Below are 230686 nucleotides of genomic sequence, written 5' to 3' on the forward strand. Positions count from 1 at the left end.
TTGCCCATTTGCACGGAGTAGCGGCAAACCCGCCGGATGTCTTCTAACACCCGTTGCGCCACATCCGGGGCACCCCGGTTCTCGGTATGGCGAACAATGCGAATTACATCTTGAGGGCGAACATCGGCGATTGGTTTGTCGCCAATGGTTGGGAAGGCGTTTTGCTCTAGGCGAAGAATAACCCGGTTGGCGTGGTCTGGCTTCCAGGTACCCTTTTGGTGTTCCCACCACTCACGAGCCAGCACGGAAAAGGTTGTGGATTGGTTCTGCCGCTTTTGACGCCTGCTGCTTTGCTTCTGTTCGGCGGGGTCTATGCCTTCTTGTAGCTGGAAGCGGGCCTTTTGGTGAATCTCCCGCGCCGCCTTGAGGGTTACTTCCGGGTAGGTGCCAATGGCTAGGGTTTTCTGCTTGCCGTTGAAGCGATAACCATAGCGCCATGCCTTGGTGCCATTGGCTTTCACCAACAGGCGCAGGCCTTGGCCATCGTTTAGCCAGTGGTCTTTGTCTTTGATTTCTGCCTGTTTGACGGCAATATCAGTTAGCTTGTTACCAGCCATTTGCTGCTATCCACCAGAATTGAACCGCGATAGCAGCAACGATAGCAGCAAAACTTATTGGATGACAATGGACTGCCCTAGACCTATATGGAACATACAGACATAAAAAAGCCCCGATTTACGGGGCTTTCGGAGTGAATCTGGACTTAATTGGATCTCGTCAGACTCTTATATGGTGCCCAAGGCCGGACTTGAACCGGCACGGCTTACGCCACTACCCCCTCAAGATAGCGTGTCTACCAATTCCACCACTTGGGCAATTCTGGGGTTATTACTAACCTTGTTCTTTCTGCAACTGCGCAGTAGTGAATCCGACACGCTACGCGTGGTCGCTAACGGCTCCTGCCTCACGCGACACTTGCACATCCTGTGCGTCGTCTACCAATTCCACCACTTGGGCAATTCTGGGGTTATTACTAACCTTGTTCTTTCTGCAACTGCGCAGTAGTGAATCCGACACGCTACGCGTGGTCGCTAACGGCTCCTGCCTCACGCGACACTTGCACATCCTGTGCGTCGTCTACCAATTTCACCACTTGGGCAATTCTGGGGTTATTTACTAACCTTGTTCTTTCTGCAACTGCGCAGTAGTGAATCCGACACGCTACGCGTGGTCGCTAACGGCTCCTGCCTCACGCGACACTTGCACATCCTGTGCGTCGTCTACCAATTCCACCACTTGGGCAATTCTGGGGTTATTAGTAACCTTGTTCTTTCTGCAACTCCGTACCGCTTACAGCACGAGCCACTTCAATTCTCAATACTTATTCCGGAGTAACCGGGCTATCTTCCGCTGTTGGTACGTCATCGGACGTGGGAGGAACATCTTCGGCCATGGGCGCTTCCACCACGGGTACGTCGCTGTCGACAGCGGGAGTTTCCTCACTGGTGGGAATATCAGATTCAACCACCGGCGCTTCAACTGCGGACTGCTCCAACAGGGCGGGCAATTCTTCCACACCCGACTTCTGTTTGGCAATATAAGTTAAGCCAAAAGCCAACAGAAAAAAGATAGTCGCCAGGATAGCAGTCAAACGCGAGAAAAAATTACCGCCACCCGAACTGCCAAATACGGTGCCGGATGCACCGGAACCAAATGAAGCGCCCATTTCGGCGCCTTTACCCTGCTGCAGAAGTATCAAGCCAATAATGGCAAATGAGACCAGCAGAAATACTACGATGACAATGGTTTCCATTGTTTCCCCGTGGGCGCTGCTTGCGCGCGCTCAACTAATTTAATCTGTTAAAAAATACCTTGCCGCCCAATCGTTACTGGGCCGCCGCTGTACCGATAGCCAGGAAATCTTCTGCGATTAGCGAGGCCCCGCCCACCAACGCACCGTCGATATCCGCCATGGCAAACAGCTCTTTGGCGTTACCGGCTTTAACACTGCCGCCATAAAGGATGCGAGTGCTCGCACCCAAGGCCTGCAACTGCTGGCGAATCGCTGCGTGAACCTCTTGCGCCTGCTCGGGGCTGGCCGTCAGGCCGGTACCTATTGCCCAGATTGGCTCGTAGGCAATAACCACTCCGGCCAGTTGCTCACTGCCAACGTGGTCCAACACGGCCTGTACCTGACGCTGAATTACCGCCAGTGTTGCGCCACCTTCGCGCTCTGCCAGGCTCTCACCCACACAGACGATAGGAGTCAAACCGCTGGCTTTAATTGCCAGACACTTCTCGGCCACCAGTTGGTCGCTTTCGGCGTGATACTGGCGTCGCTCTGAATGGCCAATAATCACAAACTGGCAACCAAACTCCTGCAACATTGCCACAGAGCACTCACCGGTGTAGGCACCGCTGCTGTGCTGACTGGCATCTTGCGCACCCAATTGAATTGAGGTGCCGGCAAGTAGAGCCTGAGCCTGGGCCAAGTACACCGCTGGCGGGCAGACCGCCATTTCGACCGCTGCGGCTTGCCACTGGCTGGTTAATTTCTGCAGCAGGGAGAGGTTGTCACTCAGACTGCCGTTCATCTTCCAATTACCCACAACCAGGGGTGTTCGCATGGCTCTATCCTTAAATGCTGCCGTTTTTCAGGGACGCGGCCAAAGCGGGCGCCAATGGTATATGAGTTGTATGCAAGATACAACGCCCGGGCCCGCATTTATTTGCCCGCTCTGAAAAATACTATTTTCTTTAATTTACAACTGGTTACAGAAGTTTATGCACAGGGGTGAACACTACTGCAAAGAGCGCTCCACGACCAGCGCCAACTGTTGCGCCACCTCTCGTACCAGAGGTTGGCTCTCGCCTTCCACCATGACCCGCACCAGTGGTTCTGTTCCGGATGGGCGCAACAAAACCCGCCCCCGGCCATTGAGGCGCTGTTCGGCCTCTGAGACAGCTTGGTTTACATCGGGGTGATTGGCCAATTTGTCTTTGGCCGGGGTACGGACATTGATCATGGTTTGCGGGAATTTCTGCATACCCTGCTTCAATTTGTGCAGCGATTTACCGGCCTGAAGCATGGCGCGCAGCACCTGCAGGGCAGCGATAATGCCGTCACCAGTGGTAGAGACATCGTTGCAGATGATATGGCCGGACGATTCACCACCGAGCAGCCACTGGTTTTCGCGCATGGCCTCAATCACGTAGCGGTCGCCCACCTTGGCCCGCACCAAGTCGATATCCAATGACTTGAGCGCCAACTCCAGCCCCAGGTTACTCATCTGAGTGCCCACCACACCGGCACAGGCGGTCTGTTGCTGGTGGCGGTGGGCGGCAATGATGTAGAGCAGTTCGTCGCCATCCACCAGCTCACCCTTGTGATCGACCATCAGCACCCGGTCGCCATCGCCATCCAAGGCGATGCCCAGGTCAGCCTTCTGGGCGATAACCGCCGCTTGCAGCCGCTCGGGATGGGTTGAGCCACAGTCGCTATTGATGTTGAGGCCGTCCGGCTCCACTGCCATGGGAATCACCCGCGCACCCAACTCGGCAAACACCTTCGGGGCGACGTGGTAGGTGGCACCGTTGGCGCAGTCCAGCACAATCTGCATGCCGGTCAGGTTAAAGCCCCAGGGGGCCGTGCTCTTGCAGTATTCGATGTAGCGACCGGCGGCATCGGTAATGCGCCGCGCCTTGCCGAGGCCCGCCGCCGTCACCAGCGGCTCTTCCAGTTTTGCCTCGATGGCGCTCTCCAACTCATCATCCAGTTTGGTGCCAGCGCTGGAGAAGAACTTGATGCCGTTGTCGTAGAAGGGGTTGTGGGAGGCGCTGATCACAATACCCGCCTGAGCCTGAAAGGTACGGGTGAGGTAGGCAATGGCCGGTGTCGGCATGGGCCCCAGGAGGCCAACATCGATACCGGCACTAATCAACCCCGCCTGCAGTGCCGACTCAAACATGTAGCCGGAGATGCGCGTATCCTTACCGATCAAAATCAACCGGCTGCCACCCGTTTTCGCACTGTGCTCAACCAGTACCTGGCCGGCAGCCCAGCCCAGACGCAGCACAAATTCCGGGGTGATGGCACCTTCGCCGACACGTCCGCGTATACCGTCGGTGCCAAAGTATTTTCTGGTCATAGTTAGACTCTTATAAAGCACTCAGGTCGAACCTGATCATTAACATGGTTTACTGGTGCGGCCACTGTCAGCGCCGCTTAGGACTCATACCACTCTTCGCCAATGCGGTTGTCTTCCAGCGCGTTGTGTATTTTCACGATATCAACGGTAGCGGCGACATCGTGTACCCGCAATATTTTGGCGCCCTGACGCAGCGCTTCGTAGGCCAGTGCCAAACTGCCATACACCCGTTCATTGACCGGTTTATTGAGTATCTCACCCACCGTGGATTTGCGGGAGAAGCCCACCAGCAGCGGGCACTCCAGGGTGGTAAAACGGTGCAACTCGTTCACCAAGGTCAGATTGTGGGCGCGGCTTTTTCCAAAGCCAAAGCCCGGATCGAGAAGAATCTGCTGCCGATCAATACCGGCCGCCGTACAGGCCGCCAGCCGCTGACTGAGAAAGTCGTACACCTCGGCCACAATGTCGCTGTAGCTGGGGCTCGACTGCATGGATTGTGGCTGACCCTGCATGTGCATTAAGCAGACCGGCAAACGGCTATCGACCGCCGCATTCAAGGCGCCATCGACCATCAGGGCGCGCACGTCGTTGATCAGCCCGGCGCCGTGGTCCGCCGCCTGGCGAATAACCGCTGGCGAGCTGGTATCGACCGAAACCACCACATCAAACTGTTTGCGAATAGCCGCCACCACGGGCACCACCCGCTTCAGCTCCTCTTCAATGCCCACCTGCGCCGCGCCGGGCCGGGTGGATTCGCCGCCCACGTCGATAATCTCGGCGCCTTCATCCAACATGATTTGCACCCGTTGGAGGACCAATTTCAGGTCCAGTTCACCGGAGGATTTATGGTAGGAACCGCCATCAGAGAAGGAGTCGGGAGTGACATTGAGCACCCCCATCACTTTGGGTGTTAGCAGGCTGAGGCTGAGATCGCCGCATGTGAGAATTTGTTCGTCCATCGCCTAACAGTGATGCGCCTTTAGGTTCGGTTGGGGCAGGACACCAGCGGAATTCTCGAGCAACAAGGGGCCGGCAGTGAAACACTGCCGGAGTGTGAGAGGATCAATGATCCTTAGCAGGTTTGCCGATAGAGTCAGTGCCGGAAGCGGAATCATCTTTAGCGCCATCGCCTTTGATGTGGCTGTTGAAACCGCCGTCGTGCCAGTCTCGAGGAGGACGCATTTTACGCCGCGCCATCAAATCGTCAACCTGCTCGGCGTCGATGGTTTCGAACTCCATCAGCGCATCTTTCATAGCTTCCAAAATGTCGCGATTCTCTTCCAGCAGCTCTTCGGCGCGTTTGTAGCAGCGATCGATGATCTCGCGTACCTCGGCGTCGATCACAGTACTGGTGGTACCGGAGTAGTGCGGGTTACCGGCACCGGGGAAGCCGGTTTCGTCTTCACCATAGTGCAGAGGCCCCAACTTCTCAGACAAGCCCCACTTGGTCACCATGTTGCGGGCCAGATCGGTAGCGCGCTCGATATCGTTGGAGGCACCGGTAGTGACGCCGTCAAAACCGAGGGTCATATCCTCCGCAATACGGCCACCAAACAGGGAGCAGATCATGCTCTCGAGGCCACGCTTGCTGTAGCTGTACTTGTCAGACTCCGGCAGGAACTGGGTAACACCCAAGGCCCGGCCACGAGGAATAATAGTGACCTTGTGCACTGGGTCGTGCTCCGGCACCAGGCGGCCAACAATAGCGTGACCAGCTTCGTGATAGGCGGTGTTCTCCTTCTCTTTTTCGCTCATGACCATAGTCTTGCGTTCGGCGCCCATCAAAATCTTGTCGCGCGCTTTTTCGAACTCTTCCATGGTTACCACACGCTTGTTGGCGCGGGCGGCAAAGAGGGCGGCCTCATTGACCAGGTTGGCCAAGTCGGCACCGGAGAAACCGGGAGTACCACGAGCGACCACACTGGCCTGCACGCTTTCGTCGATGGGCACTTTGCGCATGTGTACTTTCAACACCTGCTCACGGCCGCGAATATCGGGTAGGCCAACAAACACCTGACGGTCGAAACGGCCAGGACGCAACAGCGCTTTATCGAGTACATCCGGGCGGTTGGTGGCGGCGATCACAATCACGCCTTCGTTGCCTTCAAAACCGTCCATCTCGACCAGCAGCTGGTTCAAGGTCTGTTCGCGCTCATCGTGACCACCGCCATGGCCGCCGCCACGGTGACGACCAACGGCATCGATCTCATCGATAAAGATGATGCACGGTGCCTGCTTTTTGGCCTGATCGAACATATCGCGCACGCGCGAGGCACCGACACCAACAAACATCTCGACGAAATCGGAACCGGAAATCGAGAAGAAAGGCACCTTGGCTTCGCCGGCAATCGCCTTGGCCAGCAGAGTTTTACCGGTACCGGGCGGGCCCGCCATCAACACGCCGCGCGGGATCATGCCGCCCAGGCGCTGGAATTTGGAAGGGTCGCGCAGAAACTCAACCAGCTCCTGCACATCTTCTTTGGCTTCATCCACCCCGGCGACATCGGCAAAGGTGGTTTTGATCTGGTCTTCACCCAGCAGGCGCGCCTTACTCTTACCAAAGCTCATGGGGCTGCCACGACCACCGGCACCACCCTGCATTTGGCGCATGAAGAACATGAATACGGCAATGATGATCAGAATGGGGAAGCTGGCGACCAACAGCTGCTGCAGCAGGCTGGGTGACTCGGGCTCACGGCCGCGAATCTCTACTTTGTGGGCGACGAGGTCGTCGAGCAGTTTTTGGTCCTGCATCGGCCGGACCACCTTGAAGGCGTGGTTGTCGTACCCCTCACCGGTAATGATTAGGCCGTCGACAACGACGGATTTCACCTGGTCGGCCTGAACTTCGTCCAGAAATTGAGAGTAGGTGATCTCCTGTGGGCCGGAAGAAGAGTTGAAACTGTTGAAGGTAAACAGCAAAACTCCGGCGATGACTAACCACAAAACCAGATTTTTCACCATATCGTTCAAGGTACTGTCCTCGTTGTCGACTGCCCGGCCCAAAAGGTTGACCGAGCTTAAAAAAAGCACGCGGAAAGGTAAGGATGGCACAGAAGCCGTGCCCTCTGCCACAAGATTAACCGCGCCTCTTACTATCTCTTTGCTATAACAAAAGCGCCGATAAGCGCCATCTTGCAGATTAATAAGCACAAGTTGATGGCACAGGTGCTCACCCATTCACCCGACTTGGACACACAATCCCGGGCGAAAGGTTCCCTGCCACCAGTGCGACCTCACCCGGCCAAAATTAGGAAGCCAGCTTAATGCGGCAGTAGGCACTTACAATTGAGCCTAGCACGACAGCCGCTCATTACCGCGCGACAAGTTGGCTGGTGGTTAATTTTGGCGATCAGTGTCAGCCCTTGAAACCCTTAGCCACCAGATAACACTCCCGCGAGCGGGCGCGGGAGGCGCCAGGTTTACGGGTTGCCACGGATTGGAAGTGACTGCGCAGGGCCTTCAGGTAGTCGTCAAAGCCTTCGCCTTGAAAGACCTTGGCCACCAGTGCGCCGCCCGGTTTCAGCACCGAGATGGCCATATCCAGGGCCAATTCGACCAGATACATCGCCCGCGGCTGATCGACATCGGCCATCCCACTCATATTGGGGGCCATATCGGAAATTACAACATCTACGCCACTGTGGCCGTACTCGCCCATCAGCGCCAGCAGTTCATCGAACACCGACTGCTCGGTAAAGTCGCCCTGAATAAACTGCACCCCGGCGATGGAATCCATGGGCAGGATATCGGAGGCAAACACCACGCCGCGGTCACCCACCAGTTCGCTGGCCACCTGTGACCAGCCCCCGGGCGCCGCCCCCAGGTCGAGCACGCACATGGCCGGCTTGATCAGGCGATCTTTTTGTTGAATCTCGAGCAGCTTGTAACTTGCCCGGGAGCGGTAGCCATCGGCCTTGCTCTGTTTAACGTATTGGTCGCTGTGGTGTTCCTGCAGCCACTGATTACTGCTTTTCGAGCGTGCCATGAAGAATTCCAGTCATAATCTGCCCTTCACCACCCTGTGGCTACCGGCAAGTGTGTAAATAATAAGGACTTTATCACCGCCGGCGTCAATTAAAGAAATTAAACGCTAAGATAGACAGGATTGATCCCCCTTTGGTTGACACATGGCCACCTTCAAACTTCGCTTTAATCTTGCCCTTAAGTTGTGGCTGGTGCTCTCCATCTCCACCACCCTGGTGATTATCGGCCTGGTCGCCTGGCTGCAAACCAGCCTCGACCGCGGCTTTCGCGACTATATTCAGCACCAGCACGGCGCCCAAATCGAGGCCTTAAAGCCAGTCCTGGAGGCGCTCTATTCGAGCCAGGGAAGCTGGCAACCCCTGCTGCAACGGCCAAGCGTCTGGTGGCGCCTACAGCGGGAGGCCTGGCTGGAGGTGGCCGACAGCGGCCGCCATGAGCGCCGGGAAGAGCCGCCGCCGCGCGACCACCCGCCCATCACGAACGAGCCAGAAGCTCGCGACGACCCGCCGCCGCGCGCCATGTCGCACCTGTTGTTGGCCGACAGCCACCGTCAGCAGCTGCTGGGCCCAATCCCCAAAGCGGACGAACAAACCTACTGGCTGGCGCTGGAAAACCACGATCAGATTGTCGGGTTTGTCGGCTACAGCCTGCCCAAACAGCTCAGATCGCCACGCGAAGTCAGCTTTCTACGCCAGCAGAACTACAACTTTGTCACCATCGGCCTGTTTGCCCTGGTGATCAACGCCGCCCTGGCCGTCCCCCTGGCGGCACTGCTGGTGCGCCCCATTCGGCGCCTGGAGGCCTCTACCCAGGCCCTGAGCCGCGGCGAATTCCATACCCGCATCGACCGGCTCAGCAATGACGAGTTGGGCAGCCTGGCCCACCACTTCAACGAGCTGGCCGCCACCCTAGAGGCCAACGAACAGTCCCGGCGCAACTGGGTAGCCGACATCTCCCACGAATTGCGCACCCCGGTAACCTTTATTAAGGGGCAGGTGGAGGCGTTGATCGACGGTATCCGCCCCACCAGCCGCGAAAACCTGCAGGCCCTGGAGAGCCAGATCAACCATCTCAGCAAGTTGATCGACGATCTCTATCAGCTATCGCTTTCGGAACTGGGTGGGCTCAACTACCGCAAGCAGTGGTTGCCGATAACACCGCTGTTGCAGCAAGCGGTGGCACAAATCGCCGACAGTATGGCGAGCAAAGGGCTCAGCTTCGGCTTTGATAACCAACTTCCGGAGCAGTGCAGCCTGTTTATCGATGCCGACCGCATCAGCCAACTGCTGCATAATCTGCTGATGAACAGCCTGCGCTACACCGATGCCCCCGGACAGGTACTGCTCACCGCCAGCGCCAATCAGCAGTCGCTGCAGATCACTCTGGAGGACTCCAGCCCGGGGGTGGATGAAGCGGAGTTGCCCAAGTTGTTCGAGCGCCTCTACCGGGCCGACTCGTCGCGCAACAGCCAGTCCGGTGGCGCCGGTATCGGCCTCACTCTGTGCCGTAACATTGTCACGGCCCACGGCGGTACCATTGCCCTCAGCCTCTCCCCTTTAGGTGGCTTGCGGGCCATCATAGAGTTTCCTATTGAGCGCAGCTAGGCAGGTAACAAGGTAATGACAGCACCATCGGCAACCATTCTGATTGTGGAGGATGAACCCCACCTGGCCAGCCTGCTGGCAGAGTACCTGGCCGCCTCCCACTTCACCGTAGCGGTAGTGCACCGCGGCGATGAAGTACTACCCTGGCTTGAGCAGCACAGCGCCGACGCCATCCTGCTCGATCTGATGCTGCCCGGTATCGACGGCATTGAGGTGTGCAAGCGGGTGCGGCAGCGCTCTTCGGTACCCATCCTAATGACCACCGCCCGCATCGAGGAGATCGACCGGCTACTGGGGTTGGAGCTCGGCGCCGACGATTACATCTGCAAGCCCTACAGCCCGCGCGAAGTCGTCGCCCGCGTGAAAGCGGTGTTGCGCCGCAGCCAGCTGGCGAGCGAAGAGCCTTCCAGTCAGGGCATAGAGCTGCTGGTCGATCGCTGCCAGGTGGTGATCAATGGCCAGACCCTCACCCTCACTGGTACCGAGACCCAACTGCTGGCGCTGCTGATGAAAGAGCCGGGACGTATCTTCTCCCGCAACCACATTATGGACAGCATCTACCGCGACTATCGGATTGTCAGCGAGCGCACCATCGACAGCCATGTGAAAAAGCTGCGCAAGAAAATCGCCATGCTGGAACAGGACCACGATTACGTGCAGTCGGTGTACGGCGTCGGTTACAAGTTCGAGCCAAAATAGGCGCGCACTTCCCCATTCTGTGCATATTTGCTCCTTATTTGGGAATTACTCTGCAACTGTCCTAATACAGAACCACGAGGAATCCCCAATGAAAACCTTAACCAAAGCCGCTATCTTCACCCTAGGCCTCGGCCTGGCTGCCGCCGCCCTGGCCAAACCGCCGCACATGCCGCCCGACTCAGAGATGATGGAGCAGATGGCCGAACAGCGCCTGGAGGCGGTCGACAGCCTGGAGCTCGCCCCCACCACCGCCGAGGAGGTCAAAGCCCTGATGCAGAGCCACGACAACCAGATGCAGGCCCTGATGGAGGCTCATCAAAAGGCCATGCGTGAACTGCACGAAGAGTATCAAAATTCACTCAAGGGCCTGCTCTCCGACGAAGAGATGGAAGAGCTGGAAGACGCCATGCGTGAGCTGCACCACCGCCAGTTTCCCCGCAGCCAGGGTTTTCGTACCGAGCCCCGCCAATCGTAAACCCGGCGACACCTAAGCCGGCCCAATGGCGGCCGGTTAAGCCGCTGCCGTTGGCTACTTTGCAAGCAACCGCTAAGCTGTTAGACTCCCGCGCCCCGCCAATCCCGGGGCCGCCCTCCCAGTTACCAGGTAACCACAATGTCTGTCAGCGCCGACAACCGCAAACTTTATCGAGCCATTGGCCATAAACTGAAACCCTGCGTCACCATCGCCGGCAACGGCTTGAGTGAAGGGGTGGTCGATGAGCTGTTTCGAGCCCTGCGCGACCACGAGCTGATTAAGGTAAAACTGGCCATTGCCGAGCGCGACGAACGCAAAGCGTTGATTGAAAACATCACAGCCGAAACCGGGGCCGAGGTGATTCAAGAGATCGGCAAGGTGGTACTGCTGTTTAAAAAGGCGGGCAAACCCAACCCCAAGCTGACCAACCTGCGTTTCGCCCTGTAAGCCGAGTGCTCCCAATAGGCACAAAAAAAGCCCGCTGATGCGGGCTTTTTTATACGCCAGCGGCTGCGATGAAATCAGATGTAACGCACCGCGTCTATCTCATACTCCACGGTACCACCGGGGGTTTGAATCATGGCCACATCACCCACCTCTTTGCCAATCAGACCACGGGCAATGGGCGAGCTGATGGAGATCTTGTTGGCTTTGACATCGGCCTCGTCGTCACCGACGATTCTGTAGGTGACGATCTCATCGGTGTCGAGGTTGAGAATATCCACGGTCACACCAAAGATGACCTTGTCGCTGGCCGGCAATTTGGTGACGTCGATAATCTGCGCGTTACTCAGCTTGCCTTCAATCTCCTGAATACGCCCCTCGCAAAAGCTCTGCTGCTCACGGGCGGCGTGGTACTCCGCATTCTCTTTTAAATCACCGTGTTCCCGCGCTTCGGCGATGGCGGCCACGATGCGTGGGCGATCGACCTTTTTCAGCTGCTCCAACTCGGTTTCGAGGGCTTTGGCGCCCTCAACGGTCATGGGTACTTTACTCATAACAGACCTTAAACAGTGTTACGCCAACGCCCCGAATGAGGCGACGGCGATAGGGTTTATGGGGTTTACCGGGTACCGGTTGGTACCCGGGGGGGCTGTTACAGGCTGGCGTGCAGATCCTGTAAACGACGCACCCGCGTCTCCTGCTTGCTACCTAATGCAGTGCAAACTGCCAAGCCACCCGCCAGTGTTGTTGTGTAGTAGACGGCGTGAGCTTCGGCGCTGCGGCGAATGTCGGCCGAATCTTTAATGGCCTTCTTGCCCTCAGTGGTGTTGATAATTAAATCAACACCATCGTTTTTAATCAAATCAACAATGTTAGGACGCGCCTGATTAACCTTGTTGACCGATTCAACCGCCAGGCCGGTTTCGGCGATAACCGCCGCCGTGCCCGGTGTCGCCACCAGTTTAAAACCGAGGTCGGTTAATTTTTTCGCCACTTCGGCAATTCCCGGTTTGTCGAAATCGCGCACACTCAAAAAGGCGGTGCCGCTTCTGGGGATGGCATCACCGGCACCCAATTGCGCCTTGGCGTAGGCTTCGGCGAAGGTGTCACCCACCCCCATCACCTCACCGGTCGATTTCATCTCGGGGCCGAGAATCGGGTCGACGGCGGGGAATTTATTGAATGGGAAGACCGCCTCTTTCACGCTGTAGTAGTTGGGAATAATCTCCTGCGTAAAGCCCTGCGCCGCCAGCGTCATGCCGGCCTGACAACGGGCGGCAATCTTGGCCAGGGAGAGGCCGATACACTTGGAGACAAACGGCACAGTTCGCGAGGCCCGCGGGTTCACCTCAATCACGTAGATTTCACCGCCCTGGTAGGCCAACTGCACGTTCATCAGGCCAACCACACCCAGCTCCAGCGCCATGCGTTTAACCTGCTCGCGCATCTGGTTTTGTACATCTTCCGGCAGCGAGTAGGGCGGCAGCGAACAGGCGGAATCACCGGAGTGCACACCACACTGCTCAATGTGCTGCATGATGGCGCCAATCACCACCTGTTCACCGTCGGAGACGGCGTCGATATCCACCTCGATGGCGGAGTTAAGGAAGTGATCGAGCAGCACCGGCGCATCTTCCGACACCTGCACCGCTTCGCGCATGTAGGTGCGCAGCTCGCTCTCTTTGTAGACGATCTCCATGGCGCGGCCACCCAACACGTAGGAGGGGCGCACCACCAGCGGGTAACCGACCACTTCAGCTTTGCGCAGGGCCTCATCCATGGTACGGACGATCGCATTGGAGGGCTGCTTCAGGCCCAGGCGTTCAATCATCTGTTGGAAGCGCTCGCGGTCTTCGGCGCGGTCGATCGCCTCGGGCGAGGTACCAATAATCGGCACCCCTTCCGCTTCCAGGGCACGCGCCAGTTTCAGTGGCGTCTGGCCACCAAACTGCACAATCACCCCTTTGGGCTTCTCTTTGTTGACGATCTCCAACACATCTTCCAGGGTGACCGGCTCGAAGTAGAGGCGGTCGGAGGTGTCGTAGTCGGTGGAGACGGTCTCTGGGTTGCAGTTGACCATAATGGTCTCATAGCCATCCTCGCGCATGGCGAGGGCGGCGTGTACGCAACAGTAGTCGAACTCGATACCCTGGCCGATACGGTTGGGGCCACCGCCGATGACCATAATCTTGTCGCGCTCGCTGGGGTTGGCCTCGCACTCCTCTTCATAGGTGGAGTACATGTAGGCAGTGGCGGTGGCGAACTCCGCGGCACAGGTGTCGACCCGTTTGAAGCTTGGGAAGATACCCAGTTTGTGGCGCTGCTGACGCAGCGACTTCTCGGAGACTCCCAACAGGCTGGCCAAGCGCTTGTCGGAGAAACCTTTGCGCTTCAGGGCAAACAGGGTATCGGCCTTGATGTCGGTAAAGGGCATGCTGGCCAGCTGCTGCTCTATCTTCACCAGCTCTTCAATCTGAATCAGGAACCAGGGGTCAATTTTGGAGGCGGCGAACACTTCGTCGACACTCATGCCGGCACGGAAGGCGTCGGCCAGGTACCAAATTCGCTTGGCGCCGGGGGTAGTCACCTCACGCAGCAGAATCTCGCAAGCGTCGTCGATGCTCAGGTCCATCACCGGCTCCAGGCCGGAAGAGCCCACTTCCAGGCCGCGCAGGGCTTTCTGCAGGGACTCCTGGAATGTGCGGCCAATGGCCATCACCTCACCCACCGATTTCATCTGAGTGGTGAGGCGGGCGTCGGCCTCGCCAAATTTCTCAAAGGTGAATCGCGGCACCTTGGTCACCACGTAGTCGATGCTCGGTTCAAACGAGGCCGGGGTGGCACCGCCGGTGATTTCGTTTTGCAGCTCATCCAGGGTGTAACCCACCGCCAGCTTGGCGGCCACCTTGGCAATGGGGAAACCGGTCGCCTTGGAGGCCAGCGCCGAGGAGCGCGACACCCGCGGGTTCATCTCGATCACCACCATGCGGCCGTTGTCCGGGTTGACCGCAAACTGCACGTTGGAGCCACCGGTCTCAACACCGATTTCACGCAGTACCGCCAGAGAGGCGTTACGCATGATCTGCATCTCTTTGTCGGTCAGGGTTTGCGCCGGTGCGACAGTGATGGAGTCGCCGGTGTGCACCCCCATTGGATCAAAGTTCTCAATAGAACAGACGATAATGCAGTTGTCGTTTTTATCGCGCACCACCTCCATCTCGTACTCTTTCCAACCGAGCAGAGACTCATCGATAAGCAGTTCGTTGGTGGGCGACAGATCCAGGCCGCGGACACAGATCTTCTCAAACTCTTCCCAGTTGTAGGCGATACCACCGCCGGAACCACCCATGGTGAACGACGGCCGGATAATCACCGGGAAACCCAGACGCTTGGGCACCTCCATGGCTTCGACCATGCTGTGCACGATCTCGGCGCGGGCGCACTCCAGGCCGATGCGCTTCATGGCCTGGTCAAATTTACTGCGGTCTTCCGCCATGTGGATGGCTTCGTAGTTGGCGCCGATCAACTCCACGCCGTATTTCGCCAGAATGCCGTGTTCGTGCAGATCGAGGGCGCAGTTGAGCGCGGTTTGGCCACCCATGGTGGGCAGGATGGCGTCGGGGCGTTCGGTCTCAACGATTCTGGCCACCGTCTCCCACTCGATGGGTTCGATATAGGTAGCGTCGGCCATAGCCGGGTCGGTCATGATGGTGGCGGGGTTGGAGTTCACCAAAATCACGCGGTAACCCTCTTCGCGCAGCGCCTTACAGGCCTGCGCGCCAGAGTAGTCAAACTCACAGGCCTGGCCGATAACAATCGGGCCGGCGCCAATGATCATAATACTTTTGATGTCGGTTCTTTTTGGCATAGGTTGGGTCTTTATCGGGAACTATAAGCCCGGCCACACGGGGCCGAGCCGGTTAAGTGCGCTCCGGCACTAACGATTCTGTTGCATCAGCTCGATAAACTGGTCAAACAGCGGCGCCACATCGTGCGGGCCGGGGCTCGCTTCGGGGTGCCCCTGGAAGCTGAACGCCGGCGCGTCAGTCAGGCTGATCCCCTGCAGCGTGCCGTCAAACAGCGACTTGTGGGTCGCCTGTACATTGGCTGGCAGACTGCTTTCATCGATGGCAAAGCCGTGGTTCTGGGCGGTGATCATGACCCGTTGGCTGGCGAGATCCTGCACCGGGTGGTTGCCACCGTGGTGACCAAATTTCATCTTCACGGTTTGCGCGCCGCTGGCCAGGCCGAGCAGCTGATGGCCCAGGCAGATACCAAACAGGGGTACCTTGGCCGCCAGCAGCTCGCCAATGGCGGCGATGGCGTAGTCACAGGGCTCCGGGTCACCGGGGCCGTTGGAGAGGAACACGCCGTCCGGCTGCATGGCCAGCACCTCTGCCGCCGGGGTTTGCGCCGGCACCACGGTCAACTCACAACCGCGCTCGGCCAGCATGCGTAAGATGTTGCGCTTCACACCAAAATCGTAGGCCACCACCTTCAACGGGGTATTGGTAACCTCGCGGTGGCCCTCGCCCAACTGCCAAACGCCTTCGCGCCAGCTGTAGCGCTCGCCGGTGCTGACCACCTGCGCCAGATCCATCCCCTTGAGGCCGGCAAACGCCTGAGCCTGGGCCAGGGCGGCGGCTTCATCGAGGTTGTCGCCGGCCACTATGCAGCCATTTTGCGCGCCTTTATCGCGCAAAATCCGGGTTAAACGGCGGGTATCGATATCGGCAATGGCGACGATGTTTTTCGCCTGCAGATACTCGGGCAGGCTCTGCTCACAACGGAAGTTACTGGCCAGTAACGGCAGGTCGCGGATCACCAGACCGGAAGCCCAGATCTGCGGACACTCTTCATCTTCGGTGTTAACACCGGTGTTGCCGATATGGGGGTAGGTGAGCGTAACGATTTGACGGCAGTAAGATGGGTCGGTAAGGATCTCTTGGTAGCCTGTGATGGAGGTATTAAAAACAACTTCTCCCACGGCCGAGCCCTCTGCGCCAATGGCTCGACCTTTAAAAACACTACCATCCTCAAGAACTAGAAGAGCGGGTTTGAATTCCCCAAACAACAAGGCGGCCTCCTACTGACTGCGGATGTCTAAACTTTCAACGGCGCCCTCCCCCAGCCCCGGCGATCATTTGAACGCAAGCGGAGCCATTGCCGGGCGTATGGTTTTGGGCACCTACACAAATCTCGGCCTGAGCAAAGCCGCCACGCAGTTTCTGCGCGGGTAGCGGGGAAGGCTTGGGAGTGTTGTGGTTACGAGCTGATTGAACTCAAGCGGCCAGGCCAGGGGACAGCTGTCGAAAAAAAGCGAGATAAAGCTGTTCGCCTCACCTCGCTCCGTGTTCGCACTGCGTGATGCCACCTTGGCCCTCTGACGCTTGTGTCGGCTGGATTGGTACTGGCCAACGCCCCGGCCAGGTGTACTAAAAGTACGTTTAGCTGGTGCGTTTTGGCGCGGTTACCAACCGGCCCAAAATTGACCGGGAATTGTAGCGGATCAGACATAGGCCTGTCCACGACCAACTGTCAGAGTTTGAACTGTCCAACGATTGCCGTCATCTTCTCCGCCAGCAGAGCCAACTCAGCCGAGCTGGAGGCAATCTGGCTGGAACCGGTAGCGGTGTTTTGCGCCACGGCAGAGATGTTCTCCATATTGGACTCCATCTCACGGGTAGCCGCACTCTGCTCTTCCGAGGCACTGGCGATCTGCACGGTTTTAGCCTTGATTGAACTGACCCCGGAGGTGATCGCCTCCAGCGAGCGGCTGGCGGCCTCGGCCTGAGTCACCGACTCCTGCGCCTGACTGGTGCCCTTCTCCATCATGGTGACCGCTTCACGGGCGCCGGACTGCAGGCGCTCGATCATCACTTGAATCTCCTGGGTGGAGGATTGGGTACGCGAGGCGAGGGTACGTACCTCGTCAGCCACCACGGCAAAGCCACGGCCCTGCTCACCAGCCCGGGCAGCCTCAATGGCGGCGTTCAACGCCAGCAGGTTAGTCTGCTCGGCAATGCCGCGAATCACATCCAGCACCGAGCCGATGTTGTCGGTCTCCTGGCGCAGTTTGTCGATCACCACGGAAGCGGCGTTGATATCCGTTGCCAGGCTTTCGATCTGAGACATGGTGGAGACCACCACCTGGCGACCACTGCCGGCCTCGACATCGGCCTGCTCGGCGTTCTCGGCGGTTTCCGAAACATTGCGGGCGACATCGGCCACCACCGACGCCATTTCGCGCACAGCGGTCACCACCTGTTGAATTTCTGACTGCTGCTTAACCACCCCGCGCTCGGTCTCTTTGGTGGTCGACATCAGCTGTTGGGAGCTGACCTCCAACTGACCGACGATGTCAGAGAAATCGGCAACGATATCGTGGATGCGGGCGATAAAGACGTTAAACCAGCGGCACAGTTCACCCACCTCATCCTTAGATTTCACCTCCAGGCGGCGGGAGAGATCACCCTCACCCTCGGCGATATCTTTCAATGCTTCTACGGCTCGGGCTACCGGGCTGACGATACTGCTCTGCACCACCAGCGCGATGATGGCGGCAACGATACTAACCACCACCACCACCAGTGTGGCGCGGAAGATAGTGGCGCTGACAGTCTCATTAATCTCATCTAACTCCACCACCATATAGACACTGCCGATCTTGCCGCCGTCTACCAGAATCGGTTCGGCAATGGAGAAGGATTCATCCGCGTAGACAATCCCCGGAGCAACCGAATGGTCAGGCAGTTCTCCGGGCAGATTAGCGGCACTGCGCCCGCGCACATACCAAGCAAAGGGCTCGCCGTTGGCTTTGTAGACCACTGCCGCGCGAGTGCGATTACTGGCTTTCAAGGCCGCCAAGGCATCCGTTGCCGATACCGAATCACCAAAAGAGATGGCACCCGCCACAGAACCACCCAGCACCTGCACCAGGGTGGCACTGTCTTTTTCAATAGCCTGTGTCAGCGAGGAGATAGTTGATTGCACTTGAATGACAGCCGTAACCACTACCGCCAGGATACTGGTGATTGTGACCGCCAAAATAACTTTGAACTTGAGCGAGAGGTTTCCCATTATCGAGCCTGTTTTTGTTCTAGGGTTGTTCTAGGTAAGTCGAGCGTCAGGGCCGTGGCACGGCATTCATTTCGAAGGAGTGCCACCAGCCATCTAATTAGTTATCGCGTAGCTGGGCTAAATCTTTAGTAGAGCCGTCTATTGAGCTTAGTCGCAGATTGGGTGATGACAAATTCAGGCGCCATCAGTGTTGCGCGGTGCCAGGGGGATAAACGTAGAAAATTAGGCAGGTACCCCGCCCGAATGGGCGGAGCTGCCGCAGATGAAATGTCGAAAACAGGGGCTGATCGGGGGGATTATTTCAGGCCTAAAACGTCCTGCATGTCGTACAGACCAGGGCCTTGTGCCGTCAACCAGATGGCTGCCCGCACGGCACCGCGGGCAAAACTCATGCGGCTGGAGGCTTTGTGGGTGATCTCCAGGCGTTCGCCATCGGCCATAAACATAACCGTGTGATCGCCTACCACATCGCCACCGCGCACCGTGGCAAAACCGATGGTCTCACGCTCGCGGGCACCGACGATACCCTCTCGGCCATAGACCGCCACCTGTTTCAGGTCGCGATTGACGGCCTTGGCCACCACCTCACCCATGGCCAGCGCCGTGCCGGAGGGGGAGTCAACCTTGTGCCGATGGTGAGCTTCGACGATTTCAATATCGACATCGCCGCCCATGGTTTTGGCGGCCAGCTCCAACAACTTCAGGCTGACGTTAACACCGGTGCTGTAGTTGGCGGAAACACAGAGCGCACCGGCTTCGGCGTAGCTCAGCAGCTCACTTTTTTCGCTCTCGGTAAAACCGGTGGTACCCACCACCAGGGCTTTGCCCGCTTGCGAACAGACGGCGGCATTGGCCAGGGTCGCGGCCGGGACCGAGAAGTCGATCAGAACATCGAAATCGGCTACCACCGAGGCGAGGTCGCCCACCAACAGCACACCATTTTTACCGACACCGGCGAGCTCGCCGGCATCCGCACCCAACAGGCTCGAGCCCGGGCGTTCGATGGCAGCGGCCAAGGTGGCGCCCTCGGCGGCGTGAATGGCCTCGACCAGCATTCTGCCCATGCGACCGGCGGCGCCGTTTACTGCAACTTTAACCATAAGCGATGTTTAATCCTGCACTGGGCTCGCTAGAGCTTCATATCACCAAAAAAGTTTTTCATACCTTCAAACCAGCTGCTCTGCTTTGGGCTGTTTTTGCCCTCTTTCATCAACCCCTGGAATTCACGCAGCAACTCTTTCTGTTTGGCAGTCAGGTTGATGGGGGTCTCCACCAGCACCCGGCAGAGCAGGTCACCCGTGCTGCCACCGCGCACCGGCGCCACACCCTTGCCACGCAGTCGGAAGAGTTTACCGGTTTGGGTGCCTTCGGGCACTTTTAACTTCACCCGGCCATCCAGAGTAGGCACCTCCAGCTCACCACCAACAGCGGCATCGACGAAGCTGATCGGTACTTCGCAGTAGAGGTTGTTGCCATCGCGCTCAAAAATAGCGTGTGGGCGAATTGACATCTGCACGTAGAGATCACCGGCGGGGCCGCCATCCATACCCGCTTCACCCTCACCGGAGAGGCGGATGCGATCGCCGGTATCGACACCGGGTGGCACCTTCACCGACAGGGTTTTGGTCTCTTCGATACGGCCGCGGCCGTGACAGGAGGTACAGGGGTCGGAGACGATCTTGCCCTTGCCGTGGCAGTTGGGGCAGGTCTGTTGTACTGAGAAGAAACCCTGCTGCATGCGCACCTGGCCATGGCCGCCACAGGTGGTACAGGTTTTCGGTTGCGACCCCTTCTTGGCACCGGTGCCATCACAGGGTTCGCAGGCAACCAGCGTCGGGACTTTGATTTTTACGGTGGTGCCGCGCACGGCATCTTCGAGATCCAGCTCCAGCGTGTAGCGCAGGTCAGAACCCCGCGCCGGGCCGCCGCGACCGCGGCCGGCACCGCCAAAGATATCGCCGAAAACATCGCCAAAAATATCACTGAAGTTGCCAAAGCCGCCGCCACCGCCACCGCCACCAGCGCCATCCACGCCGGCATGACCAAACTGGTCGTAAGCCGCCCGTTTTTGGGGGTCGGAGAGTATCTCGTAGGCCTCACTGGCCTCTTTGAATTTCTCCTCCGCGGTATGATCATCCGGGTTGCGGTCCGGGTGGTACTTCATGGCAACACGGCGGTAGGCCTTTTTCAGATCTTTTTCGGTAACAGTGCGCTCGACTGCCAGGATTTCGTAATAATCGCGTTTCGACATTGATTTAAATTTCGGTGGTTGACTATTTCATTATGGCCGGAAGAGGCAAAATTGCCCGGCAGTGACGCCGGTACTGAAAGTGTTGCGCCTTAACACAGCAAACGCGGGCAAGCCCGCGTAGCGCTGAATTAGAGGCCGAGGTGCCCACCTGGGGGCACCGGCCGACGATTATTTTTTATCGTCTTTCACTTCCTCGAATTCCGCGTCGACCACGCCGTCGTCCGCTTTCGGCTGTTCCGCACCGCCAGCAGCCTGAGCGGCCTCTGCCTGTTCAGCATACATTTTCTGCGCCAGTGAACTGGTGGCTTCAGTCAGCTTGGTGGTCGCCGCTTCCATCGCAGCCTTGTCGTCGCCCTTAACCGCCACTTCGGCTTCAGTTAACGCGGCATCAATCGCGGCTTTCTCTTCATCGGTGGCTTTGTCGCCAGCTTCCGACAAGGTCTTCTTGGTGGCACTGATCAGGCCATCAAGGGTGTTGCGCGCGGTGACCAGCTCTTCGAACTGTTTGTCGGCTTCGGCGTTGGCCTCGGCGTCGCGCACCATTTTTTCGATCTCGTCGTCGCTCAAGCCAGAAGAGGCTTTAATAACGATAGACTGCTGCTTGCCAGTGGCCTTGTCTTTCGCACCCACGTTCAGAATACCGTTGGCGTCGATGTCGAAGGTCACCTCAATTTGCGGCATACCGCGCGGCGCTGGCGGAATGTCGGCCAAGTCAAAGCGGCCCAAAGACTTGTTCTGTGACGCCTGCTTGCGCTCACCCTGAACCACGTGAATGGTTACCGCGGTTTGGTTGTCGTCAGCGGTAGAGAACACCTGCGACTTTTTGGTCGGGATGGTGGTGTTCTTCTCGATCAAGGGCGTGGCCACACCACCCATGGTTTCGATACCCAGAGTCAGCGGGGTGACGTCAAGCAGCAGTACGTCTTTTACGTCACCGGCCAGCACCGCACCCTGAATGGCAGCACCCATGGCCACGGCTTCGTCGGGGTTCACATCGCGACGGGCCTCTTTACCGAAGAACTCGGCAACCTGTTTTTGTACCATTGGCATACGGGTCTGACCGCCCACCAGGATCACATCGTCGATATCAGAGGCTTTCAGGCCGGCATCTTCCAACGCTTGCTTAACCGGGGCCATGGAGTTGGTCACCAGGTCTTCGACCAGGGACTCCAACTTGGCGCGGGTCAGTTTCACCACCAAGTGTTTAGGGCCAGTGGCATCGGCGGTGATGTAGGGCAGATTCACCTCGGTTTGCTGGCTGGAAGAGAGCTCGATTTTGGCTTTCTCAGAGGCCTCTTTCAGGCGCTGCAACGCCAGTGGATCGTTGTGCAGATCGATACCGGTGTCTTTCTTGAATTCGGCGGCCAGGTATTCAATCAGGCGCAGGTCGAAGTCTTCACCACCGAGGAAGGTATCACCGTTGGTGGCCAGTACTTCAAACTGGTGCTCGCCGTCGACGTCGGCAATTTCAATGATAGAGATATCAAAGGTACCACCACCCAGGTCGTAGACCGCGATAGTGTGGTCGCCCTTGGCTTTGTCCATACCGTAGGCCAGCGCCGCAGCGGTAGGTTCGTTGATGATACGTTTTACTTCCAGGCCGGCGATTTTACCGGCGTCTTTGGTGGCCTGACGCTGAGAGTCGTTGAAGTAGGCCGGCACGGTGATGACCGCTTCGGTCACCTTCTCGCCCAGGTAATCCTCGGCGGTTTTCTTCATCTTTTTCAGCACTTCAGCAGAGATCTGAGGCGGCGCTTTCTTGTCGCCTTTCACTTCCACCCAGGCATCCCCGTTGTCGGCGCCAACAATCTTGTATGGCACCATGGAGATATCTTTCTGTACCACGCCGTCGGTGAACTTGCGGCCGATCAGACGCTTAACGGCGAACAGCGTGTTGGAGGGGTTGGTTACCGCCTGACGCTTGGCACTCTGACCCACCAGAATTTCATTGTCGTCGGTAAAGGCCACAATGGATGGGGTGGTGCGATCGCCTTCGGCGTTTTCAATAACTTTAGGTTTGTCACCTTCGAGTACAGACACACAGGAGTTGGTTGTACCCAGGTCGATACCAATGATCTTGGCCATCAGTGCTCTCCAGAAAATCTTTGCTTGGTTGATTCGGTCCCCGGGGAACTCGCCCCCGGGCTTCGTAGTCTTTGCTTGCTGTCCTATATTGGCGCCGGCTCGGTTATTTCAAGGCCAATACCAACAATTTATTCAGGGGTAGTCGCGCTTCAGGGCGAGGCCGGTGCTGGCGATTACGCCGGCGACTTGCTCACCACCACCATTGCCGGGCGTACCAATCGGCCGTTCAGGGTGTAGCCTTTCTGGAACACATCAATCACGGTATTGGGCTCGACATCGGGGTTGGGCACCATGCTCATGGCCTGGTGCAGCTGTGGGTCAAAGGGCTCGCCGCGCGGGTCGACCGCTTCCAGGTTGTGGCGACTGAGCGCATCCACCAAGGTTTTCAGGGTCAGCTCCACGCCCTCCAACAGGGGTTTGGTGGACTCATCGGCCCCTTCGAAGGTGGCTACCGCGCGCTCCAGGTTATCGGCCACCGGCAACAGGTCACCGGCGAACTTCTCCACGGCAAACTTGTGCGCTTTTTCCACATCCTGCTCGGCGCGGCGGCGCACGTTTTGCGCCTCGGCGGCAGCGCGCAGGGCATTCTCTTTGGCCTCTTGCAATTGCGCTTCAAGCTCGGCCACCTTGGCCAGCAACGCCTCGGCGCCTTCGCCAGCGGCGGCCTCAGCCTGCAGATTCTCTTCACTCACTTGCTCGTCTGACGTCTGGGCATCAGTAGGAATATTGTGTTCTTCGTTGGACACCTTGCACTCCAAATCTTTACGGTTGGGTTGAGACGTTTTCCCCTATATGGGGCCGCGACCTAGTGCTTCAAGGCCGCACGCGGGTGTGAAGGAGATTTTTCTGCCCACCCTTCTCCGTCCCAGCCATTTAAGGTATAAACCCGGGTAATTTGCCGACCGCCGCAAACAAGGAAGCCACCCCGTGTTGATGCACCTGAGTATTCAAAATTACACCCTGGTAGAGCAGCTCGACCTGGAGATTCAACCGGGCATGACCGCCGTTACCGGGGAGACCGGCGCCGGCAAGTCGATCATGCTCGATGCTCTGGGCCTGGCTCTGGGCGACCGCGGTGAGGGCGACCGGGTGCGCAGCGGTGCCGAGCGCGCCGATATCAGCGCCCAGTTCGACCTGAGCGCCCTGCCCCAGGCTCAAACCTGGCTAAAAGAGTACGACTTCAACGCCGAGGACGACTGCATTTTGCGGCGGGTCATCACCAGTGAAGGGCGCTCGCGGGGCTACATCAATGGCCAGGCCGCCACCATGAGTCAGCTGCGCGACCTGGGCAATCTGTTGATCGATATCCACAGCCAACACGAACACCAATCCCTGCTGCGCCGGGAGACCCACCGCTGGCTGCTCGACAATTTTGGCGGCCACGGCGCGCTGGCGGCCAAGGTCAACCAGGCCCACCAAACCTGGGCCGCCACCGCCGCACACCTGCAAGCCCTGCAAAACCAGAGCGCCGAGTTTGAACAGCGCATACAGCTGCTCACCTTTCAGGTAGAGGAGCTGGACGCCCTGGCGCTACAGGCCGGAGAACTGCGAGCGCTGGAGCAGGAACAGAAGCTGCTGGCCAGCGCCGAGGAGAGCCTGCAAACCAGTCATCAGCTGGCGGAGCTGTGCAGCGGTGACGAGGGCAGCCTGGAAGAGCTGCTCGCCGCCGCCCTCCACCGCCTGGCGCAAATGCACCATAAAAGCCAAGAGCTGACCGAGGCCGAAGAGCTGTTGGCCAGTGCCGATATTCAAGTGCGCGAGGCAGTACTGGCCATCACCCGCCACATCAACCACACCGAGATCAACCCCGAGCGGCTGCAGGAGGTGGACGAGCGTCTCAGCTCCATCTTCCAAACTGCACGTAAACACCGGGTACAACCAACGGAGCTGGTGGAGCTGCACGAACGCCTGCAGACCGAACTGCAATCGCTCACCGGCGACGACAACCAGGTGGAAGCCCTGGCCGCCAAAGAGCAACAACAGAAGCAGGCCCTGCTGGCATTGGCCGAAGAGTTGAGTGACAAGCGGCAGAGAGCCGCCAAGAAGCTGGCCAAGGCGGTGAATGAACAGCTGCACCTGCTGGCCATGGCCAGCAGTCGTTTTGAGATTGCTCTGCAGCCAGTCGCGGTGGCCAGCACCGGCCTGGAGGTGGTGGAGTTTCTGATCAGCACCAACCCCGGCGCTCCGGCCAAGCCACTGACCAAGGTCGCTTCCGGCGGCGAACTTTCCCGCATCAGCCTGGCCATTGTGGTGGTCACCGCACAGACCTCCAGCATCCCGACCATGGTCTTCGATGAGGTGGATGTCGGCATTGGCGGCGCCACGGCGGATGTGGTCGGCAACCTGCTGCGCGGCCTGGGTGAAAGCGGGCAGGTGATTGTGGTTACCCACTTGGGCCAGGTGGCCGCCCGCGCCCACCACCACCTGCAGGTGAGCAAGCTGCAGTCGAAACGGGCCACGGTAAGCACCCTGCGCAAGCTCGAGGGGGAGGAGAAAATCTCAGAAATTGCCCGTATGATTGGCGGCACAGAAACCGCCCAGTCTTTGGCTCATGCCAAGGAGATGCTGGAGAAGGCGTAACCGGCACGCCGAAAAGGCACACCGGCAGAAACCAACCAGCCGCCAATGCTGGCGACTGTTAAAACGGCAGAGTAGTAAGGATGACTGATCGACTGCGCGTTCGATCACACAGCAGACACAGGGATCAACCAACTGACGCACAGAGCAATCAGCTGGTGCAGTGGGCAAATGGGGAGTTAACGACCGGAACGTTTAACGTAGAGCACCAGGCTGTGGCCGGTGAGCTCAAAGCCATGGCGGCGGGCAATCTCTTCCTGCAGTTTTTCAATCTCATCGCTGTGAAACTCCACCACCTCACCGGAGTGCACACACACCATGTGATCGTGGTGATCGCCGCGGTCGAGTTCAAACACAGAGTGGCCGCCATCAAAGTTGTGGCGCTCGACCAGACCGGCTCCTTCAAATTGGGTCAACACCCGATAGACCGTGGCCAAGCCGACATCTTCGCCAGATTCCATCAGGGTTTTAAAAACATCTTCAGCACTCATGTGGCGCTGTTCGGAAGATTCCAGAATCTGCAGAATTTTCACCCTGGGCAGAGTAACCTTTAATCCGACTTTCCTAAGTTCGTGGTTTTCCACAGTAAAATCTTCTCCGCACTGTTCAGATCTTCATCGTTTGAGTATTATCCCCGTTCACTTTCGAATGTGGAACCCCTGTTATGCTAAAAACGCTCTACCTAGCCGCCATCGTCTCTCTGATCAGTATCACGGCCGGGTGTTCGTATCTTAAATTTCCGGGGGTTTACCGCATCTCAATCCAACAGGGCAATGTGGTAACACAGGAGATGCTTGACCAGCTGCAACCGGGCATGACCAAACGCCAGGTGCGCTTTGTGATGGGCACGCCGTTAATCGATGATCCGTTTGTCAGCGACCGCTGGGACTACTTCTACAGCTACACCAACCCCCGTGCAAAAACGGTAAACCACAGTGTGGTGGTGGTGTTCATGAACGACTCGCTCAGCGACCTGGTACTCACCGAGCCCTTCAAACTGCCGGAATCTTTTAAGCGCTCTCCCGACCAAAGTTAATTGTACTTTGGTCTAGATTCACACACCCGCCCCCAGGCCAGCCAGCCGGGGTTAAGAAACCTAAGCTTCACCCTCACCCTGCTGCTGAGCAGACTTCTCCGCCCGCCGTCGGCGCGCCTCTTTTGGGTCGGACTTCAGCGGCCGGTAGATCTCCACACGATCACCCGCCTGCAGCTCGTGCTCATGAGCCTTTTTCAACCCCTTGGTACCCAACGCCTGGCCAAAGATACCCATTTTGGCGTTGTCGATATCGATTTCCGGAAACTCCCGCTCGATACCCGAGGCCTTTACCGCCGCCAGTGCCGTCGTGCCGGGCGCCACCTGCAGGGCGATAATTTTCTGTTTGTCCGGGCGGGCGTAGGCCACCTCCACGGTGATCTTGGCATCGCTGTCTGTCATAACAACCCCTAACTGTAGATCTGCCTAGCGCGCCGGCAGATGGCATCCACCTGTTGATTGGCCGCAGCCTCAAAGAGTTTGCCGGCCGCCGCAGCCACCAGCTTGTTGGCAAATTCAAACTCCAGCTTCAACTCCACCTTGCAGGCCCGCTCCGCCAGGGCGGTGAAAGTCCAAAGGCCATGAAACTTTTTAAAAGGCCCCTCCAACAGGGTTAACTCAATGGAGCGCGGCGCCACCACATTATTGTGGGTACTGAAGGTCTGGTGAATCTTGCCCTTGCCGAGCTGCAGGGTCGCCTCCATCCAGTCGTCGCCCCTAGCTAACAATTTTGCCTTCTGGCAACCGGGCATAAACTCCGGGTAGCGTTCAACGTCGCTCACCAGGTTAAACATCTCCCAATCGGAGTAGGTCACAAGAGCCGATCTATCTATGCGCGTCACTGATTCGCCTGTTTTCTGGGTCGCCGCCCAACCAACGCGCCGGCGGCGCACTTTGTGCAAAGCGGAGTTGATCACCGCTGTGTGAGCATCCAGGGTCAGCGGTGAGAAGTTCGGGTAGTGGCCTCGGTTTACGTCTAGTGCCCAAGAGCACTATTTGTCGCCCGGCAACTACCCACTTGAATTGGAGCGAGATTGTAGAGAAGCCGGGCGCCGCAGGCAAACCGGGCAGAGCACAAACGACAAGCCCCGGCAAACTTGGTAGTATCCAGAGCCTGTCACCGGCCAACCGGGCCAGCCATCACAAAAAGCAAGCCGCCAGCCTCGCACCATTTACAACAACAGAGAGGCCGGCCTCGAACACAACAAGTTAACGGACTAATTTTTTATGGTGAGCACTTCGCGCGAACATTTTGGCTCCCGCTTGGGGTTTATTCTGGCCGCAGCCGCTTCGGCTGTGGGCATCGGCAATCTGGTTGGCTTCCCGGTGAATGCCGCCAAAAACGGCGGCGCCGCCTTTCTGTTTATCTACGCTCTGTTTGTCTTCCTGGTGTGTGTACCGGTAATGATGGCCGAGCTCTCCGCCGGCCGCGCCAGTCAGCGCGGCCCCTTTGGCTGCTACCAACTGTTCGCCCCCAAACACCCGCTCTGGCATTTCGGCGGTTTTTTATCGGTGCTAACGCCCTTTATGATTGCCGTCTTCTACCTGGTGTTAACGGTTTGGATTCTGGGTTTTCTGCTGGAGATCATTGGCGGTAATCTGCGGGCCATGGCTGAGCCGGAATTTTTTGGCTCGTTTATTACCGGTAAATCGCTGTTTGTCTATCTGGTCATCGTCGCCGCCTTTGTTGCCATCACCCTCCACTTTGGTGTGCAGAAGGGGATTGAGCGCGGTGCCAAAATAATGATGCCCGCGCTCTTTTTTATGCTGGTCGCCATGGTGCTGTTTATTCTCACCCGCGACAACGCCTTCGCCGGCGTGAAGTACTATCTCATCCCCGACTTCAGCAAGCTCACCACACAGGTGATCAACGGCGCGATGAGCCAGGCCTTCTTCTCCCTCTCTCTCGGCATGGGCATTATGATCACCTACGGCTCCTATATGGATCGCCAGGCCAGCATCGCCGAATCTGCCCGCCTGGTGGCCATTGCCGACACCGCCGTCGCCTTTACCGCCGGCCTGCTGGTACTACCGGCGATATTCTCCTTCAATCCCAACACCAATCCCGACGAACTCTCCAGCTCCTCCGTCTCGCTGGTGTTCACCTTTCTGCCCAAGGTATTTTTAGCGCTGGAGGCAAGTCTCGGCTACATTGGCGCCACCACCGTCGCCGCCATCTTCTTTATATTGGTACTGTTCGCAGCACTGACCTCACTCATCTCCATTATTGAAGTGCCGGTGTGTGCGGTGATGGATCAGTTCAAAAGCGGCCGCAACCGCTCGCTGCTGATGATTGGAGCAGCCATTATTGTGGTCAGCCTGGGCTGTGTGGTTTCGTTCGGTATGGCCGATTTTTTCACCCACTTCATCAACTACGGTAATTGTGAGGCGGGCACTAAGTGCAAATCTTTTTTTGATCTGATTATCGACGTCTTCTACGACACCATCCTGCCGCTCAACGGTGCCCTCATCTGTGTGTTTGTGGTTTACCAGTGGAAAAAACGCAACTTCGATAAAGAGCTGGAAAACGGCGATGCCGACTACAAGGGTTCCATTATGGAGAAGTACATCAATTTCTCCCTGGGTACCTTTATTCCCCTGCTGCTACTGCTGATATTCATTAATACCGTGCTCAGCAAATTCTTCGGCACCTCACTGATTTAATGCGCAGCCAGATTGCAAACGCTCAATTTTCAAAACCATAAATTTCGCGAAGGACAGACTATGGCATCCCGGGAACTCTTCTCCTCCAAAATGGGGTTTGTGATGGCGGCGGCCGGCTCCGCCGTTGGCCTCGGCAATATTTGGGGGTTCCCCACCAACACCGCCAGCAATGGCGGTGCGGCGTTTGTGCTGGTCTACCTGGTGTTGGCCTTCTGCCTGGCCTATCCGGCGTTGATGGCGGAACTGGTCATCGGCCGCGCCTCGCGCGCCAATATTGTCACCTCCCTGCGCGATATCGCCGGTGAACGCGGCATCCCCTGGGCGGGTATTTTAATCGGCGGTTACGGCGTGATCATCGCCAGTTTGATCTACAGCTTTTACTCCATCGTCGCAGGCTGGATGGTAGCCCACTGGGCTGAGTCGCTCACCACCATGGCTGGCCAAAGCCAGTGGAGCGAATGGCTGGTCGCCTTTGGCCTGAAACGCAATATTATTTTTACGGCCATTTTTATGGGCCTGACCATGGCCATTATCTCGCGCGGTGTAAGCGCCGGCATTGAGCGCTGGTCCACCCGTTTAATGCCGGTGATGATGTTGTTACTGGTGGTACTGATTATCTATGTGCTTACCCAAAATGGCGCCAGTGAAGGGCTGAAACTCTACCTGATTCCCCACTTCAGCGATCTCAAACCGCAGGTATTTTTAAGCGCGATGGGCCAGGCTTTCTTCTCGCTCTCGCTCGGCGTGGGCACCATGCTGATTTACGGCTCCTACCTAAGCGACAAGGAGAACCTGCCGCAGATTGGCGCCATCGTCACCCTCACCGATACCGGCATCGCCTTTATTGCCGGCCTGCTGATTCTGCCCGCCATCTACGTCGCCAAAGAGTATGGCACCAACGTCTTTACCGATGGTGGCGAACTGATCGCCGGCCCCGATCTCATCTTCCAGGTGCTGCCGGCGCTGTTTGGCTCTATGGGCACCGCCGGCACCCTGGTCGCCTTCGCCTTCTTCACCTTAATGACCATCGCTGCCCTTACCTCCTCCATCTCCATGCTGGAGGTGCCCGTCTCCCTGGCCACCGAAAACACCAAAATCGGTCGCGGCATGGCTACGCTGATTATCGGCAGCCTGATTTTTCTCATCTCTGTGGGCATCTGCCTCAACTTCGGCGCCCTGTTTGGCTGGGTGATCAACTTCACCACCGTCTACAGCGAGCCGGTACTGGGTATTTTGCTGTGTGTATTTGTCGGCTGGCTGTGGCACCGCAACAAGGTGCTCAACGCCCTCAAACCCGGCATGGACAACGCCGAGCAGAGCCTCTTCTTTAAAATTTGGCCCATGTACGTACGCTTCGTCTGTCCGCTGCTGATCCTGGCCACCTTTATACAAAGCCTGCGCTAAACCATCTCCAATAGCACAGGCATGACGCCTGTCACGAGCAGAGCGAGTGCGAGTGAGGGTCAAGCCAGCAGGGCCACGCCCCTTCGCCAGCTTGAACCAAGCGACGTTACCCAGAAGCCAAGGATGGCTTTTGGGTAACAGCAGGTAAAAAAACGCGCAGGATGCCCGTCACGAGCAACGCGAGTGCGAGCGAGGTTCCGGCCAGCAGGGCCACGCCCCTGCGCCAGTTTGAACCAAGCGACGTTACCCAGAAGCCAAGGATGGCTTTTGGGTAACAGCAGGTAAAAAAACGGGCAGGATGCCCGCCACGAGCACAGCGAGTGCGAGCGAGGTTCAGGCCAGCAGGGCCACGCCCCTGCGCCAGTTTGAACCAAGCGACGTTACCCAGAAGCCATGGACGGCTTTTGGGTAACAGCAGGTAAAAAAACGGGCAGGATGCCCGCCACGAGCACAGCGAGTGCGAGTGATGTTCAGGCCAGCAGAGCCACGCCCCTGCGCCAGTTTGAACCAAGCGACGTTACCCAGAAGCCATGGACGGCTTTTGGGTAACAGCAGGTAAAAAAACGGGCAGGATGCCCGTCACGAGCAACGCGAGTGCGAGCGAGGTTCAGGCCAGCAAGGCCACGCCCCTGCGCCAGCTTGAACCAAGCGACGTTACCCAGAAGCCAAGGATGGCTTTTGGGTAACAGCAGGTAAAAAACGGGCAGGATGCCCGTCACGAGCAACGCGAGTGCGAGCGAGGTTCAGGCCAGCAGGGCCACGCCCCTGCGCCAGTTTGAAGCGAGCGACGTTATTCAAAAGCCATGGACGGCTTTTGAATAACAGTAGGTAAAAAGTAGGTAAACAGCACCTAGCACAAGGCAAACGCCACCTATATAATCCGCCGCCATGTCAAAAACCAAGAAAAAGCCGGGCAGCAACGTTATTGCCCAAAACCGACGAGCGCGCTTTGATTTCCATATAGAAGAGAAATTCGAGGCGGGCTTAGTTCTGCTTGGCTGGGAAGTAAAAGCCCTGCGCGCCGGCAAGGGCCAGCTCACCGACTGCTACGTGGTGTTCGAAAAGGACGAAGCCTGGCTGTTAAATTGCCAGATCACCCCGCTGCAGAGCGCCTCCACCCACTATGTTGTGGAACCCACCCGCAAGCGCAAACTGCTGCTGCACCGCAAACAGATCGACAAACTGATGGAAGCCACCGAACAGAAAGGCCACACCATTGTTGCCCTGTCGCTTTACTGGAAAAACCATATGGTGAAGTGTGAAATCGCTATCGCCAAAGGTAAAAAGCAGCACGATAAACGCGAAACCGAAAAGCAGCGGGACTGGGATCGTCAAAAAGGGCGCGTGATGCGCCAAGCCAACAGTTAACACCCCAATTGAGCAGCGTTACCCTCTCCCCAATTCACTACCGCGCCATCAAGGTGGCATTGGTTGTGGGCACCATACTGGCCACTATCAACCACGGCGATAAATTGGTGACTGGCAGTATGATCCCGCTCGATTGGCTAAAACTCGGCCTCACCTACCTGGTGCCCTACTGCGTTTCCGTCTACTCCGCGCTAGCGGCGCAAAAACGGGCCTAACAGGGGCAAGCTCGCTGCGCTCCAGCCGTTTCGTTACAAGTAGCTGCCTGACTGCAATTAGCCGGGCCGGCCTCACGGGCAATCTCGCTACGGCTATCACGCCCCAGGATAAACTGGCGAAAGGCCCGCAACAGCTCCGGATCATAGTGCCGCTCGCTGCCCGCCATTACCTCCAACGCCTCCTCAATCGGCACCCCCTTGTGATAGGGGCGGTTCATGGTCAAGGCATCAAACGTGTCCCACAGGCGCACTATACGCGCCAGGAAAGGGATCGACTTACCCTCCAGACCACCGGGGTAGCCGGTGCCATCGAAGTTCTCGTGGTGATAACGAACCACATCGGTAATCCGCGGGTCCAGCCCTAAAGGGCTCAGTAGTTGATAGCCGATCTCCGGGTGCTGGCGCACCAACGCCATCTCTGAGGCCGTCAGGCGTGTCGGCTTATTGAGGATATGTTCATTAATCGAAAGCTTGCCCACATCGTGAATACTGGCGCCGATACCCAGCAGATGCCGCTCCTCGGCGGAGCAACCAACATGATCGGCGAAGTGGACAATTTTGTCGGCCAACCGCTGGTGATGGCCATTAAGATCGGGGTCACGCCCCTCAACGATACCGCTAATAAACTTCGAGATATTTTCGAGCATTACCTCTGCTCCTATCGAAACAGCCCAATCCATCGAAAGCCTGACCCAGCCATCGCTAATATAAGAATAGTAACTTCTTATTTCGATGAATTATATACAAGGGTGGCTAATCAATTTGATTTGGATCACATGCAGGCTTAAACAGATCTAATACTTTTGTACAATAGCGGATCTTTAATCCTGTGCTAGCACCCCCTCCGAAAGCCCCGCCAGCCATGCACAACAAGCTTTTCTTGGCATAGCTATCCGAGTACTGTAGGATCGCCAAACTTCATTAAATTGGCGCTTGAACTTTCGTTCAAAGCCCCCATCTAATGAAACCATAAGTGATGACATCGCTTATCTGCCTAACCACCCGGCAAACCTCCCAGTTTACGGGGGCGATTAGGATTCGACGACGGTGACAAAACTTTAAGTGCATGTGGTGATGACAGCCAATCACCTTAATCCAAAGCTGTAAACTAATAGTTGCAAACGATGACAACTACGGTGCTCAACTAGCTGCTTAATGCAGCCTAGATGATCCACCATCTAGCCGCTACGGCCGCTAGCGGTCTTTAACAAGGTGCCTGTACCGCGTTATTGACTGTCATACAGAACAGGATCGCAGCAAAGCACGCTTGGGATGGCGCTGTTAAATTATTACCAAGCTCACATCATGCACCCTGCCCGTTGGGTCGCCTGGTGTTAAATTAATAAACGGAACTAAACATGTAGAGCTTAAAGCGGCGCACTGGCGGACGGGGGTTCAAATCCCCCCGCCTCCACCAAATAAAAAACCCCAGTCCCAGGACTGGGGTTTTTTATTTGGCGAGTCGGTGGCGTGGATGCCCCCGCCATTGCGAAGTATCACTACAAATCTTGGACTCGTTTTTTTATTTGGCCGATGCAGTCGGACTTCGGACTTGCAAATGTCCGAGGTTCACAACATTGCCTGGAGCAAATTTGGACACCCAAGGGATGGTCTACACGGATGTAAACCACAAATCCCACTACTGTTTTTAATTTGGCCGGCCTAACAATACATCAGACAGATTGCATCCAGACCTGCAACAGCTCACCAATTCGAAAATTCATAATTAAATAAACTACCCAAGAACGAGAGCTATTCAAAATAGCTGGTTTATAAAAATGCAAGATCCAAAGGACGATAAACCGATTAAAAAACTCCTTCAAATAAACCCACCAACAACCAGCTCAACTTGCGGGTATATTGCCATTATGAAAATGCGGACGGATGGACTATTACCCACAGACTCGGAACAACCAAACGACCAAACCCATCAACGTGAAAATCGTTATTATCTTTGACCACCGCGGTGAACAGATAAATAAAATAAATAATTACTCTTATCCAACCCAGATCAACATTACGAAACGGCCGCACCGATTTTATACATTTATGGAAAAATAATTTCCGGTTTAGCTTCTACTGCACTCACCTATCAGTGAAGAGCCATTAACCGATTAAACCTACTGTGCCACCCACCACACACAAACAGTGACACCCGTAGCACTACACCCACCCCCACCGTCAAAAACTTGATCTCAATTAAGCTTTTACCACTTCCGGCGCCAACGCCTATTGACGGCCACCCCTGCAATCGATACCTTTTCTCGATTGCGAACCACTATCATTTGAGGTTGTTATGGCCACCGATTTAGCGAAGTACGATGTCACCTCCCGCTGGCTGCACTGGCTGCACGCCTCGGTCATTCTGTGGGCGACGGTGAGTGGTTTAACGGTCTCTTTGGGCCATGTGAGCAAGTCGCTGGAGCAGGCTATTGGCGGCTTTAATGTCTCGATTACCTCGCTCTTGATCCCCTTCTTTGCCTGGCGCCTACTCAACCGTTCCGTCAGCCAGAAGCCCGGTTATGGCCAGGCCCTCTCCACCGCCGAGGTTTGGCTGGCGCGGGCCATGCACTGGGCCTTGTACGGGTTAACCTGTGTGGTGTTGGTCTCCGGCGTGATGCGCATGGATGCCCCCTTTTCGATTTTCCATCTGCTGTTGGTGCCCAATCTGGTCGCCTCACCGACTGTAATTGAGGTATTTGATCAGCTGCATATCATCAGCACTCGCCTGTTGGCGCTGTGTGTGTTGGTGCATCTGTTGGCGGTGTTTAAGCACCAGTTGCGCGGCACCAATATTTTGCGGCGGATGATCTAGTCTGGGCCAGTTGTCCGTTCAGGTAGGCTATTCAGAGGTGGGGCCGCCGATGCACAGCGGCCCGTTCGATGCGTCCAGTGTTGGATATTACGAATTAAAGCGCGCTACTCGCCAATATCACACGGGCCATCCGGGTGCACCGGGGCGGTCTCGGCCAACAGCTTAAATTGGCTGCCATCCCACAAATAGAAGCCGGTTTTGAAGTAGTAGGCATCCTCAGGCTCCATATACTCCTCCAGCGGGTTCACCATCAGCAGCCGGCTATCGGCGCGATAACAGTAGCCGTTACTGGCAATCAGCTCCTCGCTAAAAACCGTCACCTTGCCGGTGGGCAGATTGACCATGGCCAGCATCTGGCAACCGGTACCACAGCCCCAGAAGGTGAGCACATTGTCACCGGCAAAGTTGGCGGGCTCGCCAATCAGGTAACCCAAGCGGGTTTTAAACATGCCCGCGTCCGGGTCGGAGTTCATATCGATGGTTTGCAGGGTGCCGGCCACAGGGGTCGCCGGGTAGTCGGCCATCTTCGGTGAATCGGCGCTGGCGGCGCTGGCGGCGCCGGCTGCGGCCAAGGTTAGCAGCAGTGCAGACCATAGGCCGGGCTTGCGTGCGGGTGATCGAACTTTTTTCTCTACGGCCATAAGTCACTCATCCATTGCATAGCGGTTATCAGTAGGCGCCACCATGGCCCCTAACCTATAACAAGATAGTCACCCAACGGCCTGCCTTCAAAAAAATGGGTTAACCGCGCCCCGCCCGACGGCAGCGTTTGCGGCGGGTGGAGTGGCGAAAATTCTGGCGAAACTCCTGGGAGAGGCGCTTGCTGCGCCGGGTATGCGCACGCAAATGCATAGGGGTATAGCTGGCGTGTTTGTGCACAAACCGTTTTAACTTTTTACGCTGAAACAGTTTTTTATAGGAGTCGCTTAACCAGCGGCGCAGTTTTTTCGGTTCCATGATTTTTCTTCCCCACTGAATCCATTGAAGTGTAGCCAGGCGCACTTGGCCACGCTAACCGGTAACTGTTGCAACTTAAAAAACAGACAAAAAAGGGGCCAAAAGGCCCCTAAGGTCACACACAACTTTTACTGGTTTCACTTGGCTTAAAAACAGAGCCTGATAACGGCCAAGCTTCCACGTCGGCCTCCAGCCAGAGGTTATCGGCGCTGGGCCGTCGCGAGCGAGAAGCGATAATCAGCCCATTACGGGCCGCTGTTGGCGGCGCGCTCGCTGCTGTCGTCACAGGCGACAAAGCGCGGGGCGGTTTTGGCGAGCAGTTTGAATTGGTGGCCGTCCCACAGGTAGAAGGCGGTTTTAAAGAAGTAGTCGCCGCCCTCCTCGTCCGGGCTCCACAGCGGGTTGACCACCAGCAGGCGGCTGTCAGCCTGGTAGCAGAAGCCGTTGGCGGCAATCAGCTCGCGGGCGATGGTCACCCGGCCGGATTTGGCGTTGACCATACCCACCATCTGACAGCTGGCGCCACAGCCCCAGTAGCTGAGCACCTGGTCACCGGCAAAGTTGGGGGCCTCACCCAGGTGGTCGCGCAGACGGCTTTGGAAGTAGTTGGCGTCGGGGTCGGATTGCCAGTCGATGGCTTTCAGGTGGTTGTTGATGGGGTGGGAGGGGTAGTCGCTGAACTTGGGTTCGCCAGCGAGTGCCGCAGCGGTGAACAGCAGTGCCACCAGGGCAGCGCCAGTGTGCCTGAATAACTTGTCGAGCCGAGCCGTAACCACCGACATGATCTCTTCCTTTTCGCACTCAATTAATAATTTGCGAACAACCCGTTTATAAAAAAATAGACGCCACTTTTACCTCGCTCAAAAAAGGGTTTGGCAAAATGAGAGGCAGTCCCTATTTGCCGGCCCGAAGCGTTAAACAGCGCAAATTTATTTGGCCAGAAGCGGCCATTAGCGGCCGAGGCATAGCCTTGGTGCGCGGGTTGTGGGGGCCGGCTTTCCGGCGGGGAGGTATGGGCGGGCGATAAGGGCAAACGATTTCGACCAATCGCTTCCGTGGTCGGCCGGGTGCCTGCCAAAAAGCTCCGGCAAGCCACCCAATCGGCACTACCGGCGACGCTTTAAGGGTCGGCGAGCGATCTCTAAGCGAGCTCGCGCTCAGTTAGAGGTACCCCCCGGATACCTCAGCAGGTACCCTCCCCCTACCTCAGCAACCTCCGTAGGGGCGACCGGCGGTCGCCCACATCACAGGCAATTTTAATTCGCAGATACCCAATCCTCGCGGGCGATCGCCGATCGCCCCTACAGGAGAAATTTTTAAACCCCAAAATAATCCGAACCTCCGTAGGGGCGACCGGCGGTCGCCCACATCGCAGGTAATCTTGATTCGCAGATACCCAAACCTCGCGGGCGATCGCCGATCGCCGACCGCCATGGATGGTGGGGAATGCAAAAAACGAAGGAACGGTTTTCTGCCCTACATGAGAAATTTTTAAACCCCAAAATAATCCGAACCTCCGTAGGTGCGACCGGCGGTCGCCCACATCGCAGGTAATCTTAATTCGCAGATACCCAAACCTCGCGGGCGATCGCCGATCGCCGACCGCCATGGATGGTGGGGAATGCAAAAAACGAAGGAACGGTTTTCTGCCCTACAGGAGAAATATTTAAACCCCAAGACAATCCGAACCTCCGTAGGGGCGACCGGTGGTCGCCCACATCGCAGGTAATTTTAATTCGCAGATACCCAAACCTCGCGGGCGATCGCCGATCGCCGACCGCCATGGATGGCGGGGAATGCAAAAAACGAAGGAACGGTTTTCTGCCTACAACAGAAATATTGAACGCCCGAGGCAACCCGAATCCCGTAGGGGCGACCGGCGGTCGCCCGTGTGAGACGTAAATTTATTGTGGTGGTAATGATGATCCCGGCGGGGATGATGGCAGGCGTGGGCGGGTTACGACCCGCCTATTGCTTGCGGGCCAGCCCGTCGGCCTCGCGGGGGATATTGAAGCGGGCCATATAGTCGGCGAACAGCTCCTCCAGGGCCGGCTCATCCAGGCCAAACTCGGCCAGGGTGTAGTGGTTGGCGCCGCGGGCGTTTTTGGGGTTATCCCGGTGCCAGTTGGCCACCGCCTGTTGCAGTTCGGGCGGGGTATCCAGCTCCAGTTGCCGATGCACCTTAATCATCTCGGTCACCGGGTCCGCCACCAGGGCGTAGTAGTCGACATGGCTGATGCGCGCGCCATAGGGGCCATCCACCGCCGCCAGCAGCCGCTCGACGTGGCGCTTGATAAAGTGGGTCATCTCCCGCCCCAGCACAATCTTGTCCACCGCCTGCAGACCGCGGGCGAGGCGCAGGTGGTAAGAGAGCTTGGCGATGGAGGCGACCGTCTGCAGCGGGTCGCGGTGGGTCATGACAAAGCGGGCATCCGGGTAGACCAGCATAATCTCCGGCACCGCCAGCAGGTGGTTGGGGTATTTCAGCGCCCAGGGTTTGCGCTCCCGCTGCCACTGCAGCAGCTGCAGCTGGCGCTTGTGAATGCGATAACTGGCGGCCAGGTCGGCTTCATCCAAAAGGTAGTCGAAGTAGCCGGGTGTGCGAAACAAGTTATTGAAGCCGGCGGCGCCGGCGCTCTGTTGCAGAAAGATATGGCACTCCTCGGAGCCATCCTCGTCGTGCAGATGCATGGCGGCAAAGTTTTTTACCTCCGGCGCCAGCTGACGGCGGCGCACGGCCCAGGCGGCGCGACGCTGCTCGGCGGCGGCCGGGTCTGCCCCCGGCGGTGGCGAGGGGGTTAAAGCCTCCCAGGTGCGCAGCAGGCGAAAGCGCGGGTCGCAGTCGAACAGGTATTGAAAATAGGTGGTGCCGGAGCGGGGCAGGCCGGTGAGAAAGAGCGGTTGCTCGATGGGCTCGTCGCCAATTTCCGGGTGCTGGCGCAACCACTTCACCCCCTCCAGGCGGTTGCAGGCATCGTTTACCAGCATCAGGTGCGTGCGCCGCCAACCCTCCTCGGTGAGCTCGGCTTGCGTGTTGATATCGGCGCACAGGCGCTCAAGGTTGGCACGGACGGCGGGTTCGTTGTCACTCACACCAACCGCCTGTTCGGCCTCGGCCAGAATCTGCTCAGCGTTCAGCATAGCTAGGTACCGTTATTGTTATCGGTGGTTCCTATTAGTTATAGGCGCTGCCGGCAGGTTACTCAATTTCAGGGGTAATACAATCCGGCCACCTAAGACGGGCGGCGAAACCGGGCAGTGGCGCACAGGTTTCGGCCAGCCCAGGGCCGGCCGCTCTCGATTCGCGGGCCAGGAATGGTTACCCTCTATGCGTGCTTGTTCGTCACAGGGGTTGGATACCAACCCGCCCCCTTTTGCCACATTAGCCAAAGGAACTGACTTATGGCCCTACGCCTTCGCGCCTGCACTCTGCTGCTCACCCTGGCGGTGATCGCCACCGGCACCCAAACCGCCTGCTCCGCCAACTCCGCCATGCCCACACAACAGGCGCTGGCCACCCTGGCCCGCAACGAGGCTGGCCTGGAGCCCTCGGCGCAGCTGCTGCAGCTGTTTGATCTGATCTGGCAGTGGCAGCTCGATAACTACCCGGAGCTGGCCACCTACAACGGCATTGCCGGCCACAGCGACACTTGGACCGACCTCTCGCCGGCGGCCATGAGCTACCGGCGCGATATGCCGGTGCGCTTTCTAACCATTCTGGAGACCATCGACCCAGCCGGCCTGCCGCCCGAGCGCCGGCTCGACTACCGGCTGGTGCAAAAATCCCTGCAGGCGGAGATCGAGCGCAACCACTACACCCGCATGCTCAGCGGCCAGAGCCCCTCGGTGGCGCCGCCCTGGCCAATCAACGCCATGAGTGGCATTCAGCTGACCATTCCCCAGGTGATTGCCATAATGCCCGCCAACACGGTGGCCGACTACGACCATATCGTCGCCCGTCTGCAGGCAGCGGCACCGCTGCTGGAGCAGACCACCAAGCTGCTGAAGCGCAGCCTGGCGAAAGGGATGACCGCCCCTCAGGTAACCCTGAAGGGTATGCCGGCGCAGATCGACAGCCTGATGCCGGTGCCGGTCACCGACAGCCCCCTCTACGCCCGCTTCACCGCCATGCCGGAGACTATTCCCGCCGCCGAGCAGACGCGCCTGCGCCAAGCCGCAAAGCTTGCCCTAACCGAGCAGACCTACCCCGCCTTTCGCCAGCTGCGCGACTACCTGGTAAGCATCTACATACCCCGCGCGCGCACCAGCATTGGCCTCTCGGCCCTGCGCAATGGCGACGATTGGTACGCCGCCCTGGCGCGGGAATACACCACCACCGACTTAACGCCGAGCGAGATTCACGAGCTGGGCCTAAGCGAGGTAGCGCGCATCCGCCAGGCGATGGCGGCGATTAAAAACCAGACCGGCTTCAGCGGCAGCCTGGCCGACTTTTTTATCTTCCTGCGCAGCGACCCGCAGTTCTTCTTCGACGACCCGCAGCAGCTGCTGATGACCTACCGTGATATCGCCAAGCGCATCGACCCCCAGCTGACCACGCTGTTCGCCACCCTGCCGCGCCTGCCCTATGGCGTAAAAGAGGTGCCGGCCTATGCCGCCCCCGCCACCACCACCGCCTACTACGAGCCCGGCTCGGTTGTGGCGGGACGGCCCGGTTACTTCTTTGCCAACACCTACGATCTGAACAGCCGCCCCAAGTGGGAGATGGAGGCGCTCACCCTGCACGAAGCGGTGCCCGGCCACCATCTGCAGATCGCCCTGATGCAGGAGCAGGCCGGCATCCACCCGCTGATCAAGGATCTCTACTACACCGCCTTTGTCGAGGGCTGGGGGCTCTACGCCGAGAGTCTGGGCGGCGAGATAGGTCTCTACCGCGACCCCTACGCCAAATTTGGCCAGCTCACCTATGAGATGTGGCGCTCGATACGGCTGGTGGTCGATACCGGCATGCACTCCCTCGGTTGGAGCCGGCAACAGGCGATCGACTACTTCAAACAGAACTCCGGCAAGGCGGAGCACGATATCGAGGTGGAGATCGACCGCTATATCACCATGCCTGGCCAGGCTCTGGCCTACAAGGTGGGCGAGCTGAAGATCAAAGCGCTGCGCGCCAAGGCGGAAACGGCACTGGGCGACAAGTTTGATATCCGCGCATTTCACGACCTTGTCTTGGCGCGGGGCGCCCTGCCGCTGGATCTGCTGGAGGCGAGGGTAGACGCCTGGATTGCCGCACAGACGGAGCAGCCCTAACACGGAAATCTGCATCACTCTATTCACAACCGATAAGCGCTGCTGCACCAGAGCAGCGGGCTGACCGTTAACTGTAGGAAACCATGAGAGCGATACCGGACTTTTACCAAAAACGGCTGTGCGGCCCCGGCACAGCCACGTTAAGTGTGTTGGCCAAGGATGGCTCTATCCAATCCACCCTGGTGTGGCCCGATTTTGACGGCACTTATCTGAAGCTCAATATGTTGGCGGGCTCGCCGAAAGAGACCAATATTCGCCGGGAGGGGCGCGCCACCCTGTTAATGGCCGACCCGGCCGATGACAATTTGTACATCTCCCTGCGCTGCAGGCTGCATAAAATTGAGCGCGACCACGCCATTGACCACTTGAACCAAATCACCCAGAGAAACATGGGTGTGGCCAGCTGGTACGGCGAGGTAGAATCGGCCGACTGCCCAAGCCAACAGCGGCGGGTGGTTGTCTATCTGAAACCGGTGCACGTCTATCACACCTAAACCGTTTAGTCGGGTACCGCTCCGTATCGAATGCGTTTTAATAATTGACAAGAAGGGACTCTAATGAAAACCATCGAACTGCTGGCCATCGGCATCCGCCTGCTTGGCCTCTATCTGGGCTTTCAACTGCTGCAATTTTCCAGCTCGTTTTTTTACACCTACCAACAGTTTCAGCTGGTGATGCCCGAGCAAGGCCCAATGCCACTGCTTGCCGTCTACACGGTGTGCACAGTGCTGTGCCTGGTGGCCATAGCGCTATTTATTCAATTCCCAGCCACCGTTGCTCGCTGGCTGCTACCCAAAACCAACCGTGAAAGCCCGACCCTCTCCGGCGATGCCCAGCAACTGCAATTGGCCGGCTTTACCCTGCTCGGCATCACTATTTTGGCGAGAGCCATTCCCGATCTCATCCATAACCTGGCGCTGTTGTCGATGATGGATTACCACTATGACAACAGCCGTCAGCTCTACGACCAGGTCAACCTTGCGGTAACGGTGGTGGAACTGCTTATGGGTGGTTATCTCACACTCCAGGCGCAAGGGCTGTTGAAGCTGATTAATAAATTTCGCTACGCCAGCCGCTGATTGCTACCCACTCGTCCGTTTGCATGAGAGATGTTTTTTACGCAAGCGATTCAGGGTGGAGTTTAAGCGTATTGGCAATGGCTCAGCCAATACCAGGGTCGTATTTAGACGTTTGAAACAAGCCGTTATCGCGTACAGCACAGGCCTCCAAACCAAAGACCAAAGACCAAAGACCAAAGCTGTTTGACGACTGTACTTGCGCTTGTCATGAGTTTTTAATTTTCTGGGCATGCTTTATAAAAGCTTTGATCAATACCGTTGCTGAGAATACGAAAAATAAGACCCAAGCGATAAAGTTATACCAAAATCCCTCAGGATCATTGCTAACTTCGTGATGACCACTTCTGTGCCGACCAAACTCAAGCATGTCACCAATTAAGTAGCCATGAATTACCAAGCCGAGCATGACACCAAAAAGTATAAGCAATGCAATAGAAACAAAAACTAGGCGCAATATTTTCATCTCTTTCATAGCTTAAGACTCATAACAAAAAAGGCCGCTCTCGAAAAAAGCCGCCATCAAAAAAATAGCTAGGGCCTGTTAACACTAATTTAGCACCTCTGTTGAGCTTGAAATGAGCTCGATCTAGGCGCGAGCTGCGTAGTTTGGTGGGCCCAAATCAGCGGTGAGCAACAACGAGCGAGCTCATTTCAGGCTCACCCCTTCGGGCTGGGGCCAGTTTTTTGCCCAGTTTTTTGCCCAGCGTTGTTGCCAGCCGCTTATGTAGGCCCACTACATGGCACGTCTGGCGCCTAGCTGGACAAAAAACTGACCTCCAGCAGTGGTGCTAAATTAGTGTTAACAGGCCTAGGCCAACCGGTGACGAAACAGCCACGCCGACAGCGGCAGAGTGATAGCCGATAACACCAGCATCGGCACAAACAGTACCGCCACCTGGCTAAAACCCGCCCCCTCCAGATAGACCCTCCGCACCAGCTCAATACCAAAGCGCAACGGATTCAGATAGGTGGCAATCTGCAACGCCTCGGGCATATTGCGGATGGGTGTGAGCAGGCCGGAGAGCAGCATCAGCGGCATGATTAACAAAAAGGTGTAGAGCATCGCCTGCTGCATATTGAGCGACACCGCCGACAGCGAGAGCCCCACCCCCACCGCCGCCGTGGTAAAGGCGACCAGCCCCAGGTAGAGCAGCCAGACCGAGCCGGCGATGGGCACCTGAAACCAAAACTGAATAATCAAAAAGACGATGGTCGACTGCACCAGGCCAACGAAGATCGCCGGCAGCGCCTTGCCAATTAATATCTGCAGCGGCGTTAACGGGGTGACCAGCAGTTGATCGAAGGTGCCCTGCTCCCGCTCACGGGCCACCGACAGTGCCGCGATCAACAGGGTTTGCAACATACTGAGCGCGGCGATCATGGCCGGCATCAACTGCCAGCGGGACTCTAAATTGGGGTTAAACCAGGCGCGCCGCTCAACCGTTACCGGCGCGCCGGCGGCACTGCTCAGGGCGCGGTTAAAAGTGCCGACAATGGCGCCGATGTGGGCCGCGGCCGCAGCCGCGGTGGAGGAGTTGCGGCCATCCAGAATCAGCTGCAGCGGCGCCGCCTGGCCCTGGGCCAGACGCTCGTCAAAATCGGCCGGAATGGTCAACACCAGCAACACCTCACCGGCATCAATTAAACCGGCAATTTGATTGCTGTTACCAAGCTCGGCCCGGCGCACAAACACCCCGGTGCCGTCGATGTGGGCCATCAGTTCACGGGCCGCTTCACCACGGCTCTGGTCGAGCAGCGCGTAGGGGGCGTAGTTGAGATCGTAGGTGGCACCGTAACCAAACAGCATCGACTGAATCAACGCCGGGCCCACCAGCACCAGGCGGTTTTTTGGGTCTTTGACCAGCGCCAACAACTCTTTGCGAAACAGAAACAGCACCCGCCAAAAATATTCCACCAGGAAACTCATGATCTAATCCAACTTCTTCAGCAGAGTGCGGCGGGTGGCGATGATCATCAGCAGCAGTTGCAGTAGCAGAATCGCGCACTTTTGCAGGGCCATCAGCCAGTCGTTGCCGGCCAGAAATTGCGTCTTAATCAGCGCCATGTAGTGGGTGGCCGGCAGTATCTGGCTGACCACCTGGATCACCAACGGCACATTGCGCAGGTCGAAGATAAAGCCCGACAGCATTAGCGCCGGTAGAAAACTCAACAGCATGGCCACCTGGCTGGCCTGGAACTGATTGCGGGTAACGCCGGAAATTAACAGGCCGAGTTGCAGCGACACCAGCAGGTAGAGCAGCGAGGCGATCACAATCACCAGCAGGGAGCCGCGAACCGGCACCTGAAACAGAAACTTGGCGGCCAGCAAGCACAACACCAGGTCGATAATGCCGATCACCATAAAGGGGGTTATTTTGGCCAGCACCATCTCCAAAGGGCGCACGGGGGTGACAAAGAGTGCCTCGAAGGTGCCCCGCTCCCACTCCCGGGCAATCAGCAGCGAGGTGAGAAAGGCGCCGATCAAGGTCATCACCAGGGCAATTAAGCCCGGCACCAGATACCAGGTGCTGTCGCCGGTTTCGTTAAACCAGATGCGCTGCACCAGGGTTACGCCGCCGGCGCTGGACTTGCCGCCGACGCGATCGGCCTGCTGCTGGAAGACGCTGGCAATGGCACCGTTAACATAGCCCTCGAGGGTGGCCGCCAAGGTGGCATCAATACCGTTCACCAACAGCTGTACCTGGGCCTGGCCGGCGGCCAGCTGGCGGGTAAAGTCGACCGGCAGGCGGACAATGGCGTCGGCCTCGCCCCGACCCAGCAGGGTTTCGGCCTCGGCCATACTCGACACCCACTTGGGCGCCAGGTAGGTCGAGCCCTCCAGGGCCGAGTAAAACTGCCGGGCGGTGGGGCTCTGGTCGGCCATCACCACAGCAATGGGGGCATTTTTCACATCGAAGGAGAGGCCGTAGCCAAACAGCAGAATCAGCGTGACCGGCAGCAGCAGGCCCACCCCCAGGTTGGAGCGGTCGCGCACCATCTGCCGTGTCTCTTTGCGCACCAGAGCCATATAACGGCGGGTAAAACCAACCATGCTCAGCCGCTCCCCGCCCGCTGCAGGCTGACCCGGCTCTGCTCCACCACACCAATAAAGGCGCTGTTCATATCGCTGTGCTGGTCACCGCCGGCCTGCTCGCGCACTTGCTGCGGCGTACCCAGGGCCAGCAGCTGGCCGGCATCTTGGATAGCGATACGGTCGCAGTACTCGGCCTCCTCCATAAAGTGGGTGGTGATCACCACAGTGACACCGCTCTCGGCCAAGCTGGTGATGGTGCGCCAGAAGAGGCGGCGGGCGATGGGGTCGATGCCACTGGTGGGCTCATCCAGAAAGAGGATCTCCGGCTCGTGCAGCAGCCCCGCCGCCATCGCCAGGCGCTGCTTAAAGCCACCGGGCAGGTCGCCGCTGGTGGCGGCCGGATCCAGGTCAAACTGCGCCAGCACAGAGGCGATGCGGCTGCGCAGATGGCGGCCGCGCAGGCCGTAGGCGCCACCAAAAAAGTCGAGGTTTTCGCGCACACTGAGCAGGCCGTAGAGTGAGAACTTCTGCGCCACGTAGCCGATGCGGCCGCGCGCCTGGGCACGGGCATGACGCAGGTTGAGGCCGGCCACCTCCAGCTGGCCGCCACTGGCCGGCAGCAGCCCGCAGAGCATGCGAAAGGTGGTGGTTTTGCCGGCGCCGTTGGGGCCGAGCAGGCCAAAAATCTCGCCGCGCGCCACCTCAAACGAGGTGCTGGCGACGGCGGTGAAGTCGCCAAACTTGCGCACCAGGTTGCGTACCCGAATCACCGCCTCTCCCTCGGCCGGGGCGGTGACCGCAGTTTGGCTGGCGACCGGTTGTGCCTGTGGGCCGGGTTGGTCATCGCTTTGGTGGCGGCGCAGCAGCAGCATAAAGGCATCTTCCAGCTCCGCCGGCCGCGCCTGCAGTTCGGCGCCGTCCAGTAGCTGGCTGATCTCGGCTTCGCGGCAGTGGGGTTCGCGAATCAGGCGCACGGCGCCACCCTTGGGCACGGCATCGACGATCAGCTCGCGGTTATCGATCAGCCGTGCCTGCCAGTTGCGCGCCGGCACCCCCGTCGGTGGCGTCACTCTGTAGGTTAGCCCCGCTGCCCGCGTACGCAGGCTGGCAGGCGACCCTTCGGCCAGCAGCTCGCCCTGGTTCAAGACATACACCTGGGCGCAGCGTTCGGCCTCATCCATATAAGCGGTGCTGACCACCACGCTCAACTGCTCCTCGTCAATCAGCTGCTCGAGAATCTGCCAGAGGTCGCGCCGGGAGAGGGGGTCGACGCCAACACTGGGCTCATCCAACAGCAGCAGGTCCGGCGAGCGCACCAGGGTGCAGGCCAGCCCCAGCTTTTGCTTCATGCCACCAGAGAGCTTGCCCGCCGGGCGGGCGGTGAATTTGGCCAGGTCGGTCATCGCCAGCAGCCGGGCGAAGCGCTGGCGGCGCTCGGCCATGGCCACCCCGTGCAGGTCGGCGTAGAGGTCGAGATTCTCCTGCACGCTCAGATCTTCATACAGACCAAAGCGCTGGGGCATATAGCTGATGCGGTCCTGTATCGCCTGGGGCTCCCGGCTGGCGTCGTGGCCGAGCACGGTGAGGCTGCCGCCATCGACCTTCAGCAGACCACAGGCCATGCGCATAAAGGTCGACTTACCGGCGCCGTCGGGGCCGACCAGGGCGGTCAGCTCGCCCGGATGGATGGAGAGTGAGATATTGCGCAGGGCTTGAAAGGGCTGGCCGTCTGGGCCGAGGTAGGTTTTGGTTACGGCCCGCGCAACAATCGAGGCGCCGGTTGCAGTCACTGGCGGTTACCCAGCACAACCGTCACCGGCTGGCCCAGGCGCAGTTGGTTATTAGCGTCGTCCGCCACCACGCGCACCTCATACACCAGGCTGGTTCGCAGCTTTTCAGTCTGCACCGCTTTCGGCGTGAACTCCGCCACCGAGGCGATATAACCCACCTGGCCGGTGATGGCCTGGTCGGGTTGGCTGTCGGTAAAGAGTTGCGCGGCCATACCCGGCTGAATATGGCCGAGGTCTGGCTCGTGTACATAGATGCGCACCCATTTTGGCTGGGTGAGTGCCAGCGCCAGTACCGGTTTTTGCGGCGAGGCCATATCGCCGGGTTCCAGCAGGCGGGAGCGGACCACGGCATCGGCCGGGGCGCTCAGCTCGCCCAGGCTGATGCGATATTGCAACAGCGCCAGTTGCGCCTGTGAGGCCTGCAGCTGCGCCGCGGCCACGGCGATATCCTCTGCCCGCGGGCCTTGTTCCGCCAGACGCAGGCCATCGGTGAGCTCGGCGACCTGGGCTTCGGCCACCTCTTTGGCGGCCAGCGCACGGTCGAGCTCCTGCACACTGACGCTGCGACCATCACTTTTGATGTCGATATCTTTGAGCCGGGCCAGCTCCAGCTCGGCGCGCTTGGCCTCGGCCTTGGCCGCCGCCAAGCGCGAGCGGGCCTGCTCGATCTCTTCCGGCCGGCTACCGTTTTTCAGTTTCGCCAGAGTCTGGCGCAGGGCTTCAATTTGAGCTTCGGCCTGTTGCGCCTGCAGGGCTAAATCACGGGTATCGAGCACCGCCAGCAGTTGGCCTTTGCTGACGCTATCACCCTCCTCAACATTAAGTGTCAGCAGGCGGCCGCTGCCATCAAAGGCGAGAGAGATCTGCCGCACATCGACATTGCCGTAAAAGGTAAGATCGCCAGTATCGCCATGACTGTGGCCGTATAACCAGATCGACAATGCCACCACCAAGCCGCCGACCAGCAGTGCAATTACAGGTTTTTTCATTCAACTCCCCAACAACTTGCCAAAGGTGCGTAACGCTCGCCGGAGTGTACGCGAACTCTTATTCGAATTTAATCTTGCCGGGACAAATAGACCATTTTGGTCAAACAGAGATTCCGCTCGGCTTCGATGTGGTACATTAACCGCCTTTAGCATCCAGCCACCTTAGCCACCGCCCAGTAGCGACGACTCGCCCGCACAAGATGACCAAAGCTGCCGCCCCCAAACCCCGCACCAAGAAAACCACCAGCAAAACCAGCCCCAAAGGCGAGGTGTCGCTGAACCTGATTTTGGATACCGCCGAGCAGTTGATGCTGGCCGAGGGCTACGCCGCGGTCAGCAGCCGTCGGGTCGCCAAGGAGGCCGGCCTGAAGCCGCCCCTGGTGCACTACTACTTCCCCACCACCGACGACCTCTACCTGGCGGTATTTCGCCGCGCCGCCGCCCGCGAGGTCGCCAAGGTCGATGACGCTTTTAGTTCGGCCAATGCCATTGAGGCACTCTGGGCCACCTACTGCAATCAACCACACACCGCGCTGGCCATTGAATTTATGGCCATGGCCAACCATCGCAAAGCGATTCGCGATGAGATTGCCACTCTCACCGAAAAGGAGCGGCGCCGCCGGGCGGAGGCGCTGGCACAACTGGTGGATGAGCAGAAGCTGGGGGAGATGGGTAGAGATGGCCTAGGCTTGAATGTGCTGCTGATTGGTGTAGCGCGCACTCTGGTGTTGGAGTCGGGCCTGGGCATCACCCTCGGTCACGCCGAAGCGCAACAGCTGATCAAACAGCTGCTCACCCAACTGGCATGCAGCGACAGCTAAGCTCCACCCACTTACCGCCTCTCCTCCCGGCCCTTATCCGCCCTTTTATCAGTCTCTCATCCGCTTCGCAGCTAGCTCTTGCCCGCCGCTCAGCCACCACTTATTCAACGCGCGTCTACCGCCGTATTGCTCGCCTGATTGACTTTTAGGCAGTGCTGATGATATAAAACTGAACACCCGTTCAGTTCTGTTCGTTATAATCGCGAGCGGCTGATAAAACCAATAACTCAAGTTGATCACTCAACCCTATAAAAACACCCCTCGCCCGGAGGCTCCCATGACAGCGCAGAGCGCCATTGCCAGCAGCGGTTTAATTCGCACCGACCTCACCCCCAAGATTGCCAGTGAGCTGAAAGCCGATATCGACGAACTGGTAAGCGGTAAATATTCCGAAGAGATTCGCAACCTGCTGGAAGAGCGCGGCGTGGTTGCCTTTCGCGCGCTTAATCTCAGCGACGAGCAGCAGATCGCCTTTACCAAAACCCTAGGCAATAGCGAACTCGACTACAAAATTTCCAAGATCACCATGGACCCATTAGAGAACCCAAAAGCGGAATACATAAAAGGGGCTTTCTATTGGCATATCGACGGCACCATGTTGGATATTCCCATTTTTGCCTCGGTGATGAGTTCCAGGCGCCTGTCGGAAACCGGTGGCCGCACCGAATTCTGCAACACCTACGCCGCCTACGATGCCCTCTCCGACGAGGAGAAAGCCGCAATCGAAGGTTTAAAGGTGGTCCACCTGTTTGAAGCCTCCCAGCGCTATGTAAAACCGGAACCCACCTATGAAGAGCTGCAGCAGTGGCAGACCTACCAGCCCAATACCCTGCCTCTGGTATGGACCCACCGCTCCGGCCGTAAATCCCTGGTACTGGGCTCCACCGCCTCCCACGTGGAGGGCATGGAGCTGCAGGAGGGCTGGGCACTGCTCACCAAACTGCGCGACTGGGCCACCCGTCCGGAGTTCAGCTACAGCCACGAGTGGCAGTTGGGCGATTTGGTGATTTGGGATAACACCGGCACCATGCACCGCGCCACCCCCTACCCACTCGATAGCGGCCGCTTAATGTACCGCACCCAAATCGCCGGCGATGAGCCGTTCGCCTAAGCGAATAGCCAGTTACTCAGGTAACCAAATAATTACGCGAATTTTTGCAGGAGAACTCCATGTCGAATAGACCCACCGTTGCCGTCGTCACCGGGGCCAGTCGCGGTGCCGGCCGCGGTATCGCCATTGCTTTGGGCAGCCACGGTTGTACCGTTTATGTCACTGGCCGTTCGGAAAAGCCGGCTGACTCGCCCCTGCCCGGTACCATTTATGAGACCGCCGAGGCGGTCACCGCGGCCGGTGGTAAAGGTATCGCCGTGCGCGTAGACCACGCCGTTGATGAAGAGGTAAAAGCCCTGTTTGAACAGGTAGAGCGCGAACAGGGCGGGCTCGACATTCTGGTCAATAATGCCTGTGCATTGGACGACGACCTCACCAAGCCAGGTAACTTTTGGGAGAAGTCCCTGGGTATTGCCAATATGTTGGAGGTGGGGCTGCGCAGCAGTTATGTGGCCAGCTACTACGCCGCGCCAATAATGGTTGCAGCCCAACATGGCATGATCGTTTTCACCTCCGCCTCCGGCTCGGTGCACTATGTTTACGGCCCGGTCTATGGCGCCCACAAGGCGGGTATGGACAAATTCGCCGCCGATATGGCGGTCGATTTAAAACCCTATAACGTCGCCGCCATTTCCGTTTGGATGGGTGCCCTAAAAGCCGAGCGCTTGAAACTGGTGATTGAGTCCGACCCGGAAAAATATGGCTACCTGGCCGACATTACCGAAACGCCGGAATTTACCGGCCATGTCACCTGGGCGCTCTACAACGACCCGAAATTAATGGAGCTGAGTGGACAGACGGTAATTGGAGCCGAGATGGGAAAGAAGTATGGCATTAAGGATGAGGGTGGACGCGAACCTGTCTCCTATCGCGACACTCACGACGTAGCACCGCGCGAACAGTATCCGTTTATTATCCGCTAACTAGTTGTTGTCCTGAAAGGCATTATCGCCATGGATGGCACGTATGCAGCAGCAATCACCAGTCCCGGGCCGCGTTAGTGCCCTATCAAAAAACTGCGTTTCGGACAGGCACTACTATTGGTCATAAATAGCTCTGGAAAAATAACAATGACAAACGATCCAACACCCCGACTGCCACCCCTGCCTGTTGTCGGTCGATCCGAGCGCGCGCAACAGGTGGTGGAGGTGTTTTCCTCCCGCAGCCAGTACAATGTGGATGCCAATCCGGTGCTCAACACCCTGGCCCACCACCCGGACCTCGCTGAACCCTTTTTAATATTTAATCGCTATCTATTAAAGGATGGCGAACTGCCGGTGCGGCTACGCCAGATCGCCATTATGCGTGTCGCCTGGCTGAAAAAATCGCCCTATGTCTGGTCCAGCCATCTGCGCACCTCGCTGCGCAATGGCTTAAGCGGCGACGATTTCGAACCGATAAAAATTGGATCAACTTCCGACTACTGGAATAACGAAGAGCAGACCGTTTTACAAGCGACAGAGTATCTGCTGGAGCAGACCAATTTAAGTGATGAACTCTGGACAGAGCTGAGCCAGTTTTTAAACGAACAGCAGCTGGTCGAGTTTCTGTTTGTGGTGGGCACCTATATTTTGGTGAGCATAGTCAACAACAGTTTAGCCATTGGTCGCGAGGATGAGCTGTTGGAGCTCGCCGAAAAATATGGTTCGCCTTAACGACCATCTACTAAGCAGTGCCTTAACTTCAGCGCCTACAGCCTGTATCGGCACTCTTTCAGCATCGGCACAAGTACATCCCTGTAGCCTGCGTAGGAGAATTCCTGTCTCCTACGCTGCTGAAAAAATACCGCCACAGACTGCCTAAACCTCGGCGGACAATTTTCACCACACTCTGAAAAAACCATTATAAAAACCCTTGGATCACACCATGACTCCCGAAGAATTAGCCCAACTTAAGCAAGACGTAGACTATCTAAAAGATCGCACCGCTATTTTGGACTGCATTTCGCAGCACGCCCGCGGCCACGATCGCCACGATGTGGCACTACTCTCCGCCGCCTACCACAGCGACGGTATCGACGAACACGGCTTTGCCATTAATCCTGGGCCGGAGTACGCCGAGTGGGCCAATAAAATTCACGCCGCGGGCTCGCTGTTGCACACCCACAACATCACCACTCACACCTGCGAAATCAACGGCAACGAAGCCCATGCCGAGAGTTATGTACTGGTGTTTCTGTTAAATAACGATGGCGCATCGGCGCGCGTGATCAGTGGCCGCTATATCGACCGATTGGAAAAGCGCGATGGCCAGTGGAAGATTGCCCTGCGCCGCACCACCGTCGACGTTCTGCTGGCCGGCGATGCCTCAATTTTAAAAGCGCCTATTTTTCACGACCAGGGTTACAGCAAAGGCATGCGCGATAAGCGCGATATTTCCTACCAACGTCCACTCACTTTGGATAAAACCCCGGAACGCTGGTAACAGCATCTTCTGACAAATCGATTAACCAAGCAGTAATAAAATTATGACCAAGCCACTCAGCTACACCCCTGACGCCGTCGCCGCCCGCAATGCAGCAATTATGGAACAACCACCCCGCCTGCCCGCCAATCGCACCGAAGCAGTGCTGGCCCCCGCCCGGGCCATGATGGCACAAATTGCCGGCGCCGCCTCCGGTCAGGCGACACCCGTTCCCGACGAGCATATTCCCGAGATGCTACTCACTGCCATGTGTCACCAAGAGCTGTTTGAGCGGGTGGTGAATGTCTCCTTGCAACTGTTAAAGAACCCCAGCCTGCCACTGCGTGACCGGCAGTTAGTCATCCTGCGCACCGGCTGGTTGCGGCAGATTCCCTACATTTTTGGTGAGCATGTTTCGGTTTCCAAAAAATTGGGCTTAACCGACGAGGATATTGAACAGGTAATTGTCGGTTCCGCATCGCCGCATTGGAGCGAACACGAAAAGGCGTTGCTCGAGGCCACCGAGCAGATTGTCAACAGCGCCATGGTCACCGACGAGGTTTGGCAAATACTCGCTAAAAGTTACAATCACCCACAGCTGTTTGAACTGCCGGTGTTAATTGGCCAGTTCTCCACGGTCGGCTATTTTCAAAATGTGTTGCGTATTCCGCTAAGTCCCAGCAACCCGGGTTTAACGGCCCGCTAAGGCCACCTTCACAGTAATTTCCTCTCACAACAATTCGATGCTGTGGTTGTTAAACCACGCCCCTCCAACTTAAAGCGCAGACCAAAAAAAGCCCCCATGGGATTTCCCAGGGGGCCAAACTACAGCTGCCACATTTCAACTGCTGTACTCTGCTCTCAGTAATTAGCCACTTATTTAAAACTCGTAACGCAGCGATGCGCCAAAGGTACGGGGAGCGCCATAGGTAAAGGCGGCCCAGCCCAGGGAATCGATCACGTTAACCCCGCCGACGATGTACTCCTCATCCGAAGCGTTATTAACGTAGAGCGCCATATCGAATTTAGAGCCCATCATCGAGCGCCAATCGAAACGTAGATTGTAGACATTATACGCATCCACCTTCGCTACACTTTGGGCACGCGCCAAACTCTCTGCACTCCACCCTTCATAGGCCGCCTGCTGTGGGTAGAGTATGGAGGTCTCATCGGTATACATCTCATCCTGCCAATAGAGGCTGGCATAAAGAGACAACTCACCCCAATGGGAATCAATGGGCAGGTCATATTTTATTGAGGCGGTTAAGGTCTGTTCCGGCATATAGACAAACTTGCTATCTTTTAAATCAACCGCCACATCTTTACGAATATTGTTATCCGACGCATCCGCCCAAATCTCTGTGGAGTTCCATTCGTCGTAGCCGGCATCCACGTAGGAGTATGCCAAAGAGAGCTGCAGATTGTCGGTCACCGCCGCCGTCATGTCGTATTCAAAACCAGCGATGGCCGCTTTACCGGCGTTAACAGTGACCACGCCAAAGCCACCACCATTGGTACTGATGGCCTTGGTTTTTTGAATATCTTCATAACTTTGCCAGTAGAGCGCCAGGTTGGTACGGATAGGCACCGGGCCGATTCCCCAGTTGGCTTTGTGACCCACCTCATAGGTAACAACGCTCTCTTCGTCAAAGGGGATGAGTGTCTCGTTATCAAAGCCACGCAGGTTAAAGCCACCGGCGCGATAACCAGTGGAGATGCCGGCGTAGATCAGATGACCATCCGCAGGGGTGTAATTAATGGAGAAGCGTGCGGTTGGGCTGCTGTAGTCTTTCTCTTCCTCTCTGGCGCAACTGGGCACTGGATTGCCGTCAACATCCGTAACCGAACAAAAATAATAGGGTGAACCAGTGCCACCAAATCCGCCGTAATTGCGCACGGTAATGGCTCGGGTATCCCAACTTTGCCGTAAGCCCAAGGTGGTCGACCATTGATCAGTGAAGGTGTAGGTACCCTCGGCAAAAATGGCGTAAGCGCTGTTATCAACATCGCCGGCCGGTGCCGACTGCAACATACCGAAAAAGCCAGTGCCCAAAAATGCGGTAACATCTGGCCCTAAAATGCCGCTGCTCACCAAGGCCGCTGCGGTCTCCACCGGCAAGCCACCAAACAGCGGGCTATCCGGGTTGGGCCCAAGCACCTGGTTATCACCTCTTTGTGAGGCTTCCATCTGGTACCAATAGGCACCCACCAACCAATCCAACTTACTGTCGAAGGCACTACCCAGCAACTGCAGCTCTTCGGTGAACTGTTCGGACTCAACGTCTACCGTCGGCTGATTGCGGGTAATTATCCCGACACCCTGAGTTGCCCCCCCTTGGGTAAAGAGCGGCAGAGCACTACCATCGGCATCGTTGCTTCTGCTCCACTCCATTTTTCGGTAGCCAAAAATATTTTTCAGGCTGACATTATCCGAGAGATCAAGCTCAGTGGTGTTAGCCAGAATGGTGTTTTCAATTTTCTCTTCGCCTTCGGTGTCGTACTGCACCTCATTGGCGGAGTGGGCCTCCTGCCAGGCGATGGCGTCGTCAATTTCGCCGTTGCTGTTAAACAGCAGCTGCGCCAATTGCCCGGCACCGGTGGAAGGATTAAACGCAGCCGGAATCACTAACCGAGGCACCATCTCATTTTCATCGTAGCCCACCATAAAATCGTTACTGACGATTCCACGCTGGTAGGCGACACTGAGCCGCAAGCCTTGCGAATCTTCATCCCAACCATCCTTCAGGTTGTTGTCAGCCTTGTTTTCCTGATAACCATCATGAGTAGTCGTTTGCCCGGCCAGGCGCACAGCAAGGTTTTCGGTCAGCGGCAGATCAACCGCCGCCTCAACGCTCACGCTGTTGTAGTTGCCAAATTTCGTATCAATATAGCCTGCAAAGCTGTCACCCGCTTTTTGCGGTGATATCAGCAGTGCACCGCCAGTACTATTGCGGCCAAACAGCGTTCCCTGCGGCCCCTTAAGCACCTGCACGCTTTGCAAATCGTACATCGACAGATTGGTACCCGAGGAAGGCGTCATCACCACATCGGCGAAATAGATGGGGATAGCGGCATCGAGGTTAATACCGGAATCGGTCGGCCGTTGACCGCGAATGGAGAGTACCGGCTCGTTGGTAGAGGAGCCACCGGTCGACACGCGAAACGAGGGGACTTGCGTACCCAAGTCATTTAACTGGGTAACATTTTGTGCTCTTAGCGCTTCTGAATCCAGAGCGCTGACCGCCACGGGAATATCCTGCAAACTCTCTTCCCGGCGGCGAGCGGTAACAACTATCTCCTCCAACACCCGGGCTGCGGGTTCACTATCCCCCGATTGCGCCATGGCAAATGAAGTGGCGTTAGCCAAGGCAATCGCCAAACTCATTTTTACCAGTGGTTTGTTAATATGGATTTGTGGCGAACGACCCAACATCGGTCGTTGTGATGGAATGTGGAAACGGTTCATTATTATTTAAACTCCGTATTTATTGTTGCCCAATCTTCTTTCAACTTCTATTAGCGACAGACTCTGCTCTCCTACAAGCCTGCCGAGCACCAAAACCGGCGAGACAAGCCCAACAATCGGCTAATTTCAGGCAAGCCAGCCGAAAGCATAGGTGCAAACCTATGTCCTTAATTGAAATGAATTAGAAATTCTTAGCCGCTGATACTTTTTAAGCGCTAGAGGCCTTTTTAAAAACTATTGCAAGTAGCGGCCACCATTTACGCTGAGCGTTTGCCCGGTGACATAAGCCGCCTCTTCGGAGGCCAGATAAACACAAGCGGCGGCCACCTCTTCGGGCTTACCGGCTCGCTTCATCGGGGTGTGCAAAGCGAAGGCATCGACATCCACCGGCGAAGCGCGCAACATTGGCGTATCAACAAAACCCGGCGGAACATGGTTAACTGTAATGCCCTTATCGGCGAACTCAATGGCCAGGGTTTTGGTCAAGCCGACAATACCGCCTTTGGTGGCGCCATAGTGCGTCATGCCGGTTGACCCCCCTTGTGCCGACGAAGAAGAGATATTAACGATACGCCCCCATTTTTTCGCCAGCATATCAGGCACCACCTTCTGCGTTAGAATATAGGGTCCGCGCAGATTAATACGGATCATTCGATCCAGCGTCTCATGGCTGATCTCCAGAAACGGGCAGAAGTCGGAAATAGCGGCGTTATTAACCAATATATCCACCGGCCCCAACTGTTCACGCGTTGCCTGCAGTGATGCATCAATAGCTACCTCATCCGAAGCATCACCAACGCAGGCGATGGCATTACCGCCAGCGCTTTTAATGGTGGCCACCGTCTCCTCGGCATTGCTAGCATTCAAATCCCAGACCGCCACCTTGGCCCCGGCCTTAGCCAGCTGAATGGAAATAGCACGACCAATGCCGCTACCACCACCGGTTACAATCGCTACTCTTTTATTCATTAAAAACCCTTACTATTCACAACTCTTTCCACCCACAAAGCATAAACATTAGATGCTTACTGGAACTGTTAAATTATTGTTGTTCTATGCGGGTTAGGTATTTTGATGATTACATCTCTGGCCAATGCGCCCTGGAGAAGAGGCCACCATCCAGATAGATCCCCTGGCCGGTGATGATCGACGAGCGGTCGGATAGCAGAAAGACCACTGCGTTTCCAATCTCCTCGGGTGTGCCAGAGCGGCGCAGGCAATTGAGATCGGCAAACCCCTTGGCCATCTCGGCCGGCACCTCTGGCGGCATTACAAAGGGGTAGACACTGTTGGCGCGAATGCCTTTGGGACCATAAACTCTGGCAATATGCCGGACGATGGCATCCAGGCCGGCCTTGGATACGCTGTAGCCCAAACGCACACCATCGGCATAGAGACCCGCAGCTGACGAATTAAAAACAAAGGCACCACCGCCATTTTCAATCATGCCCGGCACAGTTAAGCGAGCCACAGTCATCGCCCCCATCATGTTGATATCCATGGTGGTTTGCCACAACTCAGGATCGATATCCAAGGTGTTATGTGCATGATCATAAAAGGGGGCGTTGTAGAACACCGAGGTAATGCTACCCAGTGTGCTGTTGGTTTTTTCAATGGCGCTGGCCAGCTGTGCTTCATCAGTCACATCACACTGAAGCGCTATCGCCTCGCCCCCGGCACTATTAATTTCTGCTGCCAGCGGTTCTATTGTTGTGAGGCTGCGCGCAGCTAGAGCTATTTTAGCCCCCTCTTGGGCAGCAATCCGAACGGTCGCCTGCCCCATCAATGGGCCGACACCCGCCACAAACAGTACTTTATCTTTCAGCAGAGAAGAGCCCACCGCATTATTCATTGTTATATCAACCCTTGTTCACAGGCTTGCCACAAGCCAACGTTATTGCGCTGGCATCAGCTTTAAAACTTTTTTACTTACGTTAAAAGGAGAACAACCAACAGAGTCGCCATTGCCCCGCTTGATTACTTGTAAGCGTCTGGAATTTCGTCGGCGGACGCCGGTGTTTGCTGCAGATACAGATCCAACCGATAGACTTTGCCGGTTTCGTTAAATTCGTAGACGGAGATGGTATTAACCACATTGGTCATACCATTAAAGGTGGCGCGCTCTTCCAGCTCCAGGTAAACCACATTACCTACCTCGGCTATGCGCTTAAAGGAGCACTCCCACTCTGAATGCGGCGCCCACTTGGTTTGAAACTCCAGGTAAGTGGGGTAATCAAACTCCTCCTTCAAGTGGCCAACGCGAAGAAAATTGGGTTTATCAAAAAACTGGGCAAAGTGTTCATCCCACATTTCATCTTTAAATTCGGGGGTTTTGCACTTGGCATTCATCTCTTTGGTAATGACGTTATAGTCCAACACCATGCGCGACAGGCCGGTGTAGTCATTAATAACTTCAGAAACATCTTTAAAAACTTTGGCAACCATTACGGCCTCCTCTTTTATTATTATCTTCATCACCAGTGGCGCTTCGTAAAAACGATACGCACTCAGGCTTAGCGAATAATTTTTGGAATCTCTGATTAACCCAGAGATTCCGTCTGCACATGGATGTGCAGACAAAATCAAACAACGTAAGTTGTTAATTTTGGGGGCAATTGGAAATGACATGTTCAATTGCCGTTACGGCGATTAACGCAAGGATGTGTCAATCAGAGTTTTCTTTATATACTCGCAACGTTAACTACGCATGGTAGTACCGCCATCAATGGCGAGCACCTGACCGGTGATGTAAGAACCCTCGTCCGACATCAGCAGTGCGGCCATGGCCGCAATATCCGTCGGGTTACCGACCCGGGATTTGATCGCCGCCGCCGACTTGGCCATCTCCATCATCTCCGGCGGAACAAAGGCTTCAATCCCTGGGTGCAGTGTTAACGCTGGCGCTATGGTGTTAGCGCGAATACCCACACCGCCGTAACGGGTGGCCACATGACGCATCAGCGCCTGGCCGGCAGCCTTACTCATGGCATAAGCGACTTGTGCCGGCGTCGACGCATTGGCCGCCGCCGAGCTGGTATACACCACAGAACCACCACCGCTATCCATCATCACCGGTAGAACTGCACGCGTGCAGAGATAAAAACCCCGGGCATTAATGCGCTGGGTTTCGTCATAGACCTCCAACGGTAGTTCGAGGATGCCCAGCGCCGGATTGCAGTCGCCCAGAAAGGCAAAATTGAGATGCAGCCCATTGATGCCACCATAGGTTTCAACGCAGGTGGCCACCGTCGCGGCAATCGATTGCTCGGAGGCGCCATCCAACTCGACCGCAATGGCTTCACCACCCGATGCTTTAATCGATTCCACTACCGACTGCGCCGACTCCAAATTGATATCGCCCAACACAACCTTGGCGCCTTCAGCGGCGTAGCGAGTCGCCAGGCCGGTACCGATACCGCCAGCACCGGCCACTAAAATGACCTTATCTGTTAATCTTTTCATTGTTTGCCTCACCAATTCTTGCCAACCAAATGCAACTCATTATTTTTCTGTACAGAGCAGGTGCACAGCACAGAGCGCACGCTGGGTGTAATTTTTCTCATATTCGTAGTGACGGGCACCCGCCGGGCCGTGCTGGCTTTCATCAATGGCAATTGATGAGGTACGATTAAAAATAGTCTGCAGTGCAATTTTGGCTTCCGCCCGGGCCAGCGGTGCGCCCAAACACATGTGAATACCTTTACCAAAAGCCAACTGCGCCTGCATGTTATTTTTGCGATCCAGACGCAGTTCATTGGGATTCTCGAAAATTTCCGGGTCGCGACGCATGGCGCTTTGCATCAACATAATGGTTGTGCCTGGAGCCACCTCCAGATCGCCCACCTTGGCTTTGGTTTTGGCCATGCGGAAGTGCGCCTTGGTTGGCCCATCCAGCCGCAAAACCTCCTCAGTGAAAGCCGGGATAAGACTATAATCATTGCGCAGCTGTTCTTGCAGCTCGGGTTTTTCCGCAACATTTTTCAGCATAGCGACAATCAAGCGCACAGTAGTATCCTGACCGGCACCAAAGATGGTGGCTGCATGACCAACAATCTCGGTCAAATCCGGCAACTCTCCGTCAGGAAATTTCGCCAGCGCCAATTCGGTCATTACATCCTCTTTTGGCTCGCGGCGGCGCTCCTCTATGTAGTTGTAGAAGTGCATGCCCACTTCCATCATCGGATTATTTTCCAGGTCCACATCGCCACCAATTTGACCGGGCAGAGGGCCAAACAACGGCAGAAATTTCTCGTGGTCACCGGCCGGCACTCCCAGCAGATCGGCAATGGTTAAAGTGGCCATGGGGTGGGCGTAATCGGAGACCGCTTCAAATTTGCCCCGGGCCACAAAATTTTGGGTGAGCTTTTCGGCAATAACCCGAATAAACTCTTCGTTTTCTTGCAGCCGCTTAGGAGTAAACAGCCGAGTTAGCAGCGAACGGGAGCGAGTGTGATCCGGTGGATCTTGAGTCACCAGCATGGAACCGAAGGGCATATCCTGCCGGAATTTGTTTAATTGCTCGGTGATATCATCACCCTCCGGCTTGAACGGCAGCGGCGGAATGGGGCCGGTAGCAGCATTGATCGAGGAGAAAGTATTGGCATCGCGCAATACATCAACCCCTTCCTTGTAACCCGTCACTGCCACCACATTATGTTTCGGCAGATAAACCGCCGGCCCTTTGGCGCGCAGATAGTCGAAGTAGGGGTAGGGATCTTCAATCAAATCCAACGCTTCAAAAAAGTCCACCTCGTCGTAGTTACTCATAGCTAAACCTCTTGCTCATTCACGGCCATCTGCAATCCAACGGCTCTTAATCAGAATTTTCTTGGTTTGCTCCAACCCCTGGAATAGTTTGGCAGCATCCATTGCGACCACATGGTCGTACAACGGCGGCTGACATGCAAGATATTTCGACCATTTGGTCGCATTTGAGCAAAAATAGCGCAGTACCTTGGCGAGCCTAGCGCCTGATCGGGATAAATAGACCAGAATACGATCTAAATTTATGAAGAACATGCATAAAATCAGCAGAAATTAGATAAAACCATTCCGCCAATTAACATGCCGTCAGGAGAGAAAGTCATTGTGTCGGATTAGCCCGGCGGGCTCATAGAGTCCAGCTCGGACTGCCGGCCACTTTCAAAAATCGCCAGTGAGGCATCCACCATCGCCTCCGCTTCTTCGTGCCCCAATGAAATCCCCAGGGTGGACTCCTGCACCAATAGCCTGGCGATGGCGTTGGTCAACATGGAAACCAGGCGGGGGGATAATCGGGGTTCGGTAATGCCACGCGCTTCCAGAAGCCGCGCGATCGCTTCCGATTCCAGCTCGCGCAGCTCCTCAGCATTTTTGGCGATTTCGGCGCGAATCACTTCGCTGTGGTTGGCCAATGCCATAAACTCCAGCGACAGCCGCGTGGCCTCTGGGTCGCGGATAATATTCCAAATGGCCTTTAACGGGCTTTCGCCGTTTAGCGCCTCTTTGATCCGTTCCCGCTGCTCTGCCGATACCCGCTGATAAAGGGCTAACAGCAGCTCCTCCTGAGTACCAAAATAGTAGAACACCACCTGATGCTTAAGGCCAACCTCACCGGCGATGCGGCGTGCCGTGGCAGCGGCGTAACCCTCCTTTCGAATGAGCGCTTCAGCAGCATCCAACAACTGCACACGGGCATCGGGCCTTTCCACATAACGTTTTTTTCGGGGCGCCTTTGGCTTTGAGGTCATTTCGATTCCTAGGATTACAGTCTTCAGCTTGGGCATAAAGCCCGGCATTAGATCATACCCCTTGGGCAATGTCGAAATGGGTAATCACACCCGGCTGGCCGGTTTTAGTCGGCCCCAAAAGCTGATGCTCATAGCTCGCGACTAAAGATGGTACCGGCTCCCGGATCCTACCCAAATTGCCATCCCTCGTGGGTTAAGCAGATCTTCTACCCGCTTTGACCAATGATTTACCTGCGCACAACAATACCATCACGACCAAATGGTTGTATATTCCGACCGCTTGGTTTAATTTGAGCGCGATCGATGATCGCCACAAATCCTATAACCTAAAAATATAACGATAAAAATTTACCAAGGAGGCCCGGGATGTTTTTCAAGAACGCTCCCAACCATCTCATCTGTACCGCAACCGCCATTTTCACCGCTGCATTGCTTGCCGCCTGTCATGGCGATAGTCACAAGCAAGCCAATAGCGACGAGACCGTCGTCGTTGAGGCACTTCCGCTACCACCCACTGCCCCTTCTGATGAGGTGGGCTCCTGTACAGCAGAGATCAACCCCAATTTCACCGGCTGCCTCAACGCCAGCCGCGCCGGCATTGACGGCACGCGCACCTTCAGCCCAGATGGCAAACAGGTTTATGTCTCGGTGCGATTTGCCGGAGCGCCAGAAGCGCCAGCACCAGGCAGTGACTACAGCGGTGCGCAACTGATCATGGTTAAAACCGATGGCACCACCTTTGAAAACGGCGATGGCTGGCAGTGCGTGACCTGTGGTATTCCACCGGAAAACAGGGTGGCAATAAATAATCCCAACGACAACACCTACCCCGAAGCTTTTCAGGATGGCATGCGCATCAAGATGGGTAACAACATTCTCGACTGCAGCCCCTATGAGATTACCGCACCAGAATGCACCCCCGAACAGACCCATATCTACCCCATTATTTCGCCCTTTCCCGGCTTCCCATCCGGCGGTCTGATGCGCGAGGTAAGGCTGCATCCGGATAACGTGCACCTGGGTTGGAACCAGCTCTTTTTTGCCCTCGACTTTAGTGCCGCCAGTGAATTCGGCGTTTTTGGCCGCCTGGAATTTAACCCCGCACCGGCCTCTGGCCGCGTGGGCTATGAACTTAAAGATGTGTCGTTTTTACTGAGCCCGCAGCTGGGCAAGTCGGGCCGCTTTTTCAGCGTAACCTCCCCGGGAGAATTACTGTTCGAAAACCCAACGGGCGTTATCGGCGAGTTTCGTGGCTTCACACCGGACGGCAAAAGCACACTGGGAATAGGTACTCAGGACTCTTTCAATTACGATATTTTTGCCACGGACTTAGCCACCGGTGTATCGACCCGGCTCTCTTACGACCCAGCCTATGTCGACCCAGTGAATATCTCCCCAGACGGCAAATCTATGGTGATTATGGATGGCCGCATTACCGATAACACAGGCTTCGAGGGGGCCAACCCGGCCGGTGAGGAGGGACGGGTCTATTTCGCCTCGGCCGGTATTGGTGTACCACCACTGCTCGATTTAGCCATCGCCGAAGCCATTGGCGGGCTCTACACCAACAGTAATCGCGGCTCCTTTTTCCAGCCCTATTTAATTAACCTGGAGACGCCAATCGATGTCGAAGAGGCCAACATTCACCAGGGCCAACAACTGAACGCCGGTGGCGACACCACCGCCGGCAGCGGCAGCATCAGCGACCCACTCTGGTTGGGCGGCGCCGACCCAGCCTGGTCACCGGATAGCACCGCGGTGGTCTACTATCAGCGCCGCGGTTGCAACCCGGAACCGCCCACCTGCCCGGAGTCGACCGAGCCCGGTGGACGCAACTCACGCTTAATGATCGCGCGCCTGACCGATAGAGAACCGAGCACCCCAATCGTCGTAACCGAAGCCGTTGCCGATGACATACCCTGGGGTATTCCCTATCAGGCGGGCGATGCAGTACCCCCCTCCAGGGAGGTGGTACCCGCCGGTGACTATGTGCTCATGGGTGTCGAGGGTTATGCCGATGTCACCATCACCACCTCACCATCCCGATTTAAAATAGGCGATGTCGAAATAGATTCGGTGGCCGTTAGCTACAATAACTACAGTGCCGACGGGGTAAATTTTATTGATGGCACCGAGTCCGGAACCCGAGCCTCTGAGTCAGGTGTAACCACCTTAACCTGGCAGGCTGATCTCACCTTTAGCGGTTTACACAGCGGCAGCCGAACAAGTGATCCGACCGAAGGCTTTGTGGTCACCTCAAACGGGTTGGGAACCACAGCCACTTTCAGCGGGCAGCTGACCACGGTATTGGATGGCGTTACTTACACATCACCATAATCACAAGAGCTACAAAGCAGAAAGCCAAGCCCCGCTTAACGAGCGGGGCTTCTCATTTAGAGAATTACTCCGCGCGCGTGGCGACATCGGCAAACACCAGAAAAATAATAATCAGGCCGCCCAGCATGGCCGAGTAGTAGAGCGAAAAACTGGCGATAGAGTAAAAAAAGGTATTCACCATTAAGGTACCAACTACCGCCACTCCCAACAGATGCACAAACACCGTCACCGGCATATTAATCGCGACCACCCCCGCTTTGCCCAAGGACCTCAATGGGTAAACCAGAATCAGCCACAGCAACAGCGAAAAACCCAACTGGACCCCGGAAAAAATACTCCAAAAGAGCGGGCCGACATCATCAATGGTGGCAAACCAGACCGGCACCAGGCTCGCCATCATCTGCACCAGTGCGGAAAACAGAATGGTTAAAAAACGGTGTCGTTGCACCGGAGAGAGCGGCCGCTGGAAGGCCGCCACCACACTGGCAAAGCCCGCCAGTACCGCCGCCAATTGCGAATGGGTGAGTAGAATGGATTCCATGGAGTAGGTACCTGTCATTTTGGTGGTGATTGATTGAAGTAGTCTTATCCTTCCACCTTCGGCCGCTAAACAGTAACTACAAGCAACCCGAAATTGCCATTAGCTTAGCCTCCACCAGAGACAATTTGAAGCCGTGAGAGCCGTTCTAACTTTACTCGATTTTCCAAATTTGCCGATGGGACTGCTAAAATTCGTAGGCACCCTGGGCTAGTTAAGCCGCAACTCACACCAGTGTAAAGCCCGTCGTTAAACAGAGGTGTAATTATGCAAAAAACGCTGAATGCAAACGCACCACACAGTGCCAGCAGTGACGACCAAGCCCACCTCAACGCCTTTCAACATTACCAAATTAATGCCGCTGAATTTCATCACCGGCAACACCTGCAAGTAGCCTACACACTGTTGATTAATTACCCGTTAGCCGAGGCCACCCTGATACTGCGCGCCGCCATCCTCGTTCTGCTCAACCATATCGGCACCAGCCCAGAGAAGTACCACGAGACGCTAACCCGCGCCTGGCTAGTGGCGGTTAATCACTTTATGGCCAGCACACCCAGTTGCCAAAGCTTTGCCCAATTTATTAATGCCAATCCGCAACTGCTCGACCAGAACATTATTTACCAGCACTACAGCCCAGAGCTGATTCAATCGGCACAGGCTAGAACAACTTTTGTAGAGCCGGATATTGGGGGATTTCCAGATACTAAACACCGGCCGGGTTAACTGTGTCAGATACACGAGCGCTCTCCTGAGGAGCAAAAGCCGAGTTAATTAATTAGATGGAAATTGGCTCCTTTGTTGGCTGGTTCTATATGATGCCCGCCGTGGGGCTTGGCATTACTGCCACCGGCCCCTATTCTGTCCACAAAATGGCAACGATAAATCGCTTCTCACCCGACTCGGTGAGGCGCACCTCGTTCCAGTATTAACAACCAGTTTTAACTGCAACCACCACACATCGACGAGCCTATGCCCGATAACACCCCAGCCGCCGTCGTCCCCAGCCGCGTCAAAGAGCTGATCAAAATTCTACCGCAACAGGGGCGGCTGGAGATGATTCTGCTGCGCCCCGGGCGCAAAGAGCCGATGGTGGCCGTCGATAGCGCCGAGGTGAAATTTGGCCAGGGGCTGGTGGGCGACCGTTTCAGCGGCAAGCCCGACAGCAAACGCCAGGTGACCCTCTTTCAGGCGGAGAATCTGGCGGTGCTGGCGTCGCTGCTGCACCGCGAGGCAATCGACCCAAAACTGCTGCGCCGCAACCTGCTGGTGAGCGGCATCAGCCTGCAGGCCCTAAGTGGCCGCCGCTTTCAGATTGGCGGCGTGATTCTGGAGGGCGCCGCCCAGTGCCACCCCTGTTCGCGCATGGAGGCCAACCTCGGCCCCGGTGGCTTTAACGCCATGCGCGGCATCGGCGGCCTATGCGCCAAGGTGGTGGGCGAAGGCAGCCTGGCCCTGGGCGATAGTGTGGCGGTGGTGGATGAGCCAGTGTAGCCCTGGCCTGACAGCGGCGACCACCTTCTGGTGAGCACTTACTAGCACTACCCTGCCGATGACATCACCTCGCCGATAACTTACGGGAGCCACATCAGTAAACGTCGCCGATTGGCTAACCGCGGCAAAATTCACTAGGCTTAGCCTATGAACCCGTGCCACGGCTACTCACTGTTTCCGCCCCTGCTCGGCCTACTACTGGCTCTGGCCGGCTGCGCCAGTTCGCCGCCGCCTCAGGTCGGCACCTCGCCAGCCGCCGCGCCTTCAGCAACCACCGACTCCTCCGCAACCACGGCCTCCTCCCCAGTTGTAGCCGAACCGCAGCAGGCGCAACGGCTGGAAGAGATACAACGCCAACAGCTGCTCGACCACTTCCAGCAGTGGCGGGGCACCCCCTATCGCTATGGTGGGCTATCACAACAGGGGGTGGATTGCTCCGGGTTTGTCTTTATCACATTCCAAAAGGTGTTCGCCCAAACCCTGCCGCGCACCACCCAGGCGCTCACCACCACCGGCCAAGCCGTTCCCTTAGCACAGGCGAAGGTGGGCGATTTATTGATTTTTCATACCGGCAACAAGCAGCGGCATGTGGGTATCTATATTGGCAACAACCAGTTTATCCACGCCTCCACCTCCCAGGGGGTGATCACCTCCAGCCTCACCACCCACTATTGGCGCAGTGCCTACCGCGGCACCCGGCGGGTGCACTACTGAGCCGGCAGAGCGCTAGGGCATAACTCAAACCTGGATTCGAACCTTGTCGCCTCGCAGCGCGATCAGCAAAGCCGCCAAGGCCAGAAAACAGCTAAGCGCCGCCAGCCAACCAATCGCCAGTAACCCATAGTGATCAGCAAGCAAGCCTCCCAGTAGCGGCCCAACGGCAATACCGAGCAACATGGCACCGGACGCCTGCGCTGCCAGACCGCCGCTCCTATCAAAATAGGCGGCTACGCCCAAAATAAAGGGCAGGCAAAAAAACCAGAAAAACTCCACAAAAAGAAACAACAAAGCAAACAGATGAGGATCGGTAGTGGTGTAGATCATGCCAACCACAATGGCGTTGGTTACCAGTCCAACCGCCAGTGGCAGACGACGGCCAAAACGGGTGTGCACGAACGCAGCGGTTACTCCACCCACAATCCCCACCAAGGCGCCAACACCAAACACCAAACTCAGTTGCGCCTGCGGCAAATTGAGGTTACTGGCCAGCCGCTCCAAAAAGACGAAAGAGCTACCTTCACAGAGATTAAATAGAAACATGCCAAGAATAACGGCCAGCGCAGTTGCCCAGGAACGTTCATTAGCCCGATTTCTGCGAACGCTGATCACGGCCGGAGTGGGAAGCTTTACCGCCAGCGGCAACATTACCAAGGTCACGATTGCTAAGAGAATAAAAATACCGCGGTAACCCAAGGCACTGGTTAGAAACCCCGTCCCATAGAGTGCAGCCACACCCAGCCCAGCAAACACGGCTTGAATTTGGGCATATCCTTTTTCCGGGGTAGCCATCGCCGCCACCACCACACTACTGGCCGCAAACACGGCGCCGGCACCGATGCCCGCCAGCAACCGCAGCAGCGCAAGCTCGACCAGGCTCGTCGACCAAACCGACAACAGGTGGCAGGTAAATGCAACCACGCAACCCGTTAACGCGACTCGATCCAACTGCACCCGCCCCAAAAAATAGGCGAGAAAAAAGGGGGCCAGGGCCACACCAAAAAACTCAACGGTTAATAGCATTCCTACGCTAGTGGCAGAGTAGTGCAACTCATCCATAAGCGCACCAGTCAGCCAGACGCCGGTATATTGTGAAAAGTTACCCACTACAAACGCGGCGCCGGCCGCGACAATTGCGGCTACCTTTATCGAGCCATAGCCCCTGCTCGCGACTGAGCTCACCTCTCTGTTTTCGACTGTCGCCATCACTTCCCCCCCGCTACCATTGATAGCGTATATCCATACCCAGAGTTCTCGGCCGGTTGGGCACGTGGGTGATAAAGCCGGACTCAACAAAATCGAAAGACTGCACCCGCCAGGACTCGTCGGTTAAATTGCGGCCCCACAAGGCAACCTGCCACTGCTGATCACGGCTCTGCCAAGCGGCTCTCGCCCCCACCAAGGTATGTTCATCCTGGGCCAGGTCTTCGTCATTGGTGACCGTATGGTAGGCGGCATCGGTCCAGTTGATATCGCCTGCCAACGACCAAACGCCCAGCTGGCTTGGCCACTCATAACGAGCGGACAAACTGGTTTTAAAGGGCGGAGAAAATGCATTTTCATTACCACTCAAGTCTTCCCCGGTCACCGAGCGGGTAAAATCAGTAAACTCGGTATCCAACCACCCCAGCGACCAAAGCAGTTCCAGCCCGGCCCAGGGCTGCACGGTCACCTCCAACTCCGCCCCTTGATAGCGGGCCGCGTCGGCATTATCCAGCACATTGATAATGCCAAAGCTGCCGGTGGTAAAATCAAACACCTGCAAATTCTTATAGTCGTAATAAAACAGCGAACCATTAATTCGGGCTCGCCCAGAGAGCAGTGTCGATTTAAAACCCACCTCATAGGCGTACAGCTCTTCCGCATCGTAGGGGTTGATCTCCAAGGGATCACCAAAACCAGTATTGATGTCCCCACTTTTATAGCCCTTGGCCACAGAGCCGTAGAGCAACCACCCCTCTGCTGGAAAATAATCCAAACCCAACTTCCAGGAGAGATCATTAAAATTGCGGGTTATTGTTTGTGGTTCAGCAAATACGTACGGATTACTGCCCTGTTGATCATCAACAAAATAGCTGACGTGGTTGGTTTCAATTTCGTCGCGGGTGTAACGCACCCCGGTGGTAAGCAGCAGATTGTCGGCAATTTCATATTCGCTATTGGCGTAGGCTGCGTAGGAGTTTGTATCCTGCTGATAATTCTGTTGTGTCCAGTAACCAAAAAAGTTGTAGAAGTTATCCGCCGGCAACTCATCCTGCGCCATATAGAGCCCCGCAATCCAGCGCACTGGGCTTGCCACCGGTGAGCTTAAGCGCAGCTCCTGCGAGAGCGATTGCAGCTCGTCGGCATAGATATTGTGGGAAAACACACTGGGTGAGGCATCGGCATCTTCAACGTGGTAACGCTCAAAGTGCTCATAGGCGGTAATCGATCTCAAATCGTAACCGGCAAAACTCCAGTCAATGCGTGCAGCAACTCCGTCGGACCGATAATCGGCCTTGCCCACCAAATCAAAATCACCCTCGGTAAAATCATCACCATCGGGGTCGCGATAACCATCGAAATTGACACAGTCGTGACGCTCAGCAGGGCTGCAGTCGGTGGTAAAAGTCTGTGGATCGACCGTCCCCTCCATTTGATAGGCAAAGCCGAGCGAGGTGTCCCGGCTTTGGTGTAAGGTCAGCAGCAGCGATAACGAATCGGTCATTGACCAGTCGAGCTGGGCACGATAGGCGTAGCTATCGGTATCATTTACCCACTCCCCGGACAGGCGATTTTTCATCCAACCGTCGTCCTGTTTTGCTGTACCCGACAGACGCAAACGCACCGAATCACTTACCGCGCCCGTCACATAGCCTTGTGTTTGCCAGCCGTTGAAGCTGTACACTCCCGCTTCCAGTACTGCTGAAAACTCATCACTGGGTTTGGCGGCGATATAATTAACTGCACCGGCGGTGGCATTGCGTCCATACAGGGTGCCTTGCGGCCCGCGCAACACCTCAATTCGCTGCAGATCAAACAGCGCCATGGAGTGCGTGGAGGGGCTGGCCAGATAGACCTCATCGACATAAACACCCACGGTAGTTTGCGAGTTAGCATTAAAGTCAACCTTGCCGGAGCCGCGAATAAAGGTGGAGGCGAATTGATTGCCAAAAAAGGGCGCTACTTCCACATTCGGCAGATACTGGCCAAGATCATTACTGCTGGTCAGATTTAATTGCTCCAGCTTGCTCTGCCCCATAGCCGAAACCGAAACACCAACATCCTGCAGGCTCTGCGCACGTTTGGTGGCGGTGACCACCATCTCCTCCAACTCTTGCGCGCCTGATTGTTGCGCCAGCAGTAACGACGCCGCTATCAGCCCGCTATTTATTTTTGTTCTGTACACTCTTTTCAACTTCGCCATGCGCTTGTACTCCACTAACCATTCATTTCTCACGGCAGACTGAATACCAGTAGCGACGCATAACAACGCCCTGATTATTGCCTCAACCCGCCTGTCTATACTTAGCAATTAACGATTGAATAAACTAATTAATAATTAATTAAACATCTCGATACTCCACTCATTGCAAGCGCCGAACCAAGCAATTCAACAAAACCGGATATGAGCGTTTCAGATATCTATTTAATTTATGGCGATATATCAAATCCAACCTAAACCACCCCTATTGAACGCCCATCAAGGTTTTGAATCCAGAAGAGTGCAGCACTCTAAAAAAACCTCAAACAAAGCACCAAAACCAGGCATTTAGGCCTTTTTATCGACCCATGTAAAACAATCAAATGCTAATTCACGCTAAGCGCACACAGGTGAGGGCATAAAACAAGGCTCAGCCAGCGCGTTTAAATAAAACAGAAGGAAGGATGGACGATAACGAGTTAAATTTTTATGGATAAAAAAAGGCCCAGTGTATTTACACTGAGCCGACGCACAACTAGAGATGAGAAAAGCGGTTAAATTGAGCGACTGGAAGACTGATTAAACCTGCGGTTTAGCTTAATTGAGAACGCCATAACGAATGCCACTGCTTTTCAGCCAGTGGCGATAGGCAACGGAAAATTTGTCAGCCGCCTGCGATACTTCGCTGGTGGTATTGAGTGGCAGTTTTTTGGGTGATTGCGACTCCAACACGGCTCGATCTTCCAGAAAGATCTTCTCCTGAAATTCGGCGTACTCTGCCTGCGGCTTGCCCTTGGCGTAGCTCAACGCGGAAATCATCCACGCATTGACCAGCTCCTCCGCCTCCGGCGCCAACGACAGCATAATCAGATCCGTTGGCTTATCAGCCTGTCCGAGCGGTTGCTTGGAGAGCATTGCCGTGCAGGGCCGCAAAATACGATAAATGTAGTCAATCTCCACCTCATCTTTCAGATGCGCAGCCGCCTTGGGTTGCCTGGCGCGGCAGTCAGAAGCGACCAGAGTCTCGGCCTCCGTCTGTACGGTGTAATCGGCAATTTCGCTATTGCCACTGGAGCCCAGCGAACCTTGATGAATAAACGAGAAGTGAGCCATATCGATAAAATTTTCGATGGCGCGGGGGGCGCTGGTATTAACGCGATAGGGGCCGGTAATGACCAACTCATAATCATCATCCAGGCCGACGAACTCTGGTACGGGCCGTTCGGCATCGCCCAAACAGACCCAAATCACACCGTAGCGCTCACACACGGCAAAGCTCTTTAGCGCACTACGCGCCGACGGGGTGATCGTCGGCTGCGCCGGACGCAAAAGACAGTTACCCTGCTGATCGAACTGCCAGCCGTGATAAGGGCAGTGCACCAAGCCGTCGACCACCTGGCCCAGAGAGAGCTTGGCACCGCGATGGGGGCATTGATCCAGAACCACCGCCAACTGCCCCTGGTGGCGCCAGATTAATAGTTCGGTTTCGAGCAAACTCACCGTTAGTGAGCCACCCTCCGCCAGGCAATCGGACTGACCGACAATATGCCAATCATTAAAGACCACCGGACAGAGATCTGATACTGGAATCGTGTTGGTCATTTAATTCACTCCTGCAGATTGATTAACCGCACGCCCCAAGCCCATCTCCGCCAGGACCCGGCGATAAGCCACCGAGAAGCGGTCACAGGGCAGATGAACCTCATCCAATAAATTGAGCGGCAGAGCCTTGGGCCGTTGATTTTCAACCAGCGGAGCATCCTCCTCATTGATCTTTTGAGTGTCGGACTGCCAGAACTCGGCGTTTTCAATACCCATGGAGTCAGTGACAATCTGAAAAATTTGGCACTCGTAAGCTGAGATCGGACAGACGGTATCGTAAATGTCATTGATAAACGGGTAGTCCTCGCACTCTACCCGAATGTAACTGCTAAACGGCAGGGTGAGCTGGTAGTAATAAACCACATTGCGGGTTTGCATCTGGCCCAGAGCATAGTCAGCCGATACCGGCTCTCCTTGAGCCGTCATGCGCACCCGCTCGCGGTAGGGCAGTTGAAACGCCAGGCCCGTTGCCGTGCGTTCAACGTCATACTCCGGCAATGGATCATCCTCTTCACCACCAAAGGTTTGTGTGTGCACAAAGGGAAAATGGGCAACGTCGTTAAAGTTTTCCACGTGGCGGGCGGCCGAGGCCTGCCAGCGGCCACTGGCGATATAGACCGGCTCACGCTGTGGTTGAGCCAGCTCAGGCCAATCGACCAGCGGCTGTCGGGGTTCGGGCTTTAAACAGACCCACAACAGGCCATATTTTTCCGCCGCCAGATAGCGGGTGAGATTGCGGCGCGGCGAAAACTTCGCATTTGGCCCTAGGCAAGGAATACGCACACACTCGCCCAAATCGTTAAAACCCAGGCCGTGCATTGGGCAAACCAGCAAGCCCGATTGACTCTCTCCCTGGCTCAGCCTGGCCCCCCGATGGGGACACTGATCTTTAAAAACAGAAAGGCCTGTCTGGTTACGGACCACCACCAGATCAACATCCAAAAGCCGTACGGGATAGGGAGCTTCACCAATCTCATGGCAGTAAGCGACGGGGTGCCAGAAGCCTGCCAGTATGTGCCAGTCGTTTTCGGCAATGGCACTGTGTGCCGGGTAGTCTGTCGCTGCGACAGAATCCAGTGGTAAAAACATGCGCAACCTCTCTGCTAAAAAACGCTTGCCACAGATGCTTACCACTATACCCAGCCAGGTGCCCCCTACCGATACCCGGCTCCCGCCTATTTTTATCTGAAACACTCAAGCATACAGCAACAGGCATCCCCTCTTGACACTCGACTACCAGAACAATAGCGTTATTACGGCCAGTTAATGGGAAAAATAATTTCGGAGCGCTCGGGACTTAGCAGCAGCTGGCCAGACCGTTTTATCTGAAACAACCATCAGCGCAGGAGCAGAACGTGCCGTTATTTACCAATAGCCCAGGGTTTGAAATTGGTCAGATGCACTACCAAAACGGCGGGGTTTATGGGCCGGTACTGCGCCCTTTCTTTGTTATTTTTGTCATCTATAGCGGCGAGGCGGTAATCATCGCAGATAACCAGGCCATTACCGTGCGCGCCAACGAAGCCGCTTTTATTGCTCACCGTCACAGCCTGGAAGTCCGCATGCCCAGCCGTCAGCACACCCACATTGCCTGGTGTGAGACCTACGATGACAACATCAGCAAAAAGGAGTGGGCACAACTGCAGAAGATCCCCTCAGTAATACCCCTGGCGGAACCACTGCGGGAAATTTACGGGTTGGCATTGAGCTGTGCAGAGCAATCAGAAAAATCGCAACAAAGTGTGGTGAACGCCCTCTGCGTTGCGCTATTCCAAGCCTATAAACAGGCAACAGATCAACTCACCGGCGACAAACCACTGCCCGCACCGCTGGAGCGCGCCGTTCGCTTTATTGAGCAACACTTCGCCGAAACGCTAAGCACCGGCACCTTGGCCGATGCTGCGCTGCTCAGCACGTCGCAGCTGACCAAATTATTTAAACAGTTTTTGAATACCACACCGCAAAAATATCTGTGGCGGGTAAGAACAGAGAAAGGCGTCTATCTATTAAAATATTCGGGCTTGTCGATTGCGGAAATTGCCGATCAGTGCGGCTTTAAAAATCAGTACCACTTCTCCCGCTTGGTGACGGAGTATTTTCACAGCCCACCCAGCCGGCTGCGTAAACAGCACTGGTTCAGCGAAAGCGTCGATCCGTCAACCATCTCCGATATTCATTTCTAAATTAGCGGGCGGGATCAAACAGTCGCCTTGGCGATGTAGGCCTTGCGCCGTTTAAAACGATCCTGGGGCATACCGCGGCTGTTTACCCAGTAATCTTTGTCGGCCATTAATTTTGCCAATTGGTTGAGATCGTTGACCACCAGCAGTGGTTGTACCCGTTCGCGGGTGGCGGGTGTGTAGTCGCCGCGATAGCGCAGGTCGACGACCACATCTCTGATGGCGGGGTGCAGTGCCGCCCACTGGCAGGCACCGTATTTGGCGACCACATCGGCCTTGGTGCAGATGCGCTCGACATCACCTTCGAGCTCCTGGTAGGTGATCATAAATAACAGGCGCTGCTGCTTGGCCGAGATTTTTTCATCGCGCAAGCCCAGCTGTTTAATTTTCTCCTTGGCTTTTTTGCCCTGCAGGCCGCGCAGCTGGGCAAACTTTGTCGCCTTGGCGAGCCTCACGCCGGCGTGAGTCAGATCCTCAATAATGCCGGCTTCGCTGCGCTCTTTCATATCGTAGCCGCGGCCGATGGTGGCGCCCGAGGTGGCGGTGGGCACATGCAGTACCCGGCTGAAGTAGGGCCCCTCCTCCTCCATGCCCTCGGCGTCGAAGGTGAGCTGGCCGAAGGGGACGGTAAAGGCGTTTTTATCCAGGCTTTGATCGCGCCCCCCCACCGCCGGCCCGGCTTCGGTGGTCGCCGCGGCCGTACCCGGCTCTGTGGCTGGGGCGGTGGGAAAATCTCCGGGGATGGAGATCGCCTGGCCGGGGAAGATGGCATCGGGGTTGGCCTTCAGGCGCGGGTTTTCAGCCAACAGATTATTGAGAGTAACGCCGTATTTGGCGGCTATGGCGGCCAGGCTGTCACCTGGTTTCACTGTATGGTACATGGCTTACCTCGTTGGATTGGTAATCAACCACTAGCCGCCGCAGCCTGCGGCGGCACCGTTAAAGCGTCTTCAGATACTCAATAATTGCCAGCCGTTGCTCGGGGCTCAGCTCCGGGCCAATGGCACCCTGGGGCTGATTCCACCAGGGCTGGTTGCTGTCGTAACAGCCGGAAAACTCATGCCCCTGGTTGCTGTTGCCCGGCACCCGGGTATCCAGAATAAAGAGCCCCTTGCTTGTATATTTTTTGCCATCGTCGAGCGCCGATTGCAGTTTTTTCTGTTGGCTGTCGTCGACCTCAAGCCCGACATGTACCGGGTCAAAATCGATAGCACCCAGGGTAAAGGCAGCAGGCCGTTCCACCACCGGCGAGAGCAGGTGGTAGAGGGTGGGCACCGAGCCATTGTGCAGGAAGGGGGCCGTTGCCCACACGCCGTTGAGCGGTCGCGCCTTGTAGCCCTGGCCCGCCTGCAGGCAGTTGGGCCGCCCCTCCTCAAACACCGCCTGCTGCTCGGGGGAGAGGTAATTCTGGGCAAACCAGGTGTCGTTCACCTGCTGCACTATGCCGCCCAGGGCCAGGGCAAAGCTGATATTGGGGCCATCGCTGATGGGAATGGTCACCAGCGGCCCGGTGTTTGGTTTTGGTTCCTGGCTGCGGTCGATTGGCCAGCCGGGGTTGTAGGGGTTTGCCGGCAGCTGTGGGGCGTGGGTGCAGACCTGGGTATCAATACCCATGGCGCTGCTGTTACCTGCCTCACTGCGGCTGTCGCCGGCGGTATCGACGGTGCGATTGACCAGCACATTGCCCTGCGCCGGGTCGGTACCAATTTGCGCGTGGTCGATCACATGCACATGCAGCAACTGCTGCGCAACCTGCTGTGGGTGGCCATTTTCGTCCTGGTAATTGATGTGTTTAAACTCCGACCAGAAGGCTTCGGTGTTAGGTGCCGGCAGGTGACACCCTTGGCAGAGGCGGCCGTAGAGCAGCTCACCCTCATGGGCCAGGGCGGTATCGATGGCCGGCAGTGCCTTCGGCCAGGGCGGCGACAAGAGGCCGGAAAATTTCTGCTCGGGTACCGGATTGCTGCCGCTCAAGGATTTTTCTATCCAGAGCAGATTATCGGTCGCCACCGAGGAGGCGAAGCGCTTCTCCTGGTGCGGCACCCAGCTATTAACATAGGCACTCACCCCCATCGCCTCACCGGTGTTGCGAATCAAGGGGTTCATGATGGAGCCGTCGTACTGCACCCAGTCGAACCAACTGGAGGTCCAGATGTGCGGGTAGTTAACCGGCGCGTTGATGGCGACGTAGTTTTGAAAACGGCCCGGGTCCAGGGCAAACACCTGGTTGCCAATGCGGTTGAGTGCATCGAGGCGACTGAAGCCCTCCACCACGTCGATCTCGCCCGGTTGCGAGGCGAGAAATTCCACCAGGCTGACCAGCTCATCGGCCAGCGCCAGGGCGTTGGCATCGTTGTAACCGTCGGCGCCCAGCACATTTTTGGCAAAGCGGTTAAAGCGGCCGTGCAGCAGCGGCACCTTGGCGGAGACCAGCGTCTGGCCCAGGGCCGCGCCCAGGGCTTTGGTGAGCTGGCCGAGGTCGGTGGTGGCCGGGCCGCCATCGATCACGTACTCGCTATCGTTGTAAATAAAGTGGCTGGTGTGACAGGCGGAGCAGTTAAAGCCCACGGCGGTCACCTGTTGGCTGATACCCGGCAAATTCTGGTTGGCGGTAAGCGCAAAACCGATGGGCAGGCCGTAGGGGTTGTAGTCGCTCACCTCATCTTTAATAAAGCCGAAGCGCAGCAGATAGTCGTTGTCGGTAAATTTGCCCTTGTTGCCAAACGGCAGCGTCCAGAGGCTGCCGGCGGGCTTCTCCAGTGCCAGCAACCAGCTGAGCGGAATGGGCAGGGTGCGGGTACCCTGGCTGATATGGTGGTACTGCTGACGCAGTGGCTGATTCCAATTCTGCTCCGGCCAGTAGCGTTGGCTGGCCACCGGCGCCGCCGGTAATTTGGGTGGCGTTAAGCCTTCCACCACGGCCCCCAGTTTACGGCCGGTTAAAAAACCGATCACCAGCAGCACAACAATCACCAGCAGCAACCATTGCAACCAGTGACGAGATGAACGTTTACGACCGGGAAACCCAGTGGCCATGGCAACTTCCTTTTATTGTTATATAGCTATTTTTATAAAGCGTGCAGGCGGCAGATTATTCATTACCGCCAGTGCCTTCTCAAGCAGAAAAATAACAGGCCGACTCTTAAATACGCTTACTGGGATGGGCTCGCGCCATCACAGTAATGCGGCCAAGCGGCGGCTCAGCGCGCCTGAAGATAGCGAATAAAAGCAACCAACCCCTGCAATTGCTGCTCATCCAACACCGATGCGTAGTTGGGCATTTTGGTTTGCGGGTAAAACTGCGGCGCCGAGCGAATCACTGAAAGCAACAGCTCATCCGGGAAGTGGGCGGCGGCACTGGTGGCGGCCGCCAGGTCGGGCCCCATACCACCACCGATGCTGTCCACCGCGTGGCAGCGCAGGCAGTAGTGGTTAAACAGCTGGAAGCCGGCTTCAGCTTGTGGCTGTGCCGCGGACGGGCGGAAGCTTGCCACCTCGCTGGCCACCGCCAGTTCGATAGCGCGCAGCTGATAGGGCCAGGGGTAGTCGTGGCTGTCGGCGGGGGCGGCGCCCGCAGCGCTTTGCCATACCACATAAAAGGGATCAAAACCGATTACCTGCTCGCCGTATTGATAGGGCAACCAGCGGCCATCTATACGGTCGGCTTCCGTACCCTCGGCACTGGCCAGCACCAGATAGGCGCGCACCTGCTTACTCAATAGCAGATCGGAGCGGGCGGTAACGGTGTAGCCGTCGAGGCAGACAAAACTGAGTTCATCCTCCCCCGCCAGGCTCGCCGCCGACAGTCCCAGAGCGTTAAACAGCGCCAGCAGATCCACCGCCCAGTAGCGGCGCTGACCATGGTAGACAGTGTCGTCGATGTCGATAATGGCCGCAGGCACGGTAGCGATGATCTCCGCCACCGACAGCCGTTGTTCGCCGCCCGCCAGGCGGATGGTCAACTGCCGCTGGTCATCGGCCTGCAAGGGGTAGGCCTCAGCCTGGGCGCTACTCACCAAAGCACAATTCACCAGCAGCCACCAGGCCAGCAAACAGAATAGCCAACGCCATTGAATTAACACGCTGTCCCGCAACCGCTTTGTCATCACTGTGCCCGCTTCCCTTAAATTGCCTGCTCGCTATTCATCTTCTACAGGCAAGGGTTGCACCATCAAGGGCGTGCAACTGCCCTCGGTAATCTGGCGCACCGCCACCCTAAGATGATCGCCCACCGCCGGCGGCGGCTCGGTGAGCAGGGTGCGGCTGTCGACGCTGCGCTCGAGTTCGGGCAGATAGAGCACCACAGCCGAATCGGTTACCCCAGTGACCACGGCTACAGCTTGCAGAGTGAGGTATGTGCAGGAGCCGCCCACCGGGCGTTCAAAAATACAGCCACCGAGGCCTAAGGTAGTCGTCAACAGCAGTGGCAGCAGCGCTGGCTTCAACATGGCAATAATCCCCTTTTTATTCACGCACAATAACCTGGACGTAGTGGTACCGGGTCACCTCCTCGGCCTCCTCGGGGCTAAGGTCAGCCAGAGTTTGACCGGGGGCAAACGACAGCCGATTAATAAAATAGAGCTTGGCTTCACCAGCCTGCAACGCCTTGAGGTGAGTGCGATACTCATCCGGGTAGAGCACCGAAACCACGCCATCTGGCGCCACCATCAAGCCCCACACCATGGAGCGGGTCGGGATCCAGTTCGGCCCCTGATAGATCACCTCCCGCTCCTCACCCACCGTTAAAATCAGCGGTTGGCCAGCATCGGCGGTTTTACCCCAACAGCCGCCCGGCAGATCACAGTGCAGATTACTGCAACCGTTGAGCAGCACGGCCGCAGCCAACAGACAAAGCCATCGTATTGAGCTGACGCGAAGAAAATAAGCAAGAGTTGGCGATGTTGACGAACGAATAAAAATCGAGGGGAAAAATGACATCAGCTGAATTTTGCGCTTCTATTAAAAAAGGAAAAGTAATTATTTCAGCCATAAAGTTTAGCAAGGATAAACGCCCCCATGAAATTGAGTTACCTTCTGGCCCCAGTTGCTCTGCTGTTCGGCCAGGGCAGTGTCGGCAATCCACTGCCCGAAGCACCCCACGACCTGGTCCAGGCGGACGTCTGCCCGTTTGAGTGCTGCACCTACGGCCAGTGGCAGGTGGTCGCCCCCACCAATCTCTTCCAGGCACCTGCCGCCAGCAGCCCAGTGGTTGCCGAACTGGCGGCCGGCAGCCAGGTGAGTGCAGTCACCGGTGAAGTGCACACGCTACAAGCCGGTCATGTGCGTGTGAAACGGGCTTACCAGAGTGACGCCTCTGGCCGGGCCTATCGTGCCGGCAGTGAGCTGTTTGTCTACAGCTACGAGGGTGAAGGCTTTTACCAGGTCTGGTTTCACGGTGAAATGTACAGCGAAGAGGTCTCTTTTATGGCCGGCTGGGACAGCTGCGAAGAGGAGGAGACCTGCTGGGGTGAAGTGTTGCAAACCCCGGAGAGTGAGTGGTGGATACAAATAGAAACCCCCTTCGGCGAGCGCGGCTGGAGCAACCAACCCGAGAATTTTGCCGGCAAGGACAGCTGCGGTTAAACGGAAAAGGATAACGGTGGTTAAGCTGGTTTTAAGCGGGTATTCCCCGCTTAAAACCACCCCGCCCCATTAAAACCACCAGGTCTGGGGAAACTTGCCCTGGGTAACCAGCGAGGCGACATCCATCCCCACAGCAACACCGGCGTGCACCAGAAAGCCACCCCAAATGGAGCGCGAGCGCAGGGCCAGAATACCCAGAAAGAAGCCAAAGAAGATTGCGCCGGTGGCCTCCAGCCAGAGCTTGGGAAAATGGATCATTAAATAGGGTACGCACATAATCCAGATGGCGTTGGCCCCCACCGCCGGGCGCAGGGCATTTAACATAAAACCGCGAAAGAAAAATTCCAGGCAGGCAAATTGGGTCAGGTACAGAAGCTCCCACAGTAAAAAGTCGGTAAGGCTGCGCGCTGCTAATCGGTAAAAGGGGTAGTGCTGCAGAAAATCGGAACGGAAACTGACCAGATAGATAAACAGCAAAATTGGCGAGAGCAGCATCAGGTAGCCAAGCCAATGCTCGCGGGTTTCATTCAACTTCACCCCCATCGATGCCACCGGCAGTTTCAACAGCCAACGCAGCACCGCCCAGGGCAGCAGCACATAACCCACCACATGCCAGAAGGTCCACCAGGCGTAGTTAATCAACTCCAGATAGTGCGTGTGGTAGAGCTGCTGGCGATAGTAGCGCGGCGCTTCCCCGGCCCAGAGCGAAAGCTGCTCCAACGCGGCGTAAAAGGTGGTGGTGAATTTCAGGTAGTGAATTAACAGCAAGCTCACCGCCACACAGGCGAGCGTGATAAACAGGCGGCGGGTCGCCTCGGCCCGGGCCATGGTGTAGGAGTCCGGCGCGTTGTCCAGCGCCTCTATCACCCGCCAAACATTGAATGCCTGCCAGCGGCGGTTCATAGGCTTTTTCCAATCAACGACACGCCCACCAAAATTGTGATCACCTCAAACACCCGTTTAATTAACACATTGCCATATTTAATGCCGAAGTGAGCGCCCAGGTAACCACCGGCCACCGCCCCCAGCAGCAAGCCGGGCAACCACGGCCACTTCACCGGTGCCTGCAACGCCAGGGTAACGGCACCGGTGCCATTCCAGAAGAGCCCCACCAAAATCAGGGTATAGGCGGTGGCGCGTTTGAAGTCGAAACCAAACCAGATAATTAACCAGAGGGTGACAAACAGGCCGGTACCCGAGGTGAGTGAGCCGTTGAGAAAACCCCAGAAAAAGAGCCCAACGGCACCCACCAACACCCCCATCGGTTGCCGATGACGAGGTTGGTACTCCTGACCCAAGGCCTTTTTGAAATAGGAGTAGAGACCAATACCAACCGTGAGCACACCTAGGCTGATCTGCGCAATCTGGGGCGCAATGGCAAGAATAGTGTTGGCCCCCAGCACCACACCGGGCAGCCCGGCGACCAGTATCAGCAAGGCAAAACGCCACTCGGCGTTGCCCGCGCGCAGGTGTTTAATACTGGCCCCCACCCCCAGGGCGACGCTGGCAATCTTATGCGTGGCCAGGGCCATGGTAAACGGCAGCCCCAGGAAAATAAGCGCCGGCAACTGTAACAGCCCGGAACCACCGCCCGCCATGGCCGACAGACCATTGGCAACTAACGACACCACAAACAGAAACAGTTGCTCTAGTAACAGATCCACAATGACTCAATCAATCCCTATCCCAAACCGGCTGACAGTTTAGGCAGCGTTAGACTAAATGCAAAGCGCTCCGGTCAGAGTAAAGATTAATGAGAAAGTCATTAGCCACGCGCCGCACGAAAACGCTGTAGCGTCGCGGCCGACCAAACTTCTTTTGGATTATAAAATTCATCGGCTCTAGCCGCCCCTTCCGGCAGTACCACCCAGGGCAGTTTGGTGGAGGTGTAGATGTGAATATCGGGCGGCAGGCGCCCGGGTTCATCGAGGGTGCCCACCCGCATAAAATTAATGTTGGGGCCGGAGGGATGGTAGTGGCTCCACAAGGCCACGCGGCATTTCGGGCAGCGCACGATGATCTGGCCGCTGCCACTCTGGGAGGGGGTGGTGATCTTTTCCAGCTCGCCCTCTACGGCAACCTGGGCGGCCTCCACCAGAGCATTTAAGGCGAAGGCGGTACCTGTTTCGCGCTGGCAAAATGAGCAGTGACAGCAGTGCACAATTAACGGCGTTACCGAAAACTGGTAGCGCACCTGGCCACAAGAGCAGCCACCGGTATGGAGTGAATTGACTTGGTTCATCGATCTACCTCATCCGACTATTTTTTATTGGATCAACCAAGCAGTAGCGCAATTCAATCGCTTAAGCTAACGCCAGGCTGGGAGAAGTGTTCAGAGGTTGGCATTAAAAAAATGCGCTGGCAATAAGACCACCCAATTAAATGCAAATTACCAGGGCATCTCTTCATCGGAGCCGCCAAACATTGCTGGGAAGCCTTTTAAGTGCGGCAGATCATCAACCACCGGCAACACCGCAAACTGGCACTGCAGGTGGTGGCTGGGTTTGAACTGCCCCGGCGGCAACAGATTAGCCTTTACCCCTTTCCAGGGTGCACCCGGTGGTTCGGCATAGAGAATGGTGCCGCACTGGCGGCAGCGGGTACGCGGATTGTTTTTGTAAACCCAGGTATCGGTTTCACCGCTTAAATGTTCAACCTGATCTTCCGGGTAGAGCATCACCCCAATATAAGCGGCGCCGTGCACCGCCTGGCAATCGTCACAATGGCAATAGAATTGATGAATCGGTTCCCCGTGCAGCGCAAGCTTTACTGAACCGCACAGACAGCTCACTTCACTCGTCATGGTTTTTGCTCCCGCATTATTATTTTGTTGCTTATTTGGGTCATCAAAGGTTGGTAGTTAAACGTTGGCTAGCTACTTTTGTGTTGGCCAACAGTTGGCCTCGACAGCGAATCGCCCGCCCTCCTGTTTAACCACACAGAATTTCTGGCCGGTGGGCGCCTGCATCACACACCAGCTATCCACTCGCGCCACCTCGGTTGCCCCCAGCGCCTGCAGCCGTTTTACCTCCGCCTCGATATCATCGGTTTCGATATCCAGGTGCACGCGGCTGGGGTGATTAACTTTTTGCACCTCTATGTGCAGGGCGTCGTTGGGGTCGCAGAGGCGCACATACTTTTCACCTTCGGCTCCAGGAAATGGCTCAATGGCCATGCCCAGCGCCTGCCCCCAAAAGCTGGCCGCCGTATTCAGGTCGTCGGTTTCGCAGTCGATAATAAAGCCGGCCAACTTACTTTTGTGCATGGTGCAACTCCTTGATGGCGACGATAAAAGATGTGCCTATTGACTGAGCTCACTTCTGGCCAGGCGCAGTATCTCTTTGTGTAACTGACTGTAGTGTTTCGGCGCCTGTTTGGCACCGTCGGTAATGGCCTGAAAAATTTGGCGGGCGCGGTCGTTCTGATTCTGGCTCTGCAAAAATTTACCGAAATAGTAGGCCGCATCGGGGCCGGTAAAGTAGCTGTAGAGGGTTTCGTATTCGTGCAGCGCTTCGGGAATGGCTTGCAACTGCTCCAGTGTACGTGCATAGAGCAGATGCGCCGACTGATTTTTGTAGTCGGGGTTTGCCTCGATCAAGCGATCCAGAATTTCCCGCGTGATTGAGTAATTCCCCAACTGGAACTCACAGCTGGCCAGGCCAAACATAAAGTGGGGGTCGTCGGCATAGGGGCCTTGCAGGCACTTCTGGTAGAGGGTTTTGGCATCGCTGTAGAGCCCCTTGCTGTAACACTCCTCCGCCAGCCTTTTGGAGTTCTCCACCGAGTCGTTCATAGCGTAGTGACGGGTGGCGGCGTTGAAGTCGCGATTGGGGTTGACCACCGAATTTACTTTGCGCCGGGCACTGCGCCCGGCCCGAGTGTGGCTGAATTCGGGCAGCACTTCCAGAATCAGGTAGGCGAGGGTACCGGCCAACGGCAGCATCACCACGATCCATATCCAGGTGGTGTTGCGCCCGGTTTTAACGATGTGGATAACAAGCGCAACCTGAATTAATACCGATAAGATAAAAAACGGCATGGCACTGACAATCCCTTAGTAGCAATCCTTTTAAATGGTGGCCACCGCCTGGCTGATAGCCGGCCGCGCTCACTTCTTATTGTTCCTTCTCTTTCTGTTTTGGCCTAAGCAGACGCTGAAAGGCCGAGCCCAGACACCCAGGTCACCAGGGCAGGCAGACAATTAAAGCCGAGCACCAACAACCCCGCAAGTAGAGATTCCCCAGGCTGACAACTGGCGCACTTTCTTGTAAAGCCCAACCATTTTCACAATATTTGCGCGCCAGTTCACCCAAGCCAGTTGAACCCTTGCTGGCCGCCACCACTCTATGCCATTGTTGCCACCGCTTGTAACCGCCGTCAGTGACCACCTTATGTACAAACTGCTTACCAAACTCCTGCCCGCTTCTTTTGCACCACTCCTATTGGGCTTGGCCACGGCCGCTGTCGGCGACAGCCAAAGCCTGTTGCTCGGCGCCTGGAACTGTAAGGGCGAGGTGCAACGGCCGGAGGGGAGCTACCGGGTAAACGCAGTGGTACAGCTGGCCGAGGCCAGCGCCCTGATCAGCCAGGGCGAACTTTTTGTCTTCAGCCCCTGGCTCGGCAGCGAGATTCCCATGTCGTTCAAGGCCACCGGCACTTGGGAGCTGAAAGAACAGACCCTGCACGGCAAACTTACCGAGGGCAATATCGCCACCGGCAACGCCTTTACCGATCAACTGGCCGATATTCTCGAGCAGCAGATTCAGGCCTCGCCCAACTTCCGCGCCGAGATCACCCAGCTCAACCAGCGCTCGCTCACCTTTAAGCCCGAACAGACCAACCCGGTCACCTGCCTGCGCGCCTCCTGAGAAGCGCCACCGATGGCCATCGGTAAGCTGCATGCACAGCTTGTGGGCATAGGGGTTATCCTAGGGCACAGCACCAGCCCGCCCGGGCGGCCACTGAAGCGAGCCCTCACTTCGCGACACCCCTAAACTAGGTTGCCCACACCAATATCTGTCCAACAGGTCAGGAATTGGCTTGGTAATTGCTCTTATCTCTCCGCTCATCGCGGGCAGAGCCCCCATTTGTAACCACCCACAACAGCAGTAGCCACAATTGAGTATGAATCCTCCGCTCTTTCGCCCTGCCAACCGAAGCCGGCGGCCGGGCTTTAGTACACCCCTTGCCTTGGCAGCCGCCGTGCTACTGGGCAGTTTTACCAGTGCCCAGGCGGCCGCCACAGAAGCGGCCGAAGACCAGGCCGATGACTTTCTCGAGGAGTACTGCTCCCGCTGCCACAACGATGAACGGCTGTCGGGCAATTGGTCGCTGTCGGCGGTCGACACCGGGGATATCGCCCAGGGCGACGGCCTGGCCGAGTGGGAGGCGATACTGCGGGTGATCAACCGCGGCGAGATGCCGCCGGTCAAAAAGCGACAACCAAGCCCCGAGGAGCGCCAGGCCTTCACCGGTTGGCTGACTGCATCACTGGATGGCTACGCTGAGGCCCACCCCAACCCCGGCCGGGCGACGCTGCGCCGTCTGAACCGCACCGAATACAGCAACGCCGTCAGCGAACTGCTGCAGCTGCCGGTGGATATTCGCGAGCAGCTGCCCACCGACGACAGCGGCTATGGCTTCGATAACATCGCCGATGTGCTGTCGGTGTCGCCCACATTAATGGACCGCTACATCGCCGTCGCCGGCAAGGTGAGCCGCCTGGCGGTGGGCACCGCCAACCCGGCCCCCTATGTCACCACCTATGTACTGCCGAAGGATGGCTCCATCCTCAACCAGGGTATCCCCTCCTACGACTGGCGCATGAGCAACGACCTGCCGCTCAACTCCCGCGGCGGCGGCGCCTTGCACTACTACGCCCCTTATGATGGCGTTTATGAGCTGAGCGGTTACCTCAACGCCAACACCAACAACGAGACCGACCGTCTGGAGGCCAACCGCGTTAAATTGAAGGTGCCCCTCAGTGCCGGCCCACACAGCGTCGGCCTCACCTTCCGCAAGCAGCTGGGCTTGGATGAGCGGGTACAGGTACTGCACAACAGCACCGACGTGGTACCCCTGCCGACGGCGCCCCCCACCCAGCTCACTCTCGATTTTGTGGTGGATGGCGCCCGCGTCGGCCAGACCAGCGTCCCCTCCTATTACATGTCGGACCGCTACGCCCAGCACAACTTCCTGCGCGACGTGATTCAGATTGATGTCGATGGCCCCTACGAAGTGGGCGGCCCCGGCGACACCCCCAGCAGGGAGAAGATCTTCAGCTGCCGGCCGGGCTTGTTTATGAGTGAGCGCCGCTGTGCCAGCAAGATCATCCGCCAGCTGGCGCGCGAGGCCTATCGCCGGCCGGTGACCGACGCCGACCTCGAACCGCTACTGGCGCTCTACCATCAGGCCGCCGACCAGGGCGACTTCGAAGAGGGGATCACCACCGCCATTCAGGCGCTGCTGGTGTCACCCAATTTCCTCTTCCTTTATGAACAGGATCCAGCCAACGCCGCTCCCGGTAGCGTGCACCCCATCAACGACTTTGAGTTCGCCGCCCGCCTGGCGCTCTTTTTGTGGAGCAGCCTGCCCGACGAAGCGCTACTGAGCCTGGCCGAAAGTGGCCAACTGCGCGAGCCGGAAACCCTCGCCGCCGAACTGGAACGGATGCTGGCCGACCCCAAAGCCCGGGCTCTGCAGGAGAACTTCGCCGGCCAGTGGCTCTACCTGCGCAACCTGGAGTTCCACAAGGCCGACGTCTACGACTACCCCGCCTTCGATGCCCCCCTGCGCGAAGCGATGCGCCTGGAGAGCGAGCTCTACTTTGGCCACATAGTGCGCGAGAACCGCAGCATCATGGAGTTTATCCAAAGCGACTACACCTTCCTCAATGAGCGTCTGGCCGAGCACTACGGCATTACCGCGGTAAGCGGGCCGATGTTCCGCAAGGTGACCCTGCCGGCGGGACTGCCGCGCGGCGGCCTGCTCGGCCAGGCCAGCGTGCTGACGGTCACCTCCTACGCCAACCACACCAGTGTGGTGCGCCGGGGCAAGTGGATATTGGATAACCTGCTGGCGGCACCACCACCGCCACCACCGCCAGATGTCCCTGCCCTGGTCACCCAGCGCTCGGGCAAACTGTTGAGCGCCCGCGAGCAGCTGGCGATGCACAGCGAAGACCCGGCCTGCTCCTCCTGCCATGTGAAGATGGATCCGCTGGGGCTGTCGCTGGAGAACTTCGATGCCATCGGCAACTGGCGCACCGAGTTTGCCCAGCTGCCCATCGACGCCAGCGCGCAGATGCCCGATGGCACAGCTTTTGATGGCTTTGCCGGCCTGCAGAGGGTACTGCTGCAACGTAAACAGCAGCTTACCGAAGCCTTCACCCAGCGCCTGCTCACCTACGCCCTGGGCCGGGGGCTGGAGGCCTACGACCAACCCAAGGTACGCCAGATAGTGCAGGCCGCTGAAGCCGATGACTACCGCATGCACAGCATCCTGCTTGGCATTATCACCAGTGAACCATTCAACTACCGGAGGACGCCCGCGCATGACCAAGTTGCCCAGCATTAACCGTCGCACCTTTCTGCGTGGCGTTGGTGCCACCATCGCCCTGCCGGCGATGGAGTCGCTGTTGCCCAACTACGCCCAGGCTGCCCAAGGCGCCAAACGGCTGAGTGTGTTCTACATTCCCAACGGCCTGCGTATGCCCATGTTTACGCCAGCTGAAGTGGGCGCCAACTACGCCCTAACGCCACTGTTGCAGCCCCTGGCCCAACACCGACAGAGCTTCTCAGTGATCACCGGCCTGGCCCACTACAACGCCAACGCCCTGGGCGATGGCCCCGGCAGCCACGGCCGCAGCTGTGGCGCCTACCTGACCGGCGCCCACCCCAAACGCACCGAAGGCGCCGATATCTACTGTGGTATCTCCATGGACCAGGTGGCCGCCAATGCCATTGGCCAATCGACACAACTGGCTTCGCTGGAGCTCGGCATCGAACCGCCCAGTCTGCTCGGCAGTTGCGATGTCGGCTACAGCTGCACCTACACCAACACCTTAAGCTGGCGCAGCCCCACCGCGCCCATGCCCGTCACGGTGAAGCCGCGCGACGCCTTTGAGCGGCTGTTTGGCGACAGCGGCCTGGATGAGCAGAGCCGCCAGCAGCGACTGGCCACCAAGGCCAGTATTCTCGACTTTGTTATGGCCGACGCCGCCCGCCTCTCGCCACGCCTGGGCGCCAACGACCGGCGCAAGCTGGAGGAGTATATGGAGTCGATTCGGGCGGTGGAGAAACGCATCGAAAAGGCGAGCGCCCAGAGCGCCGACATCGATACCGGCAATCTGGTACTGCCGGCCGGGCTACCCAACGATTTTGAAGAGCACGTGCACCTGATGATCGACCTGCAGGTGCTGGCGTTGCAGAGCGACATGACCCGGGTGGTCACCTTTATGATGGGCCGCGAGCTGAGCAACCGCGCCTACCCGGAGATTGGTGTGCCCGACTCCCATCACAGTCTCAGTCACCACGGCGAAGACCCCGCCAAAGTGGCCAAGCTGATCAAAATTAACCAGCTGCACCTGCAGCAGTTTGGCTATCTGCTCGAGCGCCTGAGCAACACCGCCGATGGCGAGGGCAGCCTGCTCGACACCACCCTGGTATTTGGTGGTGCCAGCCTGGGTGAGCCCAACGCCCACGACAATATGGACCTGCCCGCCCTGGTGGCCGGTGGTGGCATTGCCGGCAACCGCCACCTGGCGCTGGCCAAGGATACCCCCATGTGCAACCTGATGCTGACCCTGCTGCAGGGGTTGGGTGTACCCGCCGAGCAGTTTGGTGACAGCAGCGCCAACCTGCCGCAACTGTTCAGCTAGAGGCCACCCCATGCAGAAACAGCTACGACACCTCGCCCTGGCGGCCGGCCTTACCGTGCTGGCCAGCAGCGTGGTACCCGCGGCCAATGCCGCCAAACCCGCCGCCGACCAACAACTGCTGGCCGCCGTGCAGCACGCCGATCTGAACCAGGCACAACAGGCCCTGGCTGCCGGTGCCGATGCCAACCACCTGCAACCGGATGGCTCCAGCCTGCTGGCCTGGGCGGTGGACAGCCAGTACCCCGCCATGGTGCAGCTGCTGCTGGCCAAGGGTGCCGACCCCAACCGCCACAACCCGGAGCTGCCGAGCTTCAGCCCGCTGCTGCTCGCCTGTGAACGTGGCGACATAAAAATCGTGGCGCAGCTGCTGGCCGCCGGTGCCGATGTCAGCGCCAGCAGCGAAACCGGCATCGCGCCGCTCGCCCTCTGTGCCGCCCATACCGACGCCGCCACCGTAGCGGCGCTGCTGGCGCTGGGCGCCCAGGTCGATGCCAGTGACCAGGCTGGCCAGAGCGCACTGATGCACGCAGCCGCCGCCGGCAACAGCGCGGTGGTGAGCCAGCTGTTGGCCAAAGGCGCCGACGCCAACCGCACCACCGAGGCCGGTTCCACCCCCTTGATGTTCGCCCTTAAGAGCAGCACCGACGAGGCCGCCCTGCAACTCCTCGCCAGTGGTGCCGACGCCAGTTACACCGCCCCGGATGGGACCACCATGGTGCAGCTGGCCATGTACCAGCAGCAGTACGCCCTGGCGGCCCGCTTTATAGAGCAGGGGGTCGACCTCAACGCCTACGACCGCAACGGCAATCAACTGCTGCACGCCGCCATCCGCGCCCATCAGCCTGAGCTGGTGCAACTGCTGCTGGCCAAGGGGGCCGACGCCAACGCCCTCACCGGCAAATCCAAAGTCACCTGGCGCTACGAGGTGAACTTCACCGCCCGCCCCTACCTGGTCTACGCCCAGTCGCCACTGCTGCTGGCGGCGCAATCCGGCCAGGTGGCGGTGATGCGCATGCTGGTCGACGCCGGCTGTGACACCCGCTTCACCAGTGACGACGGCAACAACGTGGTACTGGCCAGCGCACAAAGCAATGCCGCCAGCCTCGCCTATGCCCTTGAACTGCAACCCGATGCCAATGTCACAAACCAACTCGGCCAGACGCCGCTGCACCGGCTGTTGAGTATCGGCACCGATTCGGGCATCACCAACGACGACATCGCCGCCATGCTGCGGCTGTTGGCCAAGCAGGGGGCGCGCACCGATATCGCCGACCACGGCGGCAGCACCGCCGCCGAGTTGGGCTCGCGTGAACAGTACCGCTCCCAGGCGGACTTTCTGGCCGTATTTTCCAATAATTGAGGACGATTTATGATGTTGAACAAACGCAAGCTGGCCGGTTTTCCCACCGCGTTAGTGATGGCCGGAGGCTTGTTGGCCAGTGCCGCCACCTGTTTCGCCGCCAGTGATATGGAGTCGCTGATCGATGAGCGTCAACAGGGGTTTAAAGCCATGGGCAAGGGGATGAAAGCCCTGAACAAAGGCCTAAAGGCCGATGAGTTGAACCTGGCCGAACTGGCCGCCGCCGCCAGCGCCATCGCCGATAACGCCGGCAAAATTGATGGCTGGTTCCCGGCCGGCAGTGGTATGGAGAGTGGCGTCGAGACCGAAGCGCTGGACTACATCTGGAAGAACAACAGCAAATTCACCAGCATCACCGCCGATATGGTTACCGCCGCCAAGGCGTTGCTGGCCGCCACCGAGGGCGGTGACGCCGGCGCGATTCAGAACGCCCTGGGTGAAGCCGGTAAGTCGTGCAAGGCCTGTCACAACAGCTTCCGCGAAGATTAAGTGGCCGCCGGAGCGGCAGAGCTGCCGCCCCGGCATCCCGCTGCCAAAACCGCCGCGTCTATCCCACTCTCCTGTCATCCCACTCTCCTGTCACACACTCCTTTTTAACCGGCACTCCGAGCCTCGCTACTGTCTCAAGTATCGCTACTGAAAGGCCTTCAATAACTGATTGAACTCCGCCAGCCGGTCGATATCCACCCGCTTATCGCCATTACACCAGGCGCGGTAGTCGGCATCGAAATGGTCGATCGCCTGTGGCAGCGCTTGTGCCACTTCGCTGTAGAGCTCGGCCGGCAGCCAGGCTTTGAAATCATTCACCAAGCTGTCGATGAACTGCTCCCGGGGGAGCTCGGGGGCCGGCTTGCTGGTGTAGCGTTGCAGCAGCCGCTCCTGCTCAGCCTCATCGGTCAGCCCCAGGCTACGCAGGGCATAGACCACCACCAGCTGGCCCAGCTCGGCGTAGGCCAGCGGCTCGACCAGGGCACTCTTATAGAGGTTGACCATGCGCAGCAGATTGGTGGAGCGGCGCACCTGGCGTGGCGTGTTGCGCAAGCCGGCCAGGGAGTGGTTAAAGGCCTTGAGTATCTTTTTAAAATCTTCGGTGTCGTCCGGCTGCTGCCACTGGTCGGCCTTAATCAGCAGCGGCAGCACAAAGCCCGCCAGGCCGATAATGGCCGCGATCAACCAGGGCCAGAGCGTGTTGCTGGGGGCCGCTTCCTGGCGCAGCCGCAGGGGGCTATTGGCCGCCGGTGCGGGTTCGGTGGGGTAGTCCTGAGTTACCTCGCTGGCGCTGGCTGTTGCCTCCGCCGCCGGCGCCACATCAGTCGCGCTGCTCGCCGGCCCGCTGGCCACCAGCAGCGACTTGGGCTCGGCCAACAGGGTGGGGTTGATCACCGTCAGGTTCTGCCAGAGTACGGTCAAAAGCCCGGCCACCAGCAGCCAAACCGCCAGGCCGAAGGTCAGGTCCAAGCCCTTGATCAACCCCTGCCAGTGCCGCTTCGCCTTCTGCTCCTGCAGCAGGGGCGACTCCGTCGCCGCCTTTTCGTTATCGATCAATGCCTGGTAGTTGTCCACCACCTTGGGGGTAAAGACCACGTTGATCATCTTGTGCAGGTAGAGCTTGGCGGTTTTGCCGCTGCCACCGTGTACCTCCTGCAGCTGCTTCTCCAGATGCCTGGCCACCCGTTCGTAATCCATGCCCAGCACAAAAAAAGCTTCGCGGTTATCCGAGGAGAGCATGTTCAACACCTCCATCAGCTCGTGCAGCTTTTCCCGGTGCATACGGTCGAGGTCGTCGATAAAGATCACCAGCGAGTGGGAGCGGGTCATCTTCAGCGCCCAGGCGATATCAATTAAACGTTGCTTAACGGCGATAATGGCGGAGGGGTTTTTCTCGGCGGCGGCGTCGAGTGTGGATTTAAAACGCAGGCCAAAACCAAACACCCCCAGGGTGTTAAACAGGGTCACCACCGCGCCGATAAAGGTGCCCAGAAAAATCAGGGTGGGCGCCAGCTTCTGCTGGGCAACATGAAAGATATAGGGCAGGCCGGTGCCCAGCTCTTGGTTGAAGTGCTGCAGCAAAATAAATTGGCAGTTATCGGGCAGCACAATCGCTTTGGGCGCGGCCTCGCCGCTGCCTGCCGGCAGGCCCAGCAGCGGCTTAAAGGTGATCTCGTTGAGCAGGTCACGGCGCTGCTCAAAGGCCTCGCCCTGCAGCTGGCGCCAGGGGCAGCTCTCCCCGTCCGGCGTCAGCGCCATTAATTCGGCCACGTGCTGATCGGAGAAGAAAAACGGCTGGCTCAGATGCTCTGAGAAGATCTCGGCACGCACACTCTCGCTGTGGTAGAGGCTGAGCGCAAAGGAGGCGATGGCCAGCGACAGGCCAAATACCAACAGGTGGTAGAGCTGCAGTTTTTTCACCGCCAGGGCCAGGCGGAAGGCGAGGCCACGAAGGGTCCATAAGCGGGGGATGCCCTGCTCACCCATGGCCTTCACCAGGCCGCTCAACAGGTTGAGATCCTGGTGGTGCCAGGCGTTAAACCAGACCGGGGCAAAGCCGGTGCGCTGCAGGTCCTCGGCGATCATCCCCATCAGCGAACTCTTACCGGAACCCCAGTCGCCGGAGATAGCCAGGGTAAAGGGCTTGGACTGCGCCCGGTTGCGGATGAAGGTGCTCAGTGCCAACGCCACCGGCGCCCGGTTGAGGCGATCGTCGGCCAGCCGGTTAATGGCCCGATCGCTGATAAATTCGTTGCTGGCGTTGGGCTGGCTGCCGTTAGCATTGCCGGGTACAGCACTCTCATCCGCCCGGTGCGTGCGCTTCACCTCCACCTCGCCCTGGACGAAACGGTCACGCAGCAACTGCCAGACCATCGCCAACAGTGCCACCGCCGCCAGAGCCAACAACAACAGCACCAGCGGTGAGGGAGAGCGGCGGTAGCCGGCATAGGCGCGCCAACTCAAGCCGTCGTCGCTGGTGAGAATATCCTGTTCCCCCACCGCCACAAATTGCCGGCCATCGTAGGCGACACTGCGTAAGGTGGCAGATTGATCCGGGTTATCGGCCTCCTGCCAGGTGGTGCCGTCGGGGCTTGTCAGAATCGTCTCGCCCACCGCAATCCAAAGCCCGGCGCCACGGGCAATGCCGTGCAACCAGCCATACTGATCCTGCGCCACCTGCTGCTGCCAGCTGTTGCCATCGCTGCTACTGACCAGGGAACCCTCATCCAGCCCCAGCCAGAGGCCGGCGTCACCCAGCAGCTGGTAGAAGTTGAGTGAGCCCGCCGTGCGGCTCTGCCACTGCCGACCATCGCCACTATCGACCAACGTGCCCTTGCCACCGGCCAGCCAACGCTGGCCGTTATAGGCCACGGTTTTGATATCGATAATCTGGCGGGTCGCGGGCAGGCTGGTATTCGCCCAGTTCAGGCCATCGTCACTGCCAAGCAGGCGGTCGCCGTTAACCGCAAACCAACTGCCACCACCGCTGGCCACCTGGCTGATGCGCCCCATCTGGCCTTTGAAGCTGGCCCGTTGCCAACTGCGGCCATCGCTGCTGTAGAGCAGATCTTTAAGCCCACCAGCCACCCACTGCTCACCATCGCTGGCCACCCCGAGCATGACATCCTGCACCGGCGCGGTTAACGGCGCCCAATTGCGACCATCGCCGCTGCCGAGCAGGCCATCCCGCCCGGCCGCCACCCAGCCCTGGTCACCGCCGGCCACCGCCAGCCAGCCACTGCCGCTCTGGGCAATAGCACTTTCCTGCCAGCTCTGGCCATCGCGACTGGCCGCCAGGCCATTGCCCGCCGCCAGCCACTGGTCACCATTGCTGGCCAAAGCCCAGATCGAGCGCGGCAGCGGTTGCCCGCTCAACAGCTGCCAGGTTTCGCCATCGACGCTGTAGTAGAGCTGCTCGTCACTGGCCGCCAGCCAGCGCTGACCATCGCCCACCACAGCCGTTAAATGGAACTGGATGATCCGGACCTCGGCGGCGCCCTGCTTGCTGAGGATGTCGTCGCCAAGTACGGTGCCGTAGCGCCAATTGCCACCATCACTGCTGGTCAGTACCCGGTTATCCCCCACCGCCACAAATTGCTGGCCGTCGTAGGCCACCGCAGAGAGCACCGGCGTGCTCTCTTTCTCGAGCACGGTTGCCGGCCGAAAGCGGCTGCCATCGCTGCTGACCAGCAACCCCTGGTCACCCGCCACCACCCAGACACCGCCACCAAAGGCCAGGCTCTTGAGCGCGGCCTCCTGGCCGGAGTCACTCACCGGCTGCCAGCTTTGGCCGTCATTGCTGGCCAGCATCTGCTTTTCGCCCACCGCCAGCCAGAGGCCGTCGCCGTAGGCGATATCGTAAAGCGCCCCCTGCTCCGGCAGAGTCACTACCCGCTGCCAGTCGTCGCCGCGGTTGTCACTCAGCCACAGCTCCCGCTCACCTACCGCCACAGTCAGGTCGGATTCGCGACTCCAGGCCAGGGCGTGCATCTGGCCGTTGGCCCAGGCGCGGCGATTCCACCGCTGGCCATCACGGCTGCTGATCAGCTCGCCGTGTTGGGTTACCGCCAGCCAACGGTCTCCGGCCCAGGTGAGATCGAGAATATCGCCGTGCACGGTAAAGCGGGCCCAGCCGGCACCCTGTTCGATGGAGGAACGCCACAGGTTAAGGGTCAGCCAGTCACTGCTTCGGTAGTTAATGGGGCTATTAGAGAGCGTGGCAAATTGATGGGCAAAAAAGGCGGTCACCAGCAGCAGAGGCACCAGCAGCGAGCTTAGCGCCCTCAACCGCCAGCGGCCCGGGGGCTGGCTGACCATTCGCCAGAGGTCGCGGGAGATTTTTGAAGGTGGTACTTTTTGCGCGGACTGGTCCAAGCTAACACTCATAATCGAAGACTTTATTGAGCTGTTTTTATTGCAGCCCGAAGCAATGGATTAATCGGCCAATGCTTGAGGCTCACCCTGTCGTTATTGCTCGTCTATCGCGATGTTGCTGATCTATCTGTTTTTTTACTGCGCTATTTTGGCAGCGGTTTTACGCAGATTTTTACTCAACTTTTGATGGGTTCGCTGCCGGCTTTAATCGATTGTACCGAGTGGATTGCTGAGCCCGGCGCGATAGACACTATGCTAACAGTGGCGACAACCTCTTTTCCATCCCAATGCCGCCCCGTTTTTATTATTCGGCCATCAGCAACATGAAACTGCCATCAGCGTCCATTAATCTCTGGCCCATAGCTTGCTCACCGATTGATGAAAGGTGTTAGGGCCTGGTTACACTGATTTAGCGCTGCCTTTATTCAGCCCGCCCGCCGCAGGCGACAAACTGCGTTACCATAGGCGCTTTCGCCCGAAACCATGATTGGTGCTTTCGCCCAAAACCATGATAGGCGCTTTAGCCCAAGACGCAGATAGGTGCTTTAACCCGTAACAGTGATAGCTGCGCTATGCCGTGCAAATGCCGGTGCTTGCACCGGCGCAAGTAAACGCGAACGAACGAGAGAGAAGACGTGAAACGAAGAGAATTTCTTGGCCTTAGCCTGGCCGGTTTGGGCCTGACCGGCTGCCAGAGTTATTCGCTGGCCATCAGCGAAACCAGCGATCCAACCAACACCCCGGCCAGCGTGATTACCGGTATCAGCAGTGGCGATATCAGCCCCGATGGCGCGGTGATCTGGAGCCGCTGCAACACACCGGCGCTGATGCACGTTGAGGTGAGTGCCGACCCGGGCTTCGGCCATATCACACAATTTACTGGCAGCGCCGCACTGGCCCCCACCGACTTCAACGCCAAGACGGTGGTCACCGGTCTGCTGCCGGGGCAGACCTGGTTCTACCGGGTGCGCTTTGAGAGCCTGCTTGTGCCGGGCAGCTTCAGCGAGCCGCTCTACGGCCAATTTAAAACCGCACCGGTCATTGCCGGCGATCTCCGTTTTTGCTGGTCGGGCGATACCGCCGGCCAGGGCTTTGGCGTCGATGCCGAGCGCGGCGGCATGCTCACCTACCAGGCTATGCGCCAGCAAGAGCCCGACTTCTTCGTCCACTGTGGCGATCTGATCTACGCCGATAACCCCATCCCCGCCACCATCGACCTGCCCGACGGCACCGTCTGGCACAACCTGGTGACACCGGGCAAAAGCAAGGTGGCCGAGACCATTCAGGATTTTCGCGAGAACTACTACTACAATTTTCTCGACACCCACTTTGTCGACTTCCATCGCCACGTTGCCACCCTGCAGATGTGGGACGACCACGAAATTCGCAACAACTGGTACCCAGGCCAGATCCTCACCGACGAGCGCTACCAGGAGAAGAGCGTCTCCGTCCTGGCGGAGTACTCGCGCCGCGCCATGTTCGACTGCAACCCCATCCGCGTGCACACCACCGATGCCCGCCGCATCTATCGCAAGGTGGCCTACGGCCCGGGGCTCGATCTCTTCCTGCTCGATATGCGCACCTATCGCGGCCCCAACAGTGAAAACCTGCAAGCCGAAGCGGGCCCGGAGACCACCTTTTTGGGTGCCGAGCAGTTGCAATGGTTAAAGGCAGAGTTAAGCCGTTCCACCGCCACCTGGAAAATTATTGTGGCCGATATGCCCATCGGTTTGCAGGTGAAGGATTGGGGTACCGATATCGCCGAGAATCTGGCCAACCACGATGGCCCACCGCTCGGCCGGGAGTTTGAGATGGTGGAGCTGCTCAGCCACCTGAAACAGCAGCAGATTAACAACGTCCACTTTATTACCGCCGATGTGCACTACTGTGCATCGCACTACTACGACCCACAAAAAGCGCAATTTAAAGACTTTAACCCCTTCTGGGAGTTTGTCAGCGGGCCGCTGCACGCCGGCACCTTTGGCCCCAGTAAACTGGATGACACCTTTGGCCCGCAGGTGGTTTTTCACGGCCTGCCCGACGACTTTATACAGGGCTCGGCGCCCTCCGTCGGCTATCAGTTTTTTGGCCAGATGGAGATCAGCGGTACCACCGGCGAGCTCACCGTCAGCCACTTTAACCGGGCCGGCGAACAACTCTGGCAGATCACCCTGCAACCGGCCTAAACGCTGAACATATAAAATGGGTATAAAAAAACCGGGCGCACCTGCCCGGTTTTTATTTTTTTATCGCTTACGCCTGCGGAAAAACGACTCCTCTTCTTTTAATGGCCTCTTGGCGAGTGAGAACTACCCCTCGGCTTTTCATGACCTCTTGGCGAGTGAGAACTACCCCTCGCCCAGGGCCTGCCAGGCGCGCTCCAATATCGCCCAGGCTTCACTGGCGGAGTCGGCAAATTGGAAAAGTGCCAAGTCCTCCGCTTCAATAGCCCCCTGCTCCACCAGAAAATCGAAATTAATCAACTTCTGCCAATAGGCTTTACCCATCAGCACCACGGGGATGGGCAGGATTTTTTTGGTTTGAATCAGGGTCAGGGTTTCGAACAACTCATCCAAAGTACCAAAGCCTCCGGGGAAGGCCACCAGCCCCCGCGCCCGCTTTAAAAAGTGCATTTTACGCAGGGCAAAGTAGTGGAACTGAAAACAGAGTTCCGGAGTAATGTAGGGGTTGGGCATCTGCTCGAAGGGCAGCACAATATTGAGCCCGATATTTTTACCACCGGCGTCATTGGCACCGCGGTTGGCCGCCTCCATCACCCCCGGGCCACCACCGGTGACCACCACAAACTCGCGGCCGCCATGATCGAGAGAGAGCTCGGTAATGCGCTGGGCGAGCAGTCGCGCCTCCTCATAATAGCGGCTGTTGTCGAGCAGATTTTGGCTGATGCGTTGTTGCCGGGCGAGTTCGCCATCGTCGGGTGATTCATCCAGCAGCTGCACCACACAGTTGGCCGCCATGGCCGCCTTCTCCGGCTCAAGAAAGCGCGAGCCACCAAAAATCACCACGGTACTCTCAATACCGTGTTCATCCTGAATAAGATCGGGCTTTAACCACTCCAACTGCAGACGCACCGCGCGCAGTTCATCGCGCAGCAGGAATTCATCGTCGGTGTAGGCCAGGGCGTAGGAGGGGCTGTTCATGCGCGTTTTGCGCGCGGCAATCACATCCTCGGCGGCGGTGGGAAATGCACAGAAATTTTTAATCGACTCTTTCATAAATTGGCCCGGTTAAAATCGGATGCTGTCGTTAAGTTCGGGAATGTGGGCATGCCAGCCATGCTGCTTGGCGGCGGCCTGCAGCGCCTTTTTCGCCTCGGCCTCGCCGTGCACCAAAAACAGTTGCGGCCGCTTTGCCTCAAAACCTTTCAACCAGGCCAGCAGTTGCGCCTGGCTGGCGTGGGCGGAGAAGCCACCCAGGGTATGAATTTGGGCTTTAACGGTAATCTCTTCACCGGCCATATGGTAATACTTGGCGCCGTCGACCAGTGCCCGGCCGGGGGTGCCAATCGCCTGAAAGCCGACAAAGATCACGTGGGATTGTGAGCGCCAGATATTGTGTTTCAGGTGGTGGCGAATGCGGCCGCCGTTACACATGCCGCTGCCGGCAATAATAATCGCCCCGCGATCAATTTTATTGAGCGCGATCGACTCCTCGGTCGAGACCGAGTAGCGCAGTATCGGCAGAAAGTTGTGCAGGCTGCGGCGACTGCTCTGACCGCCCATTACCGCCCGGTCCTCGGCGTTAAAGACATCCTGATAACGGTGGTAAATTTCGGTGACGGCGATGGCCATGGGGCTGTCGAGGTAGACCGCCTGGGTGTTCAGCTTGCCGGCCTGGTAGAGCTCGCCCAGGCGGAAAATAATCTCCTGGGTACGGCCCACGGCGAAGGAGGGAATTAAAATGTTGCCGCCGTTTTCCGAGGCCTCGGTCAGTACCTGTTCAAACTCCTCCAGGGTTTCGCGCATGGAGCGGTGTTCGCGGTCACCGTAGGTGGACTCCAGCAGCAGCACATCGGCGTCGAACACCTGTTCCGGATCTTTCAACAGCGCCGCACAGGAGTTGCCCAGGTCGCCGGAGAAGACCAGTTTTTTCTCCACCCCGCCCTCGCTAATAAACAGCTCAACAATGGCCGAACCCAAAATATGGCCGGCATCCAAAAAGCGCAGTTCGATATCCTCGGTAATGGCGATGCGCTCGTGGTACTTGGTGCCCTGACAGTAGTCGAGCGCCTCTTCAACATCGGGCAGGCGATAGAGCGGCTCCACTTCATCCTTACCGGCGCGGCGGCGGCGACGGTTCTCCCACTCGGCATCACGCTCCTGCAGGGAGGCGGCATCTTTCAGCAGCACCTCAATCAGATCGCAGGTGGGCCAGGTCATGTAGATGGGGCAGCGCAGACCCTGGCGCACCAACAGCGGAATACGCCCGGAGTGGTCCAGGTGGGCGTGGGAGAGGACCATGGCATCAATGCGCTCGACATCGAACGGGAAGTCGCAAAGGTTGGCCGCCTCCTCTTCCCGCCGCCCCTGAAACAGGCCACAGTCGAGCACAATTTGTGATTTGTCTGTCGATAACAGATAACAGGAGCCGGTCACCCCCTCAATTGCACCTAAAAATTTTAGCGTTGCCATCTCAACCTCATTGCGCTTGTCGTCGTTGTAATTTTTTTGTTTTTACTGTCACGTTTTTTTAATTTCTGCGTTCTTAATATCCTGTTGGGCAGCTCTATTTTTGTGAAGTTCGAGCGGCCAATTTGTTACGTCCATTGCTTAAGCCGAGCCGCATAAACAGCCCCAGCCAAAATTGTCATTTCAGGGCCAGTTTATTTCCGAGGCGCCTCCGGCGTGGGTGGCGCTTCTGTGGTTACCTCTGCACCCGGAGCCTGCCCGGCATCGAGTGGCGCCTCAGATGCAACTGCCGGCTCGGCTTCCGGCTCCGCCGCCATCGCCTGCAATGGCGGAATCAGGCGCGTTTGGGTACCGGTGGCCAGTGACAGCGCGCGCAGATTACGCATCGCCTTCAACCACTGCTGGGCCACGTGCAGCGCCACCGCCATCATATCGATAATGGTCATCATGGTATCGAACTCCACCCGCCCCAAGGCTCCGGCGCTGACCAGGCTGGCTTTAACTTGGTCGTGCAGAGCCTGAATCTCCACCAGCGACTGCTCGTAGTCGGTCTCCGGGCTCATGGTCAGCATCGCCAGCACCCCGGCCTGATAGCTCTCCAGTGACGCCTGCAGGTAGGCCAGATCCTGGGCGGCGATCTGCTCCAACTTGTGGTAGATGCCATCGGCATCGTGGGCGGTGCTCAACAGGTACTGATCGATGCGCAGCAGGCTGTCGAGTTGGTGACTGGTCTCTTCGGTGAGGGCGTTTTTCTGCAGCCCGACAATAAATTTGGAGATGCCGGCCGAGAGGCTGAGCACATGCTTCAGCTCATAGGCGATCTCGCTCGGCTGGGCGCGACCGTAGTAGAGACAGAGGTGACTCAGATTGCGCACCCGCTCGGCCAGGGCTTCCAGCTCCAGCACCAGCGCATTGACCGCCAGCACCGGCGTGGTGGCGATGGCTTTATCCAGGAACTGCGGCTGCAGGGTGCGCTCCTCGCGCTCGATAAAACGGCCCTCCAGGTAGCGCGCCAGAATGTTGGTTAACGGCAGCGCCAGCAACACCCCCAGCACGTTAAACACCGTATGGAACATGGCCAGGGTGACCGTAGGGTCGGCCTCCAGCTCCAGAAATCGGCTCAAGGCGTGCACCACCAAAAACAGCAGCGGCAAGATCAACAGTGCCACCACCGCCGTGCCGACATTAAACAGCACCTGCGCCAAAGCCACCCGCTTGGCGTTGGCGGTGGCCCCGATGGAGGCCAACAGCGCCGTGGTGGTGGTGCCGACGTTAGCGCCAATCACCATGGCCGCCGCCGCGTAGATACCCACCACGCCGGTGGCGGCAGCGGTAATGGTGAGAGCAATGGAGGCGCTGGAGGATTGGGTGAGAATGGTCATCACAAAACCGATCACCAGAAACAGCGCTATCTGCCCCGGCCCCTGCAGAGTGATGCGGGTTAAATCGAAGGCCGCCACCAACCCCTCGAAAGCATTTTTTAAAATATCGATGCCGACAAAAAAGAGGCCGAAGCCGACCAGCGCCATGCCCAGGGCCGCCATTCGCCCCTCGCGCTGCACAATGCGGGCGATCATACCAATGCCGATCATAGGCAGGGCAAAGGCTTCAATATTTAATTTAAAACCGATCAGCACCACCAGCCAGCCGGTGATGGTGGTGCCGACATTGGCCCCGTAGATCACCCCCAGGGCGCGGTGCATCGACAACAGGCCAGCGTTAACAAAACCGATGGAGGCAACGGTTACCGCGCTCGAGGATTGCACAATGGCGGTCATTAAAAAGCCGGAAAAAACCCCGCGCAGGGGCGTACGCGTCCAGTTGGCCAGAACGTCGCGCAGGGATTTACCGGCGGCCTGTTTGAGGCCGTCGGTCATCATGCCCACGGCCAGCAGGAACAGCCCTAAACCGCCGAGCAGTGCGCCGGCCAGTGCTACGTAATTGACTGCCATTTTTTATTGGTTACCTTCTACTGCCTGCAACGACCGGGGCGGATTACAAACTCCACACCCAGTTCTCCTCCTCGGGCAGATCGACCCCCACCTCGTGGGCATAGGCCTGACACTGCAACTGCCGGTGACGATACTTCTGTTTGGCGTGAGCGCCGGCCACCTGCAGCGCCGGCACCCGGTCGATGACATCGATGGCCAGGCTGAAGCGGTCGATCTCGTTTTTAATGGCCAACTCCAGCGGAGTGTTGATATTGCCCCGTTCTTTGTAGCCGCGCACGTGTAAATTGCGGTGATTATTGCGCTTGTAGGCCAGGCGATGAATCAGCCAGGGGTAGCCGTGAAAATTAAAAATAATCGGCTTGTCTTTGGTGAACAGGCTATCGAAATCGGTATCGGTCAGGCCGTGCGGATGTACGTGCGGCGAGGCGATACGGAACAGGTCCACCACGTTGATAAAGCGCACCTTTAACTCGGGGAAATCAGCGCGCAGCAGGGCCGTGGCCGCCAGCGCCTCCTTGGTGGGAATATCGCCGCAGCCGACCAGCACCACATCCGGCTCCTGGCCGTCGTCGTTGCTGGCCCACTCCCAGATACCCAACCCCTGGTCGCAGTGGCTGATCGCCTCGTCAATGGCGAGATACTGCATATGCGGCTGCTTGTCGCACACCATAACGTTGATCTTGTTTTCACTGCGCAGGCAGTGGTCGGCGGTGGCCAACAGGGTGTTGACGTCCGGCGGCAGATAGACCCGTGTCACCAGCGGGCTCTTATTAACCACCACATCCAGAAAACCCGGGTCCTGATGGGTGAAGCCGTTGTGGTCCTGGCGCCAGACGGTGGAGGTGATGAGCAGGTTGAGCGAGGCCACCGGCGCCCGCCAGGAGATAGACTCACACATCTCCAGCCACTTGGCGTGCTGGTTGTACATGGAGTCGATCACGTGCACAAAGGCTTCGTAGGTGGCAAACAGTCCGTGGCGGCCGGTGAGCAGATAGCCCTCAAACCAACCCTCCAGGGTGTGCTCCGAGAGCATCTCCATCACCCGGCCGTCGGCGCTCAGCTCGCCGCCGTTGTCATCCTCCGGCAGGCGCTCGGCCAGCCAGCACTTTTTGGTCACCTGGTAGATATCGTCGAGCTTGTTGGAGGTGGTCTCGTCCGGGCCAAAGACGCGAAAGTTATCGCGGTTGCTCTGCATAATGTCGCGCAATAGCTGCCCCAGGGGGCGGGTGTTGGGCAGGTGGATCTGCCCCGGGTGCAACACCTGGGCGGCGTAGTCGCGAAAATCGGGCAGGCGCAGGTTGCGTTTCACCAGGCCGCCGTTGGCGTGGGGGTTGGCCCCCAGGCGCCGCTCGCCCTTGGGCGGGAAGCTGGCCACCTGGGGTTGCGGCCGGCCCTCACTGTCAAACAGCGCCTCGGGCCGGTAGCTGCTCAGCCACTCAATCAACAGCTGCAGCTGCTCCGGGTTGTCGCGCACCTCTTTCAGCGGCACCTGGTGCGCCCGCCAGAAGCCCTCTATCTTGTTGCCGTTGAATGCTTTCGGGCCGGTCCAGCCCTTGGGTGAGCGCAGGATAATCATCGGCCAGTGCACCCGCTGCGCCTGGCCGCTGGTGCGCGCCTGCTGCTGGGCGGTGCGAATGGCGGCAATGCACTCATCCATGGCTTTGGCCATGGTGTTGTGCATCGTCTCGGGGTCGTCGCCCTCGACAAAATAGGGGCGCCAGCCGTAGCCGGTGAAGAGCGCCTCCAGCTCGCCATGGGGTATGCGGGAGAGCAGGGTCGGGTTGTTAATCTTGTAGCCGTTCAAATGCAGAATCGGCAGCACGGCGCCGTCGCGCACCGGGTTTAAAAATTTGCTGGAGTGCCAGGCGGTGGCCAGCGGGCCGGTCTCGGCCTCGCCGTCACCCACCGCCACGGTGACAATCAGCTCCGGGTTGTCGAAGGCGGCACCAAAGGCGTGCGAGAGGCTGTAGCCCAGCTCGCCACCCTCGTGAATGGAACCCGGCACCTCCGGCGTGCAGTGGCTGCCGGCGCCGCCGGGAAAAGAGAAGTGTTTAAAGAGCTTCTGCAGGCCGCTTTTGTCCTGGCTGAACTCCGGGTAGACCTCGCTGTAGACCCCATCCAGGTAGGTGGGCGCAATCACCCCCGGGGCACCGTGGCCGGGGCCGGCCAGGAAGATCGCCTCCAGGTCGAACTGGTTAATGGCGCGGTTCAGGTGGGTGATCATAAAGGCCAGGCCCGGGCTTGAGCCCCAGTGGCCCAAGAGCCGCTGCTTCAGGTGTGCCGGTTGCAGTGGCTCGGCCAGCAGCGGGTTGTCGCGCAGGTAGATCATCCCCGCCGCCAGGTAGTTGCAGGCCCGCCAATAGGCATCCAGCTGCTGCCGTTCGGCCTCGCTTAAATAGCTGGTGTTACTCTCTGTTGTCATGTGCTTGCTCCCTGGCTGGTGCCCGGTTGTTATTGGTGTTCGACGGCGATTGAGTGATCGCAAAAGGCGCCGCCAGCGCTGGCTGCTCTCGCCGTGCGCCGACCTTCAGCTTCGGCGGCAGGGCAAAAGTCTATGCAGACGCCCGCCAAATAGCCATGCCCACAACCCCCGCGCAGGGCGCCGACAGCCCACTGGGCCGGGCAATTGGCTATTAGCTTGATCCGCCTCAAGCCAATAGCCTGAAGCCAGGCGTGCGAGGATTACTCGCCCTCGGCTTCTGGCCCGGCCACGGGAAAGGGGCCGGTGGCGGAGCCGGCGTAGAGTGACAGGTGGGGAAAGGGAATCTCAATCTGCTCGGCATCGAAGCGAGCTTTAATGCGTTCGTACATATCGCTTTTAACATCGCGCACCAGCTCGCGCTGGGTCCAGACCGAGAGCTGCAGGTCCACCGACGAGGCACCAAAACCGGTAACGATGCAAAACGGCGTTGGCTCTTCCAGCACGCGCAACTCGTCATTGGCCAGCTCCAGCAGCACCGCTTTCACCCGCGCCAGCTCCTCCTTGTAGGCCACCCCCACCAGCAGGTCGATACGGCGAATGGGGTAACGGGTGAGATTGACCACGGTGGTTTTAATTAACGACTCGTTGGGAATGCGCACAAACAGGTTGTCGAAGGTGCGCAGTTTTACCGACAGCAGGTCGATACTGATCACCTCGCCGGTGTCGTTGCCGATGCGCAACACATCGCCAATCTGGAACGGTTTCTCGCCCAACAGAAACAGACCGCTGATCAGGTTGGAGGCGGAGGTCTGCGAGGCGAAACCGATGGCCACCGTTAAGATACCGGCTGCCCCCAACAACACGCTCAGATCAAAACCGAGAGCGTCCACCGTCGACACAGTAAAGATGATCAACACCCCGTAGTAGATTACGCGGCTGTACATCGCCAGGGCATGGGCGGAGATTTTGCTCTCCATGGTTTTGCGAAACAGCGAGCGCAGAAAATTGGCCAACAGCCAACCGGCGGCCAAAATCAGCATCGCCTTTAAAATGGTGATCAGCGACAGGGACTCAAAAATCGATAAATCAGTGGTTTCGTTCATGGGGCTTTGGCTGCCTTAACGGTAAGAGGAGACTGGGGCCTGCCGACACTAGGGCCTGTTCACACTAATTTAGCACCTCTGTTGAGCTTGAAATGAGCTCGATCTAGGCGCGAGCCGCGTAGTTTGGTGGGCCCAAATCAGCAGTGGTGCTAAATTAGTGTTAACAGGCCCTAGGCAAAGAGGTTGGCCCAGGCGCTGATCAACATCCCCTTTTCGGTGACCTTGCGCGGTTTGGTGAGCGCTTTGACACTGCCCTGGGGCGCACCAATCTGCACCACGCCGCGGCTCTTTTCGGCATCCATGGTGATGGTCAGTGGTTCGGTGGCAAGCAGCCCCCGGGTACTGAACACCGACAGATAGGGGCAGGGCAGGCTGAGCCGTTCCAGCTTTCTCGACTCGCTGCTTTTGTTGTGAATCTCCACCGGCGTTAACACCCGGTAGGGCAGATTCAACAACTGGCTGGCATCGAGCCGGGCGTGGGTGTGTGAGCCGTAGCAGAGTTCACCATTGCCGGTGACCCCGCCCATCCAGGTATCGGACAACTGCTGCACCGGCAGCTCCTCACTGATGCGCTCCGACAACACCACCTCCAGCCAGACCGGAGTACTCACATAGAGGGTGATTTTGCTCTGCCCGGCTAATGTCAGCGGCGAGATAGGGCGCACCACCACCGGCCGGTCGGCCAGGCGCGGCAGCAGCGTGACATCGGCGGTCATGCGGTCGAGGGCGATGCGGCTGGTGGGCGCCGACTCATCCAGCAGCGACTCCTCACCCACCCACTCACTTCGGAAATCACCCAGGGCGCCCTGCTTCTGCCAGGCGTAACGCAGCTGCCACTCGTGAGGGCGGCGCTGGATGGTAAGGGTCAAATCGCCCATCGCCACCAGCAACGCCTGGGTTTTTACCTGCCAGGTCTGTTGCCAAAGGCTGCTGGTGGCCAGGTCCTGGCGTTCGGATTCGGGCATAGAGCTTCTCGTTGGTAGGCACCCGCGGCCGGGCAATTTTAAAAGCGAAATTATTCATTAAATTGTGGCGTGGCACCACTGGCCACGCCATAACACTAACGCCATGACACTGAAGTCATAACAGCGGTGCGCTGGCCCCCGGCCACCATCTTCGCTACAGTGCCAACACTTTTAACCGGGCAGAATGAGAACAGCGCTTGGAGCACGGACCCATTTTCAGTTTGGCACTGGTCGGCGTACTGGGCCTGGCCAGTCAGTGGCTGGCCTGGTGGCTGCGGCTGCCGGCGATTCTGTTTCTGCTGTTAACCGGCATTGTGATCGGCCCCGGCCTCGGCTGGCTGCACCCCGATCAGCTGTTTGGCGAGCTGCTCTTTCCGCTGGTCTCCATGGCGGTGGCGGTGATCCTGTTTGAGGGCAGCCTGACCCTGAAATTCAACGAGATAAAAGGGATGGAGTCGACGGTGTGGCGCATGCTCAGCCTCGGCTTGATCGCCAGTTGGGTGAGCATCTCCCTGTTTACCAGTTGGCTGCTGGAGCTCGACTGGCATCTCTCGCTGCTGTTTGGCGCGCTGGTGGTGGTCACCGGGCCGACGGTGATTGTGCCCATGTTGCGCTCGGTGCGGCCCAACAGCCGCATCACCAATATTCTGCGTTGGGAGAGCATACTCATCGACCCGCTCGGCGCCCTGCTGGTGGTGCTGGTCTTTAATTTTATTGTGGCCGATGCCAACGGTGGCAATGAGTGGCTGGCGGTGGCCGTGGTGTTCAGCAAAATTTTGGTGATTGGTGTGGCCTTGGGTTGCGGTGCCGGTTACCTGTGTGGCCAGGTGTTGCGCCGACAGTTAATTCCCGGTTACCTGCAAAATGTCTTCGCCCTGATTGCCGTGTTTGCGGTGTTTGCCCTGTCCGATACGCTGGAGCATGAATCCGGCCTGTTGGCGGTAACCATCATGGGCATCTGGCTGGCCAACATGGCCGGCGTGGAGACCGAAAATATCCTCGACTTTAAAGAGAGCCTGAGCATTCTGTTGATCTCCGGCCTCTTTATTTTGCTGGCTGCGCGCATCGACCTACACGACCTGATCACCCTCGGCTGGCAGGCCATTGCGGTGCTGGCCTTTATCCACTTTATTGCCCGCCCTATTAAAATTATCAGCTCCACCTTCGGCACCGACCTCACCTGGCAGGAGAAGACCCTGATCAGCTGGATTGGCCCGCGCGGCATTATCGCGGCGGCGGTCTCGGCGCTGTTTGCCCTGCGCCTGTCGCAGCTCGGCTACGCCAACGCCGACCTGCTGGTGACACTCACCTTTGTGGTGATTATCGGCACCGTGGTGTTTCAAAGCTTAACCGCCAAACCGCTGGCACAGCTGCTCGGCGTGGTGGAGCAGGCGCCCCAGGGGACGCTGTTGATCGGCGCCAATGTGGTCTCGCGCACCATCGCCCAGGAGCTGCAAAAAAATGGGTTTGATGTGCGCCTGGCCGACAGCTACCGCAGCAATGTCCGCCTCGGTCGCATGGCCGGGCTACGCGTTTTTCACGGCAACCCGGTCTCCCGCCTGGCGGAAAAAGAGCTCGACCTGGTGGGCCTGGGGCGCATGTTGGGGGTTTCGCAAAACGATGAGCTAAACCTGCTGGCGGTGCAGCGCTACGGCCGGGAGTTCGGCAAAAAACGGGTCTACGCCCTGCCCAGCCAGGCCAGCCTGCGCAAGGGTGAACGCGAGCAGGTGGCCGAGGAGCTGGCCGGTCTGACGCTCTTCTCCGGCGACGTCACCTTTGCCAAGCTGGCCAGTCTGATTGCCCAGGGGGCGGAGATGCGCACCACCAGCATCAGCGACGAGTTCACCTTCGAGCACTACCAGCAACAATATGGCAGCCGCGCCATTCCCATGTTTTTAATGAACGGCAATAAAAAGCTGACCGTGCTCCAGGAGAAACCCACTGCCGAGCAGGTCTCCTCCGGCACGCGCATTATTGCGTTGGTGCAGGCCGACAACTCGGCTAAAGAGCGTGGCAGCGGCGAGCCCAACGCTAAAGGGAACAGCAACGGCAAGAGCGGTAACAAAGAGAATGGCCACTAAGAAGAAGGAGAAGGAGAAGGAGAAGGAGAAGGACAACCACTAACCTGCCCACGGCTCAACCCAGTAACGAGTTGTTTAAACCCGCCGCCGCGCTCACCCCTCTACCGCTTCGCCACCTTCCGGGCCATAGAAAAATACCCAGGTGGCGAAGTCGTCGCTGAATTCCTCAAAGCGGTGTTCCACCCCGGCCGCGACAAACAACACCTCACCCGGTTCAAACGGCTGGCGGCTGTCACCACAGACAAACCAGCCGTGGCCGGAGACAATCACATAGAGTTCATCGCGCGGGTGCGGGCTCTGCCCATCCACCTTGTCGGGCTGATAGTACTCCACACTGAGGGAGCCGTGGCGGAACAGCTCAACAAACGGCGCCGCTACCTGGCCAAGCGCCTGGCCGGCGTTATTGCGGGTTAACCTGGGCATAACAATCGCTTACGCAGAGTCACTGCGATGAAAGAGAGGGTGGTCGATTTTGCGCGCTTAGGAGAGTTTTGGAAACTGGCTCAGCACCTTGTCGACCAGCTCTGGGTCGGCGGCCTCTTTACTGATCTCAAAGCTGCCCACGGTGCCCTTAAATTTGGTGGTGCAGGCGACGATGATCATTGAGATGGCGACACCGGTGGCGAGAATGGTGCCAGCCAGCAACGCGTCATCGCGGTAGCGGTCAACCACCTGCTGCAGGGCATCGGCCATGGCCGGGTCGGCGGCAAAGCCCAACAACAGATCTTTGGCGAGGGCGGCGGAGGCGGCTTGCGACAGTGGCTGCTGCCACTGCTCGTCGGAGATGGCCAGCGCCTCGTTAAAGGCCACCGCCTCCTGGTAGCTGGCGGGAATGGCGGCAATAATCTGCTCCGGGTTGGAGTCCATCCCTTCAAACAGCTGGCTGGCAAACTCTTCCAGCACCCGCACCCGGGTGCGATCATCCATGGCTTCTATTGTGCGAATTAAACTTGCAGACACTCACCTTCTCCTTATCAATGAATAAATGATTAACGCCAGTCACCGGCCAGACTGTAGGCCGCCCAGTGGTAGGCGCTGGCACCGCTATCGGCGCCGGTGGCTGGCATCATCTGCCGCACCGCACTGCGCCAGGCCTCGGCCCGGGACTTCCCGGCCAGGAGCCACTGCTCGTAGAAAACAATGCAGAACTCAGCGGAGCTGCCTACCGCCACATTCCAGTGGCTGCTGAGCACACTGGCGGCCTTGGCCATCAGTAGGCTCCACTCCAAGCCCAGGGCATCGCCACCAACCCCCTCTTCCGCCAAACCGGAGACACAGGCCTGCAGCGAGATATGGGCCAGACGCAGATCGAGCGCCGGCCGGCCGTTGAGAATCTGCGCCGGCGACAGCAGGCCGCCACCCCCGAACTCATCGCCAACCCCCTCAGGCAGCTGCCCGGCGTTGGCCAGCAGCAGGCCGGAGTGGGCAAAGGCCGACTGACCGGAACCGGCCTTGGGGAAATAGCCATGGGTGGCAAAGTGGAGCAGCGCCGAGGCCAGCGGTTGTTGCTGCAGCGTGGCGATATCGGCGGCCGTGCCCCGCAGCGGCTTGCCGGGCAGGCCACTGTCGGCCAGCCACTCGGCCACCGCGCCCAGTTGGGCCACCTTACCGGGGTTGTTGGCCGCCTCCGAGGCCAGCGGCACCTGCACTGTCAGATAGTGGTCGGGCCGCCGGGGAGGTTGGGCGGCGAAACGCTGCATCAAGGCGGCACAGTGCACCCGCGAGAGAGAGAAGCGGTTGACGAAAGGCTCCCCCTCAAATTGCAGGTAGTGCAGCGGCAGCAGGTGCAGCAGGCCATCGGGGGAGTAACAGAAGTGGTCATCCAGCGCGATGGAACCGTTGGCCAGCAGCGGCTGCAACCAACCCACCAGCGGGCTCAAACGTTTGGCGATGTCGTCGGGCTGGCGCTTAAAGCCCAACTTTTTACCCCACTGGGAGGGATCGATCACGTTGCGATAGCGGCCAATCAACTCACTGCCCACCGGCAGGGTGGCGCTGTGAATCTGGCCGGTTTTGGTCACGCAGACGGCAAAGCAGTACTCCTCATCCAACAGATAGGTGAGGTAGTGGGCGCCGAGCTCCACCATCAGCTCCGGCAGCCACTGGCCGGCGTTCTCCAGCCCCAACAACTCATTGTCGCGTGCCGCCTCCAGCGCCAGGCTATCGGCCAGAGCCCGGCCCTTGGCCTCTTCGATAATATTGAGCAGCTCGATATGTTCGCCCTGTTCGGTGAGGCGGGCGGCCAGTTCGACATAGAGCAGCGGGTACATCTGGGTAATGCCGGCGCGCTTGAGCGGGTCACTGATTTGCAGCCGGCGCGCCGCCTGCCAGCGGCGAATTAACTGCAGCGCCTCAATGGCCTTGGCCAACATCTGCAGCCGCTTGTAGCAGACATAGAGCGGCCAGAGGGTATCGACGGCGGTCTCTTCCAAACCGGCTTCAATGGCCTGGGCGCGCACATTTTCCAAGCTCACCAGGTTAGTGCGCAGCGCCTTGGCCTCCCGCCCCTGCAGCGGGTCGGCCAAGACGGCAGAGACCCGTTGAATCTCGCCATTCAGGGCAATCTGCTGGCCGGCACCAGAGGCCATCCCCTCCATAAATTGCCCCATTTTTTGGTAGAGGCTATGACTTTTGGCGATGGCGTCACTGGCCGAGAGTGTATCCGGCTCGCTATCCACCTCACTGTTGAGCTGTCCCAATAGTGAGGCAAATTCCGGCGCCAGCCCCTGCAAACTGCCAATCACCGATTTCAGCGAGTCTTTGCGCTCTGCCGCCAGGCGCTGCTCCAAACTGCGCTGGTCTTTGCTTTCGGTGGCAGATTTAAGCCGGCTGTTAAGCCGCTCCGACAAGATCGTAAACAGATGGTGGTGCGCCCGGCCCGCCTGCTGCTGTTCGGCCAGCGAGCGGCTGGCCTCTTCCAACTCGCCCAGGGAGATTAACGCCTCGATGCGGGCAAAGATCAGATCGTCCTGCAGCTTCGGCTCGGTGTGATTGGCCTGCAACCAGGCCAGCGCCTGCTCGATCACCTGCAACTGCTCCCGGTAGCGGCCGGCGCGGTCGTAGGCGCGCTGGGCATCCAGGGCAAATTGGGCAACGCCAAAGGGGAAGGTATCGGCCACACCCGGGCCATAGCGGGCAAACGCCTGTTGGCACAGGGCCAGCCCCAGCGTCGCCAGGCCGATGGCCAACTGGGGCTCGCCACCGACGGAGTGATCCTGGGAGACCGAGCGCAGAGCGTAAACCCGGGAGTCCAACGGGCTGCCAGCGGCCAGCTGCACGGCGGTAGACTGGCTGGTGGAGGGCGGTAACTCGGCGATCAATTCTGAAAATTGCTGGCTATCGGCAGCAAAGGCCGCCGCCAGCCACTCTTCGATATCTATTTTCATAGCGAAGCTCTCAGCCGATGAGAGGTGAATGGCGTGCGGCCCGTTATAGCCCATGCACTCGCCAGGCTGAAAAGCTTTTTTGCAATTAGAAGCGGCGCGGGTTAGTCAAATAAACTTTATGGAATGGCTGCGCCGATAACGGAATCAACCGACAGAAAAAAGCTGGCGCGTGATTAATTATTCCAGATCCCAATCCTCATACTCGCCGGGTTGTATGTGGTGGGTGAAATTGGCCTGCTGCTCAACCGTCGTGCGAATGGCCTCCGGCACCTGCTCGAGAATTTCAATGATCTGCATACCGATCAGCTCACGCCCCTCCAGCGCCGCCACGCACATGGCCACATCCCGGTATTGCTGGGGCACCCAGGCCAGGGCCTGATAATTAGAAGTGACCGCGTTCAAGCAGATCTCATAACTGCGCAGCGGCTCGGGCACCCGAGCGAGACTGTCGGCAGAGAGTGACGCCTGCCACCCGCCTGGGCGGCCAACCACACCACCGCCGGCGCGCGCCAGGGATGCCAGGGCTAACGGCACCAGCTCATCGCTCCAGGCCGCGGCGGGCACGGCGCCCAGGTCATAACCCCGGGTCATGGCCAACCGACAGAGGTCGGCGTCGCGCAGGGCTTCAGGAATGCAATACAAAAGGCTGCCATCGGACGCAATCAGCCGCTGGGCAATCGCCGGCGTGTAATCGCCGTCCTGCAAGTAGTAGTGATGATTAACATCGAGCTCAATAGCCGTCGCCACCAGCGCCGCCGGCCAGGGCCTTGGCCAGTGCGACAGCTTCAGCTCGGTTAACAGCGGTTGATAAAACTCCGGCTGAAAAATAAGGTCATGGGGCAATAGCTTGACCAGTGCCGGCTGCTTAAGGCAGCGCGTCTGTAGGTTGGCCGGTTGCCGATAAGTCTCCGGTAACGCAGACCAGAGCTGACTGTCGACCAACAGCAGCGCATCGCAGAGGGCATCGTTTAAACGGGCCGGGGGAATATCGGCCAGGCCATAGTCACCGCGGCGTATCGCGGCGCACCATAAATTATCGGCGGCCGTGTGCAGAATGTCGGGCCCGGCCAGCAGTACCATGGCCGGTAAATTCTCGGTGAACTCGGCCACCTCAAAGGCGTTGCGACCATTGCGCGAGAGCACGCCGGTGTCGGCACCCTGGGCCAACAACTCGGCCACGCGTGCCTGGTCGCGTTTGATAATCGCTTGGTGTAAAGGGTTCATGGTTACTCCTGATGGGCGCTGCGATGACTCAGGGAATTACCCGGCAGATACGCGCCTTCTCTTCCAGTAATGCCTGTACCTCGAGCACAGTCGTTAACGCGGGATTGTTGCGGGCTTCCGTTTCGTTGGCAAATTGGGCCTTTAATTCGCCAACCCGCTCAGCCAGCGCCGCCAATACCCGGTGCAGATAGGGCTCGGTTTGCTCGTCTGTCCGCCAGGCCAATAACTGTTCGCACTCCAAGAGGAGCGCGCGGTCGAGCAGAGCCATGTCGCCGCTGCGTAAACGCACCACAGCGCCAACTTCGGCCTGCTGGCGCCACTCAGCCAACTGTTGATCCACCTGCCGGCGCAGGGTTTTCGCCACCAATGAACCAGGTGCAGCCGGCTTTGTTGCTTGCCGCCGGCGCGGTTTAACAATAAAGCTGATCAGCCCGGAGGCGACCATTGAGCTACCCAACAGGCCTACCAGCAGCAACAGCAGCGGGTAAAACAGGGGCAGGTGGTGGCCGGTGTGGAGGGGGATCATCAAGGTGTATAGCTTGGCGCTCAATGGGCGCTCGCTAAAACGGTCGGCGGCGATAATGCGGGCGCTGGCCGGTTCAATCAGTACGCGATTATTGGCGATACCCAACCAGTCACCCGGCGCCCAAAAATTCAATTCTATTTGGCTTGGCTCGCCACCGGCGCTGTTCGCTCCGCCCGTATTTTTGTGCTCAAACTTAACCGTGCGCAGCTCGGCTTCGGCCGGCATCAGTTGATAGGCCTGCTTGAGCCAGGCGGGCCAGCTGTTTTCCACTGCCAGAGCGGTGGCCAGTGGTGTGACATTGGCGTTAACACCCAACAGCGCCCGCGTCTGTTGGTAGAAGGCGATACCGCTGCCGGTCACAGCAAACAGCGCCATGGCGGTAATCACCACCACACCGGCGCTCATATGGCTTTGATAAAACAGCCGTCGTTCGGCCCGGCGCGGTACCAGGTTCTGCCAGCGAAACTGCCGCCGGCGCGGCCACCACAACCAGACACCCAACAGGCCGATGGTCAAGGCCAGCAGCGCCACCACCGCCACCAGCTGCGCGCCGTTAATGCCCAGTGGCCCGTTAAAGCCCAAATAGAAGGTGCGGTGCAGATAGAGCACAGCGCCAAACAGACCAGCGCCCGCCGCCTCGGCCAGGGTGCCCTGGTTGAGGTTATCAACCGCAAAGAGCCAGGATTGATTGCCCTGCACCAGACGATAAAAGGGGGCCTGCGCGGTTGGCAGTTGAATCTCATCCAGGGCAGATTTTTCGATGCCCGCCGTGGTGAGGCCAGTTGAGTTGAAAGCGGGGCTGGTCAGTTGCGTAAGAGCGGCGGCCTGCTCGGCCGGAGTCTGCGGCTGGTAGCGGTAGAGGCGGCTCAGCTGGTGGGCGTCTAAACGCTCGAGTAATTCATGCAGGGCATTAACCGCACCGGTGGCGAAGGTGATTATAAACAGGCAGCCCACACAAAAACCCAACCAGCGATGTATTTTACTCACCAGCCGCCGCATGCATTCACCTCCTAGTTACCATCTGCTCAAACGCTAACGGCTGGCCAGCCAATTTTGAAACGCCTTGGATTCCGCCAGCGCTTGGAACTCATCCACCGAACGCAACAGGTCAAGATCGAAGCGGTAGCTGAAATCTTTTTCTAAAATATCGAGCACCAGCACCGCCTCTTCAAAGCGATCAAACACGGTAAAGAGCCCCAACACCGATAAAAAGAGATCTTCATTAGCCGGTTGCTGGGAAATTAATTGAATCAGCAGTTTATCGTACTGTTTGCGCTCGCCCAGATTGAACAGCAGTTCAGCCTTTAGCAGTTGCTGTTCATAATCGCCGCCGGTGGCGATAGTTAACTGCTCCAGATAAGCCAACGCCTGCTGATAGTCAGCCTCGTAGTAGGCCTTATCCACGCGCAACAACAGATAGCGGTACTCGGCACCATGGCCAGTACCGCACTCATATTGGCAAAGTACTCCACCACACTCTCTCCGGGGGAGCTGCGCAGATAGTGGGACCGTACCTGTGGAGTGATTTTTACACATCGGGCAATTCAGCAATGGCCGGGCGGGTCCGACCGGCACCCTCAATAAAACTTTGCTGTAACAGCTTAACCAGCTCTATTAAGCGGTTGGCTTCGTAATCCTGGTAATCACCAGGCAGGGCGTGGATTTGTGAGTCGAGCAGCAGGTACTCAACATTTTGGCCCTGGGGCAGACCATGGCTCTTGCCCGGTGCCAGTGGCTTTACCCACTGGGGTAGTTGTGGCTCGGTATAAAAGGAGAACTGCCCGAAGTGGTGCTCTTCGGCGGCCAGCAACACCTGGGGAGATAACAGCAGGAGTAGTGCGCTAATCCTAAGCAATGCCGCTCGGGGCCCAAGCAATCTGCAAGGGAAACAGGCCATGGAAAATCCTTCAACCAACTGGGTATTCGCCCGGGGCGCTAGCAGCTTTCGTTTTTCCGCCAGCTCGCGCTGTGCGTTAATCACGCTCGAGCCAATGACGCTCGAACCGATAACGCCTCAGTTGTAACGCTTAAGTCATAACACTGGCATCATAACGACAGCCGGGCACGGCCCAAAACAGTACCGTGTTTTCCGGCCGCTCGCAATTTTCCCGGCTGCGGCCCCGCTCAGCTGGGGAGGGGGTGAAGCCTGACCGCTAGTAATAGCGCAGTTCACCCACCTTGCCCCAGAAGACGCGATAGGAGAAAGCGGTGTAGATCAGAATAATCGGTACCACCACCAGGGCTCCGGCCAGAATAAAGCGCAGCGACTCCGGCGCGCTGGCCGCCGCCATGGCGGTTAACTGGCCGGGAATCACATAGGGATAAAAACTGTAGGCCAAGCCACTGAAGCAGAGGAAGAAGACGGTGACCGCCACCACAAAGGGAATCCAACAACCGAAGTCCTGGTGGTGGGGCATGTGCGCCAGGTAGCGGTCCATAACAATAAACAGCCCGACGCAGACCAGCGGCAGAGGCATTAACAAAATCGCCGCTGGGAAACTAAACCAGCGCTGAAACACCTCGCTACTGACCAGCGGATTGACCAGCGATACCGCCAAGATGCCCAGCGCCGCCAACCAGGCCGCGCGGCGGGTGGCACGGGCCACCCAGGACTGCAGTTCAGCTTCGGTTTTCATCACCAGCCAGGCGCCGCCGATAAAGGCGTAGCTGGCGGTCACACACAGGCTGCTCAACAGGGCAAAGCCGTAGGCCTCGGGCGCCTGACTAAAACCCAAGACATAGCGGCCCAACATATAGCCCTGGGTAAGCGCCGTTAACAGCGAGCCCACTTTAAAGGCGCGATCCCACAACAGGCGGTGGCTGGTGATCGCTTTCGCGCGAAAATCAAACGCCACACCGCGCACAATTAAGCCAATTAACATGGTCGTCGCCGGCAGATAGAGCTCGCGCAAAATAACATTGTGCGCCGCCGGAAAGGCGATCAACAGCAGCCCCACCGCCAACACCAGCCAGGTTTCATTGGCATCCCAGAAGGGGCCGATGGAGGCGATCATCTGATCGCGCTGTTCCTGTCGGTTAGGCTTGGTGGGCAGCAGAATACCCACCCCCAGGTCGTAGCCGTCGAGTACGGCGTAGGCAAAAATGGCAATGCCGATTAAGCCCATAAAAATAGTCGGTAGCATGGCATCGCTGATCATGACAACACCTCGTTGGTTACAAATGGCGTGGGCTGGCCGGGCGGCACGGTGTCGGTTTCAAACTCCTCCACCGCCACCGAGCGCCGGGCCATTAAAAACAGGGTGTGCAGGTAGGCCACCAACAACACCGCATAGACCGTTAAATACATGGCCAGCGACAGACCGATATTGGCCGGGGCAATGGTCGTGACCGCATCGCGGGTGGTTAACACGCCACTCACCAGATAGGGCTGGCGGCCAATTTCGGTCACATACCAACCGGCCAGTGTTGCCAGCCAACCGGAAAAGGCAAACAGGGTCAGTGTGCGCAGGTAGAGCTTGGGCAGAGTGCGTTTGCGAATTAAATAGGCCGCCCCCCACCAGGCCACCGTCAACATGGCCACGCCCACACCCACCATAATGCGAAAGCCAAAAAAGAGCGGCGCCACCGGCGGCCGCTCGGCAAAATCATTCAGCCCTTTTAACTCGCCATTGGTGGAGTGGGTGAGAATCACGCTGGCCAGATTGGGAATGGCAATTTGCGCGTGGTTGGTTTTTTGTTGTTCATCCGGCCAGGCAAACAGCAGCAGTGGCACGCCGTTCTCGGACTCCCACACCGCTTCCATCGCCGCGATTTTTTGCGGCTGATGATGCAGGGTATTGAGGCCGTGCAGGTCACCCAAAAACATCTGCAAGGGGGCGAGCAGCGCGGCAAACAGAATCGCTGTTTTCAGTGCCAGGCGCGGTGCCTGTTTGTGATCGCCCTTTAACAGGCGGTAAGCCGAAACTCCGGCCACCAGAAAAGCGCTGGTTAAAAACGAGGCCATCACCATATGCGCCAGGCGATAGGGCATGGAGGGGTTAAAAATAATGGCCAGCCAATCGACCGGGTGGGCAACGCCATCGATCATTTCAAAACCGGCCGGGGTGTGCATCCAGGAGTTGAGCGCAATAATCCAGAAGGCCGACAGGCTGGTGCCCCCCGCCACCATTAAGGTGGCGGTGGTGTGCAGCCAGTTGGGCACCCGCTGCATACCAAACAGCATCACCCCCAGGAAGGTCGCCTCCAGAAAAAACGCGGTTAACACCTCGTAGCCCAACAGCGGGCCGGCGATATTACCCACCGTCGCCATAAAGCCCGGCCAGTTGGTGCCAAACTGAAACGACATGGTAATGCCGCTTACCACCCCCAGGGCAAAAGTGAGTGCAAAGATTTTTACCCAAAAGCGGTAGGCGCGCATCCACACCGGATTGTTGGAGAGATTGGAGCGCAATTTAAAATAAAACAGGAACCAGGCCAGGCCGATGGAGATGGAGGGGAATAAAATATGAAAACTGATGTTGGCGGCAAATTGGATGCGCGACAACTCCAAGGCATCTAACATTTTTTGTTACCTCATACGTAAAATTGTCCTCCTGCGGCCGAGCACAACCCTCCCCCATAAAACGGAGGATAAGCGGCCATTATTATTATCGAGAGAAGGATGAGCCCAATGGGCTCCGCACTAGCGTGAATAGAATTAAAACAACGTGGCGAAGCGCGACGATAAATCCACGGCGTTAGTCGCCATCGCCCTTCTTCAGGAGTCGATCTTTAAACTCCAGAACCTTGCCCACTCCGGCCCCCAGTTTCATCAGCGTTTGCAGCTTGTCGTGGTTTAACCGTTGCAGGTCACTCGACCAGTTGGCCACCAGCTCCAACAGGTCGTGAATCTCTTGCATGCGCCCCTGGGCGTAATTGGACTGCTCGTTGGCTTCGCTCTCCATCAACAGATCGCGCAGCAGCGACAGGGTTGGGTCTATCTCGCGCTTGCGCCGCTCCTCCAACACCCGCATGCCCATGGTCCAGATATCCCCCACCGCCGCGTAGTACTCCTTGCGGTCGCCCGGGGTGTGTACCGGTTTGATCAGGCGCCAGGATTGCAGCTCTTTCAACCCCATGCTGACATTGCCACGGGAGATGGAGAGCGCCGCCATCAGCTCGTCGGCACAGAGGGGGTTTTCGCTGATCACAATCAGCGCCAGCAGCTGGCCAACGGTGCGGTTAAACCCCCAGCGGGAACCCATCTCGCCAAAGTGCATAACAAAGGCCTGGGTATCGGGGCTCATCTTCATGGCGGTACCTTTCGGTTGCGGGTTTATTGCGGGCTTACTGCGGGCTAGGTGCGCTCAGGAAAGACTTCTAAACTTTCAGTAATTTTTGAAAGTTTAGAATAGAGACTTGAGCCAAGTCAAACGCTTTCAAGGAGGATGGCCGTCGGCGGCGCTATTGGTGAGTGCCCACTTACGCGAAGCTTGCCGGGGCTGCGGGTGGTGATAGTCATTGAGGCGGGAATCGATAGGCACCGGCAGCCAGGCCCAGCCTGCGCCGGTGGTGTTTAGCCCGAGTGGTCTCACCCCAAGCGCGCCAGAAGCCCACTGGCCACCCGCCGCCACGGGAGTACCGATTTGCAGGTCATGGGTATTGTGTAAAGCGGCGGCTATGTGGCTGTTATGGGTGCTGATCGCCGAGGCCAGCGGTTGAGCTGCCAGCCTCGGCGCAGGCTAAGCTTCCCGGTCTGTTCACTGCGCCGCCACCGAGGCTGCCGGTGCCAACAGCGCCTGCACCTGGCTCCAGGGCACCAGTTTCAGGTTTTGCCGGGTCTCGGGCATGCGATTGCGGCCATCCTGCACCACCAGCATCCCCTGGGACCAGATGCCGCCTAAATTGGCGGCCACCACTTCCAGGCCATCGGTTTCCGAGACCCCGTCGATGCCCTGCTGGTCAAAACCCTGGCCAGCCGCGGCGGCGATGCGGAATGCGCCTGCGGCCTGGTACGGTGCCTCGGCATTGACCACCACATAACTGTCATTGCCCTGGCTGGAGATCACCAGCTGACTGCTGCCATCGGCGTGGTGATAGAGCCCCAAGCCCTCGACATCATCGTGCAGCAAGCCACCGACCTTGATCACCGGCTGCAGTGCAAGCGGGGCATCAGGTTCGGCGGCCAGTACCCAAACACCAACGTCCTCTTCGCCGATAAACAGGCGCCGGTTGCGGTCATCCGCCACACAGCCCTCGGGCTGGCTCGACAACTGCCAGCGGCGTACCTCTGTGCCGGTAAAGTGGCTGGCATCAATCCGGTACTGTAGGTAGGTGCCGTCTTTGTCGTTGATAAAGGCGTAGAGGTGGTCTTCGTCCGGCTGATAGAGACAAAAACCGTAGACCTCGCTCAACCCAGTGGCGATGTCGGCCACGTGGGCAACCTGCCGAGTGGCAGCATCGATGGTGAACAGGCTGATGGCGTTCAGGTCGCGATGGCTGGCGGCGGCGATTGCCAGGGTGTGCGGCCCGGCCTTAACGCCGCTGCGCACATCCACGTTATTCAGGCGGCCGACATCCAGCAGTTGCCGCTGGTGGCCGTCCAGACCATAAACGCGCAGGCCGCGCTTTTTATCGGTGGCCAAGATCAGGGATTGCTGTGGCTGCGCGGGATTGATCCACACCGCCGGGTCATCCATGGCATCACCGAACTGGTCGGCGGTATCGGTTTCCACCGCCGGGCGCACCACCGGCAGCGGCGCAGGCGCACGGACCTCGGGCGCGGGCCAGGCGAATTGGGTTTGCCACCAGCGGCCGCTGTCGTCGTCACGCACCGTTAAGGCCAGGCCGCCGTCGGCTGTGGTGGCGTGCAGCTGTTGGCCGTCGGCGATTTCAGCCAGGGGCTTGGCCGGCCAGTGCTTCCAGCCCTGCGGCTGGCGCTGTAGCGGGTGCAGTTGCGCCGCTTTCGGGTCGATCAGCAGCAGGCCACCGGGCACCACCCGCATATTGCCCACCTCCCCCTCGATCTCGCCAAAGGGGGCGACCATGGCCACCGGCTGGCGCTGGCTGGGGGCTTCAGCGGCGGCGGGGAAACGCCACAAACCGACGGCCTCTTCATTGACAAACAGATCGCCAAAAGCGTCGTCCACCTGGCAAAAGCTGGCACTGGGCGGAATTGGCAGGCTGCGAACCAGGAGCGGCTCGGCCAGCAGCTGTTCGCCACTGCCCAACAGCCATTGGCCTCCGGCGCCCTGCTCACTCACCACAAACAGATAGTTGTCCGCGCTGGCATTGGCGTGGGCGGCTTGATAGAGGCAGGCATTGGACAGCGCGTACTCCTGTGTGGGCAGGGTCACCGCCTGGCCAAAGTGCTGGTCGCTGACCACCACCGCCAGCGCTCGTTGGGCCGTGTCGTCGACCGCCGCCACCAGCCAGCGTCCCGGGGCCAGTGGCCGCACGTCGAACTGCTCAAAGCTGCCGGCCAGCTGGTCCAGCACTTGCTGGTCGCCACTGCGCAACTCCAGCCCCTGGCCCGACACCGCCAGCAGGGTCAAACCGCTGCTGGCCAGCACCAGGCGATCCAGGCTAGCGGTGGCAACGGCACTCGGCTGCCAGGTTAATGCCTCATTCCCAGCCCCAGCCGTGGACTGCAGGTTGCCCCCACAAGCGTGGAGGCTGGCGCCGATGACTAGGGCAGCCACGGCTTTTATCGACAATATTCCGATGCGTAACTGCCCGGATTGATGGGTTCGCTTGCTGTTCATCATTACTCGCTAATTAACTACCTTTCGTCACGCCATCGCTGACGTCGACGGACCCTGCGTAAGCGGCGGGATTTTTACATTGAGACAAAGGTGATGCCCAGTTTGAACGACGGGCCATACTCCTCGTATTGGGTGTTGAAAGCCGACCGGCCGGTGTAGACGTAGTAGCTTTCGTCGGTGATGTTGTGGGCCTCAAAGTTGAGCCGCAATTGATCGGTGAGGTAGTAGTTGGCAGTCAAATCCACGTAGGTTTGGCTGTCGACAAACTCATCGTGTTGCGGGTCGTCGAAGGCCACCTCAGACAGCAAACTGGACTTGTAATTAGCCGACAGGCGCACGCTGAGTTTTTCGTTCTCCCAACCAATCATGGCATTGCCCACCTGATCGGACTGGAACGGCAGGTTGATGTCGCGCTGGTTGGCGCCACTGCCAATACGGGCATCGGAATGGGTGACGGTCAGGTTGGCACCCACCAGCAGGCCGTTCCAGGGCGCCGGCAGCTGCCCAAGTTGCTGTGACCAGGTCAACTCCAAACCGTAGAGGGTGGCGCTGTCGCCATTGGCGAAGGTCTCCGCCTCGCTGAAATCCAGCCACTCACCCTGGCCGGCCAGATCCGTCTGGTAGATAAAGTTACTGATGTCTTTGTAGAAGAAGAAGGCCGAGGCGATACCCGCCCGACCTAAATAGTGTTCGATACCCAGGTCAATATTGGACGACTCCAGCGGGTCCAGCTGTGGGTTGCCGAAGGCGGCTTCGTCATCGTCGATCACGAAGCCCGGCGCCAGTTGCTCAAACGATGGCCGCACCACAGTGTTGGTCCAGGCGGCGCGAAGTTGGGTGTTGTCGCCCAACTGGTAGCGCAGGTGGGCACCGGGCAGCCAGTGCTGGTAGTCGTTGTCGGCGCTCACCGACTGGTAGTCACCATCGGTTAAACCGGTGCCCTCGGCACTGAAGTCGGTGGCTTCAAAACGCAGGCCGACAATCACGCGCAGTGGGCCCTGGTCGAGGGTGTTCATCAGGTAGGCGGAGGTGATGTCCTCATCCATGACAAAGTCTTCGATGCGGGAATCTTCCTCGTTGTAAAACTCGTTTTTGTTGAGGCCGGCCAACAAGCTGCGTACGCCTGAGGCATTAATCGACGGGCCGAAATCACCCAGGCTGTAATCCACGCTGGAACCGGCGTAGCCGCTGAGCAGCAGTTGCTGGTCGCCAATGCCGTAATCGGAGAAGTCTTTGTATTTCCAGGCGTTGGCGTCGTTGTCCTTTTCCCGCTGGCTGAGTTTGGCGCCCAACTTAAGCTGCGCGGCCATGCCCGACCACACGTAGTCACGGGCCAGGTCGAGCTTGATGTTCTGTTCTGTATCACTGGTGTATTGCTGCTCCCACTTGACCTTGTCCAGGCTATAGGCGCCGGCATCGTAAAAGGCGGCAGCGGCGACGACCGTTGGCCTGCGGCTGTTGCCAAAGCTGACGTTGGTGAAGTCATCGTTGCTCGCGAACTCGGCACCGGCAATGTGCTCCGGTGTCTCTTCCGAGGATTCGCTGTAGCCTGCCTGAGCATTAAAAGTCCAGTTACCCAGTGCCCAGTCGCCACCAAGCACATAGGATTCAATCTTCTGGGTCTCTTCGCGGCTTTTCAGCTCGCGCCAGGCCTCGGCATCGGCACTGTCACCGGCGGCGACCGGATCGCTGAATTCCACCCCGGCGGCGTTGCGGGTTTCGGTATCGGTGAATTCGCTGTACAGGCTGTGCAGGAAGATACCGCCATTGCCGATCTTGTAGTCGAGGTTCAGCCCCAGGCCGGTACGCTCGCGGGTGATTTCGTAGTCCCGCATTTCGGTCTCTTCCAGGCGCGCACCCTGGTCAAAATCCCAGCCGCCACCGGTCTCCACGTTGTCCGAACCGAAGTCGCGCTGCTCCCAACTGAACGCCAGGGCGACCGCCAAATTGTCCTCTGCGCCGCCCAGGCTGAACTGGTCACTGACCGCACCGGAGAGCTTGCCGCTGTACTGCTCAGTGTTGTCGTCGTAGGTTTGGTCGCCGGAAAAGGTGTAAAAGCGGCCCTGGTGATCGAAGCCGGAGAGGCTCTCCACCTCGATGCTGCCGCCCAGAGAGTTGGCGTCCATATCCGGTGTCACGGCCTTCACCACCGACAGGGTCTCGACCAATTCCGACGGAATCACATCCAGGGCCACGGCGCGGGTGTCGCTGTTCGGCGAGGGGATGGTGGTGCCGTTGATCTGCACACTGTTGAGGTCCGGCGCCAGGCCGCGAACACTGACAAAACGGCCCTCGCCCTGGTCGCGCTCAATGGAGATGCCGGGCAGGCGCTGCACCGCTTCGGCAACATTCTCGTCGGGCAGCTGCGCCACGGCGTCAGAGCTGACCACGCTTTTAATGCTGTCGGCCATGCGCTGTTTGCGAATGGCGTTATCCAGGGCCGCGCCCTGGCCAATTACCAGTATCTCCTCAATGTTCGATTCCGGGATAGCCTCCTCGGCCATCAGTTGGGCGGAAGCCAGAGTCAGCAGTGGCACGCTGGCGGCGGTTAACCTAAGCAACAACTGCGAGTGGAAAGTCAGCATGGCTGCGCGAGGATTATTCATGATTGGGCCTTCCATAATCGGTGGTCGGGAAACGGTTGGCGCCCCGTGGATCGGCGGGCCGGATCTCTGAGGGGCGTAAGTTCTGGCTGCGGATGCTAGGAATGCAAAATGACAGTTCCGTGACAGCGCTTTCGCCGATGCCCGGCTGGCGGCGGTTGGCAACGCTTGAACCAGTCAAAGTGAGCCGATAGGACTCCCCGCGGCCATGGTTGTGCGGCCGGGAAGCACCGCCACCAGTGGCGGCAGGGCCATTTTTCAGGCGGGTGGGGTTTTAATTACCGGGTTTGGCTAGATTTTGAGTCGGCTTAGGTGAGCCGATTTGCCTCCCCTGGCTGTCACACAGTTGTCACACACTTCTGGTGAGCTGCGTTTCTCCTCGCGGCGCGCGCCGCCTGCCACCGGATAACAGACCGCTCATGCCCAGTTTTCTTCGCCTACATTTCACCAAACTCGCCTTGCTGTTGCTGCTCGCCAACGCGCTGCTGCTGCTCTATTTGGGCACCGGTGCCTGGAAGCCTCTGGCCGAGTGGAGTGGGATGGATATCGTCGGCGAGGGTGGCGCCGGCGTGCTGACCTTTGTCTGGCTCTGCCTGATTCTCAACAGCCGCCCCAGTGGCCGCATCACCACCTTGCTGACTCTGGGCTTGGGGTTGATGTTTATCGCCTGGTGGGCCGACACCCTGGATGAATTTATTCGCCTGCCGGAAGCGGTCAGCTGGGATCACTGGTTGGAATCCCTGCCGATGAGCCTGGGCATGTTGATACTCACCTACGGCCTCTACCACTGGCACCACGAGCAACTGGCCATCAGCGCCCAGCTGCAAAAACGCGAGCGCTTGTTTCGCGAACATCGCCATTTTGACCGGCTGACGCCGCTGGCGGATGCCAATTATTTGCGCCAGCAGATCGAACTGTGCCAACAAAGCGAAGGCCAGCAACCGATGACCTTAATCGCGCTGGACATCAACGACTTTGATGGCATTAACCAGCAGTTTGGCCACGCCGAAGGCGACCGGGTGTTGCTGGCGGTGAGCCAATTGCTGCTGCTCAGCCTGCGCAACGACGACCTGCTCTGCCGACTGGCCGGCGACCGCTTTGTCATTCTGTTGCCGCGCACCGGCGAAACCCAGGCCCGGGTGATGGCCGGCGAGTTGCAGCAGTCCATCGCCCACTTTGTCTACCGCAGCAGCTTGCAACAGCTGGGTGAGCGCGTTCACCTACAGGCGACCACCGCCGTGACCATGGCACGGGAGGAGAGCCCGGAGCAGTTGCTGGAACGCTTGCAACTGACCTTGTTGCGCGCTAAACAGCCGCTCGCGCTTAGGGCCTGACACCCGATGCAGTGGTACACGCGTGCTACGCGATTCATACCGGCGCAAGGATTGCCGCTTAGCCTGCTGGAGTTGTGTTTGCAGCGCGACCTGGACAGCCATCGGGTGTTGCGCGGCAGCAAACTGTTCCTGGACGAAATTCTGCACAGCAACCCGCCGATCAGTGTTGAACAGACTTTCCGGATTCTCGACAACGCCCTGCAGTTGTTAAACAGCGATGAGGCGCCCTTTCAACTGGGCCAGCGCCTGCTGCCCGGGGCTAACGGCGCCGCCAGTAGGGCTCTGATGCTGGCCCCCAACCTGTACGCGGCGCTGGAGTTGTTCGTCAAACACCAGCCACTGCTGTCACCGCTGCTGGTGCCCAGATTCCACCTGGATGACCACTACGGCTACCTCTATTGGCAGGACGGCTGTGGCGCTGGCAAGTTAGCCCAGGCGCTGGTCGAGGCGAGCACGGTGGCGGTCATTGCCTTCAGCCGCCGGCAGCTGGGTGCGCGCCCGCCCTGGCAATTGGCGTTTCGCCACACCCGCCCCAAGTACATCGAGCAATACTGGGCACACATGGGCGATACCCTGGCCTTTGGACAACCCTGTGATCTGATGCGAATTCCGCGTGAATATCTGTTTCAAAACTGGCAGGCGGAGGGTATCACCGGCCAGTTGGCGCTAACCCAGGCCGGGCAACAACTGGCGCAATTGCCGGCCAGCCAACCGCTGTTAGCGGCAATTTACGACCAACTGATGGCCGCCCTCTGTGCCTGCGATAGCCGCGCCTTGCAGTTGGAATCCCTGGCTGCGGCCATGGCCATAAGCCCCGCCACACTCAAGCGCCACCTGCAAAAACACGGCAGCCACTTCCAGCGGCTGCTGGACCAGGTGCGTTTGCACCGGGCACTCTACCTATTACACCACCAGAGACTCTCCACCGAAGCCGTGGCACAGCAGCTTGGCTTTCACGACAGCGCCGGCTTTCGGCGCTCGTTCAAACGCTGGACCGGCCAAACCCCCGCCGCCCTGCTGCAACAAACCGAGTCTGGGTTCGCACACTTGGCGATCTAGTCGTCACAGCCGGATGGCAATAGAAAATTCACACGGAGGGGGCCGACCACCTGCCGGCTATTCGCGCCATGGTGGTGTGTGTTTTTTTGGAGAAGTGGGGAGCGCCAACAGCTTGTCGACTTGGGCAGCCGGTGTCATCACCGCTGGCGACGTGCGCGTTTCAACGGCTGCAAGTTGCCCGGAACAAGCAATCGCTAGGGAGACTCACGCCAGCGTTTTGTCGCGCAAGGTGGACCGCTACCAACGATGAAATCACTCGGCTTAATCAAACGGTTTTTCCGCCAATACAGTACGCCACAACTCGGCAAACACCACCGCTTTATGTTCACCGGCCATGGTAAATACCCGCTCCTTGGGCAACAGCTCTGCCAGCAGATCGTGGCCGCTTAAACGATCGTTATCGCCGTAACCCAGCCAGACCTTACCACTTTGTAACAGAGCCTCATTGGCCAGCAGCCACTGCCACAACTCGGCCATACTCTGTTTGCGACCGTCCAGACCCAGTTGCCAGGGTGCGGGGCCGCCGTTGTTAAGATAGTCACGCACCTGAGCGTGCAGCTCCGCCTCACCACTGTAGGGCGCGAGCAGCACCACACCGGCAAACTGCGCGGGCAGATCACGCAATGCCAACAGGCTCCCCATGCCCCCCATGGAGACCCCCACCAGAAAGATTCGCTGATAACCCTGCGCCTTGGCCGGCTCGATAATATCCGCCTTCAGCCTGGGCAGAAGTTGGCGCGTGCGGTAGTAGCCGAAGTGGGCATCGGGGCAGACCAGGTCAACACTGGGGTAGGCCTGTTGCAAGGCCGCCACAAAACCGTATTTTTCAAAATCCTTGGGCGAGCCCCCCAAACCACCCAGCGCAATCACCAGGGTTTTGTGATCCGACTGCGGGCCGCTGAAGCTCAACTGGTTCATCGGCACCTTGATGCTGGCGCAGGCGGTGAGCAAAATGGTCGATAGAAGAATTGTGTAACGCAGAAAGAGAAATGACCTCATAGATAATCCTTACGCTTTTAAATGTTCCTTACCTGCCAAATAGACTCAAATCCGTATTATTCATCTCAATTCGGCGAACATTTTACCTGCCACCGATCACCCCACGAACAGCCAGGGTCAATTGTCGATACTTGGGTATTTTTGCCGACTATTTGAACAACCGTTAAAAGCCCCAAAGCAACCAGTTACCCACCAAACCTCCTGCCTGAATTAGTAAATACCACCAAGAAATTAACACTACTGGTAATGTGTGTTCTAATCGCCCAAATCACCGAACACAGCCAACCCAGGTGGCCAAGATTTAACCACCGCCAGCTATGGATAAGCAGGATAAGCAAGCCCCAATGCAAGGAAGCCGCCCCCCCTATCGCCCCGATATTGACGCCCTGCGGGGCATCTCCATTTTGGCCGTTACTCTTTTTCACGCCTTTCCCCGGTTTATGCCTGGGGGTTTTATTGGCGTAGACACCTTTTTTGTGATTTCCGGCTACCTGATTAGCCAACGCTTGGTGGCCGATATCCGCAGCGATCACTTTTCCTATCTGGCATTTTTGTGGCGACGAGCCAAGCGTTTGCTGCCGGCGCTGTTTTTAATGCTGGCCGTGGCAACCGCCATCGCCCCCCGCTTAATGATCACAGTGGAACTGCAGTCGTTTTATAAACATCTGCTTGGCGCACTCACTTATACCTCTAACTTTATTCTGCTCAGTGAGAGCGGCTACTTCGACGCCAGCGCCAGCAGTAAGCCACTGCTGCACCTGTGGAGCCTGGCGGTTGAAGAGCAGTTCTACCTGCTGTGGCCGTTTCTGCTGCTGTTCGCACACCGGGCAAAATTGCTAATGCCGAGTATGTGGGCGGTAACGATCACCTCCCTCTTGGCGGCGGTTTGGCTCACCACCATCAATGAGGCGGCAGCCTTTTACCTGCCCTTTACCCGCTTTTGGGAGTTGGGCGCCGGCGGCCTGTTAGCCCTGGCGCAACAACCCAACGGCCTCCTGGGCGATAAATTCCATCTGCGCATTGGCCCCTGGGCCGGCCTGGCATTAATTATTCCCTGCTGCTTTTTACTCAATGGCGAGATGGCCTACCCGGGCTATATCGCCACCGTCCCGGTATTGGCCGCGCTACTGATACTGGCCGGCACCTCCAGTAGCGGTGAACACGGCGGTAAATTCAAGCTTGAGCCGTTAGTGAAACTGGGACTGCTCAGCTACTCCCTCTACCTATGGCACTGGCCTATATTAACCGTACACCACTGGTTAATGCTGGGTAACGACAACCTGCAAACAATAACCACTGCGCTGTTTATTGCCCTGTTTGCCGCTATAGCCACCTACCGATTTGTTGAACGGCCAATACTGCACAAAAAGAGTTTCCAGCCCCTAGCGGTGAAAATACCGGTACGAGCAGTGGCAATGGTGCTCTTCGCCACCCTGCCGTTTCAATTCCTACTACCCAATGCCACGCAGGCGAAAGCTGATCGTTACGCCATGATTGAGAACAAAAGACAACTGCAAAGGCAGAACATAAAAAGCGAAAGCTGTATCAAGCAGTTCTCGAATGATGCCTATTTTTGCCGGTTTTATGGTGACATAGACAACGTACAAGTTGCAGTAGTAGGTGACTCGACAGCCAATGCTCTGGCGGGCGGGTTAGGTCAAATCCTCGCTGAGCGCTACCAGGTAGGCACATTTAACGTTGGCCGACCAACATGTCCACCGTTCACTGAACTTTCTGAAAGCAGAGGATGGTTCAGTAACCCCCCCGGCGTATGCAAAGGATTGGTCGACCGTTATGTAGAGTACATAATTAATGATAATAAAATTACAACCGTAGTCTTGGTTAACTTGGCTAAGAGTCTATCAGTTGTGGAGTTTGCTGAAGAGAGTTCGCCATTAAATCCAGAAGCTCAAGCCAAGTTAGCATCTCAGGCACTCAAAAATATGACAGCACGACTACAACGTGCTGGCAAACATGTTATTGCGGTTGTGGATATGCCCTACTTCCCCATAACTGCAGCTGAATGTATACATAGACTGGCAGTAACTGGTGATGCGGCCCAATGCCTATTTGAAGAAAAATCTATGATAGGGGCAGACTATGCCATTCTCCTATCGTTAGCATTGGATCAACCCCCAAACAGTTGTGTTTATTCTCATAAAAAACTATTTCAACATCGGGGCAAGTACAGCATGCTCTCGCCAGAAGGAATTTTACTCGTAAGAGATAGTAGTCATCTATCGTATTACGGAGCTAAGCTGGCAGCAGAACTAATCATTGAACAGTGCGCTATAAAAACCAGCTAATGTCCACTGCAATCGGAAGAGATGTGTTAAACCCAAAAACAAAAAAGCCCCAGGCCAACACCTGGGGCTTTTACTTTAATCCGAATTAACTAAAACCGAACAACCCCTTGCAGCAAAAAGAGATCGGTATCAACATCGTTGTCGTCATCTTCAGAGATTGCATAAGAAGCATATAGCCCAATGTTGCTAACCGGAAACCAGGAACCATGCAGCTCAAAACTCACCACATCGGAATCATCAGAGCTGGCCAGAGAAGTACCCGCGCCAAAACCGATTCTGCTGTCGAGATAGTAGGTTACTCCAACACCCACGGTGGTGGTGTCATCCACCACATCGGAATCGGAATAGCCGATCCCCCCGGTAATCGCTAAAGCACTCGCGCCAGCCAATTGTGCAACATGCTTTACATCCACGTTAAAGTCGTCGGTATCATCAGAGCCAACCTCGGAACTAGTATAGGTCGCCGACAAGGTGGTGTATTGAGCGAGATACTTACCACCAGTCAACTCCCAGGTATCCCCGTCGTCACCATCGCTATCATCTTTGGTATAAGCGATACCGCCAAACCAGCCACTCTCCTTATCGATCAATAAACCGCCAACATTGTAGGAGTCGATATCAAAATCATTGCCAAAGGCTTCAAACTCAGTGTTGGTGTAGTTGGCAAAAACGGTGGTGGAACGGTCAAGAAACGCCGCTTCCGCCAGCGGCCCTTTGCTGTCATCGGCACCCCAAACGTAGTAGGAACCACCCAGGTTCCACACCGTAAGATCAACATCAAAGGCATCCAGATCAATCTCACCGGTACCATAGCCGGCGTTTACCTCAACGCTGTACTTATCCGCCATGACAGGCGCGGCACAGGCCAAGGCCACTGCTGAAACCAATAATTCTCTTCTCATCATGATTCTCCGTAATAGCTTTATGATCCTGTTGCGCACTCTGACGTCACGCTTAACCAAACGCATGCCATACAGCGTGCGAACGTAATTTTTAAAATGAATAAATTATGATCAACACCCACACCCAGCGGTATCGGTGGCGGCAATTCTAAGGAGCTTTTGGTCGCGGTGGAATCGCCGGGATCCATTGTTATAAAAATTTTTATAACCGGTCACAAAACCCACCAGCCACCCTAAAACCAAACGCCAAAAACTGCCCGACGCAGCAAAGTGCCGAGTAAAAATAGTGGCCAATAACTGAACCGAAGGTGAATAAAAAAGGCGGGATAACAACCAAGGATGAGAACGAGAACGGGGCCACAAAAGACCCCGGTAACACAGTTATTCTACAACGCCATCTTTCCAATCCGGCTTGCTGCCAAACCAACCTTTGCCGTAAGAGAAGAAACGGTCCCAGAACGCTGGTCGCTCCTCGGCCATCGCTTGGGCGTAACGCTCAGCCGCCTCAATCGCCGCACAGGTAATAATATCCAGGTTACCCGCATGCGACGGAATCCAATCACCAAGCCCTTGCACCGATATCTCGACCGTCAACACACCCTCACTAAAATGAGGATCCATGGATACGTGATAACCCGGCACATACTCCTGCATCAATTTTTCCCGCAGAGCCATCGCCACCAGCAGCTTTTTCATGTCACAGCTTGGCATCTCAATACGCATCTTACTGGACATCTTCTCGCGCGCAGGATCCTCATCCACCAGCAGCTCAATCACCGCATCGGTCACGCCGGTAAATGCGTAAATCGCATTGCGGGTAGTCTCTTTATAGTCATCAATATTGGCAAACGTCGCCGGGCCAACCGAGTCAGGGGTAACCAACGTCCGTACATGAATCGCCGTCGCGGCCGGAAAGGCACTGGTAATCGCCTCCAGCATGGGAATGGTCGCCTGGCCACCACAGGTAACCATGTTGATATTCTCCGCCTGCGCTAAAGAGTTACCGGTCAACCCCGGAATACAAAATGGGCCCATCTTGGCCGGCGTTAAATCGATCGCCTTAATACCAGCCGCCGCCAACAAGGGGGCATGACGGCGATGATCACTCGCCGAGGTGGCGTCAAAAACAATATCGATGTTATCGGCATTGGCCAAAATAGCATCTATACCTTCATCACTGGTCGCCACACCCATTTCACGCGCTTTAATCATCCCCTCAGAGGAACAATTACGGCCCGCGACAAGGGAGCAGTTAAGATAGTGAGATCGATCAATCTTGATCAAAAGATCGGTGCCAATCTTGCCGGAACCGATAATCGCGACATTTAAAGCATTACCATGACTCAACATAACAACTCCCGAATATCCAACAACAGTGTTTAGCAGCTTTAAGAATAATACCGTCGCAAAAATTAATATCCTGGGAGATCTGACATGCCTTAACGAAATAAAGACCCGGTCATAAAAAATGACTGGAGTGTCGACACCTAATACAAAAGTATTAATTGGTCTAGGTTTTTAGCTGAGGAATTGCAATAGGATTGAGAGGTTTGCCGAGGAGAAAGCAGCGTCAAAAGACGCCTATTTAACCATTTAAAATTAAAACAAGAGAATAGGCGGCAGGTTCGGCACTTTTCAAATCAACAGCCCAATGCTCGACTACCGTTACAACAATGAACTAAGCGACATACATAAACTTGAATTCTACAAATCCACTCCCCCTTCTTTAAAGATGGCCAAAACAGACAACACCTCCAGCAACAGAGCCATCTAATAACACCTCGTCAATAGCAATAAATTAATCCATAACACCCTTCAAACAAGCACACTTCCACCCCAAGCCCAAACACCCCCAAATCACATTCAGCCATCGACCAACGTCACAAATAGAAAATATATAAACCTGATCAACGCCTGTGAAAAATAAGATAAAAACAAAATCAGAAGAACAAGCCATTAAAACCGAACACCAATTAATACCACCCAGTTCCAACACACATAATTAAGATCAGAAATTCACTCACACCAATAATCCGGTGAATTCTATACAGATTAGAATTATTAACCCTTCCTCTAATTCTGTTATTAAAAATCAGAGGCAGCCAACCGCCCCGAAATTAGCACCCCCAAAAATGCTTGTAGATATAACAGTCAAAATAGAAATTGCGACAAAGGCCACAAGAAATATTAACCACGAACCATAGAATCCAACCCGGGCAGAATTTGAGATTCATTGGCTGCACATGACAAACTTAATATTTTGAAACAAAAAATCATTACTTACGCTTGAAAAAAAAATTCCGCCCAGCCAAACCAAATATCAACACGCCACACCTACACCAAGCCAATAAAAAAGGATAACTCATGACACAACAAAATGATTTTCAACTAGACATCCCAGAAGCAGACTTAAAAACTATCAAAGAAGCAGCATTGACGCTTAACAATACCCTCGGGCCACATTTAATAAGCATTTCAAATGCTGCTCGCCGAGAGCTTCCCAAAATGGGGCCAAGATCTATCGATTTTGTCGAAAAGGCGCAAGAGTATTCAGCTAAATACCCCAATTTAATTCCGGCATTTCTAAGTCAAACTCTGTTTGATAATGATATGAAAGCTGTTTCAATATTACGTGATCTGCAAAGAACTATGCGTCCGCTAGCAGACAGCATTGATGACAGCCTACTGCTTGCAGGCAGTGAAGCGTATCAAGCTGCATTAATCTTTTATCGCAGTGTTAAGATGGCGGCAGATCAGGATGAATTAGGCGCAAAGACTGTACGCGATGATCTTGCCACTCGATTCCCATCTTCTCGGCGCAGCCTTGAAACAGAAGAAACCGAAGCCGATCAGTAAACGGTAGGTTTTATTGATCTATATTCCGCCGATAAAGACTTTCGATTTATCAGCGGAATTTTTAATTGCGGCTATAACATCTCTTCAGCAGTTAGCGACTCAGCAATAGACCCCACACCTCTATATATTTTCCGAATCCACCTTCCGTGACAGAAATCAGCCGTTCTAGAGAAGAAAATTGGAGCAAATTACTCCGATGATGGAGCAAATATCAAGAATCTCTGTGCATATCTATTCAGCGTCGGAGAAAACATCGTCAACATTGAGGTACTGATATGCGGTACCTGTGCATAAAGTATCGACTATTCTCAATATTTTCTCGGAACTCGGAGTTATTTAGGCCATTCCCGTAGAAAATTGCTCTAATGTTGGAGCAACGAACTCCGTCACCGCACATATTTTAATCAAACTTTGAAGCTTCGATCCCGACTTCTCTTGCAGATAGGGGCAACCATGAGGAAATATACACAGAGTTCCTCGAAGAAAGGCCCGCGAGTCTATAGCTATGCACAGATAATGGTGGAAAAAGGGGGAGTATCTGGGCCCAGCATCCCAACATCGGGGTTCTGCGCTCAAACATTGAGGCTCTGCACTCCAACCTTGGGGCCCTGCGCTCCAACATTTAACCTTTGCATTCCAAACCGTAGATTTCACTCGATATAGACTTCAATACAACTAATCTAACTATATCGCTTCTCTACTATCAATTTGGAAATCTGCGTATTCCAGGTAGTATGCACTCTTCCTTTAGCGGGAGCTCTTGTCTCATTTTTTGTAAGACCAAAACTTAGAAGGCATCGCAGTCACGTGGCACCACAACATTTAGATATAACCGACGAGGCAAGTACACTCCGGGCGGCTTTACTGGCACTACTGATGGTTGCGCCTATTATCTACGCCGCTGTACTGGCCAAGAGGATTAGCCAGAAAGGCAAAAGGCTTAACTATATTCTAACGGCCGCCGCCTTATCTTATGGCTTTTGGTTTTTATGCCTGGCGCTGAGTGTGGTGCTCTATAACGGCTATTGGTCTGTGGTTGCCAATTTCGAACATTGGTTGGCTCTATTCCTTACCACCTCCGAAAGCACCATTTACCAACTGTTATTATTGGCCACTTGTGTACTTGCTGTTATTGGCAGCGCCCTGATACCGCTACGTTTGCGACGTAGGTTTTAATCCACAAACAGACAAAAAACACCCTTTGGGCATCAACTCACTACACGGATATGCCACCACCAATTTCTACTCTGCCCAAATTGTGAAGATCATCCAGCGACGCCCTCTTCTATAGATGATGCTCCAAGAAATTATAAATTCTTGGAGTCGGTCCTAGAACATCCAGATTAAGCATAACATTGAGGGATGAGAACTTTGGCGGCAGAGCACAGGCCGGCTCCTCTAAAGAAGTTGGCGGGCATTAACAGTGCCAGCAGAATAGTCTTAACCCATCCTTTAACGAAATTACTGATAGTTCGTCACTCTTTATAGCAACCGCCCAGGCCTAGACCTTCCGCAACGAAACACTATTTTTGAATATTTAGTCAATATCGCATGGCTACTATCCTCATCACTGAAGATAGGTTCGCCCTCAACCCGCAAGGAAGCTAAAAATGAGAATTTAGCTACCATCAATACGTCAAAATGACTACGCCATCACAGTATTGACAGCAACAGAAGAAAAGTAGGAGAATCGAATGCATTAATACGACCTACAACAGTCAGGCGATCGATATAGGCGAATGCTTTTGGGTCACTAATTAAGGCCGTGTAGGTAAAGCGCTTAATCAGTAATCAACCTCTTAGTTACATCTTTTCTTATCTGGCATTGAGGAATCAAGGTCGCTCAATTGTCTACGCCTGCTAGGTAAGCCTGCAATAAAAATACTGATACTGATTAGGACCAGCAGCCTTCCCGACACATTGGACAAGAATTAGATTTTTAACCTATATAAGCGCCAATAACCAAATTCGATTCATCAAAACGTCAAGAAGAATCAAGAATTGTTAAGCGCAGGTATGGATACTCTAACAAACGTATGGATACTCAAATAAAAAGCAAAATTAAGCTCAACAGGTTAAGAGCTTTCCTATTCTGCGCGACAGCACTAATACTCACCTCCGCCCACTCTTCTCAGGCATTACCCAAAATAAGATTCTCAGGTGTCTCATTTTTGGGAAGCCATTCATACATTCTCAGCAACTATCCTGTCGGACTTAAACTTAACGAAGAATCAGACACAAAATCTAGAGGCGATCTTAATAAAACTTTACTTAGCGCAATAGAAAATACCCCCCCGACGGGAATGTCACTAGTTGATGACTTAGGCCACCTTAAGGCGGGCGACGATTTAGCGGTCACCTTCGCAATTGACTATGAGAAAGTTAGCCACGAACAATTCGGGGATAGAATTAAAATTATCGCTGAAATTTCTGGGCAGATTATAATTTTTGATTTTTCATCGCAGACTCTAGTTGCTAATTACCCCATTGCGGCAGCATCCAACGGACTTATAAAGAGTAGCGAAGATCTGCAACTGGAATCAGAGAAATTACTAAGCTCATTGTATCTCGGCGATGAGGCCACTGACGGCATATTACAGTTAGCAGCAAAAAAACTTTCGCTAATAAAACCGGAAAGAAAAATCGGCTTAAGATTCCAGATAAAGGAGTTTAATTTTTCAGAAACCACTTTGATGCTAGTCCCCGAAACAGTAAATATTAATGCAGAAATGCAATATCTAGGGCAATACGTTTCAGCACAACTGTCTCACCAGCATAATGTATCGGTACTGCCTTTCGTAAAAGGCTATGCAATCAACAACACCATGGCGGGAAGATTCGCAGATGGAGCCATTTACAATCTTTCACTCCCTCCCCCAGATTACACATTTCAATTCGATTTTATGAACGCAAAGAGCCAAATATTTAATGAAGACGATTTGCTCTTTGCCTGTCAACTTAACATGCAATTCACACAAGCCATTACCAATAAGCAGTACATCAATACAACGCTTTACTACGGCATACCCAAATTAGTAGCTAAAAACCAAAAAAATATCGATGAATGGGCCGCATATGTGGACTGCCTGGAGGTATTTGTCGACGAGTTGATATCCCAACTAGCTAGACCTGATAAAAAATGGCTCAAACAGCACGGTGGCGACAACCAAACAAGCGTACAGTTTAAAACGAAAAAAGGACTCTTCAATGGCTAAAAAAACTACCGTGACCTTGCTTTTCTTGGTCGCATCTATTTTTTTGCTTTCCTTAAATACTCCACGCGCTTTTGCTATCGAATTTCAAGGTGCGGGAACAAGCGAATACAAAGGTAGACTCGACAATGAAGAAAGAAGCAGCGCGGAGACCCAAGCATTGCAGCAGTTAGTCGAAGGCTGGATAGCGACACAGCAACAATCACTCTCAAGAAATTACTACAAAGTTAAATCAGAGATCGACAACAAGATTACAGATTACATCATAGGGCAACCAACGATTATTGATGAAACCATTGACAAGAGTAGAAAAAAATATACGGTGGTTTTGAGAGCACAAATTAACGAGCCACTACTAGTTAGAAAAATAAACGAAATACCGGGAAATAATAAAGTTTCCGACGAATACATCACATTTGTTTTTGTTGCCAGAGAGCAGACAGGCAAAGTCATCAGAACGTCTAAGTCTGCATCAAACACCAAAGGAACTACTCAGGCAATCAAAAAATCAAATGACGAAAATGCAGCATCAATCAACAAGTCAAGCACGCAGAGCATTTCAACAGAAACCTCAACAACTCAATTAAACGACGAAATTCTATGGAGCGTTTCTACATCCAATGAAATTGACGTTGCTATGGGCGATGTATTTACAGATGCAAACTTAAACGTAATTGATGCAGCCTTGCTAATCGATGAAACTGGCGGACTATTTGATCCAACCAACTTTGTAAAAGACTACGAGAAAGGCAATGACATTTATCCAAGAACAAAAAGTGAGGCGCTGCAAGGGCTAAAAGGGCTACAGGACCCGGTTCAGTACTTTGCTATAGGCACGCTCGATATAGACGAAGAGCTCACTGACAAACTAACCGGCCACATAAAAATTGCGGTTTCAGTAACCGGCCAAATATTATCCGTGAAGCAACGCGGCTCTGCGGTAGCAAAAGTTGGCCCAGTACAGTACTTTGGAGTCGGCCCTACCAGAACAATAGCAAAAAATAATGCACTTAAACTAGCTGCGGAATCAGCAGCCAAAGATTTAGTTGCCAAAATTAATGCTCGGGCGCGGTAAAATTGCACTCACCGACCCACCTGTAGAACAACAATTACTATCACAAGCATCAATAAAATCTGTCGGCAAAAGGAGTTACTTATGCACGATAAAAAAATATCGCTATTACTCTGCACCGCTATTGCATTAACTGTTAGTAATATGGCAAATGCTGGAATTTTAGATAAATTTGCGCCTGCAGGTGACAACACCAAACCATTATGGGCAGATGAGCCCTTAGTAACAGATCCAAGCTGTGACACCTTCACATTTCAAAACGTCTTGAGCTTTATGGATAGCTATATCAAGACTGAAGAGTTACAAGATACTGTCGATGACCTCTCCGCTTCCGCCCAGGAATTAATGCAATCTTACACCACCGCCTCTATCTTGCTTAATCGCTCTCAACTTTGCTTGGCAGAAGCATTAGAGTTGAAGGAAGTAACAGAAACATTGACGAAAGAGAAAAAAATATTGTTAAGCGGTACAAGCCTAAGCAAAAAGGAGATCAAAAAGCATCGTAGTTATTCCGAAACAGCGAGCAATGAAATCATAAAGGCCACAGCTCAAGTAGACGAGTTAAAACCTGAACAACGTAAGAATTTTTCTTTGGGTGCTGGCACCTATCTGGCTGGATCACACACCACCAGCCAGATATTGGAAGATGCGAGAGCCTACGCCACCAAAGCAACAAATGCAGCCAAAGATTGTAAAGAAAACGCCTCTACCAATAACAGCGTTATGGATAAATTTTCCAGCAGCCTAACTTGCGCACAAGGCCCAGGAAAAGCAGCAAACCTGTTAGGAATATTAGGATCCGGCGGACCTGATTACACCAAGAATATCTTAGACACTGGCAACTCTATCTTGGAATACTCCAAGGCAAATAAAATAGAGCTCCCACCCGATTCATCTAAGTTTGTAACATCATTCTAATTTCCAGAGAAGCCTTATTAACTGGCAATATTTATGTTTAGAATTTCTGACAAGTTACGGTTATTCATTTTGAATTTAAGTGCATGTAGCGATTTTTTTAAGGCATCATCAAAACCGTCATAACTACGAGCACTAACAGTATATGTATTCGAACCAAGTTGCTGGTTTTTACCCATAGTGACCACGGTCAGAGTGATTATCGAAACATAGGCATTCCGGTCATCTTGACTCTCTGTATGCTCTATAAATAGCTGTATTAGCGAGTCAGGCTGTGCCTGATTCTCACCAACCCGCAACACGTGAAGTCCGCGGGCAGAAAGAATACCAGCAAATAAATTAGTAATGGGTGTGTCATCTGGCATTGAAACTAAAACAACCCTGCCATTTGCCCTGATTTCATTGATTTTGTTTATATAGGATTGATATCTATCGAAGTGAGTTCTAGTCTCAGCAGACTGATCAGCATATCCTAGCTGTGCAAGTAACAGCTGCAGTCTTTTAACTTGATCGAGCAACACATGTGCTTGAATTAAACGTTCAATATCAGATTGACGTTCTAATTCATCCATGGCATTGCGATTAGAAGTGTTGAGCCTATCCCACCTCCTCGATAATTCAATCGCCATAGCCTTTTTATCAAGCTGCACCAGAACCCAGAAGGCTGTTCCCTCCTCACTACTTTTAAGAACCTGAAAGTGGCTGAGGTTTGTTGGATCTACTTGTAATTGACTACTGACTTTGAAATAGGAATCTACATCCATAGCCGTTTGAACCATTTGCGATTCGACAGACTCTTTCACTTTAGTGTTAATCTTTCCAGCTAAATCTGCTAGCGCACTAGTCTTAGCTGAATTAAAGGTATCACCAACACCGATACCAAAAACCGTTTCAGCAGTATCTGATGGCGGAGAGGACACCCAGGCTGGTATAGCCATTACCGGCATAGGCAATAGAAACAATACCAGTAAGTATAAAATCCGTTTTATATTAAACCTGAGTTGACGGCGCAGAACATGAAAATTTCCCATACTTAAACCTATCCCTTTTGTCTCAACACTGAAAACAATGACTGAACACACAGACAAACATCTATTTTTTGGATCGATAAATATTATGTTACGCATATACATAACCGTGTTAGCCCTGACATTTTGGCAGACAGCGATTTCAGACACACTTGTTCAAGCAGAAAATAATAACCTCGAGAACAGAACAGGGCAATATGGCGAGTTTATCCTAACCGCCCTATATAAAGATATCGGCCTCGAATACAGTAGACCTGAGAGAAAATCTGAAAAAAATAATAACAAGAACGATATTTGGAACGAAGACGACTTCTTCAACGATGATATAGATTTCGAAAATGGTAGTTTCAACGATATATCTGAAGGATTTGAAAAAGAATTTAACGATACAACCCAAGCCTGGAATGAAGAATTTGAGAAAACAGTAAAACGTTGGAACGAGCAAAAAGAGATATACACAAAGGAAATCGATAAATATGCCGAAACAACTGTAAATCTAGAACAAACGTTGTCCGGCAGTGTTAACCAAATACCCGAAAGCGTTACCTCTGACGCCATGTTCAAAATTGACAACTTAAAGCCCGGCGATCTTCACTTTATTCCTTATTCTCTCGACAACCCCATTCGAGACCAAAAACGTAGGGGCACCTGTGCAGCTTTTGCAGGAATAAGGGCCATAGAATCCATCTTAAACCAGAATGACGAGATTCGCCGACAAAAATTCGACCTATCGGAGCAGCACTTTTATTGGATAAGCAAACCGGACTGTAATACAACTGCGTGCACTAAAAACTCAAATAGTGAAGGATCAAATTTTGACCTAGGTTTTTATCGATCCACCATTGACAATACAGAGTCTGCCATAAGGTTGGAATCAAGCTGCCCTTACATACCCTATAAAAATGACAACAACTTCACCTACACCCCACTGACGTCCTGCCTCAAGTACAAGGGATTTTTTAGAGCAAAACAGGTATTCAGAAATTTAACAGTTGACCGAGTAATAGATGAGCTTGCCAACAACCGTCCAGTTGCCGCAGGGATTTATCTACCAAAGAGCTTCTATACAGCAGGCGGACTACTTCAACTCGAAGATCCTGACAGCAAGCTAAAAGGCACTGATCAACACGCGGGAGGCCATGCAATTTTATTTGTTGGGTTTATTAAGTTACCAGAAAAATTTTGGTCAGCGGAAGGTGATTATTGTCTAATCACTGCGAATAGTTGGGGAGTCGGTTGGGGAGTCGGGGGACATACTTGCATCACTAAAAAATGGTTTGAAGCGAATGTAATACGCAACAAAACCGACAATAACCGAGGCAGCATTTTGACTTCCGTACAAGCTATAGGCATTGATAGCTAACCATTTAATTCTGCAAAGTAAAATAGATAAAATGTAGATAAAATGTAGATAAATCGCCAACAGCGACCCTAAATATTTTATCTATTTTCCCTTCCATAATTCAGCTATAAATGTAACTTTTTCAATAGAAACCCATGTAAAACATTATGACTAGAACCTATTAAAACACCTCACGAAAATCTAGCGACACCGACCTAGAGAGACTAACATTCCAATAACCAGTCAACCCACAAACTATTTATTCATCACCAACAACCGGTTTTTAACTCTCTCCAGCCGCACCGCTATCGGATTGTTCAATAGGTCGATTGCGCCAGGGATATATACCATTGCGGCGTCTACGCTTTTTCTCTCCGCTGTGTTGAGCTGCTGGTAATAATCTGCAGCCCGCTGCCACATCCACTGCATGTAGGGAAAGGTTAGGCGTTTAAATTCCTGGCCTGCCAGATTAAAAGTGGCGGAGCCTACTGCTCTGGGAATTTCACGCTCGTTGTGGTTCGCAGCCCACTCTTTTACCTGTTTCAGTGTTTGCTCGATGACCGGTCCCTGCTCGCTGAACATACGCTGCAGTACTCGCCAAAGCGTGGCCGGCACCTGGTCACCGGGCAGGAGGCGACCGGAACGGCAGCCGCCAGCCACCATTTTGCTAACCCACTCAGCGACGTAAGGTGCGTGGTTACCCAGCAGGCGTTTGGAGCATGGGTCGCGGTAGAGATGGGCGTAGAGCGGCCCTATTAAGCCAAAGTCAGCAATGCATGGAATACCCCCCAGCAGGAAGGCGTGCTCTTTAAAGTGATTATTGAGGTCGGTTAATAACGCCAGGTAACTCTGTTCGATTGCCCCAATGGCCTCGTCTGTTACGCCCAGCATGGGCAGCGCACCGGCAAACGGCTCGGCCAGCTTTTTGCCCAGTTGGTATTGCTCGTCCCGGGTGGCATTGGGTATTGCGGTGTAGCCAAACTCCTGCCAGGCAAATTCGCGGTTTTCCGCATAGTTCCAGCGGTAGTGCATGGCCGGTATTACCAACCACTCATCACCGTAGATCTCCAGTAGTAACGCGATCAGATGTTGCAGCGGTGACTCGGGATAAACGCTCATGGTCGGGTAGCGGTTTTCCAGGAAGTCGATAATTTCGGTAGTATCTTGCAGAGCGAAGTCGTCGTCGGTAATGAGAATGGGAATATAGCGTACGCCGGTTCTGGGAATAATGACCGTTTTATAAACCTCTTGCGTGGCTAACAGCTGTTTGAAGGGAATTTGTTTGTAGCGCAGGTAACAGCGCAGCTTGCCGGTATACAGTGATACTTCAGCACCCACTAAAACCTGTTCTCTCATCATTGTTCTCCCTGGTTACCGCGTTTGATTGGCGGCTCAATATTATCCTTATGGGTACTAGCAACCAAAACGACCATTTATGTTTCTGGCCGGCCACTAAGGCGCATAGTAGACCGCACTCTTCCGTGCGAGCGCATCTGTCACTTTTCTGGGGAGGGGTGATTTTTTTGTTTATTGCCCAACTGGTTAACAACGATCAGGTTATCGGCCTCTCGTTATTGCTAATTTTGTGGCCTTTGGATTAGGCCCAAGCAAGAAGCTCAGGCGCAGATGCGTGGAGTTAGGGTGAACACCCGAGCGAGGTTAACAAGCTACTGATGAAACTCAGGCGCATTGGCTGCAACCTGAACTTCATAGTGTTGGCTGAATTTTATGGGCGGCTTAGCGCTTACAATTATTTAAGACGGGTAACGTTAATGGCGTTCATTCTGATTTGCACTGAATTCTGCCAGGAAGAAAAGCCGGTCCGCCGTGCCAAAACGCTATCCAACCAGAGCCTGAAGCCGTACAGGGATATTCTGTAGCGCGTGCAGATCCAGCTGTCTTTAAGCTTTAACACTACTCGCGCGAACAGGCTGGTGCTGATGGCGGGGTTGTCACTCACTTTGTAGCCAGAGGCCAGTATCGCCGGCTTACCAATTTTGGTTTCTACTTCGGCGACAAATCTCGGGTTGGCTTTTTTCTCCCAGGAGGAGGCTTCGGCTGCGTTGGGACGTTTGTAACTGGTATCGCCTTCAATCTCAACCATGGTCGGTTCGTATTCAACACCAAGAAACTCACACACTTTGGTCAGTTCGGTTTCCGTGTTGGCGATCAGATCTTCAAAACGCAGCTCCAAACGGTTTTCCGGCTTAACGACGGTGCAGAGCTTTTTCCAGTTCTCTTTTGACTTAAGCCAATAGTCGGCGGCTCGCCAACCGGTACCGGCCCAGCCCATATTCATCACAGACTTAGCGACGTCACGCGGATCGCGGTCGAGGAAGATATATTTTGCGTTTGGCCAGACATCAGCGAGGTGAGCAAAGTCATTGTGCACAGCGCCACCTTGCAGACCACGACCATCCTTTGCCGCTAAACTGGCAACGATGTTTTCGGCCATTGCTTTGAAATTGGTGGGGGCGGGAGTATCGAGTTGATACTTCAGAAAAACGCGATGGCATGCGAGGAAGTCGGCGTATTGTCGGGCACTCTTGCCGGCCTTGTCCATCTCGATGCCGGAGAGGATGTACTCCATCTCATCGCAGGCACAAATTTTGGAATGATGCCCAATCAATAAGCGAAGTAAGGTACTGCCCACCCTAACTGAGCCGACCACAAAAAAGCTGGGTTCAATTCCTGTCATACCTTAGTCCTGGTGTAGTTCCGTTTACATGGCACGTTTTCGCTGGTGATCCTCGTTCACAAGGAATATAGCAGCGGCGTGAGGTTTGGGTATTGCGGGTTGGCCTGTTACCTAGGCCACAACCACCGTCCTGTGGTGCTTTAACGAACGCCTGAGTATACAGAAGGGGTATGGTCAAAACAATTGCGGTTGCGACCACCCCTACACCATAGCCAACCGTTTATACCCTGGCTAAACCACCACGTAAGTATGGGCATTCAGGCGTTAAGCCAAGAGTGCGTTGATGGCGTCCACCAGCGGCAACGGATGATCCAGCATCAGGTGATGGTAGGCCTCCGGCACCATTATTAAACGGCCGTGATTGGGGAACAGCTGCAGAATTTTTTGCGGGCGATTGTCGGTGGCAAAGAGGCTGCATTCACCGTAGATCAGATCCACTTTGGCGGTGATCGATTGCAGTGGTGCCACGTCGAGTATCTCGCCATAATTTTGCAGGCGCGGATCAAACTTCCAATGCCAGCCGTGCTCGTCGCCCTCACAGGAGTGGTAGGCGATGTGATGCAACAGTGCCGGGATGGCCGCGGGCTGATCGGGCATTAACCGGAAGTCGTTAATACAGGCGGCCTGATTGGGCCTGAGTTTATGGCTTGTGCGGGGTTCGATTAAGCGAATCTCATTTTCCGGCGGGAAGCGCACCACGGTATCGACGATGATCCCGTGCGCAATGTAGTCGGGCTGCATGGCCAGGCTGCGCATAGTCTGGGCACCGCCAAAGCTGTGGCCGATCAGGGTCACATTCTTTAGCTGATAGGCCTCGATGATGCGCACAATGCCCAGTGCAAAACAGTCATCGGAGTATTGCGCCGGGCCGTCGCTGTCGCCCATGCCAGGCAGGTCGATAGAGGCCACTCGGTAGCGGTCGGCAAAGAAGGGGGCCAAGTAACTCCACCAGCGGGCATGGCCGGCAAAACCGTGCACCAGCAGTAATACCGGTAGCTCCTCGCGCTGCCAGTTCCAGGCCAGGAAATGGACCTCGCCCCACGCCACCGCCAAGCGGTGGCTCTCACCTGGCTGGTTGAGGTTCTCGACAAACCACTCGGGGGCATCGGCGGGAATTTGGTACGGCAGAGAGCCGTCGGCTCGGGTTTGATTGGATGCTGTCATACTACTTAATTTGAATTAATTCGATTCAGCTTAACGGCGGATGGCGCTAAATGCGATATTTTTTGCCGGCTACTCCGCCGCTGCGGAGACATCCACCAGGCGCCAGCACTGCCAAGCGGCCAGCAACGCCATGGCGGTAAAGACGCTAAACACCCAGGTTAATGAGAGGTTGGCCAGCAGCGCGCTCAACAGCCCCACCAGCAGCAACAGCCCACCAATCACGCTGTTGCCCACCGCCACATAGTCGGTGCGTTTACCGCCACCGGCCAGATCCAGCACATAGGTTTTCCGGGCCACGCGCACCCCTTCGTGCAGGATCGATAACAGAAAATAGAGCAGGGCGATAACTAATGCCGGGGCACCCTTAATGGCCGCCAGCGCCGCCAGCGCACACACCAGTGCCGTGCCCAGGGCAACGGCAATCAACACCTGTCGGGCGTTGCTGTCGGACCAGCGCCCCCACACCACACCGCTTAAGGCACTGGCCAGGCCACTGCAGATGACCAGCTCTCCCAAGCCAAACAGGGGGTTATCCCCGGCCGCGGCCCGGGTGGCCAACACCACCAGAAACGGAGCGCACAGAGCGGAGCTCATCAGCAGTGCCCGCGCTGTTAAGAAACGGCGAAAGTCGGCGTCGGTGGCGAGCAGGCCGATGCTGGCCATGGCTTCACGCAGGCCATTGCGGCCACCCTCCACGGCCCCTGGGTACTCTTCAATGCGGGTAAATATCAGCCCGGCAATAAACAGGCAGAGGGCGGCGGCCAACAGCAGCCACACCATCACCGGGCCCAGCCGTTGCACCCCCAGCAGCAGGGCGATACCGAGGCCGAAGGTGAGCACTCCGGCCACGGCGGCGCAGTAGCCATTGAGCAGACCACGCCGCCTTTTCGGTACGGTTTTACCCAGCACATCCTTGGAGGCGATGGAGGCCAGCCCGCGTGCCAGGCTCACCAGCGCCAGCAGCGCCACAATCAGCCAGCCGGCGGTGTGGCCGCTGGCGGCCAGGGCCACCCAGGCGATGCCCAACAGAGCCAGTGCCTGCAACAGGCAGGAGAGGGCAAAAAAGCCCTTGCGCACCGGGTAGTGACGAATGGCGGACGCTATCGCCAACTGTGGCAACATGGAGCCCGACTCGCGAATGGGCACCAGCAGGCCGCTGTAAAAGGCCGGTACACCGGCACTGGTCATTAGCCAGGGCATAATCAATTTGGCGCTGGCCAGAGTATCGGCCAGCTTGTTCGCCACCTGGGCCACCAGCATCAACAGAAAGTTACCGGGCACAACCCGGCAGGCGCGCTCATCAATATCGGCACAAATCCGCATATCCTCTTCGCCCGCTAACCACTGGTAGATTGCTTCTCTTCGCTGTTGCACGCTGTTTCCTTATGAGTCTCTTCGAATCACATTACCATTGGCAGATGTTATTACAGTAGCCATTATCGGCACCGACTGGCTTCGCACAGCCCCGGTTTTGGGTCGCCTAAGCCATTGATTGGCCACACTAAATAGAGGGCTACTGCCGAATGGCAGTGGCTCACAATCCCCACCCTCCAACGGATTGGTAGAGCCATGTGCCAATCTTGCCAGAAACCCCCGATGAAGCCACACACTGGCGCGCGATCCAACAAGGGCATCGGTTTACTGATCTATAGTTGAAATTATTCCTGCCGCCGTAGCCACGGGCTCGTCGGTGGTGTTGCCGCCCGGCTCGGTTCACTCAGAATCTTTTCGCTATGTCATCGGATTTATACCGCTCACTGCTGCGCCGTCAGAGCCAGGGCAAATTGCTCTATCTGGTGCTGGCCAGTGGCCTGTTGTTGGCGGTGGCGTTGTATGCCATTCACCAAAAGGCCAGAAGCGATGTCTCGCGCGAGCTCTACACCTACTTCGAGGATGACCTGGGCGATAAGCACCGGCTGTTGGAAAACCAGGTGGTCAGCATTCGCAATCAGATCCACTTCCTGCGCGAACTGCCCCCCATCGACGGCATTGTTCGCGCCACCCAACACCAGGGGCTGGACCCCTTCGACGGTACCGAACTCAACCAGTGGTACCTGCGCCTGCAAACCATCTTCAGCGCCTACCTCGCCAGCCACCCGGAGATCGCCCAGCTGCGCCTGATTGGCATGGCCAACAACGGCCTCGAGCTGGTGCGCGTCGATAACCGCTATCAGCGGATTACCGTGGCCAGCCCGGAAGAGATGCAGACCAAAGCCCACCGCGACTATTTTCAGAACGCCAGCCAGCTCGACAAAGATTCCATCTACTTAAGCCCGATCAACTTCAACCGCGAACACGGCCAGTTGGATATCCCCGTGTGGTCCACCTACCGGGCCGCACTGGGCGTGTTCGATAACAGCAACCGGCTGTTTGGCCTGGTGGTTATCAACTACCGTGCCGAGCCGTTAATGCAGCAGCTGCAAAGCAATCTGCCCCACGGCACCTTTTATCTGCTCAACCAACAGGGGGATTTTTTAATTCACCCCAACCCCAGCAAACGTTTCCGGTTTGAGATGGGCCAACCCTACACTTGGCAAAATGAGTACGGCGAGGAGCTGCCCACTTTCGATCAGCGTCACTGGCAGGACACCCGCGACCACAGCCGCTACCTGGCGACCACCTTCACTTTGGGCAGCGCCCCCAACCTGGAGCAGCTCTACCTGGTGGAGATGCTCAACACCGGCGCCTTCAATGGCCTGCTGTGGAGCCGCTTCACCCAGAACGCGGCGTTTGTCGTACTGTTTTATCTGATCGCTCTGGCTATCACCCTGCTCTACCATCGCGTGGTCATCAACCAACGGGCGATGCTCAATGCCCAGGCCCACTATCAGGCGGTGATTAACTGTTCCGCCGATGCCATTGCCATCCTCGACCCCTCCGGCATTATCCGCGAATGGAACCGCGCCGCCATTGAGCTGCTCGGCTTTAACGAGCAGGACGCCCAGAGCCAAAACTTCGGCCAGTGGCTGCTGCCGGCCGCCGACCTGCCCCAGTACCAGCGGCTGCTCGGCGATATCAGCAATGGTGGTACCGCCGGCCGCCTGACCACCAGTTACCTGCGCTCGGCCAGCGGCAATGTGGAGGTTTCCATCAGCCTCACCGGCATCCCCGGCGCCAAGGGCAAAATCAGCCATGTGGCGGTGATTATTCACGATCTGAGCGAGGAGCGTTCCAACCACCGCGCCCTGCAAAACCTGAGCAACGAGCTGGAGGCGGAGGTGGCAGAACGCACCTACGAGCTGAGCCAGGTACGCGACCAGGCGATCGCCTCCACCCGCACCAAAAGCCGCTACCTGGCCGACATGAGCCACGAAATCCGCTCCCCCCTGAAAAGTCTGTTCGGCCTGCTCAATCTGATTCGGCAACAACCCCTGAGCCTGCGCCAGGCCAGCTATCTGGAGCTGGCCGAGTCGAGTGTGAAATCGCTCACCGATCTGCTCGACGATGTCTTGGATTTCTCGGCCATCGAAGCGGGCAAGCTGGAGTTGAAACAGGTGGAGTTTGAGCTGAAGCGGCTGCTGCATTCGGTCTGCTGCGCACAGGCGATTCATGCCCAGGCCAAGGGGCTGGAGTTTGTCGTCGACGCCGCCGGTATTGCCCACAACCTGGTCGCCAGCGACCCCAACCGCCTGCGCCAGATTCTCAACAACGTCATCAGCAACGCCGTGCGCTTTACCAAACGCGGCCAGATCTGTGTGGTGGCCAGCACGCGGGAGCTCTCTCCCCGGGATGTCTGGCTCGATATCGCCGTGCAGGATACCGGTATCGGCATACCAACGGAGATGATGGCGCAGCTGTTTGCCCTGCCCTCACCCACCTCCACTCAGGCCAGCAAGCGCGGCACTGGCCTGGGGCTGGTGATTACCAAACAACTGTGCGACCTGCTCGGCGGCACCATCAAGGCCACCAGCCACGAGGGCAACGGCAGCTGCTTCACTCTGGAGCTGCCCATACAGCCGCTGGCGAGCGCCTGGTCGGAACCGCCGCTGATCAACCTTAGCGGCAAAACCGTCACCATCGTACAGAACAGCGCACTGGCCGCCAACGCCCTGGCCAAACTGCTGCAACAGTGGGGCGCGCAACCGCAGGTGGTGGCCACCATCGATCGCCTCACCGAGCAAGCTCTGCTGCCGCGCCTCGACTGCGACCTGCTGATCGTCGACAGCGATCTACTGGCGCGCTACCGCCAGCTGTTTCGCGAGAGCCTGGAGGGCCACGGCCAGCGGGAGGAGCCCGGTTACCTGCTGATTACCGAAAACCTTAGCACCGGTGAATCCCTGGCCAACGAATTCAGCCGGTTCGAGCATGTGCAGCTGGTCAGTAAACCGCTGACACTGGTCAATATGGAGCAGGCCCTCTCCGGCTGGTTTGCCGCCGACCATCGGCGGCAACAGCCGGCCGAGCCGGATAACCCAACCAACCTCAGTGGCAAAACCGTTATGGTGGTCGACGACAACGTCCTGCATCGAGAGGTGGTGGGCGGCATTCTGGAAACCGCCGGCGCCCATCTGGTGTACGCTCAAAACGGCAAGGAGGCGATTGAGCGCATTCGCTTTGGCGATTACAGCGGTGACGCCGCCGACCTGGTATTGATGGATTGCCAGATGCCGGAGATGGACGGCTTTGAGGCCAGCCGGCTGTTGCGCGGTGGCATCGCCGGCCCCAAAGGCAAGCGCCTGCCGATTATTGCCGTCACCGCCGGCGCCTTGAGCGGCGACCGGGAGAAGTGCCTGGCGGCCGGCATGAACGACTACCTGAGCAAACCCATTGACCACTTTACCCTGCTCGCCAAAGCGGAGCAGTGGCTCTCAGCCGAACCCTCGGCCACGGTTGCGGAACAAGCCAGTGACAACGCCTCTGCCGCCGCGCCGGTGGCCACGCCAGAGAGCAACGACGCCCTCTGGAATCAGCAGTCGCTGCTCAACCTGGTGGGCAACAGCCAGGAGCGGCTCTGTGCGGTACTGCAGAAATTTGTTGAAAGCAGCCCCAACGATGTCGATCGGATTCGCAGCGCCCAGCAGCGGGGCGACTACCAGGCGCTGCGCCAGCACGTCCACACACTGAAAGGCGTATGCGCCACCATCGGCGCCACCGCCCTCGCCAATCTCTGTGCCGCCATCGAACAACAGGCCTACCACAGCAACGCCGAACAGTTGGCCCAGGCCACCACCCGCCTGGGCCAACTGCATCAACAACTGCTGCAATCGCTACACCGGGAAATTGCGGAAAAACGCGCCTGACGCTCTCCTCACATCGATTTTTGAACTGGGTATTAAATATTTGTTGCTGCGCGGTTTTTTTGTTGCACCGCAGCTAAAAATCGATACAATCGGCGCTCCTTTCACAACTGAAACTATTTTATGCGAGTCCACTAAAGCACCATCGTTCAAGCCCAGAAGGTAGAAAGCGGTGGTGGCTGACAGACATAGTCCACTGCGAACCGGAGGATTGCTTTGATGCGAAGTGCCGTTGATGCCCTCGTACCAACCGCTTTTGGCGGATCATCTTGTGGTAATGAGCCTGTAGTCTCTGACCAGGTCACCCAAATCATTACTGCTTCTGACGATAAAGATCACTTTATCACTCGAGACGGCGTTACTTTCGCTGGTTCACACCTGATTATCGATTTATGGGGCGCCAAGTACCTGGACGACATGCAGCGCATGGAAAATGCAATGCGTCGTTGTGTTGAGGTCTGCGGTGCCACCCTGTTGCACATTCACCTGCACCACTTCGCCCCCGATGGCATCTCCGGCGTAGCCGTACTGGCCGAGTCACACATCAGTGTGCACACCTGGCCGGAGCGCGAATACGCCGCCTTCGACGTCTTTATGTGTGGTGACGCCAAACCCGAGCTGGCCATCATTGAACTGAAACGCGCTTTCTTTCCAAGCCGGATTGAAGTCAATGAACAGCTGCGCGGGGTAATCCGGGACTAATGAAACGTTACAACGAAACCCTGTACGACGCCTGGCAACAGTCGTTTTCCATGGACGAGGTGCTGTTCGAGGCCAACACCGGCCAGCAGCACCTGGTGATCTTTAAAAATGCCCTCTGGGGCCGGGTAATGGCCCTCGACGGCATTATCCAAACCACCGAAGCCGACGAATTCATCTACCACGAATCGCTCACCCACATTCCCCTCTTTGCCCACGGCAACGCCAAGCGCGTGCTGATTATCGGCGGCGGCGATGGCGGCATGCTGCGCGAGGTGTGCAAACACCCGGGCGTGGAAGAGATCGTGATGGTTGAGATCGACGAAGCGGTGGTGGAGATGGCGCGCACGCACCTGCCCAACCACAGCGCCGGCGCCTTTGATGACCCACGCTTTACCCTGGTGATTAACGACGGCGCCCGCTTTGTGGCCGAAACCGACCAGCAGTTCGACGTTATCATCTCCGACAGCACCGACCCCATCGGCCCCGGCGAGGTTCTCTTCACCCAGGATTTCTACGCCCAGTGCAAACGCTGCCTGACGCCCGGTGGTGTGCTGGTCACCCAGAATGGTGTGCCGTTTTTGCAGCCGGATGAGTTGGTGAATACCTTCAAGCGCCAAAGCCAGCACTTTGCCGACCACACCTTCTACACGGCGGCGGTGCCCACCTACGTCGGCGGTGTTATGGCCTTCGCCTGGGCCACGGATAACCTGCAACTGCGCCAGGTTGACCGCGCCACCTTGCAACAGCGCTTTGCCGATGCGGCGATCACCACCCGCTACTACACCCCGGATGTACACCTGGGAGCTTTCGCCCTGCCACCCTACCTGGCAGACCAACTCAAGTAAGAGCGCCGGACCAGGGCCGCCCCGAGGCAGGCCATGGCCACCGGCAACTGAGGAGGTGGCGCCCGCCATGGACTCTCTCCCCGCGCCGCCCGTGGTGGTGCGCAGTCAGGCCGACAGCGAGCCCCTGCGCGCCCTGCTTGCCCGCCATGGTTCGCCACTGCTGGTACTCGACCCCGACATCATCCGGCAGCGCTACCAGGCACTGACCGCGGCACTGCCCGGCGTGAAACTCTACTTTGCCATTAAGGCCAACCCGCACCCGAGTGTACTGAGCACTCTGGCCGCCCTCGGCAGCGGTTTTGATATCGCCACCTCCGGCGAGATCGATCTGCTCAAGGCCGAGCGGGTCAGTCCTGAACGCTGCATCCACACCCACCCCATCAAGCGCGACCAGGATATCCGCGATGCCCTGCGCTTTGGCTGCACCACCTTTGTGGTCGACAACCTCTCCGAGATCGCCAAGTTCAGCCCCTACCGCAAGCGCGTCGGCCTGCTGCTGCGGGTCAGCTTTCCCAACCCCGACTCGCCGGTGGATCTCTCCCGTAAGTTCGGCTGCACCCCCGAGCAGGTGGTGGCCCTGGCGGAACAGGCCGATGCTTTGGGGCTGCATGTGAAAGGGCTCTCCTTCCACGCCGGCTCCCAGTGCCTAAGCCCGGAAAACCACCAGCTGGCCATTGCCCGCTGTGCCGAGTTGATGCTCGACTACAACCGCCGCCATGAACGCCCCTTCTCCATTTTGGATATCGGTGGTGGCTTTCCCGTCCCCTACGGAGTCGACACCCCCACCATCACCGACTTCTGCCAGCCGTTGCGGGCGGCGCTGGCGGCACTGCCGCCGCACTTCACCGTGCTGGCCGAGCCGGGCCGTTTTCTGGTGGCCGAGGCCGGCACCGCCATCACCACGGTAATCGGCACCGCCGAACGGCCGGGTGGCCCCTGGTACTACCTGGACGACGGTGTTTACGACCTGTTCAGCGGCCGCATCTACGACCACGCCACCTACCCACTGGAGGTGTTTAGTGATGATGCCAAGCGCCTGCCGTCGACCCTGGCCGGGCCCACCTGTGACAGTATTGATGTGGTGGCCGAGCAGGTTGCCCTGCCACCGCTTGAGATTGGCGACATTGTCGTGGGCAGGGTGATGGGGGCCTACACCAACGCCTCGGCCACCGACTTTAATCTCTTTCCGCGCGCCCGGGTGGTGGTGACAGAGAGCGCCTGACTAGCGGCCCTGCAGGGTGCCCGGCAAGCGCGCCCCACCACTGGCGTAAATAAGCGAGTACAAAAGTGACAAGCGGGGCTCAGGTTGTTTAGAATCAAGCGCTTATGCCATGTTGATTGTGGCAGATCAAAGTCATGCCACTGCCCATCATTAAGCTGGATCGAGCATTAACCATAAGAGCGGAGATACCCAATGACACTTGAAAAGAAAATTCTTGTCGCAGTCGACCCAACCAAGTCCAAGCAGTTGGCCTTGGAGTTGTCGACCAATGTGGCATCTCTCCATTTGGAAGAATACAGCCCGACTTTGAACCTGCTGGTGGGTATCGACCCCGGCAACCACGACACCAGCGCCGATAACGAAGCCCTCTATCGCGACAAAACCTACTTTGAACAGCTGGTCGCGCCGTTGAACGCCGCCGGCCTGGCCACCAGTGTGCGGGTCTCCTGGAGTAACAACTGGGCCGACAGCCTGATCTACAACGCGCAACAACTGGGCGCCGACTCCATTATGGTTTCCCACCCCGGGGCCGACAGCAACCGCGACTTCAGCGATGAGTTCTGGCACCTGCTGCGCAACTCGCCAATCCCCGTAAGCCTGATCTCCTCAGCCGATACCCCCGCCTGCAAAAACATTCTGGTGGCCATCGATATCAGCGACGAAAAACTGACCGATCTCAACCAACGCATGCTCAGCACCGGTCGCACTCTGGCCAAGATCTACGGCGCGCAGCTGCACATCGCCTACGCCTACCCCTCCTCCATGGACTACCCCGACCGCGGCCGCCTGGGACGCGCGCTGGATATTCCCAACGAGAATCTGCACCTGGCCCAGGGTTCACCCGACGAGGCGCTGCGCGAGATCTCCGCCGAACTGAAACCCGACACCATCATTTTGGGGGCCACCCGTCGCTCCGGTATTCGCGCCGCGCTGCGGGGCCGCAAACTGGCCGAGATTTTAAACAACATCAAACACAACATGTACGTGGTGGTCTGATCCGATGGCCAGCGGTGGCCACCGCTGGCCTGCCACCGGGGCGCGCCTGTTCCGCCGCCGCGCAACAGACACAGGCCTTGGAAATAACAATAACCCTCACCTGCGTGTGGGGCACGGAGGCTTGCCGGAGCCTATCCCGACTTCGTTCAGGGCTCAGTCCCAACTGGCACCGACTACTTGAGTAACCAAATCTTCCTACTGCTGGTTTGCGCCTACGCCGGACTGCTGTTTGCCGTGGCCTGGCTGGCTGACCGCTACAGCGCCCAACTGCAAGCCAGTGGCTGGCGGCCACTGATCTACGCCCTCTCTATTGGCGTCTACTGCAGCTCCTGGACCTTCCTCGGTGCCGTCGGTACCGCCATTACCCGTGGCTGGCTGTTTCTGCCCATCTACCTGGGCCCCATTCTGATGTTTGTCTTTGGCTGGCCAGTGCTGCGTCGGCTGCTGGTGATCGCCCGGCGCAATCGCATCACCTCGGTGGCCGACTTTATCGGTTCGCGCTATGGCAAAAATCAGTGGCTGGCGGCGATTGTCACCGTGATGATGATTGTCGGCACCCTGCCCTATATCGCTCTGCAGTTGCGCGCGGTGGTGATGGCCTGGTCAACCATTCACTTCGATCTGCAACACCAGCAGATGGGCGAGTACACCAGCTTTTTTACCGCCCTGGTAATGGCCTGGTTCTCCATTCTGTTTGGCACCCGGGTCAGCAACGACCCCAAGGGGTTGAAGGGGGTGATCACCGCCGTTGCCACCGAATCGGCGGTGAAGCTGCTCGCCTTCGCGGCGGTGGCGGTGCTCGCCTGGAAGCTGCTCGCCGGCCCGGGCACGTTGGAGCCGACCTCTGAGCTGGTGAACTCCGACGCCCTGCCCAATCTGCGCTGGCAGCAGTTCCTGGCCCCGGAATTTATTACCCAGGCCTTTGTTGCCGCCTGTGCATTTATCGTGCTGCCCCGCCAGTTCCATGTGATGGTGGTGGAGTATCGCCGTCAGAGCGATGCCCGTCTGGCCCGCTGGCTGGTACCACTCTATCTGATCGCCTTTGGCCTGCTGGCTTTGCCCATCGCTTTTGCCGCCGCCCGTCTGCTCACCGGGCTCAACCTGCCGGCCGACAGTTACGTGTTGATTCTGCCCCAGTGGACCGGCTCCCAGTGGACTCTGGCGCTGACCTTCCTCGGCACCGTTTCGGCCGCCACCGGCATGGTGGTGGTGGCCACCGTGGCGCTGTCGATTATGGTCTCCAACGAATTGATCGTGCCCACCTGGCTGTGGGCCAGCTCGCGCGGCTGGCTGCAACCCCGGGATCTGGCCAAGGCGCTGACCATGATGCGCCGGCTCGCCATTATCCTGATTCTGCTGCTCGGCTGGCTGCTGGAACAGAGCTTTGCCGACAGCCGCAACCTCGCCTCCCTCGGCCTCACCTCCTTTGCCGCGGCGGTGCAGGTGGTGCCCGCCCTGCTTGGCGGGCTCTACTGGTATCGAGCCGGCGCCAAGGGGGTGCTGGTCGGCCTGCTGCTCGGCTCGGCGCTGTGGGGCTACTGCCTGTTGCTGCCCAACCTGGTTACCGCTGAACACCCGCTGGTGGCGGCTGGCCCCTGGGGTATCGACTGGCTGTCGCCGCACAATCTGTTCGGCACCGGCTTCCTCGACCCGCTCAGCCACGGCGTGCTGTGGAGCCTGGGGCTGAACGCGGCCGCCTTCTATTGGTTCTCCCGGCGGGGGGATCAGAGCGTGCTCGAGCAGCGCCAAGCGGACCTGTTCACCCTGCTGAAGGGCTCCAGCCCCCTGGCCGGGCGCAATATGGAGCCGTCCGATATCGAGGTGCAGCAGCTGCAGAATCTGGCCAACCCTCTGTTTGGCCGGGAGCGGGCCCATGAGCTCTGGCAGCAGCTGGAGAACCAGATGGGCCATCGCCTGCTGCCCCACGATAAAGCCCCGCGCTTTGTCGTGCAGACGGTGGAGTCGCACCTGGCGGCGGTGATGGGGGCTATCTCCGCGCACCGGGCTATCGGCCTGCTGGCCCGCCAGCAACCGTTGCAGATTCAGGACTTTGTCAATCTGGTGAGCGGCAGTTCCCGCCAGCTGCAGTTCAGCCACACACTGCTGCAAACCACCCTGGAGAACATAACCCAGGGGATCAGTGTGGTGGACGACGAACTGCGCCTGGTGGCCTGGAATCTGAAATACCAGAACCTCTTTAAATACCCCCAGCGGCTGCTCTACGTCGGCTGTAAAATCGAAACCATCTACCGCTTCAATGCCGAGCGCGGCTTTCTCAATCTGCGCGGCGAGCTACCCGAAGTGGCCATTCACCGGCGCCTGGAAAACCTGAGTTCCGGCCAGCCTTACAACCTCACCCGGGTGCTGCCCGATGGCCTGGTACTGGAGATTCGCGGCACCCCGCTGTCCAATGGCGGCTACGTCACCACCTACACCGACATCACCGATCACCACCGCATTCTGGCGCAGCTGGAGGAGTCGAAACTGCACCTGGAGGAGCGGGTCACCAGCCGTACCCGGGCGCTCACTGAACTGAATGAGACCCTGCAGAAAGAGAACCGTCTGCGCGCCAAGGTAGAGGCCGAACTGCAGGCGGTACACGCCAGCCGCAGCCGCTTTATCGCCGCCGCCAGCCACGACCTGCTGCAACCGGTCAACGCCGCGCGCCTGTTTGTCACCGCTGTGGCCGAGAAGCTGCAACGCCTCGACCTGCCCGACGACCGCAAGATCTGTGACGATGTGCACTACCTCGACAACGCCCTGGCGGCCACCGAGGAGCTGATCAGCAGCCTGCGCGAAATCTCCCGATTAAGCTCCGGCCGCGAGCAACCCCAGCGCTGCCACTTCAACGTCAATCAGATTCTGGAACCCTTAGCGCGCGAGGCCGAGGCCCTGGCCAGCGAAGCGGGGCTCTCCTTCCGCTGGGTGGAGGCCGATGTCTGGCTCCACTCCGACCCGAAAATGTTGCGCCGGGTGGCACAGAATTTCATCAGCAACGCCCTGCGTTATACGGTGACCGGCAAGGTGTTGCTGGGCTGCCGACGCAAGCAGGGGGCGCTGGTGATCGAGGTGTGGGACACAGGCCCGGGCATTGCCGAACAAGATCGAGAGAAGATTTTTGTCGAGTTTGAACGGCTGCCCGGCAACCGCCAAAACAGCGCTCAGGGGCTGGGGTTGGGGTTGGCGATCGCCAAACACATGGCCGACCTGCTCGGCCACCCCATCGGTATGCAGTCGTGCCTGGGGCACGGCTCGGTGTTCCGCATCACCGTGCCACTGGGCCAGGCCCAGGCCGAGCTGCCCACCCCGAAACCGGTGGACCCGCGGCTCGCCAATACCACGGTGCTCTGTATCGACAACGAGGAGTCGATCCGCGCCGGCATGCGTTCACTGCTGGAGCAGTGGGGCTGCCGGGTGGAGGTGGCGGGCAGCCTCGGCCAGTGCCTCAACCGCTGGACCGAACCCGAGCCGCCCAACATCATCCTGGCCGACTACCACCTCGACCGGGAGACCGGCCTGGAGGTGCTGCAAGCCCTCTCTCTGCACTGGGAGCAGCCGATCAAAGCCGTGGTTATCAGCGCCGACAACTCCGAAAGCCTGCGCCAGGAGGTGATCGAAAGCGGTTATCGATTTATGGAAAAGCCGGTACAACCGGCGGCATTGCGGGTACTCATGCGCCAGCTTTTGCGCTAGCACCAGAATCTAGGCTAGCGCCAGCATCTAAAAAGACAGGTGATGGAAGAGCGGCTGGTGCGCAGCTGGCCGTTAGCGAAACGCCTCAACACTTTGCGGTTTAACCGCCAACTGTCCCAAGGCCAACACCACCTGGGTGCGGGAGTTCAAACCCAGTTTGCGGAAGATCTCGGTCATGTGGGCTTTGACGGTGGCCTCGGTGATATTCAACTCAGCGGCGATCTGCTTGTTGAGCAACCCCTGGTAGACCATGCTCGCCACCCGAAACTGCTGCTGGGTCAGTTTACTTAAGGCGGTGGCCACCGCCTCCTCCGACGCGCTCACCCCACTGCCACCAGAGACATCCGCCGGCTGCCAAAGGCCGCCTTCAATCACGGTGGTGAGTGCTTCGGTCATCTCAGCCAGCTCAGCACTTTTCGGCAAAAAGCCGGCGGCACCGTGATCCAGGGAACGGCGGATAATATCCGGCTCGCTGTGGGCAGAGACCACCATAACGGGGATTTGCGGGTATTGAGAGATAGCGTACAACAGGGCGCTGAAGCCCTCACAGCCGGGCATCTGTAAGTCCAGCAGCAGAATATTGGCCTGACTGTGCTCGGTTAGCAGCTGTGTTAGCGAGGCGAAATCCTCGGCCTCTAAAATTTGCGCCCCTCTAAAATTTTGCTGCAGGCAATTTTTTAAGGCGTGACGAAATAGGGGATGATCATCGGCAATAATAATTTGCCAGTTGCAGTCGCTCTTGTCTGACATGTTCTCACTTATCCAAATAAGCTCAGCGTAAGTAGCAAGCACTCGACAGATTTTTGCTTATTTGGGGTGAACCGGCTGTCTGGAGCACTTAGACCACTCACAGCCCGGCTGCGGTAGCGGCTGTGGTTTATCGGTTATTGTTATAGAGCAGGTGACGGGCACCCGCCATAAACCTAGCGTCTAAAGCCTGTGCAGTATATAGACTTAGTCCGCTATTCACCAAATAAAACGACGGGCTCGACACAAGGTCGAGCCCGCCCAAGGCTGCTTTTGCTAGGGGGATTTGGAGAAGTGTAACTTTAGCTATGACTGGCTTTCAGCTGATTGTGATCGTCAATCAGGTGCTGTACCACGCCGGGATCCATCAAGGTTGAGATATCACCCAGGTTTTCATACTCGTCGGTGGCAATCTTGCGCAGAATGCGGCGCATGATCTTACCGGAGCGGGTCTTCGGCAGCTGTGGTGCCCACTGAATGATGTCAGGCGTGGCGATGGGGCCAATATCCTCACGCACCCAGGCGATCAGCTGTTTTTTCATCTCGGGCGTCGGTTCGATACCGGTATTGAGGGTAACGTAGACGTAGATACCCTGGCCTTTGATGTCGTGGGGGTAGCCCACCACGGCGGCTTCGGCCACGGAGTCGTGGGAGACCAAGGCGCTCTCAATCTCAGCGGTACCCAGGCGGTGGCCGGAGACATTGAGCACGTCATCGACGCGGCCGGTGATCCAGTAGTCACCATCGGCGTCGCGCTTGGCACCGTCACTGGTGAAGTAACAACCGGCAAACGAGGAGAAGTAGGTTTCGATAAAGCGCTCGTGGTCACCGTAGATGGTGCGCATCTGTGATGGCCAGGAGTCAGTGATCACCAGGTTGCCAGAGGCCTCACCCTCCAGCACATTGCCTTCGTTGTCGAGCAGCGCCGGTTTAATGCCAAAGAAGGGGCGGTTGGCCGAACCTGGCTTCAGGGTGTGCACACCGGGGAAGGGGGTGAGCATCATGCCGCCGGTTTCGGTTTGCCACCAAGTATCCATAATTGGGCAGTTGCCGTGGCCGAACTTTTCGTGGAACCAGCGCCAGGCTTCCGGGTTGATCGGCTCACCGGCGGTGGCCAGGGTCAACAGCGACGACAGCGAAGCACCCGCCACCGGCTCATCGCCATGGGCCATCAGGGCGCGAATTGCCGTCGGCGCGGTATAAAGGATGTTTACCTGGTATTTATCGATGATGCGCGCTAAGCGACCGCTATCCGGGTGGTTGGGCACCCCTTCGTACATAACACAGGTGGCGGCGTTACTGAGCGGGCCATAAACCGCATAGCTGTGGCCGGTGATCCAGCCGATATCAGCCATACACCAGTAGACCTGATCTGGCGTGTAGTTGAATACATACTCGTGGGAGAGCGAGGTATAAACCAGATAACCGCCGGTGGTGTGTAACACCCCTTTGGGTTTGCCGGTAGAGCCAGAGGTATACAGAATAAAGAGCGGATCCTCGGCGTTCATCACCTCGGCCGGGCAGTCGCTGCTCTGGCCGGAGACCAACTCATTAAAGTCGTGGTCGCGGCCGTTGTGCCAGTTGATGCTTTCACCGGTGTGCTTCAGCACCACCACGGTCTCAACCAAACCGGCGGGGGTGTGCTCAATGGCTTTATCGACATTGGCTTTCAGGGGAATGTGTTTGCCGGCGCGCAGACCATGGTCGGCGGTAACGACAATTTTTGAGTGGCCATCTTCAATGCGCCCGGCGATCGCCTCGGGCGAGAAGCCACCAAACACCACGGAGTGAATGGCACCAATGCGGGCACAGGCCAGCATGGTAATGGAGAGCTCTGGCACCATGGGCAGGTAGACGGTAACCACATCGCCTTTTTTCACACCCAGGCTCTTCAGGCCATTGGCGGCACGGTTAACCGCATCGGAAAGCTGCTGATAGGTGTAGCTGCGAGTGGCGCCGCCTTCGCTGTCCGGCTCCCAGTAGATGGCAATTTTGTCGCCATTCTCGGCCAGGTGACGATCCAGACAACTCTCGGTCACGTTCAACTCACCGTCGGCGAACCAACGAATGTGCAGATCGTTTTTGTCAAAGGAGGTGTCTTTCACCACACTGAAGGGCTTGCGCCAAACAACGCGCTTGGCTTGCGCCGCCCAGAACTCGTCGGGCTGGTTAATGGAGGCTTCGTACATCGCCTCGTATTGCTCGGGGGAAACCAGCGCGCGTTCGCGAACATGGTCGGCAACCGGATACAAATTGCTGCTCATAGATAGTCCCTCTGTAAAGGCTCAGGCCTGTTATAGTTTTCGAAATCTTCTTGGCGCATGGGCCCGCACTATTGTCAACAGTGTTACCCAAGCTTTTTGGTTTGATAATTAGACCTTTGTCTAAACGCAGGTTAGACCAAAGAACAATATGGTCGGTTTGTGCCGCCACCCTCCCCTCGCGCTTCGTCATACACTCACCGATTTCCTGGTCATCGCTGGGCGATAATGGCGGAAAAGTTCCCTTAGACTTTGGTCTAAGTTCGACTAAGGCCTAATGTCTCGACTCGACAAAAATGGTTAGAAAGTCTGCCATTGCAGTACTTTGAAAATAAAAATTAACTCAAAAACGATAACAATAGGAGAGTCTCAATGAGTCGAGTATTCAACGAGCACGCGTCTGTTTCACGGCTGTTCAGCAAATCCCTTCCCTACAAAAAAGTTCTGCCGGCACTGATTATCGCCGCCGGTGCGACCTGTTCCGGCCTGGCTGCAGCGGATGATGTCAGTAAAAAAATCGCTGACCTGGAAGCGGAAATCAACGCCCTTAAAACCAAGGTCGAATCCAAATCGGGACCCGAGGTAAAACCCGGCACCCATTTCCAATACGGCGGTTTTATTAAAACCGATTTTATTTTTAGTGAGTACTCCGATGGCGACCGCGCTTCTGCCTCCGTCGGCGACGACTTTTTAGTACCGTCGGTTATTCCGGTTGGCGACGGCAATTACGACAGCGACCCGGTGTTCGATGCCAATGCCAAGTTCAGCCGATTCTGGTTAAAAACCACCACCAAAGCCGGCGATGGCAGCGTAACCTCTTATATAGAGATGGATTTTAACGCGAGCAACGACGAGCGTTTAACCAACCAATCCAGCAACGGCCTGCGCCACGCCTTTTTGCAATACAACTATGGTGAAGGCGACTCCATTCTCGCCGGCCAAACCTGGTCCACTTTTTTTAATACCGCCGCCCTGCCCGAAGCGATTGACTTCGTTGGCCCCACCTCCGGCTCACTCTTTATTCGGCAGACACAAGTCCGCTTCACCAAAGGGCTGGGGGCTGGCAAATCGTTAATGTTCTCTCTGGAAAACCCCTCCACCAGTTTGTACGACGGTGGCGCCGGTTTTAGCAGTAACCAGTACGATAACAACAGCCTGCCCGATGTCGTTGCCCGCTATAACGGTAGTGCCGGTGACTTCAGCTACTCCTTCGCCGGCATGCTGCGCGAAATCGCCTACAAAGATACCGGTTCCGGTTCCGAAAGTGACGAACTGGCCGGTGCGGCTAACTTCTCCGGTGTGTATAAATTTGGCAACGGCGACAACATTAAAATGTCACTTAGCTACGGCACCCTCGGCCGCTACATCGCCCTCAACGCCTTCCGCGATGGTGTGATTGAAGCCGATGGCGGTATTGATCTGGTCGATACCCTGGGTGGTTTTGTTGCCTATCAACACAGCTGGAGTGAACAGTGGCGCAGTACCTTCTCCTACGCCACCAGCACCGCCGACAACCCCAGCTCCGCTGGCGGCGCAGTTACCAAAACCGTGAGTAACGCCAACGCCAACATACTCTACTCACCGGTCCCCAAACTTACCTTTGGTGCTGAAGTGATTTTCGCCGAGCGCGAATTGGAAAACGGTACCGACGGTGATTTGCAACGCCTGCAATTTATGGCCAAGTGGGTCTTCTAGCCGGCAGCGGAACTGTGCACTTGCTCGTCATTCCCGGGTGAGTGCATCAATTTTTAACAACAATAATGAGAGGTACAGAGAATGGCTTTTAAATCGGAAGATGATGCCAAAGCCTACTGGAAGGAAAACCTCAAACTGGTGTTGATTTTATTCATTATCTGGTTTGTGGTCTCTTTTGGGTTCGGCATTTTGTTGGTGGATGTCCTCAACAAAATATCGCTAGGCGGCTACAAGCTTGGCTTTTGGTTCGCACAACAAGGTTCGATCTACACCTTCGTTGTGTTGATTTTCTATTACGCCCGCAAAATGGGCCAACTCGACCGTAAATACGGCGTACATGACGAGTAGGCGGGGTACTCAATTATGGAATTAAGAACATTAACCTATATCGTCGTCGGCCTCTCTTTTGCGGTGTACATTGGTATCGCTTTGTGGGCCCGTGCCGGCTCCACTAAAGAGTTCTACGTTGCCGGTGGTGGCGTGCATCCGGTTGCCAACGGCATGGCGACCGCCGCTGACTGGATGTCGGCCGCATCGTTTATCTCCATGGCGGGTCTGATTGCCTTCATGGGTTACGGCGGCTCTGTATTTTTAATGGGTTGGACCGGTGGCTTTGTAATTCTGGCCATGCTGCTGGCCCCTTACCTGCGCAAATACGGCAAATTTACCGTGCCGGAATTTATCGGCGATCGTTTCTACTCGCGCAAAGCACGTGTGGTGGCGGTTATCTGCCTGATTATCTGTTCAACGACCTACGTTATTGGCCAGATGAAAGGTGTTGGCGTGGCCTTCTCCCGCTTCCTGGAAGTGAGTTACGAAACCGGTCTGTTGATCGGTATGGTGATCGTCTTCTTCTACGCGGTATTGGGTGGTATGAAGGGTATTACCTATACCCAGATTGCGCAGTACTGTGTGTTGATTCTGGCCTACACCATTCCGGCCATTTTCATCTCCCTGCACCTGACCGGTAACCCACTGCCACAACTGGGCTTGGGTAGCACCTTGAGCGGGACAGATGTCCACCTGCTCGACAAACTCGACCAGGTGGTGACGGAACTCGGCTTTGCGGAATATTCGACGAGCGTCAGGGGCAGTACATTAAACATGTTTGTCTATACCCTGTCACTGATGATTGGTACCGCGGGCCTGCCGCACGTGATCATTCGCTTCTTCACTGTACCCAAGGTGAAAGATGCCCGCTCTTCCGCTGGTTGGGCACTGGTATTTATTGCCATTCTTTACACCACTGCCCCTGCGGTTGCCGGTATGGCCCGTTTTAACCTGATGCAGACCATTGAGCCCGCACCCGGCCAGTACCTGGCCTACGACGAGCGCCCACAGTGGTTCAAAAACTGGGAAAAAACCGGCTTGCTGGCGGTTGAAGATAAAAATGGTGACGGCCGAATTCAGTACAGCTCCGATGCCACCACCAATGAGATGGTGAAAATCGATAACGACATCATGGTGTTGGCCAACCCGGAAATTGCCAAGTTACCCAACTGGGTAATTGCGCTGGTGGCTGCCGGTGGTTTGGCCGCTGCGCTGTCCACCGCTGCCGGCCTGCTATTGGCGATTGCTTCGGCTATCTCGCACGATCTCTTGAAAGGGGTATTTATGCCCGACATTTCCGAGAAGAATGAGCTGATGGCGAGCCGGATTGCCATGGCCGCGGCCATCGCCGGTGCCGGTTATTTGGGCTTTAATCCGCCGGGCTTTGCCGCCGGTACTGTGGCCCTGGCCTTCGGCTTGGCCGCTTCGTCGATCTTCCCGGCATTGATGCTGGGTATCTTCAGCAAGCGTGCCAGTAAAGAGGGTGCCATCTCTGGGATGGTGGCGGGCATCACCGTTACCCTACTGTACGTGTTCCAGCACAAAGGCATTATGTTTATCCCCGGTACCGAGTATCTGGGCAGCATGCAGCCCAACTGGTTCCTGGGTATTGAGCCCAACGCCTTTGGTGCGGTTGGTGCGCTGGTTAACTTCGCCGTTGCGCTGATTGTTACCAAGCTGACCGCAGCACCACCGGTGAGCGTGCAGGAGTTGGTGGAACATATTCGTGTACCTACCGGCGTTGCCGATGCCCACGACCACTAAGCAACATTAACTAACTGAAACGCTGTCACCGGCATTAACCAAAACGCCGGTGGCAGCAAAAAACAACTCAATTTTTTTTGTTCTCGACACCAGCTCGAGAACCAAAGCCGACAGCGAGTTTGTTCCGCAAGAAGCTTAGCAGCGCCCTAACTGATCTCTCCAGGCCGGGAATTCCGACTTGATTGGGGCGCTGATTTTTTTTCACAATAACTACAATTACCAAAAGCCCGTTACGTAAGGGCTTATTTTTGCAGAGGTGCCACTATGTTTTTCACCAACAAGCACGTCGTTGCTGCACTGATTATTGCGCCCATTTTGGCCATACTCAGCTACTTTGGCATCGACCGGATGGTCTCGGAAAAGCCCCACGCCGCCCAAGCCGGTGAATCCTACGCTCTGGCCAGCAAGCCCAACTGCCACTACTCCAGCGGCCAATGCGAGCTTAAAAACGGCAGCTTTGAACTGACAATCAACCCCATATTCAGCGACGATGGTTTGGTGACACTGCAGTTAACCAGTAACGAACCATTGAGCTCCGCCCACTATGCCGTGGCCAACGCCAGTGGCACGGAAAGCCAACCCCAATCCTGGGCCGCCGCCAACGACGATGGCACGGTGTGGACCACCAGCATGCTGGATGTGGCCGACGAACAGCAGCTGCAGCTTGTCGTCAACGCCAGCGATACGCTCTTCTACGGTGAAACGGGCCTGGCATTTATTCATTACGAAACCAGTTTCCATCGCGATTTTCGTCAACCCTAGGTTGGCAGGGATTATATGGCCACTCCCCGCAACGACGATCTGCGTCTGGTCACCAATTTTCTCGACGACTGTTTGCCGTTTGACGAATTACCAGCCGAAGAGCTCGACCGGCTCGCCACGCAGCTGTTAATTCAGTATCAGCGCCAGGGTGATCAACTCAACAGTGAGCAGAGCAAGCCCGGTCTGCGCATTTTACGCAGCGGTGCCGTCGAGCTGTATGACAGTGACGAGCAGTTGATCGAGCGCCTGGCCGAAGGCGACAGTTTTAATCTGCACGGCCTGGCTGAAAAACATTCGGGCACCAGTGCCGAATTTATCGAAGACAGCCTCGTCTACTTTTTACCGATGGCAGACTACCAGGCCCTGCGCAGCAACCACCGCCATATCGACCGCTATTTTCGCAGCCAACGCAGCCGCCGCCTGCGCCGCTCGGTGCGCCAGATCAGCGCGCCGGAGTATCTGAGCCGACGCCTGGCGTCGCTCATGTCGCGCAAACTGGTTAGCGTCGGCCCCGAGCAGAGCGTACAGGCGGCCGCCAAGCTGATGACCGCCGCCCGCGTCTCATCGGCCCTGGTACTGGCCGATGACCAATTGCTCGGCATTATTACCGACCGCGATCTGCGCTCACGCGTGGTGGCCGCTGGGCTGCCCATGACCACCGCCGTAAGCGAAGTGATGACCATCACGCCCAAGACGCTGCCCGACGACGCCAGTGTCTTCGATGCCACCCTGTTTATGACTGAAAAGGGCATCCACCACATCCCCGTCACCCAAGCCGTCGATGGCAAACTGGCCGGCATTATCACCACCTCGGATCTGATGCTGGCACGCCAGAACGATCCGGTGTTTTTGGTCACCCATGTCCATCGACAAACCAGTGTCCGCGGCCTGGTCGACATCTGCCAACAGCTGCCGCAACTGATGAGCCAGTGGATCAGTGCCGGTGGCCGCGCCCACCAGGCCAGCCGCCTGCTCACCGCTATCAGCGACGCCGTCACCCGGCGTTTGATCGAGCTCGCCATCGCCGAACTGGGACCGGCACCGGTGCCCTTCTGCTGGCTCGGCTTTGGCTCCCAGGGCCGCGGCGAGCAACTGCTCGGCGCCGACCAGGATAACGGCCTGCTGATCAACGATAGCATGCGGGCCGAGCACGAACCCTGGTTCAAGGCGCTGGCCGAGCGCGTCTGCGATGGTTTGAACGAGTGCGGTTATCCCTACTGTAACGGTCTGGTGATGGCCACCACCGACCAGTGGCGCCAGCCCTTGCAGGGCTGGTGTAAAACTGTGGATCAATGGACGCGCTCACCCACCAAAGATGCAGTGATGCGGGTGAGTATTTTCTTCGATCTGCGCGCCGTCTATGGCGATGAGCAACTCGCCCAGTCGCTGCAGGCCCACATGTTGAAGCGCTCGCAGGGCAACTCTATTTTTCTCGCCGCCCTAACCGAAAACGCGCTCGACGTGCCGGCACCTCTGGGCCTGTTTCGCAACTTAGTGGTGGAGCGCAGTGGCGAGCACCGCAACGAGCTGGATCTAAAACTGCGCGCGATAGCCATTATTGTCGATATCGCCCGTATCCATGCCCTCGCCCACGGCCTGACCGAAGTCAACACCTACGCCCGTCTGAAAAAATTGATGCTGGAGAAAAAACTGGCTTTAAGCGATAGTAGAAACCTGCAGGATGCCTGGAACCTGGTTATGCAGTTGCGTGCCGAAAATCAGGCCGAGCAGATTGCACAGGGCGAAAAGGTATCCAACTACGTCAATCCCGACAAACTATCGAAACTCATGAAACGTCAATTGCGGGATGCCTTTTCGGTAATTGCCGATGCCGAGCAGGGCATCGCACAAACCTACCGACCTGGAATGGCTAGGTGATCTGGCAAAAATTCACTCTTGGATTGTTACGCCGCTACCACGCACACCGACTCAAAAAAAATCCATCACCGCTTGCCCAACTGCTGTGGCAGTGCTGGCAGAGTGCCGCTGCAAGTGACCACGGCCAACTGCTGGCGGTCGACCTGGAGATGTCGGCACTAACCACCCATGAGGGCGAAATCGTCGCCGCCGGCTGGGTCGCCATCGACGGGCAAAATATTCGCTTTGGTAGCGCTGAGCACCATCTCGTCTCCGCCAACAACAGCGTGGGAGATAGCGCCACCATTCATCACCTGCGCGATTGCGACCTGGCCGCCGGCGGCGACAGCGAGTCGATGGTAGCGGCGCTGTTACGCGCCGCCAATGGCCGCACCTTATTATTTCACAACGCCAGCCTCGACCTCGCCTTTCTCAATCAGTTGTGCCGGCAACTGTGCGGAGTACCACTGCTATTGCCGCACCGCGATACCCTGTTGATCGAAAAACGTCGACTGGAGGCGTCCAATCAAATCCTCAAGGCCAACTCACTGACACTGTTCCAGTGTCGCCAGCGTTACCACCTGCCCGATTTTGCCGGCCATAACGCCCTCGCCGACGCCCTGGCAACCGCCGAGCTCTACCTCGCTCAAAACGCCTATCGCCGCGGGCGCAACAGTCGCCATTAAGCCAATGATTTCTGACAGGTAGCGGCTGACAACCAGGTAGTTTAGCCTGACGAGTCAATTGTAAAAGCGCAGTATCCAGTGCACCAGATTTGTTGTATTCCCCTACCAGAAATACCGGTACGAACTCCCAAAAAAGCAGGCTACTGACCCAATGCGATTCAGGAACCTTCGAGCCAGCCACCTTCAAGGCCACTCCTCACTGCGATTGGTCGCCAAGGGTGATTGCCGGCAGGGTATTTTGGGTTATCCCACTGCGCCATCGGCCGCTTGCTAGCTCGGGTAGACAGAACATGCCCTCTTCCCGTTTAAAGCATCTGATCAAAGAAAACCTCTGGTTCCGCCAACTCATTCTGGTCGTTATTTTCGCTAGCTCCTGCTGCCTGGGAATGTTGGCTTGCTATCTGCAATATCAGCGGGAGCTTGAACACCTGCTCGCCGAAAAGCGCGAGGCACTGCTCTCGGACTCGCTGCAAATTCAGGATCTACTGGTCGACCCCGCCGAGGTGCTCACCTCACTGCACCGCGAACCCACCACCGTACAGGCCATTAGCCAAAACGGTCAGGTGAACACAACCGCACTGGCCAGCAAACTGCTGGATATCAGCAATCGCCACAGCCAGTTTTTAAAAGTGCGCTTTATTGATACCCGTGGCCGAGAGGTGGTACGGGTTAACCGCAAAGCTGATGTACCTGTGCTGGTACCACCAGAAAACCTGCAGGATAAAAGCAACCGCTACTTTGTGGTCGATGCCCTGCAGCTGGCAAACAATCAGATCTATGTGTCCGAGCTCGATCTGAATGTTGAAAATGGTCTGATCCAGGTGCCCTCCATTCCCACCATTCGCGTCGCCACACCGGTGTTTGACAACAACAATCAGCGCCTGGGAGCGTTGATTATTAACATCGATATGAGCGGTCTGTTCAATCAACTGGCCAACCATCAAAGTGACACACCGCTATTTATTGCCAACCACCAGGGGCAGTGGCTGCTCGCCCCCAACCCGGATAAATCCTGGGGTTTCCTGCGCGGCCAAAGCAGCAGCCTGAAGTTAGAACAACCTCAATTGTGGGCGGCCATCCAAAAGGCCGAACGGGGGGTGTTCAAATTCGACCACCAGCTCTGGCTGTGGTCGGTCACCTGGCCACTCTCGCCGAGCCAGGCCATTCATAACCATCAGGTGGTATCGAACGCGCATCTGGTGTTGCTCTACCATATCGGCGAGCCACAAATCCGGGCGCTGCAAAGCCGGTTGGCAAAAACCTGGTGGCCAGTGATTATTCTGGTCTCGGCGATCATCGCCGCCGCTTTTTACGGCCTGGTGAAATTGTTGGCCACTCGCCAGTCCGCGCTCTTGCGGGCCAAGCAGGCCGAGGAGTTAAACCGAGCCCTGTCCCGGGCGCGTGCCGCCGAACAGGAGGCCATGCGTTTCGTACAGGCCAATATCAACGGCATTATCACCATCGACTCCAAAGCCAGAATTTTATCGGCCAACCCTGCCGCCGAGCGGCTGTTTGGCTACCCTGCCGGCGGCTTGACCGGCCTCAGCATGGCCGAACTGATCCCCAAAAAATACCGCTTCAGCGAAGACCTGATGGGTGACGAAGGGCTACAGCCAGCCGACATGATGCAGTGGGTTAATGGCCGTACCGTTTACGGCCTGAAACAGGATGGCAACCCCATTCCGATGCAGGTCAATGTCAATTTAATGACCGACAAAAAGCCCTATGAATTTGCCGTCACCATAGTCAACCTAACCGACCGCCATCGGGCTCAACAAAAAATTAACTATCTGGAAACCCACGACACGCTCACCAATCTGCCCAATCGTTCGGCGCTGATGACCGCCCTCGGTGATGCCCTCGCCAACAGCCGCAAGCACCATCAATATTTTCTGCTGGCCATCGTCGATCTCGATTTTTTCAAACACATCAACGACAGCCTTGGCCACGAGTATGGCGATCAACTATTAAAGGCCACCGCCGAGCGGCTGTCGGCTATCAAAGGGTTGAACACCTGTGTCTATCGCATCTGCGGCGATGAATTTGCGGTGTTTGTGCCGGGCATTAGCGAGCTGGAAACCAGTACCGCCATTATCACCACCGTACTCAGTTCGTTTCATAAGCCATTCTCTGTTGGCCAGGATAAGGTCTGGCTGCAGGCCAGCGCCGGAATCAGCGTCTACCCGCTGGATGGCAAAACGCCGGAAGAGCTGCTGCGCAATGCCGACTCCGCTCTCTATCGCATCAAGCAGGAGGGGCGCAACGGTTTTCGCTTCTACACCCGTGACCTCACCGAGCAGGCGCGCAAACGCCAGCGCCTGGAAAACGACCTGCGCAAGGCGATCAAAAATGTCGAACTGCAGCTCGCCTATCAGCCGCAAATCGATACCCGCACCAACACCCTGACCGGTATCGAGGCACTGCTGCGCTGGCAGCACGCCCGCTTAGGCCCCATCTCGCCGACGGAATTTATCCCCATTGCGGAGGCCTCCGGGTTGATGATATTGATCGGTAACTGGGTGTTGTTAACAGCCTGCCGACAGGCCAAACAGTGGCTCGACAGCGGCCTCGATTTTGGCCGGGTGTCGGTGAATATTTCCGGGTCGCAATTTAATAAGGGCGGGCTCTCCAACTATGTGCTGGAGGTACTGCAAAAAACCGGGCTGCCGGCCCAGTGTCTGGAGTTGGAGGTGACCGAGTCGTTCATTACCAATGAGTCCTATACCACCGCCGTGGAATTTAAAGCGCTGCAGGAGGCGGGTGTTGGTTTGGCTATCGACGATTTCGGCACCGGCTATTCATCGCTCTCGCGCTTGAAACAGATGCCTTTTAAAGCACTTAAAATCGACCGCTCATTTATTAAAGACACCCCGGAAGACAGCAACGATGTTGCCATCACCAAGGCGGTAGCCTCCATTGCCAATAACCTGGGCTTGGAGGTAATCGCCGAAGGGGTGGAGACCAAAGCGCAATTGGATTTTGTTAAATCCCTCGGCTGTTACAAGGTGCAGGGGTTCTACTTCAGCAAACCCCTGCCACCGGATGAGCTGTTCACAATTTACAGCCAACAGGCGATGAAAGCGTAATCCGCTCGACCACTCATTTCCCCACTTATTCACCGCACTCTGATGCCACGGCACCGCTCACCACTAATTGGCCGGCGCCGGGCTCACCGCCTCTGGCTCGCTTTCGAGCGGCGCAATTTTGATATTCAGGTAGGCGAAGATAATAGTCATGATTGGGCTGATAATGCAGAAGAAGGCAAACGGAGCGTAGGTTATTGTCGCCACCCCCAAGACACCGGCATGGAAGGCGCCGCAGGTATTCCATGGCACCAGCACCGAGGTAACGGTACCGGAATCCTCCAGTGTGCGGCTTAAATTTTGTGGTGCCAGGCCGCGCTTGCGGTAGCTCTCGGCGTACATACGCCCGGGCAGCAGCACCGCCAGGTATTGGTCGGAGGCCGAGGTGTTGGTAAAAATACAGGTGGCCACCGTCGCCGAAACCAAGCCACCCACCGATTTTACGTGGCTGATCAACGCCTCGGTAATCTGCCGCAGAAAGCCACTGGCCTCCATCACACCGCCAAAAATCATGGCCGAAATAATCAGCCAGATGGTGTTGAGCATGCCCGCCATGCCGCCGGAGGAGAGCAGCTCATCCAGGGTTTCGTTACCGGTTTGCAGTTGGGTGTCGCCAAAGGCGGTCTGCATAATGCCAACGTATTTTGACCACTCGGCATCGCCCACTTCGGCACCAATCTGATCGACAATGGGCAGCTGAAAAATAAAAGCAAAAATGGCCCCCAACACGGTGCCGGTAAAGAGCGCCGGCAGCGGCGGAATTTTTTTCACAATCATCACCAACACACACAGAGGCACCAACAGCAACCAGGGGGTGATGTTAAAACTGTTGTCGAGTGCCGCCAGAATCTCCTCAATGCTAGCCGCATCGAGAGCGCTGCTGTGACCAAAACCCAAAACCAGATAGAGCAGCAGCGCCAGAGTGATGGAAGGGATGGTGGTGTAGGTCATGTAGCGGATGTGGGTGAAGAGGTCGGTGCCGGCGGAGGCGCTGGCGAGGTTGGTGGTATCCGACAGCGGCGATAGTTTATCGCCAAAGTAGGCGCCGGAGAGGATCGCCCCGGCCACAAAGGCGGGGTTGATACCCAGCACCTGGCCAATGCCCATTAACGCGATGCCGATGGTGGCGGAGGTGGTCCAGGAGCTGCCGGTAAAAATAGAGACCACAATACAGATAATGCAGGCGGCAAAGAGGAAGATCACCGGATTGAGTACATGCAGCCCGTAGTAGATCAGGGTGGGAATAATACCGCTCACCAGCCAGGTACCCGACAGCGCCCCCACCATCAACAGAATTAGAATCGCCGGAGTGGCCAGCTTGATGCTGTGTACTATCCCCTCTTCCAAGGTAATCCACGAGCAGCCATAGAAAAACGCCAGGGCCGCGCCCAGCGCGGCGGCGACAACCAGAATGATCTGGTTGGAGCCGGAGATAGCATCATCTTTAAAGATAAAAACGTTGAGTGTTAACAGGGCGATCAGCATTGCGATGGGCAGAATCGCAACGGCCAGCGGTGGCGTTTTGGTCATGCAGTTACCTTACTGTGAGCGGGTCTAATCCCTACCTTCGACGAACAAGCAGGCCACCCGCCCAACTTTTATTGGCGTGCGGCAAGCCGGGCTGACCCGTTCCAATCAACGTTGAAAATCGTAGATCGGGCCAACCTCCTGGGTTTGCAACTGCAATAGCTGCACCAGCTCGGAGAGGGCAACCTGCACCTCAACCATCAATGCCGGGTCGGCCAGGTCGGCCGCGCCCAGCTCATCCCGGTAGTGGCGATTGACCCAGTCTACCAGCTCACCGTAGAGCGCGTCGTCCAGAAACACCCGTGCCGGGCACTGGTTGATCTGGGCCTCACTCATCACCACCCGCAGGCGCAGGCAGGCCGGCCCGCCGCCATTGCGCATGCTCTGTTTCAGATCGAAGTAGAGCACCTCATCAATGGCTGGGTGATCCGCCTGCAACCACTCCAGATAACCGTGCACCGTGCGCAGGTGCATGCACTCCATCGGCACCACAATGGTCGCCCCCTTACGCCCGGGGCGGCGCAGCAGCTGGGAGTTGAACAGGTAGGAGTTGACCGCATCCTCAATGGGCACCTCCAGAGCTGGCACCTCGATGAACTCGATGCCGGCACTGCCGGGAATCTCTTCGGCGCGATAGGCATCATTGAGCTGGCTGCGCAGGCTCTCCGACTCCAGGAAGGCCAGTTGGTGGTAGAAGAGCAGATTGCTGTCACCCACAGCGATGACATCGTTGTGAAACACCCCGGCGTCGATGGCGGCCGGGTGCTGCTGGGCAAAGACAGTGCGCTCCGGCGCCAGGCGGTGGTGACGGGCAATGGCCTGGCTCGCCTCCAACGTCTGACGGGCGGGAAAGCGCTCGGGCTTCGGCGCCAATTTGTTAAAAGCCGAGGCACCATAGACAAACAGCTCCACCCCCGGCTGACCATAGCTGTGGCAGAAACGGGTGTGGTTGGCGGCCCCCTCATCGGCAAAAAAGGCGCCGGCCGGCAGCGCCGGGTGGTGCACGTAGTCGTCGCCAACAAAGATGGAACGCAGAATACGCTCGGTGGTGGGCGCCTCGATGGAGCGGTGAAACATGCTGCTCAAATTGGCGGCGGTAAAGTGGGTTTTGTTATCAATGGTGTCGGCGAAGGGGGAGACGGTGGCGGCATTGGCCACCCACATATTGCTCGCCGAGTAGACCCCCTGCACCAGTTCCGGCGCCTGGGCAATCGCCTTGGCCAGCAGCTCGGCGTCGCTCCGGCCGGTAAAGCCCAGCCGTCGCAGGCTGGCCAGGTGGGGGCGGTCGTGAGGCGGCAGCACCGCCTGCTTCAGCCCCAGGTCGGCCAGCGCTTTCATCTTCGCCAAGCCTTGCAGCGCCGCCTGCCGGGGCGACGCCAGCTGGCCGGCGTTGGCACCGGAGGCGAGATTGCCCCGCGCCAGGCCGCCGTAGTTGTGGGTGGGCCCCACCAGGCCATCGAAGTTGACCTCCCAAACCTGGCTCATAGAGTGACTCCCGGACTGAAGCTCTCCGGCAGGGTCAGCTGCTCATCGAGCAGGCTGGCCATCGGATGGGCACAGTAGTCGGCGGCGTAGAAGGCGCTGGGCCGATGGTTGCCACTGGCGCCGACGCCACCAAAGGGGGCGCCACCGCTGGCGCCGGTTAACGGCCGGTTCCAGTTGACGATGCCGGCCCGGGCGCGGGGGTGAAAGTAGGCCCAGTTGGCGGGGTTGTCGCTCAACAGGCCGGAGGAGAGACCAAAGCGGGTGTGGTTGGCCAGCGCCACCGCCGTGGCGAAATCCGGCGCCCACTGCACCTGTAACAGCGGGCCAAAGTACTCCTCGTCGGGCAGCTCGGCCAGGGCCGAGACATCGATAATGGCCGGGCTCAACAGGGGTTTGTGCTCGTGCAGGCGCGCCATGGTTAACAGTGGGTGGGCGCCGGCGTCGATCAAGCGCGACTGGGCCGCCAGCAACGCCTCGGCGGCAGCGGCATGGATCACCGGCCCCATAAAGTCGTCGTCGGTAAAGCCGACCGAAATCTGTTTGCCCGCCGCCACCAACTGCTGCAACAGCGCTTCGTTTTGCGCACTGCGCACCAGTATCAGCCGCCGGGCACAGGTGCAGCGCTGGCCGGAGCTGACAAACGCCGACTGGATAATGTGGTAAATGGCAGCGCGGATATCCTCCACCTGGTGCACAATCAGCGGGTTGTTGCCACCCATCTCCAGCGCCAGCAGCTTCTCTGGCCGGCCGCCAAACAAGCGGTGCAGGCGGGCACCGGTGGCGGAGCTGCCGGTAAACAGCAGGCCGTTGAGCTGCTCGTGTTCAGCCAGCAGCTTGCCGGTTTCACCACCACCCTGCAGTAAGTTGAGCACACCGGTGGGCAGGCCCGCCGCCTGCCAGCAGCGCAGCATCAACTCGGCGGTGGCCGGTGTGCACTCGGAGGGCTTGAACACCACGCAGTTACCCGCCAGCAGCGCCGGCACTATGTGGCCATTGGGCAGGTGGCCGGGGAAATTGTAGGGGCCGAGCACCGCCAGTACCCCTTGCGGGCGATGGCAGAGGTGGGCGTGCACCGGCCCGCTGCGGTTGTCGGTAAGCCCGGTGCGCGCCAGATAGGCGGCAATCGAGAGATCGATCTTGCCGATCATGCTGGCCACTTCGGTTTTACTCTCCCACAGCGGCTTACCCGTCTCCCGGTGAATCACCTCGGCCAGTGCCGTCTGGTGCAGCTTTAGCTGCTCAGCATAGGACTGCAGTAACGCCTGCCGGTGGGCAAAGTCGGTCAGCGACCAGTCGGCAAAGGCGAGCTGGGCGGCGCGTACCGCCTCATTCACCAGAGCGGTACCGGCGCTGGCTCCGCGCCATTCGGTCTGCTCCAGGCCGGGGTTTTCCGGGTGCAGAAGTTGTCCGTCACCGGCGCGCCAATGGCCGCCGATAAAACATTCGCCGCTTAGGGGTGGGGAGATTAGTGAAGTCATAGTGGTAATCCTGCTGTGGGGTGCCCCTAACGCAGGGGCAGCACGGAGATACTTGCGCCAACATCAACCTGAATTGCATCCAGCACCCCCTCCGACACCGCCACCTGGTGGTTTTCCAGCATGCGCATGCGGCCAATCACCGCGCGAAACGCGCCAAAATTGCGGTTGCTGATAATGCACTCGATATCGCCGGGGTTTTCACTGTCGTCGGCAAAGGTGGTGCTGATGGTGTAGTCGTGGGTCTGGTTTACCGAAACAATACGCTCTTTTTCACACTGCACCACCGGCCCGGCATCGAAAATATCCACCAGCCCCTGGTAGCGAAAACCCTCTTTCTCCAGCAGTTTTTTCGCCGCCACCGAATCACGATTGGGTTGGCCGATAACCGACACCGCCTCGGGCGGCAACAGCTCGAGGTAGACCGGAAAGCGCGGCATTAAATCGGAGATAAACTGGTAGCCATTCACGGCACTGATAAAGTCCGCTTTTAGAAAAGGCATATCAAAAAATTTGTTGCCCAGGTTGTCCCAAAACGGCGAATTACCATCGACATCCAACCAGCCGCGAATTTCGGCAAAGACGACGCTGGCAAAATAGTCGCTGAAGTCGCGAATAAACATAAATCGCACCCGCGATAAAAACTGGCCCACCTTGCCGCTGCGAAAATCGGATTTTAAAAAGAGCGAGACCAGTTCGGTTTCGCCGGTAAAGTCGTTGCACAGATTAAGCGTGTTGCTGTTAACGGTAATGCCCAACTGCTCTGACTTGGACATATGTCGGGAGAGCTTGTAGTTGTAAAACGGCCGGGTCAGGCCAACGCCGGTGTGCATGCCGCAGGTACCGGCAATGGCGCCAGTGTGTTGATCCTCCAACACAAAAAAGAAGATCGCCTCTTCGATGCAACCGGGTTGCGCGGAAAGCTGAAAACTGCGCTCCACCAGCTCCAGTTTTTTCTGCCAGGTATCGCGGTTAAAGGGCATGCTGGTCATGCCGCCGGGCAGTGACGCCGACAACTCCAGCAGTGCCGGCAGGTCGGAAAGTCGTGCTGAGCGAATAATCATAAGCGGTCCTTATTGACTAAGTATCGATCTCAAAGGCGTTACCCGGCTTTTGGCCGGGTGCAGCCGGTCACGGGAGGGCGATTGCCTGTGGTGGTGTTAACAGTTGCTTGAGTTGTTCGCCATCCGCCGCCGCGCGCTGGAGCAGCAGGTAGCTCAGCTTGGCCCGCTCGGTGAGGCTGTCGACCAGCATAAACTCCTGGTGGGTGTGTATCTGGCCACCGCGCACCCCCAGGGTATCGATATTGGCCAGCCCCGCCGCCGCCAGATTATTACCATCACAACAACCGCCGGTGGCTTTAAAGGTCACCGGCACCTGCAAGGTCGCACCGCAATCGGCGAGCCAGTCGCAGAGCAGCCTGTGAGCGGCGCTGCTGGCTTTGGCCGGACGGGTGAAGCCGCCAAACAGCTCCAGGGTAATCCCCTCCTGCTGGTTTATCTGTTGGACGATGGCCGTTATCTGTTCCTGCAGCCACTGCTGCTCGGCGTGGTCGGCCACCCGCACATTGAAGTGGGCGACGGCGTTATCGGGCACCACATTGACCGGGCCACCGCCCTGTATCCTCCCCAGATTGACGGTAACCCCCGGGTAGCCGGCCGCCGCCTGCCGATTGAGCCCGTGCAGGGCCACCAGCGCCTCGGCCAGGGCGGCAATGGCGTTGCGCCCCAGGGCAAACTCGCGCCCGGCATGGGCCGAGCGGCCGCTGGCGCGCAGGGAGAAGTTGCCACTGCCTTTGCGCTCACTGGCCAGGGTGCCATCGGCCAGGGCCGGCTCGTAGACCATACCCAGGTGGGCCTGGCCGGCAAACTCGGCCAGCAGCGGCCCGGAGGCAAGCGAGCCGGTCTCCTCATCGGGGTTAATCACCACCCGCCAGCCCAGCTGTTTGGCCTTGGGGTGCTGCTCCCAGGCGGCCAGCGCCTGGTACATGGCCAGCAGCCCGCCTTTCATATCCGCCACCCCCGGCCCCTGCAAAATATTCCGTTGCGTGAAGTGGGGGGTTTGAAAGGGGGAGTCGGCGGGGAATACGGTATCCATGTGGCCCACCAGCAGCACCTGCACCGGTGCCTGGGGACGGGTGGCAAAGGTAAGCAGCGGTGCCTGGGGCAGCGACAACAGCTGGCCGTCGTCGGCCAGCCGTTCAACATTGGCCAGAGCAATCGTTTGTGACTGCTCGGCCAGGGGCGTAAACAGCGAGCTGATCTCTTTCGCCATACGCGCCAACCCCGGCAGATTACTGGAACCGGAGTTAATGGCGGACCAGGCCAGCAGCCGCTCAAGCAGGGCATCAGCCGCCCGGTCGATCAACGCCAAACGGGGATCCGCAGTAACGGTCACAGTCGTCTCACAGTTTGGCGTGGCCATTGGCCAGCGAGGTGGTCTCGGTGATGGCCGCCTCCGCCCAGGTCTCGGCCTGGTCGGCCTCGGCCACCACCTCTTCCAGAATAGCCACGGCCTGGGCGATGTGCGCCTCACTCACGTTCAGCGGCGGCAGCAGGCGCAGCATATTGGCACCCGCCTTACCCACCAGCAGCCCGCGCTCGCGCAGGCTCAGCAACAGCTCGCTGTTGGGTGGGCCGCACTCAACACCGATCATCAGGCCAGTACCAGCCACCCCTTTCAACACTCGTGGGTAGCGATCACAGAGGCTCTGCAGCAGACGCCGGCACTTCTCCCCTTTGGCCGCCACCGAGGCCAACAGCCCCTCTTCCAACACCAGCTCCATCACCTTGTTGGCCACCGCCATGGCCAGTGGATTGCCGCCGTAAGTGGTGCCATGGCTGCCAAATTTCATCGCTTCGGCCACCGCTTTGGTAGCCAGGCAGGCCCCCACCGGGAAGCCGCCACCAAGGCCCTTGGCCGAGGCCAGAATATCGGGTTCCACGGCCAGCAGCTGGTGGGCAAAGAGCGCCCCCGAGCGGCCGATGCCACACTGCACCTCATCGAACATCAACAGCAGGTTGTGGTCGTCGCACAGCTGGCGCAGCCCTCGCAGGAACTCTTCGCTAGCCGGCCGGATACCCCCTTCCCCCTGAATCGGCTCGATAATAATGCCCGCCGTCTGTGGCCCAATCAGCTGCTTAAGCGCCGCCAGGTCATCCCAGGGGGCGCGGTCGAAGCCGTAGTCGCCGACAATAAATGGGTGACAGTGGGCGGGGTTGCCCGCCGCCGCCACCGCCGCCATGCTGCGGCCATGGAAACTGCCCTCAAAACCGATAATGCGATACCGCTCCGGGCGGCCGATGTGAGCCTGGTACCCGCGGATAGCCTTCAGCCCCGCCTCCACCGATTCGGTGCCGGAGTTGGTGAAAAAGACGGCATCGGCAAAGCTGTTCTCGGCCAGTACCGTGGCCAGACGCTCGGCGCCGGGGATACGAAACATATTCGACAGGTGCCACAGTTTACCGGCCTGCTCGGTGAGTGCCGCCACCAGTTGCGGGTGGGCGTGGCCAAAGCCGGTAACCGCTATACCGGAGATAAAGTCGAGAAAAACCCGGCCATCCTCGCTGTATAATTCAGTGCCACGGCCGTGGCTGAAAACCAGATCCATGGGCGGTGCGTAGGTTGGCCAGAGGTGCTCCCTGGCAGAAAGCTGTTCGCGCGGAGAGTGCGCCAAATTTTGTTCGGTTGGAGCTGCCTTGTTGGTTGTGTTCACGACCCAGTTCCTCGTTATAGCGATTAGCGCAAAAAATTAGCACAACAGTCGCCAAATAAGCTGTCTAATTTCTACCCATAAACACAGAAGCGGAGCCAGAGTCAGGGGTTCTCCGCAGAATATTCGGCAACACCGGGAGCGAGCCGTGAAACTGGATAAGATTGATATGAACATCCTGCGCACCCTGCAGGACAACGCCCGCATCACCAACCAGCACCTGGCCGATACCATCGCCCTCTCACCCAGCTCCTGCCTGCAGCGGGTGCGCCGCCTGGAGCAGGAGGGGATCATCAGCGCCTACCACGCCCAGATAGAGCTCAACCGGCTGTTTCGGCATCTGGTCTGCATCGCCACCGTGGCGATGAAAAACCACACCCAGGATGAGCTGCGCGCCTTTGAAAATTTGGTCAATGCCATTCCCGAAATTGTGGAGTGCCTGACGGTAAGTGGGGAGTTTGATTTCTTTCTAAGGGTGGTCTGCCCCGATATGGCCAGGTACCTACAAATCAATGAACAGCTGGTCAGTTCGGTGAATTGCGCCATCACCATCAATACCCATGTGGTAATGAGTGAAAACAAGCGTTTTCAGAGTGTCGACCTGGCCACCCTGGACCCAGCCACCAGCTGAGCCAAAATCGCACTATTAGCGAACAATTGGATAAAATTTGCACCACATTGCGACGTGAATTTTCGAGCGCTCTTGCCTGAAAATAGCGTCTGTGGTTTGCTTGCACCAATAACGAAGATTCTTGGGAATTCAAGCGCCAAACAGTCACAATCTTTGGCCGAATTCAGACCAAGGAAATTAACCCTTGTTTGGCACCCTATTTGCCAAACCTGTCAACTCAGTCAGGATTGATTGCGGTAATTGGCAGCCGCGCCTCACAGACCTGATCAAACCACGTGGATTTCACAGCGGATGGTGATACCCCCCTCTGGGAAACCCCAAATAACACCACGAACTCGATTCATAACAATTGAGCACTAAGGACAACATAATGATTAGCAACGGCCGCTTTCACCGTAACCCTTTACGAACCGCTATCAGTGTCGCCACTTTGCCGGCTACCCTCTTGGTAGTACCGCAACTGGTGTTGGCAGAAGCGGAAACCAAAAAAGAGCCCGGCATCGAGGAGATGATCGTAACCGCCACTCGCCGTGAAGAGAGTGTGATGGATATCCCCATCAACATCACCGCGGTCAACGACACCATGATCGAAGATCTGCGCCTCGATGGCATCGCCGAAATTGCCCGCTACGTACCCGGCTTAACGGTTATCGACCGCGGTCCGCGCGATGAGGTGCCCGATATTATGGTGCGCGGTCTGAACACCACCGGCCTCGGCCCAGGTTTCGGGAGTGACACCGTCGCCACCTATTTTGGCAATATTCCGCTACTGGTTGATATCAAACCGGTCGACCTGCAGCGGGTGGAAGTACTGATCGGCCCACAGGGCACGCTTTATGGGCAGGGCACCATGGGCGGCGCCATCCGCTATATTCCCAAACTCGCCGACCCCAATGAATTCAGCGGCGAAGTGCGTTCGCGCATGGCGCAAAATGTCGAGAGCGACAACCCCGAAGGCGAACTGGGCTTTACCATCAACCTGCCCTTAATCGCCGACCAGATGGCCCTGCGCCTCAACTACGACCACCTCGATGACCCCGGTTTTATCGATTACAACTACGTGGTGCGCGAGCCCGGTATCTCCAACCCAGAGGTCGCCTCCGACCTGCGCAAGGTGGCCGACGCCAACGGCGAGAAAACCGACTCAATGCGCCTAAATTTGCGTATTACCCCGTTTGAGGGTTTTGAATACAACCTCTGGTACTTTAACCAGGACACCAAGGCCGAGGGTCGACAAATTTCCAACCAGGCCGCCTACGGCACTGGCGAATATGAGTCGGCCTACCGCTACGAAGAGCCCAACCACTACGAAAACCAACTGCTCAGCGTCGATGCCACCGCCGACCTCGGTTTTGCCGAGGCCACCTTCGTCTATGGTGGCTCGGATTATAAAGAGAAGGGGCAGCGCGATCAGACCGACCTGCTGATCAACTTCGAATACGGCTACGAGTTCTTCCCAAGCTTCTCTTCCTACACCCGTGAAATTGTGGATGAGGAGTCGGAGACCGTTGAAGTGCGTCTGGTCTCCCAGCACGAAGGCCCACTCTCCTGGGTGGTCGGTTACTTCAATAATGATGTGGAAGGGGTTGCCACCAGTGAAGAGTTTACCCCCCATTTTGATCAGTTTGCCGTCGACAACTACGGTGGCGTGCAACTGCGTCCTGATGCCCTGGAGTACTACTCCAAGGATGAGTACGCACTGAAGGAGATTGCCTACTACGGCGAGCTCACCTTGCAGCTGCTCGACTCCCTCTCGGTGACGGTGGGCTACCGCGACTATCGCTTTAAGGTCAACACTGTCGGCGGCTTCGACCTGCCTCTGTTCAGAACCGTGTTCCTCGGCGATGCTCCCGACTCTATCGACCTTAGCCTGGGTGAACCCGACCAGGGCACCTCCACCGGCGACCTCTGGAAAGCCAATATTGCCTGGGATATCACCGACAATGACCTGGTCTACTTCACCTACTCCCAGGGTTACCGCAACGGTGGTGTTAACTCGGTACCGGTTTGTACCCCGGACGACCTGGTCAACGAAAACCAGGCACTGTGTGCCCTGGAGAGCGAGAAGCTGATCGACCCAGACACCATCGACAACTACGAAATCGGCTATAAGGGGTTGATGCTGGACAACCGCCTCTCCGCCAGTGTCGCCCTGTATTACATCGACTGGCAGGATCTGCAGGTCGCCACCTCCACCGTCAACGGCTCCCTGCCCATCACCGGCAACGGCAGTTCCGCCGAGAGCAAAGGTCTGGAGTTTATTGGTCGCTACATCATCAATGAAAACTGGGAGGCAGCGCTCACCTACTCCTACACCAACGCCGAGCTGACCGACCGCGCCGATGGCCTGGTGGGGCAACTCGATGCCCTCTCCGGCGCCCGCCTGCCCGGCCACTCAGAGCATCAGGCCAGCTTTAACCTCACCTACAACACCCAGCTCAATAATGGTTGGGCTCTGGATGTAAACTACGGGCTCGTCTACTTCAGCGACTTCTTTAATATTGTGGGGGGTGATGAAGATCCGCTGGTCGACAGCTCCAGCGGCGTCGATGTCGCCGCTGATTACGGCGGAGAAGCGATTGATGGTTACGACATCCACCACCTCGCTGCCACACTCAGCAACGACACCTGGCGGGTACAGGCCTACATTGAAAACCTGTTTGATGACTACTATGTGCTGGGCACCCGTACCACCAAACGCAACCTCACCGCTGAGCAGGGAGGAACCGGTCTGACGATTGGTGACCACACCTTGCGTTCTTATGGTGAATATGTGGGTGCCCCGCGCACCTTTGGGGTTAGCTTGAGCTACTCTTTCTAGAGCGGCTTTGCGCCCTGTTAAAAGGCGCAGCTAATCCACCCTGCCGCCGGCCGGTTGCCACCACCGGCGGCAATACTTATTTTAGGTGACCCGGGTTTTTAAACCTGACGCTCATGACCAAGCTCGACGATATCAACCAGCTACTGCAAGCCGCCCACGATAACCTGGCGGCCGGCAACACCCGCGCGGCCCATCAAAACTGTATTGATGTTCTGCAGATCGACAGCCAACACCCGGAAGCCCATTTTTTATTGGGCGTCAACGCCCTGGAACGCAAAGACCTGGCGCGGGCCAAAACGCTGCTCACCATTGCCACCAAACTGGCGCCACAACGCATTCGCTACCATCTGCAGCTGGCGCGCTGTTACGCTCTGCAAAACAGCAATCATGAAGCACTGCTGGCACTCAAGGCGGCCATGGCTCTGGCCAACCCCAGCGCTTTCGACCTGGACACCATGGGCGTGCTACTCAGCCGCCTGGGCAAACACGCCGAGGCACTGGCCAAATTCCAGGAGGCCATCGCCAAGGCACCGGAGAATATTGAATTTCTCTACAACCAGGCCACCTCGGAGCGCATTAATGGCGAACTGGACGCGGCCGAGCAGAGCCTGCAGAAAATTATTCAGCTGCAGCCCGATTTTTACCGCGCCTACAGTTTGATTCCCGAGCTGCGCAAAGCCACCGCCGATAACAACTTGCTTGCTGCCATTGAAACCCAGCTGGCGAGCCCCTCACTCAACCCCATTGCCCACCTCCATTTCTGCCACGCGCTGGCGCGGGAGTATGAGCACCTGGGCGACCGACAACAGGCGATGCAGTGGCTGCACACCGGCAACGCTCAACGCAAGCGCGAGCTGCACTATCACGTTGAGGATGACCTGGCGCTGTTTCAGTCATTGCAGGAGCAGTGCGATCAACATTATTTTCACCAAAAAAGCCACGGCTACCGCCCGCGTAGCAACCAGCCAAAGCCGATTTTTATTGTCGGCATGCCACGCAGCGGCACCACCCTGCTGGAGCGGATTCTGTCCGGCCACAGCCAGGTAACCAGCCTGGGCGAGCTGCTCGATTTTCCCATCACCTTAAAGCAGCAGGCCCACACCCCCTCACCACTGGTGTTGGATGAGGAGACCATCCAAGCGGCAATCCAACTCGACCCCTACCGGCTGGGCGAAACCTACTGCCAGCGGCTGGAGACCTACAAGGCCACTACCCCCTATGTGGTCGATAAACTGCCGCTCAACTTTTTTAACATCGGCTTTATTGCCAGGGCCCTGCCCGAGGCGCGCATCATCTGCCTGCGGCGCAACCCCCTGGATATCTGCCTGAGCAACTACAAGCAGCTGTTTGCGGTTAATTTCTCCTATTACAACTACTCTCTCAACCTGGAGGATTGCGCCCGCTATCTGGTGGCCTTTGAGCAGCTGATGCAACACTGGCGGTCGGTGATACCTGAGGAACACCTGCTGGAGATTGAATACGAGGAGTTGGTGGAACACACCGAGGCCTACAGCCGCATTGCGCTCAACTTTGTCGGTCTGAATTTCGAGCCCGACTGTCTGCACTTTGAAAACAACACCGCACCGGTGGCCACCGCCAGTGCCGTGCAGGTGCGCCAGCCCATTTACAAGAGTTCGGTGCAGGCCTGGCAGCACTACGCCGATGCGTTGCAACCGGCGCAAAAAATTCTGCAGGAAGCCGGGCTGCTCTAAACTCGTCGGCAGGCTTTTTATGGGGGCAGGCGCCATTTATGAGGCAAGCCGCCGCGTAGCAGTCTTACTCTGTAAGCGTTACATGGCGGCCCTTAATCGGCGCCCGGAATTATTTATCCAACTGAAAAGACCAAACACACCGCTATGATTCGATTGTTTAACCGCTTCACTCTTGCCTGCATCACCACCCTGCTCGCCGCCACCAGCCACGCCACCACCTGGGTTAAGGCCGACGCCCTCCTGGATGTGGTCAGTGGCAAACTGATCAACAACCCTATTGTCGAGATCGACGGCGACAAATTCGTGGCCGTGCACACCTCGCCACCTACCCCCGCCGAGGAGGACGAATGGGTTGATCTCTCCGGCATGACCCTGCTGCCCGGGCTGATGGATATGCACGTGCACATCACCGGCAGCCACGCTGAACACGGTTATCGGCGCCTGCAGGCCACCTCCGGCCACGCCGCCATTCTCGGTACAGTTAACCTCAACACCACCCTGCAGGCCGGCTTTACCACCATTCGCAACCTGGGCGCGCCGGACTATATCGATATCGACCTGGCCAAGGCCGTGGATGAGGGTTTGATCCCAGGCCCACGTATGTTTGCCTCCGGCCCGTCGCTCGGCATTACCGGTGGCCACTGCGACAACAACCTGCTGCCCAAGGCGCTGAATGTGCCCGCAGATGGTGTCGCCGATGGCCCCTGGGCGGTGCGCACCAAGGTGCGCGAAAACATTAAATATGGCGCCAAGGTAATTAAGTTCTGCGCCACCGGCGGCGTCCTCTCCAAGGGCACCAAAGTGGGCGTGCAGCAGTACACCCTGGAGGAGATGCAGGCCCTGGTCGACGAAGCCCACCGGCGCGGTCTGATTGTCGCCGCCCACGCGCACGGCACCGAGGGCATTAAAGCGGCCATCGAAGCCGGGGTCGACTCGGTGGAACACGCCTCTTTTCTCGATGCCGAGGCCATTAAAATGGCCAAAAAACGCGGTACCTACTTCTCCATGGATATCTACGTCACCGAGTTTATTCTGAGCGAAGGCGAGGCCGCCGGCATACTGCCCGAGAGCCTGGAGAAGGAGCGCCAGACCGGCCAGCGCCAACGCAAGAGCTTTAGCGATGCCGTCGCCGCCGGCGTGAAGATGGTGTTTGGCACCGACGCCGCCGTCTACCCCCACGGCGACAACGCCAAGCAGTTCGCCCGCATGGTGCGCTTTGGCATGACCGAGCTACAGGCCATTCAGGCCGCCACCATCAACGCCGCCACCCTGCTCAAGATGCAGGACCAGCTCGGCTCCGTAGCCAGCGGCAAGCAGGCTGACCTGATCGCCGTCGCCGGCAACCCGCTGGAAAACATATCGCTGTTGGAACAGGTGGGATTCGTCATGAAGGACGGCACAATATACAAACAACCAGAGCAGTAGTGAGGTAGCCTAGGCCATTGCGGTATAAAAGGCATTGATCGTTATTGCTCTAATGGCTGATCAACGCGCCACTGGCCTGACCCAAGCCCCTGCACCCGGGCAATGTTTTCCTAAAGCGGCCCCGCCGGCCGCACACTGATAAGTTTGGAGCACTCTCCCCCATGCGTTTTACCTCTCTGATTACCGCAGCCTGCCTGCTGGCCCTGGCTGGCTGCAGCCGCAGTGTCGACACGCCCCCACCGATCAACAAAAACCCCTACCCCAGTACCTACCAGCCACTGCCGCAGCAGGATCTGCTGATCACCCACGCCACCCTGCTCACCGGCACCGGCGTGCGCTTGGAGGATGCCGATGTCTATGTGCGTGATGGCAAGGTCAGTGAGATTGGCCAGGGGTTGAACAAAGAGGGCGTAGCCGTGGTTGACGCCAGCGGCCAGTGGTTAACGCCGGGCATTATTGATGTCCACTCCCATCTGGGCGCCTACCCGACACCGGCGGTGGACGCCCATCAGGATGGCAACGAAATTACCGGGCCCAACACCGCCATGGTGTGGGTGGAGCACTCCGTCTGGCCACAGGACCCGGGGTTTAACACCGCCCGCGCCGGCGGCATTACCACCCTGCAGATCCTCCCCGGCTCCGCCAACCTGTTTGGTGGGCGCGGGGTCACCCTGAAAAACGTACCCGCCACCACCATGCAGGGGATGAAATTTCCCGGCGCCCCCTACAGCCTGAAGATGGCCTGTGGCGAAAACCCCAAGCGGGTTTATGGCGGCCGCCAACAGGCCCCCGGCTCGCGCATGGGCAACATGGCCGGCTATCGTCAGGCCTGGGCCGATGCCGCCACCTATCGCACCGCCTGGCACAACTTTGAGAACGGCACAGAAGCACAACCACCCGAACGCAATCTGCAGCTGGATACCCTGATGGGGGTATTGGACGGCGAGATTCTGATCCAGAACCACTGCTACAAGGCGGAGGAGATGGCCATGATGATCGACCTGGGCAAGGAGTTCGGCTACCACGCCGGCACCTTCCACCACGCGGTGGAGGCCTACAAGGTGGCGGATCTGCTGGCCGAAAATCACAACTGCGCGGCCATGTGGCCAGACTGGTGGGGCTTTAAGATGGAGGCCTACGACATGAGTTTTGAGAATGTGGCCATGGTGGCGGCGGCCAAGGGCGGCTGCGCTATTGTCCACTCCGACTCCGAACGCACCATCCAGCGCCTGAACCAGGAGGCGGGCAAGATCCTCTACCGGGCCAATGCCAACGGCTTTGCCTTCACCGAGGCCGACGCCATTGGCTGGATCACCTTAAACGCCGCCAAAGCCATGGGTATCGACCAGTACACGGGCTCCATCGAAACCGGCAAAAATGCCGACCTGGTACTTTGGAACCAAAACCCATTCAGCGTCTACGCCCTGGCCCAGCAGGTGTTTATCGATGGCGCCAAGGTCTATGACCGCAACGACCCAGAGTATCAACCCGTCAGCGATTTCAAACTTGGTCAGGAGGGCCTGTGAGCATGAAATTTAAGTCACCGCTGCAAGCCAACCCCAAACCCACCTGGCTGGCCCGCACCCTGATCGGCCTCAGCCTGGCCGCCGGCGCTCAGTTAGCCGCGGCCTCCAGCACCGCCATTATCAACGCCACCCTCTACACGGCCACCGAACAGGGCACTCTCAGCAACGCCAGCCTGGTGTTTGAAGACGGCGTGATCACCGCCATCAATCCCGAACAGATAACCGCCGATGAGATCATCGATGCCCAGGGCGGCACCGTCACGCCCGGTTTCATCGGCAGCCTCAACAGCCTGGGGCTGGTGGAGGTGGGCGCCGTTGAGCAGAGCGAAGATGACGAGTTGGAGAAACCCGATCTCAACTTCGCGCCGGTGCTGGCATTCAACCCGGAATCAACTGCCATTGCCGTCGCGCGCAGCGGTGGCGTCACCCGCGATGTGGTCGTGCCGGGCGGCAGCAAAGAGCCCTTTGCCGGCGTCGCTGGTGCGGTCACGCTGACCGGTGAATTGGCCTTGCCGGACAGCAAACCGGTGGCCGCCGTCACCTACCTTACGGGGATGAAGGGTTACTCCCGGGCCGACACCCTGCGCAAGCTCTATCAACAGCTGCAGGCGCGTATCGACGAGGTGAGCAAACCCAAGAAAGGCGATGAACCCGCCGCCGCTCCCAGCGCCGCCCAGCTCACCTTGGATGCCCTGTTGGCGGGCTCGATTCCCCTGCTGGCCTACAGCGACCGGCCGGCCGACATCCTGCAGTTGCTCGCCCTGCAAGAGCACTTCAAGCTCAAGCTGGTGATCGCCGGTGGTACCGGTGCGGTGGCCGTAAAAGAGCAGCTCGCCGCCGCCGGCGTACCGGTAATTCTCGATGCCCTGCACGACCTGCCTGAGAGCTTTGACCAGTTGCACGCCTCACTCAGCAATGCCAGCACACTGCACCAGGCCGGTGTGACCGTGGGCCTGGCGGTAATGGCCGATGCCACCCAGGCGCTCTACCAACTGCGCTTTGGCGCCGGTAACGCCATTGCCAACGGCCTGCCACCGGAGGCGGCACTGGCCGCCATTACCCGTGTGCCAGCGGCCATCTTTGGTTTGCCGGCCGGCAGCCTGGAGGCGGGCAAGGCCGCCGACCTGGTGCTCTGGCGGAACGATCCGTTTGATTTCCCGGGCCAGGTGCAAAACCTCTGGATCGAGGGCCAGCTGTACGGAACGCAAACGCGCCCCGATCAACTGCGCGAGCGCTATCGCGCCGATGCCGAGCTGCCACCCGCCTACCGCAAGTAGCACCAAACAGCACCCTTCGCAGTCCTTGCCGGTCCTGTAGAGGGTGCTGACCAGCCGCCAATTTCTCTGGCGGTCAATACAACTCGACTATCCCAATGTTGCAGAAAATGTGGTTAAATTCGCGCCACAACCGCAGCTGCCCACCCGGCAGCAGCGGTTCGAATCCAGTAAAAAACCCTGTGGGCGCCTGGGCTGGGTGACTAAATCCAACGCTGAATAATGGAGTCAAACCCCACCTTTGCGGCGCCCCGGACCGCGCCTCTGGCCATTTATCGTGTTAGAATGCGGCCGTTTGCGTGAACATCGGCAACCCCAAGCTGGCGTTGCTGAATCCCATAACTAGAACTTACAGTCCTGGAGATTAGTACCCAACATGTCACTCAAAGTACTCGTAGCCGTCAAACGGGTTGTCGACTACAACGTCAAAGTGCGCCCTCTTTCCGATGGCAGCGGCGTTGATATTGCCAACGTAAAAATGTCGATCAACCCCTTCTGTGAAATCGCTGTTGAAGAGGCGGTGCGCCTGAAAGAGAAAGGCATTGCCGCAGAAGTCATCGCCGTTTCTATCGGCCCCAAACAATCCCAGGAGCAAATCCGCACCGCGCTCGCACTGGGCGCCGACCGTGGCATTCTGGTGGAAACCGACCAGGAGCTGCAGCCGCTGGCCATCGCCAAATGCCTAAAAGCCATCGCCGATAAAGAGTCCCCCGACCTGGTTATCCTGGGCAAACAGTCCATCGATGGCGACAATAACCAGACCGGTCAAATGCTGGGCGCCCTCGCCGGCATGGGCCAGGGTACCTTCGCCTCTGAGGTGGTGGTTGCCGACGGTAAAGTGAAAGTCACCCGTGAAATTGACGGCGGCTTGCAAACCGTTGAGCTGAACCTGCCCGCCATCGTGACCACCGACCTGCGTCTGAACGAACCCCGCTACGCATCACTGCCCAACATCATGAAAGCCAAGAAAAAGCCGCTCGACACCATGTCTCCGGCCGATCTGGGTGTCGACACCACCGCCCGTGTACAGACCTTGAAAGTCGAGCTGCCAGCTGAGCGCTCTGCGGGTATCAAAGTGGCCGATGTGGCCGAGCTGGTAGAAAAATTGAAGAATGAGGCGAAAGTAATCTAATGAGTATTTTAGTCATTGCCGAACACGACAACGCCACACTGAAAGCTGCCACTCTCAACACCATTGCCGCCGCGCAAGCCATTGGTGGCGATATTGACGTACTGGTCGCCGGTGCCGATTGTGGCGCCGCTGCCGATGCCGCCGCTGCCGCTGCCGGTGTGGCCAAGGTTATCAAAGCCGACAACGCTGCCTACGCACACCAACTGGCCGAAAACATGGCTCTGCTGGTAGCCGAAGTGGGCAAGGGTTACAGCCACATCCTGGCACCTGCCACCACTGGCGGTAAAAACTTTATACCACGCGCCGCCGCGCTGCTGGATGTTCAGGCTATCTCCGACATCATCGGTGTCGACAGCCCAGACACCTTCAAGCGCCCCATCTACGCCGGTAACGTTATCGCCACCGTTAAAAGTGAAGACTCCATCAAGGTGATCACCGTCCGTGGTACCGCCTTTGATCCGGTAGCGGCGACTGGCGGTTCTGCCAGCATTGAGAGCCTGGACACCGTCACCGACGCTGGCATCTCCAGTTTTGTTGGTGAAGAGCTGGCTAAGAGTGACCGTCCTGAACTGACCGCGGCCAAGATCGTTATCTCCGGTGGTCGCGGTATGCAGAACGGTGAAAACTTCGAAATGCTCTACAAGGTGGCCGATAAACTGGGTGCCGCTGTCGGTGCTTCCCGCGCCGCTGTCGATGCCGGCTATGTGCCCAACGATCTGCAGGTTGGCCAAACCGGTAAGATTGTTGCCCCGGACCTCTACGTTGCCGTGGGAATTTCCGGTGCCATTCAGCACTTGGCGGGTATGAAAGACTCCAAGGTGATTGTCGCCATCAACAAAGATGAAGAAGCGCCAATCTTCCAGGTTGCCGACTATGGCCTGGTCGCTGATCTGTTCCAAGCTGTACCCGAGCTTGAAACAAAACTGTAAAACCCCGCTGCAGATCACAGCGCAAAGCCCATGCCCTTGGTATGGGCTTTTTATTTTGTGATGGTAAAACCATCGACAAACCGCGAACTCTTTCTCATTTTGCGTTGCAAGCGCTGCCACAACCGGCAGCTGTCTTGCCTTTTTAGCACTATGGTCCTAGCTTACTTCACCCTTTGTCACGCCAGAGGCTGACATGCGGCTTAGGTAGAGCGTATATAACCCTTTTGTGGCATTATTGCTGCCTTATTCAAGGATCAGGTCTAACCCGAAGGGTGGACCAAAAACAGGGCAGTTTTCTAATGATAAACAGTCTCACCGATGTGCGGCAGTAAACCCGCCGACACCGGTGCAGGTTAGATAATTTGGGAATTGGGGATTGTTTGAGTGAGTGTTCACGGCAAAGGGCTGGACGATACCGATTTGGATCGGCTCTCCTATGAAGCCTTGGTTGACCAGATCCAGGCCGGCAACGCCAAGGCCGAAATGCAGATGGTTAATCGTTTCGCCCATGGCCTACGGGTCATGCTTAGCCGGAAGTGCTCGCCCGATGTAGCCGAAGATGTGTCCCAGGAGACCTGGCGCGTCGTCATAGAGAAGGTCCGTAACGGCGATCTGCGCCAACCGGATCGGCTGCCGGCTTTCATTCATCAAATCGCCAGAAACCAAGTTGTTATGTATTTCCGCAAACATTCGGACACCCAAGAGCAGCCAGACGACAACGATCTGGTATCACCTGGGCTAAATCCGGAACAGACATACGAAATAAACCAGCTGCAGCAGTATGTTCGGGATCTTATCGAGCAGCTGGACACTCCCCGCGATCGAGAGATTTTAATGCGTTTCTATGTTCAGGAAGAGGAAAAAGAGGAGATCTGTAAAGATCTCGATCTATCCAGCCAGCACTTCAACCGGGTCATCTACCGCGCCAAAATGCGGATGCGGTCCTACTTGGTAAAAAATCTGGACTAAATGTCAAATAGATTAAACGCGTGAGACTTATTTCTCTGAGCCAACACTAGGTTACCAAGAAGCCAGCGTATAAGCCGGCTCAATTGCGGAGAGAATCAACAGTGAATTTCGACAATCAAAACAACGCCTTCGACGAACGTGTCGACCGCTATCTGCGCGGCAAGATGACGGAGGCCGAGGAGCTGGAGTTCGAGATCGAATATCTCGACAACCCCCGGCTGCTCGCCGAAGTGGAAATGGTCGAGCGCCTGATGCGGGGCCTGGAGCTCAACAAGTCACTCCCCAGTACCCCCAGGGCAGCAACCACCACCATGCGCCCCGTCTCTCTGACCGATACCCTCAAGCAGTGGCTCAGCGACTGGTTCACCCCACAAACTGCCTGGGGCGCCGCCGCCGCAGCGATTGTGCTGGTGCCCTTGATGTCTATCATCTCGCCAGAGCTCAACACCCCAGCCGATGCCCCAACCGGCGTACAGCCTACCTACGTGCATCTGCTCGGTCAGAAAGTCCGTTCACTCAGCACCAGCGAGGATGTTATCTACCTGGAGCCCGAACAGAAAAACCTGGTTATCGGCTTTACCAGCGAGCCCTCCTTCGGTGTTCCGGAGCCTGTTACGGTTAACGTTTACGATGCCAACGATCAGTTGGTATGGCACCAGGATGGCCTGTTACCCGACTACCGCTGGACCGTCTATCTGAGCGTAAACGCCACCGAACTGAAACCCGGTGAATACCGCTACGAGTTACTCAGTGAAGGCGAGGCTGTAAGCCAAGGCCAATTTGCCATGCAATACACGCAGTAATCGCAGCACCTTACAAAAATAGAAGAAATAACCTCGGTTTTAGGGTCGCTCCGCGCGCACAGAAACAAACCCATAAAAATATAAAAAGCCCAGAAAAATATGAAAACGGGCAGTATCAATAAAGAGCCTGCAACGAAAAAACTAACACGTTTGGCTAATAACCTTAGTTGCATAAATATCACCAGCATAACTGCCCAAAACGCCAACGCTGGCAACCACTGCACGCCGAACAATTAAAAAAGACGGGATATTAAAACGTTGGCACGGAATGTCTCCTTTTGCCAACACGCCGGCAATAAATAACTCGCCACCACACGCTGGCCCAGGTCACCTATTCCATAGCTTTCACCGCTCCATGCCCAACAAAAGCTGACACACAATTTTCCCACCGCCATTCAGGCAGCCGATCAACCGTCACAAATGAGACAAAAGCGAGTCAATCAAAGTAGAGTTCATGCGAGACTTTGTTCCGCAATGCAGCACTAATATTAGGAGCCGATGGAGAATAATTTCCAGCGCCCACTCTCACACACAGTACAGCAGAACATGGAATGGTTTGACGCTCTACCCAACGCCGGCACCCGGCTGCTTAATACCCTCTTCAGAACCAATCGTTGTTTGATCAACGGCCTGGCCACTTTTTTTTGCTGTTCGGCAGGCTTTAGTTACGCGGCCGCCGAGCGGCCACCCACACTATCGAACAGCAAAGTAATCAAGCAGGAAATTAGCTTTCGCGAACAACAGGTGCAGACCATACAGCTCGCCCAGGCAGCCGGTGAGGCAACCCTGATCACCCTGCACTCGCGCGGTGTTGTTTTTAATTTAGAGCTGGCCAACGGCAAGCAACGCAATCAACCCGAGAGCTACCAGGAGCTCGACCTGTTACAAACCCAGCTGTTTATTACCAGCGACGACTGTCTGGATTGCCGAATAAGAATCACAACGGAGTTACCCCAGGCGTTTGACACCCAATTTACAATCACCACCACCACCTACCAGGCGCAGGCAACGGAGCGAATCAGCAGCGAGCGAGCGCTCAGTAATTATCTCGGCAGTAATGTCCACCAACGTGACGGCAAACAGCTATTGGCAGCTATCCAATTTTTAAACCAGCAGGCCAGTGTTGAGGATCAACTGCGCGGTTGTTACCACAGCTTAGACCCGGAGCTGATTAATTCCGCCGCCACGATTGCCGTGCGCATACCCAACTGTCGGGTGCTGGCGCAACGAGCCGAACGCCCCTTTGTCGGCGACAAATTGAAACTGCAACAGATCCGCGTGGGTTTATGGTTTGTCGATAAAAACCAACAGGCTATTGCCGGCACGCAAACACTGATAGCCGAGCTGATGCGACCAGAAAGGGCCATCCAGGATCGACTGGCCCAGCAATATCTTTTGGGTCGCAGCCATCTACTGCTGGGTATGATGACGGCCAAACTGGGTGATTACAGCCAGGCGGAAGAGTACCTGAGGATTGCGGAAAAACATTTCCAGGCCATCGGCAACCACTACGACCTGGCCGAAGCGTTATCCGAACTCGGCACGACACTACGCTTTCGCAATCAGATCGCCGAGGCCGCCGGTCAATTTGAGAAAGCCTACAGCGCCAGTTCCACCAGCATACGCAGCTATCCGGATCAGCTGCTGCGCATTCGCTACAACATGTCCGGTGTTAGCATGCTGGGCGGGCAATACTACTACGCACTGAAACTGATTGAGCCTGTAGATATCGCCACTCTGCCTATGGCACCCACCTGGAGAGGCCATTTTTACGCACTGAGGGCGCGCATCCTACTGGAGCTGGGGCGCCTGGACGAGGCCCGCGACTTCTACCTGCAAGCCTGGGCAATTTACGATAATGAGCAGGCCTCCTCCCACCTGGCCACCGTCAGCCGTGACCTCTCTCGGCTCTACACGCAACAGGGGGATTTTAAACAGGCCAAACACTATTTGGCGCTCGCCTCGGAACACTTGGGCCACTCCTGGGGGGAGGCACAAAAAATTCGCGTCCTGCAGGCGGAAATTGATTTTCTGTTGCAAAACCAGCAAGCCGAAGCCGCGCTGGCGGTGGTGGCCGAAGTGGAAAAAAGCCTGGCTGATCAATCCGATCCTTTCTTACGGGGCCGGGTGGAATCTCAAAAGGGCGAAGCGCTCATTATGGCCGGCGATTATCAGCAGGCCTACACCACACTCGGCCGGGCATTGAGCCGCCACCACACCAGCAAAGACACCCTCTACACCACACGCTCCAACTACCTCGCTGCCAAAGCCGCCTTCCAACTCAGCGACAGCGCGGCGGTGGTTCACCATCTAGCCGAAGCCAAAGCGGTGATTGAATCCGTGCGCGACGAAATTGAGGATGAGCAGATTCGTCAGCAATATTTTGCTCTGCAAAAGTCGATTTACGAATTGAGCATCGCCGCCGAACTCAGCACTGCCGACGCCGGCAGAGAGCTCGCCGCTCTTTATGAAAGCGAAAGTTTTCGAGCGCGCACCCTCTACGAAAACCTGGTCAACGCACCAGGCAATAACAATGCCCAGCAATCTGGGCAACAGAGCCTGGAGTCACTGCTGCAGGAGAGCTTTGTCCTGGCTCAACACCAGCCGGTGGGGAAACACCGCTGGCCCAAATTTACCCAGTCGGAACTCACAAAATTTTTAGCTGAGTTAAATCCGGATGAAGCCTATCTCTATTTTTTTGCCGGCGAATCACACAGCTATGGCTGGTTTATCACCCAACAGTCAACCTACCTCTACCCACTGCCCAGCGGTAAATCGCTGGCAGAGACGGTGATGCCGCTTCTGAAACTGATTAACCAAAACCCGGCCAGCGCCCAAAATCCGCGCCTTTGGCAGAATCTGTTCAACGAAAACCGCGCAACCAGCAACACCATACTGGCACCGATTGCCAATCAGCTAGGCAGCATTAAACACTTAACGGTGATCCCCGATGGCATTATTCATCAACTGCCCTTCGCTGTGCTGCTCGACCCTAACAGCGGCTATCGCCAGCCATTAATCAATAATCTGGATATCAGCTACGCCAGCTCACTGGCCACCGCCCACTGGCTGAAGTACGAACAAAACAGCACCATCACCGATGCCAATTTACTGCTGGTTGCCAACCCGGCATTAGGCGATGGTGACACACAACCGATCATTGCCAACATCCGTTCCGGCTGGGGAGATCTACCGGCCGCCGAACAGGAGGCAAAAATGTTGCAGACGTTGTGGAGCCAGGTGGGTAACAGCGATGTGTTGTATGGTGCCGCTGCCACCAAGAGCGCCCTACTCACTTCGCCGCTACAAAATTATCAGATCATCCATTTCGCCAGCCACGCTCAGGTCAATTGGGACAACCCCGCCCTGAGTGCAATTAAGCTCGCCCCTACTCAGAACGACACCCCTTACGGCTCGCCAGATTTAACACTGGCCGAGATAGCACGGCTGAATATCCGGGCGCAGCTCGTGGTTTTAAGCGCCTGTGAGACCGCTGCCGGCCGGCAAACCAGTGGCGAAGGGCCGATTGGATTATCGCGTGCTTTTTTTGAAGCTGGCGCCAATCGAGTGTTGGCTTCTCTCTGGCCGGTGGATGATCGCGCCACGGCAAAATTGCTGGAGTTATTTTACGAAGGGTTGATCGATCAACGGCTGGCACCCAGCCGCGCCCTACGCCAGGCACAACAGGCGATGTTGCAGACCGGGGAGTTTGCCCATCCCTATTTTTGGTCTGGCTTCCTATTTATTGGCAACACCGCTCCCTGGCTATTACAGGCACAGGCGACCGATCGACAACAACTGACTTTTCGTTAAAAAAATAATTTAAACCGGTTCCCGTTATTAAAACCGACAGATTGTCGCCACCGGCAATTATTGCTATGTATGGCCGGCCGCACATGGCAGGAGTGCCTTCAGCTTTTTCGGGTGCGCTATCGTTGCCGACAGTGAAGTCGTTTCGACAGGCTGTTTTTTCACACACTGATTTTGCTACACCCTTGTAAAAAATAAAGATCGTCAGCTAGGCAAAAAAATCAACCACCACTGAATGATTTATTAACTATGAAATTGCTTTCTTACCTGTTACGCATTGTTCAATTAATCAAGTGCAAGTTGTTTGGCACCCATTCCCATCAAGACCATCATCAATCAAGGACTAGAGACATGACTGCGTTAGAACCCAATACCGATCGCACCGATCTACTCAGCTTTTCCGACGATATCGACATCGTCATCTCCACCTCCAATTTTTTTGTCGCCAGCCGCTCTGAGGGAAAACCTTCGCTATTTAAAGAGGGCGATCGACTGTTGGTGGAGCTGCCGGAGGATGATAAGCAACTACCCAAACTGCATATTTACGACGCCGAAGATTGCGAAAACAAATTGTGTTTCGAAAGCCTGGATGCCGCTTGGGATAAAACAAACCTTTCGGTCGACAGCCAGTTTTTTAAATTTGGCGTGACCGATGGCCGAGGTAAATGGCGTTTGGAAATAATCCGCCAGCGGCGGCCCGCCATGCTCTACTGCAAACCCAACAACCAGGATGTCTACGTGCAGTATTTCTTCTACAACCTGCTGCCAGAGGGCAGCAGCGGGCAGCTCCAAACCACCGGCTACGACGGCAGTGGTGGCGGCTGGGCACGCGCGTAAAAAGTAATGATCACACCTCTTCAACTACAACCCGGGCAGGGGCTCTGTCGCCAGGATGGACTGCCCGGCAGCCTGGGCCTGGCCGTACGCGATCGCCACTCCGATCGCATCGGCCTGCTCAGTTGCTGGCATGTGTTGGCCACCCCCCAGGGGCGGGAGGGGGATCTCATCCACCGGCACAGCGCTCACCCCTACCCGGTACGTAGAGAGCCAATCGCCACGCTGGCCCGCTGGTTTCTCGACGACGAGGGCGATGCCGCTGTCGCCTGGCTACTGCCCGGGGTCACCATCGCAACCGAGTTGAGTGAATTACCGCTAATCCTTACCAACCACCGAGCGCCGCAAGTGGGCGACATTCTGGTGAAGGTGGGCGCGCAAACCGGTTGCACGCGGGCGCGCGTCACCAACATAGGCCACCACCCGGCCAGCTATGGCCACACACAGCTAACCATGGCGGGGTTTTATCTGGAGCCCATTAGCCAGCCCAAACAGTGCGCATTAATCAGCGCCCCCGGCGACAGTGGTGCCATCTGGTGTGATGAACTGAGCGGTGCGGCCGTGGGCCTTCATGTTGGCGGTGAGTGCCGTCCCCACTTCGGCCCCATACACGCCAAGGCCTGCACCATTAATCGTGTACTGCAACGGCTCGAGGTGGACCTGCTCTAGTCAAGCCACCCCTGGCTACCCTTGAGGACTGGAATAACTTATCTGTAAATTACCGAACTTCTGGTAATATCGGCTGCGGGAAATTCCTCGCGCATTAAAACGTTTATCTCTATGCCGTTTAGCCAGTCCACCTCGAGGCGCCTCTGGCTCTCGTTCACGACCCTACTCTGCTGGTCACTGGCCACATCCAGCCACGCCCAAAATCAACCCCTGCACAACTCGGTGCAATACATCACCGTCAATGAACAGCAGCCACTGCAGCTCGAATTCTCGCACAGCGACGGTGAATTCACGGAAATTCTCCTACACACCCGCGGTGCCCAATTTCTGATTGCCACCCAAAGTGCAGCCACCGGCGCAACCGTATACAGCAATAATGAAAGCCTGCTATTACAGAACAGATTGCTCCTCACCAGCGGCGACTGCCGCAGCTGTCAGCTGACTATTACCAGCGAGCTGCCAAACGGGCGCACGGACAAATTTCTGCTCGAGATAAAAACCTACAGCAGCCAGACAAACCAGGCACGCCTGAGCTGGCTGCAAACATTACAGAGCCTCCTGGTCGGTACCGATTTTCTGCCCGACCCTCCCCGCCTGCAGGCGCTGGTGGCCACCCTGAGCAACAGCGAGGCAGCCGGCGATCAGCTGATGGCCTGCCAACTGCAGATCGACGGTGCCAGTGATGAGTCACTGGAAAAAAAAATGGAGCGCTCCAATACCTGCGCCCAGTTGGGGTTGAGTGTCGGCAGCCGTTTTATCTATCTCGATTTTCAAATTGAGGTGGCCCGTTACCTGTGGTTAAACGGCCAGACCGATGAGGTGCGAGAGATCCACGCCATGGTGGCGCGCGAGGCCAAAGCCATGATCGACGGCGGCCTCGACGACCTGGAGGGCCATACACTGGCCGGGCGCGCCGATCTCTTGCTCGGTATGCTGGAGTATCAGGCGGGCCTTTTTGATGAGTCCGATCAGCACCTGGCCCGCGCGCTAGCCCACTTCAGCACTACCGGCGACCGCTCCTACCTGGCCGATACCCTGATGGAACAGGGCGCCTCCTACCGCTTTCGCAACCGCCTGAACGAGGCCGCCAAAGCCTTTGCCAGCGCCGACCGCTACCACAACCAGGCACTTCGCCAGCAACTCGCCCAAACCCTGCGGGTGCGCTACAACATGGCCGTGGTCAGCGCGCTCAACGGCCAGCACTTCTACGCCCTGAAGTTAATTGAATCGATCGAACCCATCGCCCGCCAGCTGATGAAGGGTAGCTTGTGGTCCGGCCATGTGTTGGCCGCCAAAGCCCGCATTGTGATGGAGCTGGGGCGCCTGGAAGAAGCCAAAGACCTCTACGCCCAGACCTGGCAGATCTACGAATCGATCGGCGCCCTCAACCACCTGGCAACGGTGGCCAACAACCTGGCCAACCTCTATATCGAAGAGGGTGACTTCGAGCAGGCCCGCCACTACCTGGCTCAGGCCAACACCTACACCGGTAAAATTTGGGGGCCCGAGCAGCATTTGCGTATTCAACAGGCGCGCATCAACTACCAGCTGCGCAATGGCAACATCCAGGCTGCCCTGGATGAGATTGCCGTAATGGAGCCGCTGCTGGCAGATTCGCCAGATACTTTCCGCAAGGGGCGGTTTCTGTCGCAAAAGGGCGAAGCACTGATCCTGGCTGGTGAATTTGCCCAGGCCCACGACACCCTGGCCGCAGCGATCGGCCAGCACCGATTGTCGAACGACAACCTCTACCTCACCAAATCCCTCTACCTCTCCGCCCAGGCGGATTTCGATTCTCAGCAACCCAAGGATGACATCATCGGCCACCTCGCCGATGCCGTCGAAGTGATCGAATCGATCCGCAACAACATGCAGGATGACCGCGTCCGTCAGGACTACTTTGCCCTGCAGAAGGATGTTTACGAGCTGTCGATCAGAGCCTACCTGCAGTTTGGCCAGCAACAGCAGGCCCTGGCCAGTCTCTTCCAGGCGGAGAGCTTTCGCGCCAGAACCCTCTACGAGAGCCTGCTCAATAACCAGCAGCCCGCCAGAGAAGATGCCGGCGAACTGCTGCAACGCAGTTTCGATCTGTTTGGCCACCAGTTAAGCCATACTCAGCTGCCGAAACTGAGCCAGGCTGAACTGGCCGCCTACCAGAAAACCTTAGCCGCCGGCGAGGCGATTCTCTTTTTCTTTGTCGGCGAACAACAGAGTTATGCCTGGCTGGTCACCGCCGGCAACATCGAACTACGGCCACTGCCAGCGTCGGCCGAGCTGCAACAACAGGTGACCCCGCTCATCGAACTCACCCACCAGCGGCCCGGTGGCGGCCAGGGCAACTCTCTCTGGCAGGCGTTGTTCGGCAACGATCGCGCGGTGAGCGAACTGATTCTGGGGCCTTTTACTGAGCAGCTGGCGAGTATTACTCAGTTGACGATTATTCCCGATGGCGTGCTGCACCGACTCCCCTTTGCCCTGCTGTTCAACCCCAACAGCCACTACAAAAAACCGCTGATCCAAACCCTCTCACTGCGCTATGCCAGCTCCATCGCCACCGACCGTTGGCTGAAAAAAAGCAATACCGGCAACAGCGACGGCCAGGAGTTACTGCTGGTGGCCAACCCCGATGTAATTTCAGTTGAAGACGGCACTGGCCTCGCCGCACTGCCCGCCGCCGAGCAGGAAGCGCAGACGCTGCTGCAGATCTGGTCGCCATTTGGCAACAGCCAACTGCTGGCCGGCGCCGAGGCCACCAAGTTGCGTTTTCGCGAGGCGGAGCCTCAGCAGTTCGATGTGATTCACTTTGCCACCCACGCCACCGTCGACTGGGATAACCCATCGCAAAGCGCTATAAAACTTGCGGCCAACCAAAGTGATGCCGACAACCCGATCACCGCAGCCGATTTAACGCTGCAGGAGATTGCCGCTTTAAAATTGAACGCCCAGTTGGTAGTGCTCAGCGCCTGTGAAACCGCGGCCGGAAAATTAACCACCGGCGAGGGGCCGATTGGTCTCTCCCGGGCATTTTTTGAAGCCGGCGCCCAGCGGGTATTGGCCTCGCTGTGGCCGGTGGACGACCAGGCCACAGCCGAGTTACTGCAATATTTTTATCAGGCATTGATGGTCGAGCGCCTGCCCCCCGCCCAGGCTCTGCAACAGGCACAGTTGCAGTTACAACAGCAGAGCCAATTTTTTCACCCCTATTTCTGGTCTGGTTTTGTGCTGGTTGGCAACGAGCAGAACTGGCTGGAAAAACCCGCAGCCATAATGGCAACCAGCCCCGCTGATTAAATTTTTACCTGGGACGGGATAGTCTGCCTATTCCCGACACTACTGTTAAGAATTAGCGGGGACTGTTTTACAATTCCGGCGTTTTGCAGCAAACCAAAACGTTACCCTCTTTTAAAACTTTGCCACGGAAGCGCTTGCGCGCTTTAGCTTCCGATAACGATAAGCCACACATGGAGTCTGAAATGGCCACAACTACGCAAACCTCACCCTACAACTGCGATCTGGATGCACGCAATAACATCACCTGTGAGATCGACTTCTCTAACTTTTCGATAGTCTCCGGCTCGCGCAAATGGCTTGGCCCCGGCGACCATTTTGAAGTTGAGCTACCCGCCAACAAGAACGACGAGCCGCAATTGACCATAGTCGATGGTCAAAGCTCCAGCAAAAAACTGAAATTTAAAAAAGACCCTACTGTGCCTTTTCAGTGCCAGCCGATTTCCGACCACCTGCAATACCTCACCTTCAGCGCCGGCCATGGTAACGATGCCTGGCGGGTGGAGGTTATTCGCGAGCGCTTTCCCTCCCCCACCGAGGCCAACCCACAGAACGACCAGTGCCGGGTCTACTTTTTCTTTTACTCGCTGTCCGAAACCGGCGGCCTGCAGAGCGGCGCCAATAATGGCGGCGGCGGTGGTTTTCAACGCTACTAGGTCAAGAACTCGATGAACCGCACCAACCCAGCCGCGCTAACGGCACTGCAACCCGGCTGCTCCCTGGCCGAGCGCGGACTGCTGCCCGGCACCCTGGGGGCACTGGTAAAAGATCTGAGCAGTGACCGAATTGGCCTGCTCAGCAACTGGCATATTCTGGTCAATGGTGACAGCCACGGCGGCGAGATAGTCAATCACACCAGAGCCATTGCCGGGCTCGACATTGGCCAGCCGGTAGCCGACCTGGGCCGCTATTTTCTCGACCGGGATGGCGACGCCGCCGTCGCCTGGCTGCGCCCCGGTATTCCCTGGTCGACCAAACTGCGCGGTACCGACAAGCAGCTCTCTGGCCAGCGCAGTCCGCAAGTGGGGGATGTGCTGGCCAAGGTGGGCGGCAGAACCGGCTATACCCGCGCCCGGGTTACGGCTCTGCGCACCCTGAAGGTTCGTTTTCAGCACGGCCCGGTCGAAATTGATTCACTCTATCTGGAGCCCATCGACGACAGTAAAGAGCACAGCCTGATCTGCGCCAACGGCGACAGTGGTTCCATCTGGTTTGATGAACAGACCATGCAGGCCGTGGCGCTGCATTACGCCGGTGAGAGCCACCCTCTGCGCGGCCCACTGCACTCCAAGGCGTGCGCCATCGAACGGGTGCTGGAGCGGCTGGAGGTCAGCCTGCTGTGAATCGGCAGGGCGGTATATTGGCAAAGCAGTTGCCCTGGATTGAGAGCAGCGTTTCACCCTTCGCAGCCAAAGGATGTGACCGCCCCTGTCATACCAACCACTCTCGCCAACCGAGTACCATGCCGTGACCCAGCGACAGACACTATCCGCAATCGCCTCCACCTTTCTCTCGGCGATTGACCATTGGGGCCATATTCCCGCCATCACCGGTATTGATCTCGGCCTGGCGCCTGAGCGCGACGACGAGCCACAGCTGGCGCTGCGCATCCATCTTCAGCACCCCGCTGACCAACTTTGGCTGCACGACCAGCGGCCGCTGCCGGCACCGTTGCTGGGCATACCGATCTACACCCTGCACGGACTCTACCAAGCCGCTACAGAGGCGGACACAAACTCCCACGCCATCAGCAAGCGTCGCATCAGCACCGCCGGTTTGGGACAGTGGCTGCTGCCCTACCTGCAACAGCAAAACCCATTGCAGGGACGCACCCACCGGGTACTGGCCCGCTCCAGCCAGTTCTGGCAGACGGGTTTTGAAATCATCTCCCCCAGCGCGCCCCAGGCCAGCCGGCTGATCTACAAGGCAATCCAAAATCTGGAAGCCAGCCATTGGTTTGCCGGCCACACCAGCACCGCTCTGCACCAGGCTCCGGGGGCAGGTGGTTTCGCCGGCAACAGCTTCGACCTGCATCTGAAAGGGGCCAGCGCCCACGCCCAGGCCTGTGAAGTGGATGGCCTTGGCCTCTATGCCTCCCAAGGCGACGCTCAGGCGGGGCTGACGCCCGGTATTCGTCTGCGCCCGGCCAAACCTGTTACCGGCACCCATCCACCGCTATAATTGCCGACCCCAATCAACCGCGCCTCGCCGCCCGCGCCAACCAGCTACGCCCATGACTTTCAGCAGTGACTACCAGCAACGCTTTGGCGGTATCGCCCGTCTTTTTGGCCAACAGGCGTCAGCCCTGCTGGCTGAGGCCCACTTTCTGGTGTTGGGGATTGGTGGAGTCGGCACCTGGAGCGCCGAGGCGCTGGCCCGCACTGGGGTTGGCACACTCACACTGGTCGACCTGGACGATATCTGTATCACCAACAGCAACCGCCAGGTGCACACCCTGCAAACCACCATCGGTCGCGCCAAAACCACGGTGATGGCCGAGCGCCTGCGCCTGATAAACCCGGAATTGGTGGTGCACGAAGTGGCCGATTTTATCGATGCCGACAACCTGCAGCAGATCATCCTGCCCGGGCACAGCGGCGTGCTTGATGCCATCGACAACGCCAACGCCAAGGCCGCGGTGATTGCTCACTGCAAACGGCAAAAGCTGCCCCTGGTGAGCGTCGGCTCCGCCGGCGGCAAGCGCGACCCGCGTGCCATCACCAGTGGCGATCTGAGCCGCACCACCAACGACCCACTGCTGGCCAAGGTGCGCAACACTCTGCGCCGCCACTACGGTTTTTCGCGCAATACCAAGCGGCTCTTTTCGGTGGAGGCGGTCTACTCCACGGAACAGATGGTCTATCCCAACAGCTGTGGTGAGGTGAGTTTCAGTGCCGAGGCGATGACCGAGGGCTTCAAACTGGATTGCAGCAGTGGCTTTGGTGCCGCCAGCATGGTGACCGGCAGCTTCGGCCTGATTGCCGCCAGCCGGTTGATCGACCGCTACCTGCAGCGCCAGTACTTGCTGGCCGAGCGCCAGGCCAGCGCCGCTAGCGACTAGCGCGCTAGTCGCTCTCCTCGAAGCGGTTCACCCAGCCGAGCACCGCCTGCCACAGAGCATAAAAGCCGTTCACCCGCGACGGGCTCAGGTGCCGCTGCAGCTGCAGCTCGTTAAACAGCGCGTCGATATCCCACTGTTGAATCCAGACGGCCGGCTGACCCTGAATATGGAGCAGGAGCAGTACCGCCAACCCCTTAACGACATTGGCTTCGCTGTCGATGTAAAAACGGCACTGCCCATCCACGCACTCCGCCCAGAGCCAGGTGGCCGCTTCACACCCCTCTACCTGTAATGCCTCACTGCGCAGCCACGGCTGCTCCGGCAGCTGCTTGGACCAGCGCAGTAACATTCGGTAGCGATTCTGCCAACCGCCGGCCGCACGCAGCTGCGCCAGGTCGCACGGGTTGAGATCGACCAACACCCGGCCAGAGCTCTCGACCGCAATGGCCGGCCGGCTGTCGACCGGGGCCTGGTCGGCATCGGCCAACAGCGCCAACGACTCCGCCAACGCCTGCAGCAGACGGTCGACCTCCGCTGGCGTGTTGTAAGCGCAGAGCGATATCCGCAAACAGTGGCTGAGGTTGAGGCTGGCCAGCAGCGGGGTGGCGCAGTGGTGGCCGGTGCGCACGGCGATATCCTGCTGATCCAGCAGCAGAGCAAGGGCATCGGCATCCACCCCCGACAGCCAGAAGCTGACGATGCCGACGTTGTCGACCCGGGGCGAAAGAATATACACATTCGGCAGGCTCGCCAGGCCGGCGTAGAGGCGTTGCAACAGCTGCTGCTCGTAGTCGTGCAGCCCCACCACATCCTGCTGCTGCCAAAATGCCAGGGTCGCCAGCAAACCGGCAATGGCCGCCAGCGACGGGGTACCCGCCTCAAATTTGAGTGGCCCCGCCTGATACTGGCTCTCCTGTTGCGTCACCTGGGCCACCATCTGACCACCGCCCTGCCAGGGAGCCAGCCCCGTCAGTAACTCACCTCGCCCCCAGAGCAGGCCGATACCGCTCGGGCCATAAAATTTGTGAGCCGAGCCCACCAGAAAATCGCAGCCAATGGCCTGCACATCGACCGGGCCATGGGCCAGCAACTGAGCGGCGTCGACTATCCAGGTCACCCCGGAGCCGGCCAGCTGCTCGCGAATGGTCGCCAGCGGCGCACGAAAGCCAAGCACATTGGAGACGGCACAGCAGCTGAAGATTTTGGTGCGCGGGTTAAGCCACTGGCTAAGTTGATCAAATTCCGGCACGCCATTGTCGCTCGGCAGAAAACGCAACTGGACGCCGGTGCGCTGTGCCAGCATCTGCCAGGGCACCAGGTTGGCGTGGTGCTCAGCCTGGGTGAGCAGGATCTCATCGCCGGCCTGCAGCTGCGCCCCCAGGCTCTGCGCCAGCAGATTGAGCGACTCCGTGGCACCCCGGGTAAATATGACTTCCGCGGCAGAGTGCGCTCCCACAAAGCGGGCCTGGGCCGCCCGGGCGGCTTCGATAATTTCGGTACTTTTACGCCCCAGGCGATGGCTGGCACGGTGGGCATTGGCGTTGGCGGTGCGGTAGTAGTCGGCAATGGCGTCGATCACCTGGGCCGGCTTCTGGCTGGTGGCGGCGCTATCGAGATAGATCCACTGGCGGTTTTCCGGCTGTTGGAAAATGGGAAACTGGCCACGAAAGGCGCTGGGGTCAAAGGTCACGGCTGTGGATTACTCAGGAGAAAAAGCGGATTGTAAGCCAAACAGCTGTTCGGTGTTGTGGCGGGTGGCCGCGGCGATGGTGGCCAGTGGTTCGCCCCTGAGCTCGGCCAAACAGCTGGCCACCTGTGCCAGCGCCTGAGGCCGGTTGATCTGCCCCTGGCAACCGGCCAAGGGCATATCCGGAGCGTCGGTCTCCAGCAGCAGCGCCGCCAGCGGCAGCTCTGCCACCGCCCGCCGGGTTTTGCTGGCCCGGGCATAGGTGATGGTGCCGCCAATACCCAGGTAAAAGCCCGCCTGCCAATACTGCCGCGCCAGCTCCGGGCCACCGGAGAAGGCGTGAATCACCCCCCGCAACTGCCTGCGGAAGCGTTTCAGAATGGGCTGGATGGTGTCGTGACTGCGCACCGCGTGCACAATCAGCGGCTTATCGAGCGCCACCGCCACTTCGGCGTGCAGAGCCAACCACTCAGCCTGCACCGCCAAAGGCGGCCCGCGCAGGCCATCGACCCCCGACTCGCCAATGGCGACACAGGGTAGCTCGCCCGCAGCCTGCAGCAGGCGCCCCTTAAACGCCGACAATTCCGCAGCAGTAGCGGGAGTTACCCACCAGGGGTGCACCCCCAGCGCAAACTGCACCGACTTAAATTGGCGGTGTAGCTGCGCGAGCCTTTGCCACTGGGGCTCCAGAACGGCGGGCACCACCAGGCCAGTGACCCCGGCGGCGCGGGCAGCGGCCAGCTCCGCCGCCGGATCGGCAAAGGACTCGGCGTCCAGATGGCAGTGGCTGTCGATTAGCAGGCAGGCATCGGTCACTGGTAACTATCCATAAAATGGCGGCGGTTGTTCACCCGGTTAACTGGCTTCATGGGCAATCGTGCGCCTCATTCTACAGCCAATTGTGACAATACTCAGAGGGGAGTTAGGCAGCGGGCAACGGTGAGGAGGGTTGGCCGAGCGGCCGCAAGCAGGCCTCGTCGGTATCACCGGAGGCGAATTGCCCAGCCGGCAAAGTTGCGGCTAGGCGGAGATGCGAATGCGGGAGTTGCGGGAGAACTGGCTGCTTAAAAACTCCATCTGATCGCCGCGAATACGGTCGCTGTTGATCAGCGCCAGGTACTCCGCGGTGTTGGGTCGAAACGGCAGCGCCAACAGCTCCATGTTGATCTCCGACAGCAGCAGGTTGCTCTTGCGCTGATTGCAGCGCTTACAGGCGGCCACCACGTTGGTCCAGCTGTCGCGGCCACCGCGACTGACCGGCACGATATGGTCGCGCGACAGGTGTTCGAAATCGAAAAACCCGCCGCAGTACATGCACTGATAGTTGTCGCGGGAGAAGAGCGCCTTGTTGGTGAGCGGCGGCACAATGTGTGAGCGATTCACCCGTTTGCCGTTGCAGGCGAGGATGGCGGGCAGCTCCATTTTGGTCTGCAGCCCCGTCACCCGGCAGTACCCGCCGTGCACGGTGCGCACAACACCGCCTAAGGTCCAGCAGACCAGCTCCCTGGAGTAGAGACAGGTGGCCTGTTTCCAGTGCAGCCACTCAATCGGCTGGCCGGCAGAATTTAACCGCAAAATTCGGGGTTCCATAACGCACCTCGTGGGTTGGAATGAAAAATTCGCTTGTGGCGATGAGTTTTAGAGGGTGGCGAAGCTAGAGACCGGAGCTGAATAAGCCCCAGCGGCGGGAGGAAGTAAATTCCAGAAGTGTTCGAAAGCAACTTGCAGGGTATGAAAGCGCGATTCCTTCTCTGGGCGGACCAAACAACCAAAAGTTGGTCACAAGATAACCAGAGAATATGGCATTTCCATGACATTGCCAAGGTTATTGTCAACCCTGGCAACAGTGTGGCGAGGGGAGGCTAACTCCAGCTGGAGCGGATCAGATAACTCTGCCGGCGGACGATATGTTGGATGAGCAGCTCCTGATCGGTGGTGGACATACCAAAAAAGTCGAGGCGGATGTAGTACTCCTCTGCGGCGGCCGCCTCCGATGAGATCACCCGGCCATAGGTGAATATATTGATATTGCCCGGAATCAACACCAGGTCGACCATCAACAGGTCACCTTCGCGCAGCGGCTCTTCCACCTGCAAGCCCATACCACAGGCACTGATATTCACCTGCTTCACTTTGTGGGCGATGCGCTGTACCAGGTAGTTGTCGATCTCCAACTGGTTGACCACGGCATTCAACTTGCGATCGAACGCCTCCATCAGCACCCCCAATTTGGGGTCGCGCAGTTTCAGCTCCTCCAACTCCTGCACAATGGTCTTATCCAGGTCGTTTAACAGCGCAAAAATATCCGACTGCCGCGGCGGATGGTGCTGGCCAATCAGTTCGTTTTCGTCAACTACCTGATAGGAAACCCCTATGTGGTCGTCAATGCGGAAAAAACGACGTCGATCATCACTCATGGGATTGTCCGCTTCCATTAAAAGATCTCATCCGGCTTCAATTCAAATAGGTACTCTGGATCCAGATCCAACTGCCGCAAAATATCGCCGCCATCCTCTTCCAGAATCTGTTTGTCCTCGTCCGACAGCTCATCGGCCAAACTCTGCCGCACCACGATCTCCACCCGGCGGTTGCGCGCCCGGCCCGCGGCCGAGTCGTTGCTGGTCAGCGGCTTGGTATCGGCAAAACCGGTCACTTCAAAGCGCTTGCGGTCCAGCACATCACCCTTCATCAGTTGCATCGCCACCGACACCGCTCGCGACGAGGAGAGTTCGAAGTTGGAGCGGAAGCGGGCGGTCTTGATGGGGATATTATCGGTGTGGCCTTCGACGGAAATAGTGCCCGCTGTGCCGCGCAAAACCCCCTGCACCTCGTCCAATACGTCGTAATAACTCTCGGCCAACTCTGCCGAGCCCGAGCGGAAGGCGCCCTTCTCGCGGATGCGGATAATAATTTCCCGACCGCGGGTTTCGATCTCGACCTCACCTTTAATAATCTGGTCCTGCAGCGATTTGGCCAGCTCCGTGGCGTCCTGTTGGGCTTTGTCTTCCGCCTTTTCGATCAGCTGTTCCAGCTCCTGTTTAATGCGCACCTTGACGCCGGCATCGGAGTCGATATCGCCCTGCTCAATGTCGTACTCCTTCTGGCACTGCACCTCCAAGTTCATCTCGGTGAAGTCGTCAGTGCTCTGGAAAATCTCGTTAATGGGCGTGGGTTCAGGAATGGCGGGACTGAACTCCTGGGCGATGATGGAGGTACCCTTGGGTGGATCGTCCACCTGCAATCTGTTTTGTACACCAAAGGCCTGGGCCATGGAGCCCGCCAGCCGTTTGAACTTCTGGGCATCCATCTCTGAAAACGACAGCAGCAACACAAAAAAGCACATCAGCAGCGACATCAGGTCGGCAAAGGTGCCCATCCAGGGCGGCAAGCCCGGTTTACAGTCGCACTTCTGCTGTTGGTCATCACTCACGGCAAGCCACTCCCCAACCGTTACGCATCGGCGTCTGTTTCACGCTTGCCCTCCGGCAGATAGGTGCGCAGCATGGCGTCGATAACGCGGGGATTCTGGCCGGCCTGAATGGCCAACAGGGCGTCGATCACCAGATTTTTGATCATCGCCTCCTCGGCGGCACGCAGTGCCAGTTTGTCGGCAATGGGTTCGGTGAGGCCATTGGCCAGCACGGCACCGTAGAGGGTGGTTAACAGTGCTACGGCCATGGCCGGGCCGATGGATTTGGGGTCATCCATATTGGCCAACATGGCCACCAGGCCGATCAAGGTACCGATCATACCCATGGCCGGTGCCACACCGGTCAGCCCGGTAAAGATTCTGGCGCCATTGGCGTGGCGCTCTTCGGCCAGGGTGCGATCCTTGGAGAGCAGTGCCTTCACCACTTCCGGGTCGTGGCCATCAACCAGCAGTTGAATCCCTTTTTGCAAGAAGTCACTGCTCACCTCTTTGCCTTCCAACGACAAGAGCCCACCTTTGCGGGCGGAGTCGGCCAAATCGACAATCTCATCGATCAGGTCGGCCGGATCTTCAATTTTATTGGTAAAGCTTTTACCCGCCACTTTCAGCGCGCCCAGAAACTGGCCCAGGCCGAATTTCGCCATTACCGCGAAAATGCTGCCGCCGACCACAATGACCAGAGAGGGCACATTGATAAACATGGCCAGGCTGCCGCTCATCAACATGGTGACGGTGATTAATCCCAACGCCCCCAACAGGCCAACAATTGTTGCTAGATCCACGCCTCACTCCTCTGTGCTAGGCAATTTCAATCGACGATCTAATACACTCTTCGGCCGCTGATACGGTTTCATTAGCAGCACGCAGCTTTCATTTTAGACACAGCTAAGTAATATCGCCGGGGAAAAATGGACTAGAGTGTATAGCAGCAATAGCAATTGACCGCGCCGTCAGGCTTAGGTAGGGTTCACGCTTAAAAAGGGGATTGGATATGGGCGCCCGCAAGAAGCACACAGATTTCGAATCAGCACTGGCCGAACTGGAAACGCTGATCGAGCAATTGGAATCGGGCGACCTCAGTTTGGATGCTTCACTTCAAGCCTTCGAACACGGCGTCAAACTTACCCGCGAATGTCAGCAGCGTTTGGCGGAAGCGGAGCAGAAGGTGCAAAAGCTGACTGTGGAACAGGGTCAGATGCAACTGGAAGAGTTTGACGCCGAGGACGACTAACCACCCCCGGTGACTCGCACTTGTGCCGAGTCACGAATACCAACAAACCACACCCCAACCACCCTCTGCTACCAGTGGCATCCTACCCGCTGCGGTGGCGCAAACACAGGCGTTTGCAAGATTGTTTCAGCAGTTTCTAAAACAGAGTCAGGCCCGGGTTGAGCTCGCGCTCGACCAGTGGCTACAGAAATCCCCCCTGGATAACACACCACTGATGACCGCCATGCGCTACAGCGCCCTCGATGGCGGTAAGCGGGTGCGTTCGCTGCTTGCCTTTGCCACCGCCGAAACCCTGGCCGACGCCCCCCGGGAGCTGCTCGACGGCATCGCTGCCGCCATTGAGTGCATCCACGCCTACAGCCTGATCCACGACGACCTACCGGCCATGGATGACGACGATCTGCGCCGCGGCCGCCCCAGTTGCCACATCGCCTTTGGCGAGGCCAATGCCATTCTCGCCGGCGACGCCCTGCAGAGCGAAGCCTTTACCATTCTCAGCAGCCCGGAGCTGCCCCTGGCCGACGCCGCCCGCTGTGCGGTTATCCGGGAGCTGGCGCTGGCCTCTGGCAGCCAGGGCATGGTGCTCGGCCAGGCCATTGACCTGAGCGCGGTTGACCAACAACTCACCCAAGCACAGCTGGAGACCATGCACAGTCTGAAAACCGGTGCCCTGATTCGCGCCAGCGTGCGCATGGCCGCCCTCGCCGTCGACGCCAGCAGTGAGCAGCTGGCGCAGTTGACCCTGTTTGCCGAGAAGGTCGGCCTCGCCTTTCAGGTGCAGGACGATGTGCTCGACGTTACCGCCGACACCGCCACCCTAGGCAAACCCCAGGGGGCCGACGCCGCCCTCAACAAACCCACCTTTGTCTCGCTGCTGGGCCTGGCGGACGCTCAGAAATATGCCCAAAGTCTGCATCAGCAGGCCCTGGCCGCTCTGGCCAACTTCGATTACCGGGCCGACAACCTGCGGCACATCTCCGGGTTCATCGTCAATCGCAGCAATTAGCGTTTTTTTACGTATAGTTATTCCCGGCCAGGGTCGCTAGAATAGCCCCCTTAACACTCGCACTGCCAAGGTCAGAATGCTCACTGAAATTCCCCTTCACCGCCCGGTCACCCCGCTATTGGACAGCATCAATAGTCCCGACGACCTGCGCGCACTGGAGGAGAGCCAACTACCCACGCTGGCCGCTGAATTGCGTGAGTTTCTGCTTTATTCCGTCGGTAAAACCGGCGGCCACTTTGGTGCCGGCCTGGGTGTGGTGGAGCTCACCATCGCCCTGCACTACGTCTACCAAACCCCCGAAGACCGTCTGGTGTGGGACGTGGGCCACCAAACCTACCCGCACAAGATCCTCACCGAACGCCGCGAGCGGATGCACAGTATCCGCCAGCTCGATGGCCTGGCCGGCTTCCCCAAACGCAGCGAGAGCCCCTACGACACCTTTGGTGTGGGCCATTCCAGTACCTCATTGAGCGCCGCCCTGGGTATGGCCGTGGGCAGCCAGCAACAGGGTGACGACCGCCGCATGGTGGCGGTGATTGGCGACGGCGCCATGACCGCCGGCATGGCTTTTGAAGCGCTCAACCATATCGCCCACCTAGGCTCCGACCTGCTGGTGGTACTGAACGACAACAACATGTCGATCTCGCGCAATGTCGGCGGCCTGGCCAACTACTTCTCTAAAATCTGGGCCAGTAAGCTCTACACCGAATTCCGCGAGGGCAGTAAGAAGGTGCTCTCCAAGATTCCCCAGGCCTGGGAGCTGGCCCGCAAAACCGAAGAGCACGTGAAAGGGATGGTGTCGCCGGGCACTCTCTTTGAGGAGCTCGGCTTCTACTACATCGGCCCCATCGACGGCCACGACCTGCCGCGCCTGGTGCACGACATCAGCAACCTGCGTGAGCTGAAAGGGCCCAAGCTGCTGCACGTCATCACCAAAAAGGGCAAGGGCTTCGCACCGGCCGAAGATGACCCGGTCGGCTACCACGCGCTTAACAAGATTGAGCCCAAGGCGCCCGCCGCCGCGGTAGCCAGCCATGTACCAGACAAACCGAAAAAGCTGAAGTATCAGGATGTGTTCGGCCAGTGGTTATGCCGTGAGGCGGAACACAACGCCAAGCTGATGGCGATCACCCCCGCCATGTGCGAGGGCTCGGGCATGGTCGAGTTCGCCGAGCGCTTTCCCGATCAGTTTCACGATGTCGCCATTGCCGAGCAGCACGCCGTCACCTTTGCCGCCGGCCTCGCCTGTGAAGGGTTGAAACCGGTGGTGGCGATCTACTCCACCTTTCTGCAACGGGCCTACGACCAGCTGGTGCACGACGTCGCCCTGCAGTCGCTCGACGTCACCTTTGCCATCGACCGCGCTGGCTTGGTGGGCGAAGACGGCCCCACTCACGCCGGCAGCTTTGATTTGAGCTACCTGCGCTGCATCCCCAACATGGTGATTGCCGCCCCCAGCGATGAGTTCGAGTGCCAGCAGTTGCTGCAGGCCAGCTTTGAACACCCGGGGCCTGCCGCTGTGCGCTATCCGCGCGGCACCGGCACCGGTGCCGACCTCAGCCAACAGGCACCACTGCCGGCGATCGGCCGCGGCCGCCAGTGCCGAGCGGGCACCGGGGTGGCGATTCTCAACTTCGGCACACTGCTCGAGCGCGCCCTCACCGTGGCCGAGAGCCTCAACGCCACGGTCTGCGATATGCGCTGGGTAAAACCGCTGGATGAAGCGCTGATTCTGGCCATGGCCAGCCAGCACGACCTGCTGGTTACCCTGGAGGATAACGCCCTGGCCGGTGGTGCCGGCTCGGCGGTGTTGGAGCTTTGCCAGCAACACGGCATTCTGGTGCATGTGTTACAGCTGGGCCTGCCCGACCGCTTCCAGGACCACGGTAAGCGCGAGCAGCTGCTGGAGCAGGCCGGCCTCTCGGTAAATGCCATGCACGACGCTATCCAGGCACGCCTGGAAAAGATCCTCCAACTCCCGCAAAGCCGCCTGCTGCCCTAGCCCATCCTCATTACGTAGCACCCTCGCTCGTCGTCGGAGAGGCTCAACAGCTGGGTATTGCCGCCCACCGCCATGGTATTGACCGACAGGCTCTTCTCCACGGCAAAGCGGCTCAGGTAGTGGCTGCCCCCCGCCTTAAAGCCGGTGCCCGACAACCCCATACCACCAAACGGCTGCAGCCCCACCACGGCGCCAATCATATTGCGGTTGATGTAGATATTGCCCACCGGTGCCTGCTGCGCCAACGCCTGCCAGCGGCTCTCCAGGCGGGTGTGCACCCCCAGGGTGAGACCAAAACCGGTGGCGGCGATATCGGCTAACAGCAGCGGCAGCTGATTGGCAGTGAAGCGCACCACATGCAGTATCGGGCCAAACTGCTCACCGGGAATCTGTGCCAGGGAGTCCAGCTCGAACAGCTGCGGCGCTAAAAAGTGGCCGGGCAGCGACTCCGCTAACGGCGCCGAAAAGTGGCCACGCACCTGAGCACGCTGACTCTCGATATAGCCCTGCAGCCGCTCCAGGGCGGGGCCATCGATAATCGGCCCCAGGTCGCAGGCGAGTTGTTGCGGGTCACCCACCGCCAGCTCCGCCATGGCCCCTTTGATCATCGCCAGCGCCTGATCGTAAATCTCCTCCTGCAGCAGCAGCGCCCGCAACGCCGAACAGCGCTGGCCGGCACTGGCAAAGGCAGAGCGGATAACATCGTCGCAGAGCTGCTCCAGCAGCGCACTGCTGTCGGCGATCATCACGTTCTGGCCTCCGGTTTCGGCAATCAGCGGCACGATTGGCCCCGCCTTGGCGGCCAGCGCGCGGTTGATCGCTTGGGCAGCGGCGACACTGCCGGTAAAGGCAACGCCCGCCACCTGGGGCAGGGCCACCAGCGTCGCCCCCAACTCCCGGCCGCCGGGCAACAGCGACAACACCTCGGCCGGCACGCCGCACTCGTGCAACAGCTCCACCGCCCGATAGGCCACCAGTGGCGTCTGCTCAGCCGGCTTGGCCAGCACCGCATTGCCACTCACCAGCGCCGCCGCCACCTGGCCAATGAAAATGGCCAACGGAAAATTCCAGGGGCTGATACAGACAAACACCCCCCGCCCCTGCCAGCTCAGATAGTTGGCCTCGCCACTGATGCCAAAACCCGCCACCGGCAGCGCTTGCGGCGTGCCGAAAGCAGATTGAGCTGCGCGACTGTAATAGCGGCAGAAGTCGACGGCCTCGCGCACCTCGGCCACGGCATCACCCCAGGTTTTACCGCCCTCGCGCACCAACAGCGCCAGCCAGCTGTCGATATCCGCCTCCAGGGCATTGGCGGCACGCTCCAGGCAGGCAGCCCGCTCGCCGACACTGCGGTCCCGCCAGGCCGGCCAGCGGGCTTCGGCCTGGGCGATGGCTGCATCGACAGCGGCAGTGTCCGCCTCGCACACCTCGCCCAGGCTCTCCTCCCAGTTGGCCGGGTTGTAGAGCCGCCGCGCCGGGGCAGGCCTTGGCCGCCAGCCGGCTACCAGCGGCTCCACGCGACACTCAAGGCCAGCCACCTCCTGCAGCCGGCTGGCAATGGCGGCCACCGCCTTGGGTGAGCTGAGATCGCGGCCGGCCGCGCCGGGCCGTTCACCAAAGATGGCGCACGGCAGCGGCAGCTGCCCATGGCGATAACTGGTACTGGCCGCCGCCCGGGTGATGGGGTCGGCCGCCAGCTGTTGGCTGGAACAACTGGCATCGGCCAGTTGATTAACAAAGGAGCTGTTGGCGCCATTTTCAATTAGACGACGTACCAGGTAAGCCAGCAGATCCCGGTGGCTGCCCACCGGCGCGTAGATGCGCACCGGCGCCAGGCCCGGCCACTGGCAGCGGGCCTGCTGATAGATCGACTCCCCCATACCGTGCAGGCGCTGAAACTCAAACCCCTCGCCCACCTGCCCGGCCATGCGCCAGACCGCCGCCAGGGTGTGGGCGTTGTGGCTGGCGAAGGCGGGGTAGAGCTGCGGCCGGGCGGCCAGCAGAAACTCGACACAGCGCAGGTAGGAGAGATCGGTGTTGCACTTGCGGCTGAACACCGGGTAGTCGGCCAGCCCCTGCTCCTGGGCCAGCTTTACCTCGCTGTCCCAATAGGCACCCTTCACCAACCGCACATTGATAGTCTGGCCGGAATCTTTGGCCAGGGCCTGCAACCAGGCTAACACCGTCAGCGCCGACTTGCTGTAGGCCTGCACCACCATCCCCAGCCCATGCCAGCCATGCAGCTTGCGGTTGTGGATCAGCTTGCTGAACAGACATAGGGTCAGCAGCTGGCGGTGGGACTCCTCGGCATCGATGGTCAGGCCAATACCGGCCTCGGCCGCCTGCAGGCACAGTGGCTGCAGGCGGGCCAGGAGCGCAGCCTCGGCCTGCTCGCGCCGGGAGAATTCAAAGCGGGGGTAGAGCGCCGACAACTTTACCGAGATACCGGAGCGCTCCGGCAGTGGTAGCGCCGAGCCCGATTGGCTCTCGGCCAATGCCCTAATGGCGCTCTCGTAAGCGTGAAAATAGCGCTCGGCATCGGCGGCGGTGCGCGCCCCCTCGCCCAGCATATCGAAGGAGTAGAGTGGTTTGCCGGCGGCGAGTTTATAGCCCTTGGCAAGCGCTTTGGGCAGGGTCTCGGCCAATACAAACTGCTCACCCAAAAGGCCAATAGCCCGGCCCACCGCCTGCCGCACCAGCGGCTGCCCCAACCGTTTCAACGCCTGCATCAGGCTGCTGCCGTTGGGCAGGGTCAACATTTTTCCGGTCAGTGCCAGCCCCCAGCTGGAGGCGTTAACCCAGAAGTTGTCCGAGTGGCCCAGGTGGTCGGTCCAGCGGGCGAAGCTGAGTTTGTCTTCAATCAGTTGATCGCGGGTGCGGCCATCGGGCACGCGCAACAGCGCCTCGGCCAGGCACATAAGCGCCACCCCCTCCCGTTCACTCAGGCGGTACTCTTTGAGGAAGCTCTCCAGCAGGGGGTTGCCGGCGCTGCGGGCGGCGTCGATCAGGGCCACGGCACTGGTGTGAATGTCGTGCCGCTGGCTCTCGGTGAGGGTGAGTCCTTTCAGTAGCTCCGGTACCAGCTCCCGCTCCGGGCGCAGCTTGTTATCGATAAGGGATTGCCACAATTCGGGAAGAGTCACCATGAGCCGGCCTCCAGACAGATGCAGTGGGCCCAAACGGCAGGCTCAGGCCCAGGGATTCAAACTATATGAACCCAAACGGCTGAACTGGCAAGCCCTTCATGCGTTGCTGAAGAGCAGTGTATGGCGTTAGTGGTGATCGTGCGGGTCGTGGTCACCCAGCATGTGGCCGAGCTTGCCCTTCTTCGTTTGCAGGTATTTGGCGTTGTGCGGATTACGGCCGGTTTCATGCGGCAGGCGCTCGACCACATCGAGGCCGATCTCGCGCAGCGCCTCGATTTTGCGGGGGTTGTTGGTCATCAGGCGCAAACTTTTGATGCCGAAATGGGCCATCATGGGCTTTAACATATCGTAGCGGCGCAGGTCGGCGCCAAAGCCCAGGGCCTCGTTGGCCTCCACCGTATCGGCGCCGGCATCCTGCAGATGGTAGGCGCGGATCTTATTGAGCAGACCAATACCGCGCCCCTCCTGGCGCAGATAGAAGATGGCGCCACGCCCCTCCTGGGCGATCTTGTGCAGCGCCGCCTGCAGTTGCGCGCCGCAGTCGCAGCGCAGGCTGAACAGGCCATCGCCCGTCAAACACTCCGAGTGCACACGCGCCAAGAGCGGCTCCGGACCATGGACATCGCCCATGGTCAGAACCACGTGCTCTTTGTCCGATTCACTGTCTTCAAAGCCGTGCATATCAAAAATACCCCAGGGAGTGGGTAATTTGCAGGACTCAACGTATTTGACTGTCACTCAGAAACCTCAAACCTTGGGTCAGTGCTGGGCGCTCAGCACCAACACACCATTCTCTTTTTTCATTTCCAGTTGGCTTAGAAAGCTGTTCCCTAGCAACAACACACCTAACGAGTCGTCCAGATGCACCGACGCCTCAACGTTATCCACCACTAGGGCGCCAACACTGACCCGCGCCAGGGTGATCAGGAAGATCGGCTTGACACCACCGGCGGTGCGCGCCATCGCCTGCTTGCCACTGCGGTAGTTAATGCCCAACGCCTCGGCGGTGGAGCGATTCATGGCAATGGAGGTAGCGCCGGTATCCACTAAAAATTGCACAGGGTGGCCGTTGATCTGGCCAGCGGTGTAGTAGTGGCCGCCGTTGCCAGCGGGAATGCGCACCTCAACGGTCTCGGCCGCCTGGAAGCCCGAGGCGATACGCTGACTAATACCAAGTTGATGGCGTTCACCGTCAATTTCAACCAGACATTCACGGCTGTTGGCGCTGATCAGCTTGACCCCTTCCGGGCTACTTTGGCCAGTCTTGAGCAGACGCTGCTGGCCGTTGATGGTTAGCAGCGCGCTGTTGGCAAAGAGCCCCTGCACCTGCACATCCGCCGCCGACCAGGCAGCCGCTGAGAGCGCCAGGTAAACCAGGCAGATAGCGCGCAAGCAACGGTGCATGCCATTTCCCCTCAAGGCTAACTCAGGATCAACGCCAGCAGTTGAATCACGACCGCAGCGAAAAGGCCGGCGAGTATATCATCAATCATAATGCCAAGCCCGCCATGGACGTGCCGGTCGAGCCAACTGATGGGCCAGGGTTTGGCAATATCGAACAGGCGAAACAGGCCAAAACCGAGCAGTGGCCACCACCACCCCGCCGGCAGGGCGATGCAGGTGACCCAGAGGCCGACAAATTCATCCCACACGATACCTGGGTGGTCGTGCACCTCCAGCTTGCGGCTAGCGGCGTGGCAGATCCAGATACCGAGCACTCCCGCCAGCAGTACCACCGCCAGGTAACCCGGCAGGGGCAGCAACAGCAACAGGTAGGTCAAAGGCAGCGCCGCCAGGGTGCCAAAAGTGCCCGGCGCCTTGCGTGCGCAGCCGGAACCAAAACCAAATGCCAACAGCAGCACCGGTGATCTCACCAGTTGCGCGAACGAGGGGACGGGCGGAAACGAGGCCATAGCTAGAAGTGTTTGTAGCCGAGGTTATCGCACTCGACTATGCGACCGTTGCTCAGACAGACACACTCGTTGCCGCGCACAATTTCGCCAATAGCGGTGATATCCAGCCGGTGCCGCTCGCGCAGTTCTTCCAGGGCTTGCAGCTGCTGCGGAGCTACTGTGAAGCAGATCTGGTAGTCGTCACCACCGGTCAGCGCCCAGGCCAGAGCGGCGTCCGGTTCGGCGAGTTTACGCAGCGGCTCCGAGATAGGCAGCCGCTCGGCCTCGACCACGGCACCGACACCACTGGCCTTACAGATGTGGCCCAGGTCGGCCAGTAGGCCATCGGAGATATCAATAGCGCAGCGGCTGACTTCAGACAGGGCGTGCGCCTCGCGGATCCAGATTCTTGGCGTGTAGTACTGGGACATAAAGTAGCTGAAGGCCGACTTGCCGACATCCAGCTCTTTCTTGATGACCGCCAGTGCGGCGGCGCCATCGCCCAGGCTACCAGTGACAAAGATGATGTCGCCCACCCGCGCCTGGGAGCGCAGCATAGCCTGACCCGGGTCGACGCTGCCGTGCACCTGAATGGCCACCGCCAGCGGCCCACGGGTGGTGTCGCCCCCCACCAGGGAGAGGTTGAACTCCTCGGCTGCTTTAAACAGGCCGCGACTGAACCCGGCCAGCCAGTGGCTTTCGGCGGCGGGCAGGGTGAGGCTCAGAGTCATCCACAAGGGGTCAGCCCCCATGGCAGCCAGATCGCTAACAGCGACCCGCACCGCGCGTTCGGCGATCAGCTCCGGATCGGCATTTTTGGGGAAGTGCACACCACCGATCATGGTGTCGATGGAGACCGCCAGTTGTTTACTCTGGGGCACCGTCAACAGCGCGCAGTCGTCACCGATACCCAGATTAACGCCATAGGAGGCTACAATCTGGCCGGCAAAATACTCCTCGATAAGATCAAATTCGCTGATGGAGGCCATCTGCTTGCTCTCTCTGCCACACTACCCGCCGGGCGGGTTTAGTCGCGATGGTTCACTTCTACCGGCCGCAAACTGGCCGAGGTTTTGTCCAACACGCCGTTGATAAATTTATGGGCATCGGTGGCACCAAACTTTTTGGCCAGGGAGACCGACTCGTTGATCACCACCTTGTAGGGCACATCGATACGGTGTTTCAGCTCGTAGCAGGCCATGCGCAACAGCGCCAGGGTGATCGGGTCGAGTTCATTCAGGCTGCGCCCCTGCAGGTACTGGCCAAATTCGCTATCGATGGCATCCAGCTCGGCGGGCACGCCGTGCAGCAGCTCGTGAAAGTACTCCACATCCACCGGCTTCATATCGTAGTCGGTGCGAAACTCAGCCTCGATGGTATTGAGCGAGCTGCCCGCCATCTGCCATTGATAGAGCGCCTGCATGGCGTAGTGGCGCGCTTTGCGACGCGCCGCAGGAGAACTGCTCACCCGTTATACCTTCGCCAACACAGAGACCATCTCCAGCGCTGTCAGCGCGGCCTCTTCGCCCTTGTTGCCGGCCTTGGTGCCAGAGCGCTCAATGGCCTGCTCGATGGAGTCGACTGTCAGAACACCAAAGGTGACCGGAATAGAGGCCGCCAGGGAGACCTGGGCCAGGCCCTTGGTGCACTCACCGGCAACATAGTCGAAGTGGGGAGTACCACCGCGGATCACTGCACCCAGGGCGATGATGGCGTCGAATTTGGCAGTGGCGGCAATTTTCTGGGCCATGATCGGAAACTCAAAGGCACCCGGCACGTAGTAGATGGTGATATCGCTATCGTCCACACCGTGACGGCGCAGGGCATCCAGGGCACCGCCCTTCAGGCTCTCCACCACAAAACTATTCCACCGGCTTACGATCAGGGCGTATTTGCCGCTTACGGCGCGAAAATCGCCTTCAACCACTGTAATTCCACTCATTTTCTGTTCACCTGCTTAATCAGTTATTCGCTGTCTTCGTGGCCTTCGGCCGCTCCAGGGGCTTCGGTGCGATCAACCACCTCCAGGTCAAAACCGGAGAGGGCGCTGAACTTCAGCGGTGCCGCCAGGATATTCATTTTGCGCACACCCAGGTCGCGCAACATCTGGGCGCCGGTACCTATCTGACGATAGACCACGTCCTGGGAGGAGCGCGGCTCCTTGCCAGCCAGCAACCAGTCGATGCTCTCTTCGATCTCCTGGGTGGAGAGGCTGTGGCAGATCAAGATCACCACGCCGGTACCCTGCTCCTGCACATACTTGAGCGCCTGCTGCAGGGTCCAGGAGTTATATTTCTTGTCGCTCTCACGCAGGATAGTGAGCAGATCGCGGGCGGTATTGAGCACATGCACGCGCACCGGGACCGCCTCGTTGGGGCTCACGTCACCTTTGACCATGGCGAAGTGCAGCTCGGAGCTGGCCAGGTCGCGGAAGGTGTAGAGACCGAATTCGCCGAAGGCGGTGTCCACCCGGCGCTCATTGACGCGCTCTACCGTCTGCTCTTTTACCGAGCGGTAGTGGATCAGGTCGGCGATGGTGCCGATCTTCAGCTTGTGCTGCTCGGCAAACTTCTCGAGGTCGGGCCGGCGCGCCATGGTGCCGTCTTCGTTCATGATCTCAACAATCGCCGCGGCTGGCTCCCGCCCCGCCAGGCGGGCCAGGTCACAACCGGCCTCGGTGTGGCCGGCGCGGCTCAAAACGCCGCCGGGTTGAGCCATCAATGGGAAGATGTGGCCGGGCTGAACGATATCCTGGGCGCTTGCCTCCTGCGCCACGGCGGCGCGAACGGTGCGCGCCCGGTCAGCGGCGGAGATGCCGGTGGTGACCCCTTCTGCCGCCTCGATAGAGACGGTGAAGTTGGTGGAGTGCACCGTGCGGTTGTTGCTGACCATCAACGGCAGATCGAGCTGGCGACAGCGCTGCTCGGTAAGGGTCAGGCAGATCAGCCCACGTGCGTGGGTGGCCATAAAGTTGATATCCTGCGGGCGGACCATATCGGCGGCCATAATCAGGTCGCCTTCGTTTTCTCGCCCTTCGTCGTCCATGAGAATAATCATCTTACCCTGACGCATGTCTTCGATGAGTTCTTCGACGGTATTGAGTTGCATAGCTTGCCTTGTGCGTGTCGTGCGTTGTGAGCGCCTGGCGCCCGGTTGTTAACGATCGCCCCGGTAGAAGCCGTTTTCGGCCAGAAATGCCAGGTCGATTGACCCGCCATCGGGTTTGGCCGCCTGCTCGCCAAGGAGTAGGCGTTCCAGATAACGGGCGATGATATCCACTTCCAAATTGACTTCGCTACCCACTTGGTAGCCGGCAAAGATGGTCTCTGCCAATGTGTGCGGTACGATGGCCAGCTCGAATTCAGCACCGGCCACAGCATTGACCGTCAGGCTGGTGCCATCGACGGTAATCGACCCTTTGTGGGCGATGTATTTGGCCAGCTCTGCCGGCGCCTGCACACGGAAGCGCTCGGCGCGGGCATCGCTGTGGCGGCCGACAATGGTGCCGACACCATCGACATGGCCACTGACTATGTGCCCACCCAGACGGGAGGTGGGCATCATCGCCTTCTCCAGGTTGACCTTACGGCCCACGGACCAGTGGCCGATGGTGGTGTTGGCGATGGTCTCTACCGAAACATCGGCCCAGTAACCATCGCCGGGCAGCTCAATCACCGTCAGGCAGACGCCGTTGGTGGCGATAGAGTCACCCAGTTTCACATCTTGCAGCTCGAGCTTGCCGGTTTTGATGCGCAGACGCAGATCACCCGATTTCGGCTCGAGCGCCACGACCTGCCCAACTGCCTCTACAATGCCGGTAAACATGATTTTGTCCTACTGAACAGAGTTGCGATGAGCCCACTGGCAACCCTAAGGTTGACTGGGACGCTCAGCGGGCCGCGCGGTTATCTGCCAGTCGCTGCCCACGGCTCGGCAATCGGTAATTTGCAGTGGCCACTTCTCCGCCATTGAGGCCAGGGGCAGCTGCAACAGCGGCCGTGCACTGGAGCCTAACAGCACCGGGGCGACAAACAGCACCAGTTCGTCGACCAACCCCTGGCTGAGAAATTCGCCCGCCAGGGTGGCACCCGCCTCGACCAGTACCTCATTGCACTGCCGCCGACCGAGCTCATCCAAAAGGGTGGGCAAGTTTACTCGCCTGCCAGCGCCAGGCAAAGCCATTCGCTCAATATTTGCGCCATTTACGGCCGCTTGCTGGCTGGTTACCCACAAAATGGGTCCATCCGCCTGAAAAAAGGGTTCGCTACCGGTCAACCCGGCTTCGCCATCGAGTACCACCCGCAAGGGCTGCCGCTGCCCGCTCGCCTGCGGGTGGCCGGCCGGTGGCGTCGTTGCCGTGGGGGGCAGTTGCTCCGGGCGCACCGTCAGGCGCGCCCGGTCATAACTGACGGTGGCGTGGCCGCTGATCACGGCGCAGCTGCGCGCGCGCAGCGCCTGTACCTGAGCACGCGCTTCGGGCCCGGTGATCCACTGGCTCTCGCCGCTGGCCATGGCCGTGCGGCCATCCAGGCTCATGGCCAGCTTGACCCGCACCCAGGGTCGGCCGCTGACCATACGTTTAATAAAGCCGGGGTTGAGCTGCCTGGCCTCGCCCTCCAGCAGGGGGCCATCGACGGCTACCCCGGCCGCCTGCAGATAGTCCAGGCCACGGCCGGAGACCGAGGGATTGGGGTCGCTCATGCCATAGACCAGCCGCCCGATACCCGCCTCGGCCAGAGCCTCACAACAGGGGCCGGTGCGGCCGTGGTGGCTGCAGGGCTCCAGGGTCACGTAGGCGGTGGCGCCGGCGATGCGGCTGCGGTTACCCTCAGCGACACTGGCCAGGGCGTTGATCTCGGCGTGGGGGCCACCGGCGGCCACATGAAAACCCTCGCCAATCACCTGGCCATCGCTAACCAGCACACAGCCCACACGCGGGTTGGGAGAGGTACTGTAAAGTCCCATGGCCGCCAGTTGCATGGCGCGCGCCATATGGCCGATATCGTCGGCGGTGGTAGCCATGGCTCAGCGGCTGCGCTCGCCACTTTCCAGCCGGTCGATCTCCTGACGAAACTCATTGAGATCCTTAAACCGACGATAGACCGAAGCAAAACGCACATAGGCGACCTCGTCCAAACTGCGCAACGCCTCCATCACCTGTTCACCAATCACCCGCGATTTAATTTCACGCTCGCCAGTGGCCTGCAGAAAGTGTTTGATCTGGGCGATGGCCGATTCGATCTGCTCGGTACCCACCGGCCGTTTCTCCAAAGCCCGCTGCAGACCAGCGCGCAACTTGGCCTCGTTAAAGGGTTCGCGGATGCCATCGTTTTTAATCACCCGCGGCATCAACAGCTCGGCAATTTCATAAGTGGTGAAGCGTTCACGGCAGGATTGGCACTCGCGTCGACGGCGCACCTGATCGCCTTCAGCGACCAACCTCGAGTCGATGACTTTAGTATCTTCTGCTCCACAAAACGGACAATGCATGGCCGACCAGACCTTGTTATGATGGCTGCGCTCCGCGATTGGCGCGGGGCGAGCGGGTTGCCAAAAGTTGCGGCATCTTAGCACAAAAGCAGAAATATTCGCTGGTAAAGCAGAGGAAGAGAAGAAATATGCCACTGGAGAATTGGCTGAAGGTGTTCCACCTCTTTTTTGTAATTTCCTGGTTTGCAGTGCTCTTTTATCTTCCCAGGCTGTTTGTTTACCACGCCGGCTGCGATGATGCCCCCGGCAACGAACGCTTCAAAATTATGGAGCGCAAACTCTACCGAGGCATGGGCACTTTCACCATGATCGGCACTCTGATTTTTGGCGGGTGGCTATTTGCGCTGAAACATGGTTACTATCTGGCGGTTGGCTGGATGCACGCCAAGCTGTTGTTAGTGGTGTTATTGATCGGTTACCACCACTGGTGTGGCTGGCACGTTAAGCAGTTTGCCCGCGATCAAAACCGATACAGCCATGTCTATTTCCGCTGGTTTAACGAAGTACCGATCTTTTTCCTACTGGGGATTCTGATACTGGTGTTGGTGAAGCCCTTTTGACGTAGGCCGCTCACCGGCAGGACCATCAGCTCAAAGCCTCAACAATAATGACAACGGGGGCCTATTGGCATGATCAATCTAGCGCGAGCCGAAACACCTGTGGTGCTGAGCTTAAATGCCGTCGATCCGAGCGGTACGGGCGGACTGCACGCCGACATTGAAGCCTGCGCCAGTATTGGCACCCACTGTCTGGGTGTGGCAGCCGCCATCATGGCCAGAGACACCCAAGAGATCAAAGAGATTGCCCCCACCAAGCCCGGCTTGGTGATCGAACAGACCCGCGCCCTCCTGGAAGACATTCCAGTCAAAGTGATCAAGGGCGGCCAGCTGGGCAGCATCGAAAACATCGAGGTGTTGCACTCAATTCTGGTGGACTACCCCGACATTCCCGTGGTCCTCGAACCCGAGCTGATGCACGCCTCCACCAAGCTCGGCGCCGACCAACAGCTGCTCGCCCATGCCAGCCGTGCACTGCTCTTGCCCAAAGCCCACTTGGTGGTGATGAGCAACGATCAGGCCTTCGCCCTCTCCAACTCCGCCGACACCATCGACGCCTGCGCTGCCGAAATTCTCGACTCCGGTTGCGAGCACCTGCTGGTGTTTGGCTGCGACCGCAACGCCGATCGTTGCCAGGGCCGGCTGTTTGGCCAGCGCGGCCTCATCCGCACCTTTGACAGCAGCGCCTACTCCGCCGCCACCGTGCCTGGCGCCGCGACTGTCTTTACCGCCTGCATTGCCGCCTACTTGGCCCATGGCCTGCTGCTGCACGAGGGCATCGCCCAGGCGCAGAACTTTACCCTGGCGGCCATCAGCCAGGCGCGCAATCTGGGTATGGGTCGGGCGATCACCAACCGTATGCACTGGACCAACGGCAAATCCTCCGAACAGAACTAGGCTGGAGTCGGCAGCGTCGACCATCTGCGGTAACATGTGCCCGGCCACTGGCCTGGCACCCTTTTCGATTAGCAGTAAGGATCTCCCATGAACCGATCTGAGCAGTTGTTCAGCGAAGCTCAAAAATACATTCCCGGTGGCGTCAACTCCCCGGTTCGCGCCTTCCGCGCCGTTGGCGGCACTCCCATCTTTTTCAGTCGCGCCCAGGGAGCTTATCTCTACGATGTCGACGACAAACGCTACGTCGACTACGTCCAGTCCTGGGGCCCCATGGTACTCGGCCATGCCCACCCGGAGGTGATTGCCGCTGTCGTTGCCAAGGTACAACAGGGGCTCAGCTTCGGCGCCCCCACCGAGATCGAAACCACCCTCGCTGAGCAGCTCTGCCAACTGCTGCCCGGTATGGACCTGGTGCGCTTCGTCAATTCCGGTACCGAGGCAACCATGAGCGCCATCCGCCTGGCGCGCGGGGTAACCGGCCGCGACAAGATCATCAAATTTGAGGGCTGCTACCACGGCCACTCCGACTCACTGCTGATCAAAGCCGGCTCCGGCGCGCTCACCATGGGCGTACCCAGCTCGCCGGGGGTACCGGAGTCACTGGCGCAACACACCATCACCCTCACCTATAACGACATCGCCGGCGTTCAACAAGCATTCTCGGAAATTGGCGAGCAGGTGGCCGCCATTATTGTTGAACCGGTGGCCGGCAATATGAACTGTGTACCGCCAGTACCCGGCTTTTTGGAGTGTCTGCGCGAGCAGTGCGACAACTATGGTGCGCTGCTGATTATTGACGAGGTGATGACCGGCTTCCGCGTGAGCCTGACCGGTGCTCAAGGTCACTATGGCGTTACCGCCGACATCACCACCCTGGGCAAGGTGATGGGCGGCGGTATGCCAGTGGGCGCCTTTGGCGGCAAGCGCGAGGTGATGGAGCAAATTGCCCCGCTCGGCCCCATCTACCAGGCCGGCACCCTGTCGGGCAACCCGGTGGCCATGGCCGCCGGCCTGGCCAACCTGAAACTGGTTCAGGCGCCGGGCTTCTACTCTGCCCTCAGCCAGAAAACCGAGTCCCTGATTGCCGGCCTGCAGCAGAGAGCCGAGGCCGCCGGCATTCCATTCACCACCAACCATGTCGGCAGTATGTTTGGTTTCTTCTTTACCGAAGAGCCAACCATTACCAACTACCAACAGGTGATGGCCTGCAACATTCCGCGCTTCAACCGCTTCTTCCACGGCATGCTGGAGCAGGGCGTCTACCTGGCACCCGCCTCCTATGAAGCGGGCTTTATGTCGGCAGCCCACAGCGACGACGACATCGAGTACACACTCAATGCCGCCGAGCGCGTATTCAAGAGCCTGGATTAAAACAGGGGCGTAAGACGCCGCCAGCCAGAAACGAAAAACGCCGGTTTAACCGGCGTTTTTTTATGGGTGATGAGATCGGCCAGGAGGGCTAATCGACTCTAAACTCGGCGATCACCTCAGCCATGCTGATCAGCGAGCGATAGCTATCGGGGATGATCTGAAAGCCCGCCCAAACCACATCGGGGGAGTCGACCATGGCTTCGGAGATCCACAAACACTCCGCCTGGAGCGTGGCTTCCGAGCAGCCATTGATATGGCGCGGCAGCAGCAGCTTGACGGTGTAGACAGTCTCCATTACCACAGCACCGCGGGAGACCAGCATAAAGCCCCCTTCATGCAGATCAGCTATGGTACCCAACTCCTTACCGGTCGTCTGGTCCACTGCCTGGATACGGTCGTCGAGCTTGTGCCGTTTGGCACTGCGACGCTCGCCTTTTTCAACGGGATTATTTTCAGCCATAACTAGTGAACACCTCCGGAGACCTTGCCTGAATCCGACTGCATGCTCTCAAAGATATTTTCCAGCGCCCGTTCAAAGAACGGCTTGGTGCTACCAATGATGACACGTGCCTTGCGCGCCAACATATCGCGAGCCAGCTCCAGGCCGGTTTTCATACCAACCTTTTTACCGGTTTGATCGACCAGCATGTAGTGTGAAGTCTTGGAGTTGTACCAAGCGACCTTCAACCGTTTGCCCTGCTCGAACTCAAACCAGGTACCAAATTCAATCATTTTCAAACTCTCAACCAGGCGCGCCTCCTCTTCGGAGATGCGCTCAGCCGCCACCTCAGACTGCCCTGCCTTTTTCGCCGCCATGGCTTCCAGCTTTTCGCGCATGGGGGGTGGTGCTGCCTCGACATTGCGCTTGGTAATCGCCGAGCGCTGAACCTTGGCGATGGCATCAATCAGCTTTTTGCCCTTAGCCTGATCGTAGCCGATGGTCTCCAGGCCAGACTCAAGCTGATCCAGTAGTTCATCCTGAATCTCCAACTGACGGGCGCGATCATCGGGGCTCGCCTTGGGCGTTACACTCCAGATAACGTCATCGACCACTTTAATGGCACGCAGCCAGCTGTCGGACTTCTCGCCATAGCGCAACAAAATAAAAGCCAGGTAATCGGACCAGGGCTGCAACAGCAGCAGCAACAGCGCAGAGGGCAGCTCTTTGCCGTCGGTGCGCTTGCGGATCTCGTTGTTGACGCGGATTTTTACCTCGCGCAGCTTCTCTTCGCCATGCACCTTCTCCATGGCCCGTTTTTCCATCAGCTCCTGACGACGCAGCACCTTCTTGGTGTAGGCGCTGAAGTCCATCAATAACTCGGCGAACAGACGCACATCGTCTTTGAACTCTTCCAATACGCGCGAGACAGTCGCTTTGATTTTGTCGTAGATATCGAATTGACTGGAGCCGTCGTTGGAGACCCAACGCACGCCGGCCTCCGCCAGATTATTCAACAACAGACGGGCGGGATGTTCGCTCTGTTCAAAAAACTCGGCGTCCAAAAAGGCGACCTTCAAATAAGGGGTGTGCAGATAACTGAGCAGCGCTTTGATGTTATCGGGCAGGCAGTCGTCGGAGAGCATATAGTCGAACAGCATACCGACCAGCTCGATGATGTGCATGTCGTCAGCATCAACGTGGCCATCTTTCGACGCTTTGCTCAGCTCTTCGGTCAATGCCTCAGTCACCTGGGCGACGTTGACCGGCTGCAAAATATCGGTGGCTGACTGGCGGATGTTAATGATCTGATCCTGCATGGTCTGCAGAGCACCTACCAACTGCTGGTTGCTGAACACCGTCATTGGCCGGCCGCCCACCGCACCACCCACCGCAGCGCCACTGTAGCGGGCGGGACTGGTTTGGAACTGGCCATTGAAACTGGACAACGCCTGGATGGGCACCGGGCCGTAGCTGACCGGCGACGGCTGGGTATCCAAGGTGACCACACCGCCGTAGTTTTGGATTTCGCGAATCGCCTTGAGCAGGCTGGATTGGTGCTCCTGGCTCGCTTCCGGGTCCATGGCGGCGTAGTCGCCCTCATCATAGACACCGGTTTCGCCAAAGCCTGGAGTAAAGTCGGTTTGGAATTCGCCTCCGGCACCCGGGCCGGCCTGCTGTTGGTGAAAACTGAGGTTGGGTAGAATACCTTCGCCAATCAGGTAGTTATTCACCGTCGCCAGAATCTGTTCCAGCTGCGCCATAAACGACCGCTCGAACACCTCTACCGCTACCAGGCGGGGCTTGAGATCGATACTTAATATCTGGAGCGCTTTGCGAAAGGCCTCGCAAAACTGAATGGGCGCTACCGGGTTGCTGGCATCGGTGACCGGCTTGTTGCCGATCAGAGCCGAAAAGCGTTTATTCAATGCCCACAGTGGTTCTACCAAGCGTGTATCAGCCCGACGCGCCGCGGAGGAGACCGCGATCGCCTCTTCCAACTCGTCGTTGCCTAATAGAGAGAGATTGGATTCATCACCGGTGGCCGGGTGGGTATTCAGCTCACCCTGTTTGAACTTAACAAAACCCTCCGCCAGGGCGCCGCACAAGTGGCGTTGCAGATCGTCGAGATTGTGGCGAAAATGGCGCTGGATATCGTGCAGCTCGTTCTGCTCAATGTTGCTGCTCGCCTTGCGAATTTTATCGGCAACATATTGGTCCAACGCCTGGTAAAAGCCGCGGAATTGCTCCTCTGAGAAGTCAACCACGAGCTTTTGGCAGGACTTCAATCTGGCTATTAGCTGAAGCTCTGCATTACTTTGTGGCGTTCGTTGTCTGGTCTGCATGTTTCGAGTTCGATTGGTTAGATGATCTTCATTAGGCACGGTGAATCACCAAGAGTGTGTTGTTGCCACCCAGCATGAGTGGTTGAGATTCCTTTTTCCTGCAGCCTCAACAGCTGCCACTAGCTAGCGAACGGCCCGTACCCTCAACAGTGCAGTAGAGCCACTCTCCACCCTGTTGGCCTGCAGTTGCAGAACCGTCATAACCCTCGATCTAGCGCTCACAGTTACCTCACCAGCGCTGGTGGTAACAACCTACCTGCCACTTTCCAAATCCAAGACGAAGCACCCATCCTGTTAAACAACCAGACGCTGGGCCTGCGTGAATGAGCCGCCAGATAGCCACTACAGCCAAACTCAGGCCTTTGCTTACCCGGGCCTCTGCATCTTGAACAGACGAAGCCACCCTAGGTTAAGTCTTGGGTATTACAAAGTATGCACGCTTTTCCAACAATCACAAAGTGAGCCAGCGTAGAAACCAAGTAAAGAGCAGATTCAACCCGGTTTTGCGCCTGGCAGCAAGATAAACTTTTTAAAAAATTATGATAGACAAGCGCGCCATCGGCCTGACTGCCGTCTAAGGATGAGCCAGCTCCTCTAAACGCTGACGTAGGGATTTACTCTCTGAAGAGAGATAACGGAGCCCCTGCTTGGCAAAATTGGCCGCCAAATCACGCTTACCCAGCTGCCAATAGGACTCCGCGAGCAGCAGATAGAAACGCGGCTGTCGGCGATTGATGCGCAGTGCGCGCTCACTGCGTTCGATCGCCTCCTGCCACTGCCCGGCCGTCTGAGCCGCGAGCGCCTGGTTGTAGAGCTCCACCAGCAGCGGCTCACTGCCAGTCACACTCGGCGAAGGTTCGGGCATTGTCTGCTTGGCACCTGTATCGCCGGCCACCGCCCCCGGAATCTCCGGCGGTTGATCGGACAGCGCCGTATTGGCACAACCGGCCAGTAGCTGCACGCCCAGCAGTAACAGCAACACACCACCAGCTCGTTGTATAAATTGCGCAAGCACCAGTTCTCTATTCCTCTTTTATTCCCATAACGGCCTATTCCCACAATCGCCGCCACCAGGGGTTGCGCCGCTGCTGCAGCCGATTACAGGCAGCCCTGGCCTCTGGCTCGCTACCCCGGCGCAACGGCAACAGAATCGCGCCGCGGCAGTCGGGGCCACTCAACAGGCCGGTGCTGGCATCCACCCAAAAGTAGTCGATGGCACCCGGCTTGACCCGGGCAATCGACTCCGTTGGAAGATGTTCCAGTATATTGCGCCACACCGGTAGGGCTCCGGTGGCACCGGTAAATGGCAGCGCCTGGTTATCGTCCTGACCCACCCACACCACAGCGAGATCCGAACCCGAGTAGCTGGCAAACCAGCTGTCCCGCTGATCATTGGTGGTACCGGTTTTAGCGGCCAGGGAGAGACTCTCGGGCAGAGCGTTATAAAGACCGCGGCCGGTGCCCTGGTGCGCCGTGATCTGCAACGCGAAATCGATCAGATAGGCGGTTTCCGAATCGATCCCCTCCCGCGCCGTTAACGGGTACCTCTGCAGCCGCTCACCCTCGGCAGAGTAGACCTCCCGGATCGCCCGCAGCGGGGTGTAGATACCCTCATTGGCCAGGGTGTGGAAGTAATTACTAACCTCCACCGGCGAGAGATCAACCGCACCCAGCAATACCGAGGGCAGCTCCGGAATATCCGCCGCCAAGCCGAGACTGTGCAGGGTATCGATCACCTCATCGACACCCACCTCCAACCCCAGTCGGGCCGCCGCCTGATTGTAGGAGTTGGCCAACGCCTGGTACAGGGGTATCAGACCATGATCGGTGTCGGTGAAGTTCTTGGGCGCCCACACCGCACCGGTATCCTGGGTATAGGCTACCGGGCCGTCGTCCAGTATCGACGCCAGAGTGTAACCCTCTTTCAGAGCGGTGGCGTAGAGTGCCGGCTTAACCAGTGAACCGATCGGCCGACGGGCGTCCAGCACCCGGTTAAAGCCGTGATAACGAGGGTTGCGATCACCTACCGCCGCCTCCACCTCGGCACTGCCAACGGCGGTGATTACCGCGCCAACCTGCAAACTGCTGGCAGGCAGATCGTAGTCCCGCTCCAGGCGACCAAGCTCCTTGGCCACCGCCTGCTCGGCCAGTATCTGCACACTGGGGGCAAGAGTGGTGTAGATCTGCAAGCCTTCGGACTGCAACAGCGACAGCGGATAATCGCGCAACAGCTGCGCCTTCACCAGGCCGACAAACGCCGGGAAGGCGTGTTGACTGGTGGGCGAGGAGACCAAGCCCAGCGGCTGAGCCTTGGCCCGCCCCATCTCATCGCCACTGA

The 230686-nt window shown here is 57.5% G+C and carries 185 protein-coding genes, 1 tRNA gene and 1 other RNA gene (2 of these 187 running past the window's edge); 79 read left to right on the forward strand and 108 right to left on the reverse strand.

Annotated features, from left to right (window positions below; all coding sequences use genetic code 11):
* From SBL51_RS07030 to rlmE, 8 genes are all read right to left on the reverse strand, one after another.
* Positions 1–557: the start of a tyrosine-type recombinase/integrase gene (locus SBL51_RS07030; RefSeq protein WP_317930189.1), read on the reverse strand. Its footprint begins 694 nt before the window's first position; only the first 557 of its 1251 coding nucleotides appear in the window; it begins with the start codon at positions 555–557; its stop codon lies beyond the left edge, outside the window.
* Between the two features lie 173 nt (positions 558–730).
* A tRNA-Leu gene (locus SBL51_RS07035) sits at positions 731–815 on the reverse strand.
* A 506-nt stretch (positions 816–1321) separates the two neighbouring features.
* Positions 1322–1753, reverse strand: a complete 432-nt coding sequence (secG, locus tag SBL51_RS07040) for a preprotein translocase subunit SecG (protein ID WP_317930190.1) — start codon at positions 1751–1753, stop codon at positions 1322–1324.
* A gap of 73 nt (positions 1754–1826) precedes the next feature.
* On the reverse strand, positions 1827–2567 hold the full coding sequence (tpiA, locus tag SBL51_RS07045) for a triose-phosphate isomerase (RefSeq protein WP_317930191.1): 741 nt from the start codon (positions 2565–2567) through the stop codon (positions 1827–1829).
* 174 nt (positions 2568–2741) lie between these two features.
* A complete protein-coding gene (gene glmM / locus SBL51_RS07050) occupies positions 2742–4088 on the reverse strand; it encodes a phosphoglucosamine mutase (protein ID WP_317930192.1) in 1347 nt (448 codons plus the stop codon).
* 77 nt (positions 4089–4165) lie between these two features.
* Positions 4166–5047 (reverse strand): dihydropteroate synthase, encoded by an 882-nt coding sequence (gene folP / locus SBL51_RS07055; RefSeq protein ID WP_317930193.1) that lies wholly within the window; start codon positions 5045–5047, stop codon positions 4166–4168.
* Positions 5048–5150: 103 nt separating this feature from the next.
* Positions 5151–7061: an ATP-dependent zinc metalloprotease FtsH gene (ftsH, locus tag SBL51_RS07060; RefSeq protein WP_411860466.1), complete on the reverse strand. Its 1911-nt coding sequence runs from the start codon at positions 7059–7061 to the stop codon at positions 5151–5153.
* Between the two features lie 385 nt (positions 7062–7446).
* Entirely contained in the window at positions 7447–8076 is a 630-nt protein-coding gene (rlmE, locus tag SBL51_RS07065) for a 23S rRNA (uridine(2552)-2'-O)-methyltransferase RlmE (RefSeq protein WP_317930194.1), read from the reverse strand.
* A 142-nt stretch (positions 8077–8218) separates the two neighbouring features.
* Between rlmE and SBL51_RS07070 the strand changes: the two genes are divergently transcribed.
* From SBL51_RS07070 to SBL51_RS07085, 4 genes are all read left to right on the forward strand, one after another.
* Positions 8219–9679 (forward strand): ATP-binding protein, encoded by a 1461-nt coding sequence (locus SBL51_RS07070; protein ID WP_317930195.1) that lies wholly within the window; start codon positions 8219–8221, stop codon positions 9677–9679.
* A gap of 15 nt (positions 9680–9694) precedes the next feature.
* Complete coding sequence (locus tag SBL51_RS07075; protein ID WP_317930196.1) at positions 9695–10378, forward strand: response regulator; 684 nt, start codon at positions 9695–9697, stop codon at positions 10376–10378.
* An 88-nt stretch (positions 10379–10466) separates the two neighbouring features.
* Positions 10467–10853, forward strand: a complete 387-nt coding sequence (locus tag SBL51_RS07080; RefSeq protein WP_317930197.1) for a hypothetical protein — start codon at positions 10467–10469, stop codon at positions 10851–10853.
* 138 nt (positions 10854–10991) lie between these two features.
* Positions 10992–11300, forward strand: a complete 309-nt coding sequence (locus tag SBL51_RS07085; protein ID WP_317930198.1) for a YhbY family RNA-binding protein — start codon at positions 10992–10994, stop codon at positions 11298–11300.
* A gap of 74 nt (positions 11301–11374) precedes the next feature.
* On the opposite strand, the gene greA is transcribed toward SBL51_RS07085, so the two are convergent.
* From greA to grpE, 8 genes are all read right to left on the reverse strand, one after another.
* Positions 11375–11851, reverse strand: coding sequence for a transcription elongation factor GreA (gene greA / locus SBL51_RS07090; protein WP_317930199.1), 477 nt, complete (start codon positions 11849–11851; stop codon positions 11375–11377).
* Between the two features lie 98 nt (positions 11852–11949).
* Positions 11950–15165, reverse strand: coding sequence for a carbamoyl-phosphate synthase large subunit (carB, locus tag SBL51_RS07095; protein WP_317930200.1), 3216 nt, complete (start codon positions 15163–15165; stop codon positions 11950–11952).
* Between the two features lie 69 nt (positions 15166–15234).
* A complete protein-coding gene (gene carA / locus SBL51_RS07100) occupies positions 15235–16371 on the reverse strand; it encodes a glutamine-hydrolyzing carbamoyl-phosphate synthase small subunit (protein ID WP_317930575.1) in 1137 nt (378 codons plus the stop codon).
* Between the two features lie 464 nt (positions 16372–16835).
* Positions 16836–18377 (reverse strand): methyl-accepting chemotaxis protein, encoded by a 1542-nt coding sequence (locus SBL51_RS07105; RefSeq protein WP_317930201.1) that lies wholly within the window; start codon positions 18375–18377, stop codon positions 16836–16838.
* 296 nt (positions 18378–18673) lie between these two features.
* Complete coding sequence (gene dapB, locus SBL51_RS07110) at positions 18674–19477, reverse strand: 4-hydroxy-tetrahydrodipicolinate reductase (RefSeq protein ID WP_317930202.1); 804 nt, start codon at positions 19475–19477, stop codon at positions 18674–18676.
* 29 nt (positions 19478–19506) lie between these two features.
* Positions 19507–20628: a molecular chaperone DnaJ gene (gene dnaJ, locus SBL51_RS07115; protein ID WP_317930203.1), complete on the reverse strand. Its 1122-nt coding sequence runs from the start codon at positions 20626–20628 to the stop codon at positions 19507–19509.
* Positions 20629–20796: 168 nt separating this feature from the next.
* Positions 20797–22713 carry a molecular chaperone DnaK gene (dnaK, locus tag SBL51_RS07120; protein WP_317930204.1) on the reverse strand — a complete coding sequence of 639 codons (1917 nt, stop codon included), beginning with the start codon at positions 22711–22713 and terminating at the stop codon, positions 20797–20799.
* 173 nt (positions 22714–22886) lie between these two features.
* Positions 22887–23459, reverse strand: a complete 573-nt coding sequence (gene grpE / locus SBL51_RS07125; protein WP_317930205.1) for a nucleotide exchange factor GrpE — start codon at positions 23457–23459, stop codon at positions 22887–22889.
* A gap of 187 nt (positions 23460–23646) precedes the next feature.
* Here grpE and recN point away from each other — a divergent pair, with 187 nt between their 5' ends.
* On the forward strand, positions 23647–25293 hold the full coding sequence (gene recN / locus SBL51_RS07130) for a DNA repair protein RecN (protein WP_317930576.1): 1647 nt from the start codon (positions 23647–23649) through the stop codon (positions 25291–25293).
* Positions 25294–25469: 176 nt separating this feature from the next.
* Here the strand turns inward: recN and fur are convergent, their stop codons facing one another.
* Entirely contained in the window at positions 25470–25874 is a 405-nt protein-coding gene (gene fur, locus SBL51_RS07135) for a ferric iron uptake transcriptional regulator (protein ID WP_317930206.1), read from the reverse strand.
* Between the two features lie 80 nt (positions 25875–25954).
* Between fur and SBL51_RS07140 the strand changes: the two genes are divergently transcribed.
* A complete protein-coding gene (locus tag SBL51_RS07140; protein WP_317930207.1) occupies positions 25955–26326 on the forward strand; it encodes an outer membrane protein assembly factor BamE in 372 nt (123 codons plus the stop codon).
* Positions 26327–26386: 60 nt separating this feature from the next.
* On the opposite strand, the gene SBL51_RS07145 is transcribed toward SBL51_RS07140, so the two are convergent.
* Both SBL51_RS07145 and SBL51_RS07150 read right to left on the reverse strand, forming a co-directional pair.
* Positions 26387–26725, reverse strand: coding sequence for an RnfH family protein (locus SBL51_RS07145; protein ID WP_317930208.1), 339 nt, complete (start codon positions 26723–26725; stop codon positions 26387–26389).
* Between the two features lie 8 nt (positions 26726–26733).
* A complete protein-coding gene (locus tag SBL51_RS07150; protein WP_317930209.1) occupies positions 26734–27138 on the reverse strand; it encodes a type II toxin-antitoxin system RatA family toxin in 405 nt (134 codons plus the stop codon).
* A 415-nt stretch (positions 27139–27553) separates the two neighbouring features.
* Between SBL51_RS07150 and SBL51_RS07155 the strand changes: the two genes are divergently transcribed.
* The 4 genes from SBL51_RS07155 to nrtS all read left to right on the forward strand — a co-directional run bounded on the left by SBL51_RS07155 (position 27554) and on the right by nrtS (position 31974).
* Positions 27554–28987 carry a sodium-dependent transporter gene (locus SBL51_RS07155; protein WP_317930577.1) on the forward strand — a complete coding sequence of 478 codons (1434 nt, stop codon included), beginning with the start codon at positions 27554–27556 and terminating at the stop codon, positions 28985–28987.
* 60 nt (positions 28988–29047) lie between these two features.
* Positions 29048–30391, forward strand: coding sequence for a sodium-dependent transporter (locus tag SBL51_RS07160; protein ID WP_317930210.1), 1344 nt, complete (start codon positions 29048–29050; stop codon positions 30389–30391).
* An 888-nt stretch (positions 30392–31279) separates the two neighbouring features.
* On the forward strand, positions 31280–31759 hold the full coding sequence (gene smpB / locus SBL51_RS07165) for an SsrA-binding protein SmpB (protein ID WP_317930211.1): 480 nt from the start codon (positions 31280–31282) through the stop codon (positions 31757–31759).
* 8 nt (positions 31760–31767) lie between these two features.
* Positions 31768–31974, forward strand: a complete 207-nt coding sequence (nrtS, locus tag SBL51_RS07170; RefSeq protein WP_317930212.1) for a nitrate/nitrite transporter NrtS — start codon at positions 31768–31770, stop codon at positions 31972–31974.
* Here nrtS and SBL51_RS07175 read toward each other — a convergent pair.
* Positions 31971–32621, reverse strand: a complete 651-nt coding sequence (locus SBL51_RS07175; RefSeq protein ID WP_317930213.1) for an HD-GYP domain-containing protein — start codon at positions 32619–32621, stop codon at positions 31971–31973. The two genes, nrtS and SBL51_RS07175, sit on opposite strands and share 4 nt — an antisense overlap.
* Positions 32622–32997: 376 nt before the next feature.
* Here SBL51_RS07175 and ssrA point away from each other — a divergent pair.
* Positions 32998–33391, forward strand: a transfer-messenger RNA (tmRNA) gene (gene ssrA, locus SBL51_RS07180).
* An 879-nt stretch (positions 33392–34270) separates the two neighbouring features.
* On the forward strand, positions 34271–34789 hold the full coding sequence (locus tag SBL51_RS07185; RefSeq protein ID WP_317930214.1) for a cytochrome b: 519 nt from the start codon (positions 34271–34273) through the stop codon (positions 34787–34789).
* A 104-nt stretch (positions 34790–34893) separates the two neighbouring features.
* Here SBL51_RS07185 and SBL51_RS07190 read toward each other — a convergent pair whose 3' ends face one another.
* The 4 genes from SBL51_RS07190 to SBL51_RS07205 all read right to left on the reverse strand — a co-directional run bounded on the left by SBL51_RS07190 (position 34894) and on the right by SBL51_RS07205 (position 38887).
* The gene (locus SBL51_RS07190; protein ID WP_317930215.1) at positions 34894–35430 is read right to left on the reverse strand and encodes a hypothetical protein; all 537 of its coding nucleotides are present in this window, start codon (positions 35428–35430) and stop codon (positions 34894–34896) included.
* 100 nt (positions 35431–35530) lie between these two features.
* Complete coding sequence (locus SBL51_RS07195; RefSeq protein WP_317930216.1) at positions 35531–35746, reverse strand: hypothetical protein; 216 nt, start codon at positions 35744–35746, stop codon at positions 35531–35533.
* A gap of 245 nt (positions 35747–35991) precedes the next feature.
* Positions 35992–36528 carry a hypothetical protein gene (locus SBL51_RS07200; RefSeq protein ID WP_317930217.1) on the reverse strand — a complete coding sequence of 179 codons (537 nt, stop codon included), beginning with the start codon at positions 36526–36528 and terminating at the stop codon, positions 35992–35994.
* 1186 nt (positions 36529–37714) lie between these two features.
* Positions 37715–38887 (reverse strand): sulfotransferase family protein, encoded by a 1173-nt coding sequence (locus SBL51_RS07205; protein WP_317930218.1) that lies wholly within the window; start codon positions 38885–38887, stop codon positions 37715–37717.
* 261 nt (positions 38888–39148) lie between these two features.
* On the opposite strand from SBL51_RS07205, the gene SBL51_RS07210 reads away from it, so the two are divergent.
* The 3 genes from SBL51_RS07210 (at position 39149) to SBL51_RS07220 (ending at position 42093) form a co-directional block, all read left to right on the forward strand.
* A complete protein-coding gene (locus SBL51_RS07210; protein ID WP_317930219.1) occupies positions 39149–41014 on the forward strand; it encodes a DUF885 domain-containing protein in 1866 nt (621 codons plus the stop codon).
* 83 nt (positions 41015–41097) lie between these two features.
* The gene (locus SBL51_RS07215) at positions 41098–41508 is read left to right on the forward strand and encodes a hypothetical protein (protein ID WP_317930220.1); all 411 of its coding nucleotides are present in this window, start codon (positions 41098–41100) and stop codon (positions 41506–41508) included.
* Positions 41509–41571: 63 nt separating this feature from the next.
* Entirely contained in the window at positions 41572–42093 is a 522-nt protein-coding gene (locus tag SBL51_RS07220) for a hypothetical protein (RefSeq protein ID WP_317930221.1), read from the forward strand.
* Positions 42094–42298: 205 nt separating this feature from the next.
* Here SBL51_RS07220 and SBL51_RS07225 read toward each other — a convergent pair whose 3' ends face one another.
* The 5 genes from SBL51_RS07225 to SBL51_RS07245 all read right to left on the reverse strand — a co-directional run bounded on the left by SBL51_RS07225 (position 42299) and on the right by SBL51_RS07245 (position 47906).
* Entirely contained in the window at positions 42299–42565 is a 267-nt protein-coding gene (locus tag SBL51_RS07225) for a hypothetical protein (protein ID WP_317930222.1), read from the reverse strand.
* Between the two features lie 336 nt (positions 42566–42901).
* The gene (locus SBL51_RS07230; protein WP_317930223.1) at positions 42902–44020 is read right to left on the reverse strand and encodes an ABC transporter permease; all 1119 of its coding nucleotides are present in this window, start codon (positions 44018–44020) and stop codon (positions 42902–42904) included.
* 3 nt (positions 44021–44023) lie between these two features.
* Positions 44024–45145, reverse strand: a complete 1122-nt coding sequence (locus SBL51_RS07235; RefSeq protein ID WP_317930224.1) for an ABC transporter permease — start codon at positions 45143–45145, stop codon at positions 44024–44026.
* Between the two features lie 2 nt (positions 45146–45147).
* Positions 45148–46917, reverse strand: a complete 1770-nt coding sequence (locus SBL51_RS07240; protein ID WP_317930225.1) for an ATP-binding cassette domain-containing protein — start codon at positions 46915–46917, stop codon at positions 45148–45150.
* Entirely contained in the window at positions 46914–47906 is a 993-nt protein-coding gene (locus SBL51_RS07245; RefSeq protein ID WP_317930226.1) for an HlyD family efflux transporter periplasmic adaptor subunit, read from the reverse strand. Before SBL51_RS07245 ends, SBL51_RS07240 begins: the two co-directional genes overlap by 4 nt.
* Before the next feature lie 200 nt (positions 47907–48106).
* On the opposite strand from SBL51_RS07245, the gene SBL51_RS07250 reads away from it, so the two are divergent.
* From SBL51_RS07250 to SBL51_RS07275, 6 genes are all read left to right on the forward strand, one after another.
* Complete coding sequence (locus SBL51_RS07250; RefSeq protein WP_317930227.1) at positions 48107–48727, forward strand: TetR/AcrR family transcriptional regulator; 621 nt, start codon at positions 48107–48109, stop codon at positions 48725–48727.
* Between the two features lie 277 nt (positions 48728–49004).
* Positions 49005–49838 (forward strand): TauD/TfdA family dioxygenase, encoded by an 834-nt coding sequence (locus tag SBL51_RS07255; protein WP_317930228.1) that lies wholly within the window; start codon positions 49005–49007, stop codon positions 49836–49838.
* A gap of 59 nt (positions 49839–49897) precedes the next feature.
* Positions 49898–50761, forward strand: a complete 864-nt coding sequence (locus SBL51_RS07260; RefSeq protein WP_317930229.1) for an SDR family NAD(P)-dependent oxidoreductase — start codon at positions 49898–49900, stop codon at positions 50759–50761.
* A 147-nt stretch (positions 50762–50908) separates the two neighbouring features.
* Positions 50909–51493 carry a carboxymuconolactone decarboxylase family protein gene (locus SBL51_RS07265; RefSeq protein ID WP_317930230.1) on the forward strand — a complete coding sequence of 195 codons (585 nt, stop codon included), beginning with the start codon at positions 50909–50911 and terminating at the stop codon, positions 51491–51493.
* A gap of 211 nt (positions 51494–51704) precedes the next feature.
* Positions 51705–52262: a nuclear transport factor 2 family protein gene (locus SBL51_RS07270; RefSeq protein ID WP_317930231.1), complete on the forward strand. Its 558-nt coding sequence runs from the start codon at positions 51705–51707 to the stop codon at positions 52260–52262.
* 43 nt (positions 52263–52305) lie between these two features.
* Complete coding sequence (locus SBL51_RS07275; protein ID WP_317930232.1) at positions 52306–52947, forward strand: carboxymuconolactone decarboxylase family protein; 642 nt, start codon at positions 52306–52308, stop codon at positions 52945–52947.
* A gap of 174 nt (positions 52948–53121) precedes the next feature.
* Here the strand turns inward: SBL51_RS07275 and SBL51_RS07280 are convergent, their stop codons facing one another.
* The 7 genes from SBL51_RS07280 to SBL51_RS07310 all read right to left on the reverse strand — a co-directional run bounded on the left by SBL51_RS07280 (position 53122) and on the right by SBL51_RS07310 (position 61436).
* The gene (locus tag SBL51_RS07280) at positions 53122–55707 is read right to left on the reverse strand and encodes a TonB-dependent receptor (RefSeq protein WP_317930233.1); all 2586 of its coding nucleotides are present in this window, start codon (positions 55705–55707) and stop codon (positions 53122–53124) included.
* A 234-nt stretch (positions 55708–55941) separates the two neighbouring features.
* Positions 55942–56676, reverse strand: coding sequence for an SDR family NAD(P)-dependent oxidoreductase (locus SBL51_RS07285; protein WP_317930234.1), 735 nt, complete (start codon positions 56674–56676; stop codon positions 55942–55944).
* A gap of 109 nt (positions 56677–56785) precedes the next feature.
* Positions 56786–57559, reverse strand: coding sequence for an SDR family oxidoreductase (locus tag SBL51_RS07290; protein WP_317930235.1), 774 nt, complete (start codon positions 57557–57559; stop codon positions 56786–56788).
* Positions 57560–57684: 125 nt separating this feature from the next.
* Positions 57685–58152 carry a hypothetical protein gene (locus tag SBL51_RS07295; RefSeq protein WP_317930236.1) on the reverse strand — a complete coding sequence of 156 codons (468 nt, stop codon included), beginning with the start codon at positions 58150–58152 and terminating at the stop codon, positions 57685–57687.
* Positions 58153–58404: 252 nt separating this feature from the next.
* Positions 58405–59169, reverse strand: coding sequence for an SDR family NAD(P)-dependent oxidoreductase (locus tag SBL51_RS07300; RefSeq protein WP_317930237.1), 765 nt, complete (start codon positions 59167–59169; stop codon positions 58405–58407).
* 39 nt (positions 59170–59208) lie between these two features.
* A complete protein-coding gene (locus SBL51_RS07305; protein WP_317930238.1) occupies positions 59209–60474 on the reverse strand; it encodes a cytochrome P450 in 1266 nt (421 codons plus the stop codon).
* A 329-nt stretch (positions 60475–60803) separates the two neighbouring features.
* Positions 60804–61436: a TetR/AcrR family transcriptional regulator gene (locus tag SBL51_RS07310; protein ID WP_317930239.1), complete on the reverse strand. Its 633-nt coding sequence runs from the start codon at positions 61434–61436 to the stop codon at positions 60804–60806.
* A 366-nt stretch (positions 61437–61802) separates the two neighbouring features.
* Here SBL51_RS07310 and SBL51_RS07315 point away from each other — a divergent pair, with 366 nt between their 5' ends.
* Positions 61803–63773, forward strand: a complete 1971-nt coding sequence (locus SBL51_RS07315) for a hypothetical protein (protein ID WP_317930240.1) — start codon at positions 61803–61805, stop codon at positions 63771–63773.
* Between the two features lie 64 nt (positions 63774–63837).
* Here SBL51_RS07315 and SBL51_RS07320 read toward each other — a convergent pair whose 3' ends face one another.
* Entirely contained in the window at positions 63838–64314 is a 477-nt protein-coding gene (locus tag SBL51_RS07320) for a hypothetical protein (protein ID WP_317930241.1), read from the reverse strand.
* Positions 64315–64578: 264 nt separating this feature from the next.
* On the opposite strand from SBL51_RS07320, the gene SBL51_RS07325 reads away from it, so the two are divergent.
* The 3 genes from SBL51_RS07325 to SBL51_RS07335 all read left to right on the forward strand — a co-directional run bounded on the left by SBL51_RS07325 (position 64579) and on the right by SBL51_RS07335 (position 66519).
* Positions 64579–65037 carry a hypothetical protein gene (locus SBL51_RS07325; protein ID WP_317930242.1) on the forward strand — a complete coding sequence of 153 codons (459 nt, stop codon included), beginning with the start codon at positions 64579–64581 and terminating at the stop codon, positions 65035–65037.
* A gap of 246 nt (positions 65038–65283) precedes the next feature.
* Positions 65284–65805: an MOSC domain-containing protein gene (locus SBL51_RS07330; RefSeq protein ID WP_317930243.1), complete on the forward strand. Its 522-nt coding sequence runs from the start codon at positions 65284–65286 to the stop codon at positions 65803–65805.
* Positions 65806–65952: 147 nt separating this feature from the next.
* Positions 65953–66519, forward strand: coding sequence for an NlpC/P60 family protein (locus tag SBL51_RS07335; protein WP_317930244.1), 567 nt, complete (start codon positions 65953–65955; stop codon positions 66517–66519).
* A 24-nt stretch (positions 66520–66543) separates the two neighbouring features.
* On the opposite strand, the gene SBL51_RS07340 is transcribed toward SBL51_RS07335, so the two are convergent.
* From SBL51_RS07340 to SBL51_RS07355, 4 genes are all read right to left on the reverse strand, one after another.
* Positions 66544–67728, reverse strand: coding sequence for an MFS transporter (locus SBL51_RS07340; RefSeq protein ID WP_317930245.1), 1185 nt, complete (start codon positions 67726–67728; stop codon positions 66544–66546).
* Positions 67729–67741: 13 nt separating this feature from the next.
* Positions 67742–69910, reverse strand: a complete 2169-nt coding sequence (locus SBL51_RS07345; protein WP_317930246.1) for a TonB-dependent receptor — start codon at positions 69908–69910, stop codon at positions 67742–67744.
* A 612-nt stretch (positions 69911–70522) separates the two neighbouring features.
* Positions 70523–71527 (reverse strand): aromatic ring-hydroxylating dioxygenase subunit alpha, encoded by a 1005-nt coding sequence (locus SBL51_RS07350; protein ID WP_317930247.1) that lies wholly within the window; start codon positions 71525–71527, stop codon positions 70523–70525.
* Positions 71528–72616, reverse strand: a complete 1089-nt coding sequence (locus SBL51_RS07355) for an aromatic ring-hydroxylating dioxygenase subunit alpha (protein ID WP_317930248.1) — start codon at positions 72614–72616, stop codon at positions 71528–71530. It abuts the gene before it with no gap.
* A gap of 266 nt (positions 72617–72882) precedes the next feature.
* Between SBL51_RS07355 and SBL51_RS07360 the strand changes: the two genes are divergently transcribed.
* Positions 72883–73710, forward strand: a complete 828-nt coding sequence (locus SBL51_RS07360) for a helix-turn-helix domain-containing protein (protein WP_317930249.1) — start codon at positions 72883–72885, stop codon at positions 73708–73710.
* Between the two features lie 14 nt (positions 73711–73724).
* Here the strand turns inward: SBL51_RS07360 and SBL51_RS07365 are convergent, their stop codons facing one another.
* From SBL51_RS07365 to SBL51_RS07385, 5 genes are all read right to left on the reverse strand, one after another.
* Positions 73725–74588: a LysM peptidoglycan-binding domain-containing protein gene (locus SBL51_RS07365; RefSeq protein WP_317930250.1), complete on the reverse strand. Its 864-nt coding sequence runs from the start codon at positions 74586–74588 to the stop codon at positions 73725–73727.
* Positions 74589–74646: 58 nt separating this feature from the next.
* Positions 74647–76743, reverse strand: a complete 2097-nt coding sequence (locus tag SBL51_RS07370; RefSeq protein ID WP_317930251.1) for a di-heme-cytochrome C peroxidase — start codon at positions 76741–76743, stop codon at positions 74647–74649.
* 164 nt (positions 76744–76907) lie between these two features.
* On the reverse strand, positions 76908–77813 hold the full coding sequence (locus SBL51_RS07375; RefSeq protein WP_317930252.1) for a cytochrome c: 906 nt from the start codon (positions 77811–77813) through the stop codon (positions 76908–76910).
* 33 nt (positions 77814–77846) lie between these two features.
* Positions 77847–78155 carry a hypothetical protein gene (locus SBL51_RS07380; RefSeq protein WP_317930253.1) on the reverse strand — a complete coding sequence of 103 codons (309 nt, stop codon included), beginning with the start codon at positions 78153–78155 and terminating at the stop codon, positions 77847–77849.
* Positions 78156–78171: 16 nt separating this feature from the next.
* Positions 78172–78552 (reverse strand): hypothetical protein, encoded by a 381-nt coding sequence (locus SBL51_RS07385; RefSeq protein WP_317930254.1) that lies wholly within the window; start codon positions 78550–78552, stop codon positions 78172–78174.
* A gap of 171 nt (positions 78553–78723) precedes the next feature.
* Between SBL51_RS07385 and SBL51_RS07390 the strand changes: the two genes are divergently transcribed.
* On the forward strand, positions 78724–79290 hold the full coding sequence (locus tag SBL51_RS07390) for a hypothetical protein (protein ID WP_317930255.1): 567 nt from the start codon (positions 78724–78726) through the stop codon (positions 79288–79290).
* 69 nt (positions 79291–79359) lie between these two features.
* Here SBL51_RS07390 and SBL51_RS07395 read toward each other — a convergent pair whose 3' ends face one another.
* The 6 genes from SBL51_RS07395 to SBL51_RS07420 all read right to left on the reverse strand — a co-directional run bounded on the left by SBL51_RS07395 (position 79360) and on the right by SBL51_RS07420 (position 83329).
* Positions 79360–80193, reverse strand: a complete 834-nt coding sequence (locus tag SBL51_RS07395; protein ID WP_317930256.1) for a CPBP family intramembrane glutamic endopeptidase — start codon at positions 80191–80193, stop codon at positions 79360–79362.
* A complete protein-coding gene (locus tag SBL51_RS07400; RefSeq protein WP_317930257.1) occupies positions 80190–80954 on the reverse strand; it encodes a sulfite exporter TauE/SafE family protein in 765 nt (254 codons plus the stop codon). The genes SBL51_RS07395 and SBL51_RS07400 overlap by 4 nt, the downstream gene beginning before the upstream one ends.
* Positions 80955–81055: 101 nt before the next feature.
* Positions 81056–81532: a GFA family protein gene (locus SBL51_RS07405; protein ID WP_317930258.1), complete on the reverse strand. Its 477-nt coding sequence runs from the start codon at positions 81530–81532 to the stop codon at positions 81056–81058.
* Between the two features lie 147 nt (positions 81533–81679).
* The gene (locus SBL51_RS07410; protein ID WP_317930259.1) at positions 81680–82093 is read right to left on the reverse strand and encodes a GFA family protein; all 414 of its coding nucleotides are present in this window, start codon (positions 82091–82093) and stop codon (positions 81680–81682) included.
* Between the two features lie 72 nt (positions 82094–82165).
* Positions 82166–82555: a VOC family protein gene (locus tag SBL51_RS07415; RefSeq protein ID WP_317930260.1), complete on the reverse strand. Its 390-nt coding sequence runs from the start codon at positions 82553–82555 to the stop codon at positions 82166–82168.
* Positions 82556–82591: 36 nt separating this feature from the next.
* A complete protein-coding gene (locus tag SBL51_RS07420) occupies positions 82592–83329 on the reverse strand; it encodes a tetratricopeptide repeat protein (RefSeq protein WP_317930261.1) in 738 nt (245 codons plus the stop codon).
* Positions 83330–83681: 352 nt separating this feature from the next.
* On the opposite strand from SBL51_RS07420, the gene SBL51_RS07425 reads away from it, so the two are divergent.
* The 5 genes from SBL51_RS07425 to SBL51_RS07445 all read left to right on the forward strand — a co-directional run bounded on the left by SBL51_RS07425 (position 83682) and on the right by SBL51_RS07445 (position 90017).
* On the forward strand, positions 83682–84158 hold the full coding sequence (locus tag SBL51_RS07425) for a hypothetical protein (protein WP_317930262.1): 477 nt from the start codon (positions 83682–83684) through the stop codon (positions 84156–84158).
* Positions 84159–84414: 256 nt separating this feature from the next.
* Positions 84415–86865 carry a DUF1592 domain-containing protein gene (locus tag SBL51_RS07430; protein WP_317930578.1) on the forward strand — a complete coding sequence of 817 codons (2451 nt, stop codon included), beginning with the start codon at positions 84415–84417 and terminating at the stop codon, positions 86863–86865.
* Positions 86843–88168: a DUF1552 domain-containing protein gene (locus SBL51_RS07435; RefSeq protein ID WP_317930263.1), complete on the forward strand. Its 1326-nt coding sequence runs from the start codon at positions 86843–86845 to the stop codon at positions 88166–88168. Before SBL51_RS07430 ends, SBL51_RS07435 begins: the two co-directional genes overlap by 23 nt.
* A 10-nt stretch (positions 88169–88178) precedes the next feature.
* Positions 88179–89528 carry an ankyrin repeat domain-containing protein gene (locus SBL51_RS07440; RefSeq protein WP_317930264.1) on the forward strand — a complete coding sequence of 450 codons (1350 nt, stop codon included), beginning with the start codon at positions 88179–88181 and terminating at the stop codon, positions 89526–89528.
* Between the two features lie 9 nt (positions 89529–89537).
* Entirely contained in the window at positions 89538–90017 is a 480-nt protein-coding gene (locus SBL51_RS07445) for a cytochrome c (RefSeq protein ID WP_317930265.1), read from the forward strand.
* 144 nt (positions 90018–90161) lie between these two features.
* Here the strand turns inward: SBL51_RS07445 and SBL51_RS07450 are convergent, their stop codons facing one another.
* Positions 90162–94403, reverse strand: a complete 4242-nt coding sequence (locus SBL51_RS07450; protein WP_317930266.1) for a P-loop NTPase fold protein — start codon at positions 94401–94403, stop codon at positions 90162–90164.
* A gap of 623 nt (positions 94404–95026) precedes the next feature.
* Between SBL51_RS07450 and SBL51_RS07455 the strand changes: the two genes are divergently transcribed.
* The gene (locus SBL51_RS07455) at positions 95027–96577 is read left to right on the forward strand and encodes an alkaline phosphatase D family protein (protein WP_317930267.1); all 1551 of its coding nucleotides are present in this window, start codon (positions 95027–95029) and stop codon (positions 96575–96577) included.
* Positions 96578–96739: 162 nt separating this feature from the next.
* On the opposite strand, the gene SBL51_RS07460 is transcribed toward SBL51_RS07455, so the two are convergent.
* From SBL51_RS07460 to SBL51_RS07485, 6 genes are all read right to left on the reverse strand, one after another.
* Positions 96740–97627: a TIGR00730 family Rossman fold protein gene (locus SBL51_RS07460; RefSeq protein WP_317930268.1), complete on the reverse strand. Its 888-nt coding sequence runs from the start codon at positions 97625–97627 to the stop codon at positions 96740–96742.
* A 12-nt stretch (positions 97628–97639) separates the two neighbouring features.
* A complete protein-coding gene (locus SBL51_RS07465) occupies positions 97640–99043 on the reverse strand; it encodes an MBL fold metallo-hydrolase (protein ID WP_317930269.1) in 1404 nt (467 codons plus the stop codon).
* Positions 99044–99234: 191 nt separating this feature from the next.
* A complete protein-coding gene (locus SBL51_RS07470) occupies positions 99235–100992 on the reverse strand; it encodes a Na/Pi symporter (RefSeq protein ID WP_317930270.1) in 1758 nt (585 codons plus the stop codon).
* Positions 100993–101035: 43 nt separating this feature from the next.
* Positions 101036–103414 (reverse strand): phosphoketolase family protein, encoded by a 2379-nt coding sequence (locus tag SBL51_RS07475; protein WP_317930271.1) that lies wholly within the window; start codon positions 103412–103414, stop codon positions 101036–101038.
* Between the two features lie 260 nt (positions 103415–103674).
* Complete coding sequence (locus SBL51_RS07480) at positions 103675–104517, reverse strand: mechanosensitive ion channel family protein (protein ID WP_317930272.1); 843 nt, start codon at positions 104515–104517, stop codon at positions 103675–103677.
* A gap of 170 nt (positions 104518–104687) precedes the next feature.
* A complete protein-coding gene (locus tag SBL51_RS07485) occupies positions 104688–105482 on the reverse strand; it encodes a hypothetical protein (protein WP_317930273.1) in 795 nt (264 codons plus the stop codon).
* Between the two features lie 197 nt (positions 105483–105679).
* On the opposite strand from SBL51_RS07485, the gene SBL51_RS07490 reads away from it, so the two are divergent.
* Positions 105680–107563: a cation:proton antiporter gene (locus tag SBL51_RS07490; protein ID WP_317930274.1), complete on the forward strand. Its 1884-nt coding sequence runs from the start codon at positions 105680–105682 to the stop codon at positions 107561–107563.
* A 93-nt stretch (positions 107564–107656) separates the two neighbouring features.
* Here the strand turns inward: SBL51_RS07490 and SBL51_RS07495 are convergent, their stop codons facing one another.
* From SBL51_RS07495 to SBL51_RS07550, 12 genes are all read right to left on the reverse strand, one after another.
* Positions 107657–107986: a cupin domain-containing protein gene (locus tag SBL51_RS07495; RefSeq protein WP_317930275.1), complete on the reverse strand. Its 330-nt coding sequence runs from the start codon at positions 107984–107986 to the stop codon at positions 107657–107659.
* A 57-nt stretch (positions 107987–108043) separates the two neighbouring features.
* Complete coding sequence (locus SBL51_RS07500; RefSeq protein ID WP_317930276.1) at positions 108044–108523, reverse strand: hypothetical protein; 480 nt, start codon at positions 108521–108523, stop codon at positions 108044–108046.
* Between the two features lie 29 nt (positions 108524–108552).
* Positions 108553–110949: a CHAT domain-containing protein gene (locus SBL51_RS07505; RefSeq protein ID WP_317930277.1), complete on the reverse strand. Its 2397-nt coding sequence runs from the start codon at positions 110947–110949 to the stop codon at positions 108553–108555.
* A 177-nt stretch (positions 110950–111126) separates the two neighbouring features.
* The gene (locus SBL51_RS07510; RefSeq protein WP_317930278.1) at positions 111127–112173 is read right to left on the reverse strand and encodes a hypothetical protein; all 1047 of its coding nucleotides are present in this window, start codon (positions 112171–112173) and stop codon (positions 111127–111129) included.
* A gap of 28 nt (positions 112174–112201) precedes the next feature.
* A complete protein-coding gene (locus SBL51_RS07515) occupies positions 112202–113698 on the reverse strand; it encodes a PepSY-associated TM helix domain-containing protein (protein ID WP_317930279.1) in 1497 nt (498 codons plus the stop codon).
* 33 nt (positions 113699–113731) lie between these two features.
* Positions 113732–114103: a hypothetical protein gene (locus SBL51_RS07520; protein ID WP_317930280.1), complete on the reverse strand. Its 372-nt coding sequence runs from the start codon at positions 114101–114103 to the stop codon at positions 113732–113734.
* Between the two features lie 124 nt (positions 114104–114227).
* Positions 114228–114554 (reverse strand): hypothetical protein, encoded by a 327-nt coding sequence (locus SBL51_RS07525; protein ID WP_317930281.1) that lies wholly within the window; start codon positions 114552–114554, stop codon positions 114228–114230.
* A gap of 298 nt (positions 114555–114852) precedes the next feature.
* Positions 114853–115857 (reverse strand): cytochrome d ubiquinol oxidase subunit II, encoded by a 1005-nt coding sequence (locus SBL51_RS07530; RefSeq protein WP_317930282.1) that lies wholly within the window; start codon positions 115855–115857, stop codon positions 114853–114855.
* Positions 115854–117221 (reverse strand): cytochrome ubiquinol oxidase subunit I, encoded by a 1368-nt coding sequence (locus SBL51_RS07535; RefSeq protein WP_317930283.1) that lies wholly within the window; start codon positions 117219–117221, stop codon positions 115854–115856. Before SBL51_RS07535 ends, SBL51_RS07530 begins: the two co-directional genes overlap by 4 nt.
* Positions 117222–117396: 175 nt before the next feature.
* Positions 117397–117951: a GbsR/MarR family transcriptional regulator gene (locus SBL51_RS07540; RefSeq protein ID WP_317930284.1), complete on the reverse strand. Its 555-nt coding sequence runs from the start codon at positions 117949–117951 to the stop codon at positions 117397–117399.
* Between the two features lie 447 nt (positions 117952–118398).
* Positions 118399–120402 (reverse strand): phytase, encoded by a 2004-nt coding sequence (locus SBL51_RS07545; protein WP_317930285.1) that lies wholly within the window; start codon positions 120400–120402, stop codon positions 118399–118401.
* 74 nt (positions 120403–120476) lie between these two features.
* On the reverse strand, positions 120477–123008 hold the full coding sequence (locus SBL51_RS07550) for a TonB-dependent receptor (RefSeq protein ID WP_317930286.1): 2532 nt from the start codon (positions 123006–123008) through the stop codon (positions 120477–120479).
* A 416-nt stretch (positions 123009–123424) separates the two neighbouring features.
* On the opposite strand from SBL51_RS07550, the gene SBL51_RS07555 reads away from it, so the two are divergent.
* Positions 123425–124339, forward strand: coding sequence for a GGDEF domain-containing protein (locus SBL51_RS07555; RefSeq protein ID WP_317930287.1), 915 nt, complete (start codon positions 123425–123427; stop codon positions 124337–124339).
* A 78-nt stretch (positions 124340–124417) separates the two neighbouring features.
* Positions 124418–125398, forward strand: coding sequence for a helix-turn-helix transcriptional regulator (locus SBL51_RS07560; protein ID WP_317930288.1), 981 nt, complete (start codon positions 124418–124420; stop codon positions 125396–125398).
* 261 nt (positions 125399–125659) lie between these two features.
* On the opposite strand, the gene SBL51_RS07565 is transcribed toward SBL51_RS07560, so the two are convergent.
* Entirely contained in the window at positions 125660–126397 is a 738-nt protein-coding gene (locus SBL51_RS07565) for an alpha/beta hydrolase (protein WP_317930289.1), read from the reverse strand.
* Between the two features lie 344 nt (positions 126398–126741).
* On the opposite strand from SBL51_RS07565, the gene SBL51_RS07570 reads away from it, so the two are divergent.
* Positions 126742–128703, forward strand: coding sequence for an acyltransferase family protein (locus SBL51_RS07570; protein ID WP_317930290.1), 1962 nt, complete (start codon positions 126742–126744; stop codon positions 128701–128703).
* A gap of 89 nt (positions 128704–128792) precedes the next feature.
* Here the strand turns inward: SBL51_RS07570 and SBL51_RS07575 are convergent, their stop codons facing one another.
* Positions 128793–129608: a putative porin gene (locus tag SBL51_RS07575; RefSeq protein WP_317930291.1), complete on the reverse strand. Its 816-nt coding sequence runs from the start codon at positions 129606–129608 to the stop codon at positions 128793–128795.
* A 378-nt stretch (positions 129609–129986) separates the two neighbouring features.
* Positions 129987–130955, reverse strand: a complete 969-nt coding sequence (locus tag SBL51_RS07580; RefSeq protein WP_317930292.1) for an acetaldehyde dehydrogenase (acetylating) — start codon at positions 130953–130955, stop codon at positions 129987–129989.
* A gap of 1014 nt (positions 130956–131969) precedes the next feature.
* Here SBL51_RS07580 and SBL51_RS07585 point away from each other — a divergent pair.
* The 4 genes from SBL51_RS07585 (at position 131970) to SBL51_RS07600 (ending at position 137663) form a co-directional block, all read left to right on the forward strand.
* Entirely contained in the window at positions 131970–132461 is a 492-nt protein-coding gene (locus SBL51_RS07585; protein WP_317930293.1) for a hypothetical protein, read from the forward strand.
* Positions 132462–134497: 2036 nt separating this feature from the next.
* Positions 134498–135676, forward strand: a complete 1179-nt coding sequence (locus tag SBL51_RS07590) for a hypothetical protein (RefSeq protein ID WP_317930294.1) — start codon at positions 134498–134500, stop codon at positions 135674–135676.
* Positions 135669–136748: a hypothetical protein gene (locus SBL51_RS07595; RefSeq protein ID WP_317930295.1), complete on the forward strand. Its 1080-nt coding sequence runs from the start codon at positions 135669–135671 to the stop codon at positions 136746–136748. Before SBL51_RS07590 ends, SBL51_RS07595 begins: the two co-directional genes overlap by 8 nt.
* Before the next feature lie 81 nt (positions 136749–136829).
* A complete protein-coding gene (locus tag SBL51_RS07600; protein ID WP_317930296.1) occupies positions 136830–137663 on the forward strand; it encodes a hypothetical protein in 834 nt (277 codons plus the stop codon).
* Between the two features lie 17 nt (positions 137664–137680).
* Here SBL51_RS07600 and SBL51_RS07605 read toward each other — a convergent pair whose 3' ends face one another.
* Positions 137681–138787, reverse strand: coding sequence for an LPP20 family lipoprotein (locus SBL51_RS07605; protein WP_317930297.1), 1107 nt, complete (start codon positions 138785–138787; stop codon positions 137681–137683).
* On the opposite strand from SBL51_RS07605, the gene SBL51_RS07610 reads away from it, so the two are divergent.
* Positions 138777–140051 (forward strand): C1 family peptidase, encoded by a 1275-nt coding sequence (locus SBL51_RS07610; RefSeq protein WP_317930298.1) that lies wholly within the window; start codon positions 138777–138779, stop codon positions 140049–140051. The two genes, SBL51_RS07605 and SBL51_RS07610, sit on opposite strands and share 11 nt — an antisense overlap.
* A gap of 234 nt (positions 140052–140285) precedes the next feature.
* On the opposite strand, the gene SBL51_RS07615 is transcribed toward SBL51_RS07610, so the two are convergent.
* The 4 genes from SBL51_RS07615 to SBL51_RS07630 all read right to left on the reverse strand — a co-directional run bounded on the left by SBL51_RS07615 (position 140286) and on the right by SBL51_RS07630 (position 145266).
* Positions 140286–141389 (reverse strand): glutathione S-transferase family protein, encoded by a 1104-nt coding sequence (locus tag SBL51_RS07615; RefSeq protein WP_317930299.1) that lies wholly within the window; start codon positions 141387–141389, stop codon positions 140286–140288.
* 391 nt (positions 141390–141780) lie between these two features.
* Entirely contained in the window at positions 141781–142728 is a 948-nt protein-coding gene (locus tag SBL51_RS07620; RefSeq protein WP_317930300.1) for a sulfotransferase, read from the reverse strand.
* 264 nt (positions 142729–142992) lie between these two features.
* Positions 142993–143892, reverse strand: coding sequence for an alpha/beta hydrolase (locus tag SBL51_RS07625; protein ID WP_317930301.1), 900 nt, complete (start codon positions 143890–143892; stop codon positions 142993–142995).
* A 69-nt stretch (positions 143893–143961) separates the two neighbouring features.
* Entirely contained in the window at positions 143962–145266 is a 1305-nt protein-coding gene (locus SBL51_RS07630; protein ID WP_317930302.1) for an MFS transporter, read from the reverse strand.
* A 359-nt stretch (positions 145267–145625) separates the two neighbouring features.
* Between SBL51_RS07630 and SBL51_RS07635 the strand changes: the two genes are divergently transcribed.
* The 6 genes from SBL51_RS07635 to SBL51_RS07660 all read left to right on the forward strand — a co-directional run bounded on the left by SBL51_RS07635 (position 145626) and on the right by SBL51_RS07660 (position 156587).
* Positions 145626–149132 carry an ATP-binding protein gene (locus SBL51_RS07635; protein ID WP_317930303.1) on the forward strand — a complete coding sequence of 1169 codons (3507 nt, stop codon included), beginning with the start codon at positions 145626–145628 and terminating at the stop codon, positions 149130–149132.
* A gap of 216 nt (positions 149133–149348) precedes the next feature.
* Positions 149349–149831 (forward strand): adenosylmethionine decarboxylase, encoded by a 483-nt coding sequence (gene speD / locus SBL51_RS07640; protein WP_317930304.1) that lies wholly within the window; start codon positions 149349–149351, stop codon positions 149829–149831.
* Positions 149831–150676, forward strand: a complete 846-nt coding sequence (gene speE, locus SBL51_RS07645; protein ID WP_317930305.1) for a polyamine aminopropyltransferase — start codon at positions 149831–149833, stop codon at positions 150674–150676. Before speD ends, speE begins: the two co-directional genes overlap by 1 nt.
* Positions 150677–150743: 67 nt before the next feature.
* Positions 150744–151898 carry a type III PLP-dependent enzyme gene (locus tag SBL51_RS07650; protein WP_317930306.1) on the forward strand — a complete coding sequence of 385 codons (1155 nt, stop codon included), beginning with the start codon at positions 150744–150746 and terminating at the stop codon, positions 151896–151898.
* 192 nt (positions 151899–152090) lie between these two features.
* Positions 152091–152894: a universal stress protein gene (locus SBL51_RS07655; protein ID WP_317930307.1), complete on the forward strand. Its 804-nt coding sequence runs from the start codon at positions 152091–152093 to the stop codon at positions 152892–152894.
* A 177-nt stretch (positions 152895–153071) separates the two neighbouring features.
* Positions 153072–156587 carry a PAS-domain containing protein gene (locus tag SBL51_RS07660; protein WP_317930308.1) on the forward strand — a complete coding sequence of 1172 codons (3516 nt, stop codon included), beginning with the start codon at positions 153072–153074 and terminating at the stop codon, positions 156585–156587.
* 72 nt (positions 156588–156659) lie between these two features.
* On the opposite strand, the gene SBL51_RS07665 is transcribed toward SBL51_RS07660, so the two are convergent.
* A complete protein-coding gene (locus tag SBL51_RS07665; RefSeq protein WP_317930309.1) occupies positions 156660–157337 on the reverse strand; it encodes a response regulator transcription factor in 678 nt (225 codons plus the stop codon).
* Positions 157338–157636: 299 nt separating this feature from the next.
* Positions 157637–159598, reverse strand: coding sequence for an acetate--CoA ligase (acs, locus tag SBL51_RS07670; protein ID WP_317930310.1), 1962 nt, complete (start codon positions 159596–159598; stop codon positions 157637–157639).
* 369 nt (positions 159599–159967) lie between these two features.
* Between acs and SBL51_RS07675 the strand changes: the two genes are divergently transcribed.
* The 7 genes from SBL51_RS07675 (at position 159968) to SBL51_RS07705 (ending at position 169775) form a co-directional block, all read left to right on the forward strand.
* Complete coding sequence (locus SBL51_RS07675; RefSeq protein ID WP_317930311.1) at positions 159968–161290, forward strand: DcaP family trimeric outer membrane transporter; 1323 nt, start codon at positions 159968–159970, stop codon at positions 161288–161290.
* Positions 161291–161371: 81 nt separating this feature from the next.
* Entirely contained in the window at positions 161372–161638 is a 267-nt protein-coding gene (locus tag SBL51_RS07680; protein ID WP_317930312.1) for a DUF4212 domain-containing protein, read from the forward strand.
* A gap of 15 nt (positions 161639–161653) precedes the next feature.
* Complete coding sequence (locus SBL51_RS07685; protein ID WP_411860465.1) at positions 161654–163384, forward strand: sodium:solute symporter family protein; 1731 nt, start codon at positions 161654–161656, stop codon at positions 163382–163384.
* Positions 163385–163648: 264 nt separating this feature from the next.
* On the forward strand, positions 163649–164146 hold the full coding sequence (locus SBL51_RS07690; RefSeq protein WP_317930313.1) for a hypothetical protein: 498 nt from the start codon (positions 163649–163651) through the stop codon (positions 164144–164146).
* Positions 164147–164161: 15 nt separating this feature from the next.
* A complete protein-coding gene (locus tag SBL51_RS07695; protein ID WP_317930314.1) occupies positions 164162–166024 on the forward strand; it encodes a DUF294 nucleotidyltransferase-like domain-containing protein in 1863 nt (620 codons plus the stop codon).
* On the forward strand, positions 166021–166689 hold the full coding sequence (locus SBL51_RS07700) for a 3'-5' exonuclease (protein ID WP_317930315.1): 669 nt from the start codon (positions 166021–166023) through the stop codon (positions 166687–166689). Before SBL51_RS07695 ends, SBL51_RS07700 begins: the two co-directional genes overlap by 4 nt.
* Positions 166690–166979: 290 nt before the next feature.
* The gene (locus SBL51_RS07705; RefSeq protein WP_317930316.1) at positions 166980–169775 is read left to right on the forward strand and encodes an EAL domain-containing protein; all 2796 of its coding nucleotides are present in this window, start codon (positions 166980–166982) and stop codon (positions 169773–169775) included.
* Positions 169776–169838: 63 nt separating this feature from the next.
* On the opposite strand, the gene nhaC is transcribed toward SBL51_RS07705, so the two are convergent.
* The 6 genes from nhaC to SBL51_RS07735 all read right to left on the reverse strand — a co-directional run bounded on the left by nhaC (position 169839) and on the right by SBL51_RS07735 (position 177974).
* Complete coding sequence (gene nhaC / locus SBL51_RS07710) at positions 169839–171302, reverse strand: Na+/H+ antiporter NhaC (RefSeq protein ID WP_317930317.1); 1464 nt, start codon at positions 171300–171302, stop codon at positions 169839–169841.
* A gap of 105 nt (positions 171303–171407) precedes the next feature.
* A complete protein-coding gene (astB, locus tag SBL51_RS07715; protein WP_317930318.1) occupies positions 171408–172784 on the reverse strand; it encodes an N-succinylarginine dihydrolase in 1377 nt (458 codons plus the stop codon).
* Positions 172781–174262 carry a succinylglutamate-semialdehyde dehydrogenase gene (gene astD / locus SBL51_RS07720; RefSeq protein ID WP_317930319.1) on the reverse strand — a complete coding sequence of 494 codons (1482 nt, stop codon included), beginning with the start codon at positions 174260–174262 and terminating at the stop codon, positions 172781–172783. Before astD ends, astB begins: the two co-directional genes overlap by 4 nt.
* A gap of 26 nt (positions 174263–174288) precedes the next feature.
* A complete protein-coding gene (locus SBL51_RS07725; protein ID WP_317930320.1) occupies positions 174289–175323 on the reverse strand; it encodes an arginine N-succinyltransferase in 1035 nt (344 codons plus the stop codon).
* Between the two features lie 67 nt (positions 175324–175390).
* Positions 175391–176656: a hydrolase gene (locus SBL51_RS07730; RefSeq protein ID WP_317930321.1), complete on the reverse strand. Its 1266-nt coding sequence runs from the start codon at positions 176654–176656 to the stop codon at positions 175391–175393.
* Between the two features lie 7 nt (positions 176657–176663).
* Complete coding sequence (locus tag SBL51_RS07735) at positions 176664–177974, reverse strand: aspartate aminotransferase family protein (RefSeq protein ID WP_317930322.1); 1311 nt, start codon at positions 177972–177974, stop codon at positions 176664–176666.
* Between the two features lie 145 nt (positions 177975–178119).
* On the opposite strand from SBL51_RS07735, the gene SBL51_RS07740 reads away from it, so the two are divergent.
* The 18 genes from SBL51_RS07740 (at position 178120) to tcdA (ending at position 202855) form a co-directional block, all read left to right on the forward strand.
* The gene (locus SBL51_RS07740) at positions 178120–178602 is read left to right on the forward strand and encodes an Lrp/AsnC family transcriptional regulator (protein WP_317930323.1); all 483 of its coding nucleotides are present in this window, start codon (positions 178120–178122) and stop codon (positions 178600–178602) included.
* Between the two features lie 370 nt (positions 178603–178972).
* Entirely contained in the window at positions 178973–181423 is a 2451-nt protein-coding gene (locus SBL51_RS07745) for a TonB-dependent receptor (protein ID WP_317930324.1), read from the forward strand.
* Between the two features lie 113 nt (positions 181424–181536).
* Positions 181537–183135: a tetratricopeptide repeat-containing sulfotransferase family protein gene (locus SBL51_RS07750; RefSeq protein ID WP_317930325.1), complete on the forward strand. Its 1599-nt coding sequence runs from the start codon at positions 181537–181539 to the stop codon at positions 183133–183135.
* A gap of 144 nt (positions 183136–183279) precedes the next feature.
* Positions 183280–184560 (forward strand): amidohydrolase family protein, encoded by a 1281-nt coding sequence (locus SBL51_RS07755; protein WP_317930326.1) that lies wholly within the window; start codon positions 183280–183282, stop codon positions 184558–184560.
* Between the two features lie 161 nt (positions 184561–184721).
* On the forward strand, positions 184722–186086 hold the full coding sequence (locus SBL51_RS07760) for an amidohydrolase (protein WP_317930327.1): 1365 nt from the start codon (positions 184722–184724) through the stop codon (positions 186084–186086).
* A gap of 2 nt (positions 186087–186088) precedes the next feature.
* Positions 186089–187363, forward strand: a complete 1275-nt coding sequence (locus SBL51_RS07765; RefSeq protein ID WP_317930328.1) for an amidohydrolase family protein — start codon at positions 186089–186091, stop codon at positions 187361–187363.
* Positions 187364–187736: 373 nt separating this feature from the next.
* Positions 187737–188492, forward strand: a complete 756-nt coding sequence (locus tag SBL51_RS07770; RefSeq protein ID WP_317930329.1) for an electron transfer flavoprotein subunit beta/FixA family protein — start codon at positions 187737–187739, stop codon at positions 188490–188492.
* On the forward strand, positions 188492–189421 hold the full coding sequence (locus SBL51_RS07775) for an FAD-binding protein (RefSeq protein WP_317930330.1): 930 nt from the start codon (positions 188492–188494) through the stop codon (positions 189419–189421). Before SBL51_RS07770 ends, SBL51_RS07775 begins: the two co-directional genes overlap by 1 nt.
* A 384-nt stretch (positions 189422–189805) precedes the next feature.
* The gene (locus tag SBL51_RS07780; RefSeq protein WP_317930331.1) at positions 189806–190390 is read left to right on the forward strand and encodes a sigma-70 family RNA polymerase sigma factor; all 585 of its coding nucleotides are present in this window, start codon (positions 189806–189808) and stop codon (positions 190388–190390) included.
* Between the two features lie 101 nt (positions 190391–190491).
* Positions 190492–191193, forward strand: coding sequence for a hypothetical protein (locus SBL51_RS07785; protein ID WP_317930332.1), 702 nt, complete (start codon positions 190492–190494; stop codon positions 191191–191193).
* 546 nt (positions 191194–191739) lie between these two features.
* Positions 191740–195006: a CHAT domain-containing tetratricopeptide repeat protein gene (locus SBL51_RS07790; protein ID WP_317930333.1), complete on the forward strand. Its 3267-nt coding sequence runs from the start codon at positions 191740–191742 to the stop codon at positions 195004–195006.
* 348 nt (positions 195007–195354) lie between these two features.
* Positions 195355–195840 carry a hypothetical protein gene (locus SBL51_RS07795; protein ID WP_317930334.1) on the forward strand — a complete coding sequence of 162 codons (486 nt, stop codon included), beginning with the start codon at positions 195355–195357 and terminating at the stop codon, positions 195838–195840.
* 6 nt (positions 195841–195846) lie between these two features.
* A complete protein-coding gene (locus tag SBL51_RS07800) occupies positions 195847–196506 on the forward strand; it encodes a hypothetical protein (protein ID WP_317930335.1) in 660 nt (219 codons plus the stop codon).
* A 111-nt stretch (positions 196507–196617) separates the two neighbouring features.
* Positions 196618–199797, forward strand: coding sequence for a CHAT domain-containing protein (locus SBL51_RS07805; RefSeq protein ID WP_317930336.1), 3180 nt, complete (start codon positions 196618–196620; stop codon positions 199795–199797).
* 182 nt (positions 199798–199979) lie between these two features.
* Entirely contained in the window at positions 199980–200450 is a 471-nt protein-coding gene (locus SBL51_RS07810; protein WP_317930337.1) for a hypothetical protein, read from the forward strand.
* Positions 200451–200462: 12 nt separating this feature from the next.
* Positions 200463–201137, forward strand: coding sequence for a hypothetical protein (locus tag SBL51_RS07815; protein WP_317930338.1), 675 nt, complete (start codon positions 200463–200465; stop codon positions 201135–201137).
* A gap of 124 nt (positions 201138–201261) precedes the next feature.
* Positions 201262–201975 (forward strand): hypothetical protein, encoded by a 714-nt coding sequence (locus SBL51_RS07820; protein ID WP_317930339.1) that lies wholly within the window; start codon positions 201262–201264, stop codon positions 201973–201975.
* A gap of 52 nt (positions 201976–202027) precedes the next feature.
* Positions 202028–202855 carry a tRNA cyclic N6-threonylcarbamoyladenosine(37) synthase TcdA gene (tcdA, locus tag SBL51_RS07825; protein ID WP_317930340.1) on the forward strand — a complete coding sequence of 276 codons (828 nt, stop codon included), beginning with the start codon at positions 202028–202030 and terminating at the stop codon, positions 202853–202855.
* 4 nt (positions 202856–202859) lie between these two features.
* Here the strand turns inward: tcdA and SBL51_RS07830 are convergent, their stop codons facing one another.
* The 6 genes from SBL51_RS07830 to pomA all read right to left on the reverse strand — a co-directional run bounded on the left by SBL51_RS07830 (position 202860) and on the right by pomA (position 208754).
* Positions 202860–204545 carry an aminotransferase class V-fold PLP-dependent enzyme gene (locus SBL51_RS07830; RefSeq protein ID WP_317930341.1) on the reverse strand — a complete coding sequence of 562 codons (1686 nt, stop codon included), beginning with the start codon at positions 204543–204545 and terminating at the stop codon, positions 202860–202862.
* 9 nt (positions 204546–204554) lie between these two features.
* Positions 204555–205358: a TatD family hydrolase gene (locus SBL51_RS07835; RefSeq protein WP_317930342.1), complete on the reverse strand. Its 804-nt coding sequence runs from the start codon at positions 205356–205358 to the stop codon at positions 204555–204557.
* 204 nt (positions 205359–205562) lie between these two features.
* Positions 205563–206132, reverse strand: a complete 570-nt coding sequence (locus SBL51_RS07840) for an HNH endonuclease (protein WP_317930343.1) — start codon at positions 206130–206132, stop codon at positions 205563–205565.
* 272 nt (positions 206133–206404) lie between these two features.
* Positions 206405–206977 (reverse strand): PilZ domain-containing protein, encoded by a 573-nt coding sequence (locus SBL51_RS07845; RefSeq protein ID WP_317930344.1) that lies wholly within the window; start codon positions 206975–206977, stop codon positions 206405–206407.
* Entirely contained in the window at positions 206977–207972 is a 996-nt protein-coding gene (locus SBL51_RS07850) for a flagellar motor protein MotB (protein ID WP_317930345.1), read from the reverse strand. The genes SBL51_RS07845 and SBL51_RS07850 overlap by 1 nt, the downstream gene beginning before the upstream one ends.
* 20 nt (positions 207973–207992) lie before the next feature.
* Positions 207993–208754 (reverse strand): flagellar motor protein PomA, encoded by a 762-nt coding sequence (gene pomA, locus SBL51_RS07855; protein WP_317930346.1) that lies wholly within the window; start codon positions 208752–208754, stop codon positions 207993–207995.
* A gap of 209 nt (positions 208755–208963) precedes the next feature.
* Between pomA and SBL51_RS07860 the strand changes: the two genes are divergently transcribed.
* The 3 genes from SBL51_RS07860 (at position 208964) to dxs (ending at position 212211) form a co-directional block, all read left to right on the forward strand.
* Positions 208964–209203 carry an exodeoxyribonuclease VII small subunit gene (locus tag SBL51_RS07860; RefSeq protein ID WP_317930347.1) on the forward strand — a complete coding sequence of 80 codons (240 nt, stop codon included), beginning with the start codon at positions 208964–208966 and terminating at the stop codon, positions 209201–209203.
* A gap of 22 nt (positions 209204–209225) precedes the next feature.
* Complete coding sequence (ispA, locus tag SBL51_RS07865; RefSeq protein WP_317930348.1) at positions 209226–210209, forward strand: (2E,6E)-farnesyl diphosphate synthase; 984 nt, start codon at positions 209226–209228, stop codon at positions 210207–210209.
* Between the two features lie 76 nt (positions 210210–210285).
* Positions 210286–212211, forward strand: a complete 1926-nt coding sequence (dxs, locus tag SBL51_RS07870; protein WP_317930349.1) for a 1-deoxy-D-xylulose-5-phosphate synthase — start codon at positions 210286–210288, stop codon at positions 212209–212211.
* Here the strand turns inward: dxs and putA are convergent.
* From putA to nrdR, 11 genes are all read right to left on the reverse strand, one after another.
* On the reverse strand, positions 212208–215357 hold the full coding sequence (gene putA / locus SBL51_RS07875) for a bifunctional proline dehydrogenase/L-glutamate gamma-semialdehyde dehydrogenase PutA (RefSeq protein WP_317930350.1): 3150 nt from the start codon (positions 215355–215357) through the stop codon (positions 212208–212210). The genes dxs and putA overlap by 4 nt on opposite strands.
* A 126-nt stretch (positions 215358–215483) precedes the next feature.
* A complete protein-coding gene (gene ribA / locus SBL51_RS07880) occupies positions 215484–216095 on the reverse strand; it encodes a GTP cyclohydrolase II (RefSeq protein ID WP_317930351.1) in 612 nt (203 codons plus the stop codon).
* Between the two features lie 21 nt (positions 216096–216116).
* Positions 216117–216761, reverse strand: a complete 645-nt coding sequence (locus SBL51_RS07885) for a TIGR02281 family clan AA aspartic protease (RefSeq protein ID WP_317930352.1) — start codon at positions 216759–216761, stop codon at positions 216117–216119.
* Between the two features lie 17 nt (positions 216762–216778).
* On the reverse strand, positions 216779–217270 hold the full coding sequence (locus SBL51_RS07890) for a phosphatidylglycerophosphatase A (protein WP_317930353.1): 492 nt from the start codon (positions 217268–217270) through the stop codon (positions 216779–216781).
* Positions 217271–217272: 2 nt separating this feature from the next.
* Positions 217273–218238, reverse strand: coding sequence for a thiamine-phosphate kinase (gene thiL / locus SBL51_RS07895; RefSeq protein WP_317930354.1), 966 nt, complete (start codon positions 218236–218238; stop codon positions 217273–217275).
* A 38-nt stretch (positions 218239–218276) separates the two neighbouring features.
* A complete protein-coding gene (gene nusB / locus SBL51_RS07900; RefSeq protein WP_317930355.1) occupies positions 218277–218717 on the reverse strand; it encodes a transcription antitermination factor NusB in 441 nt (146 codons plus the stop codon).
* Between the two features lie 3 nt (positions 218718–218720).
* Positions 218721–219191, reverse strand: coding sequence for a 6,7-dimethyl-8-ribityllumazine synthase (gene ribE, locus SBL51_RS07905; protein ID WP_317930356.1), 471 nt, complete (start codon positions 219189–219191; stop codon positions 218721–218723).
* A gap of 23 nt (positions 219192–219214) precedes the next feature.
* Positions 219215–220357: a bifunctional 3,4-dihydroxy-2-butanone-4-phosphate synthase/GTP cyclohydrolase II gene (gene ribBA / locus SBL51_RS07910; protein WP_317930357.1), complete on the reverse strand. Its 1143-nt coding sequence runs from the start codon at positions 220355–220357 to the stop codon at positions 219215–219217.
* Between the two features lie 48 nt (positions 220358–220405).
* Complete coding sequence (locus SBL51_RS07915) at positions 220406–221074, reverse strand: riboflavin synthase (RefSeq protein WP_317930358.1); 669 nt, start codon at positions 221072–221074, stop codon at positions 220406–220408.
* 45 nt (positions 221075–221119) lie between these two features.
* Entirely contained in the window at positions 221120–222271 is a 1152-nt protein-coding gene (gene ribD, locus SBL51_RS07920) for a bifunctional diaminohydroxyphosphoribosylaminopyrimidine deaminase/5-amino-6-(5-phosphoribosylamino)uracil reductase RibD (RefSeq protein WP_317930359.1), read from the reverse strand.
* Between the two features lie 3 nt (positions 222272–222274).
* Entirely contained in the window at positions 222275–222739 is a 465-nt protein-coding gene (gene nrdR, locus SBL51_RS07925; RefSeq protein ID WP_317930360.1) for a transcriptional regulator NrdR, read from the reverse strand.
* 128 nt (positions 222740–222867) lie between these two features.
* On the opposite strand from nrdR, the gene SBL51_RS07930 reads away from it, so the two are divergent.
* From SBL51_RS07930 to hemL, 3 genes are all read left to right on the forward strand, one after another.
* The gene (locus tag SBL51_RS07930) at positions 222868–223299 is read left to right on the forward strand and encodes a CopD family protein (protein ID WP_317930361.1); all 432 of its coding nucleotides are present in this window, start codon (positions 222868–222870) and stop codon (positions 223297–223299) included.
* 69 nt (positions 223300–223368) lie between these two features.
* Positions 223369–224193, forward strand: a complete 825-nt coding sequence (locus SBL51_RS07935; RefSeq protein WP_317930362.1) for a hydroxymethylpyrimidine/phosphomethylpyrimidine kinase — start codon at positions 223369–223371, stop codon at positions 224191–224193.
* A gap of 87 nt (positions 224194–224280) precedes the next feature.
* Positions 224281–225564, forward strand: a complete 1284-nt coding sequence (gene hemL, locus SBL51_RS07940; protein WP_317930363.1) for a glutamate-1-semialdehyde 2,1-aminomutase — start codon at positions 224281–224283, stop codon at positions 225562–225564.
* 88 nt (positions 225565–225652) lie between these two features.
* Here hemL and SBL51_RS07945 read toward each other — a convergent pair whose 3' ends face one another.
* From SBL51_RS07945 to mrcB, 4 genes are all read right to left on the reverse strand, one after another.
* Positions 225653–226024 (reverse strand): hypothetical protein, encoded by a 372-nt coding sequence (locus tag SBL51_RS07945; RefSeq protein ID WP_317930364.1) that lies wholly within the window; start codon positions 226022–226024, stop codon positions 225653–225655.
* A gap of 2 nt (positions 226025–226026) precedes the next feature.
* Entirely contained in the window at positions 226027–228348 is a 2322-nt protein-coding gene (locus SBL51_RS07950) for a DUF1631 domain-containing protein (RefSeq protein ID WP_317930365.1), read from the reverse strand.
* 574 nt (positions 228349–228922) lie between these two features.
* The gene (locus SBL51_RS07955) at positions 228923–229363 is read right to left on the reverse strand and encodes a tetratricopeptide repeat protein (protein ID WP_317930366.1); all 441 of its coding nucleotides are present in this window, start codon (positions 229361–229363) and stop codon (positions 228923–228925) included.
* Positions 229364–229397: 34 nt separating this feature from the next.
* On the reverse strand, positions 229398–230686 hold the 3' portion of the coding sequence (gene mrcB, locus SBL51_RS07960; RefSeq protein ID WP_317930367.1) for a penicillin-binding protein 1B. Its footprint extends 1048 nt past the window's final position; the window shows 1289 of its 2337 coding nt (coding positions 1049–2337); its start codon lies off the right edge, out of view; its stop codon occupies positions 229398–229400.

The sequence above is a fragment of the Halioxenophilus sp. WMMB6 genome, assembly GCF_033283405.1.
Lineage (GTDB): Bacteria > Pseudomonadota > Gammaproteobacteria > Pseudomonadales > Cellvibrionaceae > Halioxenophilus.

Coding starts and splice junctions, on each gene's coding strand:
- ribD (WP_317930359.1), bottom strand. CDS start 222,271: ATGGCTACCACCGCCGACGATATCGGCCATATGGCGCGCGCCATGCAA.
- recN (WP_317930576.1), top strand. CDS start 23,647: ATGCACCTGAGTATTCAAAATTACACCCTGGTAGAGCAGCTCGACCTG.
- SBL51_RS07380 (WP_317930253.1), bottom strand. CDS start 78,155: ATGTTGAAGCCAGCGCTGCTGCCACTGCTGTTGACGACTACCTTAGGC.
- SBL51_RS07235 (WP_317930224.1), bottom strand. CDS start 45,145: ATGGTTGGTTTTACCCGCCGTTATATGGCTCTGGTGCGCAAAGAGACA.
- SBL51_RS07370 (WP_317930251.1), bottom strand. CDS start 76,743: ATGGCCACTGGGTTTCCCGGTCGTAAACGTTCATCTCGTCACTGGTTG.
- SBL51_RS07215 (WP_317930220.1), top strand. CDS start 41,098: ATGAGAGCGATACCGGACTTTTACCAAAAACGGCTGTGCGGCCCCGGC.
- SBL51_RS07860 (WP_317930347.1), top strand. CDS start 208,964: ATGGGCGCCCGCAAGAAGCACACAGATTTCGAATCAGCACTGGCCGAA.
- SBL51_RS07415 (WP_317930260.1), bottom strand. CDS start 82,555: ATGCACAAAAGTAAGTTGGCCGGCTTTATTATCGACTGCGAAACCGAC.
- SBL51_RS07845 (WP_317930344.1), bottom strand. CDS start 206,977: ATGGAAGCGGACAATCCCATGAGTGATGATCGACGTCGTTTTTTCCGC.
- SBL51_RS07260 (WP_317930229.1), top strand. CDS start 49,898: ATGTCGAATAGACCCACCGTTGCCGTCGTCACCGGGGCCAGTCGCGGT.
- SBL51_RS07185 (WP_317930214.1), top strand. CDS start 34,271: ATGGCCACCGATTTAGCGAAGTACGATGTCACCTCCCGCTGGCTGCAC.
- SBL51_RS07350 (WP_317930247.1), bottom strand. CDS start 71,527: ATGACCAACACGATTCCAGTATCAGATCTCTGTCCGGTGGTCTTTAAT.
- SBL51_RS07145 (WP_317930208.1), bottom strand. CDS start 26,725: ATGACAGACAGCGATGCCAAGATCACCGTGGAGGTGGCCTACGCCCGC.
- SBL51_RS07680 (WP_317930312.1), top strand. CDS start 161,372: ATGGCTTTTAAATCGGAAGATGATGCCAAAGCCTACTGGAAGGAAAAC.
- SBL51_RS07635 (WP_317930303.1), top strand. CDS start 145,626: ATGTCATCGGATTTATACCGCTCACTGCTGCGCCGTCAGAGCCAGGGC.
- SBL51_RS07805 (WP_317930336.1), top strand. CDS start 196,618: ATGCCGTTTAGCCAGTCCACCTCGAGGCGCCTCTGGCTCTCGTTCACG.
- SBL51_RS07210 (WP_317930219.1), top strand. CDS start 39,149: ATGGCCCTACGCCTTCGCGCCTGCACTCTGCTGCTCACCCTGGCGGTG.
- nrdR (WP_317930360.1), bottom strand. CDS start 222,739: ATGCATTGTCCGTTTTGTGGAGCAGAAGATACTAAAGTCATCGACTCG.
- SBL51_RS07650 (WP_317930306.1), top strand. CDS start 150,744: ATGGACTCTCTCCCCGCGCCGCCCGTGGTGGTGCGCAGTCAGGCCGAC.
- SBL51_RS07255 (WP_317930228.1), top strand. CDS start 49,005: ATGACAGCGCAGAGCGCCATTGCCAGCAGCGGTTTAATTCGCACCGAC.
- SBL51_RS07945 (WP_317930364.1), bottom strand. CDS start 226,024: ATGGCTGAAAATAATCCCGTTGAAAAAGGCGAGCGTCGCAGTGCCAAA.
- SBL51_RS07770 (WP_317930329.1), top strand. CDS start 187,737: ATGTCACTCAAAGTACTCGTAGCCGTCAAACGGGTTGTCGACTACAAC.
- SBL51_RS07290 (WP_317930235.1), bottom strand. CDS start 57,559: ATGAATAATGCGGTGGGCTCTTCTCTGCTGAAAGATAAAGTACTGTTT.
- SBL51_RS07810 (WP_317930337.1), top strand. CDS start 199,980: ATGGCCACAACTACGCAAACCTCACCCTACAACTGCGATCTGGATGCA.
- SBL51_RS07935 (WP_317930362.1), top strand. CDS start 223,369: ATGATCAATCTAGCGCGAGCCGAAACACCTGTGGTGCTGAGCTTAAAT.
- SBL51_RS07430 (WP_317930578.1), top strand. CDS start 84,415: ATGAATCCTCCGCTCTTTCGCCCTGCCAACCGAAGCCGGCGGCCGGGC.
- SBL51_RS07230 (WP_317930223.1), bottom strand. CDS start 44,020: ATGAGTTTCCTGGTGGAATATTTTTGGCGGGTGCTGTTTCTGTTTCGC.
- SBL51_RS07310 (WP_317930239.1), bottom strand. CDS start 61,436: ATGACCTCAAAGCCAAAGGCGCCCCGAAAAAAACGTTATGTGGAAAGG.
- SBL51_RS07265 (WP_317930230.1), top strand. CDS start 50,909: ATGACAAACGATCCAACACCCCGACTGCCACCCCTGCCTGTTGTCGGT.
- SBL51_RS07570 (WP_317930290.1), top strand. CDS start 126,742: ATGCAAGGAAGCCGCCCCCCCTATCGCCCCGATATTGACGCCCTGCGG.
- SBL51_RS07320 (WP_317930241.1), bottom strand. CDS start 64,314: ATGGAATCCATTCTACTCACCCATTCGCAATTGGCGGCGGTACTGGCG.
- SBL51_RS07410 (WP_317930259.1), bottom strand. CDS start 82,093: ATGACGAGTGAAGTGAGCTGTCTGTGCGGTTCAGTAAAGCTTGCGCTG.
- SBL51_RS07510 (WP_317930278.1), bottom strand. CDS start 112,173: ATGAACCCTTTACACCAAGCGATTATCAAACGCGACCAGGCACGCGTG.
- SBL51_RS07305 (WP_317930238.1), bottom strand. CDS start 60,474: ATGAGTAACTACGACGAGGTGGACTTTTTTGAAGCGTTGGATTTGATT.
- SBL51_RS07915 (WP_317930358.1), bottom strand. CDS start 221,074: ATGTTTACCGGCATTGTAGAGGCAGTTGGGCAGGTCGTGGCGCTCGAG.
- SBL51_RS07495 (WP_317930275.1), bottom strand. CDS start 107,986: ATGCCCAGGTTAACCCGCAATAACGCCGGCCAGGCGCTTGGCCAGGTA.
- SBL51_RS07225 (WP_317930222.1), bottom strand. CDS start 42,565: ATGAAAGAGATGAAAATATTGCGCCTAGTTTTTGTTTCTATTGCATTG.
- glmM (WP_317930192.1), bottom strand. CDS start 4,088: ATGACCAGAAAATACTTTGGCACCGACGGTATACGCGGACGTGTCGGC.
- thiL (WP_317930354.1), bottom strand. CDS start 218,238: ATGGCCTCCATCAGCGAATTTGATCTTATCGAGGAGTATTTTGCCGGC.
- acs (WP_317930310.1), bottom strand. CDS start 159,598: ATGAGCAGCAATTTGTATCCGGTTGCCGACCATGTTCGCGAACGCGCG.
- SBL51_RS07620 (WP_317930300.1), bottom strand. CDS start 142,728: ATGACAGGAATTGAACCCAGCTTTTTTGTGGTCGGCTCAGTTAGGGTG.
- carB (WP_317930200.1), bottom strand. CDS start 15,165: ATGCCAAAAAGAACCGACATCAAAAGTATTATGATCATTGGCGCCGGC.
- SBL51_RS07930 (WP_317930361.1), top strand. CDS start 222,868: ATGCCACTGGAGAATTGGCTGAAGGTGTTCCACCTCTTTTTTGTAATT.
- SBL51_RS07295 (WP_317930236.1), bottom strand. CDS start 58,152: ATGGTTGCCAAAGTTTTTAAAGATGTTTCTGAAGTTATTAATGACTAC.
- SBL51_RS07840 (WP_317930343.1), bottom strand. CDS start 206,132: ATGGAACCCCGAATTTTGCGGTTAAATTCTGCCGGCCAGCCGATTGAG.
- SBL51_RS07555 (WP_317930287.1), top strand. CDS start 123,425: ATGCCCAGTTTTCTTCGCCTACATTTCACCAAACTCGCCTTGCTGTTG.
- SBL51_RS07545 (WP_317930285.1), bottom strand. CDS start 120,402: ATGAACAGCAAGCGAACCCATCAATCCGGGCAGTTACGCATCGGAATA.
- SBL51_RS07790 (WP_317930333.1), top strand. CDS start 191,740: ATGGAATGGTTTGACGCTCTACCCAACGCCGGCACCCGGCTGCTTAAT.
- ribBA (WP_317930357.1), bottom strand. CDS start 220,357: ATGCAACTCAATACCGTCGAAGAACTCATCGAAGACATGCGTCAGGGT.
- SBL51_RS07405 (WP_317930258.1), bottom strand. CDS start 81,532: ATGAACCAAGTCAATTCACTCCATACCGGTGGCTGCTCTTGTGGCCAG.
- SBL51_RS07890 (WP_317930353.1), bottom strand. CDS start 217,270: ATGGCCTCGTTTCCGCCCGTCCCCTCGTTCGCGCAACTGGTGAGATCA.
- SBL51_RS07390 (WP_317930255.1), top strand. CDS start 78,724: ATGAAATTGAGTTACCTTCTGGCCCCAGTTGCTCTGCTGTTCGGCCAG.
- SBL51_RS07175 (WP_317930213.1), bottom strand. CDS start 32,621: ATGCTCGAAAATATCTCGAAGTTTATTAGCGGTATCGTTGAGGGGCGT.
- SBL51_RS07375 (WP_317930252.1), bottom strand. CDS start 77,813: ATGACAAAGCGGTTGCGGGACAGCGTGTTAATTCAATGGCGTTGGCTA.
- SBL51_RS07245 (WP_317930226.1), bottom strand. CDS start 47,906: ATGAAAAAACCTGTAATTGCACTGCTGGTCGGCGGCTTGGTGGTGGCA.
- SBL51_RS07695 (WP_317930314.1), top strand. CDS start 164,162: ATGGCCACTCCCCGCAACGACGATCTGCGTCTGGTCACCAATTTTCTC.
- speE (WP_317930305.1), top strand. CDS start 149,831: ATGAAACGTTACAACGAAACCCTGTACGACGCCTGGCAACAGTCGTTT.
- SBL51_RS07460 (WP_317930268.1), bottom strand. CDS start 97,627: ATGAAAGAGTCGATTAAAAATTTCTGTGCATTTCCCACCGCCGCCGAG.
- dxs (WP_317930349.1), top strand. CDS start 210,286: ATGCTCACTGAAATTCCCCTTCACCGCCCGGTCACCCCGCTATTGGAC.
- SBL51_RS07435 (WP_317930263.1), top strand. CDS start 86,843: ATGACCAAGTTGCCCAGCATTAACCGTCGCACCTTTCTGCGTGGCGTT.
- SBL51_RS07445 (WP_317930265.1), top strand. CDS start 89,538: ATGATGTTGAACAAACGCAAGCTGGCCGGTTTTCCCACCGCGTTAGTG.
- ribE (WP_317930356.1), bottom strand. CDS start 219,191: ATGAGTGGAATTACAGTGGTTGAAGGCGATTTTCGCGCCGTAAGCGGC.
- SBL51_RS07800 (WP_317930335.1), top strand. CDS start 195,847: ATGATCACACCTCTTCAACTACAACCCGGGCAGGGGCTCTGTCGCCAG.
- SBL51_RS07250 (WP_317930227.1), top strand. CDS start 48,107: ATGACCAAAGCTGCCGCCCCCAAACCCCGCACCAAGAAAACCACCAGC.
- SBL51_RS07300 (WP_317930237.1), bottom strand. CDS start 59,169: ATGAAAAGATTAACAGATAAGGTCATTTTAGTGGCCGGTGCTGGCGGT.
- SBL51_RS07685 (WP_411860465.1), top strand. CDS start 161,654: ATGGAATTAAGAACATTAACCTATATCGTCGTCGGCCTCTCTTTTGCG.
- SBL51_RS07585 (WP_317930293.1), top strand. CDS start 131,970: ATGACACAACAAAATGATTTTCAACTAGACATCCCAGAAGCAGACTTA.
- nhaC (WP_317930317.1), bottom strand. CDS start 171,302: ATGACCAAAACGCCACCGCTGGCCGTTGCGATTCTGCCCATCGCAATG.
- SBL51_RS07330 (WP_317930243.1), top strand. CDS start 65,284: ATGCCCGATAACACCCCAGCCGCCGTCGTCCCCAGCCGCGTCAAAGAG.
- SBL51_RS07610 (WP_317930298.1), top strand. CDS start 138,777: ATGTTACGCATATACATAACCGTGTTAGCCCTGACATTTTGGCAGACA.
- SBL51_RS07335 (WP_317930244.1), top strand. CDS start 65,953: ATGAACCCGTGCCACGGCTACTCACTGTTTCCGCCCCTGCTCGGCCTA.
- hemL (WP_317930363.1), top strand. CDS start 224,281: ATGAACCGATCTGAGCAGTTGTTCAGCGAAGCTCAAAAATACATTCCC.
- SBL51_RS07450 (WP_317930266.1), bottom strand. CDS start 94,403: ATGAGTGTTAGCTTGGACCAGTCCGCGCAAAAAGTACCACCTTCAAAA.
- smpB (WP_317930211.1), top strand. CDS start 31,280: ATGTCAAAAACCAAGAAAAAGCCGGGCAGCAACGTTATTGCCCAAAAC.
- SBL51_RS07550 (WP_317930286.1), bottom strand. CDS start 123,008: ATGAATAATCCTCGCGCAGCCATGCTGACTTTCCACTCGCAGTTGTTG.
- SBL51_RS07705 (WP_317930316.1), top strand. CDS start 166,980: ATGCCCTCTTCCCGTTTAAAGCATCTGATCAAAGAAAACCTCTGGTTC.
- SBL51_RS07270 (WP_317930231.1), top strand. CDS start 51,705: ATGACTCCCGAAGAATTAGCCCAACTTAAGCAAGACGTAGACTATCTA.
- SBL51_RS07205 (WP_317930218.1), bottom strand. CDS start 38,887: ATGCTGAACGCTGAGCAGATTCTGGCCGAGGCCGAACAGGCGGTTGGT.
- putA (WP_317930350.1), bottom strand. CDS start 215,357: ATGGTGACTCTTCCCGAATTGTGGCAATCCCTTATCGATAACAAGCTG.
- SBL51_RS07480 (WP_317930272.1), bottom strand. CDS start 104,517: ATGAACGAAACCACTGATTTATCGATTTTTGAGTCCCTGTCGCTGATC.
- SBL51_RS07515 (WP_317930279.1), bottom strand. CDS start 113,698: ATGCGGCGGCTGGTGAGTAAAATACATCGCTGGTTGGGTTTTTGTGTG.
- SBL51_RS07075 (WP_317930196.1), top strand. CDS start 9,695: ATGACAGCACCATCGGCAACCATTCTGATTGTGGAGGATGAACCCCAC.
- SBL51_RS07815 (WP_317930338.1), top strand. CDS start 200,463: ATGAACCGCACCAACCCAGCCGCGCTAACGGCACTGCAACCCGGCTGC.
- SBL51_RS07775 (WP_317930330.1), top strand. CDS start 188,492: ATGAGTATTTTAGTCATTGCCGAACACGACAACGCCACACTGAAAGCT.
- SBL51_RS07140 (WP_317930207.1), top strand. CDS start 25,955: ATGCTAAAAACGCTCTACCTAGCCGCCATCGTCTCTCTGATCAGTATC.
- dnaJ (WP_317930203.1), bottom strand. CDS start 20,628: ATGTCGAAACGCGATTATTACGAAATCCTGGCAGTCGAGCGCACTGTT.
- SBL51_RS07190 (WP_317930215.1), bottom strand. CDS start 35,430: ATGGCCGTAGAGAAAAAAGTTCGATCACCCGCACGCAAGCCCGGCCTA.
- SBL51_RS07425 (WP_317930262.1), top strand. CDS start 83,682: ATGTACAAACTGCTTACCAAACTCCTGCCCGCTTCTTTTGCACCACTC.
- SBL51_RS07885 (WP_317930352.1), bottom strand. CDS start 216,761: ATGCACCGTTGCTTGCGCGCTATCTGCCTGGTTTACCTGGCGCTCTCA.
- SBL51_RS07745 (WP_317930324.1), top strand. CDS start 178,973: ATGATTAGCAACGGCCGCTTTCACCGTAACCCTTTACGAACCGCTATC.
- SBL51_RS07580 (WP_317930292.1), bottom strand. CDS start 130,955: ATGTTGAGTCATGGTAATGCTTTAAATGTCGCGATTATCGGTTCCGGC.
- SBL51_RS07080 (WP_317930197.1), top strand. CDS start 10,467: ATGAAAACCTTAACCAAAGCCGCTATCTTCACCCTAGGCCTCGGCCTG.
- SBL51_RS07605 (WP_317930297.1), bottom strand. CDS start 138,787: ATGCGTAACATAATATTTATCGATCCAAAAAATAGATGTTTGTCTGTG.
- folP (WP_317930193.1), bottom strand. CDS start 5,047: ATGGACGAACAAATTCTCACATGCGGCGATCTCAGCCTCAGCCTGCTA.
- SBL51_RS07690 (WP_317930313.1), top strand. CDS start 163,649: ATGTTTTTCACCAACAAGCACGTCGTTGCTGCACTGATTATTGCGCCC.
- SBL51_RS07105 (WP_317930201.1), bottom strand. CDS start 18,377: ATGGGAAACCTCTCGCTCAAGTTCAAAGTTATTTTGGCGGTCACAATC.
- SBL51_RS07275 (WP_317930232.1), top strand. CDS start 52,306: ATGACCAAGCCACTCAGCTACACCCCTGACGCCGTCGCCGCCCGCAAT.
- SBL51_RS07750 (WP_317930325.1), top strand. CDS start 181,537: ATGACCAAGCTCGACGATATCAACCAGCTACTGCAAGCCGCCCACGAT.
- SBL51_RS07440 (WP_317930264.1), top strand. CDS start 88,179: ATGCAGAAACAGCTACGACACCTCGCCCTGGCGGCCGGCCTTACCGTG.
- SBL51_RS07325 (WP_317930242.1), top strand. CDS start 64,579: ATGCAAAAAACGCTGAATGCAAACGCACCACACAGTGCCAGCAGTGAC.
- SBL51_RS07420 (WP_317930261.1), bottom strand. CDS start 83,329: ATGCCGTTTTTTATCTTATCGGTATTAATTCAGGTTGCGCTTGTTATC.
- SBL51_RS07470 (WP_317930270.1), bottom strand. CDS start 100,992: ATGGCAGTCAATTACGTAGCACTGGCCGGCGCACTGCTCGGCGGTTTA.
- SBL51_RS07600 (WP_317930296.1), top strand. CDS start 136,830: ATGCACGATAAAAAAATATCGCTATTACTCTGCACCGCTATTGCATTA.
- SBL51_RS07675 (WP_317930311.1), top strand. CDS start 159,968: ATGAGTCGAGTATTCAACGAGCACGCGTCTGTTTCACGGCTGTTCAGC.
- SBL51_RS07725 (WP_317930320.1), bottom strand. CDS start 175,323: ATGATTATTCGCTCAGCACGACTTTCCGACCTGCCGGCACTGCTGGAG.
- secG (WP_317930190.1), bottom strand. CDS start 1,753: ATGGAAACCATTGTCATCGTAGTATTTCTGCTGGTCTCATTTGCCATT.
- SBL51_RS07540 (WP_317930284.1), bottom strand. CDS start 117,951: ATGAAGATGAGCCCCGATACCCAGGCCTTTGTTATGCACTTTGGCGAG.
- SBL51_RS07355 (WP_317930248.1), bottom strand. CDS start 72,616: ATGTTTTTACCACTGGATTCTGTCGCAGCGACAGACTACCCGGCACAC.
- SBL51_RS07590 (WP_317930294.1), top strand. CDS start 134,498: ATGGATACTCAAATAAAAAGCAAAATTAAGCTCAACAGGTTAAGAGCT.
- SBL51_RS07465 (WP_317930269.1), bottom strand. CDS start 99,043: ATGGCAACGCTAAAATTTTTAGGTGCAATTGAGGGGGTGACCGGCTCC.
- tpiA (WP_317930191.1), bottom strand. CDS start 2,567: ATGCGAACACCCCTGGTTGTGGGTAATTGGAAGATGAACGGCAGTCTG.
- SBL51_RS07505 (WP_317930277.1), bottom strand. CDS start 110,949: ATGAAAATAGATATCGAAGAGTGGCTGGCGGCGGCCTTTGCTGCCGAT.
- tcdA (WP_317930340.1), top strand. CDS start 202,028: ATGACTTTCAGCAGTGACTACCAGCAACGCTTTGGCGGTATCGCCCGT.
- SBL51_RS07665 (WP_317930309.1), bottom strand. CDS start 157,337: ATGTCAGACAAGAGCGACTGCAACTGGCAAATTATTATTGCCGATGAT.
- SBL51_RS07195 (WP_317930216.1), bottom strand. CDS start 35,746: ATGGAACCGAAAAAACTGCGCCGCTGGTTAAGCGACTCCTATAAAAAA.
- SBL51_RS07760 (WP_317930327.1), top strand. CDS start 184,722: ATGCGTTTTACCTCTCTGATTACCGCAGCCTGCCTGCTGGCCCTGGCT.
- dnaK (WP_317930204.1), bottom strand. CDS start 22,713: ATGGCCAAGATCATTGGTATCGACCTGGGTACAACCAACTCCTGTGTG.
- SBL51_RS07475 (WP_317930271.1), bottom strand. CDS start 103,414: ATGACAACAGAGAGTAACACCAGCTATTTAAGCGAGGCCGAACGGCAG.
- SBL51_RS07285 (WP_317930234.1), bottom strand. CDS start 56,676: ATGAATAAAAGAGTAGCGATTGTAACCGGTGGTGGTAGCGGCATTGGT.
- SBL51_RS07950 (WP_317930365.1), bottom strand. CDS start 228,348: ATGCAGACCAGACAACGAACGCCACAAAGTAATGCAGAGCTTCAGCTA.
- SBL51_RS07565 (WP_317930289.1), bottom strand. CDS start 126,397: ATGAGGTCATTTCTCTTTCTGCGTTACACAATTCTTCTATCGACCATT.
- SBL51_RS07395 (WP_317930256.1), bottom strand. CDS start 80,193: ATGAACCGCCGCTGGCAGGCATTCAATGTTTGGCGGGTGATAGAGGCG.
- SBL51_RS07595 (WP_317930295.1), top strand. CDS start 135,669: ATGGCTAAAAAAACTACCGTGACCTTGCTTTTCTTGGTCGCATCTATT.
- SBL51_RS07755 (WP_317930326.1), top strand. CDS start 183,280: ATGATTCGATTGTTTAACCGCTTCACTCTTGCCTGCATCACCACCCTG.
- SBL51_RS07575 (WP_317930291.1), bottom strand. CDS start 129,608: ATGATGAGAAGAGAATTATTGGTTTCAGCAGTGGCCTTGGCCTGTGCC.
- dapB (WP_317930202.1), bottom strand. CDS start 19,477: ATGGTTAAAGTTGCAGTAAACGGCGCCGCCGGTCGCATGGGCAGAATG.
- SBL51_RS07070 (WP_317930195.1), top strand. CDS start 8,219: ATGGCCACCTTCAAACTTCGCTTTAATCTTGCCCTTAAGTTGTGGCTG.
- SBL51_RS07315 (WP_317930240.1), top strand. CDS start 61,803: ATGTTTTTCAAGAACGCTCCCAACCATCTCATCTGTACCGCAACCGCC.
- rlmE (WP_317930194.1), bottom strand. CDS start 8,076: ATGGCACGCTCGAAAAGCAGTAATCAGTGGCTGCAGGAACACCACAGC.
- speD (WP_317930304.1), top strand. CDS start 149,349: ATGCGAAGTGCCGTTGATGCCCTCGTACCAACCGCTTTTGGCGGATCA.
- SBL51_RS07625 (WP_317930301.1), bottom strand. CDS start 143,892: ATGACAGCATCCAATCAAACCCGAGCCGACGGCTCTCTGCCGTACCAA.
- SBL51_RS07340 (WP_317930245.1), bottom strand. CDS start 67,728: ATGGCGACAGTCGAAAACAGAGAGGTGAGCTCAGTCGCGAGCAGGGGC.
- SBL51_RS07535 (WP_317930283.1), bottom strand. CDS start 117,221: ATGTTAGATGCCTTGGAGTTGTCGCGCATCCAATTTGCCGCCAACATC.
- SBL51_RS07795 (WP_317930334.1), top strand. CDS start 195,355: ATGACTGCGTTAGAACCCAATACCGATCGCACCGATCTACTCAGCTTT.
- SBL51_RS07160 (WP_317930210.1), top strand. CDS start 29,048: ATGGCATCCCGGGAACTCTTCTCCTCCAAAATGGGGTTTGTGATGGCG.
- SBL51_RS07765 (WP_317930328.1), top strand. CDS start 186,089: ATGAAATTTAAGTCACCGCTGCAAGCCAACCCCAAACCCACCTGGCTG.
- greA (WP_317930199.1), bottom strand. CDS start 11,851: ATGAGTAAAGTACCCATGACCGTTGAGGGCGCCAAAGCCCTCGAAACC.
- SBL51_RS07220 (WP_317930221.1), top strand. CDS start 41,572: ATGAAAACCATCGAACTGCTGGCCATCGGCATCCGCCTGCTTGGCCTC.
- SBL51_RS07365 (WP_317930250.1), bottom strand. CDS start 74,588: ATGTACCATACAGTGAAACCAGGTGACAGCCTGGCCGCCATAGCCGCC.
- SBL51_RS07615 (WP_317930299.1), bottom strand. CDS start 141,389: ATGATGAGAGAACAGGTTTTAGTGGGTGCTGAAGTATCACTGTATACC.
- SBL51_RS07280 (WP_317930233.1), bottom strand. CDS start 55,707: ATGAACCGTTTCCACATTCCATCACAACGACCGATGTTGGGTCGTTCG.
- SBL51_RS07655 (WP_317930307.1), top strand. CDS start 152,091: ATGACACTTGAAAAGAAAATTCTTGTCGCAGTCGACCCAACCAAGTCC.
- SBL51_RS07200 (WP_317930217.1), bottom strand. CDS start 36,528: ATGTCGGTGGTTACGGCTCGGCTCGACAAGTTATTCAGGCACACTGGC.
- SBL51_RS07530 (WP_317930282.1), bottom strand. CDS start 115,857: ATGATCAGCGATGCCATGCTACCGACTATTTTTATGGGCTTAATCGGC.
- astD (WP_317930319.1), bottom strand. CDS start 174,262: ATGACTTCACTAATCTCCCCACCCCTAAGCGGCGAATGTTTTATCGGC.
- SBL51_RS07485 (WP_317930273.1), bottom strand. CDS start 105,482: ATGCCCGAATCCGAACGCCAGGACCTGGCCACCAGCAGCCTTTGGCAA.
- astB (WP_317930318.1), bottom strand. CDS start 172,784: ATGAGCCAGGTTTGGGAGGTCAACTTCGATGGCCTGGTGGGGCCCACC.
- SBL51_RS07085 (WP_317930198.1), top strand. CDS start 10,992: ATGTCTGTCAGCGCCGACAACCGCAAACTTTATCGAGCCATTGGCCAT.